The 212,898-nt window shown below is 64.7% G+C and carries 198 protein-coding genes, 4 tRNA genes and 2 pseudogenes (1 of these 204 only partly in view); 76 read left to right on the forward strand and 128 right to left on the reverse strand.

Annotation, left to right across the window (positions count from 1 at the left end):
• The 4 genes from HW932_RS07535 to HW932_RS07550 form a co-directional block, all read left to right on the forward strand.
• On the forward strand, positions 1-231 hold the 3' portion of the coding sequence (locus HW932_RS07535; protein ID WP_176975877.1) for a DUF6129 family protein. It extends 39 nt beyond the left edge of the window; the window shows 231 of its 270 coding nt (coding positions 40-270); its start codon lies beyond the left edge, outside the window; it ends in the stop codon at positions 229-231.
• On the forward strand, positions 224-1,186 hold the full coding sequence (locus HW932_RS07540; RefSeq protein ID WP_176975878.1) for a hypothetical protein: 963 nt from the start codon (positions 224-226) through the stop codon (positions 1,184-1,186). The genes HW932_RS07535 and HW932_RS07540 overlap by 8 nt, the downstream gene beginning before the upstream one ends.
• 184 nt (positions 1,187-1,370) lie before the next feature.
• Positions 1,371-4,448 (forward strand): PAS domain-containing hybrid sensor histidine kinase/response regulator, encoded by a 3,078-nt coding sequence (locus HW932_RS07545; RefSeq protein WP_176975879.1) that lies wholly within the window; start codon positions 1,371-1,373, stop codon positions 4,446-4,448.
• 27 nt (positions 4,449-4,475) lie between these two features.
• Positions 4,476-5,375, forward strand: coding sequence for an alpha/beta fold hydrolase (locus tag HW932_RS07550; protein ID WP_176975880.1), 900 nt, complete (start codon positions 4,476-4,478; stop codon positions 5,373-5,375).
• On the opposite strand, the gene HW932_RS07555 is transcribed toward HW932_RS07550, so the two are convergent.
• The gene (locus HW932_RS07555; RefSeq protein WP_176975881.1) at positions 5,359-6,018 is read right to left on the reverse strand and encodes a thiopurine S-methyltransferase; all 660 of its coding nucleotides are present in this window, start codon (positions 6,016-6,018) and stop codon (positions 5,359-5,361) included. The genes HW932_RS07550 and HW932_RS07555 overlap by 17 nt on opposite strands.
• Positions 6,019-6,168: 150 nt before the next feature.
• Here HW932_RS07555 and HW932_RS07560 point away from each other — a divergent pair, with 150 nt between their 5' ends.
• The 7 genes from HW932_RS07560 (at position 6,169) to HW932_RS07590 (ending at position 13,447) form a co-directional block, all read left to right on the forward strand.
• Positions 6,169-7,044, forward strand: a complete 876-nt coding sequence (locus HW932_RS07560; RefSeq protein ID WP_176975882.1) for an HDOD domain-containing protein — start codon at positions 6,169-6,171, stop codon at positions 7,042-7,044.
• A complete protein-coding gene (gene uvrC / locus HW932_RS07565) occupies positions 7,028-8,860 on the forward strand; it encodes an excinuclease ABC subunit UvrC (protein ID WP_176975883.1) in 1,833 nt (610 codons plus the stop codon). The genes HW932_RS07560 and uvrC overlap by 17 nt, the downstream gene beginning before the upstream one ends.
• Before the next feature lie 4 nt (positions 8,861-8,864).
• A complete protein-coding gene (pgsA, locus tag HW932_RS07570; RefSeq protein WP_176975884.1) occupies positions 8,865-9,449 on the forward strand; it encodes a CDP-diacylglycerol--glycerol-3-phosphate 3-phosphatidyltransferase in 585 nt (194 codons plus the stop codon).
• A 55-nt stretch (positions 9,450-9,504) separates the two neighbouring features.
• Positions 9,505-9,580: transfer RNA gene (locus HW932_RS07575), tRNA-Gly, on the forward strand.
• 267 nt (positions 9,581-9,847) lie between these two features.
• Positions 9,848-11,266 (forward strand): acetyl-CoA carboxylase biotin carboxylase subunit, encoded by a 1,419-nt coding sequence (locus HW932_RS07580; RefSeq protein ID WP_176975885.1) that lies wholly within the window; start codon positions 9,848-9,850, stop codon positions 11,264-11,266.
• Positions 11,267-11,297: 31 nt separating this feature from the next.
• A complete protein-coding gene (gene oadA, locus HW932_RS07585; RefSeq protein ID WP_176975886.1) occupies positions 11,298-13,121 on the forward strand; it encodes a sodium-extruding oxaloacetate decarboxylase subunit alpha in 1,824 nt (607 codons plus the stop codon).
• Positions 13,121-13,447 carry a cysteine-rich small domain-containing protein gene (locus HW932_RS07590; RefSeq protein ID WP_176975887.1) on the forward strand — a complete coding sequence of 109 codons (327 nt, stop codon included), beginning with the start codon at positions 13,121-13,123 and terminating at the stop codon, positions 13,445-13,447. Before oadA ends, HW932_RS07590 begins: the two co-directional genes overlap by 1 nt.
• Positions 13,448-13,461: 14 nt before the next feature.
• Here HW932_RS07590 and HW932_RS07595 read toward each other — a convergent pair whose 3' ends face one another.
• Together HW932_RS07595 and HW932_RS07600 are read right to left on the reverse strand one after the other, a co-directional pair.
• Positions 13,462-13,956, reverse strand: a complete 495-nt coding sequence (locus HW932_RS07595; protein WP_176975888.1) for a DUF302 domain-containing protein — start codon at positions 13,954-13,956, stop codon at positions 13,462-13,464.
• 64 nt (positions 13,957-14,020) lie between these two features.
• Positions 14,021-14,302 carry a cupin domain-containing protein gene (locus tag HW932_RS07600; RefSeq protein WP_176975889.1) on the reverse strand — a complete coding sequence of 94 codons (282 nt, stop codon included), beginning with the start codon at positions 14,300-14,302 and terminating at the stop codon, positions 14,021-14,023.
• A gap of 156 nt (positions 14,303-14,458) precedes the next feature.
• Here HW932_RS07600 and pncC point away from each other — a divergent pair, with 156 nt between their 5' ends.
• Together pncC and HW932_RS07610 are read left to right on the forward strand one after the other, a co-directional pair.
• Positions 14,459-14,995, forward strand: coding sequence for a nicotinamide-nucleotide amidase (pncC, locus tag HW932_RS07605; protein WP_176975890.1), 537 nt, complete (start codon positions 14,459-14,461; stop codon positions 14,993-14,995).
• Positions 14,996-15,200: 205 nt separating this feature from the next.
• Positions 15,201-15,623, forward strand: coding sequence for a helix-turn-helix domain-containing protein (locus HW932_RS07610; RefSeq protein ID WP_176975891.1), 423 nt, complete (start codon positions 15,201-15,203; stop codon positions 15,621-15,623).
• 601 nt (positions 15,624-16,224) lie between these two features.
• Here the strand turns inward: HW932_RS07610 and HW932_RS07615 are convergent.
• From HW932_RS07615 to HW932_RS07640, 6 genes are all read right to left on the reverse strand, one after another.
• Positions 16,225-16,419, reverse strand: coding sequence for a hypothetical protein (locus HW932_RS07615; protein ID WP_176975892.1), 195 nt, complete (start codon positions 16,417-16,419; stop codon positions 16,225-16,227).
• A complete protein-coding gene (locus HW932_RS07620; protein ID WP_176975893.1) occupies positions 16,416-16,661 on the reverse strand; it encodes a hypothetical protein in 246 nt (81 codons plus the stop codon). Before HW932_RS07620 ends, HW932_RS07615 begins: the two co-directional genes overlap by 4 nt.
• A gap of 154 nt (positions 16,662-16,815) precedes the next feature.
• Positions 16,816-17,292, reverse strand: coding sequence for a hypothetical protein (locus HW932_RS07625; RefSeq protein WP_176975894.1), 477 nt, complete (start codon positions 17,290-17,292; stop codon positions 16,816-16,818).
• Positions 17,289-18,125, reverse strand: coding sequence for a rolling circle replication-associated protein (locus HW932_RS07630; RefSeq protein ID WP_176975895.1), 837 nt, complete (start codon positions 18,123-18,125; stop codon positions 17,289-17,291). Before HW932_RS07630 ends, HW932_RS07625 begins: the two co-directional genes overlap by 4 nt.
• Entirely contained in the window at positions 18,118-18,726 is a 609-nt protein-coding gene (locus tag HW932_RS07635) for a hypothetical protein (RefSeq protein ID WP_176975896.1), read from the reverse strand. Before HW932_RS07635 ends, HW932_RS07630 begins: the two co-directional genes overlap by 8 nt.
• 140 nt (positions 18,727-18,866) lie before the next feature.
• Positions 18,867-20,144, reverse strand: coding sequence for an O-acetylhomoserine aminocarboxypropyltransferase/cysteine synthase family protein (locus HW932_RS07640; protein WP_176975897.1), 1,278 nt, complete (start codon positions 20,142-20,144; stop codon positions 18,867-18,869).
• Between the two features lie 345 nt (positions 20,145-20,489).
• On the opposite strand from HW932_RS07640, the gene HW932_RS07645 reads away from it, so the two are divergent.
• The 3 genes from HW932_RS07645 to HW932_RS07655 all read left to right on the forward strand — a co-directional run bounded on the left by HW932_RS07645 (position 20,490) and on the right by HW932_RS07655 (position 21,909).
• Positions 20,490-20,933 (forward strand): tetratricopeptide repeat protein, encoded by a 444-nt coding sequence (locus HW932_RS07645; protein WP_176975898.1) that lies wholly within the window; start codon positions 20,490-20,492, stop codon positions 20,931-20,933.
• An 85-nt stretch (positions 20,934-21,018) separates the two neighbouring features.
• Positions 21,019-21,105, forward strand: a tRNA-Leu gene (locus HW932_RS07650).
• Between the two features lie 108 nt (positions 21,106-21,213).
• Entirely contained in the window at positions 21,214-21,909 is a 696-nt protein-coding gene (locus HW932_RS07655) for a hypothetical protein (RefSeq protein WP_176975899.1), read from the forward strand.
• Between the two features lie 21 nt (positions 21,910-21,930).
• On the opposite strand, the gene HW932_RS07660 is transcribed toward HW932_RS07655, so the two are convergent.
• The 5 genes from HW932_RS07660 to HW932_RS07680 form a co-directional block, all read right to left on the reverse strand.
• Entirely contained in the window at positions 21,931-22,800 is an 870-nt protein-coding gene (locus HW932_RS07660; protein ID WP_176975900.1) for an HDOD domain-containing protein, read from the reverse strand.
• Between the two features lie 40 nt (positions 22,801-22,840).
• Positions 22,841-24,061: an HDOD domain-containing protein gene (locus HW932_RS07665; RefSeq protein WP_176975901.1), complete on the reverse strand. Its 1,221-nt coding sequence runs from the start codon at positions 24,059-24,061 to the stop codon at positions 22,841-22,843.
• A gap of 141 nt (positions 24,062-24,202) precedes the next feature.
• A complete protein-coding gene (locus HW932_RS07670; protein ID WP_176975902.1) occupies positions 24,203-25,183 on the reverse strand; it encodes a hypothetical protein in 981 nt (326 codons plus the stop codon).
• Between the two features lie 48 nt (positions 25,184-25,231).
• Positions 25,232-25,525: a PilZ domain-containing protein gene (locus HW932_RS07675; protein WP_176975903.1), complete on the reverse strand. Its 294-nt coding sequence runs from the start codon at positions 25,523-25,525 to the stop codon at positions 25,232-25,234.
• Positions 25,526-25,585: 60 nt separating this feature from the next.
• The gene (locus HW932_RS07680; protein WP_176975904.1) at positions 25,586-25,906 is read right to left on the reverse strand and encodes a hypothetical protein; all 321 of its coding nucleotides are present in this window, start codon (positions 25,904-25,906) and stop codon (positions 25,586-25,588) included.
• Between the two features lie 244 nt (positions 25,907-26,150).
• Here HW932_RS07680 and HW932_RS07685 point away from each other — a divergent pair, with 244 nt between their 5' ends.
• A complete protein-coding gene (locus HW932_RS07685) occupies positions 26,151-26,363 on the forward strand; it encodes a YjfB family protein (RefSeq protein WP_176975905.1) in 213 nt (70 codons plus the stop codon).
• A gap of 32 nt (positions 26,364-26,395) precedes the next feature.
• Here HW932_RS07685 and HW932_RS07690 read toward each other — a convergent pair whose 3' ends face one another.
• Positions 26,396-27,181: a putative metalloprotease CJM1_0395 family protein gene (locus HW932_RS07690; RefSeq protein ID WP_222932271.1), complete on the reverse strand. Its 786-nt coding sequence runs from the start codon at positions 27,179-27,181 to the stop codon at positions 26,396-26,398.
• 103 nt (positions 27,182-27,284) lie between these two features.
• A complete protein-coding gene (locus HW932_RS07695; RefSeq protein ID WP_176975906.1) occupies positions 27,285-29,087 on the reverse strand; it encodes an AAA family ATPase in 1,803 nt (600 codons plus the stop codon).
• Between the two features lie 83 nt (positions 29,088-29,170).
• On the opposite strand from HW932_RS07695, the gene HW932_RS07700 reads away from it, so the two are divergent.
• Together HW932_RS07700 and HW932_RS07705 are read left to right on the forward strand one after the other, a co-directional pair.
• The gene (locus HW932_RS07700) at positions 29,171-29,377 is read left to right on the forward strand and encodes a hypothetical protein (protein ID WP_176975907.1); all 207 of its coding nucleotides are present in this window, start codon (positions 29,171-29,173) and stop codon (positions 29,375-29,377) included.
• 29 nt (positions 29,378-29,406) lie between these two features.
• Positions 29,407-31,023, forward strand: a complete 1,617-nt coding sequence (locus tag HW932_RS07705) for a methyl-accepting chemotaxis protein (RefSeq protein ID WP_176975908.1) — start codon at positions 29,407-29,409, stop codon at positions 31,021-31,023.
• A gap of 12 nt (positions 31,024-31,035) precedes the next feature.
• Here HW932_RS07705 and HW932_RS07710 read toward each other — a convergent pair whose 3' ends face one another.
• The 14 genes from HW932_RS07710 to fliW all read right to left on the reverse strand — a co-directional run bounded on the left by HW932_RS07710 (position 31,036) and on the right by fliW (position 44,082).
• Positions 31,036-32,151 carry a protein-glutamate methylesterase/protein-glutamine glutaminase gene (locus HW932_RS07710; RefSeq protein ID WP_176975909.1) on the reverse strand — a complete coding sequence of 372 codons (1,116 nt, stop codon included), beginning with the start codon at positions 32,149-32,151 and terminating at the stop codon, positions 31,036-31,038.
• A 64-nt stretch (positions 32,152-32,215) separates the two neighbouring features.
• Positions 32,216-32,818, reverse strand: coding sequence for a chemotaxis protein CheD (locus tag HW932_RS07715; RefSeq protein WP_176975910.1), 603 nt, complete (start codon positions 32,816-32,818; stop codon positions 32,216-32,218).
• Complete coding sequence (locus tag HW932_RS07720) at positions 32,815-33,648, reverse strand: CheR family methyltransferase (protein WP_246296713.1); 834 nt, start codon at positions 33,646-33,648, stop codon at positions 32,815-32,817. Before HW932_RS07720 ends, HW932_RS07715 begins: the two co-directional genes overlap by 4 nt.
• Before the next feature lie 37 nt (positions 33,649-33,685).
• The gene (locus HW932_RS07725) at positions 33,686-34,243 is read right to left on the reverse strand and encodes a chemotaxis protein CheW (protein WP_176975912.1); all 558 of its coding nucleotides are present in this window, start codon (positions 34,241-34,243) and stop codon (positions 33,686-33,688) included.
• A 10-nt stretch (positions 34,244-34,253) separates the two neighbouring features.
• Complete coding sequence (locus HW932_RS07730) at positions 34,254-36,200, reverse strand: HAMP domain-containing methyl-accepting chemotaxis protein (RefSeq protein ID WP_176975913.1); 1,947 nt, start codon at positions 36,198-36,200, stop codon at positions 34,254-34,256.
• 56 nt (positions 36,201-36,256) lie between these two features.
• Positions 36,257-38,497, reverse strand: coding sequence for a chemotaxis protein CheA (locus HW932_RS07735; protein ID WP_176975914.1), 2,241 nt, complete (start codon positions 38,495-38,497; stop codon positions 36,257-36,259).
• Positions 38,494-38,820, reverse strand: a complete 327-nt coding sequence (locus tag HW932_RS07740) for an STAS domain-containing protein (protein WP_176975915.1) — start codon at positions 38,818-38,820, stop codon at positions 38,494-38,496. The genes HW932_RS07735 and HW932_RS07740 overlap by 4 nt, the downstream gene beginning before the upstream one ends.
• 40 nt (positions 38,821-38,860) lie before the next feature.
• Complete coding sequence (locus HW932_RS07745; RefSeq protein ID WP_176975916.1) at positions 38,861-39,229, reverse strand: response regulator; 369 nt, start codon at positions 39,227-39,229, stop codon at positions 38,861-38,863.
• A gap of 13 nt (positions 39,230-39,242) precedes the next feature.
• Positions 39,243-40,475: a methyl-accepting chemotaxis protein gene (locus tag HW932_RS07750; protein ID WP_343046980.1), complete on the reverse strand. Its 1,233-nt coding sequence runs from the start codon at positions 40,473-40,475 to the stop codon at positions 39,243-39,245.
• A gap of 208 nt (positions 40,476-40,683) precedes the next feature.
• Positions 40,684-41,874, reverse strand: a complete 1,191-nt coding sequence (locus tag HW932_RS07755; protein ID WP_176975917.1) for a DUF5610 domain-containing protein — start codon at positions 41,872-41,874, stop codon at positions 40,684-40,686.
• A 69-nt stretch (positions 41,875-41,943) separates the two neighbouring features.
• Positions 41,944-42,744: a 16S rRNA (adenine(1518)-N(6)/adenine(1519)-N(6))-dimethyltransferase RsmA gene (rsmA, locus tag HW932_RS07760; RefSeq protein WP_176976079.1), complete on the reverse strand. Its 801-nt coding sequence runs from the start codon at positions 42,742-42,744 to the stop codon at positions 41,944-41,946.
• 8 nt (positions 42,745-42,752) lie between these two features.
• Entirely contained in the window at positions 42,753-43,034 is a 282-nt protein-coding gene (locus tag HW932_RS07765) for a DUF2934 domain-containing protein (RefSeq protein WP_176975918.1), read from the reverse strand.
• 17 nt (positions 43,035-43,051) lie between these two features.
• The gene (locus HW932_RS07770; RefSeq protein WP_176975919.1) at positions 43,052-43,516 is read right to left on the reverse strand and encodes a rhodanese-like domain-containing protein; all 465 of its coding nucleotides are present in this window, start codon (positions 43,514-43,516) and stop codon (positions 43,052-43,054) included.
• Positions 43,517-43,656: 140 nt separating this feature from the next.
• A complete protein-coding gene (gene fliW / locus HW932_RS07775) occupies positions 43,657-44,082 on the reverse strand; it encodes a flagellar assembly protein FliW (RefSeq protein ID WP_176975920.1) in 426 nt (141 codons plus the stop codon).
• Between the two features lie 166 nt (positions 44,083-44,248).
• Between fliW and HW932_RS07780 the strand changes: the two genes are divergently transcribed.
• On the forward strand, positions 44,249-44,821 hold the full coding sequence (locus HW932_RS07780; protein ID WP_176975921.1) for an Lcl C-terminal domain-containing protein: 573 nt from the start codon (positions 44,249-44,251) through the stop codon (positions 44,819-44,821).
• Between the two features lie 7 nt (positions 44,822-44,828).
• Here the strand turns inward: HW932_RS07780 and HW932_RS07785 are convergent, their stop codons facing one another.
• Positions 44,829-45,164, reverse strand: a complete 336-nt coding sequence (locus HW932_RS07785; protein ID WP_176975922.1) for a hypothetical protein — start codon at positions 45,162-45,164, stop codon at positions 44,829-44,831.
• Between the two features lie 231 nt (positions 45,165-45,395).
• Here HW932_RS07785 and HW932_RS07790 point away from each other — a divergent pair, with 231 nt between their 5' ends.
• On the forward strand, positions 45,396-48,944 hold the full coding sequence (locus HW932_RS07790) for a sulfite exporter TauE/SafE family protein (protein ID WP_176975923.1): 3,549 nt from the start codon (positions 45,396-45,398) through the stop codon (positions 48,942-48,944).
• A 202-nt stretch (positions 48,945-49,146) separates the two neighbouring features.
• Here the strand turns inward: HW932_RS07790 and HW932_RS07795 are convergent, their stop codons facing one another.
• The 4 genes from HW932_RS07795 to HW932_RS07810 form a co-directional block, all read right to left on the reverse strand.
• Complete coding sequence (locus HW932_RS07795; RefSeq protein WP_176975924.1) at positions 49,147-50,289, reverse strand: MFS transporter; 1,143 nt, start codon at positions 50,287-50,289, stop codon at positions 49,147-49,149.
• An 81-nt stretch (positions 50,290-50,370) separates the two neighbouring features.
• Positions 50,371-51,480, reverse strand: coding sequence for a chorismate synthase (gene aroC / locus HW932_RS07800; RefSeq protein WP_176975925.1), 1,110 nt, complete (start codon positions 51,478-51,480; stop codon positions 50,371-50,373).
• Between the two features lie 2 nt (positions 51,481-51,482).
• Positions 51,483-52,823, reverse strand: coding sequence for a TolC family outer membrane protein (locus HW932_RS07805; protein ID WP_176975926.1), 1,341 nt, complete (start codon positions 52,821-52,823; stop codon positions 51,483-51,485).
• A 113-nt stretch (positions 52,824-52,936) separates the two neighbouring features.
• The gene (locus tag HW932_RS07810) at positions 52,937-53,887 is read right to left on the reverse strand and encodes an adenylate/guanylate cyclase domain-containing protein (RefSeq protein ID WP_176975927.1); all 951 of its coding nucleotides are present in this window, start codon (positions 53,885-53,887) and stop codon (positions 52,937-52,939) included.
• Between the two features lie 102 nt (positions 53,888-53,989).
• Between HW932_RS07810 and HW932_RS07815 the strand changes: the two genes are divergently transcribed.
• The 3 genes from HW932_RS07815 (at position 53,990) to HW932_RS07825 (ending at position 55,803) form a co-directional block, all read left to right on the forward strand.
• Positions 53,990-54,406, forward strand: a complete 417-nt coding sequence (locus HW932_RS07815; RefSeq protein WP_176975928.1) for a hypothetical protein — start codon at positions 53,990-53,992, stop codon at positions 54,404-54,406.
• A gap of 75 nt (positions 54,407-54,481) precedes the next feature.
• Positions 54,482-54,982, forward strand: coding sequence for a YbaN family protein (locus HW932_RS07820; protein ID WP_176975929.1), 501 nt, complete (start codon positions 54,482-54,484; stop codon positions 54,980-54,982).
• An 11-nt stretch (positions 54,983-54,993) separates the two neighbouring features.
• Entirely contained in the window at positions 54,994-55,803 is an 810-nt protein-coding gene (locus HW932_RS07825) for a sirohydrochlorin chelatase (RefSeq protein WP_176975930.1), read from the forward strand.
• A 12-nt stretch (positions 55,804-55,815) separates the two neighbouring features.
• On the opposite strand, the gene HW932_RS07830 is transcribed toward HW932_RS07825, so the two are convergent.
• Together HW932_RS07830 and HW932_RS07835 are read right to left on the reverse strand one after the other, a co-directional pair.
• Positions 55,816-56,775 carry a Gfo/Idh/MocA family protein gene (locus HW932_RS07830; RefSeq protein ID WP_176975931.1) on the reverse strand — a complete coding sequence of 320 codons (960 nt, stop codon included), beginning with the start codon at positions 56,773-56,775 and terminating at the stop codon, positions 55,816-55,818.
• Positions 56,776-56,838: 63 nt separating this feature from the next.
• The gene (locus tag HW932_RS07835; protein ID WP_222932272.1) at positions 56,839-57,009 is read right to left on the reverse strand and encodes a hypothetical protein; all 171 of its coding nucleotides are present in this window, start codon (positions 57,007-57,009) and stop codon (positions 56,839-56,841) included.
• A 148-nt stretch (positions 57,010-57,157) separates the two neighbouring features.
• Here HW932_RS07835 and apaG point away from each other — a divergent pair, with 148 nt between their 5' ends.
• Positions 57,158-57,529 carry a Co2+/Mg2+ efflux protein ApaG gene (gene apaG / locus HW932_RS07840; protein ID WP_176975933.1) on the forward strand — a complete coding sequence of 124 codons (372 nt, stop codon included), beginning with the start codon at positions 57,158-57,160 and terminating at the stop codon, positions 57,527-57,529.
• A gap of 29 nt (positions 57,530-57,558) precedes the next feature.
• Positions 57,559-58,395 (forward strand): symmetrical bis(5'-nucleosyl)-tetraphosphatase, encoded by an 837-nt coding sequence (locus HW932_RS07845; RefSeq protein WP_176975934.1) that lies wholly within the window; start codon positions 57,559-57,561, stop codon positions 58,393-58,395.
• A 5-nt stretch (positions 58,396-58,400) separates the two neighbouring features.
• On the opposite strand, the gene HW932_RS07850 is transcribed toward HW932_RS07845, so the two are convergent.
• From HW932_RS07850 to HW932_RS07880, 7 genes are all read right to left on the reverse strand, one after another.
• On the reverse strand, positions 58,401-58,919 hold the full coding sequence (locus HW932_RS07850; protein WP_176975935.1) for a dihydrofolate reductase: 519 nt from the start codon (positions 58,917-58,919) through the stop codon (positions 58,401-58,403).
• 12 nt (positions 58,920-58,931) lie between these two features.
• Positions 58,932-59,294 (reverse strand): ribosome silencing factor, encoded by a 363-nt coding sequence (rsfS, locus tag HW932_RS07855; protein WP_012971341.1) that lies wholly within the window; start codon positions 59,292-59,294, stop codon positions 58,932-58,934.
• A gap of 43 nt (positions 59,295-59,337) precedes the next feature.
• A complete protein-coding gene (gene nadD / locus HW932_RS07860; RefSeq protein WP_176975936.1) occupies positions 59,338-60,012 on the reverse strand; it encodes a nicotinate-nucleotide adenylyltransferase in 675 nt (224 codons plus the stop codon).
• 73 nt (positions 60,013-60,085) lie between these two features.
• Complete coding sequence (locus HW932_RS07865) at positions 60,086-60,244, reverse strand: hypothetical protein (RefSeq protein ID WP_176975937.1); 159 nt, start codon at positions 60,242-60,244, stop codon at positions 60,086-60,088.
• 87 nt (positions 60,245-60,331) lie between these two features.
• Positions 60,332-61,789 carry an NAD(P)/FAD-dependent oxidoreductase gene (locus HW932_RS07870; protein ID WP_176975938.1) on the reverse strand — a complete coding sequence of 486 codons (1,458 nt, stop codon included), beginning with the start codon at positions 61,787-61,789 and terminating at the stop codon, positions 60,332-60,334.
• A 156-nt stretch (positions 61,790-61,945) separates the two neighbouring features.
• The gene (locus HW932_RS07875; RefSeq protein WP_176975939.1) at positions 61,946-63,220 is read right to left on the reverse strand and encodes a glutamate-5-semialdehyde dehydrogenase; all 1,275 of its coding nucleotides are present in this window, start codon (positions 63,218-63,220) and stop codon (positions 61,946-61,948) included.
• 241 nt (positions 63,221-63,461) lie between these two features.
• Entirely contained in the window at positions 63,462-63,881 is a 420-nt protein-coding gene (locus HW932_RS07880; RefSeq protein ID WP_176975940.1) for an SCP2 sterol-binding domain-containing protein, read from the reverse strand.
• Between the two features lie 161 nt (positions 63,882-64,042).
• Between HW932_RS07880 and ubiG the strand changes: the two genes are divergently transcribed.
• Genes ubiG through HW932_RS07900 form a run of 4 tightly spaced genes read left to right on the forward strand, consistent with a single transcriptional unit; the run spans position 64,043 to position 68,030 of the window.
• Positions 64,043-64,765, forward strand: a complete 723-nt coding sequence (gene ubiG / locus HW932_RS07885) for a bifunctional 2-polyprenyl-6-hydroxyphenol methylase/3-demethylubiquinol 3-O-methyltransferase UbiG (protein WP_176975941.1) — start codon at positions 64,043-64,045, stop codon at positions 64,763-64,765.
• Positions 64,758-65,450: an HAD family hydrolase gene (locus tag HW932_RS07890; protein ID WP_176975942.1), complete on the forward strand. Its 693-nt coding sequence runs from the start codon at positions 64,758-64,760 to the stop codon at positions 65,448-65,450. The genes ubiG and HW932_RS07890 overlap by 8 nt, the downstream gene beginning before the upstream one ends.
• A gap of 41 nt (positions 65,451-65,491) precedes the next feature.
• Entirely contained in the window at positions 65,492-66,256 is a 765-nt protein-coding gene (locus tag HW932_RS07895) for an SDR family NAD(P)-dependent oxidoreductase (RefSeq protein ID WP_176975943.1), read from the forward strand.
• Between the two features lie 43 nt (positions 66,257-66,299).
• Complete coding sequence (locus HW932_RS07900) at positions 66,300-68,030, forward strand: potassium/proton antiporter (protein WP_176975944.1); 1,731 nt, start codon at positions 66,300-66,302, stop codon at positions 68,028-68,030.
• A gap of 123 nt (positions 68,031-68,153) precedes the next feature.
• On the opposite strand, the gene HW932_RS07905 is transcribed toward HW932_RS07900, so the two are convergent.
• Positions 68,154-68,792: a DUF3299 domain-containing protein gene (locus HW932_RS07905; protein WP_176975945.1), complete on the reverse strand. Its 639-nt coding sequence runs from the start codon at positions 68,790-68,792 to the stop codon at positions 68,154-68,156.
• 219 nt (positions 68,793-69,011) lie between these two features.
• Between HW932_RS07905 and HW932_RS07910 the strand changes: the two genes are divergently transcribed.
• From HW932_RS07910 to HW932_RS07925, 4 genes are read left to right on the forward strand one after another with little or no spacing between them, the layout of a single operon-like run.
• Positions 69,012-70,565: a TonB-dependent receptor domain-containing protein gene (locus HW932_RS07910; protein WP_176975946.1), complete on the forward strand. Its 1,554-nt coding sequence runs from the start codon at positions 69,012-69,014 to the stop codon at positions 70,563-70,565.
• Positions 70,566-70,589: 24 nt separating this feature from the next.
• Positions 70,590-71,483: a metal ABC transporter substrate-binding protein gene (locus tag HW932_RS07915; RefSeq protein WP_176975947.1), complete on the forward strand. Its 894-nt coding sequence runs from the start codon at positions 70,590-70,592 to the stop codon at positions 71,481-71,483.
• Positions 71,484-71,494: 11 nt separating this feature from the next.
• Positions 71,495-72,109, forward strand: coding sequence for an ATP-binding cassette domain-containing protein (locus tag HW932_RS07920; RefSeq protein ID WP_343046996.1), 615 nt, complete (start codon positions 71,495-71,497; stop codon positions 72,107-72,109).
• Positions 72,106-72,909, forward strand: coding sequence for a metal ABC transporter permease (locus HW932_RS07925; protein ID WP_176975949.1), 804 nt, complete (start codon positions 72,106-72,108; stop codon positions 72,907-72,909). Before HW932_RS07920 ends, HW932_RS07925 begins: the two co-directional genes overlap by 4 nt.
• 40 nt (positions 72,910-72,949) lie before the next feature.
• Here HW932_RS07925 and radA read toward each other — a convergent pair whose 3' ends face one another.
• From radA to yoaA, 4 genes are read right to left on the reverse strand one after another with little or no spacing between them, the layout of a single operon-like run.
• Entirely contained in the window at positions 72,950-74,323 is a 1,374-nt protein-coding gene (gene radA, locus HW932_RS07930; RefSeq protein WP_176975950.1) for a DNA repair protein RadA, read from the reverse strand.
• A 6-nt stretch (positions 74,324-74,329) separates the two neighbouring features.
• Positions 74,330-74,842, reverse strand: coding sequence for a J domain-containing protein (locus HW932_RS07935; RefSeq protein ID WP_176975951.1), 513 nt, complete (start codon positions 74,840-74,842; stop codon positions 74,330-74,332).
• Positions 74,843-74,887: 45 nt separating this feature from the next.
• On the reverse strand, positions 74,888-75,961 hold the full coding sequence (locus HW932_RS07940) for an HDOD domain-containing protein (RefSeq protein ID WP_176975952.1): 1,074 nt from the start codon (positions 75,959-75,961) through the stop codon (positions 74,888-74,890).
• 33 nt (positions 75,962-75,994) lie between these two features.
• A complete protein-coding gene (gene yoaA, locus HW932_RS07945; protein ID WP_176975953.1) occupies positions 75,995-77,896 on the reverse strand; it encodes a DNA repair helicase YoaA in 1,902 nt (633 codons plus the stop codon).
• Positions 77,897-78,140: 244 nt separating this feature from the next.
• Here yoaA and cysC point away from each other — a divergent pair, with 244 nt between their 5' ends.
• The 4 genes from cysC (at position 78,141) to HW932_RS07965 (ending at position 80,049) form a co-directional block, all read left to right on the forward strand.
• Positions 78,141-78,818, forward strand: coding sequence for an adenylyl-sulfate kinase (cysC, locus tag HW932_RS07950; protein WP_176975954.1), 678 nt, complete (start codon positions 78,141-78,143; stop codon positions 78,816-78,818).
• 6 nt (positions 78,819-78,824) lie between these two features.
• On the forward strand, positions 78,825-79,340 hold the full coding sequence (locus HW932_RS07955; protein ID WP_176975955.1) for a metallophosphoesterase family protein: 516 nt from the start codon (positions 78,825-78,827) through the stop codon (positions 79,338-79,340).
• A 111-nt stretch (positions 79,341-79,451) separates the two neighbouring features.
• Positions 79,452-79,610 (forward strand): hypothetical protein, encoded by a 159-nt coding sequence (locus tag HW932_RS07960; RefSeq protein WP_176975956.1) that lies wholly within the window; start codon positions 79,452-79,454, stop codon positions 79,608-79,610.
• 121 nt (positions 79,611-79,731) lie between these two features.
• Entirely contained in the window at positions 79,732-80,049 is a 318-nt protein-coding gene (locus HW932_RS07965; RefSeq protein WP_176975957.1) for a hypothetical protein, read from the forward strand.
• Positions 80,050-80,063: 14 nt separating this feature from the next.
• Here the strand turns inward: HW932_RS07965 and HW932_RS07970 are convergent, their stop codons facing one another.
• From HW932_RS07970 to HW932_RS08035, 14 genes are all read right to left on the reverse strand, one after another.
• Positions 80,064-80,573, reverse strand: a complete 510-nt coding sequence (locus tag HW932_RS07970) for an FKBP-type peptidyl-prolyl cis-trans isomerase (protein WP_176975958.1) — start codon at positions 80,571-80,573, stop codon at positions 80,064-80,066.
• A gap of 14 nt (positions 80,574-80,587) precedes the next feature.
• Positions 80,588-80,938 carry a hypothetical protein gene (locus HW932_RS07975; RefSeq protein WP_176975959.1) on the reverse strand — a complete coding sequence of 117 codons (351 nt, stop codon included), beginning with the start codon at positions 80,936-80,938 and terminating at the stop codon, positions 80,588-80,590.
• Positions 80,939-81,052: 114 nt separating this feature from the next.
• Positions 81,053-82,915, reverse strand: a complete 1,863-nt coding sequence (gene aprA / locus HW932_RS07980; protein ID WP_176975960.1) for an adenylyl-sulfate reductase subunit alpha — start codon at positions 82,913-82,915, stop codon at positions 81,053-81,055.
• On the reverse strand, positions 82,915-83,397 hold the full coding sequence (gene aprB / locus HW932_RS07985; protein WP_176975961.1) for an adenylyl-sulfate reductase subunit beta: 483 nt from the start codon (positions 83,395-83,397) through the stop codon (positions 82,915-82,917). The genes aprA and aprB overlap by 1 nt, the downstream gene beginning before the upstream one ends.
• A gap of 44 nt (positions 83,398-83,441) precedes the next feature.
• Complete coding sequence (locus tag HW932_RS07990; RefSeq protein WP_176975962.1) at positions 83,442-84,263, reverse strand: adenylyl-sulfate reductase; 822 nt, start codon at positions 84,261-84,263, stop codon at positions 83,442-83,444.
• Between the two features lie 20 nt (positions 84,264-84,283).
• Positions 84,284-85,477, reverse strand: a complete 1,194-nt coding sequence (gene sat / locus HW932_RS07995) for a sulfate adenylyltransferase (RefSeq protein WP_176975963.1) — start codon at positions 85,475-85,477, stop codon at positions 84,284-84,286.
• Positions 85,478-85,703: 226 nt separating this feature from the next.
• The gene (locus HW932_RS08000) at positions 85,704-86,294 is read right to left on the reverse strand and encodes a hypothetical protein (RefSeq protein WP_246296714.1); all 591 of its coding nucleotides are present in this window, start codon (positions 86,292-86,294) and stop codon (positions 85,704-85,706) included.
• Between the two features lie 145 nt (positions 86,295-86,439).
• A complete protein-coding gene (locus HW932_RS08005; RefSeq protein WP_012970329.1) occupies positions 86,440-87,186 on the reverse strand; it encodes an SAM-dependent methyltransferase in 747 nt (248 codons plus the stop codon).
• Positions 87,187-87,307: 121 nt separating this feature from the next.
• The gene (locus HW932_RS08010) at positions 87,308-87,709 is read right to left on the reverse strand and encodes a GFA family protein (RefSeq protein ID WP_176975965.1); all 402 of its coding nucleotides are present in this window, start codon (positions 87,707-87,709) and stop codon (positions 87,308-87,310) included.
• Between the two features lie 48 nt (positions 87,710-87,757).
• Positions 87,758-88,165 carry a hypothetical protein gene (locus HW932_RS08015; RefSeq protein ID WP_176975966.1) on the reverse strand — a complete coding sequence of 136 codons (408 nt, stop codon included), beginning with the start codon at positions 88,163-88,165 and terminating at the stop codon, positions 87,758-87,760.
• A gap of 141 nt (positions 88,166-88,306) precedes the next feature.
• Complete coding sequence (locus tag HW932_RS08020) at positions 88,307-89,176, reverse strand: hypothetical protein (protein WP_012970326.1); 870 nt, start codon at positions 89,174-89,176, stop codon at positions 88,307-88,309.
• A gap of 31 nt (positions 89,177-89,207) precedes the next feature.
• Entirely contained in the window at positions 89,208-91,622 is a 2,415-nt protein-coding gene (gene mrcB, locus HW932_RS08025) for a penicillin-binding protein 1B (RefSeq protein ID WP_176975967.1), read from the reverse strand.
• 116 nt (positions 91,623-91,738) lie between these two features.
• Entirely contained in the window at positions 91,739-92,527 is a 789-nt protein-coding gene (locus HW932_RS08030; RefSeq protein WP_176975968.1) for an ABC transporter permease, read from the reverse strand.
• Entirely contained in the window at positions 92,524-93,453 is a 930-nt protein-coding gene (locus HW932_RS08035; RefSeq protein ID WP_176975969.1) for an ABC transporter ATP-binding protein, read from the reverse strand. Before HW932_RS08035 ends, HW932_RS08030 begins: the two co-directional genes overlap by 4 nt.
• Positions 93,454-93,507: 54 nt before the next feature.
• Here HW932_RS08035 and HW932_RS08040 point away from each other — a divergent pair, with 54 nt between their 5' ends.
• Both HW932_RS08040 and HW932_RS08045 read left to right on the forward strand, forming a co-directional pair.
• Complete coding sequence (locus tag HW932_RS08040) at positions 93,508-94,269, forward strand: TSUP family transporter (RefSeq protein WP_176975970.1); 762 nt, start codon at positions 93,508-93,510, stop codon at positions 94,267-94,269.
• A 96-nt stretch (positions 94,270-94,365) separates the two neighbouring features.
• Entirely contained in the window at positions 94,366-95,175 is an 810-nt protein-coding gene (locus HW932_RS08045) for an RMD1 family protein (protein ID WP_176975971.1), read from the forward strand.
• Here HW932_RS08045 and HW932_RS08050 read toward each other — a convergent pair whose 3' ends face one another.
• The 4 genes from HW932_RS08050 to HW932_RS08065 all read right to left on the reverse strand — a co-directional run bounded on the left by HW932_RS08050 (position 95,176) and on the right by HW932_RS08065 (position 97,359).
• Entirely contained in the window at positions 95,176-95,418 is a 243-nt protein-coding gene (locus HW932_RS08050) for a type II toxin-antitoxin system HicA family toxin (protein WP_176975972.1), read from the reverse strand.
• Entirely contained in the window at positions 95,415-95,621 is a 207-nt protein-coding gene (locus HW932_RS08055) for a 2-oxoisovalerate dehydrogenase (protein ID WP_176975973.1), read from the reverse strand. Before HW932_RS08055 ends, HW932_RS08050 begins: the two co-directional genes overlap by 4 nt.
• A 35-nt stretch (positions 95,622-95,656) precedes the next feature.
• A complete protein-coding gene (locus tag HW932_RS08060) occupies positions 95,657-96,232 on the reverse strand; it encodes a hypothetical protein (RefSeq protein ID WP_176975974.1) in 576 nt (191 codons plus the stop codon).
• A gap of 71 nt (positions 96,233-96,303) precedes the next feature.
• Positions 96,304-97,359, reverse strand: a complete 1,056-nt coding sequence (locus HW932_RS08065) for an OmpA family protein (protein WP_176975975.1) — start codon at positions 97,357-97,359, stop codon at positions 96,304-96,306.
• Positions 97,360-97,627: 268 nt separating this feature from the next.
• On the opposite strand from HW932_RS08065, the gene mutS reads away from it, so the two are divergent.
• Entirely contained in the window at positions 97,628-100,249 is a 2,622-nt protein-coding gene (mutS, locus tag HW932_RS08070) for a DNA mismatch repair protein MutS (protein ID WP_176976080.1), read from the forward strand.
• Between the two features lie 194 nt (positions 100,250-100,443).
• On the opposite strand, the gene HW932_RS08075 is transcribed toward mutS, so the two are convergent.
• Positions 100,444-100,534: transfer RNA gene (locus tag HW932_RS08075), tRNA-Ser, on the reverse strand.
• A 265-nt stretch (positions 100,535-100,799) separates the two neighbouring features.
• Between HW932_RS08075 and HW932_RS08080 the strand changes: the two genes are divergently transcribed.
• The 5 genes from HW932_RS08080 to HW932_RS08100 all read left to right on the forward strand — a co-directional run bounded on the left by HW932_RS08080 (position 100,800) and on the right by HW932_RS08100 (position 105,323).
• Positions 100,800-101,255, forward strand: coding sequence for a hypothetical protein (locus tag HW932_RS08080; protein WP_176975976.1), 456 nt, complete (start codon positions 100,800-100,802; stop codon positions 101,253-101,255).
• A 77-nt stretch (positions 101,256-101,332) separates the two neighbouring features.
• Positions 101,333-101,779 (forward strand): hypothetical protein, encoded by a 447-nt coding sequence (locus tag HW932_RS08085; RefSeq protein ID WP_176975977.1) that lies wholly within the window; start codon positions 101,333-101,335, stop codon positions 101,777-101,779.
• 205 nt (positions 101,780-101,984) lie between these two features.
• Positions 101,985-103,745: a lipopolysaccharide biosynthesis protein gene (locus HW932_RS08090; protein ID WP_176975978.1), complete on the forward strand. Its 1,761-nt coding sequence runs from the start codon at positions 101,985-101,987 to the stop codon at positions 103,743-103,745.
• Positions 103,746-103,784: 39 nt separating this feature from the next.
• Positions 103,785-104,642: a CpsD/CapB family tyrosine-protein kinase gene (locus tag HW932_RS08095; RefSeq protein ID WP_176975979.1), complete on the forward strand. Its 858-nt coding sequence runs from the start codon at positions 103,785-103,787 to the stop codon at positions 104,640-104,642.
• A gap of 72 nt (positions 104,643-104,714) precedes the next feature.
• Positions 104,715-105,323 carry a hypothetical protein gene (locus tag HW932_RS08100; RefSeq protein ID WP_176975980.1) on the forward strand — a complete coding sequence of 203 codons (609 nt, stop codon included), beginning with the start codon at positions 104,715-104,717 and terminating at the stop codon, positions 105,321-105,323.
• 7 nt (positions 105,324-105,330) lie between these two features.
• On the opposite strand, the gene aceK is transcribed toward HW932_RS08100, so the two are convergent.
• The 4 genes from aceK to HW932_RS08120 form a co-directional block, all read right to left on the reverse strand.
• Complete coding sequence (gene aceK / locus HW932_RS08105; RefSeq protein ID WP_176975981.1) at positions 105,331-107,097, reverse strand: bifunctional isocitrate dehydrogenase kinase/phosphatase; 1,767 nt, start codon at positions 107,095-107,097, stop codon at positions 105,331-105,333.
• A gap of 6 nt (positions 107,098-107,103) precedes the next feature.
• Positions 107,104-108,426, reverse strand: coding sequence for a 23S rRNA (uracil(1939)-C(5))-methyltransferase RlmD (gene rlmD / locus HW932_RS08110; RefSeq protein WP_176975982.1), 1,323 nt, complete (start codon positions 108,424-108,426; stop codon positions 107,104-107,106).
• A gap of 95 nt (positions 108,427-108,521) precedes the next feature.
• Positions 108,522-108,902, reverse strand: a complete 381-nt coding sequence (locus tag HW932_RS08115) for a cupin domain-containing protein (RefSeq protein ID WP_176975983.1) — start codon at positions 108,900-108,902, stop codon at positions 108,522-108,524.
• A 12-nt stretch (positions 108,903-108,914) separates the two neighbouring features.
• Positions 108,915-109,631 (reverse strand): transposase, encoded by a 717-nt coding sequence (locus tag HW932_RS08120; RefSeq protein WP_176975984.1) that lies wholly within the window; start codon positions 109,629-109,631, stop codon positions 108,915-108,917.
• A 101-nt stretch (positions 109,632-109,732) separates the two neighbouring features.
• Between HW932_RS08120 and hrpB the strand changes: the two genes are divergently transcribed.
• The 3 genes from hrpB (at position 109,733) to HW932_RS08135 (ending at position 114,024) form a co-directional block, all read left to right on the forward strand.
• Positions 109,733-112,327 (forward strand): ATP-dependent helicase HrpB, encoded by a 2,595-nt coding sequence (gene hrpB, locus HW932_RS08125; protein ID WP_176975985.1) that lies wholly within the window; start codon positions 109,733-109,735, stop codon positions 112,325-112,327.
• Between the two features lie 132 nt (positions 112,328-112,459).
• Complete coding sequence (locus HW932_RS08130) at positions 112,460-113,215, forward strand: carbonic anhydrase (RefSeq protein ID WP_176975986.1); 756 nt, start codon at positions 112,460-112,462, stop codon at positions 113,213-113,215.
• Positions 113,212-114,024, forward strand: a complete 813-nt coding sequence (locus tag HW932_RS08135) for a class I SAM-dependent methyltransferase (RefSeq protein WP_176975987.1) — start codon at positions 113,212-113,214, stop codon at positions 114,022-114,024. Before HW932_RS08130 ends, HW932_RS08135 begins: the two co-directional genes overlap by 4 nt.
• 6 nt (positions 114,025-114,030) lie before the next feature.
• Here HW932_RS08135 and malQ read toward each other — a convergent pair.
• Positions 114,031-115,566, reverse strand: a pseudogene (gene malQ / locus HW932_RS08140) (4-alpha-glucanotransferase); the annotation flags it as partial.
• A gap of 138 nt (positions 115,567-115,704) precedes the next feature.
• Between malQ and HW932_RS08145 the strand changes: the two are divergent.
• Entirely contained in the window at positions 115,705-116,367 is a 663-nt protein-coding gene (locus tag HW932_RS08145; protein ID WP_176975988.1) for a DUF1134 domain-containing protein, read from the forward strand.
• Positions 116,368-116,402: 35 nt separating this feature from the next.
• Here HW932_RS08145 and HW932_RS08150 read toward each other — a convergent pair whose 3' ends face one another.
• Entirely contained in the window at positions 116,403-116,801 is a 399-nt protein-coding gene (locus HW932_RS08150; protein WP_176975989.1) for a hypothetical protein, read from the reverse strand.
• Between the two features lie 102 nt (positions 116,802-116,903).
• Here HW932_RS08150 and HW932_RS08155 point away from each other — a divergent pair, with 102 nt between their 5' ends.
• Positions 116,904-117,845 (forward strand): metallophosphoesterase, encoded by a 942-nt coding sequence (locus HW932_RS08155; RefSeq protein ID WP_176975990.1) that lies wholly within the window; start codon positions 116,904-116,906, stop codon positions 117,843-117,845.
• Here HW932_RS08155 and HW932_RS08160 read toward each other — a convergent pair.
• From HW932_RS08160 to mtnA, 10 genes are all read right to left on the reverse strand, one after another.
• Complete coding sequence (locus HW932_RS08160) at positions 117,842-118,900, reverse strand: ABC transporter ATP-binding protein (protein WP_176975991.1); 1,059 nt, start codon at positions 118,898-118,900, stop codon at positions 117,842-117,844. The genes HW932_RS08155 and HW932_RS08160 overlap by 4 nt on opposite strands.
• A complete protein-coding gene (locus HW932_RS08165; protein ID WP_176975992.1) occupies positions 118,884-120,584 on the reverse strand; it encodes an ABC transporter permease in 1,701 nt (566 codons plus the stop codon). The genes HW932_RS08160 and HW932_RS08165 overlap by 17 nt, the downstream gene beginning before the upstream one ends.
• Positions 120,575-121,630 carry a Fe(3+) ABC transporter substrate-binding protein gene (locus tag HW932_RS08170; protein ID WP_425485114.1) on the reverse strand — a complete coding sequence of 352 codons (1,056 nt, stop codon included), beginning with the start codon at positions 121,628-121,630 and terminating at the stop codon, positions 120,575-120,577. Before HW932_RS08170 ends, HW932_RS08165 begins: the two co-directional genes overlap by 10 nt.
• 62 nt (positions 121,631-121,692) lie before the next feature.
• Entirely contained in the window at positions 121,693-121,815 is a 123-nt protein-coding gene (locus HW932_RS22005; protein WP_281358192.1) for a hypothetical protein, read from the reverse strand.
• Complete coding sequence (locus tag HW932_RS08175) at positions 121,793-122,749, reverse strand: BsuBI/PstI family type II restriction endonuclease (RefSeq protein ID WP_176975994.1); 957 nt, start codon at positions 122,747-122,749, stop codon at positions 121,793-121,795. Before HW932_RS08175 ends, HW932_RS22005 begins: the two co-directional genes overlap by 23 nt.
• Positions 122,746-124,302, reverse strand: a complete 1,557-nt coding sequence (locus HW932_RS08180) for an Eco57I restriction-modification methylase domain-containing protein (protein WP_246296716.1) — start codon at positions 124,300-124,302, stop codon at positions 122,746-122,748. Before HW932_RS08180 ends, HW932_RS08175 begins: the two co-directional genes overlap by 4 nt.
• 14 nt (positions 124,303-124,316) lie before the next feature.
• Complete coding sequence (serC, locus tag HW932_RS08185) at positions 124,317-125,399, reverse strand: 3-phosphoserine/phosphohydroxythreonine transaminase (protein ID WP_176975995.1); 1,083 nt, start codon at positions 125,397-125,399, stop codon at positions 124,317-124,319.
• Between the two features lie 72 nt (positions 125,400-125,471).
• Complete coding sequence (gyrA, locus tag HW932_RS08190; protein ID WP_176975996.1) at positions 125,472-128,072, reverse strand: DNA gyrase subunit A; 2,601 nt, start codon at positions 128,070-128,072, stop codon at positions 125,472-125,474.
• Positions 128,073-128,238: 166 nt separating this feature from the next.
• Entirely contained in the window at positions 128,239-129,321 is a 1,083-nt protein-coding gene (locus HW932_RS08195; RefSeq protein WP_176975997.1) for an EAL domain-containing protein, read from the reverse strand.
• Between the two features lie 38 nt (positions 129,322-129,359).
• Positions 129,360-130,415: an S-methyl-5-thioribose-1-phosphate isomerase gene (mtnA, locus tag HW932_RS08200; RefSeq protein ID WP_176975998.1), complete on the reverse strand. Its 1,056-nt coding sequence runs from the start codon at positions 130,413-130,415 to the stop codon at positions 129,360-129,362.
• A gap of 70 nt (positions 130,416-130,485) precedes the next feature.
• Between mtnA and HW932_RS08205 the strand changes: the two genes are divergently transcribed.
• The 8 genes from HW932_RS08205 to HW932_RS08240 all read left to right on the forward strand — a co-directional run bounded on the left by HW932_RS08205 (position 130,486) and on the right by HW932_RS08240 (position 141,907).
• A complete protein-coding gene (locus HW932_RS08205) occupies positions 130,486-131,796 on the forward strand; it encodes a TRZ/ATZ family hydrolase (protein WP_176975999.1) in 1,311 nt (436 codons plus the stop codon).
• Positions 131,797-131,911: 115 nt separating this feature from the next.
• On the forward strand, positions 131,912-132,811 hold the full coding sequence (asd, locus tag HW932_RS08210; RefSeq protein ID WP_176976000.1) for an archaetidylserine decarboxylase: 900 nt from the start codon (positions 131,912-131,914) through the stop codon (positions 132,809-132,811).
• Between the two features lies 1 nt (position 132,812).
• Entirely contained in the window at positions 132,813-133,082 is a 270-nt protein-coding gene (locus HW932_RS08215) for a YkgJ family cysteine cluster protein (RefSeq protein ID WP_176976001.1), read from the forward strand.
• Positions 133,083-133,201: 119 nt separating this feature from the next.
• On the forward strand, positions 133,202-138,832 hold the full coding sequence (gene uvrA / locus HW932_RS08220; RefSeq protein WP_176976002.1) for an excinuclease ABC subunit UvrA: 5,631 nt from the start codon (positions 133,202-133,204) through the stop codon (positions 138,830-138,832).
• 68 nt (positions 138,833-138,900) lie between these two features.
• Positions 138,901-139,488 carry a Tll0287-like domain-containing protein gene (locus HW932_RS08225; RefSeq protein WP_176976003.1) on the forward strand — a complete coding sequence of 196 codons (588 nt, stop codon included), beginning with the start codon at positions 138,901-138,903 and terminating at the stop codon, positions 139,486-139,488.
• A 79-nt stretch (positions 139,489-139,567) separates the two neighbouring features.
• On the forward strand, positions 139,568-140,176 hold the full coding sequence (locus tag HW932_RS08230) for a hypothetical protein (RefSeq protein ID WP_176976004.1): 609 nt from the start codon (positions 139,568-139,570) through the stop codon (positions 140,174-140,176).
• Positions 140,173-141,375 carry a protoporphyrinogen/coproporphyrinogen oxidase gene (locus tag HW932_RS08235; protein WP_176976005.1) on the forward strand — a complete coding sequence of 401 codons (1,203 nt, stop codon included), beginning with the start codon at positions 140,173-140,175 and terminating at the stop codon, positions 141,373-141,375. The genes HW932_RS08230 and HW932_RS08235 overlap by 4 nt, the downstream gene beginning before the upstream one ends.
• Before the next feature lie 37 nt (positions 141,376-141,412).
• The gene (locus HW932_RS08240) at positions 141,413-141,907 is read left to right on the forward strand and encodes a CreA family protein (protein WP_176976006.1); all 495 of its coding nucleotides are present in this window, start codon (positions 141,413-141,415) and stop codon (positions 141,905-141,907) included.
• A 114-nt stretch (positions 141,908-142,021) separates the two neighbouring features.
• Here the strand turns inward: HW932_RS08240 and HW932_RS08245 are convergent, their stop codons facing one another.
• From HW932_RS08245 to HW932_RS08265, 5 genes are all read right to left on the reverse strand, one after another.
• Positions 142,022-142,438 (reverse strand): septal ring lytic transglycosylase RlpA family protein, encoded by a 417-nt coding sequence (locus HW932_RS08245; protein ID WP_425485115.1) that lies wholly within the window; start codon positions 142,436-142,438, stop codon positions 142,022-142,024.
• A gap of 253 nt (positions 142,439-142,691) precedes the next feature.
• Positions 142,692-144,365 carry a L,D-transpeptidase family protein gene (locus HW932_RS08250; protein WP_176976007.1) on the reverse strand — a complete coding sequence of 558 codons (1,674 nt, stop codon included), beginning with the start codon at positions 144,363-144,365 and terminating at the stop codon, positions 142,692-142,694.
• Between the two features lie 9 nt (positions 144,366-144,374).
• A complete protein-coding gene (locus tag HW932_RS08255) occupies positions 144,375-145,865 on the reverse strand; it encodes a SpoVR family protein (RefSeq protein WP_176976008.1) in 1,491 nt (496 codons plus the stop codon).
• Entirely contained in the window at positions 145,862-147,133 is a 1,272-nt protein-coding gene (locus HW932_RS08260) for a YeaH/YhbH family protein (protein ID WP_176976009.1), read from the reverse strand. The genes HW932_RS08255 and HW932_RS08260 overlap by 4 nt, the downstream gene beginning before the upstream one ends.
• Before the next feature lie 12 nt (positions 147,134-147,145).
• Positions 147,146-149,068, reverse strand: coding sequence for a PrkA family serine protein kinase (locus HW932_RS08265; protein WP_176976010.1), 1,923 nt, complete (start codon positions 149,066-149,068; stop codon positions 147,146-147,148).
• A 446-nt stretch (positions 149,069-149,514) separates the two neighbouring features.
• Between HW932_RS08265 and ilvA the strand changes: the two genes are divergently transcribed.
• The 6 genes from ilvA (at position 149,515) to HW932_RS08295 (ending at position 157,492) form a co-directional block, all read left to right on the forward strand.
• Positions 149,515-151,035 (forward strand): threonine ammonia-lyase, biosynthetic, encoded by a 1,521-nt coding sequence (ilvA, locus tag HW932_RS08270; RefSeq protein ID WP_176976011.1) that lies wholly within the window; start codon positions 149,515-149,517, stop codon positions 151,033-151,035.
• Complete coding sequence (gene tviB / locus HW932_RS08275) at positions 151,035-152,354, forward strand: Vi polysaccharide biosynthesis UDP-N-acetylglucosamine C-6 dehydrogenase TviB (protein WP_246296719.1); 1,320 nt, start codon at positions 151,035-151,037, stop codon at positions 152,352-152,354. The genes ilvA and tviB overlap by 1 nt, the downstream gene beginning before the upstream one ends.
• A 21-nt stretch (positions 152,355-152,375) precedes the next feature.
• The gene (locus HW932_RS08280) at positions 152,376-153,377 is read left to right on the forward strand and encodes an NAD-dependent epimerase (protein WP_176976013.1); all 1,002 of its coding nucleotides are present in this window, start codon (positions 152,376-152,378) and stop codon (positions 153,375-153,377) included.
• Positions 153,378-153,763: 386 nt separating this feature from the next.
• Positions 153,764-154,219 (forward strand): pilin, encoded by a 456-nt coding sequence (locus tag HW932_RS08285; protein ID WP_176976014.1) that lies wholly within the window; start codon positions 153,764-153,766, stop codon positions 154,217-154,219.
• A 204-nt stretch (positions 154,220-154,423) separates the two neighbouring features.
• Positions 154,424-156,556, forward strand: coding sequence for a sulfatase-like hydrolase/transferase (locus HW932_RS08290; RefSeq protein ID WP_176976015.1), 2,133 nt, complete (start codon positions 154,424-154,426; stop codon positions 156,554-156,556).
• A 357-nt stretch (positions 156,557-156,913) separates the two neighbouring features.
• Entirely contained in the window at positions 156,914-157,492 is a 579-nt protein-coding gene (locus tag HW932_RS08295; RefSeq protein WP_176976016.1) for an isochorismatase family protein, read from the forward strand.
• A gap of 13 nt (positions 157,493-157,505) precedes the next feature.
• Here the strand turns inward: HW932_RS08295 and waaA are convergent, their stop codons facing one another.
• The 13 genes from waaA to rpoE all read right to left on the reverse strand — a co-directional run bounded on the left by waaA (position 157,506) and on the right by rpoE (position 169,335).
• Entirely contained in the window at positions 157,506-158,783 is a 1,278-nt protein-coding gene (gene waaA / locus HW932_RS08300; protein WP_246296720.1) for a lipid IV(A) 3-deoxy-D-manno-octulosonic acid transferase, read from the reverse strand.
• 22 nt (positions 158,784-158,805) lie between these two features.
• A complete protein-coding gene (gene pdxJ, locus HW932_RS08305) occupies positions 158,806-159,573 on the reverse strand; it encodes a pyridoxine 5'-phosphate synthase (protein ID WP_176976018.1) in 768 nt (255 codons plus the stop codon).
• A gap of 2 nt (positions 159,574-159,575) precedes the next feature.
• The gene (gene recO / locus HW932_RS08310; protein ID WP_176976019.1) at positions 159,576-160,307 is read right to left on the reverse strand and encodes a DNA repair protein RecO; all 732 of its coding nucleotides are present in this window, start codon (positions 160,305-160,307) and stop codon (positions 159,576-159,578) included.
• 21 nt (positions 160,308-160,328) lie between these two features.
• Positions 160,329-161,252, reverse strand: a complete 924-nt coding sequence (era, locus tag HW932_RS08315) for a GTPase Era (protein ID WP_176976020.1) — start codon at positions 161,250-161,252, stop codon at positions 160,329-160,331.
• Positions 161,245-161,922 carry a ribonuclease III gene (gene rnc / locus HW932_RS08320; protein WP_176976021.1) on the reverse strand — a complete coding sequence of 226 codons (678 nt, stop codon included), beginning with the start codon at positions 161,920-161,922 and terminating at the stop codon, positions 161,245-161,247. Before rnc ends, era begins: the two co-directional genes overlap by 8 nt.
• Positions 161,919-162,311, reverse strand: a complete 393-nt coding sequence (locus HW932_RS08325) for a DUF4845 domain-containing protein (protein WP_176976022.1) — start codon at positions 162,309-162,311, stop codon at positions 161,919-161,921. The genes rnc and HW932_RS08325 overlap by 4 nt, the downstream gene beginning before the upstream one ends.
• A gap of 19 nt (positions 162,312-162,330) precedes the next feature.
• A complete protein-coding gene (gene lepB / locus HW932_RS08330) occupies positions 162,331-163,179 on the reverse strand; it encodes a signal peptidase I (protein WP_176976023.1) in 849 nt (282 codons plus the stop codon).
• Between the two features lie 61 nt (positions 163,180-163,240).
• The gene (lepA, locus tag HW932_RS08335) at positions 163,241-165,040 is read right to left on the reverse strand and encodes a translation elongation factor 4 (RefSeq protein ID WP_176976024.1); all 1,800 of its coding nucleotides are present in this window, start codon (positions 165,038-165,040) and stop codon (positions 163,241-163,243) included.
• Between the two features lie 173 nt (positions 165,041-165,213).
• The gene (locus HW932_RS08340) at positions 165,214-166,638 is read right to left on the reverse strand and encodes a DegQ family serine endoprotease (RefSeq protein WP_176976025.1); all 1,425 of its coding nucleotides are present in this window, start codon (positions 166,636-166,638) and stop codon (positions 165,214-165,216) included.
• Between the two features lie 38 nt (positions 166,639-166,676).
• On the reverse strand, positions 166,677-167,147 hold the full coding sequence (locus tag HW932_RS08345) for a SoxR reducing system RseC family protein (RefSeq protein ID WP_176976026.1): 471 nt from the start codon (positions 167,145-167,147) through the stop codon (positions 166,677-166,679).
• A gap of 13 nt (positions 167,148-167,160) precedes the next feature.
• Positions 167,161-168,156 carry a MucB/RseB C-terminal domain-containing protein gene (locus HW932_RS08350; protein ID WP_176976027.1) on the reverse strand — a complete coding sequence of 332 codons (996 nt, stop codon included), beginning with the start codon at positions 168,154-168,156 and terminating at the stop codon, positions 167,161-167,163.
• Positions 168,140-168,691, reverse strand: a complete 552-nt coding sequence (locus tag HW932_RS08355) for a sigma-E factor negative regulatory protein (RefSeq protein ID WP_176976028.1) — start codon at positions 168,689-168,691, stop codon at positions 168,140-168,142. Before HW932_RS08355 ends, HW932_RS08350 begins: the two co-directional genes overlap by 17 nt.
• Positions 168,692-168,756: 65 nt before the next feature.
• Positions 168,757-169,335, reverse strand: a complete 579-nt coding sequence (rpoE, locus tag HW932_RS08360; protein ID WP_176976029.1) for an RNA polymerase sigma factor RpoE — start codon at positions 169,333-169,335, stop codon at positions 168,757-168,759.
• 181 nt (positions 169,336-169,516) lie between these two features.
• On the opposite strand from rpoE, the gene nadB reads away from it, so the two are divergent.
• Both nadB and HW932_RS08370 read left to right on the forward strand, forming a co-directional pair.
• Complete coding sequence (gene nadB, locus HW932_RS08365; RefSeq protein ID WP_176976030.1) at positions 169,517-171,151, forward strand: L-aspartate oxidase; 1,635 nt, start codon at positions 169,517-169,519, stop codon at positions 171,149-171,151.
• A 52-nt stretch (positions 171,152-171,203) separates the two neighbouring features.
• Entirely contained in the window at positions 171,204-171,596 is a 393-nt protein-coding gene (locus HW932_RS08370) for a DUF3775 domain-containing protein (RefSeq protein ID WP_176976031.1), read from the forward strand.
• Here HW932_RS08370 and dapB read toward each other — a convergent pair.
• Genes dapB through HW932_RS08385 form a run of 3 tightly spaced genes read right to left on the reverse strand, consistent with a single transcriptional unit; the run spans position 171,590 to position 176,783 of the window.
• On the reverse strand, positions 171,590-172,405 hold the full coding sequence (dapB, locus tag HW932_RS08375; protein WP_176976032.1) for a 4-hydroxy-tetrahydrodipicolinate reductase: 816 nt from the start codon (positions 172,403-172,405) through the stop codon (positions 171,590-171,592). The two genes, HW932_RS08370 and dapB, sit on opposite strands and share 7 nt — an antisense overlap.
• A 21-nt stretch (positions 172,406-172,426) precedes the next feature.
• Entirely contained in the window at positions 172,427-175,687 is a 3,261-nt protein-coding gene (locus HW932_RS08380) for an efflux RND transporter permease subunit (protein ID WP_176976033.1), read from the reverse strand.
• A complete protein-coding gene (locus HW932_RS08385) occupies positions 175,680-176,783 on the reverse strand; it encodes an efflux RND transporter periplasmic adaptor subunit (protein WP_176976034.1) in 1,104 nt (367 codons plus the stop codon). The genes HW932_RS08380 and HW932_RS08385 overlap by 8 nt, the downstream gene beginning before the upstream one ends.
• 171 nt (positions 176,784-176,954) lie before the next feature.
• On the opposite strand from HW932_RS08385, the gene HW932_RS08390 reads away from it, so the two are divergent.
• From HW932_RS08390 to HW932_RS08400, 3 genes are all read left to right on the forward strand, one after another.
• Positions 176,955-178,772 carry an AMP-binding protein gene (locus tag HW932_RS08390; protein WP_176976035.1) on the forward strand — a complete coding sequence of 606 codons (1,818 nt, stop codon included), beginning with the start codon at positions 176,955-176,957 and terminating at the stop codon, positions 178,770-178,772.
• 44 nt (positions 178,773-178,816) lie between these two features.
• Positions 178,817-178,890 (forward strand) — tRNA-Gly (locus tag HW932_RS08395).
• 223 nt (positions 178,891-179,113) lie between these two features.
• Complete coding sequence (locus HW932_RS08400) at positions 179,114-180,955, forward strand: tyrosine-type recombinase/integrase (RefSeq protein ID WP_176976036.1); 1,842 nt, start codon at positions 179,114-179,116, stop codon at positions 180,953-180,955.
• 34 nt (positions 180,956-180,989) lie between these two features.
• Here HW932_RS08400 and mobH read toward each other — a convergent pair whose 3' ends face one another.
• From mobH to HW932_RS08415, 3 genes are all read right to left on the reverse strand, one after another.
• On the reverse strand, positions 180,990-182,807 hold the full coding sequence (mobH, locus tag HW932_RS08405; RefSeq protein ID WP_176976037.1) for a MobH family relaxase: 1,818 nt from the start codon (positions 182,805-182,807) through the stop codon (positions 180,990-180,992).
• A 202-nt stretch (positions 182,808-183,009) separates the two neighbouring features.
• Entirely contained in the window at positions 183,010-183,930 is a 921-nt protein-coding gene (locus tag HW932_RS08410; protein ID WP_176976038.1) for a nucleotidyl transferase AbiEii/AbiGii toxin family protein, read from the reverse strand.
• Complete coding sequence (locus tag HW932_RS08415; protein ID WP_176976039.1) at positions 183,923-184,681, reverse strand: type IV toxin-antitoxin system AbiEi family antitoxin domain-containing protein; 759 nt, start codon at positions 184,679-184,681, stop codon at positions 183,923-183,925. The genes HW932_RS08410 and HW932_RS08415 overlap by 8 nt, the downstream gene beginning before the upstream one ends.
• Before the next feature lie 192 nt (positions 184,682-184,873).
• Here HW932_RS08415 and HW932_RS08420 point away from each other — a divergent pair, with 192 nt between their 5' ends.
• Positions 184,874-185,236 (forward strand): DUF3742 family protein, encoded by a 363-nt coding sequence (locus tag HW932_RS08420; protein ID WP_425485116.1) that lies wholly within the window; start codon positions 184,874-184,876, stop codon positions 185,234-185,236.
• A 28-nt stretch (positions 185,237-185,264) separates the two neighbouring features.
• Here HW932_RS08420 and HW932_RS08425 read toward each other — a convergent pair whose 3' ends face one another.
• The 20 genes and pseudogenes from HW932_RS08425 to HW932_RS08520 form a co-directional block, all read right to left on the reverse strand.
• Positions 185,265-186,797, reverse strand: coding sequence for a conjugal transfer protein TraG N-terminal domain-containing protein (locus HW932_RS08425; protein WP_176976041.1), 1,533 nt, complete (start codon positions 186,795-186,797; stop codon positions 185,265-185,267).
• Between the two features lie 15 nt (positions 186,798-186,812).
• Positions 186,813-187,127 (reverse strand): hypothetical protein, encoded by a 315-nt coding sequence (locus HW932_RS08430; protein WP_176976042.1) that lies wholly within the window; start codon positions 187,125-187,127, stop codon positions 186,813-186,815.
• Complete coding sequence (locus HW932_RS08435) at positions 187,124-188,530, reverse strand: integrating conjugative element protein (protein ID WP_176976043.1); 1,407 nt, start codon at positions 188,528-188,530, stop codon at positions 187,124-187,126. The genes HW932_RS08430 and HW932_RS08435 overlap by 4 nt, the downstream gene beginning before the upstream one ends.
• A gap of 10 nt (positions 188,531-188,540) precedes the next feature.
• A complete protein-coding gene (locus tag HW932_RS08440) occupies positions 188,541-189,485 on the reverse strand; it encodes a TIGR03756 family integrating conjugative element protein (protein ID WP_176976044.1) in 945 nt (314 codons plus the stop codon).
• 68 nt (positions 189,486-189,553) lie between these two features.
• Positions 189,554-189,919, reverse strand: a pseudogene (locus HW932_RS08445) (TIGR03757 family integrating conjugative element protein); the annotation flags it as partial.
• A gap of 216 nt (positions 189,920-190,135) precedes the next feature.
• Positions 190,136-190,816: a hypothetical protein gene (locus HW932_RS08450; RefSeq protein WP_176976045.1), complete on the reverse strand. Its 681-nt coding sequence runs from the start codon at positions 190,814-190,816 to the stop codon at positions 190,136-190,138.
• Positions 190,813-191,691 (reverse strand): ComEC/Rec2 family competence protein, encoded by an 879-nt coding sequence (locus HW932_RS08455; protein WP_176976046.1) that lies wholly within the window; start codon positions 191,689-191,691, stop codon positions 190,813-190,815. The genes HW932_RS08450 and HW932_RS08455 overlap by 4 nt, the downstream gene beginning before the upstream one ends.
• 1 nt (position 191,692) lies before the next feature.
• Complete coding sequence (gene cap2-3, locus HW932_RS08460; RefSeq protein WP_176976047.1) at positions 191,693-193,939, reverse strand: anti-phage 6A-MBL system cap2_3 protein; 2,247 nt, start codon at positions 193,937-193,939, stop codon at positions 191,693-191,695.
• A gap of 11 nt (positions 193,940-193,950) precedes the next feature.
• Complete coding sequence (mblB, locus tag HW932_RS08465) at positions 193,951-195,111, reverse strand: anti-phage 6A-MBL system MBL-fold protein (RefSeq protein ID WP_176976048.1); 1,161 nt, start codon at positions 195,109-195,111, stop codon at positions 193,951-193,953.
• A gap of 254 nt (positions 195,112-195,365) precedes the next feature.
• Positions 195,366-195,860: a RadC family protein gene (gene radC / locus HW932_RS08470; RefSeq protein WP_176976049.1), complete on the reverse strand. Its 495-nt coding sequence runs from the start codon at positions 195,858-195,860 to the stop codon at positions 195,366-195,368.
• A 195-nt stretch (positions 195,861-196,055) separates the two neighbouring features.
• Complete coding sequence (locus HW932_RS08475; RefSeq protein WP_176976050.1) at positions 196,056-196,799, reverse strand: DsbA family protein; 744 nt, start codon at positions 196,797-196,799, stop codon at positions 196,056-196,058.
• Positions 196,800-196,812: 13 nt separating this feature from the next.
• A complete protein-coding gene (locus HW932_RS08480; protein ID WP_176976051.1) occupies positions 196,813-199,701 on the reverse strand; it encodes a conjugative transfer ATPase in 2,889 nt (962 codons plus the stop codon).
• Positions 199,701-200,135: a TIGR03751 family conjugal transfer lipoprotein gene (locus HW932_RS08485; protein ID WP_176976052.1), complete on the reverse strand. Its 435-nt coding sequence runs from the start codon at positions 200,133-200,135 to the stop codon at positions 199,701-199,703. Before HW932_RS08485 ends, HW932_RS08480 begins: the two co-directional genes overlap by 1 nt.
• Entirely contained in the window at positions 200,116-201,549 is a 1,434-nt protein-coding gene (locus tag HW932_RS08490) for a TIGR03752 family integrating conjugative element protein (RefSeq protein ID WP_176976053.1), read from the reverse strand. The genes HW932_RS08485 and HW932_RS08490 overlap by 20 nt, the downstream gene beginning before the upstream one ends.
• Positions 201,539-202,453, reverse strand: coding sequence for a TIGR03749 family integrating conjugative element protein (locus HW932_RS08495; protein WP_176976054.1), 915 nt, complete (start codon positions 202,451-202,453; stop codon positions 201,539-201,541). The genes HW932_RS08490 and HW932_RS08495 overlap by 11 nt, the downstream gene beginning before the upstream one ends.
• Positions 202,450-203,142, reverse strand: coding sequence for a PFL_4703 family integrating conjugative element protein (locus HW932_RS08500; RefSeq protein ID WP_176976055.1), 693 nt, complete (start codon positions 203,140-203,142; stop codon positions 202,450-202,452). The genes HW932_RS08495 and HW932_RS08500 overlap by 4 nt, the downstream gene beginning before the upstream one ends.
• Positions 203,139-203,513 (reverse strand): TIGR03750 family conjugal transfer protein, encoded by a 375-nt coding sequence (locus HW932_RS08505; protein WP_425485117.1) that lies wholly within the window; start codon positions 203,511-203,513, stop codon positions 203,139-203,141. The genes HW932_RS08500 and HW932_RS08505 overlap by 4 nt, the downstream gene beginning before the upstream one ends.
• 60 nt (positions 203,514-203,573) lie before the next feature.
• Complete coding sequence (locus HW932_RS08510; RefSeq protein WP_176976057.1) at positions 203,574-203,960, reverse strand: TIGR03745 family integrating conjugative element membrane protein; 387 nt, start codon at positions 203,958-203,960, stop codon at positions 203,574-203,576.
• 23 nt (positions 203,961-203,983) lie between these two features.
• On the reverse strand, positions 203,984-204,217 hold the full coding sequence (locus HW932_RS08515; RefSeq protein WP_176976058.1) for a TIGR03758 family integrating conjugative element protein: 234 nt from the start codon (positions 204,215-204,217) through the stop codon (positions 203,984-203,986).
• Positions 204,214-204,573, reverse strand: coding sequence for an integrative conjugative element protein, RAQPRD family (locus HW932_RS08520; protein ID WP_176976059.1), 360 nt, complete (start codon positions 204,571-204,573; stop codon positions 204,214-204,216). The genes HW932_RS08515 and HW932_RS08520 overlap by 4 nt, the downstream gene beginning before the upstream one ends.
• A 292-nt stretch (positions 204,574-204,865) precedes the next feature.
• On the opposite strand from HW932_RS08520, the gene HW932_RS08525 reads away from it, so the two are divergent.
• The 5 genes from HW932_RS08525 (at position 204,866) to HW932_RS08545 (ending at position 212,883) form a co-directional block, all read left to right on the forward strand.
• Positions 204,866-205,057 (forward strand): helix-turn-helix domain-containing protein, encoded by a 192-nt coding sequence (locus HW932_RS08525; protein ID WP_176976060.1) that lies wholly within the window; start codon positions 204,866-204,868, stop codon positions 205,055-205,057.
• A gap of 46 nt (positions 205,058-205,103) precedes the next feature.
• On the forward strand, positions 205,104-206,687 hold the full coding sequence (locus tag HW932_RS08530; protein ID WP_176976061.1) for an ATP-binding protein: 1,584 nt from the start codon (positions 205,104-205,106) through the stop codon (positions 206,685-206,687).
• 5 nt (positions 206,688-206,692) lie between these two features.
• The gene (locus HW932_RS08535; RefSeq protein WP_176976062.1) at positions 206,693-208,717 is read left to right on the forward strand and encodes a Druantia anti-phage system protein DruA; all 2,025 of its coding nucleotides are present in this window, start codon (positions 206,693-206,695) and stop codon (positions 208,715-208,717) included.
• A 180-nt stretch (positions 208,718-208,897) separates the two neighbouring features.
• Complete coding sequence (locus HW932_RS08540; RefSeq protein ID WP_176976063.1) at positions 208,898-211,786, forward strand: hypothetical protein; 2,889 nt, start codon at positions 208,898-208,900, stop codon at positions 211,784-211,786.
• On the forward strand, positions 211,783-212,883 hold the full coding sequence (locus HW932_RS08545; RefSeq protein WP_176976064.1) for a hypothetical protein: 1,101 nt from the start codon (positions 211,783-211,785) through the stop codon (positions 212,881-212,883). Before HW932_RS08540 ends, HW932_RS08545 begins: the two co-directional genes overlap by 4 nt.
• Positions 212,884-212,898 lie beyond the last annotated feature (15 nt).

Genomic DNA, 212,898 nt, shown 5'->3' on the forward strand with positions numbered 1-212,898 from the left:
GTCCGCCGCGCCGGTCTCAACGACCAGACGCTCTCGGTCCTGCGCGAACATTTCAGCGATCTGCATTTCAGCTACTGTCTGGACGATGAGCTGGGCGCCGACGAGCCCTTTCTCGCCGACGAGGATTTCAACCTCTATCTGGTCGACGGGCGCGCGCACTGTCTGAAGCTCACGCGCGATCCCGAGTGCGCGACCGGGCTGCTGCTCGCGGAGGTCGAGGCCCATGCCTGAGACGTCGAGCGCCCAGACATCAGCCGCCGGCGCCGACCCGAGCGTGCGGCTTGCCCAAGTGTGTCAGGATCTGACCGCCGGCGCCGGAATGGACGCACTGCTGGCGGCGGTTCAGTCCGAACGGCCCGATCTGGAGATCCGGCACGTCATGACCCGCGCCGGCTGGCACCGGCTCGGCGGGGTGGTGGATCTGGAGGGCAACCGCATCGCCCACAACCTCGCCGAGTGGGCCGAGTCCGAATCGGGCGGCGATGTCGATGAACTGCTGTTCAAGCTCTCCGACGTCCGGTATTTCGCTACACGCCTCAACGGACGCACGCATTATCTGGTCGCCCCGACCGGTTCGCTGGCGCGCGACTTCATCCAGATCGAGATCGAGGAGCTGCAAGAGGTCATCGACCGCACGCTCACGGACCCGGACTGGTTCCCCGAGAGCCTGGCCGAGTTCGTCGATCCGTTCGAATTTCCGCGTCTCGAACCTGAGCCGATCGGAGAGCCGCGTTTCCTGTTCCGACGCCTGACACACATTCCGGATCTGATCGGCTCGCCCGATGCCGGTCCCAAGCTGCGGCGTTTCCTCGATGACTGGGATCGCAGCTCGACCGCCGAATCCGAATCCTTCTGCCATCATTGGGTGCTGGCGATCCGCGAGTACCTGGATCGCGACGGCGAGGGACGGATGAGCGCCAAGCCGGTCTCGGCGCTGACCGGCCGCATCCCGGCGCTGCCGGACGGAGAGGTCGCACGCGGCGCGAAGCTGGCCAATCAGATCCACGGCTTCGACCGCGAGGCCGGCTATCCCTTCGCTTGGTACTTCCACATGCTCACCAGCCGCGAGGTCTCGCACAAGCTGGCCGAGGCCGTCCATGCCGATCTCATGGGCGCCTACGACTATCTGCCGGCGCGTGACCTCAAAGTCCTGCGCGACTGGTATCGCGAACCCTATGGGCTGTGAACCCGCTCGATTCGCCGTCTCACTCTCGCCAGCCAAAATTGCGTTACGCAACCGGGTGTAGCACTATTCGCTCAACAGCGCGCTCGTGTTCACCAATATTGACTGACCTCCGTCATTGATCGTTCTTGTCGGTGCCATCGAGAATCGCGCGTCAGCCGTGCCATCTCAACCGTCGAGAGCCTAGATGGATGTATCGACCATCCCCGAGGAGGCGGATCCCTCCAAGGGGAGTGCATCGTCTCAGGGCGATGCATTGACCAATCCTGGATACCAAACCACGCGCGACATGCGCGAAGCCTTGTGCGGGCGCGAGGAACTCTACCATCTCATCTTCAATCAGGCCGGCGACGCCATCGAGTTGATCGACGCTGAGACGCTGCGCTTCATCGAGGTCAACGACGCTGTTTGCCGGCTGTTGGGGTACGAGCGCGATGAACTGATGCATCTGTCGCTGCTCGACATCCAGGCCGATCCGGACGAGGCCGGCATACGCGCGAATCTGGCCTGGTTGTCGCAGACCGGCGGTAAGCTTCGCCTCGAGAGTCGCCATCGCCGCAAGGATGGCGGTATCCTCGATGTGCAGGTCAGCGTGCAGGCATTCCGGCTGCATGACCGCGACTGTTTCGTCGGCGTCTGGCACGATAGCGGAACCGAAACAGCCGCCAGGACGGCGCTGGTCGACGAGGCCGAGTGGCGACGCGCACTGATCGAGCATTCACGTGACGGCATCGCCATCTTCGATCACGAGCATCGACTCATCGAGGCCAATCCGAAGTTCGCCGAGCTGCTCGGCTATACCCCGGACGAGCTGATCGGCCTGCATTCCTGGGACGTCGACGCCAAGGCCACCGAAGCCGACATCCGCGCCGGATTCGCCGATCCGCTCGCGGTCAACACGCTGATCCAGACCCGTCACAGACGCAAGGACGGCCGCCTCTATGACGCCGAGGTCAGCATCCAGGGCGCGCACATCGGGGGCCGCAACGTCTTCATCAGCAGCACACGCGACATCAGCGCCCAGAAACGCGCCGAGCAGGCCTTGCGCGAGAGCGAGGAGCGCTACCGCAGTCTGGTGGAGAGCCTGCCGGACATCGTCTATTCCTTCTCCGACAAGCGCGGCGGGGTCGTTTGGTCTGAGCGCGTCGAGGCCGTGCTCGGTTACAGTCTCGCTGAGCTCAAAGCCAATCCCTATCTGTGGAATCAATCGATCCATCCGGATGATCGCTCCAGAGTGCAGGCCGTGATCGCCGCCTTCAAGCAGGGCGCCCATTTCGATCTGGAATATCGCATCCAGGATCGTTGGGGCCACTGGCACTGGCTGCGCGATCGCTCCATCCAGCGGCGAGTGGTCGGCGACGAGGTCATCATCGACGGTCTGGCGAGCGACATCACCGAACACAAGCGGGCCGAACAGGCGCTGGTCGAAGCCAAGCTCACCGCAGAGGCCGCCACGGCCGCAAAGAGCGACTTCCTGGCCCACATGAGCCATGAACTGCGCACGCCCCTGAACGCGGTCATCGGGCTGACCCAAGTGCTGGAACAGGCCGACCTGCCGCCGGAACAGTGTTCGCTGGTACAGCGCATCCGGCTCGCCGGTCGGGCCATGCTCCAGATCAGCAACGACATCCTGGATCTGGCCAAGATCGAGGCCAATCAGCTCGCCATCGAGTCGCGTCTCTGTACGCTGAGCGGATTGCTGCAACGGCTCGAATCGCTCCATGGCGAGGCGGCGCGCGCCAAGGGACTGGCGCTGGAGATCGCGCCTGCACCGGCGTTGAGCGGTCGGGTGCTGACCGATCCGCTGCGTCTGGAGCAGATCCTGACCAACCTGATCAGTAATGCCGTCAAGTTCACCGATCAGGGGGCGGTGCGGGTCGGGATCGAGCCGCTGGCCATCACCGAGCAGAGCGCCTGTCTGCGTTTTCGGGTCGAGGACACCGGCATCGGCATTGCGCCCGAGGCGCTGGAACATCTGTTCACACCCTTCGCCCAGGCCGATTCCAGCATCACACGCCGCTTCGGCGGTACAGGGCTGGGATTGTCGATCAGCAAGCGTCTGGTCGAGCTCATGGGCGGCGCCATCGGTGTCGAGAGCCGTGAAGGGCAGGGCAGTACCTTCTGGTTCGAGCTGGTCCTCGAGCGCGTGGCCGCCGGAGCGGACGACCTGTCTGAGGCGACCCTGGCGCCGCGTCCGCGCGGCCGGCGTCTGGAGGGGTTGACCGTGCTGGCGGTCGACGACAACACCTCGAATCTGGAGGTCATCACACGGTTGCTGGCGCTGGAAGGAGCGAATGCCGTTCCGGCGCGCCATGGTCGGGAGGCATTGGAACAGTTGCAGGCGCATCCATGGCGTTTCGATGCCGTCCTGATGGATGTGCAGATGCCGGTGATGGATGGGTTGAGCGCGACCCGCGCCATTCGTCAGGAACTGAAACGGCCGGCGCTGCCCGTGATCGCCCTGAGCGCCGGTGTACTGCGCGAGGAACAGCAACGTGCACGCGAGGCCGGCTGCAACGATTTCCTGGCCAAGCCGGTGGAACTGGAGCATCTGGTCGAGCGGCTGCTGCGCCGGGTCGGCGCCCGGGTCTCAGCGTCCGCTCCTCCGGAACACGAACCAGACGCGACCGATCGCTCCGAGTCATCCGCTCCGCTTCCCAGCCCCGTACCTGGAATCGACCCCGAGCGCCTCGCCCAGCTCACTCAGGGCGATCCGGCACTCACACGGCGCCTGCTGTGCCGTTTCCTCTCCGATATCGACGACATTCCCCGTCTGGTTCAGACCGATCTGGCGCAGGGTGCATGTGCGAGTGCCGCCGCGCGTTTGCATGGCCTGCGCGGTGCAGCAGCGAATCTCGGTGCGATGGAGCTGGCCCGGCGCGCGGGTGCGCTGGAAGAGACCGTCAAGACGGATGGTCCGGTCGATGAGGCGGCACTCACTGCGCACGCGACCCGGTTCGATGAATGCTTCGCGACCCTGCATCGTGAACTCATGGTCTATCTGGGCGAGCAGGCGCCGGCCAGACCGCTTCCGTCTGCATCGGAGAGCGCGGCGTCCGTGACCACCCTGGATGCCGACAAACTCCATCGTTTCCGTGCCGCCTTGAGCGCCAATCGACCACAGCCGGCACGGCGTCTCTTCGCTGAACTGCAATCGGATCTTATCGCCGTATACGGCGAGCAGACCACGCAGACACTCGCGCTGGCGTTGGAGGGACTGCGTTTCAGCGAGGTGCTGGATGTGCTGGAAGCGGCGCACGCCTAACAAATTCGAAACGCGAGGTACCTACAGATGAATCTCCAACACCCAGGTCAAAAGGCGCTCCCAGAGGCCATCGCCGCCCCGCGCGCCGACTTCACCACCCGCGACGGCTGGCGTCTGGCCTATTACGCCGAGTGCGCCCATCCAGGCCGTCCGCTGGTGCTGATCCACAGCATCAACGCGGCTTCCAGCAGCTTCGAGATGCGCCCGCTGTTCGAGCACTATCGTCTCTCGCGCCCGGTCTACAGCCTGGATCTGCCCGGTTTCGGGCACTCGGAGCGCCGCGCCGAGGGCTACTCACCCGAACTCTATGCGCACGCCATCGCCGATTTCCTCACCCAGGTCGTCGGCGAGCCGGCCGACCTGATCGCGCTCTCGCTGAGCGGCGAGTTCGCCGCCCAGTCCGCGCGGCTGGCGCCTGAGCATCTGACCTCGCTGGTGCTGATCTCGCCGACCGGTTTCGGCGAACAGCCGTTGCCGAGTTCAAGCCCGGTCGGGACACTGATGAAATGGCCCAAATTCAGCCAATGGGTCTACGGTCTGGTCGCCTCGCGTCCGAGCATCCGGCATTTCCTCAGCCGCTCCTTCGTCGGTCTGGTGCCGCAGGAGATGATCGACCATGCCTGGGCCACCGCGCATCAGCCGGGCGCGCACCATGCGCCGCTGACCTTTCTGGCCATGCGCCTGTTCACGCCCGACGCCATCGATCTGCTCTACGACAGGCTCACGGATTGCCCGGTGCTGGTCATCGCCGACCAGGATCCCTACATCCGCTTCGAGCGTCTGCCGAGCTTCATCGTGCGTCACGACACCTGGCATCGCGTGACCTTGGAGCCGCACAGGGGACTGCCGCACTGGGAGAAGCTCGCCGAGACGGTTGAGGCGCTCGATGACTTCTGGGCGCATCCGCCGCTCAAGCGTGCGGCCTGAGCCAATGGGCGCGCTCGGTGAGCGCGGTGAGTCCGCGCTGGCGGAAGTTCGGCGACTCGGCCAGGGCGTCGATCTCGGCCAGGAGTTCGATCCGATGATCACCGCCGAACAGTTGTGCGATCTCGGGCGGCTGGACCGAGAAGGGCGGACCGCTCATCCGGTTCTGGTCGTAGTCGAGGGTGATCAGCAGTCGGTCGACCGGACGCGGCAGGATGGCGCGCAGATGCTCGGCATAACGCGCGCGCATCGGCGGCGGCAGGGCGATCAGCGAGGCGCGGTCGAAGACCGCGCCGACGTCGTCGAGATGCTCGCGACGCAGGTCGAAGAAGTCGCCCTGGAACAGCACCAGCTCATCGACCTGATAGACGCGCAACGCCCCCAGCTCGGTGATCCGGGGTTCGAGCCGGTGCTCGGCCATGAACTCATCGATACCGAGCCGGCTCAACTCCACCCCGACTACCCGATGCCCCTGACTGACCAGCCAGACCAGATCGAGCGTCTTGCCGCACAGCGGCACAAAGACGCGCGTCTCGCGCGCCAGGCCCAGCTTGGGCCAATGTTCCTGAAGATGGGCATTGATCTCACTGAGATGCCAGCCGATCTCACGCCGGTCCCAGCGGTCCAACCAGAATTGCGTGTCCAATGACCATCCTCCAACTGTTAAGGATTGAGAAATGAAGCGCGCCATGATGCGCTACAAATGCGGCGAAATCGTGTAATTGGGGATTTGGGGCCAAACGCGGTTTAATGGCAGAACTCAGCGTTCAGACATCCAGGGGCAATCTCAGCGTTCATGGTCAACTCAGCCGCCTCCAGTCATAGCGATCACTATCCGCCGCGCGCCGACCTCGAAACCGCCTTCCAGGTCGTGCGACGCGCCAAGGTGCCGCAGGTTCCCGACATCGTCCTGAGTCTGCGCAACGAGCTGCGCCGCCCCGACCCGGATCTGATCCAGGCGGCCGATCTGATCGCGCAGGATCTGGCCATGACCGGCCAGGTGCTCAAGACCATCAACTCGCCGCTCTTCGCCAGTCGCACCAAGATCAGCAGCGTCCGGCAGGCCGTCACCCTGATCGGACTGCGACGCCTGACCAATCTGGTGACGGCCGAGGCCTTCAGCCGTCTGATCGGCGAACGCGAGGGCGGAGCGCGTCTGATCCTCGACTTCATCCAGGAACAGGCGCGCATGGCCGCCTCGGTCGCCACGCTGGCGCCCGAGCTGACGCTGGACGAAGCCTATCTGTTCGGGCTGATGCAGGGCGTCGGCAGTCTCATCTTCGCCGATCTGATCGAGGACTACGGCAACGAGTGGACGCTCCAGGCGCTGACCGCGCCTGCGACGCTGATGGACTACGAACGCCGCGCCCTGGGCACGGATCATGTCACGGTCGGTTTCCTGCTGGCCGGCACCTGGCATCTGCCCGAGTCCGTGGCCCTGGCGATCTATCATCAACACGCTTTCGAGCCGCCTCAAGACTTCGATGTCCATCTGCGCGCCCTGATCGCCGTCGCCCGGCTCGCGCGCGTGCTGCTGGCGTTGCGGCGCGGTATCGAGGACAACCCGGTCCTGCTCGATCAGCGCGACTGGGGACTCAATGAGCTGGCCGTGACGCCCGAGACCTGGGAGCGCTGTGTTGCGCGTCTCCTGACCGATGAACACTGTCCCTGAAACACCCGCCGACCCGCGCCGACGGCTGAAAGACCTGCCCGTCGGCCCCGGCGTCTACCGGATGCTCGATGCCGGGGGCGCCGTGCTCTATGTCGGCAAGGCCAAGAATCTCAAGCGCCGGGTCTCCAGCTATTTCGGGCGCACGCTCACGCCGCGTCACGCGCGTCTGGTCAGTCTGATCGCTGACATCGAAGTCACAGTCACCCGCACCGAGGGCGAGGCGCTGCTGCTGGAGAGCCAGCTCATCAAGTCGCTCCAGCCGCGCTTCAACGTGCTGCTGCGCGACGACAAGAGCTACCCCTACATCCAGCTCACCACTCAGGACGACTATCCGCGCCTGGCCTTCTATCGCGGCCCGCGCCGGACCGAGGGGCGGCTGTTCGGCCCCTATCCGAGCGCCTGGGCGGTGCGCGAGACCTTACAGATCCTGCAAAAGCTGTTTCCAGTGCGCCAGTGCGAGGACGGGTTCTTCCGCCATCGCTCGCGTCCCTGTCTGCAGTATCAGATCAAGCGCTGTAGCGCGCCCTGCGTCGGGCTGGTCACGCCCGAGCAGTATGCCGAGGACGTGGCGCGCACCGCCAAGTTCCTTGACGGACGTGCCGGCGAGGTGATCGACGAGCTGATCGGCGCCATGGAGACGGCGGCGACGGCGCTGGAGTTCGAGCGCGCGGCCCAGTATCGCGACCGCATCCAGGCCCTGCGCCGGGTGCTGGAGCGTCAGTCGGTCATCGGCGAGGACGGCGATCTGGACATCATCGCCGCCGCGCGCGAGACCGATGTCTGGTGCATGCAGGTGTTCGTGGTGCGGCGCGGGCGGCATCTGGGCAACACGGCCTTCTTCCCCAAAGCGCCGGCGGACATGGAGGAGTCGGCGCTACTGGCTGGGTTTCTGGCCCAGTTCTATGCCGTGCACGAGGTTCCGGACACCCTGATCCTGAGCACGTGCCCGGACGAGGCCGAGATCCTGCGCGCGGCGCTCGCCGAGCGGGCGGGGCGGGCGGTTCGGCTCCAGGTCGAGGTGCGCGGCGAGCGCGCCCGCTGGCTGGAGATGGCGCGCGACAATGCGCGTTTCGCGCTCCAGCAGCGGCTCGGCAGTCAGGCCGGCTATGCGCGGCGGCTGGAGTCGCTGCGCGAGGCGTTGGAACTGGCCGACCGGCCGGAGCGGATGGAATGCTTCGACATCAGCCATACCCAGGGCGAGCACACAGTCGCCTCGTGCGTGGTCTTCGACGGCGAGGGCGCGCGCAAATCCGACTATCGGCGCTTCAACATCACCGGCATCACGCCGGGCGACGACTATGCCGCGCTCGATCAGGCGCTGACGCGCCGTTACAAGCGCGTGGGGCAGGGCGAGTATCCGATCCCGGATCTGATCCTGATCGACGGCGGACGCGGTCAGCTCGCCGCCGTCAACGACGCTCTCCAGGAACTGGGTCTGCATGGCCTGAATCTGATCGGCGTCTCCAAGGGGCCGGATCGACGTCCCGGCGCCGAGCGCCTTTGGTTGTTGGGTCGGGAGGCGCCCGTTATACTGCCGAGCGACTCGCCGGCCATGCATTTGATCCAGCAGATCCGCGACGAGGCCCACCGCTTCGCGATCACCGGCCATCGTCAGCGTCGCGCCAGGGCGCGCGTGACCTCGGCACTGGAGGATATCCCCGGACTCGGCCCCAAACGCCGTCAGCGTCTGCTCAAACACTTCGGCGGACTGCGCGGTCTGGAGCGCGCCGGCGTCGAGGACATCGCCGGGGTCGAGGGCATCAGCCGCCCGCTGGCCCAGCGCATTCACGCCGCCTTCCATCGAGACCAAGCCTGACATCATGTGGAACCTGCCGAATATCCTGACGCTGCTGCGGATCGCGCTGATCCCGGTGTTCGTCGTCGTCTTCTATCTCGACTCGGTCTGGGCGCCCTATGCGGCCGCGGCCGTCTTCGGCGCGGCGGCTCTGACCGACTGGCTCGACGGCTATCTGGCACGCAAATGGAATCAGACCTCGCCGCTCGGCGCCTTTCTCGATCCGGTCGCCGACAAGCTGATGGTGGCCGTGGCGCTGGTGGTGCTGTTGCAGGCCGATCCGCGCATCCTGATCGCGCTGCCGGTGATGGTCATCATCGGGCGCGAGATCACGGTCTCGGCCCTGCGTGAATGGATGGCCGAGATCGGCGCGCGTGCGGCGGTGGCCGTCTCCGCGCTCGGCAAGGTCAAGACCACGGCGCAGATGATCTCGATCGTGATCCTGATCCTGCGTGAGTCGGTGTTCGGTCCCTGGACCTATGGGTTGGGCGTGGTGCTGCTCTACGTTGCGGCTCTTCTCACGCTCTGGTCGATGGTGCTATACTTGCTGTCTGCTTGGCCGAGCCTTTCAGGTCGAGCGGATCAGTCGAACGACAGTCAGCCAAAATAAATTTCAAAATAGGCTTGACGGACTGAAAAAATCGCCTATAATGGGCGTCTCTTCAGCGGGAATAGCTCAGTTGGTAGAGCACAACCTTGCCAAGGTTGGGGTCGCGAGTTCGAGTCTCGTTTCCCGCTCCAAATTCAGAAAAAAGCCCTCCTAGTGAGGGCTTTTTTCGTTCTCGCTGTCACAATCGACAGCTGCAATCTCTTTGCAGGAATACGCGCTTCCGCTATATTGCTGCTTAGCAGCATCCATCGCGGGCCGAATCGTTCCAGCCGCATGGAAGCCCCTTCGATAACCTGATGACCGCATGGCAGGTAATTCGACGGTGCTTCCCAGCACTCGATCCAATTCGCTCGCCAACGCCATTGCGGCCAGCGGCCGGCCGTTCCAGAGGCTAATCCATGCTTCGTAAGATCCTGATCGCCAACCGTGGCGAGATTGCCGTGCGCGTCATCCGAGCCTGTGCCGAACTGGGCATTCGCTCGGTGGCCATCTATTCCGAGGCCGACCGTCACTCGCTCCATGTCAAGAAGGCCGACGAGGCCTACAGTCTGGGCAGCGATCCGCTCGCCGGTTATCTCAACGTCCACAATATCGTCAACCTCGCCGTCATGACCGGCTGTGATGCCGTGCATCCAGGCTATGGTTTCCTGTCGGAGAACCCCGAGCTGGCGCTGACCTGCGCACGGCGCGGCATCACTTTCATCGGGCCGAATGCCGAGGTCATCGCCCGCATGGGCGACAAGACCGCCGCGCGTCAGGCGATGCAGAAAGCGGGCGTTCCGGTCACTCCCGGCAGCCCCGGCAATCTGAACAGTCTGGATGAGGCGCTCGCCTGCGCCGAGGAGATCGGCTATCCGGTCATGCTCAAGGCGACCTCGGGCGGCGGCGGGCGCGGTATCCGGCGTTGTGACGACCCGGCCGCCCTGCGCCACAACTACGAGCGCGTCATCTCGGAGGCGACCAAGGCGTTCGGGCGCGCCGAGGTGTTCCTCGAAAAGTGCGTGGTCAATCCCAAGCACATCGAGGTGCAGGTGCTGGCCGACCATCACGGTCACTGCATCCATCTGTTCGAGCGCGACTGCTCGATCCAGCGGCGCAATCAGAAGCTGATCGAGATCGCCCCCTCGCCGCAGCTCGACGATGCCCAGCGCCAGTACGTCGGCGGACTGGCCGTGCTGGCCGCGCGCTCGGTCGGCTATACCAATGCCGGGACCGTGGAGTTCCTGCTCGATTCCGACGGGCGCTTCTACTTCATGGAGATGAACACCCGCATCCAGGTCGAGCACACCATCACCGAGACCATCACGGGTGTCGATCTGGTCGAGGAGCAGATCCGGGTCGCGGCCGGCTTGCCGTTGCGCTACCGCCAGGACCAGATCCAGCGTCGCGGTTTCGCCATCCAGTTCCGCGTCAACGCCGAAGACCCCAAGAACAACTTCCTGCCGAGCTTCGGGCGCATCTCGCGCTATTACGCGCCGGGCGGTCCGGGTGTGCGCACCGATGGCGCCATCTATACCGGCTACCATGTGCCGCCCTATTACGATTCGATGCTGGCCAAGCTCATCGTCTGGGCGCTCGAGTGGGATGACGTGGTCAATCGCGGTCATCGGGCGCTGCGCGACATGGGCGTCTATGGCGTCAAGACCACCATTCCGTTCTACCAGGAGATCCTGCGCCATCCCGACTTCCGGGCCGCGAACTTCGACACCGGCTTCCTGGAGTCGCATCCGGAACTCCTGAACTATTCGACCAAGCGCCGTCGCGAGGACATCGCCTCGGCGCTCGCCGCCGCCATCGCCGCTCATGCGGGGCTTTGAGACAACCGACCGGCTTCAAGCGAGCTTCACCATGCCGAAGATCAACATCACCGACGTCATTCTGCGCGACGCGCATCAATCCCTGCTCGCCACGCGCATGCGTACCGAGGACATGCTGCCGATCTGTCCCAAGCTCGACGCCATCGGCTACTGGTCGTTGGAATGCTGGGGCGGGGCGACCTTCGACGCCTGCGTGCGCTTCCTGAAGGAAGATCCCTGGGAACGTCTGCGCAAGCTGCGCGAGGCGCTGCCCAACACCCGTTTGCAGATGCTGCTGCGCGGCCAGAACCTGCTCGGCTACCGGCATTATTCCGACGACGTGGTACGCGCCTTCGTGCGCCGCGCGGCCGACAATGGCATGGACGTGTTCCGCATCTTCGATGCGCTCAACGATCTGCGTAACCTCAAGACCGCGATCGAGGCGACCAAAGCCGCCGGCAAGCACGCCCAGGGCACCATCTGTTACACCGTCAGTCCGGTCCACACTGTCGACGGTTTCGTCAAGATGGGACGCGAACTGGCCGCGATGGGCTGCGACTCCATTGCGATCAAGGACATGGCCGGACTGCTGACGCCTTTCGTCACGGCCGAGCTGGTCAAGGCGCTCAAGGACAGCGTCGATCTGCCGCTGCATCTGCATTCGCACGCCACCTCGGGTCTGGCCGACATGTGCCACCTGAAGGCGATCGAGAACGGCTGCGACACCGTCGATACCGCCATCTCATCCATGGCCGGCGGCACCTCGCATCCGCCGACCGAGAGTCTGGTCGCGGCCCTGCGCGGCACCGAGTACGACACCGGGCTGGATCTGGAGGCCATCCAGGAAGTCGGGATGTACTTCTACCAGATCCGCAAGAAGTACCATCAGTTCGAGAGCGAGTTCACCGGCGTCGACACCCGCGTCCAGGTCAATCAGGTGCCGGGCGGCATGATCTCGAACCTGGCTAACCAGTTGAAGGAACAGAACGCGCTCGACCGCATGAGCGCCGTGCTGGAAGAGATCCCGCGCGTGCGCCAGGATCTCGGCTATCCGCCGCTGGTCACGCCGACCTCGCAGATCGTCGGCACCCAGGCGGTGTTCAACGTGCTCACCGAGAAGCGCTATCAGACCATCACCAACGAGGTGAAGCTCTATCTCCAGGGGCGCTATGGCGCCGCGCCGGCGGCCGTCAATCCGACCCTGCAACAGCAGGCGATCGGCAACGAGGATCTGATCGAGTGCCGTCCGGCCGATCTGCTCAAGCCCGAGCTGGAGCGACTGACGCACGAGATCGGGCCACTGGCGCTCTCCGAGGACGATGTGCTGACCTATGCCATGTTCCCCGAGATCGGGCGCACCTTCCTCGATCAGCGTGCCGCCGGCGCCCTGGCGCCCGAGCCGCTGGAGCCGCCGCCGAGCAACGAGCCGGCCAAGGCCGCGCCGACCGAGTTCAATATCAACGTCCACGGCGAGACCTATCACATCAAGGTCACGGGCGCTGGGCACAAAGGGCAGGCCGAGCGTCATTTCTATTTCACCATCGACGACATCCCGGAAGAGGTGGTCGTCGAGACGCTCGACGAGCTGGTGCTGACCGGCGGCGGGGCGGCTTCCGGTCCGCGCGCCATCAGCGGCAAACGTCCCAAGCCGAGCCAACCGGGCCATGTCACCACCTCCATGCCGGGCAACATCGTCGATGTGCTGGTCAAGGAGGGCGATACTGTGATCGCCGGTCAGCCGGTCATCGTCACCGAGGCGATGAAGATGGAGACCGAGATCCAGGCCCCGATCGCCGGGACCGTCACCGCCGTCTATGTCGGCAAGGGCGACGCGGTCAATCCGGACGAGGTGCTGATCGAAATCTCGCCGGCCTGATGCAGCCCAGGGACTCCACGGCGAACGAAGCCTACAAAGGCTTCACCAACCATGAATGCCCGTTCTATCCCTGCCATGCCGGGGTGAAGCGGGCGTTCAACTGCCTGTTCTGTTACTGCCCGCTCATCGCCTACGAGTGTCCCGGGCCCTATCGGATCTATACCGACAAACACGGACTCGGGCGCAAGGATTGCTCGGACTGCCGGCTGCCGCACGAAGGCTATCAGGCGTCCTGGTCTTTCATCCAGAAATGGCTGGAACGGCCCAGGATCTGGGGCGGTAGGGCATTGGACGCGCGCGAGCGCAAGGCCGCGCGCGGCGGTTGAGTCGGGCAGGGGGCTTACAGATCGCCGTTGGCGCCGGCCGTCATGATCTCGTTCATGGTGTCGCGCACCTTGATCGCCAGTTCCTTGAGGTTCGGCGGCAGGTCGGCCATCTGCATCACCTTGTCCAGATCCAGCGTCACCAGCCAGGCCTTGCCGTCCTGATCCTCGATCAGGGTGATGCGGCAGGGCAGATAGGCGGCGAAATCGATGTTCTCAGCCAGCATCCGGGCGGCGATGCGCGCGTCGCAGAACTGGAAGATCTCGACGTGCCTGGTCTCCACGCCCATGGCCTCCAGCTCCTTGTAGAGCGGCTGGCGCGCGACCAGCTTGAAGTTCAGCCCGTTGGCGCGCAGCAGCATGGAGTCGATCGCGTCGTCGATGGAAACATCTTCGGCCAGCGGCATCTTGACCACGGTGTCGGCGATGTTCATGCCTTCGGCGCGTGGCGCCAGCGTGGCGAACAGCAGGGGCAGGGCGGTGAATACGGCAAGCCAGTGGATCTTTCGCATGTGACTGTCCTCGTTTCCTCGTTGGTGTTCTCGTTCGTCGACGCGCGGCGCGTACTGGAGACGCCTACGCGAAGTCGTAGTGTTTTTCGACCGCCTCGATGATCTCCCAGGTGCAGGCGAGTCCGGCCGGGAAGGTGATGAGATCGCCGCGCCCGAACGCTTGCGGCTCGCCGCCCTCGGGTGTCACGCGAAAACGGCCGCGCAGCACGTAACAGGTTTCGGTCTGGTCATAGCGCCAGGGGAAGGTCGAGGGTTCCTTCTTCCAGATCGGCCAGTCATAAACGCCCATCACGTCCAGTTTGGCGGGGGAGGGCTTGTGTTCGCAACGGATCTCCAGGTCGCTCATGGTCTCTTGGGTCGTCTCGTCGGTTGGTTCGGATCGTCTGAGATTGGGGTGTCGGCCGCTCTGCCGGCCTTGAAAGTGTAATAGTGCGGTTTTCAGACGGTTTTTTCCAACGCCGACGCTTGTCCGGTCCGTCGCCTTCGGCGAAGATCGTCTCCCATGACGATAGATCATCCTGCCCCGCATTCGGTTTCACCCCATGAACTCACCCGGCTCGCGGCGCGCGTGGGCGAGTGTCTGCGAGAACGCGGCCGGCGGCTGGCGACGGCCGAGTCCTGCACCGGCGGTTGGGTCGCCAAGACGATCACCGACATCGCCGGCAGCAGCGACTGGTTCGATCGCGGGTTCGTCACCTATAGCAATGCGGCCAAGCAGCAGATGCTCGGCGTCGACGCCGGGCTGATCGAAGTTCATGGTGCGGTGAGCGCGCCCGTGGTGCGGGCCATGGTCACGGGCGCGCTGGCCCATAGCCAGGCCGAGGTCGCGCTGGCCGTCAGCGGCATCGCCGGACCGGGCGGCGGCTCACCCGAAAAGCCGGTCGGAACCGTTTGGTTCGCCTGGGGGCAAATGGGGAACAGATCGGTGACGCGCCGTGATTGTTTCGCTGGCGATCGCGAGGCCGTGCGTGTCCAAGCGGTACGCACGGTGCTGTTCGGTCTGCTCGAATATCTGAACGCTCCAAATGCCCCTGAATAGCGCAGGCTCTGAATCGCTGGATTTAGATGTCTGCTAAATTTCGGATAATGTATATGCCGGTTGGCCCATGGCCCTAGACAACCCCTGTCAATGACCCTACAGGGGAAATCTATATGACTCTGCAAGGCGTGACAATAGCGCAGGGTCATTTTTCGGGCGTATGCTTGCCCTAGAGAGTGACAAGCATCAACGGAGAAGGCATACCATGTCCTTTGGAAAGAACGTCCGGCGCATGCGCCAAGACAAGGGTTGGAGTCAGTTTCAGCTATCCGAGAAAACCGGAATCAAGGTGGGCCATATCTCGAAGCTCGAACAGGACGAGGGCGACCCGAAGCTGTCGACGCTGTACAAGCTGATGGACGCCTTGGGGTGCTCGCCGGATTCGCTGCTGATGGACGTGGAGAAGATGAACCAGGACGCCATCCTCAAGCAGACCTTGGAGCGGGCTATGAAGCTGCCCGAGTTGAACAAGGCGGCCATCATTGAGGTGATCGACGGGTATTGCCGGGCGTGCGGCATGGAACAGGCGTTCATCCCTGGAAACAACTTGCTCCGCCACTTCATAGCGCCCAGGGAACGCCTGCCAATCCCGGAGGTATTGACGGGGAGCCAGGACGCCGAACCCTGACGCCGCCCCGCCCAGCATCATGGGGCCCCGCACCCCATGATGCTGGCTCGGATGCGGCGCATTCACTCACTCAATGGGCGGTCTTTTCGGGGTCGCGGTCTGATATGCAACTACCAATCAATCAAGAGAGAACCAAAGCCCCGAGGCCCCCGGAGCATGGATTGATGCTCGCCGTAGGCTCGCACTTTCAGAAGGCAAGGCATCAACGGTTGCAGGACGACACATGAAGGGACAGAGCGGCGCAGAGATCCGCGAATCGATCCCCGAGGGGATGGCGACCGAGGAGACGCCGCGATAACCGTCACAGTGCCCATAAAACGGCGTGCCGCGCGGCTCATGACGTCCTGTCATACGAAGAAAGCCCACACGGTTGAGGGGGCGTGCCATTCGCCCGAAATCCCTTTCGGGCGAATCCAAAGGGGCGTCTTTTGGGCCGCCATACTGGCCACGGCAGTAACCGCAACCACATCACGCCCGTTCACTGTCGAGCAGGTCGGCGGGGACGCGAGCGGCTGAAACGAGATAGGGGCTTTCAAGGCGGAAGGGTTGCCCGGTGCCCTGGATTGACGTTGCAGCAACAGGAAATAGCGTCACTGTGACGTTATGCGGTAACGTGATCCTCACGCTTCCCGTGCTTTTCGGTCACTGTGACGACCCGGCGCAGGATTTCGCGCCGGACCGCCCGGACCTCTGGACGCCAGCAGAGCGCCCAGGCGACCCAGGCGACGACCACGCAGGGATCAAGGCCCAGGGCCTTGGCGGCACGGATCGCCAGGGCATCGAGAGCGCGGTTCATGGCTCGACCTCACAGGGCCAGAAGACGTGCCACTGATCGCCCGCGTCATAGAGCGGCACCACCACCAGCCCGGAGCGCTCCAGTTGGTGGGCCATGCGTTCGGCCAGATGCCGACGCGGATAGACCAGGGCCAGGGCGGGAGTGCGCGACCAGGCGTTGACCTGAACCCCTGGACGCGGCTCCTCGACCAGACTCAGGAACTCTTGACGCTCGTTGCCGATGCAGAAGCCCACGCGCTTCATGACGTCCCCCTGGAGTCTGTTGGCGGGGTTGGCTTGGAAAAACCGGCCGGAAGCAGGCGCCCGCGCGGGGCATCGGGACACCGACGACAGTCAAGGCACAGGCCGGGCAGTAGCAGCCGACCGACAACGCCACACGGGCGCTTCGTTGGGCGATTCATGCCGCCACCTCGACCGACCACCAAGGACGGAACACTTGCAACCCCAAGCGACCCTCGCGCAGGGCCTGATACAAGCGCTCCGTCTGGCGGTCGGCTTCTTCCTGAAAGGCCGTGTCCTTGACGCCAGCGTAGTAGTCGGGCCGATCGGCCAATTCGCGCTCGATGACCTGATCGGCGAACAGCGGATAACGGGCATGGGCGCGACGCTGCAAGGCAGCACGGCGAGCCTTGGCGCGTGCCTCCTGACTCCAACGCTTGGGCGGTGGTTCATGCCGATTCCAGCAGAGCGAATAACCGCGCGGAAGCTCCCGGAGGGTCCGTTGATAGAGTCGCCACAGTTCGCCAGGGCGCGCGCCGGCCGTCGCCGGGGCCTCGATCAGTTCCGAGGCCAGGACACGCGGTAAGCCTTGGGGCGGTTCGCCGTGCAAGGTCCAACGAACTTCGTACTCTTGGATGACGGTCTTCGTTTTCATGCTGGAAGCTCCAGAGCATAGGGACAGGGAGAATCGGCGACCCACTGCACCACGGGCCGCCCGAGGTTGAAGCCGACCAGCCGCCAGGGGGAGGGCAGCCAGTCGCCGAGCACGCGCGAGACCCAGCCGCCGCCCGGCGCTGGTCGGGGTTCGTCTTGCCAGTCGGGCCAAGCGTCCTTGACCCACTTCGGCGCCCGCCACCACGCACACTTGGAACGCTCGACCGTGGTCAAGCCGCCCTTGCCATGACTGCGGGAACCCTTGGGGAACGAGACCTGAACGCCATCCTTGGTGGAGCCTTTCGAGGCGTACTTGGCCAGATAGCCGACCGGCTCGCGCGCCCACTGCCACTTGGTATGGCCCCAGGGCCACCAGCCTTGTTTGTCGGGCTTGGGCAGGGTCACGCCCAGGGGCAGCCAGATCAGGACGTGGTAATGCAGCCGCCCGCGCCGGGAGCCGCGTTCGAGCACCCAGACATAGGGCAGGGCCGGGAGATCGCGCCGCTTGCCCCAGTGCCGAATGTGCTTCATCAACGCCGACATCTGATCGGGGCTGAATTCGTCTTCGTCGCGATAGGTCAGATGGAGCATGGCCGCTTTCCAGCGCCGCCCGCTGGACCCAAGCCGCTCCTGGATCAGGTTGGCGGCTGTGAGCACCGCCGAGCGCATCCGGCGCAGCCGCCCGAGGTGCGAATCGATGACCACCTGATGCGGGCCATCGGCCTGGAGGCCCCGTGTTTCCGGGGCCGTGTCACTTGTTGAGAAAGAGACAAGCCCAGGCGGGACGGCTTCGCCGCCCGCCGAATCCGAGACGACGCGGACGCGCTCAGCCATGGGCGGCCCCCTCCAGACGTGCCCCGAGCGCGGCCAGCTCGCCGCCGAGGGACTGGACCTGGACGGCCAGAGCCTGGAGCTGGGAGCGGATCGCCGGATCGACAGCCGGGGCGGACGGGGTCTGTTGGGCTTCCAGGGCCGCGAGCTTGGCCCTCAGCTGGGCATTGAGCCGCTGGTACTCGCTGACCTGCTGGCGGTAGAAGACCAGGGCGAAGAACTCGCCCGGCGGGATGCCGCCGCGGCGATAGCCGGGCGGGAACAGATAGCCGTTGTGGACCTCCCAGCCATCCCATCCGACCCAGGGCACGAAGCCGGCGAGGACGGCCAGGAGCCGGACGGCGGTTGGATCGGGTTGGCCGGTGGCTCGCCAGCGCTGCCAGGTGCGTAGCGACACGCAACAGGCGGCGGCCGCTTCGGCATCGGTGAACCGGCAGGCCAACTGCAACGCGCCCAAGGTCGTTGGGTTGGCCGCGAAGCCTTCGGCGCGAAGCTCGGACTCCGACCAGTCGGACGCCGATGACAACTTGACGCACAACGCCGGATCGACCGCCAAGTTGACGCGCGCCTTGGTGGTCTTGGATGACGCGCGAACCCGCGCCACGTCTGGCGTGGCGGCCGATTCAGGCGTCTCAGTGATTTCGGATAATGTATATTATGTAAAGTTAGATATTGAGACGAATTGACGTCGGGATTCCATTCCCGTTCCACTCCTCCTTAACCTCCTACTTGAAGCTGCGCGTCTCAACCCGCCGCCGCGAGCGCTTGATCCAAATCCGCAATGATGTCGTCGATGTGCTCAATGCCGATCGATAGCCGGATCAGATCCTCAGAGACTCCGGCGCGCGCCAGCTCCTCAGGCGACAACTGGCGATGCGTGGTCGTAGCCGGATGACAGGCCAATGTCTTGGCATCGCCGATATTGACCAATCGCACGGCGAGCTTGAGCGCATCGATGAAACACCCCCCGACTTCGCGTCCGCCCTTGATGCCGAACGACAGAATGGAACTCGCCTTCGCGCCATCCATGTACTTCTGAATCAGCGGATAATCCGGACTGTCCGGCAGTCCTGCATAACGCACCCAAGCCACCTTGGGATGTTCCTCAAGATAGCTGGCGACAGCGATGGCGTTTTCGCAATGCCGGTCCATGCGTACCGGAAGCGTCTCGATGCCCTGCAGGATCAGGAAACTGTTGAACGGCGAGATGGCCGCACCCATGTTGCGCAACGGTACGACGCGCGCGCGCGCGATATAGGCCGCCTCCCCCATCGTCTCGGTATAGACTACGCCGTGATAAGAAATATCCGGCTCGTTGAGCAGCGGAAACCGCTCTGCGTGTTCGGACCAGGGAAAACGTCCAGAGTCGACCAAGGCGCCGCCGATGGTGGTTCCATGTCCGCCCATATACTTGGTGAGCGCGTGGACCACGATGTCGGCGCCATGTTCGAACGGTCGGCACAGATAGGGCGTGGGCACCGTGTTGTCGACGATCAATGGCAAACCATGCGCATGAGCCATGTCGGCTATCGGCGCGATATCGGCGACGTTTCCGGCAGGATTGCCGATGGACTCGCAGAAGACGGCCTTGGTACGTGCATCGATCTGGGCTGCCATGCCTTCGATGTCGTTGGGTGCGGCGAAACGGACTTGGATGCCCAGGCGCGGCAGAGTATGCGCAAAGAGATTGTAGGTGCCGCCATAGAGTGTCGACACCGCGATGATATTGTCCCCCGCTTGGGCCAGGGTCAGGACCGCATTGGTCACAGCGGCCATGCCCGAAGCCAATGCCAGGGCGCCGACGCCGCCCTCCAGGGCTGCCACGCGCTTTTCGAGCACGTCGCTGGTCGGGTTCATGATGCGGGTGTAGATGTTGCCCGCGACCTTGAGATCGAACAGATCCGCGCCATGTTGGGTGTCGTCGAAGGCATAGCTGGTAGTCTGATAGATGGGTGTGGCTACCGATTTGGTGGTTGGGTCGGGCTCAAAACCAGCGTGGATGGCCAGGGTTTCAATCTTCATGGATACTCCTTGGGTGGGTTGGGTCAGTCATAGTAGTGAGGATCCCGCGGTTTTCGTCTTCCAGGGGATTGGTCTCATGCTACCTGATGTGTGGCCTGTCGTGCCTCCTCCCGCTTCTACGGCCAACAGTACTCTCGTAACGCCGCGCCTGACCGACAAGCCCTTGGCCGAGGTCGACGGAGAGCTTTCAGATCGGATCCATGAAACCCGATGGACAGATCTGACTCTTACTTCTTCGACGCGCGGCGCGGTCCAAAGATCAAGGGCCTATCTACTACCCGATCCGGCATGTGATGTGCGATAGATGCACGCTTACTGTCGGCCCTGAATGAGGTGCAGTGTCCCATGAGCGACGAACCCAATACACTCGACATGGACTTGGTGAGCGGTATCGCCGCCTTCGAGTCCAAGCAATTCTCACGCGCCGTGGGGCTGCTCGCCCCGTTGGCCGAGCAAGGCAACGTCGAGGCGCAGTACCGCGTGGCCATCATGGCCCAGAATGGCCTAGGTATGCTCCCCAATCCGCTCATGGCCTACAGCTATATGAAGAGCGCGGCCAAGGCCGGGCTCGGTCTCGCGCAACATGGCTTGGCCTTCATGTACATGGAAGGCGAATGCACCGACAAAAATCCCGCCAAGGCGGTCGAATGGTTCAGGAGGGCCGCCGACCAAGGACTGATCGGCTCCTTGACCACGCTGGCCATGATGTACGAGCAGGGACACGGCGTGGAGCAGGATCTGGACGAGGCAAAACGCCTCTACAAGCTGGCTGGATTCGACGAACGCTGAACGACGTTGTCGTCGCAGGTTCGATGCAACCGATAGAGATCCCTCCCATTTACGGCCCGAATTGGTTATAATCCGCGTCCGCGTTGCCGGGGTGGCGAAATTGGTAGACGCATCAGACTCAAAATCTGACGGGGGCGACCCCATGCCGGTTCGAGTCCGGCCCTCGGTACCATATGAGACAAGGGGTTAGGTTTAAAAGCCTAACCCCTTTTGCTTGAGGGCAGTTCGCTGTGGCTTTTGGCAAAATGTTCGCCTCACGCTCGACCGGGAGACGATCCGCATGACCCTCGACCCGCAGTTCCACTCTCAGCTCTACTGGGCCGCCGTACTGAGCCTCTATGTCCTGGCGGTGCTCGTCCTGACGCGACTGCCCTATCAGGCCATGGTCCGGCGCGGCCTGGAGCCGATCCGGGCCGTCTACTACAACCGCAAGATCGTGCACATGCTGGCCGGCGGGGTCGGTTCCTTGGCCGTGCCGCTGGTGTTCGTCGATCCCTGGTTTCCGCTGATCAGCGGGTTGCTGCTGACGCTCCTGACCAACCTGGCCCATGCCACCGGGATGCGGTTCTACTGGTTCCAGACCGACGACAACCGCAACGACGTCAAGTTCGCGCTCATGTGGTCCACCTCGGTCGCGGCGCTGTGGTGGATTCTGGATGATCCCTGGCTGGCGATCCTGCCCTCGCTCTACATGGCCTTCGGCGACGGCGTGACCGGAATCGTGCGCAATGCTTTCATCCGCAAGCGCTCCAAGAGTCCGATCGGCAGTGTCTTCATGCTGATCGTCAGCGCGCCCATGGGATGGATCATCGGCAGCATGGCGCAACCGGCGATCCCGGTGTGGGGACTGATCTCAGCGGTGGTCGCCACCGTGGTCGAGCGCTATGAATTCGGTCCCATCGACGACAACATCCTCATCACTGTCTCAGCCTCGGCGGTGCTGCTGTTCGGGGTCTACTGGGGGCCGCTGTTCTGAGGTCCGGGTCGGACGACCGCCCTACTCGGCCAGCTTGGGATTGCGCAACGCCTCGACGGCAAGGATCTGGTACTGCGCCTGCTCGACCAACTCCATGAGTTGATCGTTGTGCAAGTTCAGACGCGCCAGGATCTCGGGCTCGATCGGCGGGGCGTCGTGCAGATCCCTGGAGTCGAACTCGGCCAGATGGGCGATGCTGTTGGCCACATGCACCAGGGACACGGCGAGCGCGTGCCCCTCGGGTGCGGCGAGCGGATCGTGGTGATAGCGGATGCAGGCCACCAGGCTCTCGGGCAGACCCCAGTGCTCGGCCAGGGCGCCGCCAAGCTGGGCGTGATCGAAACCGAGCACAGCGCGCTCGGCCTCTACCGGCGACAGAGTATCGAGCTCACCCAGCGAGTTCAGGAACGCCTGATGCTCGGCCTGGGGCTCCTGGGTGAAGAGCAGGAGCTGCCCTAGATCGTGCAGCAAGCCGCCTAGGAAGACCGATCCGGCCAGACGGGGCGCGCTCTGTTCGGCCAGCAGGCGCGCGATGACGGCGCAATAGGACGAGTGGCGCCAGAAGATTTCGAGCGGCAGCATGTCCTGGTTCGGCAGATGGTCCGCCGCCTGGGTGACGGCGCCCGCGATCACCAGTCGGCGCAGATGCTCGCGCCCCAGCAGCATGATGGCGCGCTCGACCGAATCGACCGTGCGCGCGGGCGCGAAGGCCGGGCTGTTGGCCAGCCGCAGCAGGATGGCGACCAAGGCCGGATCCTGCTCCAGATGCCGGGCAATCTCGGATTGGCGGCTGTCCGGATCGTCCAGGAGACGCAGCACTTCGCCGACCACGCGCGGGATCGCCAGTAATCGCCCAGTTCCCTTGACCAGGCTCTCGATGGTTACGGACACGCCGCACACTCTCCCAACACGCCTACAGTGACGCGATCCGTCACAGATTGAACATGGACTTCAGGTTGTCGAGCATCCGCTCGCTGCCGGCCAGCTCGGCGATCGGCTCGCCCGCCGCCGGCGGCGTCAGGCCCAGCACCGCGAACGCCGGCACCGCACCGGCATCCGGAACCTCACGGCCCTCGCTCTGCAGCGCCGCCCAGCGTGCCACGATGGCGATGCTCGCATAGTCCGGCTCTGCGGCTCGGTAGTCCCATTCGCCATAGTGCTCGGCGACCGTCACCAGGTCGTCGCCCAGCCCCCAGTAGTTGATCACCAGCACGCCCGTGATGCTCGCCAGCTTGGAGACGAGCGACTGAACCTGAGCAAGCGTCTTCCCCTGCCCGCGCGTCTCGATGAACTGGATGATGGGTACGGCGCCGATCCCGGCCACGAGTCCGGCGAGTAGCGCGCGCTCACGGTCGAGACGATGCGTGATCTCGGCAATCACGTAGCCGTAGGCCGAACAGAGCACGCTCTCGGTCCAGGACTCCTGCATCGCCGCGCGTGTGACTTCGTTCTTGGCGCGGAAGGCCTGACGCAGGGCCAGATTCACGGCCAGCATCCGGGTGTTGCGGAACCCCAGACGCAGCACCGCCTCGCGAATGGTCTTGATCTCCTTGGCGGCGCGGAACAGCGGGCTGTTGGTCGCGTGCAGCAGAGCGCCGGCGATGGTGCCGTCGCGCTGGATGATCTCGGTCAGGGCGTCGATGCCGGCGTCCGGATCATTGGTCATCTCCTGGATCTTGAGCGCCACTTCGGGGCGCGCCGGCAGCACGAGCTGGTTGTTGTTGATCAGATGATAGAGTTCGGCCAGGAACTCGCCCTCGGCCGGATCGAGCTCGATGTCGCTGACCTCGGTGCCGCCGGCGAGCACAGCGTCGAGCGCGGCGGCTGGAATCCGCAGGAACAGACAGGGGGTTTCGGTCACGAGACAGGCATCGGGCGCCAGGGTCTCGCCCATGAGGTCGATCGGCTCACTGAGTCCCTGAAACGCCTGGTGGCGCTCGATGACGCCATTCTCGAGACGCGCGACATGACCATCGACCAGGAAGAGTCGATCCGGTTTCTGTTCGGTCAGCCGCATACGGTGCTTGAGCGAATGTTCCTCGATTCGGCACTGCTCGGCGAGCCGACCTCGGTCCTCTTCGCTGAGATCGCGCGTCAGTTCGATCTCGGCCAGGATCGAAAACGCCTCCAACGTCTCGGGTGTCTGCTGCATAACGGGTGGATTCCTTGGACAAAGGGATCAGACGACACTGAAGTCTAGTCTAGCAGCATCGAGACGCCTTCCGACATGCCCCGACGACCCGTTCGTCGTTTTTACGGAGCGGCATGATACAGGTGCAGGGTCGGGGTGGACTCACGCCAGATCGTGATAGCCGAGCATCACGTCGGCCGCTTCGCCTCGGCGACCGTCTGCGTGGACGAAGTGCCCGGTCTGGGCCACGTGGTCGTAGGCATCGATGGCCCGATGGACGTTCCGATTCCCCAGCTCGATCGCTGTTACCCCGGCCTCGTCGAGCGTGCGACTGGTCTGCGAGCCGCCGGCTCCCAACTGCACCAGCCGCAGATGCTCGAAGACCCCGTCCTGGGCGTCGATACGCGCATCGCCATTGGTGTCGTGACGCGCCAGCTCGGCGAATCCGTGCTCGGCGCCGTTCTGATCGCCGAAGAGCTCGCGACCATCGTCGATTCGGCCATTGGCGTTCCAGTCGAGCGCCAGGAACCAGGAGTCTCCAGTCACCGTGCTCATGCGTTCGAGCCGGCCATCGCCGTTGAGATCGAAGTCGACACCGGCGGCGACACCCGTGGTCGTGATGCCCTGCCCGCCGAGATCGAGCACCAGCGGATCGGCGGTCTGGACCTGCACGCCTTCTGCGGCACTGATGTTGAGCTCGAGTCGCTGAGCGTTCGTGCCGGCCATCGACGCCATGAATGCCGCCTCACCCGCGCGCACGGAGATCTCCAGGCGTTGGGTGGCGACGGCCTGGAGTTCGAACGATTCGCTCAAGGAGGCGGACTGGACGGACGATGCATCGAGCTGGTCACTGGACGCCGTTTCAGTGGCCCGTCCCTGTCTCACCGCCTTCGACTCATCGACATCGAGCGCAAAGGCGCGGCGCAGGATCTGATAATCCGGATCCTGCTCCAACTGTTCTCTGATCTGCTGCGAGAGGCTCAGTGTCTCGGAGCCGGACTCGGTCTGGCTGACACGACTTGGTATCGGCGCCGGGGCCGGTGTCGTGACACGCACCTCGTCGTTGCGCGTCGCGTCGGCTCGGTTCGCGGTCCGGGTCGTGGACAGCGCGAGCGTGGCATTGGAAGCGGCTGTCACTAACATCGCCTTGACCTCGCTGAAATTCGCCTCACCTGGAGTCTCGTGTCGATGTCATTCGCGTGTCGGCGGCTCGTCGAAGCGGACGGCGATCCCCGCCTCGGTGTGTCGCACCACGATGGCATCGACCAGGGGCGGTTCATCGTCTCCGCCGAGTGGACCCGAGACCCGTATCTGCACCCTGGCGCCGATCGGCGGCCAATCACCATGACCGTTCATGGTCAGCGACACGCCGCCATTGCTCAGGTCATCGGTCCACACCAGACACATGGATCGATCGGAACGATACAGCTCGACCTCGACCTCGACTGGAAGGCGCGGATGCTGACGTTTTTCGTTATTGTTCATCGTCGGTCCGCCATTCACTTCATGTGTTGTCGCGCACATCAGGGTCCGGTGCGCGCCCGATCATCCGTCGAGCCTCGGATTCGCCAGATTTTGCAGCGTCCAGAATTGGATGCCACGCAGGAATCCAGGTTCGACTTGACTCACCAGCGTGGCCGGACGTCCGCCGGCATCGCGTTCGAGGATCCAGTCGTCGGGGAGCGAGTCGAGCAGATGACGTCTGGAGATACGCCCATCCTCGAGTCGGCACAGCCGGATCTCGCCGGTTTCGAGATGCCGAAACGCCGGCAGGAAACCGCTCACCAGAGCGCTGGAGTCGAGACGGCGCACCTCGGCGCGAGGTTCGCTCGAAGTGCTCGAAGAGAGGCTTGGGTCGAGTGACATGGCGTCCATCTCCTGCGGGATGCACTCAGGTTAACGACGCTCGGACACGAAACTTGAGCCTAAACACCGCCGACGTTCGGGGGAACCCGACCCGAACCTTGAGCATCCAATGCTCGAAATGAGGCGTGAATCGCAAACAGCGCCAAGGATCTGTTCTATCATGTCATTGACGTCCCATCCATTTCGGGTGCATTCGAGTCACCGAAATCCAGGATGGACACTCAAACAGCACGAGGTTCAAGCGATGGATATCTCCTCCACATCGGGCCTAGCCGGTTATGCCTATACGCCCTCCAGCAACAAGACCGATACCAGCGCCAGTCTCGCCATGCTGAACAAGGCCAACGAGATGCAGGCCGATTCGGCCGAGCAGATGATTCAGAGCGTCACCGAAACCGCGTCTTCGGCACGGGCACTACCCGATCATATCGGCCGCAACATCAATCTCACGGCCTAATCAGAGTTCGTCGTCTGCCTGTCCGCTCCAGCTCAGGCCAGTTGGCTCAAACCCATCTCGACCGGCGTGGAAAACAGGGATGCAATGCTCTGTGCCAGACGTGCCTGTCCGCCCGACATGCCCTGACTCGGCTGTGTCGCTGAATCCGAGTCCTCGTCGCCTGCCGGCGGTGTGGTTCCGGCGCCCGTCGCTTCAGTGGGCGTCGAGGCACGATCGGTCGCACCGGCACTCATCACCTGCTCGTACTCCTTGATCTGACGCTCCCGGATCTCCTGCTGCGCTCGTGATTGCATCGCTTGGGCCGAAGCGGCGACGCGCACGTCCTGAGACGAGGGTTCGGCCGGCGCCATGGCGGCGCGAATGATGGCGCGCGCCTTTTCGAGATTGCCTTCCGGATCGCCCGATTTCATCGAGGTGTCGATCCCGACCTCGCCGCCGATGGCATAGCGTTTGCCGTCCGGACCTGTCTGGTAGGAATAACTCGGACCACTGGTCACATGGCCGCCGCCGGCGGCGACATGCGCCAACTCATGGGCGCGGACCTCGGTATCGCGTTGCTTGAGCTGCTCGACGACACGCAGGTCTTCGTCCGAGAGGGACTCGCCATTCACGGCCTTGGCGGCCGTCGGGTCTTCCTCCCCGGTCGCGCGCTCGGCCTCGATCTCGCTCGTTTCCTCGATGGCGCGCGGATCCTCGACCGGTTCGCCACGCGCGCCCGCGCCCGCTTCCTGGGCGCCGGGCACAGGCGTTTCGCGTGCATCGTCGAATCGACGCATCGGCGAGGTGGGCGAAGACCGGATGAGTGAATGGATCTCCAACTGAAGGCGACCTCGATCCAGGGGTTTCCCCTAGTAGTCTAGTCGATACGCACGCCGAAAGTGGATGGCAAAAGGCCGATTCCGTGAACCACGTATCGGTTCGTCAGGGCAGACTGTCGCGGATCGAGCCGATGGTGCGGATCCAGGGACCATTGTCACGCACGGGCGCGGGCAGGCCGGGCAGTTCACGTGCCGCCTGGGTGCGGCTCGGGAAGCTGCCGAGCACGGCGATCACATAGGAGCGTGTCTGGACATAGCGCACGCCTTCCAGGGCCTGCGGGTCGAGCACGCCGCGCGCTGTCTGGAGATCGCGCGCCGCCACGAGCTGGATGGTGAAGCGTTCCGGATCCTGGCGCATCAGCCAGGCGAGATCCTCGGCCCATTCGTCACGCGGCGCCTCGGAACCGGGCGCCGGCTCGGCCGGCGGCCTCGCATCGCTCGGGACGTCGGGGGACTCTGAGACGCCGTCATCCGGCTCGGCCACACCGGCAACGGGAGCGCCTTCTGCAGCCGCCTCAGGCGTCGTTTCCGGCTGAGCCGGTGCGGAAGCCGTCTCGGGAGCGACAGGTTGCGATTCGGGTTCGGGCGCCTCGGGTCGATCGACCGGCGCCTGAGAGACCGGCTTGGATCGCTCCAGCAGCGACGTCGACGGCTTGGCGTCCATCACGAGCTGCCAGACCACGGGGGCGGCGATGGCCGCGAGTACGAAGACCAGGATGACCGGGATGAACCAGGGACGGTTCCAGTACGGCGTCCTGAGCTTGGGCGCCGTGGCCTTGATCTCCTCGCGTGTGGCGGCCTTGGGTTCGGGCTCGGCGGCGGTCTCCCAGGGCTGATGCTGACGCACGCGCTGGAGGATCTGCTCAAACTCGCTCTGGGCCAGGGCCGTGGGTACCTCACCGCCGACCAGGAAATCCGAAAGTTGAGGATCTCTGGGCGGCGGCGGCGCGGATGGTGCGGATGGCTCGTAGGTGTCGGGCTCGAGATCCAGGAATTCCTCGGACGCCTCCAGGCGTTCGTCCAGCGGATCGGGCTCGGGTCGCGGTTCAGGGGTACGCTGGGGTTCGGCACTGATCGGCGCCGGTATCACGCCCGCCGCCGCGCTCGCTGTGCCCGAGCGTCCGCCCAGCGAGGTTCTCAGCCCCCCGTCCAGACTCTTGCAGCGACGCGCCAGCCAGGCATTGGCCTGGGCATTGAGCGCCGCCGGCAATCCCTTGGCGCTGCCCTGCAGCACTGCGATGTCGCCCCGGCTCAGCAGGCTGTCTGGATCCTCCAGGCCCGCGACCCGCAGGCGATGACGCAGATAGGCCCCCGCCTGTTCGAGGTTGAAGGGCCGCAGATTCAGGCGCACCACCTGCGAGTCGTCGAGCAGGTCGGGCAAGGGCAGACGCCCGCGACTCAGGGACGGATCGCCCACCAGGATCAGCCGCACCCCCTGCCCGCCCGCCTCCAGGACGGTCGCGCGCAGACGCACCAGCTTGACCAGCCCCTCGCCGCCGAGCAGATGCGCGTCGTCGATCGCCAGCACCAGCCGCGCCTGAGAGCGCGCGCGTTCGGCCAGCAGATCGGCCACGGAGCGGTTAGGATTGTCGAATCCGCCGTTGCGCAGATGGGCGCGAATGGTGACGTCGACGGCATCGAAGGGGATGTTGGGCCGACTGCGGAAGGCGATCAGTTCATACTGTCCGTCGAGCGCACCGAGCAGCCGCATCAACTGGACACTGCGTCCCGAACCGTCCGGCCCGGCCAGGACGACGACCGCCCCCGGCGCCCCGATCGCCCGCGCCGCGGTCTCGACCAGACTTTCCAGCAAGGGGTCGCTGTAGAGAAAATCCTCGCTGGTGAGGGTATCGAATGGCGCCTGCCGCAGTTTGAGCCGGGCCAGGCAATCTGGATCCAGTGACATGATGCCGGTCGCCGATGGAGGGCCGCTTGGCCCGTGAGTGGTTTGCGTGGATGCTTATACCAGGACGAGGAGATATTTTCAGTATGCGCGATCTCAGGCTCAACATGGTCGCCGACAAATCCGAGGCCCTGCTGCGTGAGAAGATCCGGGAGGCTGGTGAACGCTTTCCTGCACTAGACTGGAGCCAGGTTCCGGATCTCTACGCGCACAGGCGTGGCGAGGCCGGCCCGGACAACCGGATTCTGTTCGAGCGGGTACGGCCTCCGGCGTCCAACCCGGACATTTCCTGATACGAGAACAACGATAAGTGAGAATGGTGATGCGACGAATCAACGATCTACCGATCTGGGTGCGCCTGGTGGGGGCCATGTGGCTCATCCTGCTCCCGGCCTGGACCGGACTCATCCTCTGGACGGCGCACGAGCAGCGCCAGACGGCCATCGATCAGGCGACGACCTTCACCAGCACCCTGCACGAGATGACCCTGGCCGGGCTCACCACCCTGATGATCACGGGCACCATCAATCAGCGCGCCGCCTTCCTGGATCAGATCGTCGAACTGGCCAATGTCCAGGATCTGCGCGTGCTGCGCGGCGAGAACGTTTCCAAGCAGTTCGGACCCGGCACCGAACATGAAAAGCCGCGCGACGACATCGAGCGCCGCGTCCTGGAGACGGGCGAACCCTATCTCGAACTCTCAGACGACGGTCAGACACTGCGCGCCGTCACGGCAGCCTTCGCCCGCGAGAACTATCTCGGCAAGAACTGCACCAGTTGCCATGCGCTCGCGCCGCGCGACTCGGTCCTCGGCGCCGTCAGCATGCGGATCGACCTCAAGGACGTGAATCGCGCGGTCGATGTGTTCGCCATCAAGATCTTCGTCATCGCCGCCCTCCTGAGCCTGCCGGTCCTGCTCTTCCTCTACTTCTTCACCCGTGGCTTCGTCACCCGTCCGCTCCAGCAGATGACCCAGGGACTCGACGGCATCGCCAAGGGTGACGGCGATCTGAATCGGCGCCTCCCGGTCCATGGAAACGATGAGATCGGGCGTGCCAGCCTGGCGTTCAACGCCATGATGGACAACTTCCGCGACCTGATCGCCCGCATCCTCGCCTCCACCGGCCAGCTCGCCCAGGCGGCGCGCAATCTGGCCGGCGCCACCGAGCAGACCAACATGGGCATCGCCCAGCAGCGCCACGAGGTCGACCAGCTCGCCTCGGCCATGAACGAGATGAGCGCCACCGCCCAGGAGGTCGCGCGTAGCGCCCAGCACGGCGCCGATACCACTCGGGTCGCGCACGGGGCCGCCACCTCGGGCAAGGACGTGGTCTATGGCACCATGTCGCGCATCGAGCAGTTGGCCCAGGAGATCCAGAACGCCTCCGAGGTCATCCGCGATCTGGGTCAGGACAGCCAGGAGATCGGCAAGATCCTGGACGTGATCCGCGGCGTGGCCGAGCAGACCAATCTGCTGGCGCTCAATGCCGCGATCGAGGCCGCGCGCGCGGGCGAGGCCGGACGGGGTTTCGCCGTGGTCGCCGACGAGGTGCGTTCACTGGCCAACCGGACCCAGACCTCGACCCAGGAGATCCAGGCCATGATCGAGCGGCTCCAGCAGGCCAGCCGCCGGGCCGTGTCGGTGATGGATGACAGCCGCAAGCATGCCGACGACAGCCGCACCCGCGCCCTGGAGGCCGAGCAGTCGCTCGACGCCATCATGAGCGCCGTCACCACACTCAACGACGTCAACACCCAGGTCGCCAGCTCGGCCGAGGAGCAGAGCGCGGTGGCCGAGGAGATGAACCGCAACGTCACCCGCATCTCGGACGCCGCCGAGGGCAATGCGCAGGCCGCGCTCCAGACCACCGAAGCCTCGGATCAGCTCGCGCGGCTGGCCGCCGAGTTGCAGGAGCTGGTGGGTCACTTCAAGGTCTGACGCGAGAGGCGATCATCCGGGCATGGACGCCCCATGCAGACGCTTGTAGGCCAGGCGCGTCGGGGCCTGGGTGACGAGTTCGGGGATGCGCGGCAGCCCGACCACGGCATCCACCCCGCCGAGCTTGACCGCTTCCTTGGGCATGCCGTAGACGACGCAGGTCTGCTCGTCCTGGGCGATGGTCAGGGCGCCGGCCTGATGCATCTCCAGCAGGCCGCGCGCGCCATCGTCGCCCATGCCGGTCATGATGATGCCGACGGCATTGGGACCGGCCGCCTGGGCGGTGGAGCGAAAGAGCACGTCGACCGAGGGACGATGCCGGCTGACCAGCGGCCCGCCCTTGACCTCGACCCGGTACTGAGCACCGCTGCGGCGCAACAGCAGATGATCGGTGCCTGGCGCGATCAGGGCCAGTCCGGGGATGACGCGATCGCCGTTGCGCGCCTCGCGGACCTCGATCTGACAGAGCTGATCGAGTCGCGCGGCAAAGGCGGCCGTGAACTGTCCGGGCATGTGCTGGACGATGACGAGACCGGGTGCGGTGCGCGGCAGTCGGGTGAGCACGTATTCGAGCGCCTGGGTGCCGCCGGTCGAGGTGCCGATGGCGACCACGCGCTCGGTCATGCCGGCGATTGGCGCCGCGCGCTCGGCGAGCACGGCGTCGGCGGGGAGTTTCTGGGTCGGCGCCATCACCGGCCTGGCGCGGGAGCCGGCCGAGACGTGATCCATGCGCGCATGACCGGCGGCCTTGATCGCATCTCCGAGCAGGGTCTTTGAGTCCTCCAGGAACTGGCGTAGCCCGATCTTGGGCTTGGCGATGATGTCGACCGCTCCGGCGCTCATCGCCTGCATGGTGATCTCGGCGCCCTGCTCGGTCAGGGTCGAGCAGATGATGACCGGCGTCGGACGTTCGGCCATGAGCTGACGCAGGAAGGTCAAACCATCCATGCGCGGCATCTCGATGTCGAGCACGATGACGTCTGGCCACTGCTTCTCCATCAGCTTGCGCGCGAACAGCGGGTCGCGCGCCGCCCCCATGACCTCGATGCCGGCGATGCCCGAGAGCTGTTCGGTGAGTACCTGCCGCACCACCGCCGAGTCGTCCACGATCAAGACCTTCACCGCCATCTTGGAACCATCCGTTCAATCGCGTTCGTCCGGAGATGATGCCGCCGGTCGGAACGCCGCACCGTCAGAAGAAATCGGCCGGAACACCACGCTGTTTGGCGGCGATGGCATTCTGCAGATAGCGTTGCTCGTCGCTCAGGACGCGCTCGACACCGGCGCGCGGGATCCGACGCAGGAAGACCGAATAATCCCCGCCGTAGAAATGGATCTGGCGTCCATGCAACCCGCCGAGATCCTGCGCGACCAGGGGAATCCCGTCACGCTCCAGGAACTGACGCACGAAGGCGACGTTGGAGGCGCCGATGTTGAAGCGATCCGGTCTCGTGCCCGTGGCTTCGTGCAGGACATTGGCGCCGCCGAAGGCCTTGGCGCGCAACTGCTCGCGGCGGGCGCCGCGCTTGAGCAGTTCGTTGACCAGGATCTCCATGGCCCAGAGTCCATAGCGCCCGGCATCCGTGGCCAGTACCGGCTCGCGGCTGGCCGGATTGCGCATCGGCAGCAGGAAGTGATTCATGCCCATCAGGCGCGCCACCGGATCGAAGAGACAAACCGCGACGCACGAACCCAGCAGGGTCGTCAGGACCATGGGTTCGTCGCTGACCGCGTGCTCGCCGGGCCGCACCAGATGGCGCTTGATCGATTTTTCCGAGCTCGCCGCCGCACTCATGGCGTGCCTCGCCGCGTGCTCGGGCGCTGGAAGATCGAGGGACGAATCATGACGAGCGGGGTGTCGATGCCATGCAACGACTCGACATGACTGATGAAGAGCAGACCGCCGGGCCGCAGCGACTCGAACAGACGGGCGATGACGCGCTGTTTGGTCGGCGGGTCGAAATAGATCAGCACGTTGCGCAGAAAGATGATGTCGAACGATTCGCCGTCACGGCGCGATTGCAGCAGATTGTGCTGTTCCAGCTTCACGCGCGACTTGAGCCTGGGGTCGATCAGCAGATTGCCGGCCTGGGCGCGCACGCCCTTGAGACAGTAGCGTTCCAGCCAGACGCGCGGCAGATGTCTGGCGCGTTCGAGCGGATAGACGCCCTGGCGCGCCTGCTCCAGCACCCGCTGACTGATGTCGGTGCCGAGGATGCGCCAGTCGCCCGGCCCCAGGGCGTCGCTCAGCACCATGGCCAGGGTGTAGACCTCCTCGCCCGTGGAGCAGGCCGCGCTCCAGACACGGACGCCATGCCCGCGATAGGCCGGCAGGACGTGTTCGCGCAGATAGTCGAAATGGGCCGGCTCACGGTAGAAATAGGTCTCGTTGGTCGTCAGCAGGTCGACCAGATGCTGGCGCTCGTGATCCTGGCCGGGTTCGAAGACATGATCGAGATAGGCATCGAAACTGTGCAGCCCCAGATGGTGCAGCCGTCTCTGGAGACGCGCGCTGACCATCTGGCGCTTGTGCGGCGCCAGACTGATGCCGGCCCGCTCGTGGATGAAATGACGGAAACGCTCGAATTCGCGATCCTTGAGCGGCACGACGTCCGGTGGGTGCATCGCGCCCGCGCGGGGTTCATCCCGCGCGAGCGGTCCTTCAAGACTCCCCATCCGATCCCCCGGAGGCGGTCTCCTGACTGAGCCGACGAAGCGCCGCCAGCTCCTGCATGGAGAGCACATGATCGACACTGAGAATGATGACGAAGACGTCGTCGACCCGCCCCATCGCCTCGATGAAGTCGGTGCGGATCTCGGAGCCGAACTCGGGCGGCGGCTTGATGTCCTCGGCCGCGATCTCCAGGATGTTCTTGACCTCGTCGACCAGCATCCCGAGCACATGGGCCTCGTCGCCGACATGAACCTCGACCAGCACGATGCAACTGCGTTTGGTCAGGATGATCGGCCCGCGTCCCAGACGCGCCCCGAGATCGATCACGGGCACCACGCTGCCGCGCAGATTGATCACGCCACGGATATAGTCCGGGGTCATGGGGACGCGGGTGACGGCCGGGGTCTCGATGATCTCCTTGACCGCGTCGATCGACATGGCCAGACGCTCGTCGGAGACGGCGAAGGTCAGATACTGGGTGACTTCGTCGCTCGTCTCGGTGTGAGTGGCCGCACTCGCTCGGTTGCTCAATACCAACTCGCCCATGCGAACCTCCTCAGAAGCGCTCGAAGTCCTTGTGGTCGAAGTCCTCGAGGTCGACCGTGCCCTCCTCCTCGCGCGCACGGCTCGCCACGGGCGCCGGGGTACGCGACCGTACCTTGGTCCGTGATCCGCCCGCTCCGGTGCGGAAGAAGGACATGGTCTCCTGCAACTGGCCGGCCTGACCGCTGAGTTCCTCGGCCGTCGCCGCCAGTTCTTCCGAGGACGAGGCGTTCTGCTGCGTGGCCTTGTCCAACTGACTCATGGCTTCGTTGATCTGGCCGATGCCCGCCGCCTGCTCGCCCGAGGCCGCCGTGATCTCCTCGACCAGATCGGCGGTCTTGACGATGTTGGGGACCATCTGCTCCAGGAGCTTTCCGGCCTCCTCGGCAATGGCCACGCTGCTGGTAGCGAGCTGGTTGATCTCCTGCGCCGTCACGCCGCTGTTCTCCGCGAGCTTGCGCACTTCCGCCGCCACCACCGTGAAGCCCTTGCCGTGCTCCCCGGCGCGCGCCGCCTCGATCGCCGCGTTGAGCGCCAGCAGATTGGTCTTGTAGGCGATGTCCTCGATCAGTCCGATCTTGCTGGCGATCTCCTTCATCGCCGACACCGTGCGCGCCACCGCCTCGCCGCCGCGCCGTGCTTCCTCCGCCGAGCTCTTGGCGATGCCGTTGGTGACACGCGCGTTCTCGGTGTTCTGCTGCACCGAGGCGTTCAACTGCTCGATGCTCGCCGTGGTCTCCTCCACGCTCGCCGCCTGCTCGGTCGCGCCCTGGCTGAGCGCCTGGGCCGTGGAGCTGACCTCGCTGGAGGCCGAGGACAGATTGTCGGCCCCGACCCGTACCTCGCCGACGATCTGACGCAGCCGCTCGACCATGCCGTACATATCCTTGTAGACGCCGCGCAGATTGGTCTGATCGAAGTCGATGGCGAGATTGCCGGCGGCGACCTGCTTGGTGACATCGGCGATCACGCCCGGATCCTTGCCCAACTGGGCCATGACGCCACGGATGATGAGCCAGGCGACCAGGATGCCGGACAGGAGCGCGATCAGCGACAGCACCGAGATCAGGAGAATGCCGCGATCGTTCGACGCCTGGACCTGGGGTCCGAGGATGTCCTGTTCACCCTTGTAGGAGAGTTTGATCGCGTCGATGTCTTCGGCGAATTGCGGCCCCAGGACATTGAGCGTCTCATTGATGAGCTGATTGCGTTCCTCGATGAGCTTGACCGCACGGTCGAAGGCGCTCTTGTAGTCGGCCTTGAGTCGCATGACCTCGGCGAGCAGGGCGCGCCGCTGCGGATCCTGGAGACTGGCCTCCATCTCGCCCATCTGCTGGTCGAGTTGCGCCCATTCCTGGTTGACCCGATCGGCGTCCGCCTGCGCATTGTCACCGAGGAAACGGCGCACATAGATGCGCGCCAGCAGCAGATTACGCAGACCGCGCGCCGATTGGAGCACGGCTTCGGTATCGGCGGCTTGGTTGGCGCTCTCCAGGATCTGGGTCAATCGCTGCTCGATCGCCAGGCCATTGACGGCCAGCACCTCGGTGTCGAGTCGGTCGCTCTCGCGCGTCAGGGTCACGACCTGCTCGAAGGTCTTGCCATAGGTCGCGATATTGGTGGCCGAGGCGTCGATCTTGGCCTTGCGCTCCGGGTCGCGCACGATGCCTTGCAGTTCCTTGAGGATGCTTTCAGTCGTCGCCAGGTATTGCTCGAATTGTTTCACATCCTGGTCGGCGTGGGTCTGGATGTAATCCTTGACCTCCATGCGGCCCATGAGCATGGCGGCCTGCATCTCGCCCATGCGGTTGGCGCGAATTGCCATCCGGCGATACTCGGAGAACCCTGTGGAAGCCCCCTCGATGGTGAAATAGGACAGGACGCCGACGATCACGAGCAGGGTCAGGATCGCGGTGAAACCCAGGATGAGCTTTTTGGCCATCGTCATGGAGCGAAACATGTATCTTCTCCCGATACGATTGAATCGATGATCTGTCTTCTTGGTTCGAATCCGCCTCAGGCGCCGGCGAGACGCCGGCCGGCGACCGCACGCTGCCCCTCGGCGATGGCGGCCAGCTCGGCTACGTCCAGGATGAGCGCGATGTCGCCCGTGCCCAGGATGGTCGCGCCCGCCACCCCCCGCAGTCGCTCGAAGACCTTGCCGAGCGGCTTGATGACGGTCTGCAACTCACCGAGCAAGGTATCCACCACCAGCCCCATCTTGTGATGACCGAAACGCACCACCACCAGACTCTCGCGCCGACCGGCGCGCCGCTCCGGATCGGCGTTCTCGAACAACTCGGTCAGGCGGATGAAGGGCAGCACCTCGCCGCGCAGATTGATGTAATGCTCGCCGTGGCGCTTCACACCACTGGCCGCGCCCATCTCGACGCATTCGGCGACCTGCGACAGCGGGATCACATACTGATCCGCCCCGGCGCCGACCAGGAAGCCGTCGATGATGGCCAGGGTCAGGGGCAGCACGATCGTGACCTGAGTGCCCTCGCCCAGACGGCTGTCGAGTTCGACCGTGCCGCGCAGCGCCTCGATGTTGCGCCGCACCACGTCCATGCCCACGCCACGCCCCGAGAGGTTGGTCGCCTGCTCCTTGGTCGAAAGTCCGGGCGCGAAGATCAGGCGCAGCGTCTCCTCGCGCGTCAGCACGTCATCCGGCTTGACGAGTCCCGCCGCCTCGGCCTTGGCGCGGATGCGTTCGGCGTCGAGTCCGGCGCCGTCGTCGGCGATCTCGACCACGATGTGCCCCGAGTCGTGATAGGCATTGATGTGCACCCGGCCCTGGGCCGGCTTGCCGCGTGATCGCCGAACCTCGGGCGTCTCGATGCCGTGGTCGACGGCATTGCGGATCAGATGGGTCAGCGGGTCGATCATCTTCTCGACCACGGTCTTGTCGAGTTCGGTCTCGCCACCGGTGATGACCAGTTCGATCTCCTTGCCGAGTTCGCGGCAGGTGTCGCGCACCACGCGCTTGAAGCGCGACAGTGAGTCGCCGATCGGCACCATGCGCAGTTGCAGCGCGTTGTCGCGGATCTCAGAGACCAGATACTCGACGCCGTCGATCACCTCGTTCATGTCCTCGACCCCGGCGCGCTTGACCAGCACACGGATCGCGGCGCTGCTCGTGACCAGCTCGCCGATCAGGTCGATCAGATGACCGAGCCGCTGGGCGTCGACGCGGATGAAGTGCGCCTCCTCCTGACGTCGGGTGCGTGCGGCCTCCTGGGTGCGCGCGGCCTGCTCGACCACGGCGGGCTTGATCGACCCCTGCTCGACCAGGATCTCGCCGACGCGACGCTTGCGGGTCTCGCTCTCTCCCTCACCGACGTCGCTCGACTCCGCCGCCTGGGTCTCCAGGGCACGGTCGAGCTCACCCTGGGTCAGTGCGCCGATGCGCAGCAGCAGGTCGCCGATCCAGCCCACCTGATCGTCGGGCACGGCGGCGAGCAGATCCAGGTATTTCGACTGAGCCGTGTCCGGCTCCAGGATCCGGATCTCGCAGTCCTGATCGGCGAACTCGAAGACCCCGGCGATGGTGGGCTTGTCGACCTCGCCGCGAAAGCCGAGGCCGAACTCGAGATAACAGCTCTCGGCATCGAAGCCGTCCTCGCGCAGCGCCTCGGGATCGAGCTGGGTCGTCACATGGACCAGCTCGCCCAGCGAGCCCAGATAGCGCAGGAAGGACAGCGGATCGATGCCGTCGCGAAAGGTGTCGCGCTTGAACCTGAGCGTGATCATCCAGAGATCGCTGACCACGGGCAGATACTTGGTGTCCGATGCCGACGGCGAGGCGGCGTTCGCATCGGCGGCGGAACCGGACGCGGACTCCGGCGACACGCCGGCGCCGCCCGAGTGCCCGAGTCTGGCCAGGAGCGCCTCGCCGGCCCGCGCCAGCTCGGGATCGAGCGGCTCATCCGGTGTGGAAGCCGCGACGATGGTATCGACCAGCCGCGCGGTGTGGTCGCGGCACTCGAAGAGCGTGGCGATCAGCGGGCGTGTCAGGGGCACCTGACCCGAGCGCACCCGATCCATCAGGGTCTCGACGGTATGGGTGAAGTCGACGATGGAGTCATAGCCGAACACACCGCCCGTGCCCTTGATGGTGTGCATGGCCCGGAAGACCGCGTTGAGCGACTCGGCGTCCTCTGGGTCGTCCTCCAGGGCCAGCAGCGCATCCTCCATGGATTGCAGCAGTTCGGCCACCTCGGCCAGAAAGGCCTGACGTGCGCTGTCGAGACTCATGCGGCCTCTCCCGCCGCCGGGCCGGCGGAGTCGAGATCGAACCGGCCACTGAGCTGGAGCAGGCCCAGCACCTCGGCCACCACCGGGCTGTGAGCGACCAGCCGCAGGGCGCCGCCGCGTGCGTGCAGGGTCTCGCGCAGCCACAGCAGGAGCTGGAGGCCCGCGCCGTCGAGTTCGCTGACGGCGGACAGATCCAGGTACAGGCGCCGCTCGGCCAGATACGGACGCAGCCGCGTCGCTGTTTCGGCCACGGTATAGATGGTCAGATCACCATCGAGAACCAGCGGTTCGGTATCGGTCGGACGTTCTGATCGAGCGTTCATCCTGACCTCGTCATCTCTGTGAGTCTGTGGCGGCGGCGATTCATGGCAGGATCAGCTTGGAGACGGCATCCAGCAGCATCGGCGGCTGGAAGGGCTTGACCAGCCAGGCCTTGGCCCCGGCCGCGCGCGCGGCCTCCTTCTTCTCGGGCTGACTCTCGGTCGTCAGCATCAGGATCGGCGTGAACCTGTAGTTGGGCAGCTTCTTGACCTCGCCGACCAGGGTGATGCCGTCCATGTTGGGCATGTTCACGTCGCTGACGATGAGATGGATCTTGGCGCCGTTGAGCTTGGCCAGCGCGTCGCGCCCGTCGCACGCCTCGATCACGTCATACCCGGCGCCCTTGAGCGCGATGCCCACCACACTGCGAAAGGAGGCCGAATCGTCGACCACCATGATCGTCTTCGCCATGCCTGACTCCGTTTCAGAAGAATGTCAATTCCGAGGCCGCCGCCGGCTTCTGGCGTGGCTGCTCCACGCCAAGATGCAGATCGCGTTCCTCGATGGTGCTGTAGGATTCGAGCATGTGCGCCAACAGATCGTCGATCTCCAGGATGTCGCGTTCCTGCTGGTGCAGGTCGTGCCCGGAAGTGACCTTGAGTCGCTCACTCAGGCTGTCCAGACCCTCGCAGACATGGCTGAGGATCTGGCTGGTGCGATCCTGGAACTGTAGATCGACCATGGAGGCGCCGATGCGCGTGCGCAGGTTCTCGCTGAGTGCACGCAGGCTCTGGGCGTCCTCGTTGAGCGACTCGGTGGTCTGCCGCAGACGCTTCATGACCACCTCGACCTTGTGCTCGGACTCCCGGACCAGCTCGTCGGCCGTGCGCATGGATGCCTTGACCATCGACTGGGTCTCGGCCAGTGAACGCGCCAGCTCCTCGACCTTGGCGCTGATGCTCGCGCCCGTGTTGGCCGAAGAGCCGGCCAGTTTGCGCACCTCATCGGCCACCACGGCGAAACCGCGCCCCTGCTCGCCCGCGCGCGCCGCTTCGATGGCGGCGTTGAGCGCCAGCAGGTTGATCTGTTCGGCCACCGAGCGCACGTCCTGGGCCATCTGACGCATCTGCTCGCCGAATCCGGCCAGCCGATCGACCTGGTCAGTCATGGCCGAGTCACGATGCAGGATGGCCTCGAAGTCCGCAATCACCTCGGTCAGTGTCGCCTGACTCTCCTCGAACTGACCGAGGATGGCGCGATCCTCCCGGTCGCCGGAGCCCGTGGTCTGGATCACGCGCTCCAGATCCGTGACCAGCTCACCGAACGCGAGCGTCAGGTGTGTGATGCTCTCCTCGGTGAGCTGGCGCGAATGCGCGATATGACGCACGAAGATGGGGAAGAGTTCGATGCCCAGACGCTCGAAGGCGTGTTCGAGCGCGGCCATCTGTCGGCTCCGATGATCGAGCCTGGACTGGATCTCGGCGCGGGCGGCCTCGATCCGGGCGGTCTGAGTGCGATGCTGGAGCCAGGCGATCAGGACGGCCAGTGCGAGGACCAGGGCCGCCAACACCCAACTCGATGGAGAATTCGACCCCAGCCAAGGCATCGCCATGGCGGCGAACAGGCCCAGGGCGATCTCCTTCCAGGTCTCGTGAATCCAGTGGACGAGCGACGGCATCGGCTGGTTCGGCACCAGTGTCTCCTTGATTTCAACCACCGAGCCCGGTCGAGACGCGACCCGTCGGCACGGGCCGGACTCGAATCCTCTCGGTACGACAGCATTGAACGTCTTGGATACCTGGAGCGGCCTGGATCGACAGTGTTCATTCGACCGATCCGGCCGACGCCTTCATGACCGCTGGCTCCGTGCCCAAGACGTCGTTCAGATCGATCCTACGCGATTTCCCCCGTCCCTGCACACTGCGTTAGATCAAGTTTTCATCCGATTCTTGGGGAGGCGTGATCGAGTTCAGGAGTTGGCTCAGGTTCTGCTCGTAGAGTCCCTGCTGATCGGGGCTGGCCTGCTGGAAGCGGCCATCCTGTTCGACGAGTCCGCGCATGATATCGCTGGCGGCGCGATCCGGCTGGCTCAGGAAGCCGAGCTCGGGACGCTCGAAGCTGTCGCGCAGCTCGCGCATCATATGACCGAGACGCCGGCCGGCGTTCTGGACCGACTCAGGCTGTTCCAGACGCTGAGTGCCTTCATAGACCCGGGCCGCGCTGTAGCTCTCGGAGCGGCTCATGGTCAGGTTCATGGACGCGAGCTGGGAGGAGTCGAAACGGACGTCGGGCGCCTGCTCGAAGGCCTTCTGCACGTCACCGCCGAAGAAGTCCTTGGCCAGCTTGCCGACATCCTGGACCAGCGTCTGGATGGCCTTCAGCTCGTCTTCGCTCAGGTCGCCCTTCACGCTGAACCCATAGCCTGTCTTCTCGGACTGGCTGACGTCCAGGACGGCGGCACTGTTGCCCTCACCGTCCTGTGAGAAGCCGAAGCGTCCCTGAGCCTCGAAATTGCGGCTGAAGCTGATCTCGACCTCGTCGCCATCGCGGGTCTTGAGCTTCAGGCTGAAGTCCTCGGCCTGCTGATAACGCTCGGCGACCGCCACGCCCGAGGTCGTACTTGGGGCTTGGGTCGCCTCCGTCTCGGTCTTGGGCTGAGTCGGCGACAGCTTGGCCAGACCCTCGAAGGTCAGCTTCTCAGTCGCGTCCACCTGCTCGGCGACATTGCCTTCCAGAACCTTTAGATTGGAGAGGATGTCCTTGGCCTCCTTGAAGCCCTGCTCCGCGCCCTTGACCGCGCTCTCGTAGAGGGCCTGGATCTCCTCCTCGGACTTGCCGCGTGCGCGTGCGTTCTCAAGACCCATGGCGACGAAGCTGGTGATCCGGTCAGCGACCTTTTCGGGGGTGTATTCGTTGGGATCGAGTTTTTTCAGCCCGGACACATCCATGCCCGGAATCTCGCGGGCGATGGCGCCGAGCGCCTTCTCCTGAAGGCTGGAGAGCGCCCCGGCCGGTTCGCGCAGGGAGGGTGAACCGGCCTGCGCGCCGACCTGAGTATGGGATCTGAGGGTCAGGCTATTGGAGACGAGTGACGAGAACTGGGCTTGAATGCTCATGGGGGGCGGCTCCTGCGCACGGTGGGCATACACCCCTTAACGGCTGACGAACGGTCGGCTTGAGTCCGTTCAACCAGCGGTCGCCGCCGCAGCCAGATTCGCCAGTCGCGCATAGCTGGCGACGTCCAGTTCCTCGGCGCGACGTTTCGGGTCGATGCCGGCCGCTTCGAGGCGTTCCGGGTCGAGGACGCCGGACAGGCTGTTGCGCAATGTCTTGCGTCGCTGACCGAAGGCGGCGGCGACGATCCGTTCATGGAGTTTGGCGTCGTCGATGGGATACGGGAGCGGTCGCAGCGGACGCAGACGCAGAAAGGCCGACTCGACCTTGGGCGCGGGCCTGAAGGCACCGGGACCGATGCGAAACAGGCTCGTGGCCGCGCAGCGGCTCTGGATCATGACCGAGAGCCGTCCATAGGTCTTGTCGCCCGGATCGGCCACGATGCGGTCGACGACCTCCTTTTGCAGCATCAGGTGCATGTCCTGGAGCGCGTCGAGCTGGTCGAGGAAATGGAACAGCAGCGGGGTCGAGATGTTGTAGGGCAGATTGCCGACGAGCCGCAGCGAGGCCGGCTGATTCGCGGAATCCACGAGCGTGCGCAGATCGAAATCGAGCGCGTCGGCGTTGTGGATGCGTAGCTCACCCAGACCGCCCAGCCGCCGGCGCAGCGGTTCGATCAGATCACGATCGAGTTCGATGACGTCGAGCGCGCCGGCCCGCGTCAACAGCCGCTCGGTAATGGCGCCCTGCCCCGGCCCGATCTCGACCAGATGCTCGCCCGGTCGGGCGTCGATGGCGGCGTGGATGCGGTCGATGACGAGCGGGTCGTGAAGAAAGTTCTGGCCGAAGCGTTTGCGGGCGCGATGTTCCATGGTGTCGGTCAAGTCTGAGGGGTCTCTGAGTTGGTATCGGGCGTCGCTGAAGCCGCGCGCTCGCCGGCGGCCTCCTGGAGCACCAGGGCATTGCGGATGAGCCGTCCGCGCGTCTCGTCATCCGTCTGCTCCGTGAGCTGACGAGCGGCGATCATGGCGTCGATCGTCTGCTCGGCCAGCCGCCAGTCGTCCTCGGCCCCGCCGGGCGCGAAGCCGCGTCGCTCGGCCAGATAATAGGCGGCGACCGCGATCATCGCGTGACGCTGGCTGTCGGTCGGACGGTCGTGCATGGCGGACAGGCGGACATTCAGATGGGACGGCGCTGCTCGGGGCGCAGGCGCGGGGTGAAATAGACGTCGGCATCGTCGAGATCGACCGGCCGGCCTTCGTCGTCGACGAGCGGCTGCTCGTAGTCCTTCCAGCCGCGCAGTCCGGTCTTGAGCGAGACGACGTTGGTGTAACCGAGCACGTTCATCGAATGCGCCGCCAGCACACTGCGATAGCCCGAGCGGCAGACGACGACGATCTCGCGCTCGCGCGCCTGGACCAGTTCCGGGACCGTCTCCTCGTAGTCCCATTCGCAGGCCGACTCCAGGATGCCGCGCGGGACATTGATCGAGCCTTCGATGTGCATGGCCGCGAACTCCTCGGGTTCGCGCACGTCGACGATTAGCAGCTCCGGGTTGGCCTGGATGCGTTCCTCCAGATCCCAGGGCATGAGCTCATGCACCTCGGTCAGACAATGCTTGATGAGTTCCAGGAAATTCTTCACGGTCTATCGCGCTCCGTTATCGGCGTTGGAAGACACCGGGCGCTCATGACGAAGCGCGCGGTGTCGAGTGAGCGCGGAGAATAACCCGAGTGGTCGAGTGCGACATTCGAAATCCGCAACCTGGGCCGGCCCGGACGGCTTCAGTTCGAGATGCTGAGTTCGACGCGCGGACTGTCGATGATCTTCTGCATCCCCAAACCCTTGACGACATTGATGAGGATAGGGCCGCCAATATTGGCGTTCAGACCCGGCACGCCACTGCTTGCAGTCTCGTCCTTCCAGAGCATGAGCAGCACCAGCACCTGCCCGGGATCCTCGGCCTGGAGCAACGACTGTTCCTCGTCGTCGAGTTCGAGCACATAATTGAGCGCATAGAGTCGCGGATCGACCAGCGTGAACTCGATCTCCGCGTCGCCCTCGGCGCGCAGTCGGTAGACGCGCCCGGAATCCGTGTCGGAATACGTCAGACGATAGCTCTGAAGATGCTCGAATCCTGGAATGCCGGCGGGAAAGGCGATGGTGGCGGGGACATCCGGCTCGGAGGCCATGGCGGTCTGCTGGTTCATAGTCCTTGGTTCCTCGTTCAGGCGCGATGTTGAAGGAGACGGGATTTCGCTGGAGACGTTACCGAACGCCGAGACTGGCCGCGTTCTCGCCCTTAAGGATACACGAACCTGACTCAGCCGGAGATTCCGGCGCCGATCCTAACCCAGATTCAGGCCCCTTGCGATCATGCGATACCGAATACGGACGGCCCTGGCCGTCAGCCTGCTCATCCACTTCGTCCCGGCCCAGCTCCGGGCACAGCCGGACACACCGATCCCGCCCGCGACCGACGCCTGTCTGAAGGGCGAGATCGAGACCACGCCCTCGGCCGAGTTCAGTCTGCTGGAAGACGGCGCCGTGGTCCGGCACCAGCGCACCACGCTCGAATGGCAGCGCTGCGCATTCGGCCAGCGCTGGGACGCCGAATCCAACGGCTGTGTCGGGCGTCCAGCCAGCCATCCCTGGACCAAGGCCATGCAGTTGGCGGGCAAGGCCGGGGGTGACTGGAGACTGCCGAGCGGCGAGGAACTCCTGACCATCGTCGAAAAATGTCACGACGGCCCCGCGATCAATCCGCAGGTCTTCCCCAACACGCCCTCGGTCCTGTTCTGGTCGTCCTCGGTCGACACGGGCGGACTGGAGCGCGCCTGGTCGGTGAGCTTCTTCAGCGGCCAATACTTCCGGGCCGGCAAATCGCAGAACGGGCGCGTGCGTCTGGTGCGCGGCACCCTGGGACCGCCGGGCGGCGCGGCGCCCTAGACCGCCGTCACCAGGGCCGGTACTCCAGACCCGGAATGGCCTCGCGCTCGAAGACCTCCGGCAGCGTCAGGATGAACTCCCTGAGTGCGTCGATCCCCATGTAGCGACCATAGGAGGCCTTGGCGGCATCGACCGGCAGTTCCACCCAATAGCGGTGCTCGGACGGTTCATAGAGGATCTGCAGGATGCTCTCCTGCGTATCGATGAGACCGAGATAGTCGTCTTCGGTCTGAAGGCGCGGCAGGAGCTGCTCGCAGATGGCCCTGGCGCTCATCTCCACGGCGCTGGCCGAGGAGATGGCGTCACCGGACCGATCGAAGAGATAGAAGACGCGGTAGTGCATAGTGGGCGAGCTCGCTATCCAAGGGAGGCCATGAATGCAATGTGACCCATCCGGAGTCCGGCTCGCGCGTGCTATGATGGCGAGCAGCGCCATTGGAATCCGTGGCTGGTCGGTTCAAAACGATTGATTATACCCCTGATTCCCTATCCGAACAGCGCCCTGGCGCCAATCGATGATTCCATCGTCCAGCCGGCGCGACTCTCGATCCCTCGTTGACGAGTGCCTGGAACCATGTCCCGTCCGCCGCCGACAACCGCCGAGTCCGCCGCGAAGGAATTTCGTGCGAGCGTCTTCAAGCCGGCCGAAGGCATCTTTCTCTTTCATCCGCGCGCACTCGAACGCCTAGTCACCGAGCATCTCGAACCCTTTGGCTGCACGGGCTCGATTCCCAGCCTCGGCTATCACGTCATGTCGCGCGAGGACTTCCTGAGCGCGCTGGAATACGAGAATCCCGAGGCCCTGGTGGTCATCGAGGGGCTGGCCCTGCCCGAATACGTGATCCTGCTGCCGATCCCGCTGGATCTGCACCTGGAGCACGAGGCCTTCATCGGCCTGCTGCGCGAGTATTGGGCGCGTCGCTTCGAGGGCGAGATCGCGCGCGCCTGGCAGATGGCGCGTGATCGCGATACCGATGGCACGCGCTTCGGAGCGGCGCGACTGCGGGCGCTGATCGGCGAGGTCGCCCTGGACGAGGTACGCGACGTCCTCACGCGCGATGGCGTGCTGCCGATGGGGCTGGACGACACCTGGGTCTGCCGGGCCTTCGTCGCGCTGGTCATGCGGCTGCGTTACTTCAGTCCGGGTGCGCGCGGTCATTTCTTTCCGGCCATCCATGACTGGCGCGCGCTCGATGCCTGGATCCGCGACAGCGGTCTGGATCTGCCGCCGCCGAGCCTGGATGGACCGCTCCCGGCACTGCTCGAAGCGTCCCGCCCCGACCCGCGCTGTGGACATCCGACCCGACTGCCGTTGCTGCCGTCCGGGTTTCCCTACGGCAAATCGGACTCGGATCTGGAGATCCACCGCTCGGCACGGGTGCTCCCGGCCAGACCGGATTCGCCCGCGCCCGAGCGTGAGCCGGCTACGCATGAGGGGCCGCTGTTCCAGCCTGGGTTCCAGATCCAGGGGACGTTCATGGACAGGTGCGTGGCGGCGTTCCACCCGGCCCCGCAACCAGGTCGACACGATTGGCTGACACGTCTTCAGGATCTGGCGCTGGCGCTGGTCGCGATCGTCCTGGATCCACTGCTCGCCCTGTCGAACCGATTCCGGCATCGTGATTCGCTGGCCCCGGCACGCGGTCTGCGCCTGGCGCTCTCTCTGCCGCTGTTCACCCTGGCCATCCGGCGCGCCCGGCACGCCGATCGGGCCGAGCACTATGCCGCCGCCATCGCCCATCTGGCCGTGGCACGGCGACGCTTCCTGTCCATGGGGGCCGCCGGCGCGGCCGAATCGAGCCGGGTGCTGTGGCTCATCGACCAGCGCCATCGCGGCACCGAGGAATCGCTGACCAACCGGCTGGCGTCGCAGTGGAAGCTCAATCCCGGCATGAGTCGTGATCTGAAGGCGCTGATCGAGCGGCTCGGTGACGCGATCCTCGATCGCGAGCCGGTCGCGCTCGATCTGTTCCGGGATCTGGAGCGCGTGCTGATCGAGAGTCGCGCCACCTACTATCAGCTCAGCCTCATCGGCTGGCTGCGCGCGCGCGGGCGCGTTCCGGTGCGCCAGATCCTGCCCTTCCAGGCCGATCTCAAGGCGCTGCGCCTGCTCGACACCGTCCAGAATCGCCTGGAACTGCTGGGCTGGCCCACCGAGGAGGCGGAGCGCTTCAGCCGCCCGCTGAGCGCACTCTCCGGGCGCATCACCGAGCATCTGGAGCACCAGCTCAAGCCACACCTCAAGCGCACCCTGGAAGAGGCCGGGTTCACCCCTCGCACCCATCGCGAGGAGGTCGCCTTCAACAAGCTGCTGCGCGAACTGCTGGACGTCATCGAGCACCGGCGTCATCTCAAGTTCACCGACGTGCGCGACATCGTGGCGCGCAACCTGCTGCGTCTGCCCGATCTCACGCTCGACGAATGGCGCTCCGGCGACCGGCTGGCGCATTTCGATCGCAGCGCCGAGCGCGCCCTGCCCGGTCTCTATCGCCCCGGCGAGATCTACATCAAGGGCCTGCAACGACTCGGTGCGCCACTCTTCGGCACCCCCCAGGGCCGGCTGGCGCTACGCCATCTGATTCTTCCGGTCGGACTGGCCTTTCTCGGTCTCAAGACGCTCGACGTCCTCATCGGCATCCTGCCGACCCTGGAGGCGACCTTCAATCTGACCAGCCTCTGGCTGATCCTGGGACTCGGACTCCTGATCAACGCCCTGGCCTACACCCGGGCCGGGCGCATCGGCGTGCGGGTCTTTCTGCGCGTGGTCTGGTGGACGCTGCGACTGCTCCTGTTCGATGGTCTCAGACGCTTTCTGCGCTGGCCCCCGGTCAAACGGATCCTGGAGACCGAGCTGATACGGGGACTGGACCGCAATCTGCTCCGCCCCTTCCTGAGCGGGACGCTCCTGATGCTGCCGGTCATCGGTCTGGCCAGTCTCATCGAGGGCGGCCTGATCGATCTGAATCTCTCGCTGGCCGCGCTGACGCTGATGCTGGGCGTGCTCATCCGCAATACGCCCGGCGGACGGCGTCTGTTCGACGACCTCGTCAGTGCCGGCGGTCAGTTTCTGCGCCGGCTCAACCAGACCCTGGTGATCGGGCTGATCCAGGAGCTGATGCTGTTCTTCAAGGAGGTCACGCGGCGCTTCCAGCAGGGGCTGCACCGGATCGAGGAACGTCTGAGCCATCATCTCGGGGAGTCCTGGATCGCGCTGGCGCTCAAGGCGCTGCTGGTGCCGGTGTGGCGCGTGCTGGAATGGCTGATCCAGTTCTACGTCACGGTCCTGGTGGAGCCGCAGATCAACCCGATCAAGCATTTTCCGCTCGTCACCATCGCCCACAAGCTGATGCTGCCCTTCCTGCCCCTGATCACTTCGATCATGGTCGAGATGCTCGCTCCGGTCCTGCCGAAATGGATCGCCATTCCCTTCGTCACGCTCACCGTGCTGTTGCTGCCGGGGCTGGCGGGTTTTCTGGTCTGGGAGCTGAAGGAGAACTGGAAGATCTATGCCGCCAATCATTCGCGCGCGACGAACGAAGTGGACGTCAAGCCGGGACTCTATGCCGTGCGGCGCGAGCATCTGACGCTGGTTCCGATCGAGCCGGCCATCGTCGGCGGGCATGGCGAGACACTGCGCGGCTTTCTGCGACGCGGCTTCCATAGCGGGACTTTACCCAAGTCCTTCGACCGTCTGCGGCGCGTGATGCGCCGGCAGATTCACAACGCGGTCGAAGCGCCGCAACGGCTGCGCGAGGCTCAGCGTCACCTGACCGAGATCGAGCGCACCGTCGGTGTCTTCTGTGATCGCGAGCTGGCCTATGCGCTGCGTCGCCGCTGCCAGGATCCGAACTGCGTCCTGATGAGCGTCTGGACACGGCGCCCGCGTCTGGCGACCACCTCGTTCGAGCTGACGCTGGACCTGCGGCTGAAACCGCCCCACGATCGCGCCCGCATCGAACTGCGGCTGTGTCTCTGTCTGCACGAGCCGGATCTGCGCCTGAGCGTCGTCATGCAAGGGGATTGTGAGGCTTTGGGCGTGACCTGCCGAGAGCGGATCCGCGAGGACATTCGCGTGTTCGGCGCGCGCGCGGGGGCGACCGAGATGTCCATCGATCTGAGTTGAACCACAACAGCGCCTAGAACCTATCCCCATAAAAAGTAAGGATAAGCTTGGCGGTTGTCCGATGCCCCGCAGACACAGCCCGCCCCCCTACGGAAGGCCATTGAATTCGCCGGGCGGCGGCCGGCGACGGGTTCGGCCACTGCGAAAAATGTGAACGGAATGCCAGCCCATTACATCCAGCCTAGCCACAGCGCTCCATCGCTCAATGCCGATATAGCGCCGCGTTCATCCAGCGCCAGGCGACGAACCAAGCGACTGTCGCCGCCATAGCGCCGAGTCCGAAGGTAATGGCCGGACCCGCATCGGCCCACAGCAGACCGCCGATCAGACTTCCGGCCGCCCCGCCGGCGCCGAAGCTCAGACTGTTGTAGAGCGCCTGACCGCGTCCCTGGGTGCGCCCGGGAAACACATGATGGACCAGATGGATCGCCGAGGCATGGAAGGTGCCGAAGGTCGCGGCATGGAGCCACTGAGCGGCGAACATCACGACCGGCTGGTCGACGAAGCCCCCGATCAGGATCCAGCGCACGCCGCCGAGCGCCAGACTCCAGAGCAGGACACGCCGCGCGCCGAAGCGCTCCAGCAGGCGATGCATGACCAGAAAGATCAGCACCTCGGCGATGACGCCCAGCGCCCACAGCCAGCCGACCGCCGTGCTCGAATAACCGGCCGCCTCCAGATGGATGGAATAGAAGGCATAGTAGATGCCGTGACTCAGCTGCATCAGGAAGCAGGCGCCAAAGAAGGCCAGCACGCTCGGTTGAAGCAACAGCGCGCGCAGCGACACGGCGGACGGCGCGGTCTGACCGGGCGCACTGTCCGGTACCACAAAGGTTGTCAGACAGATCCCGACCGTCAAGAGCAGCACCCACACCGGCACCTGAGCCAGCGACCCGTGTTCCAGCGCCAGCCCCAGCGCCACCACCACCAGCACGAACCCCACCGACCCCCAGACGCGCACCAGGGCATAGCGGGTCGGGCGCTCGCGCAGATGGTTGAAGGTCAGAGCCTCCATCTGCGGCAGCGAGGCGTTCCAGAAGAAGCTGAACAGCAACAGGGTCAGGGCCATACCCCAGAAGCCGTCCGTGACATAGAGGGTCGCAAAACCCAGCACGGCGAGTATTGAGCCGAGTCGCACCACCTGCATGCGTCGTCCGGTGTGATCGACGATGTGCCCCCACACCACGGGGGCCACGATCTTGGTTCCTGTGAGGATCGCCATCAGCACCCCGATGGCGAGCGGCTCGAATCCGGCGTCCTGGAGATAGAGCCCCCAATAGGGCACGAGCGCCCCGAGCGAGGCGAAATAGAACAGGTAATAGCTCGACAGACGCCAGTACGGCATGGGGCGGCTCGCTGGATGAAACGCGCCCAACCCCGCCTCCCGAACCGGATCGGTCCGAGTCGGCGGGGCCAGGAAGCCGGATCAGGAGTTGGGACGCGGCTCGGCCGGAATCGCCGGGATCGGCGGCACGACCTCAGCGTTCTGTGCGCGATGACGCAAGGTGTGATCCATGAGCACCAGCGCCAGCATGGCCTCGGCGATGGGCGTAGCGCGGATGCCGACACAGGGATCGTGACGCCCCGTGGTGACGACCTCGACCGCCGCACCATGCCGGTCGATGCTCCGGCCCGGCAGCCGGATGCTGGAGGTCGGCTTGAGCGCGATGCGGGCGACGATGTCCTGCCCCGTGGAGATGCCGCCGAGGATGCCGCCGGCATTGTTCGACAGGAAGCCCTCGGGGGTCATGGGATCGCGGTGTTCCGTGCCCTTTTGCTCGACACAGGCGAAGCCGGCGCCGATCTCCACGCCCTTGACGGCATTGATGCTCATGAGTGCATGAGCGATGTCGGCGTCGAGCCGGTCGAAGATCGGTTCACCGAGTCCGGTCGGCACGCCCGAGGCGACCACGGTCACGGCCGCACCGATCGAGTCGCCCGACCGGCGCAATGCATCCATGTAAGCCTCCAGCTCCGGCACCGTCTCGGCACAGGGCCAGAAGAAGGGATTGTGCTCGACCTGCTCCCAATCGAAACCGCGCGGACGCCAGGGACCGAGCTGCGAGAGATGACCGCGAATGCGGATGCCGAGCCGCTCGGCCAGATACTTCTTGGCAATGGCCCCGGCGGCGACCCGGATCGCGGTCTCGCGCGCTGAGGAGCGCCCGCCGCCGCGATAGTCGCGCACGCCGTATTTCTGCTCGTAGCTGTAGTCGGCGTGGCCTGGACGATAGCGTTCGGCGATCTCGGAATAGTCGTGCGAGCGCTGATCCTCGTTGTGGATCAGGAGTCCGATCGGCGTACCCGTGGTGCGACCCTCGAAGACGCCGGAGAGGATCTCGACCCGATCGGACTCACGCCGTTGGGTGGTGTGGCGTGACTGTCCCGGCTTGCGCCGGTCGAGATCGTGCTGTAGATCCGCCGCCGTCAGCTCCAGACCGGGCGGACAGCCGTCGACGATACCGCCGAGCGCCGGGCCATGACTCTCACCGAAGGTGGTGACGACAAAGTTTTTGCCGAAGCTGTTACCCGACATGGTCAGTAGGCCGGCGGCGGGACGGTGTCGCCAGGATTCAGCCAGGCATTGCCCTTGGCCATGACATCACGGCTCAGGGTGCTGGTGGCCTGATGGAGCTTGATGCCGTTGATGATGTAGTCGTAGCGGGCGCTCATGTAGTCGAACTCGGCCTGGAACAGATTGCGCTGGGCGTTGAGCACATCGACCTGGGTGCGGGTGCCGACCTCGAGTCCGGCCTGGGTCGATTCGAGCGCCGAACGCGCCGAGACGATGGCCGCCTGCCGCGCCTTGACGTCCTCGATGCTGGAGAGGATGCCGCGGAAGGCATCCTTGGCCTGCTGGTCGACCTGACGCCGCACCTGATCGAGACGGTCCTGGGCGGCGCGGTAGTTGTAACCGGCCTCGCGGGTCTTGGATGTCACGGCGCCGCCCTGAAAGATCGGGACGTTCAGCGACAGTCCCACGAATCCGGTCTCGGAATCCGAGCCAAACTGGGCATCCGAGCGCGAGACGTCATAGCCGGCCTGCAAGTCGAGCCTGGGTAAATGGCCCGAGCGCTCGATCTCGATGGTGGCCTTGGCGGCATTGACCGATTCGATCGCCGCCAGGATGCCGTAATTGGACCTGAGGGCGGTTCCCGCCCAGGCCGCGATGTCATTGGGTTCGGGTGGAGACAGCGGCAGCTTCTCGCCGAGACGCGCCAGGGGGACGCTGATCGGTCCCACGATGGTGCGCAGCGCCTCCCAGGCGTTGCCGAGTTGATTCTTGGCGTTGATCAGATCGGCGCGCGACTTGTCGTAGGCGGCCTGACTCTCGTTGACGTCGGTGATGGCCACCAGACCGACCTCGAAGCGCTGCTTGGATTGCTCCAGTTGACGCTCGTCGGCGCGCACCAGCGCCTCGCGCACGGTCACCGCATCGGCGGCGCGCAGCACGTCGAAATACGCCTGGGTGATCCTGACCATGAGGTCGATCTGGGCATTGCGATATTGGGCCTCGGCCTGGGCGATGACGTTGTCGGCCTGCTGGAGCGTCATCCAGTTGGCGCGGTTGTAGAGGCTCTGGCTGACGACGGCCTGGATCTGCTGGGTGTCGTAACGCTCATTGCGATCGCCGACCGATCCGCCGCGCGAATCGAGATCGTAGAAGTTGGCGTCGCCCTGGAGGCTGAGGCTCGGCAGGAGCAGCGAGCGCGCCTGGGGCTTGACCTCGCGCGTAGCGAACAGCGTCTGCTCGGCTTCGCGCAGCGTGGGATCACTGACCACGGCCATGTCATAGATCTGGAGCAGATCCTCCGCCAGTGACGGCAGTGGCGCTCCACCCAACGACAAGGCGATCAGGGCCGGAAGAATTCTCCTCATGCTGGGTTTCCTTGCGAACGGGCCGGATGGCCGCGAGATGGGTTCAAGGCGGCAGTATAGGCGACAAGCAGGCTCAGTCTCAATCGAACCGATCCCGGTATCCGTCGGCTCGCTCAGCTTCCCCACAGGATATGGTCGACATACTGTTTGATTCTGCGATGGCCGGGCGTGTCGATGGTCGTGAACTGGAGGTTGGTCCGAAACCTGTCCCTGTTCGGCAGCGAGCGCAGGACGCGGGCATAGACCTCGAGCGGTCCATCCAGGCCGAATTCGGGCGCGAGCGACATCAATACTTCGGAATACGGCGGCAGGGCCATGGGCAGATCCACGCACAGCCCGAAGTATCCCATGTCGTTGACCTGACCGACGAAACGCTCGGGCAGGATACGCTTGTCATCGACGCGCTGGAAGACGACCGGGAAATCGACCAGGATGCGCGGCGTCTTGCGGATCTCGATGGTCGGGACACGCAGCATTCGCGGCTCCTTGACAGCCTTGAGCTCGTAGAGCATCACGGGCGTGGAGCGACCCTTGACCTGGACCTCGTTGACATTGCCGACCTGGATGGCATGACCGGCGGCGCGAAAGGTCGCCTCGCTCAACAGGATCTGGCCGCGTAGCGCATAGCCCTCGATGCGCGAGGCCAGATTCACGGGTGTGCCGATGACCGTGTACTCGTTGTAGACGTCCGATCCGAAACACCCCGCCATGACGTCGCCCGTACTCAACGCAATGCCGGCGTAGAGGCGCGGCTCGCCGAGCGTCTCGCTGCGACGATTCAGATCGATCATGCCCAGCTGCATCTCGACGGCGCAGTTCAGGGCGCGGATCAGATCGTCGGCGCGGCGTGTCGGCACACCGAAGACGGCCATGATCGAGTCGCCCATGAGCTTGTCGACCAGACCGCCATGCCGGTCCACGATCCCGGCCATGAGCCCGAAGAATCGATCGAGCAGCTCGACCATCAGCGTCGGCGCGACCGAATCCATCAAGGTCGAAAAACCGCGCAGATCGGCGATGAGAATGGTGGCCTGGGTACCGACGACCGGATGGGACTTGCGCATAGTCGAGATCCATAATTGACGATTTTCATGGGTTTTGTGGTGTGCTCGGTCCATGCTTACGACCTGATTCCTGACCAACGCTGCCCAAGAGCATACCCATCCATGGACCGTTTTACACGTAACTATAGCCTGCTGCTCGGCGCCATCCTGATCGCCGCCCTCTTCTTCTGGGCCAAGTCGACCTGGAAGCCCGAGGTCTGGAACCTGGGCGAGGTCTTGACCTCGGACCCGCAACTCGCTGACTACCCCTATCAGTTCCGGCTACGCGACTTCCGGGATGGCGTGGCCGTGATCTCGACCCCGCGTTCGCCCGACTTCCCCGCCTACAGCTTCCTGCAGGTCATCCATCCCAAGCTCGCGGGCAAGGCCCAGGACGACCCGGAGATGATCGCGGCCCAACAGGATCTCATCGATCACCAGAAGCGCGCCATGGGCCTGATGCTCGCCCAGCCGGGCGTCAAGAGCGTCGACTGGGAGCTCGACGTCAAGTGGCTGGCCGACCACGGCATCCATCGCTGAGAGGCGCACTCGGGACAGGGGAATTGCTGACCGAAACGGACTATAATCGCGCCCCTGAACCGCAGAGGGCCGATCATGGGAACCAGCAATCAAGATCCGACGGCGGACGCGGCACCGAATGCGCGTCGCCGTCATCATGTCTACAACGTCCTGGCCTGGATCTGCTTCGGACTCGGATTCGTCGGCATGGTGGTGCCCCTGATGCCGACGACGGTGTTCTGGATCTGCGCCGCCTGGCTGTGGCTGCGAAGTCGGCCGCACCGCGTCCGCTTCCTGATCGAGCATCCGCACTTCGGCGAGTCCATCCGCCGCTTCCTGGAGCAGGGTGAGATCTGCCGCACCGGCAAGACCGCCGCCGTCGTCGGCATGGCCGGCAGTCTGGTGATCTGGATCGCGCTCGCGACCCCGCGCTGGCCCTTCATCCTGCTGGTCGGCGGGATCCTGACCCTGGTCGCGCTCTGGATCCTCACGCGCCCCGAAGGACAGCGCCGTGCGCCCACACCGACCCGGATGGCCGTCACCCTGGACACAGGCGCCTGGGCGCGCCCCAAACCACCCGCCAATCCGCCGGGCTAGGTCGCCGGGCCATGCGCTCGCTCCTGCTGATCGACAATGGTTCGAGCCGTCCGGATTCGACGCTGAACCTGCGCCGGATCGCCGAGCGGCTCGCCGAGCGCGTCGGTGAGCCGGTCCGCCCCGTCTCGCTGCTGCACGCCGATCGTGTGCCGGCCGAACGGCTCGACGGACGCCCGGCCGAGATCCTGGCGCCCACGCTCAGACGTCTGGTCGGCGCAGGCGTGCGCGATCTGCGTCTCCTGCCGCTCTTCTTCGGTCCCAGCCGGGCACTGACCCGGTTCGTTCCGGAACTCGCCGCCGAGGTCGTCGCCGAACTCGGCCCCTTCCGGCTCGAGATCGCGCCCGAACTCTGCCCGCTGCCGGCGGGCGAGCCGCGTCTGGTCGAGATCCTGGCCGACAATCTCGCCGCCGCCGCAGAGCGCGCGGCCATCGAGCCGAGGCGCGTGGTGCTGGTGGATCATGGCTCGCCGATCCCTGAAGTCACGGCAGTGCGCCGCCGGCTGGCGCTCGAACTGGCCGAGCGGCTCGGCCCGGGCGTGCGGCTGGAGGAGGCGGTGATGGAGCGCCGCCCTGAGTCTGAGTACGATTTCAACGGCCCGCTGCTCGAAGAGGTGCTGAGCCGTCTGGCCGAGGCGGATCGCGCGACGCCGATCCTGCTCTCGATGCTCTTCCTCTCTGCGGGCCGACACGCCGGACCGGAGGGCGACATCGCCCAGATACGCGCCCGGATCGATGCGCGATTCCCGCCCCTGCGCATCGAGGTTTCACCGCTCGTCGGCAGTCACCCAGGTCTGATCGAGATCCTCGCCGACCGTCTCTGAGACGCCGGACGCTCAGAGACCGGAGGCGGCGATGCGGTCGCGGACTTCCAAAGCCACTTCGAGTGCCCTGAGCCCTGTCCGGCCGTCGACCAGTGGCCGCCCGCCCTCGCGCACCACGCGCACGAACTCGGCCAATTCCAGGTCCAGCGGTTTGATGGGGTCGATCTGGAGCCGCTCGCGCACGATCGTGGGGCGCGCGCCGCCCTCGACCGGGCGCGGTTCGGCTAGGTCGAGGGTCTGCTTGACGAAATCGAGCGACAGATAGCGCCCGGACTGGAAGACCCGGATACGCCGCGTCGTCTGATCCGAGACCCGGCTGGCGACCACGTTGGCGACCGCGCCGTTGTCGAACTCCAGCCGGGCATTGGCGATGTCGACGTGTTCGGTGAGGATCGAGGCGCCAATGGCCGAGATGTGGCGGATCTCGGCATCGACCAGCGACAGGATGATGTCGAGGTCGTGGATCATCAGATCCGAGACCACGTCGACATCGGTCGCACGCTCGACGAAGCTGCCCATGCGCTGGGCCTCGATATAGTGCGGTGCGCGGATGCGATGGGCGAGCGCCATGACACCGGCGTTGAAGCGCTCGACATGGCCGATCTGGAGGATGGCGCCATGCCGCTGGGCCAGACGCACGATCTCGGCGCCCTCCTCGCGCGTGGCGGCGATGGGCTTTTCGAGCAGCACCGGGATGCCGCGTTCGAGGAAGGGCGCGGCGGCGGCCAGATGCGCGGTCGTGGGCACCACGACACTGACGGCATCGACCCGGTCGAGCAGTGCGTCGCTGTGCGTATGGGCCGCGCAGCCGGCCTCGGCGGCGACCGAGGCCGCACGCTCGGCGTCGCTGTCGACGACGCCGACGAGTTCGACCTCGGGCAGGCGCGAATAGATGAGGGCGTGGAACCGGCCCAGATAGCCGACGCCGATCACGGCGACCCTCAATCTGTTGTCCTGGGTATCGAGTGACATTGGACTCATCCGGAAGGCGAGGCTGCGCCGGCGTGGACCGACGGACAGGCTCGCGTGATGGGATCAGCCACCGATGGCGCTGGCCTGCGGCGACTGAACCGCGATCTCACCGCGATCGACCGGCGCGCAGGCGATCAGCTGATAGCTGATGGTGGCGCACAGACCCACGATGACGAAGAACATCAGCACAATGAGCGGATCGGGCCTGCGATGAAGCCGCTTCCTGTAGATCATCCAACTGCCCCTGAATCTCAAGTAAGTTTTCAGCAATATTCTACAAGCATCTCAAAATGCGACAAGGTCGACGGTCGGATCGGACTCCGAAATACGCCAGACCGGTATATCATGCGTCGATCCAGCGCCCGTCATCCAGGAGACCACCTTGAGCGACTATCTCATCGCGATCTCGGCCCAGAGTCAGTATCAACCCGATCAATCCTCACCGGAAGAGGAGCGTTACGTTTTTGCCTACGCCATCACAATCGAGAACCGTGGCGCCAAGCCGGCGCGACTGCTCGACCGCCACTGGATCATCACCGACGCCAATGGGCAGGTGCAGGAAGTGCGCGGCCAGGGCGTGGTCGGTGAGCAGCCGCATCTGCGACCGGGCGAGGCCTTCAGATACACCAGCGGCGCCGTGCTTCCGACACCGCTCGGCAGTATGCACGGTCACTACGGAATGGTCGGTGATGATGGAACCAGCTTTCAGGCACAGATTCCGGCCTTTTCACTGACCTCGACTCGGCTGCATTGAGTCCATCGGTTCGCGGAGTCGACATCCAGATGTCCATCTACGCCATCGGCGACCTCCAGGGGTGCCACGCCGAACTCGAGCGTCTGCTCGATCGTCTCGACTTCGATCCGGCCGGCGACCGGCTCTGGTTCGCCGGTGATCTGGTCAATCGCGGTCCGGAATCGCTGGCCGTGTTGCGCCGGGTGCGCGCGCTCGGCGACTCGGCCATCGTGGTGCTGGGCAATCACGATCTGCATCTGCTGGCCGTGGCCGCCGGCAATGCCAAGCATTCCAAGAAGAGCACCCTGGGTGCGATCCTGCGCGCGCCGGATCGCGACGAGCTGCTCGACTGGCTGCGCCGCCAGCCCATGCTGCATCACGACCCGGACCTGGGCCTGACGCTCGTCCATGCCGGATTGCCGCCGCAATGGGATCTGGCCGAAGCGTTGGCCTGCGCGCGCGAGCTGGAGACCGTGCTGCGTTCCGACGACTATTCCGAGTTCTTGCACGCCATGTACGGCAACGAGCCGGCACGCTGGTCGCCCGATCTCAGCGGTATCGAGCGGCTGCGCTTCATCACCAATGTCCTGACCCGGCTGCGCTTCTGCACGCCCGACGGCACACTGGCGCTCAAGGAGAAGGGCGAGATCGGCAGTCAGGCGCCGGGCTTGCTGCCCTGGTTCCAGGTTCCGGGCCGGCGCACCCGTCAGGACCGCATCGTCTTCGGCCACTGGTCGGCGCTGGGCTACTGGAGCGGCGAGAACGTCTGGGCGATCGACAGCGGCTGTCTCTGGGGCGGTGCGCTCACGGCGCTACGGCTCGACAGCGAACCGCTGGAGCCGATCCAGATCGAGTGTGCAGGTCATCTGCAACCTGAGCGGGACTGACAGACTCAGCGGCGAATCAGATCCACGAAGGTCATGGCGAAGGCGTTGCGCTCATCGGCCGGGCGCTCGACGCGCGCGACTTCATTCCACTCGGCCGGATTCCAGGCCGGAAACCACGTATCGCCCGCGACCTGTGTCTGCACGATCGTCAAATGGAGTCGGTCGGCCAGGGGCAGTGCCTGCGCATAGATCGAGGCGCCACCGACGATCATCAGCTCGGGTTCGTCGACGGCGCCGATCGCGGCCTCCAGCGAACCGAAGACCTCGCAGCCCTCGGCGCGATAGCCGGGATCACGCGAGACGACCAGATGCCGGCGGCGCGGCAACAGACCCGGCAGCGACTCCCAGGTCTTGCGCCCCATGAGGATGGGCTTGTCGAGCGTCAGCGCCTTGAAGTGCGCCAGATCCGCCGGCAGGCGCCAGGGCAGCGCGTTGTCGCGGCCGATCACGCGCGCCTCGTCCATCGCCGCCACCAGCGCAATGACCGGGCGTCGTTCGAACGATGCTGAGTCGGACGATGGCATGACGCTTGGCTCTCAGGCCGAAACGACCGCCAGACGCGGTGCGGCCACAGGCGCCGGCGCCGACCACAGGCGTTCGAGGCCGTAGAAGTCACGCACCTTCGGGAGCATGACATGGAGCACGACCCCATTGAGATCGACCAGCGCCCATTCGCCCTCGGTCAGTCCTTCGGTGCCGAGCGGGGTCTCGCCGGCGTCCTTGGCGCGAAAGGCGACGGTCTCGGCGATGGCCTTGACATGGCGGTCCGAGGTGCCGGACGCGATGATCATGAAATCGGTGACGGCCGTCTTGCCGCGCACGTCCAGCACCTGGATGTCGCGGGCCTTCATATCGTCGAGCGTGTCGAGAACCAGTTGTTTGAGTTGATCGAGCTGCATGGAATCCTCTGTATTCGGGGAAAAGGGGTGTCTTTGGTACGGCCTAGACGTTCGGATGAGGCGGTTGGCACGGGCGCGCCGGTTCGGTCGGCGCATAGAGCCGCTCGCGCTCGATGTAGTCGAGCACGGCATCGGGGAGCAGATAGCGTGGACTGCGTCCCTGGGCGATGAGTTCGCGGATGCGTGTCGATGAGATGTCGAGTTGGGTCAGGGTCTGGAACAGGATGCGTCCGCCCGCTCGGGCCGCCAGACAGCGCGGCTCCTCGCAGACCCGTTCCAGATAGAGCTGTCGCAGGGCGGGACTGGCGACCGGATCATGTCCGGGCCGACGCATGACCACCAGATGCGCCAGCTCCAGGATCTCCAGCGGACGATACCAGTGGAGAAAACCCGCATAGGCATCGGCGCCGATCAGCAGACAGAGCGGGCGTTCGGGACCGAACTCGTCACGGAGCGAGCGCAGGGTGTGCAGTGTATAGGAAGGACCGTCCCGATGCAGCTCGCGTCGATCGAGCACGAAACCCGGCGCGTCGGCGAGTGCGGCCTCCAGCATCGCCAGCCGCTGCGCCGTGCTCGCCAGCGGCTGCGGACGATGGACGGCGATCCGCAGCGGGATGAAGCGAACCTGATCGAGCGCGAGCCCCTGGAGACAGTCCAGGGCCGCGCGCAGATGGCCGAAATGGATGGGGTCGAAGGTGCCGCCGAGCAGACCGATCATGCGCGCACCCGGATCGCTGACGGCATCGACGCCCAGGTCGAAACGGAGCGCCCGGCGCTCCGCCGATCCGCCATCAGTTGTGCGACTTCATCAACAGCTTGAAGATCTTGAAGTTGATGATCCAGAAGCGAATGAACTGCCATGGAATGGACTGGCGCATATAGCGCGTGAAACCGGTCGGGACCGGCGGATAATAGGCTTGCTGATAGGGTTCTTTGTTCTTGGCGGGCATCGTCGTCGTTCCTCGCTCGATTCGGGATGCACGCGCCGGAGTCCGGGATCGTACCGACTCCAGGCCCCGGCGCACTGGGAGAGAGACTCAGTCGGGCAGCACCGACCAGCCCGGGCGCAGCTTGGCCTGGTAGATGAAGACATGATGCAGAAGGTATTTCATCCAGTGTCCGGCCAGGCCGATCTCACCGAAGGTCAGATCCATGTCGCGTCCGTACTCGGGATAGGTCTCGTAGTCCGGCACGACCGGGAATACGGTCATGGTCGCCGCCGTGCCCTTGAAGAGATCCATCCCGGTCGAGGCCACGCAAGCCGCGCCCATCTCACCCATCGAGGCGGTGTGCGACAGCGTGGTCGCGCCATTGAGCAGATCGCGGATGTTCTCGGCCACGGCCTTCCCGATGGTCGCCGAAGGCATGCCGGTGCGCGGCGGCGTCGGGCTGATCTGCAGACCGCTCGGACTCTTCATCACCTTGCTGATCGGATGCGGCGGGGCGAAGGCGATGCCGATGGCGAAGATGTTCTTGTACTTCGGGGTCTGATAGGTCTTCGGCCAGTCGGCCTTGCTCCATTCCTCGAAGGGCTTGGGATTGTAGTCGGCGTCGACCTTCATGAAGCCGTTGGGCGCGAAGAGTTGCTCGGTGATGTCGCCCCCGGACTTGTCATAGGCTTTGAGTCCCACGCCCGAGAAGGGCGGGATGAGCATGGAGAAATCGAACTCCAGCTCGTGGACACTGCCATCGAGCTGCTCGTAATGGATCTTGCCCGGCTCGACCTTGGTGACGGCCGCGCGGGTGATCCACTCCAGGCCGCGTTCGACCATCAGCGACTCGGCGAAGACCTTGCCGTTGGTCAGATAGCCGCCACGGGTGATGTGCACGCCGCCCATGCCGAAGTCACCGAGTTCGTACTCGTTGCTGATCCAGACCACGCGCGCCAGATGGCGCACGCCGGCCTCACGCAGGACGTGATCGACATTGTAGATGTACTCGAAGGCCGCGCCCTGGCAGGTGCACATGCCATGTCCAGTGCCGATGACGAAGGTCTTGCGCGCGCCGGCCTTCATCTCCTGGACGCACTTCTGGAGCTGCTCGTTGGCCTCAAGCGCATGGGACGGGGTGCAGACCGACATGGTGTAGCCCTTCTCCGGCCCCAACCCTGGGGTGGCGTCGAAGTTGAGCTTGGGGCCGGTGGCATTGACCAGATAATCGTATTCGATCTCGTCGCTCTGGCCGACTCGGGCAGGATCGGTGTACTCGATGGTGACGAAGGGACTCTCGTGCCCGCTGCCGCCCTCGGGATGGATCGAGACGGCGCGTGCCTGCCGGAAACCGACGTTGATCTTCTTGTAGACGGGCGCCAGCTCGAAGGTGACCTGGCGCTCGGTCATTTCACCCACGCCCACCCAGATGTTGGATGGAATCCAGTTCCACTTGGAATTGGGCGAGACCACGGTGATCTGGTGCTGCTTGCCCACCCACTTGCCCAGATAGCGGGCGGTCGTATGGCCGGAGATACCGGCTCCGAGTATCAGGATACGTGCCATGGCAAGACTCCTCCTAAGGCTGTTATTGTCGATTCGGGTCACTGACCGGCATTCGAGCGCGCTCGGCCACACGGCGTTCTCGGTCGGCGGGCGCGGGCGGCGCTGACAGTCGCATTCTTAACCGCCCGATCGGGCCTTGTCGAGCCTCGAAACGGCTCAGCCGCGCACCTCGCCGTCACCCAGCACCACGAACTTCACCGAGGTCAGCCCTTCCAGCCCGACCGGCCCGCGCGCATGGAACTTGTCGGTACTGATGCCGATCTCGGCGCCCAGACCATATTCGAAGCCGTCGGCGAAGCGTGTCGAGGCGTTGACCATGACCGAACTCGAATCGACCTCGCGCAGAAAACGCCGTGCGCGCGAATAGTCCTCGGTGACGATGGCTTCGGTATGGGCCGAGCTGTGCAGGGCGATGTGATCCATGGCTGCGTCCAGCCCCTCGACCACACGGATCGACAGGACGGGCGCCAGATACTCGGTGTCCCAATCCTCATCGGTTGCCGGGATGGCGTCGGCGATGAGTTCCAGGGTCTGTGGACAGCCGCGCAGTTCCACGCCCTTGTCGCGATAGGCCGCCGCGAGCCGGGGCAGGATGGCCGCCGCCACGGGCGCATCGACCAGCAGCGTCTCCATCGTATTGCAGGTGCCGTAGCGCTGGGTCTTGGCGTTCATCGCAATGGCGAACGCCTTGTCGAGATCGGCGTGCTCATCGATGTAGACATGACAGATGCCGTCGAGATGCTTGATGACCGGCACCCGCGCCTCACGACTGATGCGCTCGATCAGCCCCTTGCCGCCGCGCGGGATGATGACGTCGATCGACTCGGGCATGGTGATCATGGCGCCCACGGCGGTACGGTCGGTCGTGGCCACGACCTGGACGCCATCCTCGGGCAGTCCGGCGCTCGCCAGACCGGCCTGGATGCAGCGCGCGATCGCCTGGTTGGACTCGAAGGCCTCCGAGCCGCCGCGCAGCACCGTGGCATTGCCCGACTTGAGACAGAGCGCGGCGGCGTCGGCGGTGACATTGGGCCGAGATTCGTAGATGATGCCGACCACGCCGAGCGGAACGCGCATCCGTCCGACCTGGATGCCGCTCGGACGATAGTCGAGATCCGTGATGGCTCCGACCGGATCGGGCAGGGCCGCGACCTGACGCACGCCCTCGATCATGGCATCGATGCGCCCCGGCGTCAGTTCGAGCCGATCGAGCAACGCCGCGTCCAGACCCTTGGCCGCTCCAGCCTCCAGATCGTGCCGATTGGCTGCGGCGATGGTCGCGCGCTCGGCGTCCAGCCGCTCGGCGATCGCCAGCAGCGCCGCATTCTTGGCCGCCGTGCTCGCCCGTGCCAACCGGCGCGAGGCCGCACGCGCGCGTCGGCCGAGGTCGGTCATGTAAGCCTGGATGTCCTGAATCTCTGGATCGGTCATGGATCGGAACCCGTCTCGATTGCGCATTGAACTGGGATGAATTCGGCGAGCATGATGCCATGATTCACACGCACATGACACAGCCGCACGGCGCGAAGAACTCCGGCCCATTGCTGCTTCGAGCCGCGCGATCCGGGCTATCTGTTCGGCAAGCCCAACGACAGGCTCGCGATCAAGACCTGAAACGAAAGAGCCCGCCGGGCGGCGGGCTCCAGGGACGGATCGGAGCGAAACGGCTCGATCACTTGATCTCGTCGGTGTCGAGCTGCTGCATCAGGCCGAAGCTCTTGACGAAGGGATTGGCCATGCGCGGATCCTTGATGATGGCCTTGTAGTCACCCACTTTGAACTTCAGCTTGCCGGTGGCGAAGGCCGTGCCCATGCCCATCATGCCGATGCCGTTCTCGACCCACTTGAGCCAATCCTTCAGATCGGCGCGCATGTCCCAGTTCGGGGCCGGATCGCTCTCGGACCAGTCTCCCGCACGCACGCAGACGCCCTTCTCGACCACGAATACACCGCGCGGATTTTCCTCGTCCTTGAAGCCGCAGGTGATGACCGAGTTGAAGTCGATCTCGGCGAGCTTGTCGCACACCTCGGGTTCATTGTTCCAGGCTTCCATGAGTTGCTTCATCCAACCATCGGAAAAGAGTGCGGACATGTGTATCGATCCTCCAGTGTGAGCGGCTTGGATTTCGTTTTGAACGCGGGTCTCGGCCCACGCGAGCGAGGATTCTACCAGGATCGGCAGCAAGAATACCGGCCAAGCGGTTTAGAATGTCGTCATCCTCAAAGACAGCATCGGACTCTCAAACAGACACCATGACCGAACAGCATCACAACGTCGATCACGCCGAGATCAGCAAGTTCGAGGCCCTGGCCTCGCGCTGGTGGGATCCGCACAGCGAGTTCAAGACGCTCCACGACATCAATCCCCTGCGCCTGGACTATGTCGAGCGCGGCGCCGGCGGGCTGGCCGGCAAGCGCGTGCTCGACGTCGGCTGCGGCGGCGGCATCCTCTCCGAAGGCATGGCCCTGCGCGGCGCTCAGGTCATGGGCATTGACATGGGCGACATGCCGTTGCGCGTGGCCGAACTCCATACGCTCGAGAGCGGCGTGGAGGTCGAGTACCGGCGCGTGCCGGTCGAGACCCTGGCGCTGGAGCAGCCGGGCGCCTTCGATATCGTCACCTGCATGGAGATGCTCGAACACGTGCCCAACCCGGCCTCGGTGGTCGACGCCTGTGCGCGGCTGGTGCGTCCGGGCGGTCGGGTGTTCTTCTCGACGCTCAACCGCAATCCCAAGTCCTATCTGATGGCCGTGGTCGGGGCCGAGTACATCATGCGCATGCTGCCGCGCGGCACCCATGATTATTCGCGTTTCATCCGCCCGTCGGAGCTGGATGCCTGGATCCGTCCGACGCCGCTGCGCACCACGGATATGACCGGCATGGTCTACAACCCGCTCACCCAGGTCTACCGGCTCGACCCGCACGATCTGGACGTGAACTATCTCGTGACCTGTGTGCGCGACACCCATGGCTGATCCGCGTCCGCCGCGCGATGCTCTCGTGCTCTTCGATCTCGACGGCACCTTCGCCGATACCGCGCCCGACATGGCCGCCGCGCTCGACAGGCTCATGCGTCGTCACGGGCGCCCTCCCCTGCCCTTCGAGCGGGTGCGGCCCCATGCCTCGCACGGGGCGCCCGGCATCCTCCGGGTCGGCTTCGGACTCACGCCCGAGGATGCCGACTATGAGCCGTTGCGCCGCGAATATCTGCGCATCTACGAGAGCGCCCTGGTCGACCGGACCGCGCCCTTTCCGGGTATGGTCGAGCTGGTCGACACGCTGGAGGCGCGCGGTCTGCCCTGGGGCATCGTCACCAACAAGTCGACCGCGTTGGCCGAACCCCTGCTGGAGCGGCTCGGTTTCCTGGAGCGCGTGGCCTGTCTGGTCTGCGGCGACACCACGCCGCGTCCCAAGCCGCATCCGGATCCGCTGCTCTATGCCTGTGATCTCCTGGGCGTCGCGCCCGAGCGCGGCTGGTACGTCGGCGATGCCGAGCGCGACATCCAGGCCGGACTGGCCGCCGGCATGGGCACGCTCGCCGCGCTCTTCGGCTATCTGGGACCGGACGACGATCCACGCGCCTGGGGCGCGCACGGGATGATCGAGCACCCCATGCAACTGCTCGACTGGCTCGATTACGAAGCCGATCGCAACGATTGACCACCGATCACCGAACCGACGACTGAACACTGAAAACACGCATGTCCACTGATCAATCCTCGAATTCCAACGGCGGTCGGCTCCAGGACCGCGTCATCCTCGTCACAGGCGCCCTGGAAGGACTGGGACGCGCCGTGTCACTGGCCTGTGCCGCCGAGGGCGCGACCGTCATCCTGTCGTCCTTCGATCAGGCCGATCTGGAGCCGGTCTACGACCAGATCTTCGACGCCGGTCATCCCGAGCCGGCCATCCTGCCGCTGAATCTGGAGACGGCGACCGAGTCCGACTTCATCGCCGCCGCCAACGTCATCGGCGACACCTTCGGGCGGCTCGACGGTCTGGTCCACTGCGCCGCTTCCGCGCCCTTTCTGAGCCGCATCGACGACTATGACGCCTCCGAATGGGAGCGGGTGATCCGGGTCAACCTCAACGCGCCCTTCATGCTCACCCAGGCCTGTCTGCCGCTGCTGCGTCTGGCCGAGGACGCCTCCATCGTCTTCACCGCCGACCGGGTCGGACGTCAGGGTCTGGCCTACTGGGGCGCCTACGCCGCCGCCAAGTTCGGCATCGAGGGTCTGATGCAGGTACTGGCCGAAGAGACCCGCGAATCCGGCCGCATCCGCGTCAACAGCCTCGATCCCGGCGTCCTGCGCACCGCGATGCGCGCCAGCCTCTATCCGGGCGAAGATCCCAACAGTCACCCCGATCCGGCGACCGTAGCCGACGCCTATGTGCAGTTGCTCGGCCCCGAGGGACGCGGGCTGACCGGACGCGCGCTGCGGGTCGAGCATGGCCGTGCGGTCTGAAGTCTTCACGGCCTGACCGCGACCGATCGATGGAGCGCCCGCCATGGAACTGACCAACCACATCATCCTGCTCGGCTCGGCGGTCGTCTTCGTCAGCGTGCTGGCGAGCGTGGTGACAGCGCGCGTCGGGGCGCCGCTGTTGCTGGTGTTCCTGGTGATGGGGATGCTGTTCGGCGAGGACGGTCCGGGCGGCATCGCCTTCGACGACGTCCAGCTCGCGCATCTGCTCGGCAATCTGGCGCTGGCCGTCATCCTGTTCGACGGCGGTCTGGCCACCTGCTACAAGGACTTTCGCGTCGGTCTGCGCCCGGCGCTCGGACTGGCCACGCTCGGCGTGCTCATCACCACCGCCATCACCGGACTGTTCGCGGTCTGGTGGCTGGATCTGGACTGGCTGGAAGGGTTGCTGCTCGGCGCCATCGTCGGCTCGACCGACGCGGCGGCGGTGTTCTCGCTGCTGCGCTCCAACGGCATCGAACTCAAGCAGCGCGTCGGTGCAACCCTGGAGATCGAATCGGGCAGCAATGATCCGATGGCGATCTTCCTGACCATCGCCCTGATCGAGCTGTTGCTGAATGCTCAGGGCAACATCGGGCTGGTGCTCCTGACCGAGTTCGTGCGTCAGATGGGGCTCGGCGCCCTGTTCGGGCTGGCGGGCGGCTTCGTCCTGGTGTGGCTCGTCAACCGACTGAAGATGTCGGCCGGACTCTATCCGCTGGCGATCATGGCTGGCGGACTCTGTCTGTTCGGGGTCACGGCCACGCTGAACGGCAGTGGCTTTCTGGCCATCTATCTGGCCGGCATCGTGATCGGCAATCGACCGCTCGAAGCGCGTCTGGAGATCAAGCGTTTCCATGACGGTCTGGCGCGGCTGGCCCAGATCGGCATGTTCCTGATACTGGGGCTGCTGGTCACGCCCTCGGATCTGCTGCCGGTGGCGCCCGATGCCCTGCTGTTCGCTCTGGTGCTGATCCTGGCGGCGCGTCCGCTGGCCGTCTGGCTGTGCCTGCTGCCTTTCCGTTTCTCCTGGCGCGAACAGATCTTCATCGGCTGGGTCGGGCTGCGCGGGGCGGTGCCCATCATCCTGGCGCTCTTCCCATTGCTCGCCGGGCTGACCCTGGCCCCGATGATCTTCAATATCGTCTTCTTCGTGGTCCTGGTCTCGCTGCTGATCCAGGGCTGGACGGTGATCGCGCTGGCGCGCCGGCTGGATCTGGAGGTTCCGCCCAGCACCCATCTGGTGCAGCGGGTGGAACTCGACATTCCGGGTCAGCAGGAACTGGAGTTCGTCGGCTACCGCCTGGCGGAGAACGCCCCGATCGTCGTCGAGACCTCGGTGGCTCAGACACGTCTTCCGCCGGGGTCGCGTCTGGTCGCCGTGCTGCGCGATGGGCGGCTGCTCGATCAGTGCGGCCCGGTGACGGCGCACGCGGGCGATCATGTCTATCTGCTGGCCGATCCGGGCGATCTGGCCGAGCTGGACCGGCTCTTCGTCGCCGTGCCAGAGACCGAGCGTCTGTCGGAGCGTGCCTTTTTCGGCGAGTTCGTGCTCGCCGGCGAGGCCCGGCTGGCCGATCTCTGCGCCTTCTATGGTCTGAAGGTTCCGAGTGAGGATGGACAGCTCACGCTCGATGCCCTGATCCGGCGCGAACTCAATGCGCATCCCGTGGTCGGCGACCGGCTCCAGCTCGGCGCGGTGGAACTGGTGGTGCGCGCCGTCGACGAGGATCGCGTCGTCCAGGTCGGACTCAAGTTGCCGCGGGCGGATCGATGACAGGGAGCCGGCGTGATCTGATCATGCAGGTCGAGGAACTCGAAGGTATGCGGTGCGTCCCGTACCGCACCCGATACGGGAATTCTGCGCGCTGGACGTCTGGGAGCGGGACGGACCATTCCATTATTCGACGGGGCGCGACGGCTCCAAGCCGGCTATCTGGTCGTGCTCGACATACTCGGCATCGATCCGGTAGGCCGCCACGGCGATCTCGTGACGAAAGGGCTCGATCAGCAGGGTTCCGCTGACGCGCACGACATCGAAGACACCGGCGCGATGCGGCTTGCCCTCGGGCATGACGACACGGATGGTCTGGTTGGCCGGCGGCGGCGGGACATGAATGCAGCCGCCGTAATAGGGAATCAGCAGGAATTCGCTGAGAACATCGGTCTCGAAACCGAGCGGCACCAGAAAGCCGGTGAGACTGATCCGCCGCCCGGCCAGCCGTGGCACCGTCGGCGCAGCGTTCCAGAGTTCCGTGATCTGCTCCATGATCGCGACCGCGCGCGGATCCTCGTCAGGGATGTTCTCGACCTCGAGTTCCTCCAGCAGCGCTTCCGGCTGCCAGTCGGGCGGTAACAGCGCATCCCAGTCCAGCTCTTCGAAGCCTTCGCGCGCGACCAGGGGCGAGTCCGACACGCGGCCGTGCGCATCTGCGCGGCGTTCAGCATCCGCGTCCGGATCGTCGCCACAGGCGGTGAGCACGAGACCCAGGGTGAGTGTCAGGACCGGCAGCAGCCGGATCGGTCTGGAGTGCGGCATTACGGGTCTCCCGGTGCGCGAATGAGTGGCGGCTGAGGTCGGATTCGACCGAAGTGGACAGTCTATCGGCTCGGACGCTCTGATGAGCGGCGGTGTTGCTCAAGAAGGTGTGCGTCTTCAGCCAAGAGGGGGCGATGTCCGGTTGTTCTGCGAAATGTTATTTCATAACATTCGCGCTCGCCAATTCGACCGACATCCATCCAGGCAGGAGTCCCATTCATGCGCCCATCGATCCTGGCCGCTGGTCTGGCCACAGCCCTGACCGCACCGGCCGCCGCCGTGCAGGCTGCCGACGAGGCCGAAATCGCCGAACTCAGATCCATGCTCGAACAGATGCGCCGCCAGTACGAGCGCCGTATCCAGGATCTGGAGGATCGGCTCGCGCGGGCCGAGCGTCAGTCGGAACGTACATCGGCATCCGTCGCTCCAGCCGCACCCGATCCGGCGATCTCCCAGCCGATGCGTGCGCCATCCGTGGCGGCCTCGGCGCCGGCCGCAGGAATCGAACCGGCCGCCGCGCCCCGCCTCCCCGACTTCCGGGGTGCGCTCAGCTCGGGCATGGCCTTCAATCCGCAGATCTCGGTGATCCTCAACGGCAACTATTACAACGACGGTATCGACGGCTCAGGCGCCGCACTGATCGGTCAGGCACTGCAACCCTCGGGCGGTCTGGCCCATGATCACGATCACGCGCACGATTCGGGACATGGGCACAGTCACGGCGAACTGAACAACGGCTTCAACTTCAGCGAGGCCGAGCTGTCCTTCACCGCCACGGTCGATCCCTATTTCGATGCCGCCGCCTATCTCGCCGTCATGGACGAGGGCGATGTCCATCTGGAAGAAGCCTGGTTGCAGACACGTAGCCTGCCTCACGGCCTGCGCGTCAAGGCTGGTAAGTTCCTGAGCGACTTCGGCTACGCCAACAAGCAGCATCCGCATGCCTGGGACTTCGTCGATCAGAACCTGGCCTATCTGAACCTGCTCGGCGATCACGGTCTCCAGGACACGGGCGTCCAGCTCACCTGGTTGCCGGAGCTGCCGGTCTATACCCTGCTCGGGTTCGAGGCGCTCCAGGGCGATCAGGAACTGTTCGGCGCGACACTCGGCGCGGAGGATCAGGAACGGCTGGGACTGGACGCGACCGAGGACGGCCCGCGACTCTGGACGCTCTTTGCCAAGGTTGCGCCGGATCTGGGGCTGGATCATGCACTGCAAGTCGGCGTCTCCTATGCGCGCAACACCCAGCATCAGGAAGTCCACGCGCATAGCCATGACGGCGAGGATGCGGTCCACGAGAACGCCCTGGCGGGCGAGGCCGATCTCTGGGGCGTGGATCTGGTCTACAAATACGACGGTTCAGGTCCGCACGGTCAGGGTGATTTCAAGTTCCAGACCGAGTATCTGCGCTCGAGCAAGGATCTCGACATCCAATCCAGCCCGCATCCCGAGATCATCGGTTCGCGGCGCACCTTCACCACCGATGGCTTCTATGCCCAGGCGATCTATGGCTTCGCGCCGCGCTGGACGGCCGGGGTACGCTATGACGTGCTTGGCCTGACCAACGAGGTCAGTGGAGACGCGCATCTCGACTATGGCTCCTCGGATCGCTGGAGTCTGAACCTGACCTGGAAGCTGTCTGAGTTCTCACAGCTACGCGCCCAGTATGCACGCAACGACATCCTGATGGCCGCGAACGAGCGCGAGCGATTCGACGCCTTTTATCTGCAATTCCTGATGAGCCTGGGCAGCCACGGCGCCCATGCGTTCTAGACCGCGAAGACTGGAGCATCAATCATGTCATTCCGTTTTCTGACCGTCTTCGTCGGCCTGTACCTGATGGGGAACGCAGCCGCCGCGCCGCTCGACGTGGTCGCGACCAATCCGAGCCTGGGTGCGCTGGTGCGTGCCGTCGCCGGCGAGCGTCTGGAGCCGACCATCCTCGCCGGTCCCGAGCGCGACCTTCACCAGCTCCAGGCCAAGCCGAGCATGATGCGCGCGCTGCGGGACGCGGATCTGGTGGTGGCCATCGGCGCGGAGCTGGAGATCGGCTGGCTGCCGGCGGCCATCGCCGGCGCGGCCAATCCGGCGATCCAGCCGGGCCGCGACGGCTATTTCGAGGCCGCCGCCCAGGTCGAACTGCTCGATGTCGGCGGGCCGGCCGACCGCGCGCTCGGCGACGTGCATCCGGTCGGCAATCCGCATGTCGATCTGGACCCAGTGCGCATGGCGCGCATTGCCGCCGCCCTGGCCGAGCGGCTGGCGCAGCTCGATCCGGCGGGGGCCGAGATCTATCGAAACGGCGCCGACGTTTTCGCCCAGGCGGTCGAGCAGCGTGTCGCCGACTGGCGCGCACGGCTGGCCGGGGCGCCGGGCGTGCTGCTCTATCATCGCGACGCGATCTATCTGCTCGACCGTTTCGACGTGCCGTTGCTCGGAACCATCGAGTCGACGCCGGGCGTGCAGCCGAGCGGACAGGATCTGCTCGAACTGACGACCAAGCTCAAGGGGCGCGTGGGTGTGGTGATCCATACGCCCTATCAGTCGCCCCAGGCTCCGACGAAGCTGGCGCGTGATCTCGGCTGGTCTGTGGTGCGTCTGCCGCTGGCGCCGCCGCTGGAAGCCGATGGCGCGGGCTATCTGCATCATATCGAGCGCTGGGTCGACGCCATCGCGGCGGCACGTCCCTGAGTCCGGTGCGCGTGTTCGATCCCCAACCACTGTTACGGCTCGATGCCCTGGTCGCGGGCCATACGCGACCTGTGATCGGACCGGTCTCGCTACAGCTCACGCGCGGCGAGGTGCTCGGACTCTGGGGACCGAACGGCACCGGCAAGTCGACGCTGCTCAAGGCCATCGGTCGATCGGCGCGTGTCTTTTCGGGCTGTATCGAGCGTCAGCCAGATGCCGTACTGGCCCATCTGGATCAGCAGCCGGTGCGGCTCCCGGCCATGCCCGTGACCGGACGCGAACTGCTGCGAGCGGCGGGCGCCCGATCCGAGGTGCTGGAGACGATGCTGCCGGACACACTCGCTCCACTGCTGAAACGGCGCATCGATCGGCTGAGCGGGGGGCAATACCAACTGCTCTGGATCTGTTCGGCGCTCGCGACCGGCGCGGATCTGGTCTTGCTCGACGAGCCGACCAACAATCTCGATCCGGCCAATCGCGCCGCCCTGATCGAGATCCTAGCGCTGGAACGCGACAGGCGCGGAGTGCTGATCGTCAGCCATGATCACGACTTTCTGGAGCGCGTCTGTTCGCGTCTGCTCGAAGCGCGTGATACGGGCCTCGTCGAAGCGCGGGCGAACCGATGACAGATCTCCTGTTCGACCCGCTCTTCCATCTGCCGTTGCTGACCGGGCTGCTGCTCGCCGGACTGCTGCCGGTGCTGGGCGCACTGGCGATGCTGCGCGACGAATGGCTGGCCGCCTTGGGACTGGCACATCTGGCCTCGGCCGGCGCGCTGCTCGGTCAGGCGCTCGGTGTGCCGGCACTGATCGGGGCGACCCTGGGGGCGCTCGGCGGCGGGGCGCTCAAGACATTCCTCTCCGCGCGCGGCAACATCGCCTATGGCTTCATGATTCTGGCCGGTTGGTCGGCCACACTCCTGATCGGCGCCAATACCGCGCTCGGCGAGCAACTGGCCCGAGCACTGGTCGAGGGTCAGCTCTATTTCGCTGGGATCGCCGAGCTGGTTGCCGGCCTGCTGCTGCTTGCGCTCTGCATCCGCACTCTGCCGCGACTCATGCAGCCCATGCTGCGTGCGCGCTTCTTTCCGCGCTATGAGACGGCCAACCGGCTTCCGGTCTGGCGCTGGCATCTGGGGTTGGATCTGCTGACGGCGGGCGGACTGGCCGTCGGCACTCTGACGCTGGGTTTGATGGGCGCCTTCGCCCTGGTGCTGGTTCCAGCCTGGATCGCCTTTCGGCTGGCGCCGAGCTGGCGCTGGACGCTCATTGGCGCCAGTCTGACCGGGGTGATCGGCTATCTGCTGGCCTTCGTCGCCGCACTCGAACTCGATCAGCCGTTCGGGCCGATGCTGGTCGGTGTGCTGCTCGGGCTGGCGCTGCTCGTCGGATCGTTCGAGCGATCGAGACTGACGCGGCCCGATTGAACCGCCTGGACGCATCGGCGAATCCTGTGGAGACGGCGGCTCAGAACGCCGCCCCCAGCGCCTCGCCCAGGGTTCTGACGACCGTGATCTCCAACCCCTCGACGCCCTCCTTGGGCGCGTTGCCCTTGGGCACGATGGCGCGCCGGATGCCGTGCTTGACCGCTTCGCGCAGCCGGTCGGGACCATTGGGGACGGGCCGCACCTCGCCCGAGAGTCCGATCTCGCCGAAGGCCGCCAGATCGAGCGGCAGCGGCCGGTCGCGATAGCTCGACAGCACGGCCAGAAGCACCGGCAGATCGGCGGCCGTCTCGGCGATGCGCACCCCGCCGACGACATTGACGAAGACGTCCTGGTTGAACATGCCGATGCCGCCATGCCGGTGCAGCACCGCCAGCAGCATCGACAGCCGGTTCTGGTCCAGCCCCAGCGCCACCCGGCGCGGATTGGCCAGCGGACTCTCGTCGACCAGCGCCTGGACCTCGACCAGCAGCGGGCGCGTCCCTTCGCGCGTGACCATCACCAGACTGCCCGAGACCGGCTGATCGTGGCGCGAGAGAAAGATCGCCGAGGGATTCTTGACCTCGCGCAGACCCTGATCACCCATCGAAAACACGCCCAGCTCGTTGACGGCGCCGAAGCGGTTTTTGATCGAGCGCACGATGCGAAACGGGCCGCCGTGCTCGCCCTCGAAATAGAGCACGGTGTCGACCATGTGTTCGAGCACGCGCGGTCCGGCGAGCGCGCCGTCCTTGGTCACATGCCCGACCAGGAACACCACTGTGTCGCGCTGCTTGGCGAAGCGCACCAGCTGCGCCGCCGACTCGCGCACCTGCGACACCGAGCCGGGCGCCGATTGCAGCGTCTCGGTATAGAGCGTCTGGATCGAGTCGACCACCATCACCCGTGGCCGCTCCTGCTCGGCGTGGGCCAGGATCTGTTCGACACAGGTCTCGGCCAGCAGTCGGATGCCGCCGCCGGACAGTCCCAGCCGGCGCGCACGCAGACCGATCTGCTGAGGCGATTCCTCGCCGCTGACATAGAGCACCGGCTGATCGGCGGCGAGCGCCGCGCACGCCTGGAGCAGCAGAGTCGACTTGCCGATGCCCGGATCTCCGCCGATCAGGACGACCGAGCCGGCGACCAGACCGCCGCCGAGCACCCGGTCCAGCTCGCCGATACCGCTCTCGACGCGCCGGCGTTCCTCCGGGCTGACCTCGGCCAGGGTTTCGATCCTGTTGGAATCGACGACGCCGGCATAGCCGCCGCTGCGCTCGGCCGGACGGCGACGCGGTTCGGCGACCTCCTGGAGACTGTTCCAGGCGCCGCACTCCTGGCACTGTCCGGCCCATTTCGGATAGCGCGCGCCACAGGCGTTGCAGACATAGGCGCTCTTGGGTTTGGGGGCCGTGGCCATGTGTCGTCAATCCCCCAGCAGGCGCCGTTTGGCCGCATTGATGCGCGCGGCCAGATAATCCGAGCCGCCGCGATCCGGATGCAGCCGCTGCATCAGCCGCCGATGCGCGGCACGGATGGCCTCGGCATCGGCTTTGGCATCGACGCCGAGGATGGCGCGCGCCTCGTCCTCGCTCAAGGCGCCTGAGTTGGGCGGTGTGCCCTGCCCCGCCCCGCCATTGGCCGAACCGGCGCCAGCTCCCACCCCGAGTCCGAGCGAGCGCAGGATCTGTTGCAGCTCAGGCACCAGACGCAGGAACGCGAGCAACCGCATGAGCACCGGAATGGCCGCGCCGAGGAGCGCGAACAGCGGATTCAGACGCCCGGTGAGCACCGCGAGCACCAGCACCGCGACCAGACCCCAGATCGCCGCCTGACGCAGCCGGCGTGCCAGCAAGGCGCGCGGCATCGTGCGCAGCCGGTGGAGCAGCCACAGGGCCGCCGCCAGCAGCAGGAGAACGAGTATGAGCCGCAGGATCATGCCTCACCCCTCACATCTGAGGTTCCAGGGATGGCCTTGGCGCGATCAGTTCTGTACATCGATCAAGAGTCGGCGATAGCAGGGTTCGGACATGAACATAGCGGCATCCACCTCGTCTTCGGGAAGACGCTGTTTTTCGACCAGAAGGTTCAGCTTTGCATATTGATCGGCAACGTCCAGGATCGCGCCCAGCCAGGAACGCGCCGCGCTCGGCTCCGGATTGGCCTGCTCGTCGATGGCCTGGATGACGCTCTCGGGGAAATTCCATTCGTCGATGATGCGGTGCGACAGCTGTCTGGAGCGCTCGATGAAGACCCTGTAGAACGCCCCCGAATTCGGGATCGGGTCGAGCTGTTTGTCGAGCACCTGATCCATGAGACGGAATCCGACCATCAGCCCCACGTTGGCGACCAGCCCGGCCAGATAGGCCGAGAACACATCCTGCCCGCGCTGTTCGGCCAGACAGTGACAGACCAGCGCGCACCGCTCGGACTGCATCCAGACGCGCGAGGCGGCCAGATTGGTCACATGCCCCGACTTGAGATTGAAGATGGGATAGAAGGCCACGCGCGCGACGAGCTGGTGTAACCCATCGCGCCCCAGCAGCACGACCGCCTGCTCGATGTTCGAGATCTTGCGCGCGCGCCGATAGTAAGGACTGTTGGCCACGCGGATGACCTCACCGACCAGTACCGGATCCCTGGTGATCTGACGCGCCAGCTGCGCTCCGGTCATGGTGTCGTCCTTCAGACTGCGCATCAGCTGCGGAATCACCATCGGCAGGCGCGGAACCAGGGTTGAACTCGACTTCTGACCCGTGACCAGTTGCTCGAAGGCGTCGAGCACCCGCGCCTCGGACTGACTCAGCGACAGATTGGCGAAGACGCTGAAATCGAGCAGCCAGGGATAGAACCAGCGGTCGAAGCGGATCGGCGGCGACTCAAGGTCGATCGCATCATCGCCCTCGTTGGGGTCTTCATCCGCTTCGGTATCGACGTCCTCTTCCGCGGATAGATCGAGGTCTTCGATCTCATCGAGTGCGCCGGTCGCCGCTTCGTCCCGCACGCGAACCCGATTGCCATGCAGCAGACGTCCGAACAGATTCTTTATGAAACTCATGGATTTGAGCCATCTCGGTTGAAACCGGTCATCTCAGGCGAAAAAGCACCGGACCTGCTCGATCTCGCGTGTCCGGGCCATCGGCGGCAGGCTGTCGAGAAAGGTCTGACCATAGGACTTCGACAGCAAGCGCGGATCACAGACCACCAGCACGCCGCGATCCTCGGCGCCGCGAATCAGGCGCCCCGCCCCCTGTTTGAGCGCGATCACGGCGCGCGGAAGCTGATAGTCGCGGAACGGATTGCCGCCGGCCTTGCGCAGCGCCTCGATGCGCGCGGCCAGCACCGGATCGCCCGGTGAGGCGAAGGGCAGCCGGTCGATGAGCACGCAGGACAGCGCCTCGCCGCGCACGTCGACGCCCTCCCAGAAGCTGGAGGTTCCGAGCAGGACGGCGTTGCCAAGCGCTCTGAACCGCTCGACCAGTTCGGCGCGCGGCGCCGTGCCCTGCACCAGCAGCGGATAGCGGATACGCCCCTCCAGACCGTCGGCGATCTCGCGTAGCGCGCGATGACTGGTGAAGAGCAGGAAGGCGCGACCACGACTGGAGTCGATCACTTCGCACGCCAGCTCCAGGACGTGCCGATTGTAGTCCGGCTCGGCTGGTTGCGGCAGCCCGCGCGGCACGAACCAGAGCGCCTGACGGGCATAATCGAAGGGGCTGTCCCAACGCGCCGTCTCGGCGTGCTCGATGCCGAGCTGGCGGGCGAAGTGTTCGAAGCCGTCGCCGACGGCCAGGGTCGCCGAGGTCAGCACCCAGGCCGTGCCCGCATGTCCGATGCGCTCGCGGAAGAGATCGGCGATCTCCAGCGGCGTCTGGTGCAGCCGGAAACCGCGTCCGAGCGTCTCGAACCAGCGTACCGTATCGGACGATTCGCCGGTGGTGATGCGCGTCAGGCGCTGGAGCAGATCCAGGGCGCGTTCCAGACAGGCATCCAGGCCCTTGCCGCGTCCGACGACGGTCTCGAGTGCCTCGATCAGATCGCCCAGACGCTCCGCGAGTCGCAGGAGCGCGCCCGTCACGGTCTCGTCGTCCGCCAGCGCGTCCCAAGGGCCGCGCCGGTCACGGTCGCCCATCGCCAGACGCAGATCCTGCGTGGCCCGGCGCAGATGGGCGGCCCGATCGCGCAGCGCGAGCACGTCCCTGGCGTCGCGGATGGCCTCCAGTTCGGTGTCGTGCGCCAGATCCAGGAGCTGGCGGCTGCTCAGGCTGATGCCGAAGAAGCCGGTCGCGGTTTCGGGGAGCTGATGGGCCTCGTCGAGGATGAAGCAGTCGGCGCCGGGCAGGATCTCGCCAAAACCCTCGTCCTTGAGCGCCAGATCGGCGCAGAAGAGATGATGGTTGACGACCACCAGATCGGCGTCCTGGGCCTCGCGCCGCGCCGCGACCAGATGGCAGTCGCCGAACTCGGGACAGTCCTGGCCGAGACAGTTGTCGGTGGTCGAGGTCACTTCGGGCCAGATGGCCGCGTCCTCGGGGATCGGCAGTTCGGCGATGTCGCCGCGCTGGGTGACGCTCGACCAGTCGCGGATCTGCTTGAGCTGGCCGCGCGTGGCGCCGTCGAGTCGGGCGCTGTCGGCCAGGATCAGGTTCAGACGATGGCGGCAGAGATAGTTGGCCCGGCCCTTGAGCAACGCCGTGCTCACGGGTACGCCGAGCGCGCGACGGATGAGCGGCAGGTCGCGATGGAAGAGCTGGTCCTGAAGATTGCGCGTCCCGGTCGAGATCACGACCTTGCGCTCCGAGAGCAGCGCCGGAACCAAGTAGGCGAAGGTCTTGCCGGTGCCTGTACCGGCCTCACAGATGAGCACGCCGCCGGATTCGAGGACATCGGCGACCCGCTCGGCCATCGCCTGCTGCTGGGCACGATGGGTGAAACCGGGGATCTGGTCGGCGAGCCGGCCATCAGGGCCGAGGATGTGGGACAGATCGGTCATGATCTCAGGTGTCAGCGCGGGTCTTGAGCACAGGTCGCGCTCAACCCTGTAGCGGAACCTCCGGCTTCGATCGGGGCATCATGATTTCATGGTTTGGAGAAGTCAATCGTGATGTCGGCTAAAGCCAAGACGTCGTGCCGGTGATTGACAATGGATCGCTACGGATTTGAGAATGCCGGGCGCGTTCGTTGGCCTCCGACCACCGCTTCGCAATCGGGTTCATACACCAAGAGAAGAATTTCGCATGACGACCGATGTCCATCTGACCTGGCACGAGCACCGCGTCTCGCGCGAGGATCGCGAGCGTCTCAACGGCCATCGCGGCTGTGTGATCTGGTTGACCGGCCTGAGCGGCTCGGGCAAGAGCACGCTGGCCAATGTACTCGACCACAGGCTGTCGGAACGCGGCATCAAAACGGCGGTGCTCGATGGGGACAATGTGCGTCATGGGCTCAACGCCAGCACGGGGATGCTGCGCGAGACGCACGGCGAGGAATTCGCTCAGCGCTTCGGACTGGGATTCACCGCCATCGATCGCGAAGAGAACATCCGGCGTATCGGTGCGGTCGCACAGCTCTTCTGCGAGGTCGGCATCATCGCCCTGACGGCTTTCATCAGCCCCTATCGGATCGACCGTCGGCGCGTCAGAAACAGCATGCGCGAGGGCGACTTCATCGAGGTCTTCGTCGACACGCCGCTCGAAGTGTGCGAACGGCGCGATCCCAAGGGGTTGTACAAGAAGGCACGCGCCGGTGAGCTCAAGCATTTCACAGGCATCGATGATCCCTATGAGGCGCCGGAATCCCCGGAACTCGCGTTACAGGCCGGCGAGCGCACACCCGAAGAACTGGCCGATGAGGTCATCGCCTATCTCGTCAGCCGGCGGATTTTGCCGCCCGTGGACTCGAACCCGACAGGCTGAAATTTAATGAAAATCTGCATCGTTTCCGACAGTCATGACCGTGGTCCCATGCTGGCGACCGCCATCGCGGAGGCAAAGACGCGCGGGGCCGAGTGTGTCCTGCATTGCGGCGATCTGATCGGCACCAATACGCTGCTGGCCTCGCTCAAGCTGGAACTGCCGATCCATGTGATCCACGGCAACAATCTCGGCGATCCGGTCTCCATTTCGCGTCTGGCCTGCGGGTCGGGCGGGCAGCTCCAGTATCACGGCAACGATGCGGATCTGACGCTGGCCGGGCGGCGGATCTTCATGACCCATTATCCGCACATCGGCGAGGCGTTCGCCTGTGCCGGCGAGCATGACCTGGTCTGCTGCGGACACAGCCACGAGCCGGAGATCCGCTGTCTGGACAATGTGAAGGGTGGTAAGACCTGGCTCGTCAATCCAGGCACCGTGGCCGGTCTCGGCGCACCGGCGGCGACCTGGATCTTCGCAGATCTGGAGGCGATGACCTTCGAACTCCAGGAACTCGAACGCTAGCTAGGGATGCAGCGAATTCGAGACTTGACACGGCCTCACTGCACCCTGATAGTTCCTCACCGTGTTCTGCGATAGACACATTGGTCCATCAATCGTTAAAGGTCACATTACATGAGCGAGCAAAAAACCCGTCCTCAGGTTCCGGATGGCCACAGCCGATTCGTCTTGACTCGCCAGAAACAGCCGAATGAAAAAGGCTTCGTTGGTTACGATGTGATTTGGGACTCGTTCCAGAAAGAAGTCAAATATCAGACTCCCAAGCGTCCCTGAGCCTGGAAACGGACTCTCTGGACTCTCTGTAGGATGCGGTGAGTAACGAACCGCATCGATCGCGACTGAGGCGGTTCGCTATGCTCACCCCATCCTACGGCACGTCGATTTCGATCGAATCATGAAACTGACACTGGATAGTTCGACCTTCAACGATCTGCAAGCCAAATTCACGGCTGAGATCGTGACCCGAATCAAGATCAAACTCCAGGAAGCCGGCGTCGAGCCGGACCAGCTCGAAGACCTCACGGCCGGCATTGCGTTGAGCATCGCCGGCGTCATCGACGATCTCGCCGAGATCGAGGCCGATGGCGTCGAGGTGCATCCTTATCTGACCTTTCGCACCGACGATGAGACGCTCGTCCACTGGGGCGAGAACGCCTATACCTATGAGCAGGTTTATGGCGCTATGAGGAAGCTGTTTCACAGCGCGCGGTAAAGTCCGAACCCCGGTCAGATCGGCCGTGTCGGTGATCCGCCGATGTCCGGTCCCTGCTCCGGCTTGCCGCCGGCGGCGATCTCCGCATCCGTCGCTTCGCGCACGCTCAGCACTTCCAGCTCGAAGATCACCTGCCGCTCGCACAGCGGATGATTGCCGTCGATCGTCAGCGTTTTGTCGTCCATGCGAGTGACGAAAAAGGTCTTGGTCTCGCCCTTCTCGTTCTCCATGAGGATCTGCATACCGACTTCGCGATATTCCTCGGGAACGTTCTCGATCAGATCCGTGATGACGAGTGATTCATCCCGCGCCCCATAGAGATCGCTGCAATCGATCGGAACCGAGATCGTCTCGCCAACCGCCCGGCCCTCCAGTTCCGCCATGACGCGCGGATCGAGCACCGAATTGTGACCGTGGACATAGCCCAGCGGAAATTCCACGGCCGTCAGAACATTCCCCGTCTTCTGATCGAGGACGCGATAGCTCAGCTCGACGAATGTATCGTCACGAATGATCTGTTTCATCATGACCTCGGACATCAGAAGATCGACGCGGCAAAGATACGCACTTCGCCATTCTCATAGCCGAGCACCATGCGCCCCAGCCACTCGCCTTCGCGCGCCGTACTGCGAACGCGGTAGAGCGCCGTCACATGCTCGCCACGCCGGATGAGTCCGAGAAAATCGCGCTCCTCGACCAGATTGCGAGCCAGATCACTATGCGCGAACTGCTTGCCCATTTCGACTTCGTTCAAGCCGAGCAGCAGGTTGTAGGAGAACTTCTTGATGAACTTGCCGTACTGGCCCTTGTTGGAATACTTGACGAGATCGTCCCACATGGGGTGCGCGATCTCGATGATTTCGTCGTCGGTCAGATCATTGATGTTCATATCACCATCAAATCGTCTTCAAGCTACGGCGTTTCAGCCTTCAGTCCCGGAAAAAAACTGGGCTCCCGGCACCGCCGAGAGCCCAGACTTTATTTCAGGGCGAGCGCGATCCTGTCAGGCATCGACCAGATGGTAACAGGGCGCCTTTTCCATGGTGTACTCGCCGGTATCCGGATCGCGACGCGACACCGTCAGCACATGCCAGTTCTCGTCGTCGACCTTCAGGGCGTCGCCACGGTAGTAGTAGCCCGGCCAGCGGGTCTCCTTGCGGAACAGGGTGTGATGCAGCACGGCCTCGGAGGTGAGCTGACGATGCTTCAGCTCCCAGGCGCGCAGCAGCTCGTGGATGTTCTCCGCGGCTATTTTCTCGAGATCCTCTTCCAGGAGCTTCATCTTCTTCAGACCGATGTTGAGCAGCTTGTCATTGGTCATGTAGCTGACGGTCACGCCGCCGCAGTACTCGTCCATCAGCTTCTGCAGGCGATCCAGACCCTGACGCGGGTTGATGTAGTTCGGGTTGACCGAACCGGCGGTGATCTCGTTGCGATAGACCCGGTAGTGCTCCATCGGCTTGTAGATCTCCTGGCGACGCCGCTCGATCTGCGCGTCCGAGACCCGGATGCCATCGGCCTTGCCGTCGTCGATGTACTTGCAGGCCGCCTTGGCCGCCAGACGCCCCTCGGTGAAGGAACCGGACGAGAAGGCGTGCGGCGTACCACCGACCGCGTCACCGGCACCGAACAGACCCTCGACCGTGGTCATGCGGTTGTAGCCCCAGAAATACTCGGGCGGCGAGACATCCTCCGGACCCGAACACCAGGCGCCGCAGCCGGTCGCGTGCGAACCCATGACGTAAGGCTCGGAGGTGGTCAGCTCAGGGTTCTCGTTCTTCGGATCGACGTCGGTGGCGGCCCAGAGCACGGCCTGGCCGACGGTCATGCCGAGGAAGTTGTGCCAGCCGATCTCTTCCAGATGCGGATCCTGGAAGGCTTCCATGGTGACCATGTGGATCGGCCCACGACCGGCGTTGACCTCGCTGATCAGCGCATGGTTGCGCAGACAGGTCGGGATCGGGCGATGGGTGCGGTGCGAGAGTTCCGGGTCGAGATATTCCTTGCCGACCATCTCCTGCAACTGCGGCCACCACTTGGACTCGTACTCTTCGCCCAGACCGTTCTGCGTATAGGTCTTGAGGTGCAGGAAGTAGGCGCCGACCGGGCCGTAACCGTCCTTGAAGCGGGCCAGGACGATGCGGTTCTCCATCTGGGTCATCTTGGCGCCGGCGCCGATCAGCAGACCATAGGCCGAGCCCGAGGACCAGGGCGCATACCAGACGCGACCCGCGCCCTCGCCCACCGACCGCGGCTTGTAGATGTTCGAGGCGCCGCCGGCGGCGACGATCACGGTCTTGGACTTGAAGACATGATAGTTGCCGGTGCGCACGTTGAAGCCGACCGCGCCCGCGACCCGGTTGGGCTTGCTCTCGTCCATCAGCAGATGGGTGACGCAGATGCGGTTGAAGACCTTGTCGGCCGACTTCTTCGCCGCTTCGGCGACGATCGGCTTGTAGGACTCACCGTGGATCATGATCTGCCAGCGGCCTTCACGCTGATAGGCGCCGGTCTTGGGGTTGCGCATCAGCGGCAGACCCCATTCCTCGAACTGGTGCACCGCCGAATCGACGTGGCGCGCCATGTCGAACAGCAGGTCTTCGCGCACCATGCCCATCAGGTCGATGCGCGCATAACGCACATGATCTTCCGGCTTGTTCTCGCCGAAGCGGGTGCCCATGTAGCAGTTGATGGCGTACAGACCCTGGGCCACGGCGCCGGAGCGATCGATGTTGGCCTTCTCGGCGATGACGATCTTCTTGTCCTGGCCCCAGTAGCGCGCCTCGAAGGCCGCGCCCGTGCCGCCCAGGCCCGCGCCGACGACCAGAACGTCGATGCCGTCCTCGATGATTGTCTTGTAAGCCATCAGTAGCACACCCCTTCTTGCATTTTCAGGCCATTGGACTCCAGCGTATGCAGGCCGCCGTCATCGAGACGAATGTATTTGGGCTCGTTGAACAGCAACTGGCTGTCGCGCATCTCTTTCGACGGCGCGGGCACGTCCTTGAGCTTGGGCGTGTGCTGACCCCATGGCTTGGTGGTGATGGGCGCGAGCAGGTTCATGTCCTTCTCGCCGTTGCGGAAGATGATGCGCCAGGCGATGACGCCCTTCTCCTCGTCGCGACGCACCCGCACCGAATGGCCCAGCGGGGCGAAGTCGGCGTAACCACGCACGTCGATCGCGTTGTGGGGACAGGCCTTGACGCAGGAGTAGCACTCCCAGCACATGTTCGGTTCGATGTTGTAGGCACGACGGATGGTCGTGTCGATGTGCATGATGTCCGACGGGCAGATGTCGACGCATTGGCCGCAACCGTCGCAGCGCGTCATATAGACGAACGTTGGCATTCTCGTGATCCTCTTCTCTCTCGACTGTGTTCAGCGCGGTGAGATCAGTAATGGGTCGGCGCTTCGCGCTTGATCCCCAGGCCCATGTAGGGCGGGGTCTCGCCCATGTAGGTCGGGATGTCCGGATAGCGCTCCTTGACGATGGGGTCCGTCAGCTCGGGCAGTTCGGGCAGCTTGTCCATCGAACCGTCGGCCTTGGCGACCTTCTTCTGGAAGGCGGCGGCGGGCTTGAAGAACATGTGCGCCAGCTTCGACCAGTAGACGGTGCCGAACAGCGTGGTGGCGGCGGCGATGAAGAGCGCGAAGATGAGCATGGATCCCAGCAGCGACCACACCAGGGCCAGGGTCGTCGTCAGCAGCAGCGAGACGATGAACAGATCCGACAGATGCACGTCGTACCACTGATGGCCCTCGGAGCGCACATCGACGCGGATCTTGAACCAGAACCAGTAGCCGCCGATGCAGACCATCAGTGCGCCGAGGTGCCAGAGCAAGGGCACGAAGCTCGAGGTCTCGCCTTCCACGCCGAAGATCAGGATCGCGGTCGTCACCACAAAGGTGACGAAGCCATACATCATGAGCAGGTGCGACTTGCGCCGGTCGGGATTCTCGAACTCGCCCGAGGCCAGGACTTCGTTGGCCAGGGTGCTGACGGCGATGCTCATCTTCTCGGCGCCGCCGACTTCGCGCTTGGCCAGTTTCTTGAGCGACTTGCCTTTCTCGAAGAAATACTGGGCGCTCTTCTTGTGCTTGACGTCGAGCAGGGTGCCGCCGATGACCAGAAGGATCATCAACACGACATAGGCCTGCATCACGCCCGGCGCAATGAACGCCGACAGCTCGGCGAAGGGATTGCTGGTAATCATCTCATTGGCTCTCCGTTGGGCTACGACTGAGGGAGTGACTGGTAGTAATCCATGAGGATCTGTGCGACCTCGGGGCGCGAGAACTCGGGCGGCGGGGCCTCGCCCTGGCCGAGCATCTCGCGGACGCGGGTGCCGGACAGCAGGATGAAATCCTCTTTGGTGTGGTCCGGGACGTCGCGCATCATCACCACCCGGTCGAGCTTCTTCGAGTAGGCGGTGTGGTCGGCGCGGAAGATCTCGATGGCGAGCGCGCCGGCGGGGACCGCGTCATCGAAGATGGTCTGGGCGTCGAAGGGACCGTAGTAATCGCCGACGCCGGCATGATCGCGCCCGATGATGAAGTGGGTCGCGCCCATGTTCTGACGGAAATAGGCGTGCAGCACCGCCTCGCGCGGCCCGGCATAGAGCATGTCGAAGCCGTAGCCCGTGACCATCACGGTGTTGGGCGGGAAGTAGAGCTCGGCCATGGTGCGGATGGCCGCATCGCGCACCGGGGCCGGGATATCGCCCGGCTTGAGCTGACCGAGCAGCATGTGGATGACGACTCCATCGGCCTCGACCGCCTCCATCGCCATCTTGCACAGTTCCTCGTGCGCGCGATGCATGGGGTTGCGGGTCTGGAAGGCGACGATCTTCTGCCAGCCGCGTTCCTGGATCTCGTGACGGATCTCGACGGCGGTGCGGAAGGTGTCGGGGAAGTCGGTCTGGAAGTAGGAGAAGTTGAGAACCTGGATCGGTCCCGAGATGGCGATGCGGCCCTGGCTGTTGAAGGTCTCGACGCCTGGGTGCTTCGGGTCCGAGGTGCCGTAGACCTGTTCGGTCATCAGCGCCATCTGGTCGTCCGAGACCTGTTCGACGGCGGTGACATCCATGACCGCCAGCACCGGCTTGCCCTCGACGTTCGGGTCACGCAGTGCGATCCGCGTGGCGCCGGCGATGGCGTCGGCCGATTCCAGCAGACAGAGCAGCGGCACCGGGAAGAAGCGACCGTCGGTCAGGGTCATCGACTGCGCGGTACTGAGCGCGTCGGCCAGATTCATGAACCCGTCGAGCGGGCTGAAATACCCGGCGCCCAGCATGACGGCATTGCCGGCGGCCTGGGAGCTGACGATCACCGAGGGCAGCGACTCGGCTTCGCGCGAGAGTCGGTGGTGCTGCTCGGGGTCATAGACGAAACGCGGCCTGAGTTCATCAGAGCCGACTGGCTTGATCATGCACAAACCTCCAACAACAGAGGGTGAAGACGCCACCGGATGCTTCGCATCCGCCTGAGTTCGTAGCCTGAGCGAGGCGATCGCCGTTCGACCGGGGAAAATAGCAGAAAAGCGGCGGTTTTGTGAAAGCTTTTTAGTCGATTCTTATCGACGGGCGTCGCCGGCCTGATCGGGCGCTCGGCCTATGCTCGACTCGGGATGTCTGAAGGCACGTTCCGTGCAACCGTCAGGCCGACATGGACTCGGACGAATTGCGTGTGTTCACATTCGGCAATACCCGCCGTCTATGCATTGCCACCAGGATCAGCAGCAGACACATCATGGCGATGACGGCTGGTAACAGCACTGTTGTAGCCGAATAGTGCTCAAGTGCCAGGATGGCGATGATGTTGCGGATGGCGAACAGGGCGAAAAACAGCAATGACTCGGAATGCGGAAAGCGATAGATCTTTCTGATCGTTGGCCCGAATCCAAGCGCATCGACGGTCGTCAGGACAACGACTGCCCACAGCGGATCGGATGTGAGAAACCAGAGCGGCAGCGAAGACAGTGCCGAAACGAAAAACACCCAGTCGGATTTCGTGGTTGTGATGTCTGCGCGTTTCAAACAGGCAAGGCACGCAACCAGTATGGTGATGACGCCCGACACGCCGATAGGCCAGGCGCCGACCCCGCCGCCGTCTTCGATCTGCGCCAGAAAAACCACGCCGGTCGTCGAACCCCAGATGATCCATGAAAACACATGGGGTCTGGTCTTGCCGCTGAGGATGGCGCGGACATAGGGGATGAATGCGGCAAAGGTGAGCGCGATGGCCATGGCGCTCAGCAGTTCTCTGTATGGCGCGGAACCCATGCGTTTGTTCGCCTGTCGCCGGTTGGCCGGCGCGCGTCAGCGCATCCAGGTGAGGCGCGGGCGTTCTTGAGTTTTTACAGCGTGATCGGCACGGGCTGAGTCGCTCTCATCAGCGTGCCATCAGCGCGAACACTCCCCATCCAAGGTATTCGCGCGTGTAGGCGACGTGGCGTTTTGGTGCGTCGTTCAACTGGGATCGGATCTCTTCTGCGAAGTCGTCTTCGGGATTGGCTTCGAGCCATCGGCGCATGGTGAGCCATTTGGCCGCTTCGTATCGGTCCCAGCCTTCCTGATCGGCCAGAACCATTTCCACGACATCGTAGCCGAGCGTGTCGAAAGAGGCGATCAGCTCAGGAAGTCCGTGAAAATCCGAGATGGAATTGGCAAAGCATTTCTTGGCGACCGCTTCCGTTGGTGGTAATTGACGCCAATAGGGTTCGCCGATGAGGATGATTCCGTTGGTGTCGAGGCTTTTCGTCAAAAGCTCGATGGTGCCGGCGACTCCGCCGCCGATCCATGTGGCGCCGACACAGGCGGCCACACCGCACTTGTGGTCAGCGATGTATCCGGCCGCGTCGCCATGAATGAATTCGACTTTGTCGGCGACGCCGAGTTCTTCAGCACGGTCTTTGGCTTGCCGACTGAACAACTGGCTCATGTCGACACCGATGCCGGTGATTCCGTAATCGCGCGCCCAGGTGCACAGCATTTCGCCCGAACCACTGCCGAGGTCGAGTACACGAGTCCCAGGTTCAAGGCGCAGCACAGCGCCGAGCGTGGCGAGCTTTTCCGGCGTGAGCGGGTTGTGAATGCGGTGGGCGCTTTCGGTAATATTGAAGATGCGTGGGATATCCAATGTAGAGAACCTTTTTAATAAGTATGAATAGATCCGATCAAAACCTAACGCTTGGCTTTGCGGGGCGCCGGAGCGCAGCGTGGGTGTGTCTGCCAACCGCTATGGGTTATGTGATCGTGGCTCACTCCGGCAGACCTTCGAATTTTGGCACTTCCCCGAGTTCGGCATCCCAAGCCGCTTGGCTGGATGTGAAAATGTGTGCTGTCGGCAATATGGAGACTGTGGTGTCCAAGCATCCTGCGGGAACGACGAGCAAGCCTGGAATCTGAGTGTTTGGTAAGGCGGAACCACACAGTTTACAGAAGCTTTTTCTGTGAAGAGTGCCTGGAAGCGTAAAGGAAGTCACAGCATCCGCGCCTGACTTCCAGGTCAATTTGGCTGACTGCGAGAATAAATTCGCCGCATGAGCAGATCCCGTGTCTTTCTGGCAATGGCGACAATGACACAGGTAAAAGCTGTCGAAGTCGCCTTGCACTTCAAACTTCACAGTGCCGCACAGGCAAGAGCCGAAGTGATCAGTCATCAAAATTTCTTATACGGCCTACTGGCGAATAACACATAACGCCTCGCATCAGCGGTTCGGCGTAGTCGCATCCGACTGCATGCGCTTGTTAGGCGGCTGCATTGATGTAAAAATACTTCTGACTATAGCTGCCGGAGTGTATATCATTAACCAAAGTACGAAATAAGCAAGCGGGACTAGCCAACCACCAAAAAGAGCGAATACACCGGAAGCTCCATCACTGTCCCAGCCCTCAGGCAATTCTTCGTATCTTTCCTGATCAATAAGTTCACTAATGCGAGCTTGTTCTTCAATAAATGCAGCAAAAACCAGACCCCAGCCAAGCAGTACAAATAGAGCCATTAGCAGGACGACCAGCCACCAGCCAGGCTTTTTGGTAATGAACTTTAAGATCAATAAGGCTGGAGGAAATATTAAGAATGAGCAAATCGCAATAGAAGCAAAAAGATCGTTCACTTTGGTCGCCTAAAAGTGTACCTAGACAGCAGTCGGACACTTGAGCACTAAACTGACCACAACCTAGCCAAAAGCAGCCCGCTCAAGCCTTCTGTCAAGCCGCATTGAACACCAAACACATACGGCTCATTCTCGACCTGACTACTGCCCCCCCGCGCGCTGCTCAGCCTCACTGGCTGCCGCGAGATCCCCCGAACGACGCTTGGACTCGGCGATGATGCGCCAGTTGTCGCGCTTGATGTCCTCCTTGCCGCCCGCGAGATCATTGGCGCGCGAGGCCAGATTGCCGGCCTGAACCGCCTGCCCCTGCTCCAGCCGCACACGCGCGAGCCGATTCCAGAGATACGCCTCACGCGGAGCAATACGCAACGAACGCTCCAGCGAAGCGGCCGCACCCGCAAAATCACCCGCCTGACGCTGCTGCTCGGCCTGACCGGCGAGCTTGGCGGCCGCCGGCGGCAGACTGGGCGTGGCGAAATTCGAGGGCGGCAGCGCCGGAGCCGGTGCGGCCGGACGCTCGGCCCCCGGCGTCTCGGCGGCGGGCAGAGCCGCGCGCGGATCGACCTTGGCGACCTGCGGCTCGGCCGGACGCTGAGGAGGCGCCGCCGGCGCCCCGGACGACCCCGGCGCCGGTACGGCCGGTTGCACCTGCGGACTACCCGGCGTCTGAGTGACGGCTTGAGGCGGAGCCCCAGATGTCGGCGGCGCACTCGGCATGGCGGGCTGAGCCGGCTGAGCACCGGACGCGGGCGGCACGGACGGCTCCGTCGCCATGCTCGGATCACGGTAGGCATAGACCTGGGTTCCACGCCGGACCGGCTCGGACGGCTGCTCAGGCACGGCCGCGCGCTCCGGCTGGGGCGTCGGCGCGACGGGCCGCGCCGCCTGCCCATCGCGCGGCGTCACCTGGACGATGGGCGCCGGCGGTCCCTCGCGCGGCTCCATGGAGCACGCGCTCAAACCGAGCGAAACCAGCGACGAAACGATCAGAAATCGATGCAAACGTTCCATGGTGTCAGGCGCCTTGAACTGTCATTGGGCATCAGCGACCAAAGAAGTCGCTCATGAAGTGGTTTTCGGTCCGGGCCGGCTTGGGCGGCGGCGGCGGTTCCGGTGGAGTCTCGACGGCGCCTCCGGCCGGCTCCGGCTCGCTGCGCGCCACCGACTCGCCACCACCCGAGGCGCGCGAACCCTGACCGCTGCCGCCCCCGCAACTGGCTGCGCTCTTGGCGCTGTCACCGATATAGGGCACGTTCTTGCGTCCGCAGGCATCGGCCAGAACCACGCCATCGGGCGGAATCTCGGGCAAGGGTTCGTTGTCGAGCTTCAGCATGAAGTCGCCCCACACCCGTAGCGCGCCGGTACCGCCCGCCAAGCCCATCGGCTTGTAGTCATCACGACCGACCCAGACCACAGCCACCTTGTCGCCCGAGAAACCGGCATACCAGCTGTCGCGCTTCTCATCGGTGGTGCCGGTCTTGCCGGCCATGGTCATGCCCTTGGGCAACTGATCGCCGAGCCACTTGGCCGTGCCGTCCGAGACCACGCGCTGCATGGCCCAGGTCGTCAGATAGGCCGCCTTGGGATCGACCACCGCCTCGATGGCGAGCGGATAGCGGTTGAGCGGTCGGCCCTGAGCGTCGACCACCTCGCGGATGCCGCGCAGGGGCGCGCGATAGCCGCCGGCGGCGATGGTCTGATAGACCTGCGCCACCTCCAGCGGCGACATGGACACCGCCCCCAGCAGCACCGAAGGCACGACCCGGATGCGTCGCTGTGCGCCCATCTTGTAGAGGGTGTCGACGACGTTCTTGACCCCGATGCTCAGACCCAGGTTGACCGTGGCCAGATTCAGCGAGCGCGCCAGTGCGCTGTGGAGCTGGACCGAGCCGTTGACCCTGTGATCATAGTTCTTCGGCTCCCAGCGCTTGTTGCCGTCGGGCAGGCTGACCGGGCGATCCGAGAGACTGGTGGTGAGCGTGTAGCGATCCGGCTGCGACAGGGCCGCCAGATAGATCGGCGGCTTGACCAGCGAGCCGATCGAGCGCACCGAGTCGAGCGCGCGGTTGAAGCCGGCATAGCCCGGCTGGCGCCCGCCGGCGATGGCCAGCACCTCGCCCTGCTCGACCGAGGTGACAACGGCCGCCGTCTCCAGGGTTCCGGCCTTCATGCCGCGCTGCTTCTCCAGCTCGGCCAGTCGCTTGGGCAGCGAACGCTCGACGGCGGCCTGCACCAGCGGATCGAGCGTGGTGAAGATGTTCAGCCCTTCGGAGCGCAGATCCTCGTCGCGATAGTCGCGCTGGAGCTGGCGACGCACCAGGGTGATGAAGTCTGGATAGTACCCGGCCGGACGCCCGCCGCCGTCCTGCACGCCGAGCGGCGTGCGCTTGGCCTTGGCCGCTTCAGCCTCGCTGATGACCCCATCGCGCACCATGAGATCGAGTACCAGATTGCGCCGACTCTCGGCCGCCTCGGGATGGCGGCGCGGGTCCAGGCTCGACGGCGCCTGGACCATGCCGACCAGGAGTGCCGTCTTGGCGGCGTCGAGTTCGCTCAGCGGCAGATTGAAGAAGAACTGGCTCGCCAGCCCGAAGCCGTGGATGGCGCGGCTGCCGTCCTGACCGAGATAGATCTCGTTGGCGTAGGCTTCGAGGATCTCGTCCTTGCTGTAGTGCAGCTCCAGCAGGAAGGCCATGTAGGCTTCCTTGATCTTGCGCTCGAAGGTGCGGTCGGCACTGAGATAGAAGTTCTTGACCAGCTGCTGAGTCAGGGTGCTGGCCCCCTCGACCACGGCGCCGGCCTGGAAATTACTGACTGCCGCACGCAGGATGCCCTTGGGGTCGACGCCGAGATGATGGTCGAAGTTGCGATCCTCGACCGCCATCAGGGTCTTGACCAGCAGCTCGGGCAGATCCTGGCGGCGCACCAGCACCCGGTCCTCGTTGTGGGTCGGATAGATGCTGGCGATCAGCATGGCGTCGAGCCGCACCAGGGCCGGATCGGCGCCGCCATCGGCGTCGGTCAGGGTCGCGACCTGGCCGTCGGCGAAGCTGATGTTCAGATGGCGCTCGGGTTCGGCGCCGTCCCAAAAGCGGAAGGGGCGTGTCCGGACCTCGAAGCGATCACCCAGGCGCTGATACTGGCCCTGAGTCTGCGGCGACGCGACGGCGCGATAGTTCAGCCGCTCGAGTTCGGACTCGAACTGATCCGGACTCAGGCGCCGTCCGGCGTAGAGTTCGAGCGGACGCGCCCAGACGCGCGCGGGCAAGGCCCAGCGCTGGCCCTCGAACTTGCCGCGGACCACGCGATCGAGATGGACGCCATAGAGACCCACGGCCAGGGTCGCCCCGACCGCCAGGATCAGCGACCAGCCGACGAGCACACGACCGAACCGGAAGCCTTTGCGTTTGGGTGGACGTCTCCGGGAACGCGCACCGGAGCGACGATTGGAAGTCACGGATGATTGACCTGCGAGAGCGAGTTCGGATCACGAACACGGGTGTTCGTGTATCGGAAAGTAGATGATCGGCGTTCGATTATGACACATCGGACGCCCGGATCGACCGGGCGTCCTCAGGTCTTGATGCCCACACCCCGGCGCAGCAGGAACAGACTGTAGGCCGCCAGGATGACGATGCAGATCAGGATCATGCCGAAGGCCAGCCCGAGCGGGATGTCGCTGACCCCGAGCAGCCCGTGGCGAAAGGCGTTGACCATGTAGAGCACCGGATTGGCCAGCGAGACGGTCTGCCAGAACTCGGGCAGCAGTTCGATCGAGTAGAAGACGCCGCCCAGATAGGTCAGGGGCGTGAGCACGAAGGTCGGCACGATCGAGATGTCGTCGAAACTGTTGGCATAGATGGCGTTGATGAAGCCGCCGAGCGAGAACAGCGTCGCCGTCATGACGCCGATCAGCAGCATCGTCAGCGGATCATGGATGCGGATCTCGGTGAAGAACATGGCCACCAGCATCACCGCCACGCCCACCGTCAGACCGCGCGCCACGCCACCGGCGACATAGCCGGCCAGGATCACCCAGTTGGGCGCCGGCGAGACCAGCAGTTCCTCGATATAGCGCGAGAACTTGCTGCTGTAGAACGACGAGACCACATTGGAATAAGAGTTGGTGATCACGCCCATGAGCACCAGTCCGGGGACGATGAAGTCCAGATACGCGAACCCGTCCATGGACCCGATGCGATCGCCGATCAGACGCCCGAAGATGACGAAATAGAGCGTGGTGGTGATGACCGAGGGCAGGATGGTCTGGACCCAGATGCGCGAGAAGCGCAGCACCTCCTTGCCCAGGATGGTCTGGAACGTCACCCGGTAACGACGCCAGTCGTCCAGTCGCGCGCTCATGCCCGCACCTCCAGACCGCGCCGGTCGACCAGCTCCAGGAACAGGCGTTCGAGCCGGTTCTGTTTGTTGCGCAGACTGATGACCTCGATGCCGTTGCGCGAGAGCGCCTCGAAGAGTCCGTTGATGGTGTGCTCGCGGTTCATCTCGACTTCCAGCGTACAGTCGTCCAGCGCCTGGAGCACGAAGCCGCCCAGCTCCGGCAGTTCCGAGACCCGTCCCTTGAGATTGAGCACGAAGGTCTCGGTATGGAGCCGGTTGAGCAGGATCGCCAGACTGGTGCGCTCGGCGATCTCGCCGCCGTCGATGATGGCGATGTTGCGGCAGAGGCTCTCGGCTTCTTCCAGATAATGGGTGGTGAGGATGATGGTCGTGCCCTGGGCGTTGAACTCGCGCAGGAAGGACCACATCGAGCGGCGGATCTCGATGTCGACGCCGGCCGTCGGCTCGTCGAGGATCAGGAGTCGCGGCTCATGGACCAGGGCGCGCGCGATCATCAACCGGCGCTTCATGCCGCCCGAGAGTCGGCGCATCTCGGTGTCGCGCCTGTCCCAGAGGTCGAGCTGACGCAGATAACGTTCGGCGCGAGCCTTGGCGACGGCGCGCGGGATGCCATAATAGCCGGCCTGATTGAGCACGACCTCGATCACCGGCAGGAACAGATTGAAGTTGAACTCCTGCGGCACCAGACCGATGCACGACTTGACGCCTTCCGGATCACGGTCCAGATCGCGCCCGAACACCGAGACCCGACCCGACGTCTTGCTCACCAGTGACGAGACGATGCCGATGAAGGTCGACTTACCGGCCCCATTGGGTCCGAGCAGGGCGAAGAAATCCCCCTCCTGGACTTGGAGATCGACGCCCTTGAGCGCCTGGAAACCGCCGCGGTAGACCTTGGTGAGTTGCTGAACGTCGAGTGCGAACATGGATGGAAGTCAGTTGACGGAAATCTTTTGGGCGTCAAACCAAACGCGGTTCAAATGGAATTCATCGAGCTGGTCTTACTGCTTTCGGCCGTGGCCCTGGTGGCCGGCTGTGTCGACACCATCGCCGGTGGCGGCGGACTGCTGAGCATCCCGGCCCTGCTCTGGGCGGGGCTCAGTCCGGTCGAGAGTCTGGCGACCAACAAGGCGCAGGCCGTCTTCGGCAGCGGTACAGCCACGGTCCAGTTCATCCGCCGTGGCTTGATCGCGCCGCGCGGCATCGCTCTGGCCGTGCTCTGCACCTTCGCCGGGGCCGCGTTCGGCGCCTGGCTGGTGCAGCGTCTCGACAGCACCCTGCTCGAAGGACTCATCCCGCTCCTGCTGATCGCCTTCGCGCTCTATTTCTGGCGCTCGCCGCGTCTGTCGGATCTCGACTCGCACCAGCGTCTGGACGAAAGCCTCTTCGCCGTCCTCATCGGACTGGGCGTCGGCTTCTACGATGGCTTCTTCGGCCCCGGAACCGGCACCTTCTTCGCGCTGGGCTATGTCGCCCTGCTCGGCTACAACCTCAGACGCGCCACCGCCCATAGCAAAGCACTCAACTTTACCAGCAATCTGGCGGCCCTGCTGTGTTTCGTCCAGGGCGGCCATATCCTCTGGCCGATCGCGCTGGCGATGGCGCTGGGGCAGATGATCGGCGCCTGGATCGGCGCGCATCTGGTGCTGCGCCATGGCGCGGCCCTGGTGCGGCCGGTGCTGGTCGTGGTCTCGCTCGCCGTCTCGGGGAAGCTGTTGTGGGAGCGGGTCGCCGGCGGCTGACGTTCGGCCGGACTGTCCCGAAGCTGTCATATCGATCGCGCATAATCGCCGATTGCATCCGGATCGGCATTGAGGAATCGGCCAGGGAGACTGCTCATGTATCCACAAACCAATGACAACACCGCACTGACCGCACGCGCGCGCCTGCTCGGGCGTCATCTCGACATCAAGCGTCTCGGGCACCTGGAGGCGCTGGCGACCAATCCGCTGGTGACGCCGATCGGCGATACGGGCCGCGCCGTGCTCTTTCGCTCGGGCGCCGTGGTGCTGTTCGGGGTCGACGATGTCCAGGAAACGGCCTTCATCGAGGAGATCCGCCCCTTCGTGCGCGACTCGCTGATCCAGCCCGAGCACGAAGACCTGCCGATCCTGATCGATCCGAGCCGCGCCGAGGCGCTGGAACGCGAGCGTCTGGTACTGGCCGATGCCGATCTGGCACGGCTCCAGGTCGTGGCCGACATCCTGGGCAAGAGCGTGCTGCTGGCCGATCAGGAAGCCAGGGTCGCGCACGCCTTCGATCGCATCGAGCCGCTGGCCGATCGCCTGCGGCGTCAGGGGCGCGGCGTGAGTCATGCCGGCACCCTCATCCGCCACATCGGCGAGGCGCTGGCGATCCAGCAGGACATGGTCGGGCGCGGCGAGATCGGCGACAAACCCGAGGTCATCTGGGAGCGCCCGGATCTGGAGCGGCTGTTCCTGAATCTGGAGGCCGAATACGAGATCCGCGAGCGTCAACTGGCCCTGGAGCGCAAGCTGACGCTGATCAACGACACGGCCGGCACCCTGCTCGATCTGTTGCAGAGCAAGCGCAGTCTGCGGGTGGAGTGGTACATCGTCATCCTGATCGTGGTCGAGATCGTGCTCACGCTCTATGAGCTGTTCCTGCACAACTCTGGGCACGGATGATCATGGCTGTAGTCGTTCCAGCAATTCCTCGCGCGACAGGCCGTGATGAATCGCGACCGCTTTCAGAATCGCGGCGAGCGTGCCGGCTCGCAACGGATCATGCAGCGGAATCGTCACATGATGCTGTCCGCCACGCTCTGTCGTCAGCCGCACATGGCTTCCAGTCTGGCGCGTCGGGCGATAGTCCAGCCGCCCGAGCCGCTCGATGAGGTCTTTTCCCGATAGGTCGCGTGGCAGTCTCACGCCGCGATGGCCTCCTCACGGGTGATATGCAGGCGGATCAAAGATGGCTTTTCGGCCGGATCGAAATGGCAGGATACCGCATCCCGAACCAGCTCCCGCAGCGCAGGCAGATCGTCGGCCTCCGTGAAGATATCGACACCAAGCGCGTGCGCCACATATCCCCCCTCCGGCGCCTCCTCGACGATGAAGTGGATCTCGCTCATATCGCAAAGTCTCAGTTGGTTTAGCGCATTTGGCTTCAGCCGGCCGCGATGGCGGCCTGCGAGAGCCAGATCAGCGCCGGTTCGTCGTCATCCGTCAGCTTGCCCTCGCGCATCAGCAGTAGCCCATCGGCGACCGGCTGGGCGATGACGCCCTCATCCTGGGCTGGAACAGGCGTGGCCAGCGGGTTGGCCGGACGCGCTCCGACCCGCTGATCGACCCAGCGTCGAACCATGTCGTGATAGGCGTGCCGATAGACCACCTTGGCCGCGCGCAACTGATCGTCCTGGAAGAAGAGCGTGACCGAGGCCGCCGGGATCTGGTTGAAGGCGCCGATCTGAGCGCCGCACAGTCGGTTGCCGAACGGATTGGCCCCGTCGGCACACTGGAATTCGAGCCTGGGGAAGGTCTCGCGCAGTTTCGCCTCGGTCAGCCGGCTGTCGAAGGCGTCGAGCGCGGCATTGAACTCGGGCTTGCCGAGCAGCCCCATCAGGGCGAGATCGGTGCGCCGCTGGCCGTCCTCGGTGAAGGCGAGCCAGAAGAACGGCCCGATCACCAGGGCCAGCATCAGGAACGTCTTGTAGGCTTTCGGCAGCTTCAGATTGGCGCTCATTCGTTTACTCGTGTCATGTCGCTTGGATTCCCCCTCTTCCCAATCCCTCTCCCGCGAGGGGAAAGTGGCTTTCACTGGGCCACGATCTCGACCCGTCGGTTGAGCGCGCGCCCTTCTTCGGTGGCGTTGCTGGTCAGGGGCGCGAGACCGGCCACGCCCATGGGTTTGAGTCGCTCACCCAGAATGCCATAACTCTGGATGAGTGTGCGCACGACCTCCTCGGCACGGCGGCGCGAGAGATCCATGTTGTACTCCAGCGTACCGCGATTGTCGGTGTGCCCGACGATGTAGAGCTTGAGCTCGGGATTCTCGACCAGCATCAGGGCGATCTGTTCGAGCTGGGGCTTGGATTCGTCCTTGATGGTCGCTTGGTCGAAGTCGAACTGGATGCCATGGACGGCGATGCGTCCGGCGTCCGAGAGTCCCTGAGCCATCTCTTTGGCTTCGATCGAGACCATGCGCTCGCGCATCGGCTGCGACAGCACCTCTTCGACGAAGATGGCCACCCGGTTGCCGGCGGCCGAATCGGCGAAGTTGTCCTGTAGCGCGGCGAAGACGAAGACATAGGAATCACCGTTCGGGGTCTGACGGCGCGCGCTGTAGAGCCGCGGCTCCTGGACCGTCGTGTCGGAGTAGACGTGCTTGAGCAGATGGCTGTCGGTGAGCTGCTTGCCGTTGGCGGCCTCGCCATAGAAACGATCGACCCCGTCCCCGCATTCCTCGAACCCCGAGCACTGATAGAGCGGTTCATAGCCCAGATCCTCCAGCGCGCGGCGGTAGTTGCGGATGACCTCCAGCGAACTGGCGTTGCTCGGGGCCAGATAGACCAGCCGCGTGCGCCGGCCGGACGCCTTGATTGTCTGTTTCCAGTCTCCGGTACCTGTCTCCCAGGGGCCGGTCGGAATCAGCGTCTCATCGAAAGGACTGACCCGATGACCGATGATCACCGACCCCTCGAAGCGCGGAAGGCCGGGGATGTCGGTCGCGCCTGGAAGATCGCGCTCGAAATCAGTCGCCGCGACCGCTCCGGCCATGCCCATGAACCCCAAGAGCAGCAGGACTACCGTGAGCCGAGCGATCGGCCCGAACAGCCGCCGTCCGTCCGCCCCCGGCGTCAGACCTGGCATCCGTTTCCAATGGCTTGAGAGGGCTATGGGGTCCATGGCTGTGAGTGTCGAACAGGGCTGGGTTCCAATGGACAGGCATGTCAACAGGCCGAATGGGCGCGATTTTACAGGAATTGGCCGGGGTTTCCGGATCTATGGTAAAACGCAGTCCCTTTCAGCCGCGACGTCCAGGTACGTCCGGCCCGTTCATTCAATCCCAGGCCCTCCGCCCCAGCGATCTCCCGTGACTCAAGACAGCTCGCCCCCCGACCTCTCCCGGCACACGCCCATGATGCAGCAGTATCTGCGCATCAAGGCCGAGTATCCGCACATGCTGCTGTTCTACCGCATGGGGGACTTCTACGAGCTGTTCTACGAGGACGCCGAGCGCGCCGCGCGTCTGCTCGACATCACATTGACCCGGCGCGGTCAGTCGGGCGGCCGACCGATCCCGATGGCCGGCGTGCCCTATCATGCCGTCGAAGGCTATCTGGCCAAGCTGGTGCGTCAGGGCGTATCCGTCGCCATCTGCGAGCAGGTCGGCGATCCGGCTCAATCCAAGGGGCCGGTCGAACGCAAGGTGACGCGCATCGTCACGCCTGGAACCTTGACCGACGAGGCCTTGCTGGAGGAGCGGCGCGAGAACCTGCTGGTCGCCATCGCCGAGGGCGCCTCCGGACTGGGGCTGGCGGTGCTGGAACTCTCCAGCGGACGCTTCTCGGTGCTAGAGGTCGGGTCGCACGAGGCGCTCATGAGCGAGCTCGAACGCTTGAGACCCGCCGAGATCCTGATCGCCGAGGACAGCCGGCTCGACAGCGATCTGCGGCTCGAACGCGGCGTCACCCGACGCCCGGTCTGGCACTTCGAGTCCGACAGCGGCGAACGCGCCCTGTGCGAGCAGTTCGGCACCCGCGATCTGGGCGGCTTCGGCTGCGCCGGGATGCGGACGGCGATCGGCGCGGCCGGCTGTTTGCTCCAATACGTCCGCGACACCCAGTTCGCCGCCCTGCCGCACATTCGCGGCCTGTCCACCGAGTCGCGCGACGAGGCGCTGATCCTGGATGCCGCGACCCGACGCAACCTGGAGATCACCGAGAGTCTCGGCGGACGCTCCGAGCACACATTGGCCGGCGTGCTCGACCAGACCGTCACCGCCATGGGCAGCCGCTTGCTGCGCCGCTGGCTGAACCGTCCGCTGCGCGACCGCGAGGCCATCCGCGCCCGGCATGGCGCCATCCGCGCCTTGATCAGCGTGGGGCATGGCGCGTCCATTCAAACACTCCTGAACGGCATCGGCGACCTGGAACGCATCCTGGCGCGCGTGGCGCTCGGCACCGCCCGCCCGCGTGATCTGGCGGTGCTGCGCGACTCGCTCGCCGTCCTGCCCGATCTGCGCGCCGAACTGGCCGAGTCTCCCGACCCCCTGCTCGCCCAACTACGCGACGAGATCGGCGAGCATCCCGAGGTGCTGGATCTGCTCCAGCGCGCCATCCTCGAACAGCCGCCGGTGCTGATCCGCGACGGCGGTGTGATCGCACGCGGCTATGACGCCGAACTCGACCGGCTGCGCGACCTCTCCGAACATGCCGACCAGTTCCTGCTCGACCTGGAGACGCGCGAGCGGACGCGCACCGGCATCGCCAATCTCAAGGTCGGCTACAACCGGGTGCACGGCTATTACATCGAACTGAGCCGCACCCAGGCCGATCAGGTGCCGCCGGATTTCGTGCGCCGCCAGACGCTCAAGGGCGTCGAGCGCTACATCACGCCCGAACTCAAGCGCTTCGAGGATCAGGTCTTGAGCAGCCGCGAACGCGCGCTCGCCCGCGAGAAATGGCTCTATGAGGAACTGTTGGGTCAGTTGGGCCTGTCGCTCGGGCCGCTGCAACTGGCCGCCAGCGCCATCGCCGCGCTCGACGTGCTGGCCAATCTGGCCGAGCGCGCCCAGACGCTGAACTGGAGCTGTCCGGAGCTGACCAACCGCGCGCAGATCGAGATCCAGGACGGGCGTCATCCGGTCGTCGAGCGCGTGCTCGACGGTCCCTTCGTCGCCAATGGCCTGCGTCTGGACGGCAAGCGGCGGATGCTGGTCATCACCGGCCCCAACATGGGCGGCAAATCGACCTACATGCGCCAGAATGCGCTCATCGTGCTGCTCGCCCATGCCGGGAGCTTCGTGCCGGCGCGTCGTGCCGTCATCGGCCCCATCGACCGCATCTTCTCGCGCATCGGCGCCTCGGACGATCTGGCTGGCGGACGCTCGACCTTCATGGTCGAGATGGAGGAGACGGCCAATATTCTGAACAACGCGACGGCTCAGAGCCTGATCCTGATGGACGAGATCGGGCGCGGCACCAGTACCTTCGACGGGCTGTCACTGGCCTGGTCGTGCGCGGTCGAGCTGGCCACGCGCATTGGCGCCTACAGCCTGTTCGCGACCCATTATTTCGAGCTGACCACCCTGCCCGAGGAATATCCGGGTATCGCCAACGTCCATCTCGACGCCATCGAACATGGTCAGTCGATCGTCTTCATGCACGCCCTGCGCGAGGGTCCGGCCAATCAGAGTTATGGTCTGGCGGTGGCGGCGCTCGCCGGGGTGCCGCCAGCAGTCATCACCCGCGCGCGCGAGCGCTTGCGCGAACTGGAAGACGGTGCGCATCGTCATGCCACGCGCGAGACCCGACAGCTCTCGCTGTTTCCGATGGAGCCGGCATCGACACCGCGCCCCAAGGCCAAGCCGGAAGCCGTCGTCGAGCCGGTCGAACCCCCGGTCTGCGCGGCACTGCGCGACATCGATCCAGACGGACTCACGCCGCGCGAGGCGCTGGAGGCGCTCTACCGTCTGCGTGGGATGATCGAATCTCAGGGAGTCCTCGCCGGGAAGCGAGCACGGGCACACGAAGGTTGAGTAACCGTCAAAGCGACAGGGCGCCAAAACGCTGAATGCAGGTCGCGCCCTATCGTGCTTTGTGGAGACGAAGACCGCGCGGATCGAGCACAATGCCGCCTTGCAGCGGGTCATGATCGACTGGGGACTTAATGAGGGGCGCTTATGATTTGCAGCGGGATATTTTTGATTTACAAGAAAATCTTGTAATAAATTGGCGGAGAGGGAGGGATTCGAACCCTCGATAGGCTATTAACCTATACACACTTTCCAGGCGTGCTCCTTAAGCCACTCGGACACCTCTCCGGGAGGGGAATCGATGCTGACCGACTCTTTGCCCATGCAGGCGTGGAGCCGCTATCCCTGTCGCTCGATAAGCCGCACACTATACATCAAGCCCACTCCCCTTGCAATCGGAGCGCCCCGAATTTCGTCGCCGGGATTCAGGAGTCTTGTTCCAGATCGCTCGATGCAAACCCCAGTGACCCAAGTCAATGTGATCGAGCGCGGAATTTGCTGATATGCACTGGCAGGACATCTACAACCCTTGGCTGAGGTGAGGACTCGACCCATGGCCACGATCGACAACGACCAGGATCTCCGCACGGCACTCAATCGGCTGAACCCGGACCAGCAACGACAGCTCGGCTGCCGGTTCGCACACCAAGTCATGAATCTGAGCCGCGACGAGCGCGTCAACCGCGCCATCCATACCGGACTCACGGACGGGGCCTCACCCGGCGAACTAGAAGACGCCTTCAGGGTCGCTCGCGCCTATGCCGTCAAGACCTATACTGATTGCGGCAAGGATACCGACTGGATGGCACAGGCCGATCATTTCGTCGCGGCCTCCGCCGCCGCCGCACTGACGCCGGACGAACTCATGACCGAGCGGCAGAATCGTGCCTGGAAGGCGGCCGTTCAGGCACGCATGGCGGTCAGCTGTGCCATGATGGAAGACGATGCGGCCGACGAGAGCAACGTCGCACGACAGCAGTATGCACTGACCGCCGAGTTTCTCGGCTAACCCGCATCTACAAGGTCTTGGATTCGCTCCACGCGTGCTTACGACGCCGACGAACGAGTCTCACTGTGAGGTCTGATATGCACAAGTTCGGTTTATATGTATCGGGTGTCGCCCTGACGACTGCCCTGGGTCTGGCCCTGCCTGCGGGTGTCCAGGCTCAACCCGGCGGTTATGGCTATGGTCAGGGTTCGCAGCAGGGTTCGGGCCAGGGCATGAACCAGGGCCAACGACCGGGACAGGGTCAGGGCGGCTCTCAAGGCCAGGGGCCGGGCCAGGGATCGGGCGGTTCTCAAGGTCAGGGACCGGGCCAGGGATCGGGCGGCTCTCAAGGTCAGGGACCGGGCCAGGGATACGGCTATGGCTCCGGCGGCCCCGGCTATGGCCGCGGTCCAGGCTATGGCGGCGGTCCGGGAGGCGGCGGTTATGGCCCGCCCCCGCCACGCCCCGGCTATGGCCCAGGCTATGGACCCGGCCCGGATATGCCCATGCCTTACGGTGGACAGCGCCCGCCCCCAGGCTATTGACGCCCCCTAGCGAGGTCTCGCCACCACAGGTGGCGACGGCCTCGCGCCCAAATTCCGCAACGATCCAACTTGCGCTACACTCCACCGATCTCGATCGGCCAGGGGTACGCCTCCCAGCGCCCACGCCACCCGTCGTCAGGCCCGTCTCCCAGAGACGAGAATGCTTGGACGCTCAAACGATGCTGCCAAGGTCAGGATTCGATTCGTGGAAGAACAACTCCTCACGCTGGACGACTACATCGCCATCATCAGGCGCCGTAAATGGCAGGCCATCGTGCCGGCCCTCATCCTGCTCGTGATCGCTGTACTCGCCGCCGTACTCATTCCGCCCACATACCGATCCACGGCCACCATCCTCATCGAGCGTCAGGAGATCCCGCCGGATCTGGTCCGGACCACGGTCACAAGCTATGCCGACCAGCGCATCCAGGTCATCAGCCAGCGGGTGATGACCACGGTCAACCTGAGCACCCTGATCGAGCGCTACGACCTCTATCCCGACATCCGCCGCCGCGAGAGCATCAACATGGCCGTCGAGAAGATGCGCGAACGCATCAAGCTCGACATGATCAGCGCCGACGTGCTCGACCCGCAGAGCGGACGCGCGCAGGAGGCCACCATCGCCTTCTCGCTGTCGTTCGAGGACGGTTCGGCCAGCATCGCTCAGAAAGTGACCAATGAACTGGTGTCGCTCTTTCTGAACGAGAACCTGGAACGTCGCACGGCGGCCGCGAACGAGGCGACCACCTTCCTGCAGGCCGAGGCCGAGCGGCTCGGCGCCGAGATCAGCACCCTGGAGGCCAAACTGGCGGCCTTCAAGGAAGAATACAGCGACAATCTGCCCGAACTGGCAGCGCTCAACCGCGAACTCATGCGCCGCACCGAGGAGCGGCTGCGCGACAACGAGCAGGCGATCCGCACACTCCAGCAGCAGGCGCTCTATCTGGAATCCGAGCTTGCCCAGATCAGTCCCAGCATCGCCGGAGCACCCGGAGTCCAGGGCGGCTCGATCGAGGCCTATCTGGAGGAATTGCAAGCCCGCTATGTCCGGGTCAAGGAGCGCTACTCGCCCAACCATCCGGACCGTATCCAGCTCGAAAAAGAGATTGCCGCCCTGCGCCTTCAGGTCGGCGAGTCGAGCGCCGCCGCCATCCAGACCCGACTCGATGGTCTGCTTTCGGAATTGGCCGACCTCACCAAACGCTATTCGAATGATCATCCCAGTGTCGCCTCGCTGAGGCGCAGCATCGCCGATACCCAGGCGAAACTGGATCAGGCCCGCCGCAACATGGGCGACCAGCGCGCGCGCCTGGCCGGCGCCAACAACCCGGCCTACATCCAGTTGCGCACCAAGCTTGATGCCGCGCAAATCGAGATCGAGTCGCTCAAGACCCTGCGCGTCAAACTCGAGGACGAACTGCGCGCCTATGAGGATCGCATCACCAAGGCGCCTCGGGTCGAGCAGGAATATCGCGTGCTCACGCGCGACTACGACAACGCCATGGCCAAGTATCGCGAGATCCGCGAGAAGAGTCTGCAAGCCGAACTGGCCCAGTCGCTCGAACGCGACCGCAAGGGCGAGCGCTTCCTGCTGATCGAACCGCCTCTGGTGCCCGAAAAGCCCGACAAGCCCAATCGACTGGCGATCCTGGTGCTCGGGTTCGTGCTCGCCGGCGCGGGCGGCGTGGGCAATCTGGCGCTGATGGAGAGTCTCGACAAGGGGCTGCACGGCACACGCGCCATCCAGATGGCTACGCAGATGCCGCTGCTGGCGGTCGTGCCCTATATCGAGACGGCGCGCGATCGTCAGGCACGCCTGAAGCGCACCTATCTCCTGGTCGGCGCCGTTCTGACGCTCGTGCTCGCCGCGACGGCCCTCTTCCACTGGCTCGTGATGCCGCTCGATGTGTTCTGGTTCGTGCTCATGCGCCGGATCGACGCCGCCGTGCCTGGACTGTTGAATTGAGGCCCTGGAATTGAACCCTTCAGCCAAGGAGATCGCACCATGGAACGCTTGAGAAAGGCCATGGAGCGCGCCCGGGCCGACCGGCAGCGTGTCATCCAGCCACAGCCTGCGCCGACGCCCGATCGCGAGTCGTCCACGTCAGCGCCCAGGGAGGCCGATGGGTCCGGCGTCCAGATCCGGTATACCCGCACGGCGCGGGTGGCGGTCGATCCGCACTCGCTCCAGAATGGACGCATCCTGCTGCGCGAAGATCATCCGGATCTGGCCGGGCTGCACGAGGGCGTGGCCGATGCCTACAAGATCCTGCGCACCCAGATCCTGCACCGGATGCGCGCCAAGTCATGCCGGACCCTGGCCATCACCAGTCCGGGGGTCGGCGACGGCAAGACCACGACCTCGATCAATCTGGCGATCAGTCTGGCGCGCGACGTCAACCAGACTGTGCTGTTGGTCGACTTCGACCTGAAGCGCCCCTCCATCGGCCGCTATTTCACGGGACGCGAATCGCTCGGACTCATCGAGTGTCTGACCGGCGATGTCGAACTGCCGGACGTGCTCATCAACCCCGGCATCGAGCGCCTGGTGATCCTGCCGGGCGGCAAGCGCATCCGGCACTCATCGGAACTGCTCTCATCGCCGCGCGTCGTACAACTGGTCGAGGAGCTGAAGAGCCGCTACGAGGACCGTCTGATCCTGTTCGACATGCCGCCGCTGTTCGCCGGCGACGACGTCATCGCCTTCCTGCCCCATGTCGACGCCGTGATGCTGGTGGTCGAAGACGGCAAGGTCAGTCGCACGCAACTGGATCATGCCGGCGAACTGCTCGGCGAGAAATGCATCGGGATGGTGCTCAACAAGGCCGATTCCGGTTCCACATCTCCAGGCTACTATTATTGATCAGCCACTCGAAGTCTTTTGGTCCGGGACTTCGAGATCCCGAATCATCACCATCGAGATACGAGGTGTCGAATGAAGCCAGTCATCCGCTTGCTCTGCCTGCTCGCCCTGGCCCTGGTCCAGGCGCCTTCCTGGGCCGCGCCCCAATGGTATGTCGGTTATTCCTTCATCCATGGCGAGAACGGCCGGTATTGCGCCTTCATGCGTTTTCGCGCCGACTCGCACACCTTGGAGCAGGCCGACACCCTCTATCGCTATCTGGGCGATCGTCTGGCCGCGCGCGCCGAAGCGGGTGCGGCCCTCTCGCATACCCTGCCCTCCGCGGCCCTGGCCGAGGGCAAGACCGGGGAGGCGATGGCCGATGAGTTCATCGCCAAGGGCGTCGGCGCCTGCACCATCGCCGACCGGCCGGTCGATGGTCTGCTCTTCATCAGCAGCTTCGGCTGCGACTACCAGGACGAGCCGCAGATGTGCGTGCGCGTCTATGTCGACACCGGCGACCAGGACGCCACGCCCTTCGGCATCGCGCGCGGACCGGCCTCACTCGGCGGGATCTTCGTCAACCGCACGGTCTGGAACAGCTCTTCGTCACTGGTCTACGCCGGACGCACGGCGCTGCCATTTGCCGTCGATTCGGCCCTGAACCACGCTGCTTCCGGCCTGCAAGTCTTCTCGGACTGACCGCTCCTCAAAGCTCCGCCAGATGCGGATAGCGGCGCGGGAACTCCTCGCGATCCTTGCGAAAGCGCCGCTCGACCGGATAGGGAAAGACATCCTCCAGATGCCCGGCCCGGATGTTGGCCTGGCGTGCGCGCCACCAGTCCGGGTCGAGCAGCTCGCGATGCTTGGCCCGAAAGACCTTGCGGATGCGCGGGTCGGTGAGCAGGAAGGTCGCGAACTCCTCCGGGAAGACATCGTTGGGACCGGCGGTGTACCAGGTCTCCTCGCTCAGCTCCATCTCGGGATAGGGCGCCTCGGGGATGTCGCGGAAGTTGCATTCGGTCAGATAGCACAGCTCGTCGTAGTCGTAGAACACCACGCGCCCATGCCGGGTGACGCCGAAGTTCTTGAACAGGAAGTCGCCGGGGAAGATGTTGGCGGCGGCCAGTTGCTTGATGGCGTCGCCGTATTCGCCGATGGCATGGCGGATCTCGTCGTCGTCGGCGGTGTGCAGATAGAGGTTCAGTGGCGAGAGCCGGCGCTCGATGTAGAGATGCTTGATGATGAGCTGATCCCCGACCCGTTCGAGGCTGCCGGAACACTCGGTCTCCAACAATTCGAGCAAGGCCGGTGAGAAGCGCGCCAGCGGAAAGGCCACGTGCGAGTACTCCCAGGAGTCGGCCATGCGCCCGACCCGGTCGTGCATCTTGACCAGCTGGTACTTCTCCTTGACCTGCTCGCGCGTCATCTCCTTCGGCGGCGGGAAGCGGTCCTTGATGATCTTGAACACATAGGGGAAGGACGGCAGGGTGAAGACGCACATCACCATGCCGCGGATGCCGGGCGCGATCATGAACTCGTCGGACGAGTAGCGCAGGTGCTTGATGAAATCGCGATAGAACTCGGCCTTGCCGAACTTCTGGAAGCCGATCGCGGTATAGAGTTCGGCCTTGCCCTTGCGCGGCATCAGCGGGCGCAGGAAGTCGACCACGGCGGCCGGCGCCTCGGTGTCGACCATGAAATAAGCGCGCGAGAAGCTGAAGACGTTCGAGATGTCCTCCACCCCGGTCAGGAGCGTGTCGACATAGAGTCCCTGCTCCGGGTCGTTGAGGATGGGGACGACGAAGGGGATCTGGTCGGCGCCGTTGATCGCCTTGCCGATGATGTAGGCGCCCTTGTTGCGGAAGAAGGGCGCGCACAGCACCGCGATCTGGAAGTTCTGCTGGATGGCGCGATTGGCCGGGAAGCGCGAACGGATCGCGAGCAGCAGACAGCGGATGTCGCGCCGCATGTCACGGAAGCGGCGTTCGAATCCGGCATCGCGCAGGATACGGGCGATGACGCGCGCAAAGCCGTCGCGTGCCGGGTAATAGGGCCGGAAGATCGGCACCTCCGCTTCCAGATGCTCGGTCGAGATCAGCGGCCAGACGAAGATGTAGCTGTTGTTGTAGTAATGGCGGTCGAACAGCCGGCAGAAGACCGAGTTGTAGAAGGTCTCGGCCAGCTCGGGCTGATTGATCTGCGGCAGCAGGCGCATGTACTCGACCTTGACCCGGCGCCAGAGCGTATCGCTGGGGTCGCGCAGGTTGAACTCGCGTCTCAGGAGCGCCACGGTCTCGCCGACGCGCGTATCGTAGAAACCGATGCGCTCGCGCGCGGCGACCTGGACCGCCGGCCAGTCGGCCTGCTCGAAGCGCGTCTGGGCGCCGGCCGTGGTCTCGCGAAAGAGCCGGAAGTGACGCTCGAAGCCTTCGAGGATGGCTTCGGCGATGAGTTTGGCTTCGGTCCAGGCCATGGGGGTTCACCGTTCGAAGAGCGCCATGGATTCAACATGGCTGGTGTGCGGGAACATGTCCATCACGCCCGCCGCGCGCAGTCGATAGCCGAGTTCGTTGACCAAGCGGTCGGCGTCGCGCGCCAGGGTGGTCGGGTAGCAGGAGACATAGACCAGACGCTCCACACCCAGACGCGGCAGCCAGTCGAGCACCTCCAAGGCGCCACTGCGCGGCGGGTCGATCAGGGCCTTGGTGAAGCGCTGTCGGGTCCAGGGGGCCTCGGTGCTCAGTTCGGCCTGGAGGTCGGCGACGTGGAACTGCACGTTGGTCAGCCCATTGCGCTCCGCGTTGGCGCGTGCGCGCTCGACCAGTCCGGCATCGCCTTCCACGCCCACCACCTCAGCCGAACGGCGCGCCAGCGGCAGGGTGAAGTTGCCCAGTCCGCAGAACAGATCCAGCACCGCCTCGTCCGGCTCGGGGGCGAGCAGATCGAGCGCCTGATCGACCATGCGTCGGTTCAGTTCCAGATTGACCTGGGTGAAGTCGCTCGGCAGGAAGCCGATCTCGACGCCGTGGTTCGGCAGGCTGTAGCTCAGCGCGGCCTCCTGGCCTGCGAGCGGGCGGATGCTGTCGATGCCGCCGTCCTGAAGATAGATGTGGAAGCCTTCGCGTTGGCCGAGTTCGAGCAGGCGCGCCTCGTCCTCGGGCGTCGGCGTCTGCATGACGCGGAACACTAGCACACAGGGTCCATCGCCCATGGCCATCTCGATCTGGGGGACATGGTCGCGGATGCTCAGACCCTCGATGGTCGCGGCCAGCGTCTCCAGGCGTTCGCCGACCTGCGGGTGCAGCACCTCGCAGCGGCGCAGATCGGCCAGGAAGCTGTTGCGCCGTTCGCGAAAGCCGACCAGGGTGCGCCCCTTCTTGACGACATGGCGCACACCGAGACGCGCCTTGCGTCGATAGCCCCAAGGCTCGGCGGTGAGCGGGTCGAGCCAGCGTTCGGGCGTCACCTTGCCGATGCGTTCGAAGACGTCGGCCAGACTGTCGTGCTTGACGCGGATCTGGGCCTCGGGATTCAGATGCTGGAGCGCACAGCCGCCGCAGACGCCGAAGTGGGCGCACTTCGGCTCGATGCGGTCGGGCGAGGCCGTGAGCACTTCCTCGACCTCGGCCTCGTCGAAGCGGCGCTGGACGCGGGTATAGCGCAGGCGCACGCGCTCGCCGGGCAGTGCGCCATCGACGAACACGGTCTTGCCGTCGACACGGGTCAGGCCGCGGCCTTCATGGGTCAGGGTTTGGATCTCGGCCTCGATGGGCGCGGGGAGCGTTTTGGGTTTTCTCGACACGGGCGGGCTGGACGATCGTCAGTTGGCGGTTGAAGCTTGGGAGCCGACATCTTAGCGCCCTTTGAGCCATGGCGCCCGTGTGAAGAATCCGGTCGTCAGTCAGGCTCGATGTCCTGATAGACCTCAGGAGTGAAGCGCGGAGTGCAGATGGCCAGAAAGATCAGATCACAGTCGCCGTCGTTCTCGATGCGCTGCGCGGCGCCGGCCGGGATATAGACCAGATCGCCCGGCCCGACCCGTCGGGGTTCGAGTCCCTCGACCTCCAGCAGTCCGACCCCCACCAGGATCAGATAGCGCTCGACGACGCCATCGAGTCGATGCAGGCGCGTGCGCTCGCCCGGTTCGACCCGGGCGCGCGCGATCGAGAGGGCGGGATCCTCAGGCCGATTCCAGCCCTCCAGGATGAAACAACCCTCATCCATGAAGTATTCGTCCGACTCGGCGGGCGAATGAATCAATGGGCGTTCCAGCGTCATGTCGAACCAACCTCACAGCAAGCCGGCACTGCGCCGGTAGGCTTCGGAGCGTCGATCACCGCCGCGCGGACGCGGCAGAGCGCGCCGGTTGAGCAGACTCTCGATCTCCCGGCAGAACTCGGGGCTGCCCAGCGCCCAGGCCTTGTTGGTCGAATCGCGAATCCGTTTGAGCATGGCGTCGTCGATCGGACGGGCGGCGTCCTCGGCATAACGCTCACGCCTGGCTTTGGCGCTACGGCCCAGACGCTCGTATTCCTGATGCGGCCTGACGAGCCGGTCCTCGACGCCCTCGGCGTTGACGCCATAGCTCGACCAGCCGTACTCGGCGGGTGAGTCCACCAGAGCGGCACGCACCGGATTGGACTCGATATAATGCGCAACCGTCAGCAGATGATTCCTGGGATCGACCAGGGTGGCGCGATAACGTCCCTCCCAGAGCGTGCCGCGCCGTTCGTGGCGTCCGTTGAAATACTGGACGTAATAGCGCCCGACGTACTGCATCAGCTTGCCGATACCGTTCTCCACATAGGGCGTGAGCAGCAGATGGAAATGGTTGGGCATCAGCACATAGGCGTGGATGTCGCACTGGAACTTCTCGGCGGCCACGCCGAGCTTGTCCCAGATGAACCAGTAATCTTCCTCCTCGAACAGGATCTGCTGACGATTGTTGCCGCGCTGGATGACGTGCTGCGGATAGCCGGGCATGACGAAACGGGGAAGGCGTGCCATGAGGGTCGGGTCCGGTTGGTTGACCTGACCTTGAGTATAGACAGCTCTTGACAACTTGCCGGACTTGTTTGCGATCGCCCCTCCAACCCTACTGAACACCCATGCCCCATCTCGACCCACTCCCCATCGATGTGATCCTGGACGACCTGCGTGCCGCGTTGCGCCAGGGGCATGGGGTGCTGCACGCGCCAACGGGGTCGGGTAAGTCGACCGGCGTGCCGCTGGCCCTGCTGGACGAACCCTGGCTGACCGGTCAGCGCATCCTGATGCTCCAGCCGCGTCGTCCGGCGGCGCGGATGACGGCGGCACGCATGGCCGACCGGCTCGGTGAGCCGCTCGGGGAGCAGGTCGGCTATCAGATCCGCTTCGAGCGCCGTATCGGTCCGCGCACCCGGATCGAGGTCGTCACCGAGGGCATCCTGACGCGGCGTTTGCAGAGCGATCCGACGCTGGACGGGATCGGGCTGGTGATCTTCGACGAGTTCCATGAGCGCGGTCTGCCCTCGGATCTGGGACTGGCGCTGACGCTGGACAGCGTGCGCGGTCTGCGGCCGGATCTGCGTCTGCTGGTCATGTCGGCGACGCTGGAGGCCGAACCTGTGGCTGAATTGTTGGGCGACGCTTCGATCCTGCGCGCCGAGGGTCGGAGCTTTCCGGTCGAGATCCGCTATGCCGAGCGCACGCCGGACAGCGATCCGGTGCGCGCCCTGGTCGCGGGAGCGTGTCAGGCGCTGGCCGAAGAGACGGGCGACATCCTGGCCTTCCTGCCCGGAGCGCGTGAGATCGAACGCGCGCGCGAAGCCCTGGCTTCTCTCGTGGGGTCGGACGTTGAGATCCTGCCGCTGCATGGTGCGCTGTCGTCGGCGGAGCAGGATCGGGCGCTGCGCCCGGACGGCCGCGGACGCCGGCGTCTGATCCTGGCCACGGATCTGGCCGAGACCAGTCTGACCATCGAGGGCATCCGGGTGGTGCTCGATTCGGGGCTGACCCGCAAGCCGCGCTTCGACCCCGGTTCGGGCCTGACGCGGCTGGTGACTGAATCCATTCCGCGCGCCTCGGCCGATCAGCGTGCCGGACGTGCCGGTCGACTGACGCCCGGTGTCTGCCGGCGACTCTGGACCCGCGCGCAGGAGGTCGGACGCTCCGACCGGCGCACGCCTGAGATACTCGAATCCGATCTGGCGCCACTGGCGCTGGAACTGGCGCTCTGGGGCGTCAAGGATCCGGCTGAACTGAGCTGGCTCGATCCGCCGCCCGCGCCGGCCTGGAATCAGGCGCTCGAACTCCTGCGCACGCTCGGTGCGCTCGACCGGCGCGATTCGATCACGCCGTTGGGACGCGCCCTGGCCGAACTGCCGGTCCATCCCCGGCTCGGGGTCATGCTGCTCGGGGCGGCGCCGGAGGAACGGCAGACGGCGGCGGATCTCTGTGCGCTGATCTCGGAACGCGATCCCTTCCTGCCCGAGCCTGGACGGGCGCGTCCGGCCGATCTCGGTCTGCGGCTGGAGGCGCTGCGCGCGGCGCGCGAGCGGCGAGGCACACCGGCGGGCATCGATCGACGGCGGCTGGAGGCTATCGAGCGTGCGGCGCGACAACTGCTCCGTCTGGCCGAGCGTGCGGCTGAAGCCGCGCCTACGAATACGCAAGACCTGTCTCGGAGCGGACGTGGTTTGGAATCGACTCCGCTGCTACCTCGGTCACAGCGGACTCCAGGCGCCCTGCTCGCCCTCGCCTATCCGGATCGTGTGGCCCAGCGGCGTACCGGAGGCGACGAGCGCTATCTGTTGGCCGCCGGCACGGGCGCCGAGCTGCCGCGCGACGATGCACTCGCCATCCATTCCTATCTGGTCGTGGCGGCGATCGATGCGCGTGGCCGGGATGGGCGCATCCAGTCGGCCCTGCCGATCAGTGAAAGCGAGCTTCGCACCGAGCTGGCCGAGCGTCTGGAATCGAGCCGCGAGGTGTTCTGGGACGACGAGCGTGCGGCCGTGGCCTGTCGCGCCATCACCCGGATTGGCTCTATCGTGCTGGAATCGCGCCCGGTCGCGCTCCAACCCGAGGACGACGCCGGCGCCTATCTGATCGCGCACATCCGCGAGCACTTCGACGAGGCGCTCGACTGGTCGGACTCTGCGCGCCAGCTTCAAGCTCGGGTGGCTCTGGCTCGTCGGTATGATTCGTCCGGCGACTGGCCCGACCTCTTGGACGCCGCCTTGCGCGAACATCTGGACAACTGGCTCGGCCCCTGGATCGTCGGCAAGAACCGGCTGTCGGACGTGCGCCGGCTCGATCTGAACGCCATCCTGCTCGACCGACTGAGCTGGGAGCAGCGCCAGTGGCTCGATCAGCAGGCGCCTCGCACCTTCGTCACCCCAGCCGGCAACAGCCGCCCGATCGACTATGTCAGCGGCGAGACGCCCATCCTCGCCGCTCCGCTCCAGGAGTTCTTCGGCCTGAGCGACACGCCGCGCCTGTGCCGGGGGCGCGTGCCCGTGCTGCTGCACCTGCTCTCCCCCGCCCGGCGCCCGATGCAGGTCACTCAGGATCTGGCCGGTTTCTGGGCGCGCGGCTATGCCGAGGTGCGCAAGGAACTGCGCGGACGCTATCCCAAGCATCACTGGCCCGAGGATCCGACTCAGGCTCAGGCGCTGGTCGGCGGTCTGCGGCGACGCGGCGCGTCCGGCGCATCGGGTTGAAAATCGACCGGCCGGACCACTGTCGATCGAGCATTGCCCCTGACTATAATGTGCATTCCCGTCGGCCCTGGCTGATTCGGCTCGATGCGCGGCAACCAGGTCTTTTCACATCCAACCCAGCGAGTCGTTGCCATGAACAAGCCATTGCTGCCCACCCTTGCCTTCACACTGGCTCTCGCCTCCAGTGCTTCGGTCCTCGCCGAGGAGCACGGCCATTCCGCGCACTGGGACTATGTCGGCCAGGAGGGGCCGGAACACTGGGGCGATCTCGACCCGAACTTCGACCTCTGCAAGCGCGGCAAGAACCAGGCCCCCATCGATCTGAAGAACTTCGTCGACTCCCGACTGCCGCCGATCGGTTTTCACTACAAGCCCGGCGGGCACGATGAGGTCAACAACGGCCACACCATCCAGGTCGACTACGATGCCGGCAGCACCATCACCATCGACGGGCGCGACTACGAGCTCAAGCAGTTCCACTTCCATACCCCGAGCGAGAACCACATCGCCGGCAAGGAGTTCCCGATGGAGGTGCATCTGGTCCATGCCGACAAGGACGGCAACCTGGCCGTCATCGCCGTCATGATCGAGCGCGGTATCGAGAACCGCGCGTTGGCCAACGCCTGGTCGGTGATGCCGGATCACCCCAATACCACAGTGCATCTGTCTACCGAGGTCTCGGCCGAGGATCTGCTGCCCGTCAACCGTGACTACTACCGCTTCAGCGGCTCGCTGACCACCCCGCCCTGCTCCGAGGGCGTACTCTGGCTGGTCATGAAGCATCCGGTCACGGCGTCGCCGAAGCAGATCACCCGGTTTGCCCATGTGATGGGGCATCCCAACAATCGTCCGATCCAGGAACTCAACGCGCGCCTGATCGTCGAGTGAGTCGCGATAGCGACCGCGATCGCTTCAGGCTCTATCGGCTCGCCGTCCAGAATCCGGTCGCCGAGATCGATTTCGTCGACCGGATCTTCCATCAGCGGCATGGACGCCCGGCGCGAGTATTGCGCGAAGACTTCTGCGGCACGGCGGCCGTCTGCGCCGAGTGGGTGCGCCGCCGGCCGGACAATCACGCCTGGGGGGTGGATCTCGACCCCAAGGCGCTCGGCTTGGGGCGTACAGACGCTCTCCAGACGCTGAACACCGATGAGCGCGCCCGCGTCACGTTCATCGAAGGCGACGTCCTGAGCGTCGAAACTCCCACGCCCACGCCCGAGATCGTCCTGGCGCTGAACTTCAGCTACTGGCTGCTGCACACCCGAACGGCGTTACTCGCCTACTTCGAGCACGTGCGCGAGATGCTGCCGGAAACCGGATTCCTGGTACTCGACGCCCATGGCGGCCCGGAGTCGCTACGCTTGGACAGTGAGACGCGGCGCATCCATGATCCACTGGGCGAAGACTTCGACTATGTCTGGGAGCGCGCCGATCATGACCCCATCAGCGGGCGTCAGGTCTGTCACATCCATTTCCGCTTCGACGACGGCTCCAGTCTGGAGCGCGCCTTCAGCTACGACTGGAGACTCTGGACGCTCCCCGAGATCCGCGAACTGCTCGATGCCGCCGGTTTTTCCAGGGTGCAGGTGTATTGGCAGGGTTGGGACGCGCACGATGAGCCGGACGGCCATTTCGTCCCGGTCGAACGCGGCGAGCCGGACGAAGCCTGGATCGCCTACATCAGCGCCGAACCCTGAGCACCGTCAGCCCGGCGCGTAGGGCCGACGGCCATAGAGCCGGCTGAGCCTGAGCAGCCGCTCGGCCGCCGATGGATCGAGCTGATCCTCGCGATAGCGCCACAGCCAGTTGCCTTCCGCTGTGCCCGGCCGGTTCATACAGGCTTCCGCGCCCAGATCCAGCACATCCTGCATCGGAAAGAGCGCCAGATCGGCCACCGAGCCGAGTGCGGCGCGGATGAAGTCCCAGTTGACCGCCTGTCCGTCGCCGTTGAGATAGGTCAGCGCCTGAGTGCGCAGGTGCTCGTTGCGCTCCGCCCACCAGCCGAGCAGGGTGTTGTTGTCGTGCGTCCCGGTATAGACGGCCAGACGCCGGCGATGCTGGTGCGGAAGAAAGGACGAACCGCCGAATCCATCCTCCAGATCCTCGAAGCCGAATTGCAGCACCGCCATGCCCGGCAACTCCAGGGTGTCGCGCAAGGCCTCGACGTCCTCGGTGATGACCCCGAGATCCTCGGCGATCAGCGGCAGGTTCTCGCCCAGGGCCGCGCGCAGAGCCTCGAAGAGTTCCAGCCCAGGCCCCGGCGCCCAGTGTCCGTTGATCGCCGTCTCCTCGCTCGCCGGGATCTCCCAATAACCGGCGAAACCGCGGAAATGATCGATGCGCACCAGATCGACCAGCTCCAGCACCCGGCGCAGACGCTCGATCCAGAAACGATAGCCGTCGGCGGCCAGCACCGGCCAGCGATAGAGCGGATTGCCCCAGCGCTGCCCCGTGGCGCTGAAATAGTCCGGCGGCACCCCGGCGATCACGGTCGGATGGCCGTGTTCGTCGAGCTCGAACCACTCGGGATGGGTCCAGACCTCGCTGGAATCGTGCGCGACGAAGATGGGGATGTCGCCGATCAGGCGCACGCCGCGCGCGCGCGCATAGTCGCGCAGCGCCGACCATTGACGATGGAAGACATACTGGATGAACCGCTGGAGTTCGATCTCGTCGCGGTGACGCTCGGACCACGCGGCCAGCGCCTCGGGATCACGCTGGGCCAGCGCCGGCTCCCAGTCGGTCCAGGGACGCAGGTCGTGATGGGTCTTGAGCGCGTGATAGAGCGCGTAATCGTCGAGCCAGAAGCCTTCGTGCTCGCGGAAATGGGCATACCAGACACGGTCGCCCTCGCTCGCGCTCGACTCGAAACCCGCCCGAGCCAGTTCCAGCAGCCGGGCCTTCCAGGGCGCAACGGCGCCGAAATCGACCCGATCCTCGGGGAACTCCGGTCGCCCGTCCAGATCGGAGGCCTGGAGCCAGCCGAGCTCCAGGAGATCGTCCGGACTGATCAGCAGCGGATTGGCCGCGAAGGCCGAGGTGCACTGATAGGGCGAGTCGCGATAACCGGTCGGACCCAGCGGCAGCATCTGCCAGAGTCCCTGCCCCGCCGCCGCGAGGAAGTCGACGAAACGACGCGCGCTCGGGCCAAGGTCGCCAATGCCGTAGGGGCCGGGAAGCGAAGTCGGATGAAGCAGGAGGCCGCTGGTGCGGTGCATGATGATGGAGTGCTCCGGTTGGACACGGTTGGCTGAATGCGAAGTCTACCAAAGCCGGTTGCAAAAACCCGCCAAATCCGACGTCGCTTGCCGCTCCGGTCCCAGACACCTAGACTTGGTCACTCGACGATCGAGCCACCGAGATTCAAGGGAGCGCAGATGATACGACCGATAGCCGCCGGCCTGCTCTGTATGACGACCTTCGCTCTGAGCGTTCAGGCACAGACGCCCTATACAGGGGGTGAACCGAGTTACGCTCAGGAACAGCCGGGATACTATCCGTCGGACGTCTACCCGCCGCCTGGGGCTCAGACCTATCCGGATGCTTCTGCTGAACGTCAGACCTACGGCGAGCAGGAGATCCTCGCCAAGGTCGAGGGTTACTTCGGACAGGGGGCCGAGAATCTGGCGATGGCGGTGCAGAAGGTCTTTCGCGAGCAGGGTGAACCCAACGGCTATATCGCCGGCGAGGAGTTCGGGGCCGCGCTCGGCATCGGACTGCGCTATGGACGTGGCGTACTGAGCACCCGCCAGACCCAGGATCGCCCCGTCTTCTGGCAAGGCCCCTCGATCGGTCTGGACCTCGGGGTGAACGTCGCCAAGGTCTTCATCCTCATCTACCGTCTGCCCGGCGAGGAGTATCTGTTCCAGCGCTTTCCGGGCGTCGAGGGCAGTCTCTACTTGATCGGCGGCGTGGGCGTGAACTATCTGCAATCGGGCGACACCGTCATCGCCCCCATCCGGCTCGGGGCCGGCTGGCGGCAGGGGGTGAGCGCCGGCTACATGGACTTCACCAAGCGCGTGCATTACAACCCCTTTTGAGGGGCCATCCGTGGCGCAACGGCCTCGACATCTCCTCAACGACGGTCGTATCGACGATCGTCATAGTCGCGCCTTGGCGGGCGCCGATCACCTCGATAATGAGGCGCCACATCACGGTTGTCTGACAGCTTGCGGATTTGACGGTCCAGATGATCCAGACGGCGGTCGATCATACGGCGCGCCTCGTGCGGCGGATAACCCTCGCGGCGCAGATCACGCATGAACTGACGCGCCTCGTCCTGCTCGTGTCTCAGCGTCCTGGCCTCGCGGCGTGTCAACTCGCCCGAGTCGATGCCGCGCTGGATGGCCGATGACTGACGATCGAGCCGATCGTCGAATCTCGGACCGGGCGATCCATTGCGCTGCGCCTGAGCGGGGAGCGACAGCAGCAAGCCCGTCGCGACCAGAACCAAGAGCGTGTTGCGACCTTTCATCATGCACTCTCCTGCTAAGATGCCGCCTCGAGCGGCTGGGATTCGGGACTCCAGAGTATAGTGATTCGCGCGCACGAACCTTGCACCAACCTTGAAGACATCATGCATCCGGACGAGATCGCCACTCTGACCGCCCGTATCGGGCGCGCCCATCTGCGCCGGCGGCTGGGTCTGGAGGCCGACCACGAGGTCTTCGTGCTCAACCGGCCGGGGGCGCACTTCTTCTATCCGGAGAACTGGTATTCGGTCCACGGATTCATCCGGCACGCGCTGCGTCTCAGCGGTCTGCTGGCGCGCGCCCAGCATAACGCCGCCCGGCTCCAGGTCCGGCACAACCGGGTCGTCCTGCCCGGTCTGCCCGCCGCCTTCGAGGGCTTCAAGATCCTGCATCTGAGCGATCTGCATCTGGACATGGCGCGGCGCAACGTCGAAGCGCTGTGCGCGCGGTTGACGGCGCTCGACCATGATCTCTGCGTGCTCACCGGCGACTATCGGGCCAAGACCTTCGGCCCCTATGATCGGGTGCTGAGCGCCATGGGCGAGGTACGCCGGCGGATCGAGGCGCCGATCCTGGCCATACTCGGCAATCACGATACCCTGGCCTTCGTGCCGGCGTTCGAGTCGATGGGCATCCGCTGTCTGCTCAACGAGTCCGAGCCGATCGAGCGTCAGGGCGAGCGGATCTATCTCGCGGGGGTCGACGACGCCCATTACTATCAGGTCCACAATCTCGACAAGGCGGCGGCCGATATCCCGGAAGACGCCATCGCGATCCTGCTCTCACACACCCCCGAGATCTACCGGCACGCCGCTCATTGCGGATTCGATCTGATGCTGTGCGGACACACCCACGGCGGCCAGATCTGTCTGCCGGGCGGCTTCCCGCTGACCTGGGATGCGCGCTGCCCGCGCCGCCTGGCCGCCGGCGCCTGGCGTCATGGCGCCATGCTCGGCTATACCTCGGTCGGGGCCGGAACCTCGGTCGTCAACGCCCGGCTCAACTGCCCGCCCGAGATCACCGTCCATAGGCTGACCGCCGGCTAGCGAAAGAGCACCAGATGCCGCATCGTGCGGGCGCTGACGCCGATTCGGTCGCCGACTGCGTGCTCCTGATGGCTCGGAGCCAGACTCAAGACCTCGGCCCCGCTCGGCAGTCGCAAGCGATAGAGGAAGTCCGCGCCGCGAAAGGCACGCTCCAGGATCTGCGCCTGGATCGGGCTCGCGTCGTCATGGACGAGATCGTCGGGGCGCACCAGCACCTCGACCGTCACGCCTGACGGCAGATCGTGCGGATGGGAACAGGACAGCTCGCCCAGCTCGGTGTCGACCCGACAGCCGTCGAGCACGGTCCCCCGCAGTCGCGCGCCCTGGCCGATGAAATCGGCAACGAAGCGATCGGCCGGTTCATGATAGAGATCAAAGGCCCGCCCCCATTGGCGGATGCGTCCCTCGCTCATGACGCCGATCACATCGGCCATGGCGAAGGCCTCGTGCTGATCGTGCGTGACCAGCACCGCCGTCACGCCCTCGCGCTTGAGCAGATCGCGGATCTCGCGCGCGAGCTGTTCGCGCCGTTCGGCGTCCAGGCTCGAAAAGGGTTCGTCGAGCAACAGCGCCTCGGGCCGGGGTGCCAGGGCGCGCGCCAGGGCCACGCGCTGCTGCATCCCGCCCGAGAGCTCGTGTGGATAGCGCTCCCCGGCGCCGGCCAGCCCGATGAGTTCCAGCAGCTCGGCGATGCGCGCGCGCTTCCGGGCGTTGGAGCCGTCGCGCAGGCCGAAGCCAATGTTTCCGGCCACGCTCAGATGCGGAAAGAGCGCGAAGTCCTGAAACAGCATCCCGACGCGCCGCCGCTCGGGGGCGAGCGTCTCGCCCGGCGCCGACACCCGGCGTCCGTGCAGCCAGATCTCACCGGCGGCGACCGGCTCGAAGCCGGCGATGGCCCGCAGCAGCGTGGTCTTGCCGCAGCCGCTCGGGCCGAGCAGACAGGCGATCTCGCCGGAGGTGAGCGCGAAGTCGATTGCGCGCGCGGCCAGATGTTCGCCATAGGCGACGTCTACGCCACGGAGGACGAGTTGTTGGGATTCAGGGCGACTGGACATGACGCGAACGGGCGATGGAGCGACTGAGCAGGACGACCGGAACCAGACCGGCCAGGACGATGGTGAGCGCCGCCGGCCCGGCGTCGGCCAGACGCTCGTCGGAGGCCAGCTCATAGGCGCGCACCGCCAGGGTGTCGAAGTTGAATGGCCGCAGCGCGAGAGTCGCCGGCAGTTCCTTGATGACATCGACGAACACCAGCAGCAGCGCCGTCAGCAGACTGCCGCGCAGCAGGGGCACATGCACGCGCCACAGCACCTGCGCCGGACGCAGACCCAGTGAGCGCGCCGCCTCATCCATCGCCGGGCGGATGCGGGTCAGACCGGATTCGACCGTCTGGAGCGAAACAGACAGGAAGCGTGCCAGATAGGCGAACAAGAGCGCGAACAGGGTGCCGCTGAGCAGCAGCCCGGTCGAGACGCCGAAGGTCGCGCGCATCCAGGCGTCGAGCGCATTGTCCAGCCAGGCGAAGGGGAGCATGACGCCGATGGCGATCACCGCCCCCGGCACCGCATAGCCCATCCCGGCCAGACGCACGCTCGACCGCACCAGGGACGTCGGTATCAGCCGCTGGGCATAGGCCAGCAGGAGCGCCACGATCAGCGCCAGCAGTGCGGCGCCGCCGGCCAGACTGAGGCTGTTGAGCGTCAGGCTCAGGAAGCGCGCATCGAACCCGGTGGCCGCCCGCGTCCAGGACCAGACCGCGAGCTGTCCGGCCGGCACCAGGAAGCCGAACAGCAGCGGCAGCAGACAGACGAACAGCGCCCCGAACGCACCCCAGCCATGCAGATGATAGCGCCGGATCGGCTGATGACGCTGCGCCGTGTGATGATAGCGCGCCTGCCGGCGCGAGCCGCGCTCGACCAGGATCAAAGTCAGCACGAACACCAGCAGTAGTGCGGCCAGTTGCGCGGCGGCGGCCGGTTCGCCCTGCCCCAGCCAGACGCGGAAGATCCCGGTGGTGAAGGTCGCGACCCCGAAATACTGCACGGTGCCATAGTCGGCCAGGGTCTCCATCAGGGCCAGGGTCACTCCGGCGACGATGGCCGGCCGCGCCAGAGGCAGCGCCACGCGCCGGAAAGCGCCCCAGGGACCATTGCCGAGCGTGCGCCCGACCTCGAGCACCGCGACCGACTGGCTCAGAAAGGCCGCACGCGCCAGCAGATAGACATAGGGATAGAGCACCAGCGACAGCATGAGCACGGCGCCGGGCAGTGAACGGATCGCCGGGAACCAGTAGTCGCCATAGCCCCAGCCGGTCCAGTCGCGCAACAGCGTCTGGACCGGCCCGGCGTAATCGAGCAGGCCGGTGTAGGTGTAGGCGATGATATAGGCCGGCATGGCCATCGGCAGCAGCAAGGCCCATTCGAACAGCCGGCGTCCGGGGAAGCGGCACAGGGTCGTGAGCCAGGCGGTCCCGACCCCGATGAACAGGGTGCCGAGGCCGACGCCGAGCATCAGGAGCAGCGAATTGGCGACATAGTCCGGCAGAACGCTCGATGCCAGATGTCGCCAGACCTCGCTCGCCGGAACCAGCACCGACCCCAGCACCACCAGCACCGGCAGCGCCAGCAGCAGAGCGAGTGTTCCGATGAATAGGCCGGACGCGAACTCTGGACGTCGCCAGACGACGCGGCGGCCGGATGGGGCCGCCGCGTTCGGCGTCTGGTTCAGGACTACTTCCATCCCGCCCGATCCATCACCCGCACCGCCTCGGCATTCAGCTCACCGAGCCGGCCGAGATTCAGGTCATCGGCCTCGAAGGGACCGAAGCCGACCAGGGTCGGGCTGATGTCGATGCCCTCGCGCACCGGATACTCGCCATTGACCTGGCCATACCAAGCCTGCGACTCGGGGGTCAGCAGGAACTCGACCAGTTTGAGCGCCGCCTCGCGGTTACGTGCCGAGGCGGTCAGGGCCACGCCGCTGACGTTGACATGCACGCCACGCCCGTCGCCCTGCCCCGGCTGATTCGGCCAGAAGACGGCCAGGGCGCGCGCCGGATCACGCTCGGCCGGATCGTCCGAGTCGAGCATTCCGGCCAGATAATAGGTGTTGGCCAGAGCCAGATCGCATTCGCCAACGGCCGCCGCCTTGATCTGATCGCGGTCGCCGCCCTGAGGCGGACGTGCCAGATTCGCTACCAGACCCTTGGCCCAGGTCTCGGCGGCCTCGATGCCATCGGCGGCGATCAGCGAAGCGACCATCGACTGGTTGTAGACATTGTCGGACGAGCGCACGCAGATGCGGCCCTTCCAGCGCGGATCGGTCAGATCCTCATAGGTCGAGAGCTGACCGGAGTCGACACGATCGCGCGCATAGAGGATGGGACGCGCACGCACGGAGAGCGCCACCCAGTGTCCATCCGGGTCGCGATAGTTCGCCGGTACGGCCGCGTTCACAGTCTCGACGTCGATCGGCTGGGTCACGCCTGCGGACTTGGCCTGATGGAGGTTGCCCGCGTCGACCGTGATCAGCAGATCGGCCGGACTGTTGCGCCCTTCGCTCTTGAGACGCTGCAACAGTGCCTCAGCCTTGCCGGTGAGCAGATTGACCCGGATCCCGGTCTGCTCGGTGAAGCGGTCGAGCAGTGGTTTGATCAGTTCCTCCTTGCGGGCCGAGTAGAGGTTAACCTCGGTCTCGGGAGCAGCGGCGGCCGGGCCGGACAGCGTCAAAGCCAGGGTGGCGGACAGGGCGAGCACGAGCGAATCGGACAGTCGCGGAGCAGACACGATTGACATTCCTCAATGAAAAATGACCGGACTGCATCCTAACACAACAAGAACGATTCGCATTAAAATTTTGTCGTCGGGGCTACTTCCCTGGAGCCATCCTGGGCGATGCCCTTGATCTTCTTCTCCTTGACCAGCTCGGCGATGCACTCCAGTTGGTTGTCAGGGGGCGGTGTATGGCCCAAGGAAACGCTCACCATCGAAATGGATCAGATGTGACGGTGCATCAGCGACCCATACCTCGGTTTCCCAAGCGATTTCGCTCAGGTAGCGACCCATGGCGGCCCGGTTAGGGAAAGCGGTCACATAGACCAACCCAGCTGTCGACTCGGCAAACAGGCCAGCCAGCTCGGTGTGCCGCTTGCCATCGACCGGACCATGGCTGGTGACGGACTCCACCAGGAGCAGCCAGTTTCTTGCGGTGTCGTGCAGCACCACATCCGGCATCTTGCCGTGAGAGTCGACCTCGACACCCAGTTCAGCCAGCCGGACGGCGTCGAAATAAGCCCACTTGTCGCCCGTGTCTCCGACATAGACCAGCACGCTACCAGGAGCGAAGCGCGGAGCAAAGTCTTCGATGATGGCCCGGATCAGCGTGCTGTGCTCGCCGGGACTGAGCGTGATCTGTTGTCCTGGAGCAATCTCTACCGGGATACGATGCTGCTCGCGTTCTCTGGCGTAGCGAGCTGCCAGCGTTTCACGACCGGCCAGATAGGCTGAGAGATGAGCGCGCCATTTGCGAGTACCGAAGGTGCGCAGCAACGCCAGCGCTGCCGGTTCGATCTGATAGACGGCCTTGGGGCTGTTTACGGATCGGCTGGGCAGGTCCGGATTATAGAGGATCAGCCCGGCTTCCACGAATTGATGCAGCGTCTGTCGTCGCACCGTTTCACGGGTGTTCGGCGCATAGTCATTGTCATAATGCGCTCGCGCCCAGTGCATGATGGGCGTGACGCCCAGCAGTGGATTTTCCGCCTTTGCCCATGGCTTGCCCGGCGTGAGATTCAATAGGGCCAGCAGACACAGGGCGGAACGCTCATTGTGCTGCGCTCGCGGCAGGCCCAGGGATGCGAGGATCTGCAGCGCGGCCTCGATGTGGGCGTTTTGAGCGTCGGTCATGCCGCCAGTTCCGCCAGCTTGCTGTCGATCTGCTCTTGCGTGAGCGCGCCTTGTTGGATAGCCCAGGCGCCAAGCTGGATGAGGTCATCCCGACTTGGAAACTTCATCGTCTTGAGGTCGGTTGCATTGACCTGTGTGTGGCCGTTGAAGCGCCGGAACTGTTCATCGACGGCGGTTGTGTTGAGAAAAACCGCAAGTCCATGCGCCAGGGGTTCAGGCAGACCGCGTTTCTGTTCGTGGAAAACGTTGAGATGGTTTTCAAAACCCAGCATGGGGTAATCATTGAAGGTCGCTGGATCGACCACGCTCGCTATGATCCGGCGCTTTTCTTCTTTTGACGAAAAGCGCCGCACAACGCAGTAGAAGCCTTTTGGATACAGCCATTTTTCGGTGTCGGCATTGTGCGCTATGGCATTGGGTTTCTTCATGCCTTCGATGGGCCATGTGGTCATTCCCCCGCTGAAATGTCCGGGGTAAAGCAGAGGCGCAGTACCCGGCCCCGGCATGTCGCGCAGATGCTCCTTCAGGCGAAAGTCGACCACAGGTCCGGTCGAAACCTGGATGCCAAGATCGGCGAGCGTATAGCGGATCGCCGCAGACAATGCGATCGTATTTGGCTCAAGCGATGTGGGCACATGGATGAATCGCTCGAGATCATCCGGGAATACGATCTGGTCGAATGGATATTCGTTGGTCGTCAGGTCGGCGAATGTATCATCGGTGGATGTCGACACCGTCACTGGTCCCTGAATGCCCCCGCGCTCCAATCGGATGATGATGTTCTCTTGCAGCACACCGTCATCCTTGAATGCCTGACGGCGCGATTCGAATAGATGCATGTGGCGAATGGCGGCTCGCTCAAGGATAAAGTCCCGGAACGGGCGATAATATGGGCCATTGCAGAAACTACGCGGGATGATGGCGACGATTTGACCGTTCGGTGCAGTCAGCGCCACGGCTAGAGCGACGAAGGCGCTATACAGGTTGACGGTCTCGATGCCGACACGACGGAGAGCGGCTCGATGCGCTGAGTGACTGCTGATTTTTTTGTATGGCGGATTCAGGATGGCGTGCGTGTAAAGATTTAAGGGTTCTGAAAAAAGACTTCCTGTCAGCGAGTTTGCAGCGGCATGAATGAAGTCTTCTTTATAGATATTGCAACTAAAATCACTTTTTTTATAATCGTATTTTTCAAGCGTCTGCGCCAAGCATTTAACCAGGTTGGAATCAAGCTCAAAAGCATCTACTTCAACCTGACTGAAACGAAATCCGCCTTGCCTCCAGCGATCTAAAAAGGCGGCTGAAAGAGAACCGATACCTGCTCCGGCATCCAACAAACGACAGCATTCATCTCCATCTGCAAAAAGACCCGCCATAAAAACGGCCGTTTTCTCAGGCGTAAAAAACTGACCGAGCAGTGCTTTTTTGTTGCTTTCAGTGCTCCTCGATAAATACAGTCTTTTTTGCTCGACGACTGAAAGCAATACTACATCCCCTTCAAAAATTGATGTTGCAAACGATGCGGTTTGCCAAACGCTCACCGCATCTTCCATCAATCAGCAATTACTCAGCCGTTGCGGCACTCGAACTCCTGCATGAATGCAACCAGCGCATCCACCCCCGCCTCGGGCATGGCGTTGTAGATGCTCGCACGCATCCCGCCGACCGAACGATGCCCCTTGAGCGTGGTCAACCCAGCGGCTTTAGCCTCCTTGAGGAAGACCTCGTCCAGCTCGGCGTTGGCCAGGGTGAAGGGCACGTTCATCCAGGAACGATCCGTCGGCGCAACCGGGTTGGCATAGAAGCTCGACGCATCGATGACGTCATAGAGCTTCCTGGCCTTGCGCGCATTGACCTCAGCCATCGTTGTCAGACCGCCCATGTCCTTCAGCCACTTGAACACCAGCCCCGCCAGATACCAGGCATAGGTCGGCGGGGTGTTGTACATGGAGTCGTTGTCGGCGTGGATCTTGTAATCGAGCATGGTCGGCGTGCCCTGGATCGGCTGGCCGATCAGATCCTCGCGCACGATGACGATGGTCAGACCCGCCGGACCGATATTTTTCTGCGCACCGGCATAGATCAGCCCGAACTTCGAGACATCGATCGGACGTGACAGGATGGTCGAGGACATATCGGCGACCAGCGGCTTGCCGCCGGTCTCGGGCACATAGGGGAACTCGACACCCTCGATGGTCTCGTTCGGCGTGTAGTGGACATAGGCGGCGTCGGCGCTCAGGCTCAGTTCGTCCTGGGCTGGTGCGCGGGTGAACTTGCTCGACTCAGTCGTCGCGGCGACGTTCACGCTGCCATAGTGACGCGCCTCGGCGATCGCCTTCTTCGACCAGGAACCGGTGTTGATGTAGTCCGCACCCTCGGCCCCGCGCAGCAGGTTCATGGGGATCATGGAGAACTGGAGCGAGGCGCCGCCCTGCAGAAACAGCACCTTGTAATTGGCCGGAATCGCGAGCAGTTCGCGCAGATCGGCCTCGGCCTCGGCGGCGATGGACATGAACTCCTTGCCGCGATGGCTCATCTCGGCCACGCACATGCCGCTGCCGCGCCAATCGAGCATCTCGTCGCGGGCCTGGGCCAGGACCGCCTCGGGCAGCATCGCGGGACCGGCACTGAAGTTATAGACGCGAGCCATTCTGACATTCCCCATGGGTTGAGTGTTCTGCGGTGGACATCCCGTAGGATGTGGTGAGCGGTTCGATCGATTCTAGGCGTCGTCCGCCACGGACGCCTCGCTGTCCTCGGCGGCCTCCTCGCCCGTTTCCTTGTCGCCTTCCAGGGCGGCGATGCGCTCGACGAAGACCAGTCGCTGGCCCTCGCCGAGATTGATCAATTTGACTCCCTTGGTATTGCGTCCGACCACCGGGATCTGATCGACCGAGGTGCGGATCAGGGTGCCGTCATCGGCGATCAGCATGATTTCGTCGCCCGGATGGACCAGGATCGCGCCAACCTGAGCGCCGTTGCGCTCAGCCGTATCGATGGCGATCACGCCCTGAGTGCCGCGCCCCTTGGTCGGGAACTGATCGACGTCGGTGCGTTTGCCGTAGCCATTCTCGGTGACGCTGAGCACGGTGCCGCCGTCCTCGGGCGCGACCAGAGCGATCACCCGCTGTCCCTCCTGGAGCATCACGCCGCGCACACCATGGGCGGCGCGTCCCATCGAGCGGACATGGCTCTCGGAGAAACGCACCGCCTTGCCCGCCGAGGTGAACAGCATCAGATCCTGCTCGCCGCCGGTGATGGTCGCGCCGACCAGCAGTTCGTCCTCGCGCAGGTCGATGGCGATGATGCCGCGCGAGAGCGGACGCGAGAAGTCCTTGAGCGGGGTCTTCTTGACCGTGCCGGCGCTGGTGGCCATGAACACGAAGAAGCCGTCCTCGTAGTCGCGCACCGGCAGCAGGGTGGTGATGCGCTCGCCCGCCTCCAGCGGCAGCAGATTGACCATGGGCCGACCGCGCGCGCCGCGTCCGGCCTGAGGCAGCTCGTAGACCTTGAGCCAGTAGACCCGTCCGCGACTGGAGAAGCAGAGCACGGTGTCGTGCGAATTGGCGACGAAGATACGGTCGATGAAGTCCTCTTCCTTGATCGCGGTCGCGCTCTTGCCCTTACCGCCGCGCTTCTGGGCCTGATAGTCGCTGATCGGCTGGGTCTTGACATAGCCCTGATGCGAGAGCGTGACCACGCGATCCTCGGGCGCGATCAGATCCTCTAGGGTCAGATCCGTTTGATCGAGCTGGATCTCGGTGCGACGCTCGTCGCCGAACTGGTCGCGCACGGCGATCAGTTCCTCGCGGATGACCTCCATCAGCCGATCCGGATCGGAGAGGATCAAGAGCAGCGCGGCGATGGTCTCCAGGATGTCCTCGAATTCCTTGAGGATCTTGTCCTGCTCCAGCCCGGTCAAGCGGTGCAGTTGCAGATCCAGGATCGCCTTGGCCTGACGCTCGCTCAACCGATAGCCGGCGTCGCTGAGACCGAAGCAGGCTTCGAGTTCTTCCGGGCGGGTGCGGTCGGCGCCGGCACGCTCCAGCATCCCGGTCGCGGCGCCGGGCGGCCAGTGGCGTTCCATCAGCCGCTCGCGCGCCTCGGCCGGATTGGCGGCGGCCTTTATGGTGGCGATCACCTCGTCGATATTGGCGAGCGCGATGGCATAGCCTTCCAGCACATGCGCCCGGTCGCGCGCCTTGCGCAGTTCGTAGAGCGTGCGGCGCGTGACGACGTCGCGGCGGTGGCGCAGGAAGTATTCGAGGATCTGCTTGAGGTTGAGCGTCAGCGGCTGGCCGTCGACCAGCGCGACCATGTTGATGCCGAACACCTGCTGGAGCTGGGTATGCTGATAGAGATTGTTGAGCAGCACCTCGGAGTGGGTGTCGCGCTTGAGTTCGATGACGATGCGCATCCCGTCCTTGTCTGACTCGTCGCGCAGACCGTCCTGGGCGATGCCCTCGATCTTCTTCTCCTTGACCAGCTCGGCGATGCGCTCCAGCAGCCGCGCCTTGTTGACCTGATAGGGGATCTCGGTGATGACGATCGCCTCGCGTCCGCTGCGCTTCTGGGTCTCGGTGGTGGCGCGGGCGCGCATCACACAGCGACCGCGCCCGGTGCGGTAGGCTTCGCGGATGCCGCGCACCCCATTGATGAGTCCGGCGGTCGGGAAGTCCGGTCCGGGCACGATCTCCATCAGCTCGTCGAGCGACACCAGCGGGTTGTCGATGATCGCCAGACAAGCATCGATGACCTCGCGCAGATTGTGCGGGGGGATGTTGGTCGCCATGCCGACGGCGATGCCGGAGGAGCCATTGACCAGCAGGTTCGGAAAACGCGCCGGCAGGACCGAGGGTTCGTGCTCGGTGTTGTCGTAGTTCGGGACGAAATCGACCGTTTCCTTGTCCAGATCGTCGAGCAGGGTGTCGGCGATGCGCGTCATGCGCACTTCGGTGTAGCGCATGGCGGCCGGTGGATCGCCATCGACCGAACCGAAGTTGCCCTGACCGTCGACGAGCAGATTGCGCAGCGAGAACGGCTGGGCCATGCGCACCATGGTGTCGTAGATGGCCGCGTCGCCGTGGGGGTGGTACTTACCCATGACATCGCCGACCACGCGCGCCGATTTGCGATAGGCCCGGTTCCAGACGTTGCCCTGCTCGTGCATGGAGAAGAGGACGCGCCGGTGCACCGGCTTGAGACCATCGCGAACGTCTGGCAGGGCACGTCCCACGATCACGCTCATGGCGTAATCGAGGTAGGACTGACGCATCTCGTCTTCGAGATTGATGGGCAGGACTTCTTTGGCGAAATCTGGCATGGGCGTGATGAACCGACTCTGAGGCGCGCGGCAGGGAGCGGGCGCGTGACCGCGCGGGCTTGATGTTTAACTGTGCGATTCTACCACGACAGCGGTTTCAGACCGCGTTTCTGGGCCAGTATCAACCGAAACTCAGCTGGAATCCGCCATCTGCGGAATCGGGCGTCTATCGCTGGTCGCTGCCCCAGAACTCAGGCCACTGCGGCTCGGGCGGCTGGGGCGCGGGCCGGGCGAACAGATAGCCCTGCACCAGATCGGCTCCCTCCCCCGCCACATAGGCCAGCTCGCCCTGGGTCTCGATGCCCTCGGCCAGCACCTGGATACCCAGATCGCGCGCGATGCCGACCAGCGCCCGGAACACCGACTGGCGCTGCGGATCGGCGTCGATCCCGCGCACGATCTCCATGTCGATCTTGATGATGTCGGGTTTGAGGGTGGCGAGCAGATTGAGCGAGGCATAACCGCTGCCCACGTCATCGAGCGCCACCCGATAACCCGCCTCGCGGTAGAAATCGAGGATGCGCTTGAGGTGGTCGAGGTCTCCGACCCGCTCGGTCTCGACCACCTCGAACACCAACCTTCCCGGATCGAAACCGAGCTTGCGCGCCCAGCCGACCGTGCTTTGCAGACAGTGCGCCGGGTCGTAGATCGCGGTCGGGACGAAGTTGACGAAGAGCTGGCTCGCAATCCCCTCGGCCGCCGCGCACCTCAACGCCGACTCGCGCGCCTGGCGGTCGACCTGAAACAGCAGGTCGTTGTCGCCGGCGAGCGCGAAGATCTCCCCTGGAAACATCAGGCGGCCATCGGGCCGCAGACCGCGCAACAGCGACTCATAACCGACCACGGTGCCGTCGGTGGCCGCCAGGATCGGCTGGAACCAGGAAACGAAGCGTTTGGCCTCCAGAATTTCGAGCAGACCACAGGCATTGAGCAGTCCCAGCCATTGCTCCAGCGTGCGGGCGCGGGTGAATGAGTGGAAACTCAGCGTCTCGTCCGGCTCCAGCAGCAGCGCCGAGAGCCCGCGCCGTTCGAGTGCGTTGAAGGCTCCAGCCGTGCGCACCCGTTGCAGGAACTCGAACAGATTGGCTTCGTGCAGACGCAGTTCCAGCCCCGCATCCTCGAAGGCCAGCCCCTCGACTTCCAGAAAGCCGATCAGGATCTCGATGAGTTCGCGCACGGCCCCGGTCAGCAGCAGCGTGCCGCGCGTCTCGGTCGAGAGTGGAAGTGTCTGACAGCGTGCACAAGCCATGGCGACGGGTCTCCTTGTAGTCCGATCGGATGAGCGTTTCAGCCCATCAGCGCGCGCATCTTCTCAGTGGTTGGATTCAGCACCACGCCGCGTTCGGTGACGATGGCATCGACCAGCGCCGCCGGGGTGACGTCGAACACCGGATTGCGCGCCGCACAGCCGGCCGGGGCGATGCGTCGCCCGCCGCAGCCGAGCAATTCATCGGGGTCGCGCTCCTCAATCGGGATCTCGGCGCCCGAGGCGATGGCCATGTCGACGGTCGAGGTCGGCGCCGCGACCATGACCTTGATGCCATGATATTTGGCCATGACGGCCAATCCATAGGTGCCGATCTTGTTGGCGACATCGCCATTGGCGGCGATGCGGTCAGAGCCGACGATCACCCAGCCGATCCGCCCCGTGGCCATGAGGCTCGCGGCCGCGCAGTCGGCCTGGAGCGTGACCGGGATGCCGTCCTGCATCAACTCCCAGGCGGTCAGGCGCGCGCCCTGCATCCAGGGGCGGGTCTCGTCGGCATAGACGCGCTGGATCTTGCCGGCGGCATGGGCACTGCGCACCACGCCGAGCGCGGTGCCGTAGCCGCCGGTGGCGAGCGCCCCGGCGTTGCAGTGGGTGATGATCTCGGTCGGCTCGGTGATGAGTTCGGCGCCCAGATCGCCGATGCGTCGATTGGCGGCGCGGTCTTCCTCATGGATGGCGAGCGCCTCGTCGAGCAGTGCCTGGCTTGGATCACTCGCCTCCAGCCGCGCGATCCGGTCACGCATCCGCCGGATGGCCCAGAACAGATTGACGGCGGTCGGACGCGAGGCGGCCAGTCGCTCCAGATCGGCCTCGATCGCCTGCTTCCAGTCTGCACCCGCGTTGCTGTAAGCCTCGCGTCCGGCCAGCGCCACGCCATAAGCGGCGGCCACGCCGATCGCCGGTGCGCCGCGCACCACCATGTCGCGGATGGCGGTGGCGACCTCGGCGGCTCGGTCATAGCCCAGGAACTCGGCGCGCTCGGGCAGGATGCGCTGATCGGCCAGATAGAGTCGGCCATCGTGCCAGAGCGCGGCGTCGTCGGGCGTGGGCGTAGTGGGTGGCGTGGTTTTCATCGAAGGCTCCTTTGTGGCATGTTGGCGCCTATTGTCACCCATTCGCCCCCTGCAACCAAAGGACCGCGCGATGCACGCCGAACTGCTCATCCATGCCGAGTGGATACTGACCGTCGATCCCGAGAACCGACAGCTGACCGATCACGCCGTCGCCGTCGCCGACGGGCGCATCCAGGCGATTCTGCCCTACGAGGAGGCACGGCGCACGATCCAGGCCGAGCAAACCGTCGAGCTGCCCGGTCATGTCCTGATCCCAGGACTGATCAACGCCCACACCCATGCCTCCATGTCGCTGCTGCGGGGCTTAGCCGACGACCTGCCGCTCATGACCTGGCTGCACGAGCACATCTGGCCGACCGAGGGGCGCTGGGTCGACGCCGGCTTCGTCGCCGATGGGACGCGGCTGGCCGTGCTGGAGATGCTGCGCGGCGGCGTGACCTGCTACAACGACATGTACTTCCATCCCGAGGTTTCGGCCCAGGTCACGGCCGAGTCCGGGATGCGCGCCGTGATCGGGATGATCGTGGTCGACTTCCCGACCGGCTATGCCGCCTCGCCCGATGAGTACATCGCCAAGGGGCTGGCACTGCACGAGCGCTATCGCGACCATCCGCTGATCCGGGTCGCCTGGGCGCCGCATGCCCCTTATTCGGTCTCGGACGCGCCGCTGCAACGGATCGCGACCCTGGCCTTCGAACTCGGCGTGCCGGTCCACATCCATCTGCACGAGACCAGGGATGAAGTCGAGAACGCCGAGAATGCACATGGAGAGCGACCCTTCGCGCGGCTCGACCGGCTCGGCTTGATCGGCCCGTCGCTGGTCTCCGTCCACATGACCCAACTGGAGGACGCCGAGATCGCGCGTCTGGCCGAGACGGGCGCCAGCGTCGTGCACTGCCCGGAGTCCAATCTCAAGCTCGCCAGCGGCTTCTGTCCGGTCGCGAAGCTCCTGGAGGCCGGGGTGAACGTCGCACTCGGCACCGATGGCGCGGCCAGCAACAACGATCTCAATCTGCTCGGCGAGATGCGCACCGCCGCGCTGCTCGGCAAGGGCGTGTCCGGCTCGGCGTCCGCCGTGCCCGCGACCGAGGCGCTGCGGATGGCGACCATCAATGGCGCACGCGCGCTCGGACTGGAGAGCGAGATCGGCTCGATCGAGCTGGGCAAGTCGGCCGATCTGGTCGCGCTCGATCTGCGCGATCCGCACACCCAGCCGCTCTATCACCCGGTCTCGCAACTGGTCTATGCCGCCGGACGCCATCAGGTGCGTCAGGTCTGGGTCCGCGGCCGCCAGGTCATCCGCGACGGTGCACCGACAACTCTGCATGTGGCCGAGGTACTCTCGGAGGCACAGATCTGGGGGGCGCGGATCGGCGGATGAGCGCCCCGAAAACGCCTCGCGCTTCAGGGACGCAGAAGCCACTCCGTTTCTCCAAAGACTTTGCACGCTTTGCTCCCCTGTGGTTCAAAGACGTTTTTGCCGACAGGATACCCGCATGTCACTCACACTCGCCGACCGGCTCTTCATCGCCCTGCAACACCTCATCCCGCAGCGCTGGCTGTCCGAACGCATGTACCGGCTGGCGCGTGTCCGGTGGCGACCGCTCAAGCGTTTCATCATCCGCCACTTCGCGCGAATCTATCGCATCGACATGAGTCTGGCCCTGGAACCGGACCTGGACGCTTATCCACACTTCAACGCTTTCTTCACTCGCGCGCTCAAGCCCGACGCCCGCCCGCTCGATCCGGACCCGGCGGCCATCCTCTGTCCGGTCGACGGCGCCATCAGCCAGATCGGTGTCATCGAGGCCGGGCGGCTGATCCAGGCCAAGGGGCGTGACTACAGCGTCGAGTCGCTGCTCGCGCTCGCGCCCGGCGAACCCCACCCCTTCGAGGGCGGGCGCTTCGCGACCATCTATCTCTCGCCGCGCGACTACCATCGTATCCATATGCCGCTCGACGGGCGGCTCGATCAGATGGTCCATGTCCCCGGTCAGCTCTTCAGCGTCAACGCCGTCACGGCGGCGGGCGTGCCCGACCTGTTCGCGCGCAACGAGCGTCTGGTGTGTCGCTTCGAGACCGAGGCCGGTCCCATGGCGCTGATCCTGGTCGGCGCCATCTTCGTCGGCGGCATCGAGACGGTCTGGGCCGGTGAGGTGACGCCGCCGCATTCGGGCCTGGAGCCGAAACGCTGGGACTACGAGGTCGACGAGCAATGCGTCCGACTGGAACGCGGCGAGGAGATGGGACGCTTCAATCTCGGCTCAACCGTGATTCTGCTGCTGCCGCCCGGTCAGGCCGAATGGGAGTCCGGGCTGGCGCCTGGGGATGGGGTCCGGCTCGGGCAGCGTCTCGGAATCTGGCGCGAGACCGGCGCGGCCGGACAGGGACACTGAGGTGGATGCCGAGACTGTCACCTGCCGCCCCGGCTGTGCCGCCTGCTGCATCGCCGCCTCGATCACCAGCCCCATCCCCGGTATGCCGAACGGCAAGCCGGCCGATGTCGCCTGCGTGCAGCTGAACCTGGATCTGACCTGTCGGCTCTTCGGCCAGCCCGAGCGGCCGCGCGTCTGCGGCTCGCTCAAGCCCAGTCTGGAGATGTGCGGCACGGATCGCACGCACGCGCTTGCCCATCTGGCCGAGCTGGAGCGTCTGACCCGGCCCTGAGCGTTTGAATCACGCCGTTGCGCACCACACATGGAGCCTGTGCGGGCTCTGGAGTGGTGGTTTGGCTCAGTGTGTCGATCACTCCCCAACCTGAACATACACAATCGCCGAGTCCTCCCGTGACCGATTCCATCCGTCTGCGCGGTGTGCGCCAGAACAACCTCAAGAACCTGGATCTGGACCTGCCGCTCGGCGAGCTGATCGTCGTCACCGGGGTCTCGGGGTCGGGCAAGTCGTCGCTGGCGTTCGATACGCTCCATGCCGAAGGCCAGCGGCGCTATGTCGAGACCTTCTCGCCCTATGCGCGTCAGTTCCTCGACCGCATGGATCGTCCAGCGGCCGATCGGATCGAGGGCATTCCGCCGGCGATCGCCATTGATCAGGTCAATCCGGTGCGCACCTCGCGTTCGACGGTCGGCACCATGACCGAACTCAACGACCATCTGAAGCTGCTGTTCGCGCGGGCCGGGCGGCTGTTCTGTCATGGTTGCGGGCGGCCGGTCGTGCGTGACACGCCCGAGTCGATCTGGGAGTCGCTCGTGACGTCGGCGTTGGACACGCGCGTGCTGATCGTCTTCGACGTGGCCGTGCCCGAGGCGCTCGGTGTCGAGACGGTCAGGTCGATGCTGGCGCAACAGGGTTATGTGCGGCTGTTGCGCGAGGGGCCGGACACCATTGCGGTCATCCAGGACCGTCTGCGCGTCACCCCGGAGAATCGCGGTCGCGCTATCGAGGCGCTGGAGACGGCACTCGCCCGGGGTCATGGTCGGGTGCGAGTGCATCCGCTCGACGCCGAGGGCACGGCGCTCGAACCCTGGCGTTTTTCGAGCGATCTGCACTGCGCACACTGCGACATCGCCTATCAGGAACCGACGCCCAATCTGTTCTCGTTCAACTCGCCCCTGGGCGCGTGCGAGACCTGTCGCGGTTTCGGGCGCACCATCGGCATCGACTGGGGGCTGGTGATCCCGGACCCGTCCAAGTCGCTGCTCGAAGGGGCGGTCAAACCGATCCAGTCCGACAGCTATGTCGAGGTCCAGGAGGATCTGATCCGGTTCGCGCACCAGCGCGGCCTGCCGACCGATGTGCCCTGGCGGGATCTGACCGAGGACGACCGCGCCTGGATCATCAAGGGCGACGGCGACTGGGAGGCGGGCGTCTGGTATGGACTGCGCCGCTTCTTCGACTGGCTGGAGGGACGCAGCTACAAGATGCATGTGCGGGTGCTGCTGTCGCGCTATCGCAGCTATGACCTCTGTCCGAGCTGCCGGGGGGCGCGGCTCAGGGACGCGGCGCTCGACTGGCGGCTCGGCGATCGGGCATTGGCCGAGCGGATTCTTGAACCGTCCCAGCGCTTCCGCCATGCACGCACGCGGATGAGCGATGACGCTTGGGCGGCGCTGCCCGGTCTGAACTTGCACGACCTGCTGTGTCTGCCGCTCGGACGCTGTCGCGCGTTCTTCGACGCGCTCCGTCTCGATGGTGCGCTGGATCAGGCGCTCGACCAGCTCCTTGGCGAGATCCGCGCCCGGCTCGGCTATCTGTGCGAGGTCGGACTCGGCTATCTGACATTGGATCGGCAGTCGCGCACGCTCTCGGGCGGCGAGGTGCAGCGGATCAATCTGACCACGGCGCTCGGTACGGCGCTGGTCAACACCCTCTTCGTCCTGGATGAGCCGAGCATCGGGCTGCATCCGCGCGACATGGATCGGGTGGTCTCGGTGCTCCAGCGTTTGCGCGACCGGGGCAACTCGCTGGTGGTGGTCGAGCACGATCCACAGGTGATGCGCGCGGCGGATCGGATCATCGACATCGGGCCTGGACCGGGCGAGCATGGCGGACGGATCGTCTTCCAGGGCACGCCGCGCGAACTGCTCAACGCGCCCGAGTCGCTGACCGGCGGCTATCTGGCCGGTCGGCTCCAGGTCGCCCCGCCGCGCCGGCCGAACCCGCCGCCGGACGATTCGGCGCGTTGGCTGCGGGTACGCGGGGCGCGGGCGCACAATCTCAAAGGGCTGGATGTCGCCATCCCGCTCGACCGCTTGGTGGTCATCACCGGCGTCTCGGGTTCGGGCAAGTCGACCCTGGTGCATGAGGTGCTCTACCGTGCGCTCTGTCAGATCAAGGGGCGCCCGGACGAGACGCCCGGCGCGCACGAGGCGATCGAGGGGCATGAGCGGATCGCCGATGTGCTGCTGCTCGATCAGTCGAGCATCGGGCGGACCTCGCGCTCCAATCCGGCGAGCTATGTCGGCGCCTTCGATGTCATCCGCAAGCGTTTCGCCGAATCGCCGCTGGCCAGGGAACGCGGCTACACGGCCGGCAGCTTCAGCTTCAACAGCGGCAACGGGCGCTGTCCGACCTGCGGCGGCAACGGCTTCGAGCATTTGGAGATGCAGTTTCTGGCCGATGTCTATCTGCGCTGTCCCGAGTGCAACGGGCGGCGGTATCGCGACAGTCTGCTGGAGGTACGGATCGGCGGGGACGGTGAGGCTCTGTACTCGATCGCCGATGTGCTGGAGATGACCGTCACCGAGGCGCTCGACGTCTTCGCCGACGATGGCCAGCTGAAACGCGCGCTGGAGCCGCTACAGGCGGTCGGACTCGGCTATCTGCGGCTCGGCCAGCCGGTGCCGACGCTCTCGGGCGGCGAGGCGCAACGGCTCAAGCTCGCCGGGCATCTGGCCAAGTCGGCGCGTCACAAGGCCCGCGACGGCGGCCTGCTGTTCCTGCTCGACGAGCCGACCACCGGGCTGCATTTCGCCGATATCGCGGTGCTGCTCAGGGCGTTCCGCCATCTGATCGATCAGGGGCACTCGCTGGTGGTGATCGAGCACAACCTCGACGTCATCGACGCCGCCGACTGGCTGATCGATCTGGGACCGGAAGGGGGCGAGTCGGGCGGCGAACTCGTCTGTACAGGGACGCCGGATCAGGTCGTCGAGCATCCGGGTAGCCATACGGGGCGGGCGCTGCGGGCGTATCGTGCCGAGTCGTCGGCCATCAGCGATGGGCCTGGGCTGTATGCCTCCAAACCGATCAAAGAAGCAGCGATACAGGCGTTATCACCCGCCCCTAACCACATCGAGATTCGGCAGGCCCGCGAACACAATCTGAAGGATTTGACACTCTCGATCCCGCGCGAGCGGCTCACGGTCATCACCGGCGTCTCGGGCAGCGGCAAGAGTACGCTGGCGTTCGACATCCTGTTCGCCGAGGGGCAGCGGCGTTATCTGGAATCGCTCAACGCCTATGCGCGTCAGTTCGTCCAGCCGGCTGCGCGCGCCGATGTCGATGCCGTGCTCGGACTGCCGCCGACCGTGGCCATCGAACAGCGTACCAGTCGCGGCGGGGCCAAGAGCACGGTCGGCACCCTGACCGAGATCCATCACTATCTACGTTTGCTCTATGTCAAGCTTGGCGTCCAGCACTGCCCGGACTGCGCCGTCCCGATCGAGCCGATGACGCGCGAGGCCATCCTGAGCCGACTCCAGCGCGATCAGGCCGGCGAGCAGGTGATGCTCCTGGCCCCGCTGGTCAGCGGGCGCAAGGGGCTCTACAAGGATCTGGCGGCGCGGTTCGAGCGTCTGGGTTTCCCGCTCCTGCGCGTCGATGGCGAGCTGGTGGAGACGACGCGCTGGCCGACGCTCGACCGCTTTCGCGAGCACTCCATCGACCTGCCGCTCGGTCCGATCACGATCACGCCCGAAGCGGAATCCGAACTGCGCGCACAACTCGATCAGGCGCTGGAGTTCGGCAAGGGTCAGGTTCGCGTGGTGCGTCTGGTCGGCGACGCCTGGGACAGCGAGACGCCCTACTCCACCGAGCGCGCCTGTCAAGCCTGCGGACGCGCCTTCCCCGAACCCGATCCACGGCTGTTCAGCTACAACTCGCCGCACGGCTGGTGCCCGGACTGTCTGGGCACGGGCTTGAAGCTGCCCGGATTAGATGCCGAACAGACCGGCGAGGAAGCCCAGTGGCTCGAACACCCGGACGGCACAACGCGCGAACCCTGCCCGACCTGCCGGGGCGCGCGTCTGCGTCCCGAGGCGCTGGCAGTACGTTTCCGCGAACACTCGATCGCCGAACTCTCGGCCCTGACGGTCGAAACCGCCGCCGACTGGCTCGACGCGCTCCGGCTCGACGACCGCGAACAGGCCATCGCGCGCGACCTGATCGCCGAGGTGCGCGAGCGGCTCGGATTCCTGGCCGAGGTCGGGCTGGGCTATCTCGCGCTCGACCGGGCCGCACCGACGCTCTCGGGCGGCGAGGCCCAGCGGATCCGGCTCGCCGCCCAGCTCGGATCGAACCTGCGCGGTGTCTGCTATGTGCTCGATGAACCGACCATCGGCCTGCATCCGCGCGACAACCGGCTGCTGCTCGACACCCTGAGCCGGCTGGAGGGCAAGGGCAACACCGTGATCGTGGTCGAGCACGACGAGGAGACCATCCGCCGCGCCGAGCATGTGATCGATCTGGGGCCGGGCGCGGGCGTCCAGGGCGGCGCCATCGTCGCGCAGGGCACGGCGGACGAACTGATCGCCAACCCGGAGTCGATCACCGGGCGTTTTCTCGGTCGATCGCACGGGCGCTCGCGTCCGCCCCGTCCGGTCGATGAGCGGAGCGACTGGCTGCGGATCAGCGGGGCCAATCTCAACAATCTCCGGGATCTCGACGTGCGCCTGCCGCTCGGGCGGCTGGTGTGCGTGACCGGCGTGTCCGGCTCGGGCAAGTCGACCCTGGTGCGCGAGGTGCTGGTCGGAAGCCTGAAGACGCTCCTGGCCGGCGATCGACCGACGACCCGACGCCGCGCCCGGCGCACCGACCTCGTCGGCTGCCGCACGCTCGACGGCTGGCAGACGCTCAGCCGCGTGCTGGAGGTCGATCAGACCCCGATCGGCAAGACGCCCCGCTCCTGCCCCGCGACCTATGTCGGCTTCTGGGACGCGGTGCGCAAGCTGTTCGCCGCCACGCCCGAGTCACGTCTGCTCGGCTGGACGCCGGCGCGCTTCTCCTTCAACACCAGCGCCGGACGCTGCCCGGCCTGCGAGGGCCAGGGTCTGCGCAAGCTGGAGATGAGCTTCCTGCCCGACGTGCGTCTGACCTGCGAGGTCTGCGGCGGCAGTCGCTTCGACCGCGAGACGCGCGAGATCCGCTATCGGGGACTGGACATCGGACAGGTGCTCGCGCTCGGCATCGATGCCGCCGTCGAGGTGTTCGCCAACCATCCGGCCATCGCCCATCCGTTGCGGCTGCTGCAGGACGTCGGTCTCGGCTATCTGACCCTGGGTCAACCGAGTCCGACCCTGTCGGGCGGCGAGGCGCAGCGGATCAAGCTGGTGACGGAACTGGCCAAGGCGCGCCCCGGCGCCGAGGGCGTCACCAATCGCCCGACGCTCTATGTGCTCGACGAGCCGACGGTCGGGCTGCACATGGCCGATGTCGAACGCCTGATCGCGGTGCTGCATCGACTGGTCGACGCCGGGCATTCGGTGCTGGTCATCGAGCACAATCTGGATCTGATCGCCGAGTCCGACTGGGTGCTGGATCTCGGTCCCGAGGGCGGCGCGGGCGGCGGGCGTATCCTGGCCGAGGGGCCGCCCGAGCGGCTGGTCGCGGACAGCGACGGGGCGACGGCGCGCGCCCTGGCCGAACGAGGGGCGCTCAGCCGGGAGGCGTCTCGAGCAGGATCTCGCGCGTCCGGGAGACGCCAGGCCGAGACGAGCGCCATCGAGTACGGCCAGACTTGATCCCGACGGACGCATGACCGATCCTAAGCCTGAGCAACGCTTGATCATACACACGAGAGGACGACATCATGCACCCGATCGCACGCCCGATCCTGACCGCCGCCGGCCTGTACCTGCTGACCGGCCTGACGCCGGCCCTGGCTTCGGCCGATGATCCCATGACCGAGGAGGCCAAGGGGCTCATCAAGGAATTCGCCGGACAGTTGCAGTCCGAACTCAAGTCCGCGATGGAGACTGGCGGTCCGGTCGAGGCGATCTCCGTCTGCAAGGACCGCGCCCCGGCCATCGCCGCCGAGCTGTCGGAGTCGAGCGGCTGGGAGGTGGGACGCACCAGCCTCAAGACCCGCAACACGACGCTCAACACGCCCGACGCCTGGGAGACGCGGGTACTCGAATCCTTCGAGACCCGTCTGGCCGATGGCCAGCCTGTCGACACCCTGACCCAGGCCGAGGTGGTCGAGGACGATGGGGGACGGTCGTTCCGTTTCATGAAGGCGATCCCGACCCAGGAACTCTGTCTGGCCTGTCATGGCGAGACCATCGGCGAGCCGGTTCTCAAGGCGCTCGACGAACACTATCCAAACGACCGGGCGCGCGGCTTCAAGGTCGGCGACATCCGCGGCGCCTTCACGCTGTCGAAACCGCTGACCGATTGATCCAGCGCTTGGGAGTGACCTGGCGGTCCGTTCGCCACCGGCGATCGGGCCGCGCGACTCATCATTGGGGATAGTGGCCATGTCAGAGGCACGATTCGACATCCTGTTCGACGGCACGCTCAAGCCGGACGCCGATCCGCGTCTGGCGCGCGAGCGTCTGGGCACGGCCTTCAAGCTGGACACCGCCGGCGTCGAGCGTCTCTTCACCGGCAAGCCGGTCGCGGTCAAGCGCGACGCCGATCTGGCCACGGCCGCGCGCTACAAGCGTGTCTTCGAGGAGGCCGGCGCCCTGGTAACGCTGCGGGCGATCGAAGCGGCCGGGACGGCTCCACGGCCACCGGCTCCCAGCGGATCACCGCCGGCGGTCGCCCAAGAGCCTGTCGTCGCTCGTGCGGCTTCCGAACCGGCGTCCGACGCCCGCCCCGAGATCGGCTCCAAGGCGGACACGGCGACCACGAATCTCACCGCCGAGGGCGGCTTCGAGTTCCTCGAAGAGCCGCCCAGGGTTAAGATGCCCGACCTCGATCTCAGCCATCTGAGTCTGGTCGGCGGTTCGGACTGGAGTCTGGCCGACTGCGAGCAGACACCCGAGCCGGTGCGCATCCCCGACCTCAGCCATCTGCGTCTCGACGAGATCGAATCGACCCCGGATGACAACGACCCGACTGGACAGAATCCCGCCCCATGAGCACAGACTTCGACCACATCGTCATCGGCGCCGGCATCAGCGGACTGGGCGCCGCGCATTTCTCCGCCCGGCGCGGCCTGAGCACACTCGTGCTCGAAGCCGGCGACCGCGTCGGCGGCTGCATCAACAGCCAGACGTTCCCCGCGCTCGGCGGCTTCTGGACCGAGGCCGGCGGTCACACCTGTTTCAACAGCTATGGCCACATGCTGTCCATCCTCGACGATCTGGGGCTGACCAGCCAGGTTCATCCCAAGGTCAAGGTCGGCTACAAGCTCTGGAAGGAGGGCAAGCGCCGCTCCATCCTCTCGGCCCTGCATCTGTTCGAGGGTGCGCGCTCGATTCCCAAGCTCTTCAAGGAACCCAAGGACGGGCGCAGTGTGCGCGACTACTATGGCGCCGTGCTCGGCCAGCGCAACTATCGTGATCTGCTTCAGCACGCCTTCCAGGCCGTCATCTGCCAGCCAGCCGACGACTACCCGGCCGAGGCGCTGTTTCGCCGTAAACCACGTCGCAAGGAGGTCATCAAGGCCTTCACCTTCGCCGAGGGCCTCGCAACCATCCCGAACGCCATCGCCGCCCAGAAATCGCTCGATGTGCGCACCGGGCAGCGGATCGAGCAGGTCGAAGCCGAGGGCGAGGGTTTCCGCGTCCGGCTCCAGGACGGAACCGCGATCAGCACCGCCCATCTGACCCTGGCCGTGCCGCCCGATGTCGCCGCCAGACTGATCCCGGCGGGTTTGGAGGATGCACGCGCCCTGGTCGCCGGCATCGGCATGGCCGAGATCGAGACCCTGGTCCTGGTCTTCCGCCAGGACGACCTGGAACTGCCGCCGATCGCCGGCCTGATCGCCGTCGAGGACGCCTTCTATTCCGCCGTCTCGCGCGACTTCCTGCCCGACGGTCAGTATCGCGGCTTTGCCTTCCATTTCCGCCCCGGCGCGCTCGACGCCGACGCCCAAGTCCGCCGCGCCTGCCAGACACTGGGCGTCGCGCCGGAACGGATCGCGGCCCAGTCGCGCATCCACAACCGTCTGCCCGCGCTCCGCAAGGGCCATTTCGCGCTCGTCGAGCGTCTCGACGCCGCCCTCGCCGGCACACGGCTGGCCCTGACCGGCAACTGGTTCCTCGGCGTCTCGATGGAAGACGCACTCACGCGCAGTCACAGCGAGCACGTCCGCCTGTTCGGCGCTCGCACCTGAAGCACTACTGAACACCAGGAGAAAAGGAGAAAACGCCATGCGTCGAGCACTCATGATGCCGCTACTGATCGGCGTCCTGTCCGGTCACGCACTCGCCGAAGAGATCGGCAGTGTCTCGACCAAGTTCAAATGGATGGGTCCCAACGACAAGATCGTCATCGAGGTCTTTCAGGACGAAGAGATTCCCGGCGTGGTCTGTTACCTGAGCCGGGCCAAGACCGGCGGTGTCTCGGGCGCCGTCGGCGTGGCCGAAGACACCTCGGATGCCGCGATCGAATGCACCCAGATCGGTCCCATCGCCCTGCCCGACGACGTGCGCTCCGGCAAACGCGACGGCGAGCAGGTGTTCAAGAAACGGACCTCGCTCCTGTTCAAGAGCCTCCAGGTCGTGCGCTTCTACGACGGACCGCGCAACGCACTCGTCTATCTGAGCTACAGCGACCGGATCATCGAGGGCTCACCCAAGAACAGCGTCTCGGCGGTCGCCATCCAGCCCTGGAAGACGGAACCCGCGCCGGGGACTGCTCAGTAGAGGCCACGCCAGGGATGGCGCAGGATCTCGAACCGAACCACGCTCAAGCCTCGCCCAATCAGCGGCGGGTCGAGAGCGTGGCCGGTTGGTTCGTAGGGATCGGGAAGGCGGGGTTCAGAACAGATCGATCAGCAGACGCTGGGCCTGGGCCACGGCCAGATCGTTGGATCCGGATGGCGCCGGCGTCGAGCCGCCGAACTCCAGAACCCTGAGTTCGACCGGAGCCACGCCACGGCCGAGCATGCCCAGCTCGCGCGCCGCTTCCTTGGAGAGATCGATCGAGCGGCCCTGAACATAGGGACCGCGATCATTGATGGTGACTTCGACCGAGCGGCCGTTGACCTTGTTGGTCACCAGAACCCGAGTGCCGAACTCCAGCGTGCGATGCGCCGCCGTCAGCTCGTGCATGTCGAATCGCTCGCCGCTGGCGGTGCGGCGGCCATTGAAGCGATCTCCGTAGTAGGAGGCCATACCCTCGGTGGTGAGGGCCTGGGCCTGAGTGATTGGCAAGAGCGCAAGTGCTAGAGCCAAGGGTGATAGCCAGTTGCGTCGATGGACCAAAACGCTTCCTCCGCGTGTCGTTTGGTGTTTGGGCGCTTGAGCAAGAACCCTTCGGATACTCGTTTGCGGCGAGATCCTAACCGCCAGGACACCACGGAGGCAAGCTTTAGTTTCGCCAGATCAGGCAAGGATTTAGCGCATCTATCTATTGTGCATTCTAATGGTCGGCCCGTTTTCGAGTCTGTGTGATCGGGGTTTGCAGGCCAGATCCAGGGCGCTACGGCTAGCGCTCACCGACATCCGAGCGCGTCAGGCGTACACTGGATTCCAACGCCGGATCGGGCGAGGTCGTTTCGAGCGGCAGGAATTCATAGGGCGCGATCCGCGTGCGCTGCACCGGCCGGTCGAGCGCCTCGGCCACCGCCGGGTCGCGACCATAGACATCGCGGCGCAGACGGAGATTGCCCTCGGCATCGGCACGCGCCGTCAGGTAATAGAGCAGTACGGGTAAAGGCTCCGACAGATTGACATAGCGCGTCTTGGCGCCCTCCAGGACGCTGTCGATGCGCGTCCGGTCCCAGCTCGACTCCTCCAGCAGCAGTTCGGCGAGTTTCATCGGATTCTGGACACGCACGCAGCCATGACTGAGGGCGCGCGCCGGACGTCCGAACAGCGCCTTGCTGGGCGTGTCGTGCATGTAGACGGCATGGCGGTTGGGGAACATGAACTTCACCCGCCCGAGCGCGTTGTCCGGTCCCGGCTGCTGGACGACGCGATAGCGCCTGTAGTCGGCCGCATTGCCACCGCTGACCCGGCGCCCCGTGCGTCGATCGATCAGGGTGTATTTGGCCGAGACGTTGCCGAGCTTCTTCTGGATCGAGACCGGCACGGTCCAGGTCGGATTGAGCACCAGATGATCGAGCCGGTCGCGGAACATGGGCGTCTGCGAATCCTCCTTGCCGACGATGACGCGCGTGCTCCAGGCGATCTCGCGGCCGCGCACCAGATGGGCCATGTAGTCGGCGACATCGACGAAGACATAGTCGGGCGGCAGATCCTCGTAGAGCCAGCGCATGCGCTCCAGATTGATCCGGATGCGCTCGACCCTGGACTCGTCGACGGGATCGTTGATTGCCGCGAGCGTTTGGGGACCGACCGCGCCGTCGGCGCCGAGACCATGACCACGCTGAAAGGCGCGCACCGCCTCGCTCAGGGCGGCATCGAAGGTCTCGGGCCGGTCGGATTCCTCGCGCTCGCCATAACCGAGCAGACGCAGACGCTCGCGCAACTGGACGACGCGCTCGCCCCGGCTGCCGAGCGACAGCACGGGTCCGCCGGGCAGCGGCGTCAGATCCTTGAGCCGACGCGCACCGGCGTAATGACTCAGGGCGCGTTTGAGATCCTGGTACCAGAAGGGCTGCTGGAAGCGTCCGTCGAGGAAATCGGCCAGATCGTCGGCCTCCAGGGCGCCGTGCATGTCGGCGATCAGACGTTCGGCCGGCAACGGCGCGCGGTCGTTCCACTTTCGGTCGATGGCGACCGGATCGAGCTTGCCGTAGCGGGTGTGATGGGCATAGCGCAATAACGCATCGCTCAGTTGCAGATCGGCGGCGAGCCGCGCGGCGCCCTGGAGTGCGTCGAGCGCACCCGGACGACTCAGCGCGCGCAGACGCTCGACGTGGAAGTCCTCGGGGCGGAAGCCTTCGGTGTCGCTCTGCTCGACGAGTTCGAGCAAGGCCTCGATCGGCGCCGGTTTGGACCAGGCCAGACTGTAGCCGCGCTGGACATAGAAATCGGCGAGCACGGCGGCCGAGAGCAGCGGCACGCCGTCGATGGCCAGCGTCCTGGACTCGCGGAACGCCTCCAGGGTCGAGGCGAGCAGTTCGCTCGCGCGCCCGGTCGCGGGCGTCATGAGGGTCAGCCAGGACAGCAGAACCAGTGGAAGCGATGCCTTCATGTCGTCAATTCAAACCTCGCCGATGAGTTCGACCCGCCCCCGGTCGTCGACCGTCTCCAGGCGCACGGTGAAGCCCCACAGACGGCGGATGTGGCGCAGCATCTCCGGCACCGAGTCGCCCAGCGGGCGGCGCTGGTGCGCGAAGTGACGCAGGGTCAGCGAGCGGTCGCCGCGCCGGTCGACATTGTAGACCTGAATGTTCGGCTCGCGCGTGCCCAGATTGTACTGTTCCGCGAGCGCCTGACGCAGGGCGCGATAGCCGCTTTCCTCGTGGATCGCCTTGACCTCCAGATGTTCCTCCAGATCGTCGTCGGTGATGGCGAACAGACGGAACTCGCGCATCAGGTTGGGCGAGAGGAACTGGGCTATGAAGCTCTCGTCCTTGAAGTTGCGCATGGCGAAGTCGAGCACCTTGATCCAGTCGCCGCCGGCGATGTCGGGGAACCAGTAGCGGTCCTCGTCCGTGGGTGACTCGCAGATGCGGCGGATGTCGCGCATCATGGCAAAGCCGAGCGCATAGGGATTGATGCCGCTGTAATAGGGCGCGTCGAACGGCGGCTGGAACACCACGCCGGTGTGCGATTGCAGGAACTCGATCATGAAGCCATCGCTGACGAGTCCGTCGTCGTACAGATGGTTCATGAGCGTGTAATGCCAGTAGGTGGCCCAGCCTTCGTTCATGACCTGTGTTTGGCGCTGCGGATAGAAATACTGCCCGATCCGCCGCACGATGCGCACGATCTCGCGCTGCCAGGGTTCGAGGAGCGGCGCGTTCTTCTCGATGAAATAAAGGATGTTCTCCTGCGGCTCCTCCGGCCAGCGCGCCTCGCTCTGCGACGCGTCGTGCTCGGCGGCCGGCGGCAGGGTGCGCCAGAGGTCGTTGATCTGCGATTGGATATAGTCCGCACGCTCGCGCTGGCGGCGCTGTTCCTCGGCCATCGACAGGGGCGAGGGTCGCTTGTAGCGGTCGACGCCGTGGTTCATCAGGGCATGGCAGGAATCGAGCAGCAGCTCGACCTCGTCATGACCGTAGCGTTCCTCGCACTGGGCGATGTACTTCCGGGCGAAGACCAGATAGTCGATGATGGCGTCCGCGCTGGTCCAGGTGCGGAACAGATAGTTGCCCTTGAAGAAGCTGTTGTGCCCGTAGCAGGCATGGGCGATCACCAGCGCCTGCATCGGCAGACTGTTCTCCTCCATCAGATAGGCGATGCAGGGATCGGAGTTGATGACGATCTCATAGGCCAGCCCCATCTGACCGCGCCGATAGGTCTGCTCGGTGGCGACGAACTGCTTGCCGAACGACCAGTGGTGGTAGTAGATCGGCAGTCCGACCGAGGAATAGGCGTCGATCATCTGCTCGGAGCTGATGACCTCGATCTGGTTGGCATAGGTGTCGAGTCCGTAGACCTCGTGGGCCAGGCGGCCGAGTTCCCGGTCGAACCGCTCCAGGAGCGGAAAGGACCACTCGGATGAGTCCGTGATGAGTCGTGTGCTCATGCCGTCTGCCTCTTGAACAACTCGCGAAAGACGGGATAGATGTCCTCGGCGCCGCCGATCTCCTGCATCGCGAAGTGCGGATGCGCGGCCATCACTTCCTCGTAGGCATACCAGAGACTCTGATGCTGGCGCGGCGTGATCTCGACATAGGCGTAATAGCGCATCAGCGGCATCAGCTTCTCGATCAGCAGGTCGCGACAGAGACTGGAGTCCGAATCCCAGTTGTCGCCGTCCGAGGCCTGGGCGGTATAGATGTTCCAGACGCTCGGGTCATAGCGCTCCTTGACCACCTCATAGGCCAGATTGAGCGCGCTCGACACCACGGTGCCGCCGGTCTCGCGCGAGTAGAAGAAATCTTCCTCGTCGACCTCCTGGGCGATGGTGTGATGACGGATGAAGACCACCTCGATCCGGTCGTAATTGCGCTTCAGGAACAGGTACAGCAGGATGAAGAAGCGCTTGGCCAGATTCTTGCGCTCCTGATCCATGGAGCCTGAGACGTCCATGATGCAGAGCATGACGGCCTGACTCGTCGGCTCGGGCAGCTTGACGAAGCTCTGATAGCGCAGATCGAAGGTGTCGATGAAGGGTAGCGCGGCGATCCGGGTCTTGAGTCGGTCGATCTCGGCGCGCAGTTCTCCGATGTGCGGGTCGGTCTCCGGAATCCCGTCGGCGAGCAGACGCGCGACCTCTTCCTCCAGCTCGCGGATCCGTGCGCGGGAGGGCGCACCGAGCGCGGTCCGCCGTGCGACCGCGCCCTTGAGTGAGCGCACCACGTCGATGTTGGTCGGCGCGCCCTGGGTCGAATAGCCGGCGCGCACCGTCTTGAACTCGGTGGTGCCGATGAGCTGGTTGCGCACCAGATTGGGCAGTTCCAGATCCTGGAACAGCAGATCCATGAACTCCTCGCGCGAGAGCTCGAAGACGAATTCATCCTCGCCCTGCCCGTCCTTGCTCGCGCGCCCCTGACCCGAACCGCCGCCCTGCCCGCCCTCGGGCCGGCGGATACGATCACCCGACTCGAACTGCTTGTTGCCGGGATGCACCATGTCGCGCACCCCGCCCTTGCCGTGATGGAACACCGGCTCCGAGATGTCGCGCGATGGGATGCCGACCTTCTCGCCGGAATCCATGTCGGTGATGCTGCGCTTGTCGACCGCGTCGGCCACGGCCCGCTTGAGCTGGGTCTTGTAACGCTTCAGGAAGCGCTGGCGGTTGACCGCACTCTTGTTCTTGCCGTTCAGACGCCGGTCGATGAAGTGTGACATAGCCGTTGCCTATTACTGCGACTTGCGCACGCGCAGATACCACTCCGAGAGCAGGCGCACCTGCTTGGGCGTGTAGCCCTTGTCGGTCATGCGGTCGACGAACTGGTCGTGCTTCTTCTTCTCGTCGACCGACGCCTTGGCGTTGAAGGAGATGACCGGCAGCAGATCCTCGGTGTTGGAGAACATCTTCTTCTCGATGACCACACGCAGCTTCTCGTAGCTGGTCCATTTCGGATTGGACCCGGCATTGTTGGCACGCGCGCGCAGCACGAAGTTGACGATCTCGTTGCGGAAGTCCTTGGGGTTGGAGATCCCAGCGGGCTTTTCGATCTTCTCCAGCTCCTCGTTGAGCATGGCGCGGTTCATCATCTCGCCGGTGTCCGGGTCGCGATATTCCTGATCCTGGATCCAGTAGTCGGCATAGGTGACATAGCGGTCGAAGATGTTCTGACCGTACTCGGCATAGGACTCCAGATAGGCCGTCTGCAACTCCTTGCCGATGAACTCGGCATAGCGCGGAGCCAGATACTGCTTGAGGAAGCCGAGATAACGCTCCTGGGTCTCGGGCGGCAGTTGCTCGCGCGCGATCTGGCGCTCCAGCACATAGAGCAGATGCACCGGGTTGGCCGCGACCTCGCTGTGGTCGAAGTTGAACACCTGCGACAGGATCTTGAAGGCAAAGCGGGTCGAGATCCCGCTCATGCCTTCGTCGACCCCGGCATAGTCGCGATATTCCTGCACCGACTTGGCCTTGGGGTCGGTGTCCTTCAGGTTCTCGCCGTTGTAGACGCGCATCTTGGAGAAGATACTGGAGTTCTCCGGTTCCTTCAGGCGCGTCAGGACCGAGAACTGCGCCATCATCTCCAGAGTACCGGGCGCGCAGGGCGAGGCCGCGAGCGAGCTGTTGCGCAACAGCTTGTCGTAGATCCGCACCTCTTCGTTCACGCGCAGGCAATAGGGCACCTTGACGATGAAGACGCGGTCGAGGAAGGCTTCGTTGTTCTTGTTGTTGCGGAAGCTCTGCCACTCGGACTCGTTCGAGTGCGCGAGGATGATGCCCTGGAACGGCAGGGCCGACAGACCCTCGGTGCCGTTGTAGTTGCCCTCCTGGGTCGCGGTCAGCAGCGGATGCAGCACCTTGATCGGCGCCTTGAACATCTCGACGAACTCCATCAATCCCTGATTGGCCCGGCACAGCGCGCCCGAATAGCTGTAGGCGTCGGCGTCGTTCTGGGCGAAGCGTTCGAGCTGACGGATGTCGACCTTGCCGACCAGCGCCGAGATGTCCTGATTGTTCTCGTCGCCCGGCTCGGTCTTGGCCACCGCGACCTGTTCCAGGATCGAGGGATAGAGCTTGACCACCTTGAACTTGGTGATGTCGCCGTTGTACTCCTGCAAGCGTTTTACCGCCCAGGGCGACATGATGGTGCGCAGGGCACGGCGCGGGATGCCGTAGTCCTCTTCCAGGATGGCGCCGTCTTCCTCGGGCGAGAACAGGCCCAGCGGCGACTCGAACACCGGCGAGCCCTGGATGGCGTAGAAGGGCCGCTCTTCCATCAGCTCCTTGAGCTTCTCGGCCAGCGACGACTTGCCGCCGCCGACCGGCCCCAGCAGATAGAGGATCTGTTTCTTCTCTTCCAGCCCCTGCGCGGCATGCTTGAGATAGGAGACCAGATGCTCGATCGACTCCTCCATGCCGTAGAACTCGGCGAAGGCCGGATAGCGCCGGATCATCTTGTTCTGGAAGATACGGCTCAGACGCGGATCGTCGCGGGTGTCGATCAGCTCCGGCTCGCCGATCGCCATCAACAACCGCTCGGCCGGGCCGGCATAGGCCGAGGGATCGGCCTTGCACAGCTCCAGATACTCGTTCAGGCTCAGCACCTCCTCGCGGGAGGCTTCGTAGCGGGCCTGATAGCGTTCGAAGATCGACATGGACTCATACCTCACTACTTGGAAACGGACGGTGGTCTTCGACCGCGTCGGGCGCGCGTGCCTGGGGTTCCGGAAGCCGGATCACCGACGCCGTCTGGATGATGTTCTTTCGATGAAGCAATGATCGAACCATCGACAGGCTAGGCTGAGTCGCGGTGCGGCGCGTGCGCGGCCTGTCGCTGGAGAAAGCTAATCCGCACCGAATTAGTGCGTCAAGCGCCCAATCCTGCCCCCATAGAGCACGCGCGTCCGGCGTGTGGTCGACCGGATCGCACCTGAAATCCACGCATGACGCACCGAATCGGGGCGTCGGAGCCTGCGTGCCGGCTTCGCCGTGACTGAATCCATAGATGGAGGCCGGAGATTGGGACTCCAAGCGCGCCGGGACGTTCCGCCGTGACGAATCCTGTACCATTACGCCATCCTGAGCCGTACCCGAGATCCGCATGCCCGATTCCTACGTCGATCGCATCCTCAAGGCGCGCGTCTACGATGTCGCCGTCGAGACCCCGCTCACGCTGGCGCCACGACTTTCGACCCGCTTGGGCAATACCGTCCTGCTCAAGCGCGAGGACTTGCAGCCGGTGTTCTCGTTCAAGCTGCGCGGGGCCTACAACAAGCTCATCCATCTCGACGCCGAGGCACGCGCGCGGGGCGTGATCGCGGCCAGCGCCGGCAATCATGCGCAGGGCGTGGCGCTCGGCGCCAGCCGGCTCGGACTCCAGGCGACCATCGTCATGCCGCGCACCACGCCGGCCATCAAGGTTCGCTCGGTGCGCGCCCATGGCGGCAAGGTGGTGCTACATGGCGATTCCTATGATGAAGCCTATGCCCATGCACGGGAGCTGGTGGACGAGAAGGGTTTGACGTTCATCCATCCCTTCGACGACCCGGACGTCATCGCCGGTCAGGGCACCATCGGCATGGAGATCCTGCGCCAGCATCCCGAGCCGCCGCACGCCATCTTCGTCCCGGTCGGCGGCGGCGGGCTGATCGCCGGGATCGCGGCCTATGTCAAATGGCTCTATCCCGAGGTCAAGATCATCGGCGTCGAGCCGGAGGACGCGCCCACGCTCCATGCCGCGCTCGCCGCCGGCGAACGGGTCGCCCTGCCCCAGGTCGGGCTGTTCGCCGATGGCGTGGCGGTGCGACTGATCGGCGAGGAGACCTTCCGTGTCGCGCGCGAACGGGTCGACGAGGTGGTGCTGGTCAGCACCGATGAGATCTGCGCGGCGATCAAGGACATCTTCGACGACACCCGAGGCATCGCCGAGCCGGCCGGGGCGCTGGCCGTGGCCGGACTCAAGCGCTGGGTCGAGACCACGGGCACGCGCGACACCCATCTGGTGGCCATCGAGAGCGGGGCCAACATCAATTTCGACCGACTGCGCCATGTCGCCGAGCGCGCCGAACTCGGCGAGCACCGCGAGGCGCTGTTCGCCGTCGAGATCCCCGAGCGTCCGGGCAGCTTCCTGAGCTTCTGCCGCGCGCTCGGCAAGCGCCAGATCACCGAGTTCAACTATCGCTATGCCGACAGCCGCCGCGCCCAGGTCTTCGTCGGCATCGAGTTGTCCAAGGGCGAGGATGAGCGCGCCGAACTGATCGCACGCTTGACCGACAAGGACTTCAAGGTGCTCGACATGACCGACAACGAAACGGCCAAGCAGCACATTCGTTTCATGGTCGGCGGCCACGCGCTGGGACTGGAGCACGAGCGGCTGGTGCGCTTCGAGTTCCCCGAGCGTCCCGGAGCCTTGCTCAACTTTCTGAGCGGACTCGGCAAACGCTGGAACATCAGCCTCTTTCATTACCGCAACCATGGCGCAGCCTATGGGCGGGTGCTCATGGGCGTGCAGATCCCGCCGGAAGATTACGCCGACTTCGCGCAATCACTCGACGGTCTGAGCTATCCGCATTGGGACGAGACCGACAACCCGGCCTACCGGATCTTCGCTGGTAACGGCTAATGCATCACCACTCAGGAGAGTACAACGTGGACGCCGCCTTTCATTCGGATCTCGCCAGCACCCGGATCGGAATTCTGGGGCTTGGCTATGTGGGGCTGCCGCTGGCCGTCGAGTTCGGCAAGCGCTACCAGACCATCGGTTTCGACATCAATGCGGCGCGGGTCGCCGAGCTGCGCGCCGGGCGCGACTCATCGCTCGAAGTCGAGCCGGACGAGCTGCGGACCGCCAGCCGACTCGAATACGCCGACGCGATCGAGTCACTCGCCGACTGTCATGTGCTGATCGTCACCGTCCCCACGCCGATCAATGCCCACAAGCAGCCGGACTTCGGTCCGCTCGAATCGGCCAGCCGCGCCATCGGCTCCATCCTCAAACCGGGCAGGATCGTCGTCTTCGAATCGACCGTGTATCCGGGAGCGACCGAAGAGGTCTGCATCCCCATCATCGAGCGCCTCTCGGGTCTGACTTACAACCGCGATTTCTACGCCGGCTACAGCCCCGAACGCATCAATCCAGGCGACAAGGCGCATCGACTGACCACCATCAAGAAAGTGACATCCGGCTCCACGCCCGAGGTCGCGCGCTTCATCGACGCGCTTTACGGCTCCATCATCACCGCCGGAACTCATCTGGCCAGCAGCATTCGCGTCGCCGAGGCGGCCAAGGTGATCGAGAACACCCAGCGCGATCTCAACATCGCCCTCATCAACGAGCTGGCGCTGATCTTCAACCGACTGGGACTGGACACGCTGGAGGTGCTGGAAGCGGCCGGGACCAAGTGGAACTTCCTGCCCTTCCGTCCCGGACTGGTCGGCGGACACTGCATCGGCGTCGACCCCTATTATCTGACCCACAAGGCCCAGGAGATCGGCTATCACCCAGAAGTCATCCTGGCCGGACGGCGCGTCAACGACGGCATGGGCGCTTATGTCGCCGGCGAGGTCATCAAGCTCATGGTGCGGCGTGGCGGCCTGACCCAGAACAGCCGCGTGCTGCTCCTGGGCCTGACCTTCAAGGAGAACTGCCCGGATCTGCGCAACACGCGCGTGGTCGACATCCTGGCCGAGTTGCAGGACTATGGTCTGAGCTGTGACGTCCACGATCCCTGGGCCAATCCAGCCGAGGCCGAGCACGAATACGGCCTGAAACTGGTGCAGCAACCCGAGCACGGCGCCTACGATGCCATCATCCTGGCCGTTGCCCATCGCGAGTTCGCCGACTGGGGCGCCGAACGTATCCGCGCCTTCGGCAAGCCGGGCGCCATCCTCTACGACGTCAAACAGTTGCTCCCGCGCGACGCGGTCGACGGACGGCTGTAATCTCAAACACTTGGAGTCTCGATGAAGATCCTGATCACCGGCAGTGCCGGTTTCATCGGTTCGGCCCTGTCACTGCGCCTGCTCGAACGCGGCGACACCGTGATCGGGGTCGACAATCTGAACGACTATTACGACGTCCGGCTCAAGGAAGCCCGGCTGGCACGCACCCTCGACCATCCGAACTACACCGACGTGCGGCTCGACATCGAGGACGGCGCCGGACTGGCCGAGGTCTTCCGCACCCATCGCCCCGAGCGCGTGGTGAATCTGGCGGCCCAGGCCGGCGTGCGCTACTCGCTCGAAAACCCCATGGCCTATGTCAACACCAATCTGGTGGGCTTCGCCAATATCCTGGAATGCTGCCGTCATCACGGCGTCGAGCATCTGGTCTATGCCTCCAGCAGCTCGGTCTATGGCGCCAACACCGAGATGCCCTTCTCGGTCCACGACAACGTCGATCATCCGCTCAGCCTCTATGCCGCGAGCAAAAAGGCCAACGAGCTGATGGCCCACACCTACAGCCATCTCTACCAGCTCCCGACCACCGGATTGCGCTTCTTCACCGTCTACGGACCCTGGGGTCGGCCCGACATGGCGCTGTTCAAGTTCACCCGCGCCATCCTCGCCGGCGAGCCGATCCAGGTCTTCAACTACGGCAAACACCGGCGCGACTTCACCTATGTCGACGACATCGTCGAAGGCGTGATCCGCGTCCTCGACCGCGTGCCCGCGAGCAACCCCGACTGGAGCGGCGCCAAGCCCGACCCGGCGAGCAGCCGCGCCCCCTACCGCGTCTACAACATCGGTAACAACCAGCCGGTCGAACTGATGGAATACATCGCCGTCCTGGAACAGTGCCTGGGCCGCAAGGCCGAAATGGAGATGCTGCCGCTACAACCCGGCGATGTCCCCGACACCTTCGCCGATGTCGCCGATCTCGTCCGGGACACCGGCTACAAACCCGGCACGCCGGTGGCCGAGGGCGTGGCGCGATTCGTGGAGTGGTATCTGGACTTCTATTGAATGGGGGCGCCTTGTTGCGGCTGGCGACGCGCAATACGTCCGATTTCACGGATATCGACGGGTCGATCCATGGTTGTGGCGCGGCGCAACGATCGCTCAGGAGCAAAAAACAGGTGTGACATCGGCCTGCATTTTTCACTGGGTGGAGTGACAGGATCGGGGACTGTCATTGAGGGGTGCGACAAAGGCATGGGTGGGTAGATAGTGAAAGTGTGATATCGATCACAGGAAAACCCTGGATTTAGGCCATTGATGCCTAATTCGCTGCATAAATGATGCTTGGCACGTAAGCTGCTCTATGGCGTGCGGAAGGTCGTGAAGGCAAAAGCAAGTCGCATTTGGCCTTCCATTTCAGGCGACGTTCATCATCCATAGCGGAGAAAATTATGAAAAAGTATCAGCAAGGCTTCACCTTGATCGAACTCATGATCGTGGTGGCGATTGTCGGTATTCTAGCAGCTATTGCATTACCAGCTTATCAAGATTATATGATGCGTGCACGAGTAGCGGAGGGTTTGAGCTTTGCTTCTGCTGCTAAAGTCACTGTTGGGGAAAATGCATTCAACGCTTCTGATGACTTAACGCTTGGCTGGACAGAGCCGGTTGCAACAAAGAATGTTGAGTCAGTTGGTGTAGATGCTAACACGGGAGTAATTACCGTTACTTATACTGCCGCTGCTTGTGGTGGTACGATCGAGTTTGCACCGGCAGATGCTGCAGGAGCTGCTCTTGCGGCAGGTACGGTACCAGATGGGCAGATCGTCTGGGATTGCACGGGCGGTGACTTGGACGCAAAGTGTCGTCCGGCTGAGTGTCGCGGCGGAGCCGGAGGTGGAAGCTAATAACAATTTTGCTAACTAGCGCATAATTCACGTATCCGCTGGTTGACCATCAAGCTGACAGCGCAAACTTCATAATATAATATCGTGTCTTGATTAAGCCGCCCTTGGGTAAAACTGGGGCGGTTTTTTTCTACTCCAAATCCCAATGATTCCCTTGGTCTTTTAATAATTTGGTATTATATACATCAAAAAAAAGAGTTGCCCATGCAAGATAATCAGATTATTCGTGCCAGCAAAGCGCCAAGCAATGCCATTATTTATTTGAATTTGATAGCTATCATTTTTTCGCTGCTTATCGCAATAAAAAGCGTGACACTTACAGCAACCCTTGATCTGGTGGGCGGCAAAGCTTTGCCATCAGCCGTCGGCGGCGTGCTTGGTTCGCCTGGGCTTCAGTTGGATCTGTTAGGTTTTCTGCTTTCTTATATAGGAATCCATCTAGCACTAGCTACCAGTTGGTATTTTCTTTGGCTACCGATCGATCGACGATTAACAATTGATTCACGCCAAAGACACTTGGTTGCATTGCTTTCATTTTTTCCAATCCTATTCTGGATCCTGCTATTAAACAATTACTTATATCCCAATTCTGGATTTTCTTTCTCCAATCAATTCGCATCTTTTAGTTGGGCACCAGATTTTCTCCTAATCATCACAACAACATACTTAATCGCCGTAATTCTTAACGCCGTGGCTCTAACCATGCGCTCTATGCACTCTCTGTCATTGGCATCGCCTCGTTTCTGGCAGACCAGCACGGTAGCGGTTTCCATCGTTAGTATCGCTGTTACATTGCTTGTGGTACCGTTCTCGCTCGCATCGTTCCATGCGAGCAAAATTGTGCGTGAAAAACCAGACATCATTTTAATCGGCGTAGACAGCCTGCGCACTGATCACATTGGTTTTTTGAACGGGTCTAGCCAAATAAGTCTCACCCCCAACATAGATCAACTACTCGCCGAGGCTGCCGTTGTTAAAGATGCCTGGACGCCTTTAGCGCGCACCTTCCCTGCCTGGGTAAGCATCCTTACCGGGAAATATCCAGGAACACACGGTGCTTTTTATAACCTAATGCCTCGCCACCAAGTCGATGATAGCGTCAGTCTTTCCCACCAGCTTGGCCAAATCGGTTATCAGCGAATCTTTGGGATTGATGAAACTCGTTTTTCAAATATCGATGAAAGCTACGGTTTCGATCAAGTGATTAGCCCAAGGATCGGCGCCGGGGATTTTCTGCTAGGAACGTTTACTGATTTGCCCGTCGTTAACTTGCTCGCCAATACGTATCTAGGACGCTGGCTTTTTCCGCATGCTTACATGAATAGAGCTTTGCCGCTCATTTATGACCCTCAAAAATTTGATCTGGAGCTACGCACTGCCATCACAAAAATTGATCAGAAAAAACCGCTTTTCATGGCTGTTCATTTTGAGCTTCCTCATTTTCCTTACTCTTGGGTCGAAGTTGATCAGCTTTATTCAGAATTCCCAGCCAGTCTTTCCGGGGTCTCCCCTAAAATCTATCAAGCAGCAGTTAGACGAGCTGATCGGCAGGTGGCGGCATTGCTTCAATCTCTTGAGAGTGCTGGTCGCTTAGAGAATGCGATTGTGGTGTTTCTATCAGATCATGGCGAGGCATTCAGTAGTTCGGAACCGTCATGGATAGGGCAAAACAGGCCATCTCGCACGGTATCAGCATATGGTTTGCACGGTACAAATGTGATGAGCGAGGCGCAATACCGCGTCATGTTAGGATTTCGTGGCTACGGATACCAGAAAGGAAAAGTAAAGCAGGGCTTGATCTCCGATGTCACCGCATCACTCGTTGATATCCGCCCAACTCTACATCAGTGGCTAGAGTTGCCGCCCCCCCTTAGATTAAAGGTAGAAGGTCTTTCTCTGTTTTCCGCTCTCTGCGGCGAATCATCTGCTTTGCTACAAGAGCGTATCATTTCGCTAGAAACAGGTTTTTCCTTGCCAAGTATGCAGGCCAAATATCCCGATACAGCTCAAATCGCTCAAGAGGGTGCCATATATTATTCCATCGACCGAGATGGTCGCTTGGCACTTAAAGAATTCTTGCTGCCTGCATTGCTGGCGGATAAACAACGTGCGGCTTTGTCCGGTCATTGGCTACTAGCAGCATTGCCGGGGCCGCGCGAGAACGAGCCGTGGGATTTGTTACTTGCGGACCTAAAGCACCACCAATATTGGGATGCCCGCGCCAACAACCATATTCCCAACGAAGCGCCGATGGATGCATTACTCACTGAGATTTGTCAGCGATTTGATGTGCGGGGTGTTGATGCAGACTCCTTTCTGACAGAGTGTGAACTGTAATAATAGGTGCAGTCTGATCGACTCGCCCCCAGCATTCCGGTGACGAGCCGCTGATGGATGTCGGCAAAACTTGACAAAGGAACCGCCTCACTCATGACGCACTGGTCATAATACCGACCTGGATGCCTCGGGCAATCGCTTCATCGTCACCCAAAACCGAACCTGAACGACTTCCGGCGTATATCTGCGTACCGAACCTGCGATCGCCACATCCATTGAAAAACCAAATCCTTGCTCAAAACAAGGCCAATGATGCAAACTCCGTCGATCCCCAGGGCGCCGTATCCGGCGACGGCCGGAGCTTGGCGCCGCCTGGGTATGTCGATTGCCAAAAAACGATCTTTGGAGGACAACATCATGAGTACCCATCAAGCCCAGATGCCGCTGTGCCAGCGGGCCTTTTCGCAACTGCTCATCATCGACGCGCAGGAGCGGCTGGCCGCCGCGATGCCGGCGGATGAACTGGACAGAGTCGTCGACAACATCAACCGCCTGATAACGGCCGCCAAGATCCTGGACATCCCGGTGATCGCGACCCAGCACAACTCCAAGGGACTCGGACCCATCATCGAGACCATCCGCGCCAATATGCCGATGGTCCACGAGCCGACCGAGAAGACCGCCTTCTCCTGCTGCACCGCGCCCGGATTCGAGCGCAACATCTCATCGCATCCGGATCGGCGCCAACTGATCGTCGTCGGCATGGAGGCGCATATCTGTATCGCCCAGACCGTCTCCGGCCTGCAACGCTGGGGCTATCAGGTCTTCGTGCCGAGCGACGCCATCATCTCGCGCAAGACCGCCCATAAGGAGAACGTGCTCGACCGGATGCGTTCTTGCGGCATCCAGGTCGTCTGTACCGAATCGGTTGGCTTCGAATGGCTGGGTGATTCGACCGACGCGCAGTTCCGCGACGTCTGGTCGCTGTTCAAATAGCCGACGGTACGAGCTAGGGCGCGAGCGCCGCCAGCAGGCGCTCCAGCGCTCCACGATTGCGCTCGACCACATCACGCCCACAGGCCCCCATTCGAGCGCGACGCTCCGGATCGTCGAACAGATCGATCAAACAGCGACCCAAGGTCTCGACATCCTCGACCCGTTCGGCCGCTCCCGCCTCATACAGCATCCGCGCAATGGCCGCGAAGTTGAAGGTATGGGGTCCGAGGACGACCGGGATGCCCGAGGCCGCCGCCTCCAGCGGGTTGTGCCCGCCTCTCGGCACCAGGCTGCCGCCGATGAAGGCCAGATCGCCGGCCGCCAGAAAACAGGTCAACTCACCCATGCTGTCGCCGAGATAGACGGCTTCGCCCGGCGCGGCCGCCCTTTCCTGACTACGACGCACGAACGCCAAGCCCTGACGCGCGATGAGTGCGGCCACGGTGTCGAAACGTTCGGGATGACGCGGCACCAGCACCAACAGTGCATCGGGCCGATGCGCCAGCAGACGCTGGTGAGCCTGGAGCACCTGGATCTCCTCCCCCTCATGGGTACTGGCGGCCACCCAGACCGGACGTCCCTCGCCCCACAGACGGCGCATCTCGCCGGCGCGCGTCGCGAGATCCTCGGGCTGAACCAGATCGAACTTGAGACTCCCCATGACCTGAACACGCGCGCGCGGCGCGCCCAGGGCGACGAACCGTTCGGCATCGGCCGGCGCCTGGGCGGCGATGAGCGCGAAACGCGCCAGTGTCGGGCGTGTCAGGCGCGCCAGCCGCGCATAACCGCGCGCCGAACGCTCCGACAGCCGCGCATTGACCAGGGCCACCGGAATACCGCGTCGGTCGAGCGCCGCGAGCATGTTGGGCCAGATTTCGGTCTCCATGACGATGACGAGCCGGGGCGCGACACGCTCGATGAAGCGCGCCATCAGGCTCGGTAGATCGAAGGGGGTATAGTGGTGAGCGACACGCTCGCCGAAGAGCGCCCGCAGGCGTTCGGCGCCCGTGGGCGTGGTCGTCGTCACCAGGATCGCGCGCGTCGGCTCGGATTCCAGCAGACGCCGGATCAGGGGTTCGGCGGCCTGGACCTCGCCCACCGAGACGGCGTGAATCCAGATATCAGCCTTTGACTTTCGGGCCTCGCCCTCCCCTTTCCGGCCAGCGTTCCAGACCAGCCGCTCACCGATCCGCTGCCGGTAGGCCGGTTGCGTGCGACCGCGCCAGTAGAGCCGCGCCAGCACCAGCGGCAGCGCCAGACGCCACAGCGCGGTATAGAGCCTAAGCGCCATGCCGCCGCTCATCCCCATCCCGTCAGACGGGGCGGCGCCCGGCGGCGGCGCGCTCCATGACGTCCTTCATGTCACGCACCGCCCGGTCGAGTCCCGAAAAGAGGGCGCGCGCGATGATCGAATGCCCGATGTTGAGCTCGCACACACCCGGAATCGCGGCGATCGCCTTGACGTTGTGGTAGTCGAGTCCGTGGCCGGCGTTGACCTGGAGTCCGAGCGACAGCCCCAGTGCGACGGCTGAGCGAATCCGCTCCAACTGGGCCTCGCGCTCGACCGGATCACGCGCGTCGGCATAGTGTCCGGTATGGATCTCGATCACCGGAGCGCCGACCGCGTGCGCGGCCTCGATCTGGACCGGATCGGCGTCGATGAAGAGGGAGACGCGAATGCCGGCCTCGGCCAGCCGAGTGCAGAACGCGCGCATCTCGTCCTGACGGCTGGCCACGTCCAGTCCGCCCTCGGTGGTCAGTTCCTCGCGCCGCTCGGGCACCAGACAGCAATCGGCCGGACGGATTCGGCAGGCAATGGCCGCCATCTCGGGGGTGACAGCCATCTCCAGATTCATGCGCGTTTGCAGGATGTCGCGCAACATCTCGACGTCGCGGTCCTGGATATGACGCCGGTCCTCGCGCAGATGGAGCGTGATGGCGTCCGCGCCGGCCTGCTCGGCCACCAGCGCGGCCTGGATCGGTTCGGGATAGCGGGTGCCGCGCGCCTGACGCACGGTGGCCACATGGTCGATGTTGACGCCGAGCAGGATCTCGGATGGGGTCTGTGAGAGGGATGACATGGCTATTTCTCGTCAATGGGTTCCGTGGCGAACCAGCGTCGATAGAGTTCGCGACTCTTGAGCGGTCGATCGCCCAGATGGGGTTCCAGCACATGGCGCAACAGGGCACGCGCTTCGCGTCGCTGCTCGTCGGCGAGCGGTTGGTCGTGCGCGAGCGCCAGCAGGGTCGCGCCCGAGACGCGGGGTCCAAGTGCCGACGCGGACGGACGGCACGGACCACGCTCGCGCTCGTAGACATAGACGGCCTCGGCGGCCACAGGCGCGCCATCGTCGACGACCCGATCGAGCCTCAGCCCATAGCCAAGTTCGGCCAGTAGCCGGCACTCGAAATGGCGTAGCGGTGTCTCCAGATCGCCATCCTCGGCCAGATGCGACAGCGTCGACTGGTAGAAGACGAACAGCGCATCATGGGGATCGTGACGCGCCAGCATCCGCAACAGCAGTTCGTTGAGATAGAAGCCCGCCAGCAGTGACGCGCCCTGGAGCCTGAGCGGCGCACCGGCTTCCTCGACGACGGTCAGGGTCCGCACCTCGCCGCGCCCGGTCATCGCCAGCCACAGCGGCTGGAAGGGCTGCAAGAGCGCGCTCGCCGTCTGACGGGGGCGGCGCGCGCCCTTGGCGATGGCCGCGCAACGACCCTGCCCCGCGCCCAGGATCTCCAGCAACAGGCTGGTATTGCCATACTCGCGCCGATGGAGCACGAAGGCCAGGAACAGGTCGTGACGAGACGACACACGCGCCGCCGGGCGATCGAATCAGTCGTGATAGCCGAGCGTGGAGAGCGCCGACTCGTCGCTCGACCAGCTCTTCTTGACCTTGACCCAGACCTCCAGATGCACCGGACAGTCGAACAGCTTCTGCATCTCCAGCCGCGCCTGGGTGGCCACGGCCTTGAGCGCCTCACCGTGCTTGCCGATGATGATGCCCTTCTGACCCGGCCGCTCGACCCAGATCAGCGCATGGATCAGATAGCGGCCATCGGCCATCTCGAAGCGCTCGATCTCGACCGTGGTGCAATAGGGCAATTCCTTGCCGTAACGCTGCATCAACTGCTCGCGCACCAGCTCGGCGGCGAAGAAACGCTCAGAACGGTCGGTGAGCTGATCCTCGGGGAAGACCGGCTCGCCCTCGGGCAGCGACTCGACGATCAGTCGCTCCAGGGTCTCGACCTGATCGCCCTTGGTCGCTGAGACCAGGACGACATGACGGAACGCATGACGTTCGCCGAGTGCTTGCAGATAGGGCAGCAGGCTCGACTTCTCGGCGATCCGGTCGACCTTGTTGACGACCGCGATCACGGGCACGCCGGCCGCCGCGATCGCCTCCAGCGCCTTGGCGTCCTCCTCGGTCCAGCGTCCGGCCTCGACCACCAGCAGCGCCAGATCGGTATCGGCGACGGCGGCACGCGCGGCACGGTTGAGATAGCGATTCAGCGCACTGCCGCCGCGCTCGTGGATGCCGGGCGTGTCGACGAACAGGATCTGCCCCCCGGCGCGGGTCTTGATGCCCAGGATCGCGTGTCGGGTGGTCTGCGCCTTGTGCGAGGTGATGGCGAGCTTCTGACCCAGGATGCGATTCAACAGGGTCGACTTGCCGACATTGGGCCGACCGATGATGGCCACGGTGCCGCAGCGACTCACGACGGAAGCACTCGATTCGTTGGGGTTCGACTCAGCCATGCAGGATACGCTCCAGCATGGATTCGGCGGCGGCCTGCTCGGCACGGCGCCGACTGGTCCCGGTTCCGCGTGTCGTCACATCGGCATCCTGGAGCTGACAGCTCACAATGAAGGTTTGATCGTGCTGGTCGCCGTCGATCGACAGCACCAGATATTCGGGCAGGGGGCGCTTGTAGGACTGAAGCCACTCCTGCAAGCGGGTCTTGGGATCCTTGCCGGCGCGCTCGGCGTCGGTCTGTTCGAGCCGGGCGGCGAAGAGTTCGAGCACCACGGTACGCGCGCGTTCGAAGCCGGCATCCAGATAGACCGCGCCCAGCACGGCCTCCAGCGCGTCGGCCAGGATCGAGTCGCGCGCATGACCGCCGGTGCGCAGTTCTCCGGCCCCGAGCCGCAACGAGTCGCCGAGTTTCAGATCACGCGCCAGCCGCGCCAGCGACTCGCGCTTGACCAGTGAGGCGCGCATCCGGCTCAGCGTCCCCTCGTCGGCCTTGGGAAAGCGCTCCCAGAGCGCCTCGGCGATGACGAACCCGATCAGGGCATCGCCGAGGAATTCGAGCCGCTCGTTGTTGGATGAGCCGACGCTGCGATGCGTGAGGGCCTGGATCAGCAGTTCCTCACGGGTGAAACGGTGCCCGAGCGCCTGGGCGAGTCGACGCGGATCGGCGTTCACTCTGGACCGACTTCGATCTGATGGCTGAACGAGACGACCGCGTCGACGTTGAAGAACAGATGCACCCGTTCCTCATACGCCAGACTCACCTGGAAGCGCTCCCCGTCGATCCGCTCGACCTCGAAGTCGCTGCCCTTGATGTTTTCGATCGAGTTGATATAGAGCCGCTTCTCGATGGACATCACGATCCCGCGTGCACCACCCTCCTGGCTCGGGTCGATCTGTTGCGCCGACTCCTCCATGATCGAGCGCACGGTCCAGAAATTCAGATAGAGCGGACCGACCTTGAACACGATGGTGCCGAAGAAGGCCGCCAGGGCGATGAGGACGATCATGAACAGAAAACCAGCGCCACGTTGACGCTTGGCCAATCCGGTTGTCATGGACATCTGTTGTGAACCTCGCGGTTTATTCGATTCCATCCCACAGACGCGACCAGGCGATGGGGAAGCCATCACGCGCGCCATCCCAATGCATCCAGATCGCGAACGCCTTGCCGACCAGATTCTCTTCCGGCACGAAGCCCCAGCAACGGCTGTCGTTGCTGTTGTCACGGTTGTCGCCCATGACGAAATAATGCCCCTCGGGAACCTCGACCGGGCCGAATGCCAGCTTCTGGCAGCCGAAGGGCAGATCGGGCGCGGCCGGACGGGTCAGGATGGAGTGTTCGACCGTGCCGAGACTTTCCAGCGCCTCGCGCGCGCCTGTCATTTCCGAGCCCGAACCGACGCCGGTATAGGCGCCGACCGGCAGCTGGCCGACCGGCTCGCCGTTGATGTAAATGGTCTTGTTGCGATAGCCGATCACGTCGCCTGGCACGCCGACGACGCGCTTGATGTAGTCGGTGCGGGGGTCGAGCGGGAACTTGAACACCACCACATCGCCGCGCTGCGGTTCGCCGAGATCAAGGAACTTGACGTTGAGCACCGGCAGCCGCAGACCATAGGAGAATTTGTTGACCAGAATGAAGTCGCCGGTCAAGAGGGTCGGCATCATCGAGTTCGACGGAATACGGAACGGCTCGACCAGGAAGGAGCGCAGCACCAGCACCGCGAAGATGACGGGAAAAAAGGAGCGCGCGTACTCGACCAGCACCGGCTCCTTGGCGATGGGCCGGCCATCCTCGGTCAGGGTCTTGCCGCCGGCGGCCGCGATCGCGGCACGGCGGCGCGGTGCAAACACCAGTGCGTCGAGCAACCAGATGCCGCCGGTCAGGAACGAAGCCAGGACGAGAAAAGCCGGAAAGTCGAATGTCATTGTGAACCGCGTCTCCTTGAGCTAGGCGTGGTTTTTTAAGTCTGGAATCGGGTTGCCGGTCTCAGTCCTTGCCGCTCTGGAGCACGGCCAGGAAGGCTTCCTGCGGGATGTCGACCTTGCCGACCTGCTTCATGCGCTTCTTGCCTTCCTTCTGCTTCTCCAGCAGCTTGCGCTTGCGCGTGGCATCGCCGCCGTAGCACTTGGCGGTCACGTTCTTGCGCAGCGCCTTGACCGTGGAGCGAGCGATGATCTTGGAGCCGATCGCCGCCTGGATCGCGACCTCGAACATCTGGCGCGGGATCAGATCCTTCATGCGTTCGGTGACATCGCGCCCGCGCGTCTGCGACAGCGAGCGGTGGACGATGGACGAGAGCGAATCGACCTTGTCGCCGTTGATGAGCACATCGAGCTTGACCAGATCCGATGGCTGAAAGCGCTTGAACTCGTACTCGAAGGAGGCGAACCCACGGCTGCACGACTTGAGCCGGTCGAAGAAGTCGAGCACGACTTCGCTCATCGGCAGTTCATAGGTCACTTGCACCTGACCGCCCAGATACTGGATGTTCTTCTGGATGCCGCGCTTCTCGATACAGAGATTGATGACCGCGCCCAGATAGTCCTGCGGGGTGAGGATATGAGCCTCGATGATCGGCTCGCGGATCTCGCGGATCTGGGACGGATCGGGCAGCTCGGCCGGATTGTCGATGCGCACCGTCTCGCCGTCGGCGCGCAGGACTTCGTACACCACGGTCGGCGCGGTGGTGATGAGATCGAGATCGTACTCGCGCTCCAGGCGTTCCTGGATGATCTCCATGTGCAGCATCCCGAGGAAGCCGCAGCGGAAACCGAAGCCGAGCGCCTGCGAGACCTCAGGCTCATAATTGAGCGCCGCATCGTTCAGACGCAGCTTGCCGAGCGCCTCGCGCAGATCTTCGTAGTCGTCCGAGACCACGGTATAGAGTCCGGCGAAGACGCGCGGGCGCATCTCCTTGAAGCCGGGCAGCTTCTCGCCCGGACGATCCGGCAATGTGATGGTATCGCCGACCGGCGCGCCGTCGATCTCCTTGATGCCGGCGATCATGTAGCCGACCTCGCCGGCGCGCAGCGTGTCGCGCTCGGTCTTCTTGGGCGTGAAGACGCCGACGTTGTCGACCTGATGGGTGCGTCCGGTCGAGACCATCAGCACCTTGTCGCGGCGGCGGATCTCGCCGTTCATCACCCGCACCAGCGACACCACGCCGACATAGGGGTCGAACCAGGAATCGATGATGAGCGCCTGGAGCGGCGCGGCGACATCGCCCTTGGGCGGCGGGATGCGCGCGACCAGCGCTTCGAGCAGATCCGGGATGCCGACGCCGGTCTTGGCGCTCACCCGCAGCGCGTCCTCGGCCTCCAGGCCGATGATCTCCTCGATCTCCTTGATGACGCGCTCCGGCTCGGCGGACGGCAGGTCGATCTTGTTGAGGACCGGCAGCACTTCCAGCCCCTGCTCGATGGCCGTGTAGCAGTTGGCCACACTCTGCGCCTCGACGCCCTGAGCCGCATCGACCACCAGCAGCGCACCCTCACAGGCCGCCAGCGAGCGCGAGACCTCGTAGGAGAAGTCGACGTGACCTGGAGTGTCGATGAAGTTGAGCTGATAGGTCTCGCCGTCGCGCGCCTGATAGTTGAGCGTGACGCTCTGGGCCTTGATGGTGATGCCGCGCTCGCGTTCGATATCCATCGAGTCCAGCACCTGGCTGGACATCTCGCGCTCGGTCAGGGCGCCGCTGATCTGGATGAAGCGATCGGCGATCGTCGACTTGCCATGGTCGATGTGCGCGATGATCGAGAAATTGCGGATATGACTGAGGTCGGTCATCGATAACCTAACGGGGTGATCCAGAGGGAAAGGCAGGCGAGACCACGCGGGCGCGTGAGGCATGGAGTCCGGCGCGGCGTGGAAAACAGCGCGCCATGATACCAGATGCGGCGTCCCGGCGTATCCGATCACGCGCCGCCGCCCTCCCCGGCCGGCGGCGCGTGCGTCGACGCTCAGGACTTGGGCAGCTTGAGCGCGTAGAACATCCGGGTATCGCCGCGCTGCACCAGCACGGCGGTCGCGCGTCCAGGTTCGATGGCGCCCAGAATGCGTTCGAAGTCGGCGAGGTTGCCGACGGGCTGATTGTCGAGCATCAGGATCACATCGCCCGCGCTCAGACCGGCGGACGCCGCCGGCCCCTGATCGACCGACTCGATCAGCACCCCGCCCGGCTCGATCTCGAACTGACGGCGCATCTCGGGCGTCAGATCACGCACCACCACACCGAGACGGTTGGCCTCGGGCTTGTCGGTCGGCCCCGGCTCAGCGGCCAACTGATCGTCCTCGGGCAGTTCCTGGATCTTGATCGTCAGCTCGATCCGCTCGCCGCGACGCAGCACCACCAGACCGGCGCTCTCGCCCACGGGCGTGGCGCCGACCAGGGGCGGCAGACTGCTGGAGGTCGGCACATCACGTCCGTTGTAGGAGAGGATCACATCACCCGGTTGCAGACCGGCCACCGCCGCCGGGCTGTCGGGCAGCACCTGGGCCACCAGGGCGCCGCGCGGCTGCGGCATCCCGAACGATTCGGCCAGCTCGCGTGTCACGTCCTGGATCAGCACGCCCAGCCAGCCGCGACTGACGCGCCCCTTGGTCTTGAGCTGCTCGACCACGTCCATGGCCACCTCGATCGGGATGGCGAACGAGAGCCCCATGAAACCGCCGGTGCGGCTGTAGATCTGACTGTTGACCCCAACCACCTCGCCGTCGAGATTGAACAGCGGTCCGCCCGAGTTGCCGGGATTGATGGCCACATCGGTCTGGATGAAGGGCACATAGTTCTCGCTCGGCAGACTGCGGCCCTTGGCGCTGACGATGCCGGCGGTGGCCGAAGACTCGAAGCCGAAGGGCGAGCCGATGGCCAGCACCCATTCACCGACCTGGAGATCCTTGCCCGAGCCGATGCGTGCCGTTGGCAGCCCCTCGGCCTCGACCTTGAGCAGGGCAATGTCACTGCGCTTGTCGGTGCCGATCAGTTTGGCGACGAACTCACGCCGGTCGCTGGTACGCACGATGATCTCCTCGGCGCCCTCGACGACGTGCGAGTTGGTGAGTACATAGCCGTTACCGGAGACGATGAAGCCGGAGCCGAGCGAGCGCGATTGCAGATCGTCCTCGGGGATCGGCCCCTCCTCGTCGAAGAAGCGCCGGAACAGATCCTCGAGCGGGCTGCCTTCGGGCAGATTCGGGATCGAATATTGCTGAAGGCGTTGAGCGATCGAGGACGACTGCTTGGTGCTGATGTTGACCACAGCCGGGCCGTTCTCGGCAACCAGCCGGGTGAAGTCGGGTAGATCCCGCCCGAACACTGGGCCGACGGCCGGCAGGCAGACCAGCAGAACGGCTAGGGCGAGCGACAGTCTGGATGTGGCGCGCATGAATACTCCGAATCGATAGGGTCTGTAGGATCGCGATCCTAGTGCGTCTCGGACAGGGTCACGGAGACTCGTCCATCCAAGCGCCTCAGGATCACAGGTTGACGTTCGGGGCGTTGAGTCAACGCTACACTGTAGCCGCGCAGCCACCAGAACGCCAGCGCCAGCCCGATCAAAGCGCCCAGGACGCTGGCGACCTCGGGGTGCGCGCCGCCGAAGCGCTCGCCGAGCGTAGCCCCGATGATCAAACCCAGGATCGGCGCCAGATAGGCGGCCGCCGCCGTGCGCAGCAACCCCTGCTCGCTGAGTCCGACCACGACCTCGTCGCCGACCTGGGCGCCGATCGGATTGCGCGCCAGCAATTCGACCGGATGGCGCCCGAAGACCCGCTCCAGGAGCGAGGTGCCACAGGCATTGTTGACGCTGCACTGACCGCAGGCGCTACGCCGCTCGGCCGTGACGCGCGCCTGATCGCCGACGAGGGCGATGATGCGACCACGTTCTTCGATCATGGTATCTGGAGTCTCACTGAGTGGGCGGGTCGGCGCGATGGACGCCGGCGATGGCGGCCTGGACCGTGACCATCGGCACTTCGCCGACGGCGGTGATCTGATGGCCGTCGAAGCGGCGGCCGGCGGCATGGACGGAGCCGATGTTGGCATCGCCCTCGAGTCCGTCGTCGCTCGACGGTTCGATATAGATCGAATAGGACGAGAGACGATCGGTGAAGAGGAAGTGCTCCACGCGCGTGCCGTCGGTCTGATCGATCTGGTGCTGCATGACCAGATCGAATCCGTCCGGCATCGGCTCGAAACGCCACTGACTGCTCGGGCTGGTCGCCGGCGCACTGCGGACCGACCGCGCCGGTTCGAGCGGAGTCTCGGGTCGGGACGCCGTGGGCGCATTGAGCTTGATCGAAGTGAACATGAGCTGTTCGAGCGGTTCCTGCCGGCGGTCGATCAGATCGGACTTGAGTGGCAGCGCGGTCTCGCGGTCGATGTGGAATCGGTAGCCATAGCGCAGATCGTCCTTGGGCAGGATGCCGACGACCTCGGTCTCGCGGCCGGCGATGCGCGCACGCCCCAGATATTCGACGCTGTAGTGATCCTGTAGCGCCCCCGGATCGATCCCCTCGGTGTCGAGAAAGCGTCCGCCCTGGCGCTCGACCGAGATCGGTTGCCCATCGGTCAGGACACAGTTGACACGGTCCTTGCCGCTGGCCACCGCCCGGATCGGTCCGCTGAGCGCGATCAGGCGCTCCTCGATCTGCCCGTCCGCGATGCGGTGATCGAGGCTCAGGGTTTCGAGCCGGTTCTGATGCAGATAGACCAGGGTGCCTTCATAGTTCAGCGAGCGCACGGCCTCGGTCATGCGTGCGAGCAGCACGCTGGGTGAGACGCTGTCCGCCGCCGAATCCGTTGAGACCTTCGCCTCGGCGCCCAGCACCTGGAGCGGCAGCAGACAACACAGGCCCAGGACCAGCCAATACGACGCCGGACGCCGATCAACGACCCGGTTCATAGCCGACGAGCATTGCATAGGGCAGCAATCCCTTGGCCCCGGTCGACGGGGCCGTTGCTTGATGGGTGACGAGATAACGATCGAGCTTGCTGGCCAGCTCGGGATGCTCCAGATGCCAGCGCTGGAGCGGAAGGGTCTGACGCTCGACCAGACGGGCGGCCACGGGGCCGACCGCCGTCGGACCCACGGCGTCGCCCATGAAGACGGGTGTCGCCAGAACGGCGACCAGCAGCACCGAGGCGGCGAGCGCCAGACCGGCATAGCGGCCCGTCCAGCGGTGCGGAGCGCGCTCCAGACGCCGTGGACAGAGAATGGTCGGTTCGGTGGCCAGGGCGTCGCGCACGCGGTCGGCCAGCGCGCGGGCGTTCGGATCGATCGCCTCGCCACGGATGGCCTGACCGATGAGCGTGTAGCGTTCCCAGCGCTCGCGCAGCTCGGTGTCGGCGGCCAGTGCGTCGAGCAGGGCCGGCATCTGGGCCGGCGCCAGTTCGCCATCCTGTAAAGCGGAGAGTCGTTGTCTAGGCTCGTCGGTCATCGTCGTTGTGCCTGAGCTGAGGGTTCTGACTTAAGGGGCTCGCCGGCGACGAGTCCCACCTGGACTCAGCCATCGAGCAATGGCCTGAGTCGCTTGTCGATGGCCTCGCGCGCGCGGAAGATCCGAGACCGGACGGTGCCGATGGGGCAGTTCATGGTTGTCGCGATCTCCTCGTAGCTCAGGCCCTCCAACTCCCGGAGCACGATGGCCGTGCGCAGATCGTCCGGCAGATCGTCGAGCGCGCGCTGAACCGTGGCGGCGATCTCGTCGCTCAACAGATGGCGCTCCGGAGTCGCGTGCTCGCGCAGCCGGCCGCCCATGTCCATCTGCTCGGCCACCTCGGCCTCGATGTCATCGCCCGGCGGACGCCGCCCCTGGGCCACCAGGTGGTTCTTGACGGTATTGACCGCGATCCGGTAGAGCCAGGTGTAGAAGGCGCTCTCGCCGCGAAAGCCGGGCAGTGCGCGATAGGCCTTGATGAAGGCCTCCTGGGTCACGTCCATGACCTCGGATGAATCGCGCACATAGCGGGAGATCAGATTCGACACCTTTTGCTGATACTTGAGCACCAGCAGATCGAAGGCGCGCTTGTCGCCCGACTGGGCGCGACCGACCAGTTCATGATCGGTGTGTCGTTCACTCATCGCGACACACCGCCCTTCGGCCTGCCATCGGTTCCGTTGGCATGGACAATCCACCGCATGGGAAGTTCGTGGCCATCCTCATCGATGGCCGGTATTTTTCAGGGTATGACACGGATACTTGATCCAGATCACCAAATCGACGAGCTTACAGGGAATCCACAGCCATCACGAGTCCACCTCCATGTCAGACGCCTGTCACCGCCACGATGTCCTGATCCTCGGCAGCGGAGCCGCCGGGTTGAGTCTCGCCCTGCGGCTTCCCGAGACGCTGTCCGTCGCGGTCGTCTCCAAGCGCGAACTGCGCGAGGGCAGTACGCTCTATGCCCAGGGCGGCATCTCGGCGGTGCTCGACGCCGGAGACTCCATCGAATCGCACGTCCAGGACACGCTCAAGGCCGGCGCCGGGCTGTGCGATCGCGCCGTGGTGCGCCACGTCGTCGAACGCGGTCCGGACAACATCCGCTGGCTGCTCGATCAGGGGGTCGAGTTCACCCGCGACACCGAACATGGGGCTGGGGCCACGGGGGGCTATCATCTCACACGCGAGGGTGGTCACACACATCGGCGCGTGATCCATGCCGCCGATGCCACCGGGCGCGCGATCGCCACCACGCTCGAAGGCCAGGTGCGCGATCGCGCCAATGTGACGCTCTACGAGCAGCATATCGCGGTGGATCTCATCACGGCCCGGCATCTGCCGGGGTATGGCGAACATCGCTGTCTGGGCGCCTATATACTCGATCTCGGCAGCGGACGGGTCGAAACCTTCCTCGCCCGCTTCGTGGTGCTGGCCACCGGCGGGGCCAACAAAGTCTATCTCTACACCAGCAACCCCGACGTCTCCACCGGCGACGGCATCGCCATGGCCTGGCGCGCGGGCTGTCGGGTCGCCAACATGGAGTTCATGCAGTTCCATCCGACCTGTCTCTATCATCCGCAGGCACGTTCCTTTCTCGTCACCGAGGCGCTGCGCGGCGAGGGGGCGCGCTTGTTGCTGCCCGACGGCGAGCGTTTCATGCCGCGCTTCGATCCGCGCGCCGAGCTGGCGCCGCGCGACATCGTGGCGCGGGCCATCGACCATGAGATGAAGCGACTGGGGAGCGAATGCGTCTATCTCGACATCTCGCATCGCCCGGCCGATTTCGTCATCGAGCACTTCCCCACCATCCATGCGCGCTGTCTGGAACTGGGCATCGACATCACCCGCGAGCCGATCCCGGTGGTGCCGGCGGCGCACTATACCTGCGGCGGGGTCATGGTCGATCGTCAGGCGCGCACCGACCTGCCCGGACTCTATGCCAGCGGCGAGACCGCCTACACCGGGCTGCACGGGGCCAACCGCATGGCCAGCAATTCGCTCCTGGAATGCCTGGTCTACTCGGAGGCGGCGGCCGCCGACATCGTCCGTCTGTCATCCGAGGTGCCGCCGCCCCCGGAAGTACCGAACTGGGACGAAAGCCGTGTCACCGAGCCGGACGAGGAAGTGGTCGTCACCCACAACTGGGATGAGCTGCGGCGCTTCATGTGGGACTATGTCGGTATCGTGCGCACCAACAAGCGTCTGCGTCGCGCCAAGCGCCGCGCCGATCTGCTGGCGCAGGAGGTGATCGAGTACTACAGCAACTTCCGGGTCGGCAACGATCTGATCGAACTGCGCAATCTGCTGGAGGTCGCGGATCTCATCATCCAGTCGGCCCTGCGCCGGCGCGAGAGCCGCGGGCTGCATTACACGCTCGATCATCCACTCAAGGACGCCGGCCAGCGCACGCCGACCATCCTCATCCCGGATGCCTATCAGCCGCGCAAAGGGGAATAGGCTCTTACCGGACTCCAGCATCCAAGGGGAGTCCCGCAATCAGGAGCTCAGCATGAGTCTGCTACATATCGATCTCGAGTCACTGTGCCATATCGTCGAGAAGGCACGCGAGTTCCAAGCGAAGGAGGAGGTCGTCCTGCCCGACGTGCCCGATAGCCCGTCCGAGGACTGGGCGTTACAGATTCTGGCCGATCACAGCGAGGATCACAGTCTCGGCGAGATGACGCGCGCCATCGGCGAGATGAGCCAGCGCCAGCGTGCCGAACTGGTGGCGCTCATGTGGCTCGGACGCGGCGACTATGGGATCGAGGACTGGGAGTCGGCGGTCGACGACGCCATCGGCGACTATTCGCTCAATGCCGCCGCCTACCTGCTCGCCCATCCCATGGTCGCCAATGACCTTCAGGAAGGGCTGATCGCCCACGGCTATTCCTGCGATCAATAATCGCGCAGTCCAAGCACGTCCTGCATATCGAAACGTCCGTGCTCGCGCCCGGCGATCCAGCGCGCGGCGCGCACGGCGCCCCCGGCGAAGGTCATGCGGTTGGATGCCTTGTGCGCGATCTCGACCCGCTCGCCATCGGCGGCGAACCAGACCGTGTGTTCGCCGACCACATCCCCGGCGCGGATGGTCTCGAAGCCGATCGTCTGGCGTTCGCGTGCGCCGGTCTGGCCTTCGCGGCCATAGACGGCGACCTCTTTCAGATCGCGCCCGAGCGCCTTGGCGATCACCTCGCCCATACCGAGCGCTGTCCCGGAGGGCGCATCGACCTTGTGCCTGTGGTGCGCCTCGATGATCTCGATGTCGACCTCGTCGCCGAGCACGCGCGCGGCGATGTCGAGCAGCTTGAAGCAGAGATTGACGCCGACGCTCATGTTCGGGGCGAAGACGATCCCGATCGACTCGCCCGCCGACTCGATCGCCGCGCGCTGGGTCTCATTCAGACCCGTGGTGCCGATCACCATCCGCTTGCCGGCTTCGCGACAGAGGGCCAGATGGTCCATGGTCGCGGCCGGCGAGGTGAAGTCGATCAGGACGTCGAAGTCGTCGAGCACGCTCGCCAGTTCCACCACGACCGCCACATCCAGGCGCCCGACGCCGGCCAGCTCGCCGGCATCCGAGCCGATCAGCGAACTTCCGGCACGCTCGGTCGCCGCGCCGAGCCTGAGCCCCTCGGTCTCGACGACCGCCTGAATCAGGGTCCGTCCCATACGCCCGCCGGCTCCGGCGATGGCGATTCTGATCTCACTCATGCATGACCTCGTCTCAATGTCTCAACCCGTCGCGGTCCGAATCCACTCGACCCGCTTGTACATGACGCCATAGTAAACCACTGGGATCACGACCAGCGTCAAGAGTGTCGAGACGAACAGGCCGAACAAGAGCGATACCGCCAGCCCGGAGAAGATCGGATCGTCGAGGATGAACACGGCTCCGGCCATGGCCGCCACGGCCGTCAGGGTGATCGGCTTGGCGCGCACCACGGCCGAGTCGATCACGGCCTGCTCCAGGCTCATCCCGGCGCGCACCTGCTGGTTGATGAAATCCACCAGCAGGATCGAGTTGCGCACGATGATCCCGGCGAGCGCGATCATGCCGATCATGGAGGTCGCCGTGAACTGCGCGCCCAGGATCGCGTGACCGGGCAGGATGCCGATCAGGGTCAGGGGGATCGGCGCCATGATCACCAACGGCACCAGATAGCTGCGGAACTGCGCCACCACCAGCAGATAGATCAGCACCAGTCCCACGCCATAGGCCGCGCCCATGTCGCGGAAGGTCTCATAGGTCACCTGCCATTCGCCGTCCCACTTGAGGCTGTAGTCGTAGGGGTTGGTCGGCGCCTGACGGTACCACTGCTCCAGACCCAGCTCGTCGCTCAGGGTGGCGGCGATCTCGAACAGGCCATAGAGCGGGCTGTCGGTCTCGCCGGCCATGTCGCCGGTCACATAGACCACGGGCAGCAGATCCTTGTGATGGATGCTGTGGGCGCGCGTGCCCTCGACCACCGAGACGATCTCGGACAGCGGCACCAGCCGGCCGGTCTCGGAACGCACGCGCAGGGCCAGCACCTGTTCCAGATCGGCCTTGTCGGCTTCGCTGTACTCGACCCGGATCGGCACGGCGTACTTGACGTTGGCCCCGTGCAGGAAGCTCATGTCCTCGCCGTCGAGCACCGTGGCCAGCGCGATCGAGACGCTCGACTGGGCCACGCCGAGCCGTGCGGCCTTGGCGCGGTCGACCACCAGGGTCAGCTTGCGTGAGGCGAACTCGACCGAGTCGTCGACATCGACGATGTCGGCTGTGCCCTCGAAGGCGGCTCGGACCTGACGCGCCATCGCGATCTGACCATCGTAGTCCAGGCCATAGACCTCGGCGACCAAGGGCGAAAGCACCGGCGGGCCGGGCGGGATCTCGACCAGCTTGGCGTTGCCGTCATAGCGACGCGCGATCTCCTGCAAGGGGGCGCGCAGTTCCAGGGCGATGGCATGGCTCTTCTGGTCGCGATGATGGGCATCGACCAGATTGACCTGAATGTCGCCCAGATGCGCGCCTTCGCGCAGATAGTACTGGCGCACCAGACCGTTGAAGTTGATCGGCGCGGCGGTGCCGGCATAGACCTGATAGTCGCTGACCTCGGGCACGGTCTCCAGATACTCACCCATCTCGCTCAGGACGCGCGCGGTCTGCTCCAGACTGGTCCCCTCCGGCATGTCGAGCACCACCTGGAACTCACTCTTGTTGTCGAAGGGGAGCATCTTGAGCACCACGGTGCGGTTGACCGCGAGCCAGATCGAACCGGCGATCAGCAGCAGGATGGCGCCGAGCAGCAGCCAGCGGTTGAGATGTCCGCGCCGACCGATCAGAAAAGGGCCGATCAGGCGCTGGAAGACGGCGTTCAGCCGCCGCTGCGAACCCGCGTCATGGCCCTCCCCGGCTCCAGCCGGTGCATGGGCATGCGCCAGATGATGACGCCCGAGCATCCGGTTGGTCATCCAGGGCGTGAAGACGAAGGCCACCACCAGCGAAATCAGCATCCCCATCGAGGCATTGATCGGGATCGGACTCATGTACGGTCCCATCAGCCCGCTGACGAAGGCCATCGGCAGCAGCGCGGCGATGACGGTGAAGGTGGCCAGGATGGTCGGCCCGCCGACCTCGTCGACCGCGCGCGGCATCAGATCGAGCAGCGAGTCGCGGCTGATGGCCATGTGACGATGGATGTTCTCGACCACCACGATGGCATCGTCGACCAGGATGCCGATCGAGAAGATGAGCGCGAACAGCGACACCCGGTTGAGTGTGAAGCCCCAGGCCCAGGAGGCGAAGAGCGTCAGCGCCAGGGTCACGATCACGGCCGCGCCGACGATGATGGCCTCGCGCCAGCCGATGGCGAACAACACCAGCAGCACTACGGACGCGGTGGCGAAACTGAGCTTGCTAATGAGTTTCTTGGCCTTGGCGTCGGCGGTGGCGCCATAGTCGCGGGTGATGGTGACTTCGACGCCCTCGGGGATGAACAGCCCCTTGAGCTGCTCGAAACGCTCGATCACATCGGTCGCCACCTCGACGGCATTGACGCCCGCCTGCTTGGCCACGGCGATGGTCACGGCTGGACGGGTCCAGCCGGCGGTGACGCCCGACTGTTCGCCCCCCGGGCCGGCCCCCATGAGGACATAGCTGTCCGGCTGTTCGGGACCGCGTTCGAGTGTGGCGACATCGCGCAGATAGACCGGACGCCCCTCATGCACTCCGACCACAAGCTCGCCGATCGCCTCGACCGAGGTCAGGAAGGTGCCGGCCTGGACCAGGATCTCCTGGTTGTCGGCGGTGACGCTCAGATCGTCGGCGATGCGGTTGCCGGCCTGGAGCGCACGGCGCAGTCCATCGAGATCCAGCCCATAACCGGCGAGTTGCTCGGGCTGGAGCTGGACGCGCACCAGTTGCGCCGGCGCGCCGAGCGTATAGACATCGCGCGTGCCGGGAACACGCTTGATCTCCTGCTCCAGCGCATGGGCGACCTGACCGAGTTCGTAAGCGCCGACCGCGTTGTCCTCAGACCAGAGCGTCGCCGTCAGGATGGGCACATCGTCGATGCCCATGGGTTTGACGATCGGCGTGCCCACGCCCAGGTTCGGCGGCAGCCAGTCCTGATTGGACATGACCTTGCTGAAGAGGCGAACGACGGCCTCGGTGTTGTCCTCGCCGACCTTGTACTGGACCGTGACCACGGCCAGACCCGGACGCGAGACCGAATAGACGTGCTCGACGCCCTTGATCTCGGAGAAGACCTGCTCGGCCGGACCGGCCACCAGATGTTCGATCTCGGTGGCCGAGGCGCCGGGAAAGGGAATGAAGACATCGGCGAAGGTGACATCGATCTGCGGCTCTTCCTCGCGCGGCGTCACCAGCACCGCGAACAGCCCCAGCAGCAGCCCAAGCAGCGCCAGCAGCGGCGTGATCTCGGTGGCCTGAAAACGGGCGGCGATCCGGCCCGAGAGGCCCAGTCGTTCGGTCGCGGCCGGCTCAGTCATGGCGTTGATCCTCGCCCTTGACATGACGCACCGGCGTCTGGGCCTTGAGCTGCGCCCCGGCGGCGATCGGATCGAGCGCCACAGATTCGCCCTCACTCAGGCCGGCCAGCACCACATAGGCGTCATCGAGCGCCCGGCCGAGCCGGATCTGGCGGAAGTGGATGTGATCGCCCTCCCCGACCACATAGATCCCCGTGACCTCGGAACGCTGAACCACGGCCGACTTGGGCACCGTGAGTTCGGACTTCTCACCGACCACGAAGCTGGTCTTGACGTACATGCCGGGAAAGAGCGCCCGGTCGCTGGCCCCGGCGCTCGGCGGCAGCTCGACGCGCACTTTGAAGGTATTGGAGCCGTGATCGGCGAAGGGAAAGATGGTCAACCGGCCGGATTCGACGCGCGTCCCGTCAGGCAGATAGACCCAGGCGCGGCGTGAGGCATCCGTATCGCCGCGCACGGCTGGAATCACACTCTGAGGCACGTCGACCGCCACCCGCAGCGCATCGAGGGAGATCCCGCTCATGATCGGCGTGCCCGGACTGACGATCTCGCCGCGTTCGACATGGCGCTGGATGACGATGCCTGAATAGGGAGCGCGGACCTCGGTATGGGCCAGTTGCTCCTGAGCGGCTTGCAGACGTGCCGTGGCCGCTTCCAGCTCGGCCTTGGCGCTGTCGAGATCGGCGCGCGCCTTGTCCATGGCCGACTCCGAGACGTTCTTCTGGCGATAGAGGTCCGCGACCCGGTCGTGTTCGTCCTGGGTCTGGCGCAGACGGGCGCTGGCGGCCTTGAGATCCGCCGCCGCCTGACTGACACGGGCGCGATGCTCGGTGTCCTTGATCCGTGCCAGCAACGCGCCCTTCTCCACGAAGTCATCGACATCGTAGAGGATATCCTGGATCTGGCCCTGGGTCTGAGCTGAGACAGTGCTGCGGTTGACGGCCTCGATGATGCCGTCGAGCCGGTACTCGCGCGGCAGCGTGCGGAACTCGGCCGGCGCCGTGGTCAGCGGCGGCGAATTGGCCTGATCCGCGAATGCGGATGTCGGCGCCAGGACGAAGCAGGCCAACAGCAGAGTCGGTCTCATCGAACGCATTTCGATCACTCCATTTATTAGATTTTTCTAATATTGCGTGGTTGGCCGTCTTTTCAATGCCAGTATTGCACGCTTACCGCGAACCAGGGGCTGGGGCGTGGTTCGCGTTGCACCGGACGCGGGTTTGCGGTTCAAATTGGAGCCTTTTTAACCCGTGATGAGGATAGCCCAGTGAAGCCAGGATCCGAGGATCTGATTCCAATCGATCATGTCAAGACGCTCGATGGGCTATTCCTGCAACGCATCAAGCGCTCACCCGAGCGTCTGGCCTATCGCTATTTCGAGCGCGATCAGGGCTGGCGCGCGTTGACCTGGCGCGAGATGGGCGACTCGGTGGCACGCTGGCGTCAGGCGCTCGCTGGAGAGTCCCTGGAGACCGGCGATCGGGTGGCGATGCTGCTGCGCAACGGCCCGGAGTGGATCATGTTCGATCAGGCCGCCTTCGCGCTGGGTCTGGTCACGGTCCCGCTCTATACCGACGATCGCGCCGACAACGCCGCCTACATCCTCGAGGACGCGGCGGTCAAGGTCCTGCTGATCCAGGACGTGGGACGCTGGAAGCGGTTGGCCGAGGCCATCGGCGACTCACCCTGGCCCCAACGGGTGATCATCCTCGAATCGAGTCCGGCCGCCCATGCGCTGGCCGCGCGTGACAGTCGCGTGCGGGTCGCCGAGTCCTGGCTGCCGGACAGCGCCCCTTCCCTGCCCCAGCGCAACGGCGAGCCGCACGATCTGGCGACCATCGTCTATACCTCCGGCACCACGGGGCGACCCAAGGGCGTGATGCTCAGTCATCACAACATCCTGAGTAACGCCCACGCTGTGCTCACGCTCATCGACGTCTATGGCGAGGATCTATTTCTCTCCTTCCTGCCGCTGTCGCACATGCTCGAACGCACCGGCGGCTATTATCTGCCAATGATGGCGGGATCGACCGTGGCCTATGCACGCTCGGTGGCGCAACTGGCCGAGGATCTGCAAACCATCCGCCCGACAGTCATCATCGCCGTGCCGCGCGTCTTCGAGCGTGTCTACGGGCGGATCACCGATCAGCTCCAGACCCGGCCGGCTCCGGTGTGCTGGCTGTTCCATCTGGCGGTCGCGACCGGCTGGCGCACCTTTCTGCGCGAGCAGGGACGCGCCGGCTGGCATCCAAGCCTGCTGCTGTGGCCCTTCCTCAAGCGCAAGGTCGGCGAACCCGTGCTCCAGAAACTCGGCGGCCGGTTGCGAGTGGCCGTCAGTGGCGGCGCGGCCCTGCCGACCGGCGTGGCGCGCACCTTCATCGGTCTGGGGCTGCCGCTGATCCAGGGCTATGGGCTGACCGAGACCAGTCCGGTGGTCAGCTTCAATCCGCTCGACGACAACATCCCCGAGAGCGTCGGGATACCGATCCGGGGCATCCAGGTGCGCGTCGGCGACAACGACGAATTGCTCATCAAGGGCGAGAACGTGATGCAGGGCTACTGGAACAACCATGCCGCCACGTCCAAGGTCTTGAATCACGACGGCTGGTTGCATACGGGCGATCAGGCGCGCATCCAGGATGGTCACATCTTCATCACCGGGCGCATCAAGGACATCCTGGTGCTCTCCAACGGCGAGAAGGTGCCGCCGGCCGATCTCGAGATGGCCATCGGGCTGGATCCGCTGTTCGACCAGGTCATGGTCGTGGGCGAGGGGCATTCCTATCTCAGCGCCATCCTGGTGCTCAATGCCGATCTCTGGCCGGGCATTGCCCACGAGCATGGACTCGATCCCAATCTGGTGGAGAGTCTGCACGATGTCCACCTGCACAAGAACGTCATCAAGCGTCTGCGCCTGGCGTTGAGCGACTTCCCCGGCTATGCCAAGATCCGGCGCGTCACCCTGACCCTGGAGCCCTGGTCGATCGAGAATGGCCTGTTGACGCCAACCCTGAAGATCAAGCGCAATCGGATCATCGAGCACCATGCCGCCGCCATCCAGTCCATGTATGGCGGTGACGGTTGAGGCTTGCCAACAGGATGGCGCGGCCCTAAACTAGCCGGCCTGTCGCGGGTGTAGTTCAATGGTAGAACAGGAGCTTCCCAAGCTTCTAACGTGGGTTCGATTCCCATCACCCGCTCCAATTCAGCTTCCATGGAAATCCACCGAGTTCCATAAGCCGTTGTCAGAAAAGAGTATTTCGCCAGACAACGATCCAGTGATATCCACCGAAATCCACCCGCTGCTGGACTGATTTAGTCCATCCGGTAGTCCATCAAAGCGGTCGGGTTCGAGTCCGGATTGTTCCTGGGGTTGAGCGGGCCATGGGATGAGCATCTGACTCCTGACTCTGTTCAGGAGCAGACATGGCACTTACCGACATGACGGTCCTGCAGGCCAAGGCCACCGGCAAGGACTACACCCTCGGCGATATCGACGGGCTCTCCCTCGGCGTGAGCGCGCAGGGAGGGAAATCCTGGCACTTCCGCTACACGTGGCTTGGCAAGCAGAAACGGATGTCCCTGGGAACCTACCCGGAGATCAGCCTGCGCGATGCCCGCGCCAGACGTGACGAGGCCCGCGCGCTGCTGGCCAAGGGCATCAACCCCCGGCTCCATCGCGAGAAGGAACGCCAGGCCATCTCCCTGGCCGCCGAGCACACTTTCCAGGCGGTCTACGAGAAGTGGCTCGCGCACCGCTCGCTCAAGCTCAAGGAAGGCCGGCAGAGCACGCTGGTTCAGATTCGGCGCGCCTTCGACAAGGACGTCCTGCCCGCGTTGCGCAAGCGGTCGATCTACGAGATCAACCGCGCCGACCTGCTTGAGGTCGTCGGCCGCATCGAGCGGCGCAAGGCGCTGTCGGTGGCCGAGAAGGTGAGGACCTGGTTCAACCAGCTCTTCCGCTACGCCTTGGTGATCGTGCCGGGACTGGAGCGAAACCCGGCCTCCGACCTCGATGTCGTCGCATTGCCCCAGCCGCCCGTGCGCCACAACCCGTTCCTGCGCATGGAGGAACTGCCCGCTTTCCTGCGAACCTTGCGCAAGTACCCCGGCAGACAGCAAACCCAGCTCGGGATTCGACTCCTGTTGCTGACGGGAGAACTCCGCCGTGCGGAGCCGGGGCAGTTCCTTCTGGACGATGGCCTGTGGATCATCGAGCCGGAGAACGTGAAGCAGTTGAAGACCCAGATGATCAAGGCGGGGAAGAACCCTGCGGACATCCCTCCCTACATCGTGCCGCTGTCCGTTCAGGCCATCGAAGTCGTCAGGTTCATGCTGGACCGCTTCAAGCCGGCCCAACGCTATCTGTTCGCCCACGCCAGCGACCTCAATGAGCGCATCAGCGAGAACACCATCAATGGGGCGCTCAAGCGTCTGGGTTACGAGTCGCAACTGACCGGCCACGGCATCCGCGGAACGATTTCGACGGCGCTCAACGAGATCGGCTACCCGAAGGTTTGGATCGAGGCGCAACTGTCCCACGCCGACCGGGACAAGGTGAGCGCGGCCTACAACCACGCCGAGTACGTGGAGCAGCGACGCCGCATGATGCAGGACTGGGCCGATCGGCTCGACCTGTTCGAACAAGGCCAGGTCGAAGCCGCCAGCGCCCACCTGACCGTCCACCTGGAAGGCGTAACCGGCGCCGCGGAGGATCGGAACGCCGGAACGCCTCCGGGGGAAGCGGCGGCCCCGATTCTGCTGGTGGCAAAGCCGCGGGAAGGCATGTGTCTGTCAACGATCCCGGTACAGCGACTGTCGGCCGTTCGGGCGCCCCGATCCGAGGAGCCCGCCCTGTCGAACATCCAGCGCGAACGGATGCTGCTGCTCGATATCCTGGAGGCGCCCCACAACCTCTCCGTCGCCGAATACGCCAAGCTCGCCGGCAAGTCCCGCCGCTGGATCACTTACGAAATCCAGGCGGGCAACCTCCTGTCGATCAGCCTGGACAACCGGGGACAGCGCGTACCGGATTGGCAACTCGATCCCCTCAAGCGCCGGCTGGTCCAGACCATCCTCAGGCAGATGCCCCCGGGAGTGGATACGTGGCACATCTACCACGCGCTCACGCGGCCGAGCGGACTGTTCCAGGGGCAGTCCCCGATCGAAGCGGTGACGCCGGAGAACCTGCACGTCGCCGTACATCTGGTATGCGGTGCAGTGGGCGAGAAGGTGATGCAGCGCGAGGGTCTTGGCATGCGAGCCTGAAGTGCCCCAACGGCAGGTCGCCGACATGAGGGTTCTACACGGGATCGGTATCGGTTATCAGCGACAGGTACGGATTGTTCGGTGGCGCGTTGATGAACAGGACCTGCGGGTCTTCCAGCAAGTAGCCGTGGAGGCGGCGCGATTTCCGTGGCCCCGTGACCGTGCAGGTCCAGATGTTCAGGCCGCTCCGTTGCTTGCGGTGCAGTTGCAGCTTCTCGAATCGTTTCTGCACCCATTGCCAATCGGCCAACTGTTCCTGCCTTGCAAGGAAAGCGGTCTTGGGGTGCTCCTGGGCATAGCGCTGGAACACGCCCGGACTGACCAGATAGACGGTATCGGCGACCGTATGCACCAGCGCCTTGGCGTCATTGATGATGAGCGTGCGCGCCTCGATGCGCCGACGCAGCCAGGCGACGAAGTGCTCGCCCGACGGCATCTCCTCCAGCGCTGGGGTCGAGGCAGGTGCCGGTGCTCTCGAGTCGGCCGTGGCTCCTGGGTCACCGGACTCGATGGTTCGGCCTTCCATGGCGGGAAGGGGTGACTCGTTGGCCGATGAAGAGCCGGCCAACGCCACGTCGGAGGTGCCAAGCAGACCCAGCAACGCTTCGATGCCATCACCGGCTGGCTGCACCGGCAAAGACTCGGATACGGCCGAATCCTCCACGACTGGCAGCGACGCGGGAATGGTCGGTTCCACCTCCTCCTGCACCACCGTCACCGTTCCGGCGAACGGCGGAGGCCGCTCGTCGCCTTCCCAGATCAGGGAGGGCGCGAGGCGCAGGAGCGTGAAGGTGTGCGACCAGCCCGCGTCGCTGGTGACGGTGGCCTTCCAGATCGCCTTGTCATCCGGTGTGGCCAGGGCAATGCCATGGTCCTGCAGGATGTTGAACACCGCCGTGTTGTTCGACGGAATGCCGTCGATGCCCAGGGCCAGCAGATGGGCGCGCAGCTTGTCCGCGACGGTCTTGCTCACCAGCCAGAGCGCGTCCTGGGTCAGCCATCCATCCGAGGCTTGGGGCTGATTCAGCTTGAATTCCTCCTTGAGCAGATAGCGCAGGCCGTCCAGCAGCTTGCGCTGCAGCGCGTGCCTGGGCGCCGCCAGCGCCTTGCCGGGATCGCCGCCGAGTTCCTGGGCGACCGATGCCTGGTCGGCCTGCACGACCAGTTCGCCGAGCGTGCCGGCGTGCTCGTACTGGCCGGCCAGCACGTACAGCAGCGCGGCCCAGAGGTCGGGATAGCCGCTGAGCCAGTCGAAGATGTCCCGATCGAGAAGGCGCGCGTAGAGCAGCCCGGTGGCGGCGCTGTGCAGGCGGCACTCACGCTCCTTTCGGTAACGGAAACGGTAGGGCTTTCGGAGCGGACCATGCCAGGGATGCCAGATCGTGCCGTCGGCATGTTCGACGTGCAGATCGACCGCGATCTTGCCGATGTCGTGCAGCAGGGCCGCGTAGGCCGTGCCTGCGGTCCAGGCTTCGGCCTGGGCTGCCTGTGCCTCCGGCGTGACGCCCGCAGGCAGCAGGTATGACTGCCGCAATTTCAGCGCGTAGGCGACAATCTCCAGGCCGTGGTCCAGCATGCCGCCCGGATAGGCGTGGTGGTGGTTCTCGGAGGCCGGGAACTGCTGGACCAGCTCGGCGTAGCGCTCCAGTGGGGCGAGGTAGAGCGTGGCGAACTGCCGGCGCGAGAGCGATGTGCGCTGCCAGATGTGTTCCAGCAGTTTCTGCCGGCGCGGCGTGGCCAGCAGCGATGCGGCCGACTCCGGCCGCATCGACCCTTTCGGAGTTTCGATGGCGGAGGTGGGTGGCGTGCCGGCGGTGGGTGGCACCCTTTTGCGCTGGAACAGCGAGAGCATGGTGGCGATCCCTGTGGTCGTGACGGGGAGGAGGGCCTTTGGCCTTTTCGGGTAGGGCCTTTCCCCTTGGCGCCCTTCCTTTGCCCCTTCCCAGCCCTTTGGCCTTTGTCGGAAGCCTTTGGGTATAGGGCCGCTGCTGCGCGGGTGCCACGATGAATGCGGCATGGGGCAATCCCGGCATTGGGGCGCTGCGGGATGTTCGTCAGCTCTGGCCCAAGCCGGTGTCGAGGGCGGCGGATTGCGCTGCGAAGTCGTCGGGACGGCGCTTGCGGAAGGTTTCGAGATTGGCGAGCTTCCAGCGCAGTGCCGGCAGTTGCGCGGCGTGCTGGCATGCTACCTGCGACCAGTCCGGTTCTGCGCGCGCCAGGCCGCTCAGAAACTGCCTGTGCGCGGTGCTCAGTCGCTGTGGCAGTTCGCGCCGCAGCCTGGCGCGAGCATCGAGCAGCATCTCCAGGGAGCAGTCCACTTCGGTCATGCCGACAAAGGCCCGCTCGTACTCGCCGGCGATGTCCTTGTCGTTGCCGAACAGCACTTCGTGGGGCGGCCGGTTGTGACCCGCCAGATAGATCACGAAGCACTCGACCATGCCGTCGCTGATGTCGCCCGACTCAAAGAGTTGCCACACGTCGAACAGGTCGCGGGGGTGCTGCCGATCCAGCGCGGCCACCAGCTTGCTGGCGTACAGCTCGTCCGGTGCCAGAACCTGCAGCTCGAACTCGACGCCGAACAGATCGCTGGTCCTGGCGCTCAGCGGCCGCCGCTCGACGGGCAGCACGCTGCCGCGGAACACGACATTGACCTCGATCTTCACCTGGCTGGCGTCGTTCTCGACGATCAGCTTGGTGTCGCCCAGGTCCTTGGCGCGAACCAGGCGTGTCTGCACGCCCAGTGGCGCAAGGCGCGCGGCGATGGCGGCCAGCTCCTGGTTGATGGCTTGCAGCGCTTCGTCGCGCGGCGTCTGCCACGGGAGGTACACCACGTCGATGTCCACCGACAGGCGCGGCATGTCCCGCACAAAGAGGTTGATGGCCGTGCCGCCCTTCATGGCGAAGATGTCGTTGGCGAACACGTCGGGCGCGACGGCCAGCAGCAGGCGAACGGTGTCCGCGTAGGTCTTATCCATGAGGTCTCAGGCTCAGCAAGGTGCCGTCATCGAGCCGGCTCATCCAGCGCGTGTTGCTGCCGGTGCGAACCGGGTACTGCGCCAGCAGGGCATCGACATCCACGAGGCTGGTCTCGCGCGCCCAGGTGAGGAACAGGCGCACGGCCTTCACGCTGGCGCAGCAGGACAGCAGTTGCCCGAGCAAGTCCTTGCGGGGGGAACGCAGTCCATCGAAGAGGTTGCGGGCCTCTTCGAGGCTCTGCTTGATGCCGGCTTCGTACAGCAACTCCAGAATGGCACGCTCGGGGGCTGCCACCCGCAGATCCTCGGGCAGGCCAGGCGGCGTGGTCAGGGTCTTGCCGGCCAGCGCCGTGTCCGGCCAGTCGAACAGGCGGGCGTGGACATAGCGGGCCGGAAAGCGCGAAGTGAACCAGGCCGGCAACGCGAAGCGACCGTCGCCCCACAGCACCAGCGCCTCCCGGCTGCCCAGGTTGTGCCGCACCCCCTGCAGGGCCAGGGCGCTCTTGCCGCCGACGTGGAGGCCGGGCACGCGCTGTTGCAGGAACTTCAGCGCACCGTAGACCCCGAACTCATCGTTCGGGAAGGCATAGACGCCATGGGCCAGGCGCACGAGCCACCCGCCGTCGGCATAGTGGGCGGCGAGCTGGGGCGACACCCCGAACTGGTTCAGGGTGGCAAGGTCGAACGGCGCCCCGCGGGGGAGTCCCGCCTGCAGCCGCTTGATTACCTGGTGCCTAGAATTTCCATCCATGCTATAAAAATAGCACGGAATCCAATCATCCCCTAGAGCTATCGCAAGAACGTGCAGGGAAAGTAGCATAAAGTTTGATTTATAGCGCAGAATCTAATCGCCCTGCGACCGCTCTGCCAGCCGCAACCCGCCCTCCTGATCGCGGTCTATCCTGGAGGGCAAGCGGCACCACTGAAACCGAGGCACATGAGCATGACCACCAACACGCACAACGGGCGCTGGAGCCACCGGCTGGGCCGGGGGGCTGGCCGTGCCTGGCGTGGATACCTGCGCCGCGAGCAGCGTGTCGCCGGCTGGCTGGTGACGCGCGGGGTGCCTGCGGGCGCGGCGACGGCGGTGCTCTGGATCGTCAAGCTGGCCGTACTTGGCATGCTGCTCTACACCGTATCCTGGCTCGTCCTGCTGCTGGCCTTTGCGGTGGTCGCCGAATGGCTCGCGCGGAACGCCGACGAGGACGACGAGAAGCAGCCGGAACTTAGAGACGGACACTCGGGCGTCGGCCTGTACGACAAAGATGACTGGCGGATCGACATGGGCGATCCCGACGAGCCGTAGCTGTCGCATCAACGCGAGAGAGTGCTCCTTACTTCGCAGCACCTTTCGATACAGCCGTCATCGCAAGGCGAGAGCCACTACCCCCAGCCGACTTTGCATCGGACGTGCCAGTGATGAGACCGCCCAGGAAGTTTCCGGCGCGAACGCCTGCCCATCCGAGTGCCATGACCCAGAACGTCGGCAACACGATGAACATCGTTGCCATGACGAAGTTCAGCAGCATGTCACCGAACGCATTGTTCAGGCCGATCAGGGGATCGAAGTTGGTGTGCGGCCGATTTGCCCCGAATCCCCAGCCATAGAGGGCATCAAGGATCGTGCTGTCGATCCAGCGCGCGAGCTGGAACCAGAAGTCCACGAAGAACAGCGCGAACTGGACGCAGCTCACCGTCACCACCGTCTTCAGGTCGTAGGTGCCGATCAGCAGCACCAGCGGGATGCAGATGACGAGCGCCATCTTGAGCATCGTCAGCACCATCGGCAGCGCCTGGCGCACCACGTCCATCGCCGGAAAGAAGCCCAGCGAGCCGACGGTCAGCCCCAGGTCGCTCGCGCCGCGCGTGACGACGTTCGGCAGCGTCTTGTCGATCTGGCCGCCGTAGTCGGTGTAGACGGCGCCCTGGTTCATCTTCTGCTGCCTCGGCGAGACCACGGCGCGGATCACCGAGTCATTGACCTCGCTCTGCGACAGGAAGCCCGCCCAGCGCCCGACGCGGGTCAGCAGGTCCGGGTCGACCTGTGCCAGCAGCCGGCTGCGCAGCCCCTGGTCGCCATCGGCCCACCACTGCCGGCAGGACGGATAGCCGCCGCCGCTGTCCACCTGTGCCAGCCCCGCATCGCGGGTCGCGTCGTAGGGCCAGGCCGTGCGTGGGGTCTTGGCGCGATAGGTGTCATAGAAGCCGGGCGTGTCGAGGAAGTAGCTCGACCCGATCCAGGTGACGTCGTTCATCTGCTCGTCGGAGAGCGTCGGCCGGTTCATGAACAGCTTGGCGCGCGACGGCCCGTAGCAGTCGTGCGTGAAGTCGGCGACCTCCTGTGCCAACACCGGATCGTCGATGCGCGTGGCATTCACATCCATGCGAATCTGACGCAGGTCCGTGCCGCAGGGAATCGCCGCCACCGCGGAGCCCGTCACGGCTTTCGACAGCGCGTGCATGAAGAACCACCACACCGGCACCAGCGCGCTCTGGTCGTTGAGTGCCGTGTAGACGTTGGACCAGCCCGTGTCGTTGGGCAGCGGGACGTTGACCTGGCATTGCGCGGAGCGCGTGGTGTCGAACTTGATCGTGGCGAGATCCACCGGGATGAACGGGATGCCGGCGAACATGATGACCACGATCGCCACCCACACCCGGTTCTCGATGCGCATCGACGACAGCACGCCCTTGTTGCCTTCGTCCGCACCCTCGCTGCGGGCCTTGAGCCATTCCTGGATCACGATGGCCACGAACGGCAGCGCGAACACGCCGCTGGCCACGAGAATGCTCCAGATGCCGTTGTTGACCACCCAAGCCACCAGGGTCAGGTAATACTCCAGGTAGTCCGTGGTGTAGAGCGTCATGCCTGCCTCCCGGTCTCAGCCGTGCCGCAACAGTTGGCTGGCTTCCAGCGCGACCACGGCGATCACCGCTGCGATCTCCGTGCGCAGCAGGCGCCGACGCATCCACCACCAGCCGTAAGCCGTCGCTCCGTAGAGGCACAGCCGCCACACGAAGAAGTGGCCGGCGTGCGCCTGCAGCCAGTGCTGCCAGCCCTCGACGCCGCCGACCACGTGGATGCCGGCGATGTTCACCGCCACCGCGGCGGCCACCACCAGCAAGGTCCACAGCAGCGCCACGCCGACGCGGCGGTTGAACAGCCATGGCAGCCGCAGCCAGGCCAGCCGGCTCATGGCGTACCGCTCCGCGGCTTCTGGACTTCCCGCAGACGGTCGCGTGTGGTGTCGCCCTCGAAGACGCCGCGCGAACCGGCAGCGCGGGTGCTGTGGCGCTGGATGATCGCCATCGCCGAGTTGCCGGCCAGCGTGCGGCGCAGCTCCAACTCGGTCTTGAGGTTGTTGATCTCCTGCTCCAGCGCGCTGTTCTCCTGGTCGACCGCCTGCACGGCCAGTTCGTTGGCGGCGACGTTCGGCTCCTTCTTGCCGGTCAGCAACGTGCGTTGCAGCAGCAAGGCCTTCTCCAGCACGCTGGACAGCGCCGCCTCCGACGCCAGGCGCTTGCCCAGCACGTCCTGGTCGGGTTCATCACGCAGGGCCTCGATCACGCCGCGAGTGATCGGCAGCGAGCTGCTGCCGGCCGCGTCGAGATTGGCCGGCGTCGTCGGCCGGGTGCCCGTCACCAGCTCCTGCAGCACCTGCAGCTTGGTCTCGTACTCTTCCTGGATCACTGGCGTGAGCCCGACGCCAGGCTTGGTCTGGGTCTTCGTGCAGTTTTCGCAGGTGCGTTGCTCGCGTTCGCCCAGCACGCGGTTCGCAAAGGCCGCGGCCGCGCCAGGCGACGACCAGGTCTGGCAGGTCAGGCGGTTGCCGCAGGCGCTGCGCGCGATCGACGAGGTATCGGTGACGCTGCGCCCGTTGAGCAGGTTGTAGCCCGCGCGTGTCACGTCGCCGACCACCTTGATCGAACTCTGGCCAGAGCCACCCGCGTTGCCGCCGCCGACCCAGGGCACGCCGTTGTTCCCTTTGTTGGACTCGGCCTGCTCGATGGCGGAGACGGCATCGGTGCTGCTCACCGCATCCCGCAGCGCCATCCCCTCGGCGAGCTGGTCCCAGCCGGCCTGGCCGCCGGCCGTGTCCGCCATCCGATTGGCGATGGCCCGGCAGGTCATCTTCGAGCGGTCGAAGTCCAGGCGCGCCTGGAGGATGCCGTTGGTCAGCAGGTTGTAGAGCCCCGGGTCGGCGCGCTGGATGATCAGGGCCGGCAGCGAGGCCACGGCGCTGGTGGCGTTCTGGATCACGTTGCTCATGATCGTCTGGAAGCCGTTGGTGATGCCGTTGAGCTGGTTCTGCAGCGTCGTGGTGATGCTCATGTCGCCGCAGATCAGATTGCTGTTCCAGCCGACCCCCACGCCGATGCTCTGCATGTTGCCGGCCCCCCCCATCGACACGGCCCGGCCGCCGCCGATGCTGTAAAGCACGTCGTCGCCGATCACGCTGCCGCTGACGTTCACGCCGTTGGGGTCGATGCGGGTCTGCGCCCAGGCGACGCCGACGACCAGCGTGATGGCCGCCACGAGCAGCGTGGCCCGCAGGTGCGACTTCGCGCGGCGCAGGAAATCAGGAAGGAATGCGTTCATCGTGGGTTCCTCACATGAAATCGACGCTACCGAGGAAGACCTGGCCACGGCGCCGGCAGCAGGAGTACGGCCGCCACAAGGCCCAGGCGTAGTCGCCCTGCTGGGCCTGCACGCGGGTGCGGCTGTGCGGGAAGACCACGCAACTGTTCGAGAGCGTGGGCGTCAGCTCCTGCCACTTGCCCGTCGAGGCGTCGGTCTCCATCAGCGCGCCGGCCGGCCAGTAACCGTCGCGGGCGCTGGCCAGCAGGGGCTGGTACACGTGAATCTGGTTGCGGCGCGTCACGATGTCGCCCGCGCGCTGCGCGACCACGGCGCCGCTCTTGTGATCGTCGGTCTGGTGCAGGAAGCCCCCGCGGGGATACACGTTGCCCCAGAGGTTCAGGCCGGTGCGCGTACCGATTTCGCGCCGGCCGGGGATGAGCGCTTCGGGATAGAACGCTTCCGGGATGTTGTAGCGCCAGGCGATCGTGTCGAGCGTGCTCAGCAGGTACGGCATGAAGGCCGTGCCAGCGCCTTCGCAGGTGTAGCCGGAGGCGCTGGCGAACTGGCTGAACACCATCCCGGCCGGATGGCCGATGACATCGGCGTTCTTGAACTTGGCGAGGTTGTTCTCGTTGTCGTGATTGGTCGTGCCGTCACCGCCAGCCTTCGCGGTCGGGTTGGGCATGCTCATCGCCCTGACTTCCAGCCACGGGTTTTCGCCGGTGTTCGAGTAGCTCGACACCACCGCATCGGGGACGTAGTGGCGCACCTTGACGGAGGTGCGAACCGAGCAGCCGAAGGGCGTGCAGTACAGCCAGTAGCAGATTCCGACCACGCGGTATTCGAGGCAGTCGGGGGACAGCGCCGACGAGACGATGGTGGAGGTGTCCAGGGCGAACGTCGACGTGGCCGTGCCCAGCAGCAGCGAGGCGACGGTGGCGCGCAGACGCCGGGATGCCAGCAGGAGGCCCATGGCTGCGTGCTCCGGTAGGCGTTGATGCGCGCGACGGCGCGGGGCACGTCGGGCTCGCCGTAGACCACGTAGCGTCGATCGACCACCACGGCCGGAACCTTGGCGATGCCCAGCCCCCAGGCATCCGCGACACCCTGGTAGGCATGGCCGATGCGGCGCTGCAGGGCCTCGCCGCCGTCATGCAACCGCTGCCGCACCAGGGCTGCAGCCTGTTGGGGGTCGGCCGGCAGGTGCGCCGCGAGTTCAACCTCGATGCGCGTGGCCTGGTCCAGCTCGATGATCCGCACGCCGGCCGGGGCCTGCACCGGATGGCGGCTGTCGGTGACGACGAGCACGTCGGCGGCCCAGGCGGAGGGGCCGAGCAGCACAGCCAAGAGTCCGGCCGCAAGCAGGCGCCACTGCACTACAAATGGGTTGGATATGGGAGCTGGCATGTCGAGCCACCGTGAAAACGATCTGGGTGGGTAGTCGACTCCAGGGGGGCGATGGAAGCGACTGTCAAACCGGAATCGGCACTCTCCGGTTTGATGCGACAACAGCAGCGAGCGTTATGGGCTGCTCAGGATGCAAAAAACGGGGAAGCTGGAAGCTCCCGTCAAGATCAATACGCTGCCATCTGGAGGACCTTGTGTACGAGGCTGCGCCAGAACCTATCCATCAGCCTCCTTCTTCCGCGAGTTCGTCACTTTCCGGCTGGCATGCACGGCCAGCACGTTCTTCTGCACGAAGCGGATGCCTGTCGTGCGCGCAGCGAATGCCGCGACCAGATATTGACCCAGGAACCAAGCGGTCGAGATCAGAATGCGAGGCGTATCCAACCCACTGAAATACATCACCGCGGGAACTATGGGCACGAGCAGCAGCGACATAGCGGCAATGTCGCGGAACAGCAGATAGTTCTTGTGGCTGTCCACGACCGAGGGGTCTGAATCGACCTGCTTGTAGAGTCCGTACCACTTCGCGTTCTGGTCGCGTTCACCCACAGGGAACTCGCCGACGTTCTTTTTCAGCTTCGTCAGGTCGATGCGGTGATCCGCCGGCGCGTGCACGGAAAAGGCACGCGAACCCGGCAACGGATGCTTGCAGCGCCAGAATACGAGGATGGCCTTGTGGTCGGCCGAAATCAGCGACGAGAAGATCAACACCGGGATCGGCAACAGTGCGGTCAGGCTGGCGCGAACGGCCGCCAGTCGAGTCGGCGTCAGATCCTCGATCGCGGTGTGGAAGGCAAGGACTAGAAGGACGAGGAAGTCCAGGATGAGCGTCGCCACCAGCCATGCGAGGTTGCGGCCCTTGAGTGTCTTGCTGCCGTAGTTTTTGGTGTCCCTCATCCATAGCACTCCGTATAGATGGTGAAATCGCCACGATCATTGACGTTGAATTGAATCCAGCCATCGCGTCGCGTCGTGAGCACACGGCGCTGTTTTCCAGTCGTGGCGACAAGAACTCCGTTCGGCCAGTGATCTATGACGCGCTGGCGATAGGTCTGAGTTATCCCCTGCGTATCATGGACGATTGCTTTGTCGGACATCACGATCGCTCGCGGGTGACAGTAGTCGAATAGCGCCCGGCAGTAGCCGTTCTCTCGGCCGTGGTGGGATGCCACGAGCACGGTCGTGTCGATGAGCTCAGCTCGAAATGCCGGCTGTTCGAGCAGCGCCAGCCATCCGTCTTCTTCAAGGTCGCCGGGAAACAGAATCTTGAATGGCCCATACTTGAAGGATGCCACCATGCTCAGGTTGTTCGTGTCGTAAAAGGGTGGCGTCGAGTTCCAAAACGTCCGCACCGAGATGCCTCCCATACTCTCATCGAAGGGGACGTCCACGGGGTAGACGTAGCCGGCATGAATGTCCAAGTATCGTTCGATGTCCTCGGTCAGTTCGCCGCTGGCCTCCTTGATGATCCTCATGACGTCGGGTGACACGCTGCGATTGCGGAAGAACGTGGATACTGTGATTCCTTCTTTCCACAGGTTGTTCAGATCGCTGATGTGGTCGAGGTCCGCATTCGTCACGAACAGGTAGTCCAGAACGTTGCGCTTCAGGTAGTGCTTGATGTAGGTGCTCGGCTTCCAGCCTGTGGTGCTGTTGTCACCCGAGTCGATCATCGCCAGGCGCCCTTCCACGCCGTAGGCAGAGCGATGTGTGAGCATGGCGCAGGCGCCATGTTCAACGTCCCATATCTTCAAGATCATCTCGCCTGGCATATCACTGCACCGCACCTTGCAAGATTTGCAGGTCTTGCTCTCCAACGATGAGCTGAACAGCCGGCAGGCCGTCATCGGCCATGCCGAGTGCCAAATGGACGAGTTGCACGAGGTCGTGCCGGCTCGGAGATGCGGAGTGGCCAGGCGGATGGCTATGCCATTCGCCGACGTAGCCGACCATGCCCGCGGTGCGCTTGGCGGCGTCCTTGACCGCTTCAGCAAGTCCGGCGACGCCACGCTCGAAGGAGTCGGGGCTGGCCTTGCTGTCGGAGGGCGCCGGCAAACCGGCGACGATGACAACAGCCCTGATGTTGAAATCGTAGTACCCGAGCAGCACGCCGCCGGTTTCGTTGGGAAAGCTTTGCTGGCGCAAAGTCCGCAACTGTTGTTCGACGCCGTCGTCGATATAGAGGTCAAGCTCACCCAGCGCGATACGCCGCTCGGGCACTGCTGGCACATCATGCACCTCGACGCCGCCACGCGCAGGATCGCGTTGCCAGATCCGAATCAGGGCATCCTCGCGCGCCACAGCGGCCTGGATCTGCTCCGCCAGCGTACTTGCCTGGCCCAGGATGCGCGAGTAAGGCATCACGAGTGAGATGTCGCGGCAACTCGCCCCGCTCCAGAAGGTGCTCGCGTGGCCGTCGAGGTGGACTCTCCCCCAGTCCTGCTGGATCAGTGCGCGATAGTACTGCGCCTCCAGTGTGCGAAGCCGTTGCATCCGCTTCGCATCCTCGGCAAGCAGCACTGCAGCGTTGCCGTTCGGCGTGACGAAGACGGAGAAATGTCGCGGAAGGGTATCGACCACGCTGGCCGCCCGTGGGTATTCAAGTGTGGTCGAGGCGTCGATGGCCAGTGCGGCGCCGGCGAGCGCCTGTGCAACATCCGCCTGTGCAAAGTCGCAGCCATCAGCCACTACTGGGACAATCTCGGTCGCTCCTTCCATTGCGGCGGCATGTAATCCTGCGACCACCGTGGCCTTGGTCTCGCCAATGTGTTGCGCGTAGGCACCGTGCCGAGAGAGGTTGTGCGGCTTGATGTGATCCTTGTCGATAACCATCCAACGTCCCCAGCCGCTGCGGCCCCATAGATTTAGCAGCGCGCTGCCGAGCGAGCCTGCGCCGACCAATACGCCCGCTGGCCCTTCTTCCGTGACCCCGGATTGACGCATCGCCGCCGTTCGGTCGTTTTGAGTCAGGACAGCCATGGGCAGGATGGGCTGCTCGCGCCATGCCGTTGCTGGTTGCTGGTTCAGCAGGTCCTTGTAGTACCGTTTTTCATGGACAAACAATGCACCGCAGGCGATGCCGAGTTCGAGGCCGCCAATCGGTACGAGGAATGCCCGATGCGCGACGCCATCGGGCTCGGCATCGACGCTTCGACGAATGGGGATATGCAAGAGGATGATCGTGCCCTTGTCGTCAGCCGAGGCGGTCGTGCCTGCTTCATCGATGTCAGCCTGTAGCGCTTCCCGTAGAGGACCAATCAGGTCTACCTCGCGTCGTGCCAGTACATCCGCCAGTTGCCCCAGCGTCACAGGATCACGCTCGACGAGGCCGTGCACGATGGGGGGCAGCGCCAGTTCAATGTGCTTGGTCGTCTTGACACGCGGGGCGGTCTTCGCAGTGGGTTCCAGAAAGCAAGTGAAACCGCCGTCAGGGCGTTCATGCCGGAGAACGATGGCGAAACGCAGAGCGGGATCTTTGCGGAGTTCAGTCAGATTCCACGGCAGAACGAGTTCGTACTTGCTGGCAAAGAAGAGATGCTCAACCGGCTGGTCCGCCGCGTGTAGCTCGCCTCGGGCGCTCTTCTCCAGCCACCACTGGATGCGACGAAGGAATGCTTCGGGCGTCCAGGTGCGCATTACCGCTCCGGCTGCCTCGAAATACAGGCATAGGCTCGCAGGGGTGCCGGGTACGCCTTGATTCTGATGCATCAGGATCGGGAAGTCCTGACGCAGCGCCAACACCTCGATCAGCCTCTTGGGGTCATTGGGGACACACAGCGCCAAGCGCTCACGGTACCGGATGCCGACCGGATTCTTCGGCGGTACGTCGTCACACTCGACCTCCACGACGAGACATTCGAGCGTCGGATCGCCGTCAACGGGATGGCGGAGAATCTGGACAAGCGAATAGTCGCGCTGACGCTGGACCGCGCCAAACAGCGCTTTCGCACGGGGGATCGTTAGTTCGCTGGCGTCCTTGACCTCTACGACGTTCGCGAGCTCGTGGTACGCATCCGGCATCATCCAGCTCGTCAGCCTGCGCGCGGCGGAGTTGAGGTGATGATGGCCGGCGCGCCGATGGACGCTGAACGCTTCCAGGTAACGCCGCCGCTGGCAATCTCGAAAACGATCGGTTCTGGCTTGTTGGCGTTCGGCTCCTCCATCGTCACCAGAAACTTGCGTCCGCCGACTTCCTTCAAGTAGCGCTCGTAGGTGTTGCGGGCTTGGATGTGCGGTGGTTGCACTTGCTCGTAGGACTCCTTGATGTCTGGAATGGGCTTGCTGCAACTGACGATGTAGGCGTCGCGCTTCCCTTGGAGCAACAGTTCCTTGACCAGCGGCTTCGGCTCAGTCTCTTTGTCGCCTTTCTGGCCTTCCTCGTTGAGTGCCAGATAGCTGCAATGGTGCGGGATGTTGTACAGATCCCAGGCGAGGCGATCATCGTTCTTGTGGTGCCTCGTCGTGCGGACGATGTCTTCCATTTCCTCCCAGGTGGCATCGCCCACTTCTAGGTAGTCGTAATACGCGCCATCTGCCAGGAAACGTACGTTGAACACCAGCGAGGCGCGGTTGCGGATGATGTCTCCTTCATCACAATGCTTGATGAAAGGCGAGTGGCAGAAGAACTCAACCCCATCGCTGGCCAGCGAGAATCCGGGGACAATTGTGCCGGCGTCTATGAAGAGATGATCGCGCGCCGAAGCCGCTTCTCCCCGTTCTTTCAGTCGAGGTTCGAGCCAATCGGCGAGCGCCTTCGGCTTCGAGAACACAAGGATGTCCTTGCCTTCCAGTAGGCGGTGTCGCGCCTCTTGCCGGAGCAGTACAAACTCTTCCTGCTGATGGTCCTTGTCGGCCTCCTCCAGCAGCATGGCGGCTGGAACCCAAAGCTCCCGAATCTTGATCTGGCCTTCGCCTTGGTACTTCTTGGCATGCTGAAGCTCGAAGAAGTCGGTGCTGCCTTGGATGTGATCCAGGTCCGCATGAGTGAAAGCCACCACGTCGAAGTAGTCGCGATCGACTGTCTTCAGTTCGTCCTTGAGACGGGACTTCAGGTCGATTTCCGGGGTGTCGGTATCTTCGGCTCTATCGCGGTGGCAAAAGTCGAAGAGAACGCGGCGGCCGCCAGACAGGACAATCTGGGTGGTGTCCCCGTTTCCGACCGGGTAAAAGACAACCTTATGCACGTCTGCCACGGAGTACTCCTTGTTCAGGATAAGTGGCAGCTTTGCTATTTAGCACTCTACCACCGAGAGTGCTAACATTATATATACGAATCCACTGACGATCAATACACTATATGTAGATTGTCAAGCGAGGTGCGTCGTGCAGGCAATACCGCCTGAGTAGCTGGGTGACCCCAGTGGTCCGTCATTGGGACGCCACGGCCCCGCGTCCATGCCGGGTAGAAATTCCACAGGCGCCCCGGAAGGGACGCCTGCGGTGCGGACTACAACAAGCCGGCTTCGGCGAACGAGTACGGGCTGCCCTTGCCGACGATGAAGTGATCCAGTACCCGGACATCGACGGTGGCCAGGGTGCTCTTCAGCCGCTCGGTGATCGCACGATCAGCGGCCGATGGCTCGGTGTTGCCCGAGGGATGCTGATGCGCCAGGATCAGCGCCGAAGCGTTGAGCGCCAGCGCACGCTGAACCACCACCCTCGGATACACCGAAGTCTGGTCGACCGTGCCCTTGAACAGCGGCTCAAAGGCGAGCACCTGGTGCTGGTTGTCGAGAAACACGACGGCGAAGATTTCGTTCGGCTCCGCGACCAGTTTCAGGCGCAGGTAGTCGCGCACGGCGGCGGGACTGCCCAGCGCCGGACCGGCCTTGAACACGCGGTTCTCCAGCAGGGTGATGGCCTGCCGGATGATCCAGTCTTCGTGCTGGGCGGCGATCAGGGTGAGCGACTCCGGGCAGGAGTCGGCGATGACAAGAGACATGGCGAACCTCCAATGGATGAGATCGGAGGGCGCCTGCCCCGGGAGGGCAAACCCTCCTGGGGACGATGGGGATGGAACAGGTGACGAGCGGGCATCCACCACCGCGGATGCGGTGGCTGTTCGCGTCAAGGGATGCGATGCGAACGGGTTTCGATCAACGCGGACGAGCCGCGCCGCAGCCTTGAAGATCGATGGCTACCTGGGCATGTCACCGGCGACGCCGGCGGGCATGTCTGGGGAATGGGCGGGTTCGGCTGCGGGCGTGCTGCCGGCGGCGAGCAGGTCGATGGCCGACAGCAAGGCATCGCCTTCGACGGGACCGTGCAGCAGGAGGGTCTTGCCGGACTCGCGGTCGCGCAGTTGCAGGGCCGGCGTGGCCGCGATGCCCTGCTGTGCCGCTTCCGCCGCCTGGGAACGGATGACGGCATCGGGGCGATCGCTGTCGAGACAAGCCTGCATGGCTGGTGTGAGGTCGGGATAGCGCAGGCCTTCCGGCAGGCCCTGGCCGTCGCCGCGGGTGTGCGCGTAGAGCCACGCCACGGCCTGCCAGAACGCGGCATGTCCGCCCGTCTCGCCCGCGCATTCGGCCAGACGCGCCCCGGCGGTCGCGGCCGGCTCGTGCATGGACAGCGGCAGGTGGTGCCACTGCCAGTTCACCTCGGGATGGGCGTCGATCCAGCGCTTGAGCGCGGGGAAGTAGGCCCGGCAGTACGGACACTCCAGGTCGGCGTACCCGACCACCGTGAAGCGCGCATCGGCACGGCCATACAGCCAGGGCGGGCCGGCCGGTTTCGACGCTTCGGACCCGGCGGCGGCCAGGGATACGGGCTCGGTTGCCGGATGCGGCGCGCGCAGCAGCATCCACGAGGCCACCGCAATCGTCGCCACGATCAGCAGACCGATCCAGGGATGACGGCGGGCGAATGAAGGCAGGCGCATCGTGTCGCTCCCGTCAGGCCAGCGTGTCCAGCGCCAGGGGTTCGATGCCCCGCGCACGGTCGATCTTCTCGGCCACGCGGAAGGCGGCATCCAGCTCGCTGATGCCGTGCTGCTGCATCAACTGGAAGCGTTCGGCCTTCTCCTCGGGCTCGGTCATCGCCATCGCCAGGTAGAGGCTGGGCGGCACGGCGCGGAACAGCACTTCCATCGACTTGGACAGGATGACGCCCTCGCTGAACTTGCCGGCCTCCTTGCGGGCCGAGAGCATCAGCGCCTTCTGCGAAGCGTTGAGTTCGCGGAAGCGCGCGATCTTCTCGACTTCATCGGGTGGCATCGACAGGCAGATCCACCACTCGATCATGTTGAGCATGGGCTCGGCCGCTTTCGGCAGGTCGTCCAGGTTCTGCGTGGCGAGCCAGAACCAGGCGCCGAGCTTGCGCCACATCTTGGTGATCTTGACCACGTAGGGCGCGAGCAGTGGGTTCTTCGTGATGATGTGGCCTTCGTCCGTCACGTTGATGATCGGGCGGCCCAGGAACTGGTCGCGCTCGGCGATGTTGTTGACGGTGTTGATGAGCGAGATGTAGGCAATCGAGAGTTGGGCGTTGTAGCCCTCGCGCGCGAAGGTGGCCAGGTCTACGATGGTGATGTCCGCCTCGGGCCACGGCGTGCCGGACCGGTCGAACATCTCGCCGTCCACGCCCTGGCAGAACATATCCATGGCGTCGGCCATTTCCAGCAGCCGTGCGCGCCGCATCTCCGGCAGCGTGGCGTCGCGGGCGCGCTCGCGCAGCGCGTCACGCACGTCGCGCGTGAGCACGGTGCGCTTGTCGGCCACGCAACGCTGCGCCGCATCGAGAATGCACTGGTGGATCAGGCTGCGGTCGGCGCGCGTCATGCGCGCTTCTTCCTTGTCCTCGCCGCCGGTGATCATCAGTCGAGCAGTGATCTCCAACTCGCCGAGCACGTCGCGCTGCTCGTCGCCTTCCACGGCCATGCCGGCATCGGTCTGGTCTTCGTCGAGCGCATCGGCGTCCAGCGTCTGTACCTGGCTCGGCGTATCGACCAGGCGCCAGGCCTCGGCGAACGGCGCCAGACTGACGCCCGCGCCCGGCGCGAGCTTCACGCGATGCACGGTGAGGCCCAGCCGTGCCGCGAAGTCGCCAAACAGGCCGAAGCTGTTGCCCGCCTCGACGATGAACAGGCGCGGCCGATAGATCGCCGTCACCTGATTCAGGATATTGTTGAGCGTCGCGCTCTTGCCCGAACCCGTGGGGCCGAACAGGAACAGATGCGCGTTCATCTGCCGGTCGAGGCGGTTCAACGGATCGAAGGTGATCGGACCGCCGCCGCGATTGAAGAACGTGATGCCCGGATGCCCCGTGCCCTGGCTGCGGCCCCAGACCGGTGCCAGGTTCGCCGCATGTTGCGCGAACATGAGCTGGGTGTACCACTGGCGCTTGTCGGCAGCCGGATCGAACACGCACGGCAGCCAGCGCAGATAGCTGTTCAGCGGCGCCACCTCGTCCTCTTCGCGTACCGGTTGCAGGCCGGCGTTGAGCATCACATTGACGAGCTGCAGGCCGCGCGCATCGAGCTGGGCCAGGTCGCGGCCGCGCAGGTAGAACGCCAGCGCGCCACGGTAGAGCTTGTGCGCGCTGCCGATCAGGCCGCGCGCCTGCTGCACGTCCTGCCGGGTCTGCTCCGAGGCCAGGGTCTCGCCGACGGCCTTCCTGGCGAGGTGGTTGAGGTGCGCCTCCAGCACGTCCTGGGGCGTGGCGACCAGCGTCAGGCACATCACCGTGTCTTCGGGCATCTGATCGAACAGCGCGTTCATGGCATCGCCGCCCTTGCGCGTCTCGCCCGTCAGATGACCCGTCACGGGTGGCGTGCGCAGGCGATCCATCACGATCACCCGGTGCGGCATGCCATCGAAGAACCACAGGCCGTTGGGCACGTCGGAACGGGGCTGGCCGAAGAACAGGCGCTGCGCGAAGTCGGTGCCGCTGGCGAGTTCGATCTCGCCCTCCTCCCGCTCTTCCGGGTAGCGGGTCAGCGCGTAGAAGCGTTCCCGATCTTCGGCAGTGGCGCCGAGCAGGGTCGGATTCGGGTTGAACCAGCGCAGCAGCCAGGCGTGAATGTCCGCCGCGCCGAGACGCCGGGCTTTCACGCCGGCATTGGCCAGCCCGCCGACGAGGCGGTCGCAGATCGTCGTCAGCGCCTGCTCGGGCGACTGGCCGCGCCGCGGGGCCGGGGCCGCGGATGTGCGGCGGTAGACCACCATGCGCACGCGCCGAACCTGGCCGCGCCACGGCAGGCGCGTCACCGTGGTGTCCTCGAACAGGCCACCCGGTTTGGCGATGGCCCGCAGGTGATGGGCGAAGAAGCGCAGGTAGAAGTCGCTGAACGCGCTGCCCTGCGCACGCGGCTGCAGATAGTTCGCCAGGGAGCGCAGATAGTTGTCCCAGTCGGCCTCGTCCTGGGCGTAGAGCTGCACCACCCAGGGGTTGTCGTCCAACTCGTCGAAGGAGTCCTGCAGGGCGTTCTCCAGCGCATCGCGCGCCTGCCATAGCCAGGCCATCTCGCGGCCCTCGGTGCCGACCGGCGCCAACTCGAAGAAGGCCGCCACCGACTGGCCATCTTCCAGCAACATGCACTTGCTGCCGGGCAGGTACTCGACCCAGGGCAGCAAGTCCGCGAACGACGGCGCGACGCCATAGAGCGCATCGTGGTCGGCCTGGGTGGCCGGCCTGCGCCGGCCCCGGTCGAGCGCGCTGCCCGGCTCGGCGACACCCTGTGCCGCCAAGGCCGTTACGTGCCGTGCCCAGGCATCATCGGCCGCATCCACGGCGTCAGCAGGCGATGCGTCGGGCTTGCGTGGCCACGGCAGCGACCAGGCCATCAGTAGTCCTCCACGCGCTCGCCCGGCATCGCGTACTGCACGCGCTGGTAAAGCGGGAACACCGTGCTGTAGCCGGGCACCGGCACCGGGTCGGTGCCCGCCAGGTGCGGGAACACGTACATCACCAGGTCAGGGTTCGGCAGGCGGTGGAACTGGCGGTAAATCTCGTTCTGCGCGGTGCGGGTGTAGCGCGCCTGCACGCCGGCCGCCGCCTGCACATCGGCATCGGCCAGCGGCCGGCGCAGGCCCTGGCGCGCATCGAGCAGTTGCCGCGCGGCCTGGCCGCCGCCCGCGCTGCCGCCGGTCTCCTGATGCCAGATGTCGAGCATGGTGCTGTCGCCGTGCGGCAGCAGCTTCTCCTTGCTGGTAGCGCAGCCGCCGAGCAGGGTGGCCGCCAGCAGCAAGGCGGCCGCGTCAATCCAGATCCGAGGCATGGGCTTCTCCGGTGCGGTGGTGGACCCGACGCCCCTTGGCGTCGTAGTCGATGTCGAGCGGCTGCTCCAGATGCACGGCCACCCTGGCGCCCGGCTGCACGTAGACCGCCGCGAAGGCCTGGCCGTAGAGCTTGTTGACCCAATCGGCCATGTCGCGCACGCCGCCCGCGAGGATGCGTCCCATCGCATCAACGCCGCTGATGCCGACGGTGCCCAGCGAGCCGTTGCTGTTGGCAACCACGGCCACGCTGCCGTTGTCGGACTTGATGAGCGAGGCCGCGCCGGCGCCGGCCGCGGTGATGAGCGCCTGACTGCCCAGGTACTGCTGGGCGTTGCTGCGCCGCTCGCCGCTGACGCAGGGAATGCCGTAGGGGTCGCTGATCCAGCCCAGGCCGCCTTGGATGCTGTCGCCGTTGTGACCCGAATTGCCGCCGCTGCTACCGCCCTTGCTGCTGTCCTCCGGCACCGTGCGGATGGTGCCGTCCTGGAACACGAACGTGACCGAGCGGATTTGCCCGCGCACGCACGAGAGCGTCCAGTCGCCCGAGGCCGTGCCGCTGACCACGGCGCCGGCCACGTCGGGGATGTCGATGCCGTTGGCCGTGAGGTTGTCCGGGCCGATCAGCACCTTGAACGGGTACGGTTCGTTGACGGCTCCATCGATCGGCACGCGCCCGATCAGCGCCGTCATGGCAATCGACCCCATGAGCGTCGAGTTCGACGGCACGGTGTAGACCGCCTTCGTGGATGCGCCCACCGCGCGGCTGCCGACGTCGGCGACGGATTCCACTGCGGCCGACAGGCTTTTCTGGGCCGGCCCGAAGCTCAGGGGAAAGCTTGGCTCCTTGCTGGCGTTCCTGGCGTCGACCTTGGCATCGTCGGGCTCGACCCACTGCGTGCCACCGACGCCACGGTCGAAGCGCTGGCCATCACCCTCTTCCAGCCCCAGCCCGACGGGCAGGTCGGACGGGCCGCCCTTGCCGGCAAGGCCGTCCAGTTGCCGCTGCAGATCCTGCAGCAGCCCCTGGGTCTGCTGCCTGTCGCTGGCCACCTGGCTGCGCTCCTGCTCCAGGCGGTTGCGCTCGCCTTCCAGCGCGCTCTGGATGCGCTGGTCGATCGCGCTTTCCCGCGCGCGCAGGCGCTCGTTCTCGGCCTTGTGCTGCCTGTTGTCGCCGAGCGCGCTCTGCAGCTCGGTGCGCAACTGCTTCACCTGGGCCACCAGCGTGGCGACGGTATCGCGCGGCGTGTCGCCTGCGATGCCCAGGGCTTTCATCTCCTCGGGCGTGAGCGTACTGGCCGCGCCCTTGGGAGCGGGCTGGCCGCCGGGGGCGCCGGAGAACAGCTTGATACCGACGAACACCAGCAGCAGCGCCATCGGGATCAGCAGCCACTTGAGCAGCGGATTACTCTTCATCGCGCGCTCCTCCGGTCGAGCCGGCCGCGGCGGCCGGCGGCAGGTTCACGGTGGCGTCGATCGGGCTCAGCGCCGGCAGCAGCGACTCGGCCAGGCCGTGGCCGCGCGTGACCAGGTAGAGCACCGTGGTGTCGGACGGGTTGCCGGCCGGCCCCAGGTTCGGATGCTGGAAGGTCGCCGCCACGAAGTTCCCCTGCAGGGCGCGCGGGTCGAGGTCGAGCCAGCGTGCGGAGGTATTGGTGAGGCGGATCGCCGTCACCCATTGGTCTTCCAGGCGCCATGCGGCCAGTGCCCGCGCGCGCACCGGCAGCGTCGGCAGCAAGGTGTCCAGCGCGAGGTCGCGGCGCAGGTTCACGCGCCCGATGCCGGCGACCGGCTCGACGGTGCGCAGTGGCGCGTACAGGTTCTGTGCGGCATGGCGCGTCAGCACGACCGGTACCGGCGTTTCGCGCCGGGGAAGGGATTTGTCTGCGGGCGCAACGGCCTGCTCGTCCGCGCCGCTTGCTGCACCGCCGCCGTAGCGCTTCGCGGGGGCTTCCGCTTCCACGATGCGCACCGGCTCCAGCGGCGCCTGGCCGTCCTTCGCCGGCTCGGCGGCGATGTCGAGCAGGATCAGCGCGCCGGATTCCACGTCCTGCAGTTGCAACCGCGTGGGCGGAATCGGCTTGCTCGCCCGTAGGTAGATCGCGCCGCCCGCACTCTGCACGCGCAGGTGGTCGCCGACGCTGGCCGGCACGCCGACGCGCACATTGCGGTCGATGAAGACCACGCGCTCCTGGCCGACCACCAGCGGCACCGGCAGGGGCAGGCGCTCCCAACGCAGGATTTCCACGGCCTGGCTGGCCGGCACGAAACCGAGGATCAGCAGGACGCCGGCCAGGGCCGACAAGGCAATGGGCTTCATGGGGAGTCTCCCTGCAGATGGCCGGATGCGTTGGCGGGCGCGCCGGCCTGGGTCGACGTCGGCGGCGGTTCGATGCGCTGGGGTGCGCCGGCGTAGCAGTCCAGCGCCAGGCCGAAGGGGTTGTGCTCGGGGTCGATGTCCAGCCGGACGACCTTGATGGGGTAGCGCACCAGGGCGCGCTTGACCTGCTCGGAGCCGTAGTATTCGTCCGCGCTCACGTCGAGTATGACGATCCAATCGCGGTCGGAAACCACCTTGACGCGCGTGGCCGGATCATCGCCGTAGCCGCGGCCGGGAATCTCGTAGATGCCGCGTACGCGCTGACGCAGCTCGCCACTGGCGCGCCGGTACTCGTAGTCCTGTTGCAGGAAGGCCCGGCAGCTCGGCGTCAGGTAGGCCGACAGCGCGCGCAGGTTGCGCGGGTAGTCTTCTTCGCCGTTCGTGGGCCAGCGCTGTACCTGCTGCCAGATGTAGAACGAGAAGGCATACACGCTCTCGGGCGGCACGTCCCACCACTTGCGCATGCTGCCCGAGCGCAGGTCCGGCGGCACATGGATGGTGAGACTCTTCGGCGCACTCCACCAACCGAAGCCGAGCAGCAGCGCCACCACGAACAACGCGCCGGCCCCCAGACGCAGCGTCTTCACGTGCGCCTGCAGGTGCGCAACCTCGTTCTTGAAACGGCTCATGGCGCACCTCGATCGGCGTTGCGCCTGGTAGTCCAGTAGCCCGAGCGGGTGATGAGGCGCTGCCCGCCCAGGAGTGCCGCCAGCGCCGGGTGCCGCAGGGCCAGCCGCCACTGGAGCTGCCGATACAGCCAGGTGTCGGGCCGACCGCGCTTCTGCGCGCGCAGGGAGCCGCCGCCGACGAAGACGCCCAGCGCGATGCCTGCGACGATCAGCGTGGGCACCATGGCGATGCTGTGCGTGAGCCAGGCCAGCGGCAGGCCGAGCGCGAACCCGGCGACGGCCGACAGCCCGGCGCAGACCCACAACTCGTCGGCGGTCAGACCCCGCACGACCACCGGATGGCGGTTCAGGCGATGTGGCAGGAAGGTCACGAGCCCGTCGCGCGGGTTCTCCCGCTGGCTGTCCAAGGTGCCGACCATGGACTCCGACCCTTACAGCACGCCGGTGGCCTTGGTCAGCAACCAGATGCCGACGACCAGCAGGATGGCGCCCACGGCCACGGTCAGGCCGAACTGGCCCCAGGTGGCGCGGCCGGTGTGGATCTCCGAATAGCGCGTGTAGGCGTGATAGCTGACACCGACGAACATTGAGGCGACCACGAGCAGTGCGATCAGCAGCACGATGTCGTAGCCGTAGTTCTGGATCGTCTGCATGATGCCGCTGCCGGCACCACGCGACGGGTCCTCCATGGTGGGCAAGGCCGCCCAGGAGGCCGGCGGCGTGGCCGCGATGCCAAGCGGGACGAGCACGGCGGCGATCCGCATGGCTGGGCGCGCCGTGGTGCGCGCATCAGCGCGATGAGAAGTCGAAGCGTTCATGGCGATACACCCTTTCATGATGATCAGGACAGGAGGAAGAAGCTCAGCACCAGGTACATCGCGACAAAACGCAGGATGACGCCGAGGAACTGGCGTTCGGTCAGGCGGTGTTCCGCCCAGCCGACGTAGGCGGTACGCATCGCCCACACGCCCCACAGCAGCAGGATGGCGAAGACGAAGCCGAGCACCACGACGGACACGGCCGACGGGGCAAAGCCGCCGTTGGCCTGAAAGGCGGCAATCTGATCGGCGGTCACGGCGAGGGCTCCTTCCGCTCTTCGCGACGCGCGTAGTCGCCGGCCAGCGGAACGGGATCGCGCGGCTGGGCGCGCTGGGGCACGAGGAAATCCTGCACGCCGGTGCGCACGCGCTTCAGGTCGTTTCTCAGCCGGGCGTAGTCGAAGTGGTAGCGGGCATGCTCCCGCGGCGCGGTGTTGGCCGCGTGCTCGGCCAGGCGGTCGATCAGGTCGAGCTGACGCACGAGGGCCGCGAGCCGCGCATGCTCGGAAGCCGTGTCGACAGCGAGTGCGGGCGTTGGGCCGACCAATAGGCAGACCAACAGCAAGCCCGGCACGCGGCATCGCTCGGCGGTCGTCGTGGATATCGAAGTCATCACGCCAGTCCGGGGTATGGATGGCGAGATGCTGCAGCGCGGGGGCGTGAGGGGCCGCAAAGAATGGGAACCGGGCCGCGACCGGATTCTTCGTTCGCTCCTCCCGGCAAATCACGGGCACTACCCGGTTGACGCTCCGGCGGCCCGCCGATTCGTCAGTCGCGCCGACGCTCATTTAATCCGAGCAGATCACTAGAAATCATGCCTAATCATGCTGGATCGTCTATGCAAGACGGCCGATTCATGCCATTATGCATAACTTGCCTGTATTTCGACCTCATGAAGGAAACCCATGTCGGATCGCTGGTTGTCGGTCGAAGAGATCGCCGAGCACTTGGGAGTGAGCAAAGACACCGTCTATGCGTGGATTCGCAGGCGCGAGATGCCGGCGCACCGCATCGGGCGGCTATGGAAGTTCAAGACGGCGGAGGTCGACGAGTGGGTGAAGTCGGGCGGTGCTGCTGAAGAAGAAGGACGAAAATAGAAATGAACTGCAGGGGAGCACATGATCAAAGCTGGCGGGTAGTGTCATGACGAAGACTGTGCACTCAGTTCGACGCGCTGATTGCTCGATCATTGCGCTCGACAACTTCATCCAAGCGACCCGAGACTCTGGGTACAAGGGTACAGCGAGCGCGATCTCAGAACTCGTTGACAACTCTATCCAAGCGGGTGCCACACGCATCGCGATCTCCGTCGCGGCCAAGACCAGCGACGACGAGGAGAAGGCGATTGAGGTTTCGGTACTGGACAATGGCTGTGGGATGGACCCGCCGACACTGCGTCAGGCACTCCGATTCGGCGGCAGCACTAGATTCGGGGATCGCCGAGGACTTGGGCGGTACGGCATGGGCCTACCCAATGCGTCGCTGAGCCAAGCGCGGCGTGTCGCGGTCTTTACGTGGCAGTCGCCGAAGGGCGCGCGTGGGCATGACACCCCGACCGTGTACTCGTCATACCTCGACGTCGACGAGATCGTGCGCTGCGAAATGATCGAGGTGCCCGAGCCGCAGGTGGTGAAGGTGTCGCCAAGCGAGTGCGCCGGGAACTCGGGGACCCTCGTTTGCTGGTCGCAGTGCGATAGGCTCGACAATCGCCGCGTCTCTACCATCGTGCGCAAGCTTGAGGCGGAACTCGGGCGACGTTTCAGGCACTTCATCTGGAAGGGCCTTCGCATCACCATCAACGGCGATACCCTCGACGCCTTCGATCCGCTCTACCTACACCCGAAAGCAGAGATCTCTGGTGCCCAACTCTTCGGCGAGGAGATGCGCTTCGAAGTCCGCGCCGATCCGCTCGATTCGCGGAAAACTGGTTGGGTGAGTGTGCGCTTCACGGAACTGCCGGTCCACGCGTGGCACAAACTCTCGAACGACGAGAAGCGCCGAATCGGTCTCTCGAAGGGTGCCGGCGTCTCAATCGTCCGTGGAGGACGCGAGGTGGACTACGGCTGGTTCTTCATGGGCAGCAAACACCGAGAGAACTACGACGACTGGTGGCGCTGCGAGATCCAGTTCGATCCGATCCTCGACGAAGCGTTTGGCATTACGCACACGAAGCAACAGGCTCGTCCCCAGGCACACCTTATCGAGGCGCTCTCGCCGGACCTCGAGGCGACCGCGCGTGCCCTCAATGGCCGCGCACGCAAGGCCCACACCGCCGTGAAGGCGAGCGAACGCTTCTCCGAGGCGGAGCGCATCGCCAACGAGCGGGAGCATCTCCTGCGCCCCCTCCCGCGCAGTGCAGACCCGACAGCGCGCGCGCTGATGCGTGAATTGGAGGAGAGTCACCCGACGCTACGGGATCGCGCCGACGAGGCGGACCGCTACAGCATCATCGAGCACTCGGTGAAGGACACGTCGTTCTTCACCCTCGCGCACGACGGGGACAGGCTTGTGCTCGTATTGAACCCTGATCACCCCTTCTACCGCGAGATATACAAGCCGCTCTCTGAGGGCGAGGCCCCTCGCGATCCACAACTCCGCGCCAAACTCGAACTGCTCCTCCTCGCGGCGGCGCGGAGCGAAGCGGCCGCGCGCGGGAAGGTCCCGGCGCTCGCAAAGCATCGGCTCGAGTGGAGTAACACCTTGGCCGCCTTCCTAAACGACAAATGACCAACGTGCCCGACAACACGTGGACCACGCTGGAGCCGTCGCTCCCGAGCAAGGCGTCGCAGGACGCCTTCGTGGAGCACGCACGTGCGCTGGCGAAGGTGTGCCGGCGGGAGCGCACTGAGGAGGCGATCGAGAAGGCGCGCAGCGCGTTCGTCGCTGAAGTCACGGCGTGTCGTCGCAGTGATCGACAGGCGCTGCTCGCGGCGGGGCTCGTCATGACCGACCTCGCGACGCAGGGCTGGACGGTCCGCGTGCGCAGCGAGCGCGTCGAGGTCAAGCCGCCCGACCCCGTCACCGACCCGCTCGCCGAGAAGGCACGCGTCCGTCGGCAGGAGTTGGTCAAGCGCAACGCCCAACTCCGTCAGCCGTCGGTGCAGCGGTTCCTGGAGTCGATGGAGCGCCAGCGTCTCCACGATGGGGGCTACGTCTCAATCTACTCGCTCATGCGCGACGGGCGAGATCTCGCGAAGGGCCTTCGGGAGGCGCGGACGCACCTCAACAACGGCTGGGCCGACGCGCTGTCGAAGCTCGTCGATCCCTACCTCCAGTTCGTCACCTCTGAGAACGCTGCGTGCGAGTTCACCGGACTGCGCCTGATGGACGTGTGGCGCTACTTCCGCCACACGTGGACGAACCAGTACACGAGCGTGCCGGGTCGGACCATGGTCTTCCTCGTACGCGACCGCGCCGCTGCCAACCACCCGGTGATGGGTATCGGCGCGCTGAGCAGCCCGATCATGCAGATCCGCGAGCGCGATTCGTGGATCGGGTGGCACCCGGAGACCTTCCTTGATCGCGTGCGGACCGCGCCGACGCGAGAACTCGCTAAGTGGCTCGTCGACACGCTCGACGCCGCCATCGACGAAATCTACGTGGCGGACCTGATCGAGGATGGCATCCTCTCGACGCGCGATCTCAAAATACCCTCGTTGGCAGTGATCGAGCGACTGCATAAGGAGAGCACAGAGGCGCGCAAGAAGCACCACCGCTTCGCGCGCTCGCGTGACCACAAGCAGAAGCGCTCCGCTCTCCCGGGCGATGAGTACTGGATCGTGAAGGCCAGGACGCACCTGTTCCGCAGCAAGCGTGCGCTCGCCCTCTCGACATACCTCCGCGCGCGCATGGTCCTCTACGAGGCATTCGGCGGCAAGCCGACGGCGGAGAAGCTCGCCACGCTCGCGAAGACCGGGTACGGCAGCGACGCGATCCGCAGGGTGCTCAAGAAGGCGAAGGCTGACCGGGTTGGCATCGCGGTCGCAGACATCTCGGTGTGCGGCGCAGTGCAGCCCTACAACGCGCTCCTCGGCGGCAAGCTTACCGCCATGATGGCGGCGAGCCCAGAGGTCGTACATCAGTACCGTCGACGGTACGCCCACGCGGAGAGTGAGATCGCGTCCTCGATGGCTGGGCGGCCCATCGTGCGTGCTTCGAAGCTGGTGCTCCTCGGCACGACGTCGCTCTACGGCGTGGGGTCGAGCCAGTACAACCGCATCAAGATCCCGGCGGAGCGCCTCGGGGGCAATGCGGAGGACGTCATCCGCTACGAAGAGTTGGGTCGATCGGAGGCGTTCGGCACGTCGCAATACTCCGAGGAGACGGTCGACGCGCTTGTCGACCTCGTGCAGCAGTCCGACGCGCAGCGCGTGAACAGCATTTTCGGCGAGGGCGTGAGCCCCAAGCTGCGCAAGGTGAGACAAGCGCTCGACCTGCTGAACCTGCCGTCGGGGATGCTCCTCCGCCACCACCGTCAGCGTGTCGTGTACGCGGTGAGCCTTATCAAGAACCTCGGCGACTACCTCATCGGCGCCGCCAAGCGGCCCGAGTACGTAGTACCGGTCAACGAGGGCGTGGCGGCGACGGTGGCGATCGGCGCGTGGTGGCGCGAGCGGTGGTTACGAAATCGGATCACCTCCGATGACGTCCTCGATGAAGTCGAGCGGCACACAAGCGTCCGTCCGATCACCCACGGGGCTCGTGTTCCCCACCAGCGCTCCGCGCCCCAGCAGCCCATGTATTCCGATCTGTCGTGAAGTTCCAAAAGGATGATGATGGGTAAGTTCAGGGACATCCGAGAGAACACCGTGCTCGTGCGGGGAGTCGCGACGCAGTCCCCTTCGTGCGCGCTGGGGTGGTGCGCTCGGTCTCCTCACCTGACGACGACCGACGCGCAGCGCGCGGCCGTGCGGCTCCGGAAGTGAGCAGGTGCCGTGATGGATCTGGGGGCGTGGAACCAGCGACTTGCAGAGCACTTCGGCGCCCTCGCGCGTGACCGCAAGGATATCCCTGTCTTCGCCTTGGAGCACGGCCTCGCGCAGGCCGAGTTGCTGGCGCTGCAGAACACGCTGCGCGCTCACATCCAGGTCTCGGCGCCCGCGCGCGACCACCAACTCGTTTGGGTCGTCTACGCGGCGGAGATCGGCTACGGCTACGCGGGGAACGAGTACTGGCAGACCTTTGAGGACAAGACGCCGGGCTGGAGGTTGAACGGTAGGCGCGACTGGATTCGCGACGCCTTTGTCGCCTTCCAGCGGAAGTTCGCGGGCGCGAAGCCGTCGGGCCCCTGGGCGGAGCAGTTCTCGATCATTGCGTGGCCCATCACGCACGCGATCCTCCCGTGCGACCTGCAACAGCAACTCGCGCGCATCCTCTACGAACTTCGGCACTCGTTCTCCGGCGAACTCTTCGATGAGCCGCAGCGCCTCGGGGACTTCATCGCGGCGCGGAGTTGGAACACGTCGGCGCGCTTCCAGAACCTCGTGCAGGCGCCGGCGCTCGTCGGCCAGATCGCCGCCGCGCTCCTTCTCCAAGGGAAAGAGGGCTTCAAGACTCTGCTCCACCCGACGACGCTGAAGCGCATCGGCGATGACGTCGACCGCGAACGTCGCGGTCGCGACTGGCTGCGCGGCGCGCGCCACGCAGCGGAGGAGCGGGCGAAGATCCGAGGGCTGACCATCGGCAGGTCAACGAACACGACGTTCCAGCGGCGTGAGGAGGCCCGAGAAGAGGTCGCACGACTCGGCATCGAGCCGCGCCTCGTGCTGCGACCCATCGAGGGGTCACGCTGGGAGGTCTCGCTCGAAATCCCAGACCTCTCGCACCTGCTCCTCCGCTTCCCGCAGGTGCGAGAGGTCCTCACCGAATCGCGATGCACCGTCGCGGGCGCGGCGGGGCGCCCGCTCGCGAGGGGGCGCTGCCTACACGGTCCCCAACGCGTCCCGCTCAGCCGCTGGCCCCAGCCCGACGATGTGCTGTTGAAGTTCGAGCGCACCGACGCGCAACTCGAGTACCTCCTGCGCGCGGAGTGCATGCTCCGTCCGGGCACTTCATGGCTCTTCAAGGTCGCCAGTGATGGCCTTGCCTACGAGTCTCGCGGGATGCGCGTGCGTGCGGACTCGAAATACCTGCTCGTGAGCACCGAGCCCTTTGCCAACTCACCCGTCGCGCGCCCGGTCGAACTGGCGTGCCAAGGCGTACACGCCGCACTCCTCGACGTGCCCGCTGCGCTCACGTCGGAGTGGGAGCAGGCGCTGAAGCAGTTCCAGGTCACCCAGGCGAAATCTATCGAGGTGTGGCCCGCTGGGCTCGCGGCGGTCGCGTGGGACGGTGAGGGATATGGCGAGTGGCTCGCATCGGAGACGCCGACCCTCGCGATCCGATCGGACCACGCGATGGACGAGTTGACCATTGCGATGGGGGATGGCCCGTCACCCTCGTTGACGCTGACCGACACGCCGCCCGGCGAGGCAGTCTTCGTCGAACTCCCGCCGTTGCCGGTAGGGCTCCACAAATTCAGCGTCGCGGCGCGCAGCGGGAGCAGCGCAGACTCCGAGGTGATCGGCGACCTCGACGTCGTCATGCGGGTCCGCGAGGCCCGCCCTTGGTCGCCTGGGTCGACCGCGCACGGCCCACTCGAAATGGAACTCGACCCCGCCGCGCCCTCGCTCGAGCAACTCTGGGAAGGGAAAGCCGCCGTCCTAGTGAGTGGTCCTACTGGGCGCCAGCTAATGATCCGGGTGCAGATGTTCGTGAGAGCGGGAGAAGCACCGTTGTTTGAGCGTCAACTGCCGCCGGTCACGTTACCGCTTCCAAGCGAGGAATGGACGCGCCACTTCGAGGCATACATCAAGAATGACAAGAGCGCACAAGGCGCATACGACGACACACACGTTTGTGAGATCGAACTCACCGCCGACGAACTTGGTGTGTTCACGTTTCGCTGTGAGCGCGAATTCACGCCGCTGCGATGGTCTTTGCGGAGGAATTCCTCTGGGTTCATAGCGCTGTTGCGAGACGACGCTGACAGCGACGCGCCAGTCATCGAGCGCTATTCGTTCGAGAGTCCAGCCGTCGGAGAGAAACTTCCGAGTGGTGTGGAACACAACGTACCGCGCACTGGTGGTCTATACGTTGCAGCGAGCGGTGATTTCAAGGTGGCCATTGTTGTTCCACCTGTCGTGGAAACGCTTGCGGATCTACAGTTTGAGCCACAAATTGACGTTCGGGGTCGTACGGTTGAATCAGTCGCTCAACTCTTGGCATTGGCTAGACTTTGGAACTCGGCACGGCACTCTGGCGAACTTGTTGGGCGCGCGCGCCAGCGGCTTATCTCACGAGCTATTGCGACGCGCATTGCATCTCTAATCGCCGGAGACAACTGGAGCAGATGTGAACGGGATTTTTCTCGAGAAGAAATTGGAATAGGAATGCTGAGGCGGGCGATTCCGATGCGGCGGAATCAGCAAAAAAATGGTTGGCGGCTAATTACTGTTGATCAGATTTTTCCCCGCGAAATCTTAGTGCGACTCGCGGAGGCACCCTTGGCTGAACGAGGCGCTGCATTTAAGGACCTTGCTGAAAATATCCTAAGCCTCGAACGAGAAGGGAGTTTGCTCTGGCTTTCTGAATTTGCACTGCGGATGGCAAGTGCCCCTGGCAGCCTTGAGAATTGGGCGGGCTCCCACCTCGAAAAAGGAATCAATACATTACTGGACGCGCCGTCGCTTGCTTGCACTGCACGCTTTTTGGTTCTCGCTGTTGATCAGATGAGGACTGTGCCAACGGGCGCTGATGAGATATACGCGGGATGGGGGTGGTCATGAGGCGCCTTACCATCGAAGAAGTACACGCGCAGAAGATCCGAGAACTCGGGCTCGACCCAGAGGCGCTCGACCTGACGACGCCGGAGGGGCTTGCAGGCGCGCTGCGCCGGGCTGCGAGCTACCTGTGTCCGTGCTCTGCGACGACGCTCGTGCGCGCCGTTGTGCGCCCGCTGCGGGGTTTGGTGCCCGACCTCGATAAGGCAAAGGAACTCGTCGAGGAGACGCTCGAGGCGATGATCTCGCATGGCGATGTCCTCGAGCAGCCTGAGGTAGAAGACGGGACGCCGACGGCGCGCGTACTGCTCTACGCCGCGCCCGCGAGCTTCGTTGTCCGTCAAAGTGGGCTAGTGATCCTCCTCGGCGTCACCGCAGACCAACTCTCGCCGCTGCCCTCGGAGTTTGAGCGTCGCATCCAATACCTCGGCCACGTACGCAGGCTGAGCCCGTCATCCGGGACCGAGGATCTGCGCGGCGAACTGTGCCAACTCGGGTTGTTCGAACTCACGTCCGACGCATGGCTGAAGGGTCCCAAGCCCAGTGCTGCGTCGCAGGCCGTGGCCGCGAGCGATCAAGCTCTCGACGTCGTCCTGCCGTCGAGGGACATCCCAGGGCTCCAACTCCTAGATCCGGCGAAGCCGGTCAGGTACTACCGGGGACGCTGGACCGAGCCGAAGGCACAGACAGGTCGCTTTGTCGCGCGGCGACAACAGGCTTACGGCGCCGATCTCTGGTGCTACGTCCAACTCACTAATGGTCAGCCAGAGCGGATGATCGACTTCCCGAAGCGGGGAAGCCGGTGGCGCGGCTGCGACGAAGCGTGGCACCTCCAGATGGCCATCGACGCGCAGCGCGATTCGCCACAGCGCTTCCGCGTCACGCCCAGCGGAGACGCCGTGGTCCTCGAGTTTTTCTCGCCGGCGCCTGCATGGGCGCGTCGAAGGTGGGATGCAATCGGCGAGCCGGTTCCGAGCGCTGGCAGCCTCTTCGCTTATCGGATACCCAAGACGGAGATCGAAGAGGAACGGCGGTTTGCGCGTGAAGCGCTCTGGCTTGAAGAGATGACGACAGGGTCGAATCGGCGAGGTGCTGAGAGATGACGGGACCGCTTAAAG

Origin of the sequence: Allochromatium humboldtianum, from assembly GCF_013385175.1 — a bacterium.
Classification (GTDB): Bacteria; Pseudomonadota; Gammaproteobacteria; order Chromatiales; family Chromatiaceae; genus Thermochromatium; species Thermochromatium humboldtianum.

Bases quoted from the DNA above. Each gene is read 5' to 3' on its own strand.
- HW932_RS07540 (WP_176975878.1), top strand. From the start codon at position 224: ATGCCTGAGACGTCGAGCGCCCAGACATCAGCCGCCGGCGCCGACCCG.
- HW932_RS07545 (WP_176975879.1), top strand. From the start codon at position 1,371: ATGGATGTATCGACCATCCCCGAGGAGGCGGATCCCTCCAAGGGGAGT.
- HW932_RS07550 (WP_176975880.1), top strand. From the start codon at position 4,476: ATGAATCTCCAACACCCAGGTCAAAAGGCGCTCCCAGAGGCCATCGCC.
- HW932_RS07560 (WP_176975882.1), top strand. From the start codon at position 6,169: ATGGTCAACTCAGCCGCCTCCAGTCATAGCGATCACTATCCGCCGCGC.
- uvrC (WP_176975883.1), top strand. From the start codon at position 7,028: ATGAACACTGTCCCTGAAACACCCGCCGACCCGCGCCGACGGCTGAAA.
- pgsA (WP_176975884.1), top strand. From the start codon at position 8,865: ATGTGGAACCTGCCGAATATCCTGACGCTGCTGCGGATCGCGCTGATC.
- HW932_RS07580 (WP_176975885.1), top strand. From the start codon at position 9,848: ATGCTTCGTAAGATCCTGATCGCCAACCGTGGCGAGATTGCCGTGCGC.
- oadA (WP_176975886.1), top strand. From the start codon at position 11,298: ATGCCGAAGATCAACATCACCGACGTCATTCTGCGCGACGCGCATCAA.
- HW932_RS07590 (WP_176975887.1), top strand. From the start codon at position 13,121: ATGCAGCCCAGGGACTCCACGGCGAACGAAGCCTACAAAGGCTTCACC.
- HW932_RS07595 (WP_176975888.1), bottom strand. From the start codon at position 13,956: ATGCGAAAGATCCACTGGCTTGCCGTATTCACCGCCCTGCCCCTGCTG.
- HW932_RS07600 (WP_176975889.1), bottom strand. From the start codon at position 14,302: ATGAGCGACCTGGAGATCCGTTGCGAACACAAGCCCTCCCCCGCCAAA.
- pncC (WP_176975890.1), top strand. From the start codon at position 14,459: ATGACGATAGATCATCCTGCCCCGCATTCGGTTTCACCCCATGAACTC.
- HW932_RS07610 (WP_176975891.1), top strand. From the start codon at position 15,201: ATGTCCTTTGGAAAGAACGTCCGGCGCATGCGCCAAGACAAGGGTTGG.
- HW932_RS07615 (WP_176975892.1), bottom strand. From the start codon at position 16,419: ATGAACCGCGCTCTCGATGCCCTGGCGATCCGTGCCGCCAAGGCCCTG.
- HW932_RS07620 (WP_176975893.1), bottom strand. From the start codon at position 16,661: ATGAAGCGCGTGGGCTTCTGCATCGGCAACGAGCGTCAAGAGTTCCTG.
- HW932_RS07625 (WP_176975894.1), bottom strand. From the start codon at position 17,292: ATGAAAACGAAGACCGTCATCCAAGAGTACGAAGTTCGTTGGACCTTG.
- HW932_RS07630 (WP_176975895.1), bottom strand. From the start codon at position 18,125: ATGGCTGAGCGCGTCCGCGTCGTCTCGGATTCGGCGGGCGGCGAAGCC.
- HW932_RS07640 (WP_176975897.1), bottom strand. From the start codon at position 20,144: ATGAAGATTGAAACCCTGGCCATCCACGCTGGTTTTGAGCCCGACCCA.
- HW932_RS07645 (WP_176975898.1), top strand. From the start codon at position 20,490: ATGAGCGACGAACCCAATACACTCGACATGGACTTGGTGAGCGGTATC.
- HW932_RS07655 (WP_176975899.1), top strand. From the start codon at position 21,214: ATGACCCTCGACCCGCAGTTCCACTCTCAGCTCTACTGGGCCGCCGTA.
- HW932_RS07665 (WP_176975901.1), bottom strand. From the start codon at position 24,061: ATGCAGCAGACACCCGAGACGTTGGAGGCGTTTTCGATCCTGGCCGAG.
- HW932_RS07670 (WP_176975902.1), bottom strand. From the start codon at position 25,183: ATGTTAGTGACAGCCGCTTCCAATGCCACGCTCGCGCTGTCCACGACC.
- HW932_RS07675 (WP_176975903.1), bottom strand. From the start codon at position 25,525: ATGAACAATAACGAAAAACGTCAGCATCCGCGCCTTCCAGTCGAGGTC.
- HW932_RS07680 (WP_176975904.1), bottom strand. From the start codon at position 25,906: ATGTCACTCGACCCAAGCCTCTCTTCGAGCACTTCGAGCGAACCTCGC.
- HW932_RS07685 (WP_176975905.1), top strand. From the start codon at position 26,151: ATGGATATCTCCTCCACATCGGGCCTAGCCGGTTATGCCTATACGCCC.
- HW932_RS07695 (WP_176975906.1), bottom strand. From the start codon at position 29,087: ATGTCACTGGATCCAGATTGCCTGGCCCGGCTCAAACTGCGGCAGGCG.
- HW932_RS07700 (WP_176975907.1), top strand. From the start codon at position 29,171: ATGCGCGATCTCAGGCTCAACATGGTCGCCGACAAATCCGAGGCCCTG.
- HW932_RS07705 (WP_176975908.1), top strand. From the start codon at position 29,407: ATGCGACGAATCAACGATCTACCGATCTGGGTGCGCCTGGTGGGGGCC.
- HW932_RS07710 (WP_176975909.1), bottom strand. From the start codon at position 32,151: ATGGCGGTGAAGGTCTTGATCGTGGACGACTCGGCGGTGGTGCGGCAG.
- HW932_RS07715 (WP_176975910.1), bottom strand. From the start codon at position 32,818: ATGAGTGCGGCGGCGAGCTCGGAAAAATCGATCAAGCGCCATCTGGTG.
- HW932_RS07720 (WP_246296713.1), bottom strand. From the start codon at position 33,648: ATGCACCCACCGGACGTCGTGCCGCTCAAGGATCGCGAATTCGAGCGT.
- HW932_RS07725 (WP_176975912.1), bottom strand. From the start codon at position 34,243: ATGGGCGAGTTGGTATTGAGCAACCGAGCGAGTGCGGCCACTCACACC.
- HW932_RS07730 (WP_176975913.1), bottom strand. From the start codon at position 36,200: ATGTTTCGCTCCATGACGATGGCCAAAAAGCTCATCCTGGGTTTCACC.
- HW932_RS07735 (WP_176975914.1), bottom strand. From the start codon at position 38,497: ATGAGTCTCGACAGCGCACGTCAGGCCTTTCTGGCCGAGGTGGCCGAA.
- HW932_RS07740 (WP_176975915.1), bottom strand. From the start codon at position 38,820: ATGAACGCTCGATCAGAACGTCCGACCGATACCGAACCGCTGGTTCTC.
- HW932_RS07745 (WP_176975916.1), bottom strand. From the start codon at position 39,229: ATGGCGAAGACGATCATGGTGGTCGACGATTCGGCCTCCTTTCGCAGT.
- HW932_RS07755 (WP_176975917.1), bottom strand. From the start codon at position 41,874: ATGAGCATTCAAGCCCAGTTCTCGTCACTCGTCTCCAATAGCCTGACC.
- rsmA (WP_176976079.1), bottom strand. From the start codon at position 42,744: ATGGAACATCGCGCCCGCAAACGCTTCGGCCAGAACTTTCTTCACGAC.
- HW932_RS07765 (WP_176975918.1), bottom strand. From the start codon at position 43,034: ATGCACGACCGTCCGACCGACAGCCAGCGTCACGCGATGATCGCGGTC.
- fliW (WP_176975920.1), bottom strand. From the start codon at position 44,082: ATGAACCAGCAGACCGCCATGGCCTCCGAGCCGGATGTCCCCGCCACC.
- HW932_RS07780 (WP_176975921.1), top strand. From the start codon at position 44,249: ATGCGATACCGAATACGGACGGCCCTGGCCGTCAGCCTGCTCATCCAC.
- HW932_RS07785 (WP_176975922.1), bottom strand. From the start codon at position 45,164: ATGCACTACCGCGTCTTCTATCTCTTCGATCGGTCCGGTGACGCCATC.
- HW932_RS07790 (WP_176975923.1), top strand. From the start codon at position 45,396: ATGTCCCGTCCGCCGCCGACAACCGCCGAGTCCGCCGCGAAGGAATTT.
- HW932_RS07795 (WP_176975924.1), bottom strand. From the start codon at position 50,289: ATGCCGTACTGGCGTCTGTCGAGCTATTACCTGTTCTATTTCGCCTCG.
- aroC (WP_176975925.1), bottom strand. From the start codon at position 51,480: ATGTCGGGTAACAGCTTCGGCAAAAACTTTGTCGTCACCACCTTCGGT.
- HW932_RS07805 (WP_176975926.1), bottom strand. From the start codon at position 52,823: ATGAGGAGAATTCTTCCGGCCCTGATCGCCTTGTCGTTGGGTGGAGCG.
- HW932_RS07810 (WP_176975927.1), bottom strand. From the start codon at position 53,887: ATGCGCAAGTCCCATCCGGTCGTCGGTACCCAGGCCACCATTCTCATC.
- HW932_RS07815 (WP_176975928.1), top strand. From the start codon at position 53,990: ATGGACCGTTTTACACGTAACTATAGCCTGCTGCTCGGCGCCATCCTG.
- HW932_RS07820 (WP_176975929.1), top strand. From the start codon at position 54,482: ATGGGAACCAGCAATCAAGATCCGACGGCGGACGCGGCACCGAATGCG.
- HW932_RS07825 (WP_176975930.1), top strand. From the start codon at position 54,994: ATGCGCTCGCTCCTGCTGATCGACAATGGTTCGAGCCGTCCGGATTCG.
- HW932_RS07830 (WP_176975931.1), bottom strand. From the start codon at position 56,775: ATGTCACTCGATACCCAGGACAACAGATTGAGGGTCGCCGTGATCGGC.
- HW932_RS07835 (WP_222932272.1), bottom strand. From the start codon at position 57,009: ATGATCTACAGGAAGCGGCTTCATCGCAGGCCCGATCCGCTCATTGTG.
- HW932_RS07845 (WP_176975934.1), top strand. From the start codon at position 57,559: ATGTCCATCTACGCCATCGGCGACCTCCAGGGGTGCCACGCCGAACTC.
- HW932_RS07850 (WP_176975935.1), bottom strand. From the start codon at position 58,919: ATGCCATCGTCCGACTCAGCATCGTTCGAACGACGCCCGGTCATTGCG.
- rsfS (WP_012971341.1), bottom strand. From the start codon at position 59,294: ATGCAGCTCGATCAACTCAAACAACTGGTTCTCGACACGCTCGACGAT.
- nadD (WP_176975936.1), bottom strand. From the start codon at position 60,012: ATGATCGGTCTGCTCGGCGGCACCTTCGACCCCATCCATTTCGGCCAT.
- HW932_RS07865 (WP_176975937.1), bottom strand. From the start codon at position 60,244: ATGCCCGCCAAGAACAAAGAACCCTATCAGCAAGCCTATTATCCGCCG.
- HW932_RS07870 (WP_176975938.1), bottom strand. From the start codon at position 61,789: ATGGCACGTATCCTGATACTCGGAGCCGGTATCTCCGGCCATACGACC.
- HW932_RS07875 (WP_176975939.1), bottom strand. From the start codon at position 63,220: ATGACCGATCCAGAGATTCAGGACATCCAGGCTTACATGACCGACCTC.
- HW932_RS07880 (WP_176975940.1), bottom strand. From the start codon at position 63,881: ATGTCCGCACTCTTTTCCGATGGTTGGATGAAGCAACTCATGGAAGCC.
- ubiG (WP_176975941.1), top strand. From the start codon at position 64,043: ATGACCGAACAGCATCACAACGTCGATCACGCCGAGATCAGCAAGTTC.
- HW932_RS07890 (WP_176975942.1), top strand. From the start codon at position 64,758: ATGGCTGATCCGCGTCCGCCGCGCGATGCTCTCGTGCTCTTCGATCTC.
- HW932_RS07895 (WP_176975943.1), top strand. From the start codon at position 65,492: ATGTCCACTGATCAATCCTCGAATTCCAACGGCGGTCGGCTCCAGGAC.
- HW932_RS07900 (WP_176975944.1), top strand. From the start codon at position 66,300: ATGGAACTGACCAACCACATCATCCTGCTCGGCTCGGCGGTCGTCTTC.
- HW932_RS07905 (WP_176975945.1), bottom strand. From the start codon at position 68,792: ATGCCGCACTCCAGACCGATCCGGCTGCTGCCGGTCCTGACACTCACC.
- HW932_RS07910 (WP_176975946.1), top strand. From the start codon at position 69,012: ATGCGCCCATCGATCCTGGCCGCTGGTCTGGCCACAGCCCTGACCGCA.
- HW932_RS07915 (WP_176975947.1), top strand. From the start codon at position 70,590: ATGTCATTCCGTTTTCTGACCGTCTTCGTCGGCCTGTACCTGATGGGG.
- HW932_RS07925 (WP_176975949.1), top strand. From the start codon at position 72,106: ATGACAGATCTCCTGTTCGACCCGCTCTTCCATCTGCCGTTGCTGACC.
- radA (WP_176975950.1), bottom strand. From the start codon at position 74,323: ATGGCCACGGCCCCCAAACCCAAGAGCGCCTATGTCTGCAACGCCTGT.
- HW932_RS07935 (WP_176975951.1), bottom strand. From the start codon at position 74,842: ATGATCCTGCGGCTCATACTCGTTCTCCTGCTGCTGGCGGCGGCCCTG.
- HW932_RS07940 (WP_176975952.1), bottom strand. From the start codon at position 75,961: ATGAGTTTCATAAAGAATCTGTTCGGACGTCTGCTGCATGGCAATCGG.
- yoaA (WP_176975953.1), bottom strand. From the start codon at position 77,896: ATGACCGATCTGTCCCACATCCTCGGCCCTGATGGCCGGCTCGCCGAC.
- cysC (WP_176975954.1), top strand. From the start codon at position 78,141: ATGACGACCGATGTCCATCTGACCTGGCACGAGCACCGCGTCTCGCGC.
- HW932_RS07955 (WP_176975955.1), top strand. From the start codon at position 78,825: ATGAAAATCTGCATCGTTTCCGACAGTCATGACCGTGGTCCCATGCTG.
- HW932_RS07960 (WP_176975956.1), top strand. From the start codon at position 79,452: ATGAGCGAGCAAAAAACCCGTCCTCAGGTTCCGGATGGCCACAGCCGA.
- HW932_RS07965 (WP_176975957.1), top strand. From the start codon at position 79,732: ATGAAACTGACACTGGATAGTTCGACCTTCAACGATCTGCAAGCCAAA.
- HW932_RS07970 (WP_176975958.1), bottom strand. From the start codon at position 80,573: ATGAAACAGATCATTCGTGACGATACATTCGTCGAGCTGAGCTATCGC.
- HW932_RS07975 (WP_176975959.1), bottom strand. From the start codon at position 80,938: ATGAACATCAATGATCTGACCGACGACGAAATCATCGAGATCGCGCAC.
- aprA (WP_176975960.1), bottom strand. From the start codon at position 82,915: ATGGCTTACAAGACAATCATCGAGGACGGCATCGACGTTCTGGTCGTC.
- aprB (WP_176975961.1), bottom strand. From the start codon at position 83,397: ATGCCAACGTTCGTCTATATGACGCGCTGCGACGGTTGCGGCCAATGC.
- HW932_RS07990 (WP_176975962.1), bottom strand. From the start codon at position 84,263: ATGATTACCAGCAATCCCTTCGCCGAGCTGTCGGCGTTCATTGCGCCG.
- sat (WP_176975963.1), bottom strand. From the start codon at position 85,477: ATGATCAAGCCAGTCGGCTCTGATGAACTCAGGCCGCGTTTCGTCTAT.
- HW932_RS08000 (WP_246296714.1), bottom strand. From the start codon at position 86,294: ATGGCCATCGCGCTCACCTTTGCCGCATTCATCCCCTATGTCCGCGCC.
- HW932_RS08010 (WP_176975965.1), bottom strand. From the start codon at position 87,709: ATGACTGATCACTTCGGCTCTTGCCTGTGCGGCACTGTGAAGTTTGAA.
- HW932_RS08020 (WP_012970326.1), bottom strand. From the start codon at position 89,176: ATGGAACGTTTGCATCGATTTCTGATCGTTTCGTCGCTGGTTTCGCTC.
- HW932_RS08030 (WP_176975968.1), bottom strand. From the start codon at position 92,527: ATGAGCGCGCGACTGGACGACTGGCGTCGTTACCGGGTGACGTTCCAG.
- HW932_RS08035 (WP_176975969.1), bottom strand. From the start codon at position 93,453: ATGTTCGCACTCGACGTTCAGCAACTCACCAAGGTCTACCGCGGCGGT.
- HW932_RS08040 (WP_176975970.1), top strand. From the start codon at position 93,508: ATGGAATTCATCGAGCTGGTCTTACTGCTTTCGGCCGTGGCCCTGGTG.
- HW932_RS08045 (WP_176975971.1), top strand. From the start codon at position 94,366: ATGTATCCACAAACCAATGACAACACCGCACTGACCGCACGCGCGCGC.
- HW932_RS08055 (WP_176975973.1), bottom strand. From the start codon at position 95,621: ATGAGCGAGATCCACTTCATCGTCGAGGAGGCGCCGGAGGGGGGATAT.
- HW932_RS08060 (WP_176975974.1), bottom strand. From the start codon at position 96,232: ATGAGCGCCAATCTGAAGCTGCCGAAAGCCTACAAGACGTTCCTGATG.
- HW932_RS08065 (WP_176975975.1), bottom strand. From the start codon at position 97,359: ATGCCAGGTCTGACGCCGGGGGCGGACGGACGGCGGCTGTTCGGGCCG.
- mutS (WP_176976080.1), top strand. From the start codon at position 97,628: ATGATGCAGCAGTATCTGCGCATCAAGGCCGAGTATCCGCACATGCTG.
- HW932_RS08080 (WP_176975976.1), top strand. From the start codon at position 100,800: ATGGCCACGATCGACAACGACCAGGATCTCCGCACGGCACTCAATCGG.
- HW932_RS08085 (WP_176975977.1), top strand. From the start codon at position 101,333: ATGCACAAGTTCGGTTTATATGTATCGGGTGTCGCCCTGACGACTGCC.
- HW932_RS08095 (WP_176975979.1), top strand. From the start codon at position 103,785: ATGGAACGCTTGAGAAAGGCCATGGAGCGCGCCCGGGCCGACCGGCAG.
- HW932_RS08100 (WP_176975980.1), top strand. From the start codon at position 104,715: ATGAAGCCAGTCATCCGCTTGCTCTGCCTGCTCGCCCTGGCCCTGGTC.
- aceK (WP_176975981.1), bottom strand. From the start codon at position 107,097: ATGGCCTGGACCGAAGCCAAACTCATCGCCGAAGCCATCCTCGAAGGC.
- HW932_RS08115 (WP_176975983.1), bottom strand. From the start codon at position 108,902: ATGACGCTGGAACGCCCATTGATTCATTCGCCCGCCGAGTCGGACGAA.
- HW932_RS08120 (WP_176975984.1), bottom strand. From the start codon at position 109,631: ATGGCACGCCTTCCCCGTTTCGTCATGCCCGGCTATCCGCAGCACGTC.
- hrpB (WP_176975985.1), top strand. From the start codon at position 109,733: ATGCCCCATCTCGACCCACTCCCCATCGATGTGATCCTGGACGACCTG.
- HW932_RS08130 (WP_176975986.1), top strand. From the start codon at position 112,460: ATGAACAAGCCATTGCTGCCCACCCTTGCCTTCACACTGGCTCTCGCC.
- HW932_RS08145 (WP_176975988.1), top strand. From the start codon at position 115,705: ATGATACGACCGATAGCCGCCGGCCTGCTCTGTATGACGACCTTCGCT.
- HW932_RS08150 (WP_176975989.1), bottom strand. From the start codon at position 116,801: ATGAAAGGTCGCAACACGCTCTTGGTTCTGGTCGCGACGGGCTTGCTG.
- HW932_RS08155 (WP_176975990.1), top strand. From the start codon at position 116,904: ATGCATCCGGACGAGATCGCCACTCTGACCGCCCGTATCGGGCGCGCC.
- HW932_RS08160 (WP_176975991.1), bottom strand. From the start codon at position 118,900: ATGTCCAGTCGCCCTGAATCCCAACAACTCGTCCTCCGTGGCGTAGAC.
- HW932_RS08165 (WP_176975992.1), bottom strand. From the start codon at position 120,584: ATGGAAGTAGTCCTGAACCAGACGCCGAACGCGGCGGCCCCATCCGGC.
- HW932_RS08175 (WP_176975994.1), bottom strand. From the start codon at position 122,749: ATGACCGACGCTCAAAACGCCCACATCGAGGCCGCGCTGCAGATCCTC.
- HW932_RS08180 (WP_246296716.1), bottom strand. From the start codon at position 124,302: ATGGAAGATGCGGTGAGCGTTTGGCAAACCGCATCGTTTGCAACATCA.
- serC (WP_176975995.1), bottom strand. From the start codon at position 125,399: ATGGCTCGCGTCTATAACTTCAGTGCCGGTCCCGCGATGCTGCCCGAG.
- gyrA (WP_176975996.1), bottom strand. From the start codon at position 128,072: ATGCCAGATTTCGCCAAAGAAGTCCTGCCCATCAATCTCGAAGACGAG.
- HW932_RS08195 (WP_176975997.1), bottom strand. From the start codon at position 129,321: ATGGCTTGTGCACGCTGTCAGACACTTCCACTCTCGACCGAGACGCGC.
- mtnA (WP_176975998.1), bottom strand. From the start codon at position 130,415: ATGAAAACCACGCCACCCACTACGCCCACGCCCGACGACGCCGCGCTC.
- HW932_RS08205 (WP_176975999.1), top strand. From the start codon at position 130,486: ATGCACGCCGAACTGCTCATCCATGCCGAGTGGATACTGACCGTCGAT.
- asd (WP_176976000.1), top strand. From the start codon at position 131,912: ATGTCACTCACACTCGCCGACCGGCTCTTCATCGCCCTGCAACACCTC.
- HW932_RS08225 (WP_176976003.1), top strand. From the start codon at position 138,901: ATGCACCCGATCGCACGCCCGATCCTGACCGCCGCCGGCCTGTACCTG.
- HW932_RS08230 (WP_176976004.1), top strand. From the start codon at position 139,568: ATGTCAGAGGCACGATTCGACATCCTGTTCGACGGCACGCTCAAGCCG.
- HW932_RS08235 (WP_176976005.1), top strand. From the start codon at position 140,173: ATGAGCACAGACTTCGACCACATCGTCATCGGCGCCGGCATCAGCGGA.
- HW932_RS08240 (WP_176976006.1), top strand. From the start codon at position 141,413: ATGCGTCGAGCACTCATGATGCCGCTACTGATCGGCGTCCTGTCCGGT.
- HW932_RS08250 (WP_176976007.1), bottom strand. From the start codon at position 144,365: ATGAAGGCATCGCTTCCACTGGTTCTGCTGTCCTGGCTGACCCTCATG.
- HW932_RS08255 (WP_176976008.1), bottom strand. From the start codon at position 145,865: ATGAGCACACGACTCATCACGGACTCATCCGAGTGGTCCTTTCCGCTC.
- HW932_RS08260 (WP_176976009.1), bottom strand. From the start codon at position 147,133: ATGTCACACTTCATCGACCGGCGTCTGAACGGCAAGAACAAGAGTGCG.
- HW932_RS08265 (WP_176976010.1), bottom strand. From the start codon at position 149,068: ATGTCGATCTTCGAACGCTATCAGGCCCGCTACGAAGCCTCCCGCGAG.
- ilvA (WP_176976011.1), top strand. From the start codon at position 149,515: ATGCCCGATTCCTACGTCGATCGCATCCTCAAGGCGCGCGTCTACGAT.
- tviB (WP_246296719.1), top strand. From the start codon at position 151,035: ATGCATCACCACTCAGGAGAGTACAACGTGGACGCCGCCTTTCATTCG.
- HW932_RS08280 (WP_176976013.1), top strand. From the start codon at position 152,376: ATGAAGATCCTGATCACCGGCAGTGCCGGTTTCATCGGTTCGGCCCTG.
- HW932_RS08285 (WP_176976014.1), top strand. From the start codon at position 153,764: ATGAAAAAGTATCAGCAAGGCTTCACCTTGATCGAACTCATGATCGTG.
- HW932_RS08290 (WP_176976015.1), top strand. From the start codon at position 154,424: ATGCAAGATAATCAGATTATTCGTGCCAGCAAAGCGCCAAGCAATGCC.
- HW932_RS08295 (WP_176976016.1), top strand. From the start codon at position 156,914: ATGAGTACCCATCAAGCCCAGATGCCGCTGTGCCAGCGGGCCTTTTCG.
- waaA (WP_246296720.1), bottom strand. From the start codon at position 158,783: ATGGCGCTTAGGCTCTATACCGCGCTGTGGCGTCTGGCGCTGCCGCTG.
- pdxJ (WP_176976018.1), bottom strand. From the start codon at position 159,573: ATGTCATCCCTCTCACAGACCCCATCCGAGATCCTGCTCGGCGTCAAC.
- era (WP_176976020.1), bottom strand. From the start codon at position 161,252: ATGGCTGAGTCGAACCCCAACGAATCGAGTGCTTCCGTCGTGAGTCGC.
- HW932_RS08325 (WP_176976022.1), bottom strand. From the start codon at position 162,311: ATGTCCATGACAACCGGATTGGCCAAGCGTCAACGTGGCGCTGGTTTT.
- lepB (WP_176976023.1), bottom strand. From the start codon at position 163,179: ATGACATTCGACTTTCCGGCTTTTCTCGTCCTGGCTTCGTTCCTGACC.
- lepA (WP_176976024.1), bottom strand. From the start codon at position 165,040: ATGACCGACCTCAGTCATATCCGCAATTTCTCGATCATCGCGCACATC.
- HW932_RS08340 (WP_176976025.1), bottom strand. From the start codon at position 166,638: ATGCGCGCCACATCCAGACTGTCGCTCGCCCTAGCCGTTCTGCTGGTC.
- HW932_RS08345 (WP_176976026.1), bottom strand. From the start codon at position 167,147: ATGATCGAAGAACGTGGTCGCATCATCGCCCTCGTCGGCGATCAGGCG.
- HW932_RS08350 (WP_176976027.1), bottom strand. From the start codon at position 168,156: ATGAACCGGGTCGTTGATCGGCGTCCGGCGTCGTATTGGCTGGTCCTG.
- HW932_RS08355 (WP_176976028.1), bottom strand. From the start codon at position 168,691: ATGACCGACGAGCCTAGACAACGACTCTCCGCTTTACAGGATGGCGAA.
- rpoE (WP_176976029.1), bottom strand. From the start codon at position 169,335: ATGAGTGAACGACACACCGATCATGAACTGGTCGGTCGCGCCCAGTCG.
- nadB (WP_176976030.1), top strand. From the start codon at position 169,517: ATGTCAGACGCCTGTCACCGCCACGATGTCCTGATCCTCGGCAGCGGA.
- HW932_RS08370 (WP_176976031.1), top strand. From the start codon at position 171,204: ATGAGTCTGCTACATATCGATCTCGAGTCACTGTGCCATATCGTCGAG.
- dapB (WP_176976032.1), bottom strand. From the start codon at position 172,405: ATGAGTGAGATCAGAATCGCCATCGCCGGAGCCGGCGGGCGTATGGGA.
- HW932_RS08380 (WP_176976033.1), bottom strand. From the start codon at position 175,687: ATGACTGAGCCGGCCGCGACCGAACGACTGGGCCTCTCGGGCCGGATC.
- HW932_RS08385 (WP_176976034.1), bottom strand. From the start codon at position 176,783: ATGCGTTCGATGAGACCGACTCTGCTGTTGGCCTGCTTCGTCCTGGCG.
- HW932_RS08400 (WP_176976036.1), top strand. From the start codon at position 179,114: ATGGCACTTACCGACATGACGGTCCTGCAGGCCAAGGCCACCGGCAAG.
- mobH (WP_176976037.1), bottom strand. From the start codon at position 182,807: ATGCTCTCGCTGTTCCAGCGCAAAAGGGTGCCACCCACCGCCGGCACG.
- HW932_RS08410 (WP_176976038.1), bottom strand. From the start codon at position 183,930: ATGGATAAGACCTACGCGGACACCGTTCGCCTGCTGCTGGCCGTCGCG.
- HW932_RS08415 (WP_176976039.1), bottom strand. From the start codon at position 184,681: ATGGATGGAAATTCTAGGCACCAGGTAATCAAGCGGCTGCAGGCGGGA.
- HW932_RS08420 (WP_425485116.1), top strand. From the start codon at position 184,874: ATGACCACCAACACGCACAACGGGCGCTGGAGCCACCGGCTGGGCCGG.
- HW932_RS08425 (WP_176976041.1), bottom strand. From the start codon at position 186,797: ATGACGCTCTACACCACGGACTACCTGGAGTATTACCTGACCCTGGTG.
- HW932_RS08430 (WP_176976042.1), bottom strand. From the start codon at position 187,127: ATGAGCCGGCTGGCCTGGCTGCGGCTGCCATGGCTGTTCAACCGCCGC.
- HW932_RS08435 (WP_176976043.1), bottom strand. From the start codon at position 188,530: ATGAACGCATTCCTTCCTGATTTCCTGCGCCGCGCGAAGTCGCACCTG.
- HW932_RS08440 (WP_176976044.1), bottom strand. From the start codon at position 189,485: ATGGGCCTCCTGCTGGCATCCCGGCGTCTGCGCGCCACCGTCGCCTCG.
- HW932_RS08450 (WP_176976045.1), bottom strand. From the start codon at position 190,816: ATGAGGGACACCAAAAACTACGGCAGCAAGACACTCAAGGGCCGCAAC.
- HW932_RS08455 (WP_176976046.1), bottom strand. From the start codon at position 191,691: ATGCCAGGCGAGATGATCTTGAAGATATGGGACGTTGAACATGGCGCC.
- cap2-3 (WP_176976047.1), bottom strand. From the start codon at position 193,939: ATGCCGGATGCGTACCACGAGCTCGCGAACGTCGTAGAGGTCAAGGAC.
- radC (WP_176976049.1), bottom strand. From the start codon at position 195,860: ATGTCTCTTGTCATCGCCGACTCCTGCCCGGAGTCGCTCACCCTGATC.
- HW932_RS08475 (WP_176976050.1), bottom strand. From the start codon at position 196,799: ATGCGCCTGCCTTCATTCGCCCGCCGTCATCCCTGGATCGGTCTGCTG.
- HW932_RS08480 (WP_176976051.1), bottom strand. From the start codon at position 199,701: ATGGCCTGGTCGCTGCCGTGGCCACGCAAGCCCGACGCATCGCCTGCT.
- HW932_RS08485 (WP_176976052.1), bottom strand. From the start codon at position 200,135: ATGCCTCGGATCTGGATTGACGCGGCCGCCTTGCTGCTGGCGGCCACC.
- HW932_RS08490 (WP_176976053.1), bottom strand. From the start codon at position 201,549: ATGAAGAGTAATCCGCTGCTCAAGTGGCTGCTGATCCCGATGGCGCTG.
- HW932_RS08495 (WP_176976054.1), bottom strand. From the start codon at position 202,453: ATGAAGCCCATTGCCTTGTCGGCCCTGGCCGGCGTCCTGCTGATCCTC.
- HW932_RS08500 (WP_176976055.1), bottom strand. From the start codon at position 203,142: ATGAGCCGTTTCAAGAACGAGGTTGCGCACCTGCAGGCGCACGTGAAG.
- HW932_RS08510 (WP_176976057.1), bottom strand. From the start codon at position 203,960: ATGAACGCTTCGACTTCTCATCGCGCTGATGCGCGCACCACGGCGCGC.
- HW932_RS08520 (WP_176976059.1), bottom strand. From the start codon at position 204,573: ATGACTTCGATATCCACGACGACCGCCGAGCGATGCCGCGTGCCGGGC.
- HW932_RS08525 (WP_176976060.1), top strand. From the start codon at position 204,866: ATGTCGGATCGCTGGTTGTCGGTCGAAGAGATCGCCGAGCACTTGGGA.
- HW932_RS08530 (WP_176976061.1), top strand. From the start codon at position 205,104: ATGACGAAGACTGTGCACTCAGTTCGACGCGCTGATTGCTCGATCATT.
- HW932_RS08540 (WP_176976063.1), top strand. From the start codon at position 208,898: ATGGATCTGGGGGCGTGGAACCAGCGACTTGCAGAGCACTTCGGCGCC.
- HW932_RS08545 (WP_176976064.1), top strand. From the start codon at position 211,783: ATGAGGCGCCTTACCATCGAAGAAGTACACGCGCAGAAGATCCGAGAA.